Genomic DNA, 230686 nt, shown 5'->3' with positions numbered 1-230686 from the left:
ACTGGACGCCGAGAACGTGTTCCTGGGTGAAGTGACGCAGGAGTCCATTGCGGCTTACCTGAGCTCGGGTCGTTCGCGTGGTATGAAGACCAGTATTGTTTCGCCTGCGGACGTTGCAGCCGAAGCACAGGCATAGTCTGGAAAGATCAGCCCGGTGCCGCAAAGGTGTCGGGCTGATCGTGTTTTCCACACCGTTTTACCGCGAATATCCGCAAGCCCTCTCTTTATCGTTCCGTGCAGGCCGTTTTCCAGACGGCTAGTAGCCACAGCTATTCGATCACCGGTCGTCAGCCATTCTCCTGTCGAAGCTCACGGCTGATCTTCGCGTTTGAAAACTGTCGGATCGCCCAGCGCCTTTCAGTCGCTTATTACCCTGCGGGGAACATCTGCCTGTCATGCAGGTCGGTTAAACAGGTCCTTGGGAAGGCAACTCAAGCACTCTGTGCAAAAACGCGACATTTTTTGTTGATATCCGGCCCCTCAGGTCCTAAAGTTCGCGCCGAACGTCCATGCTGGAAACGATCCATCCGGCTCAAGTACTGACGACGAGACAGCAAGGCCAGGAAGGCAGCCCTTCAGGGCCTTTTTGCTTTCGGCGACATGCCTTGGGAAGTAGGCGAACCAAAGTGGGGATACGGAGGGCGTTCATTTGCACCCATTTACCAATACCGCTTGCCATCAGGAGTTCCAGCAGCATGTCGATCAATGTCGAAGACTACTATTCAGCCGAAACCTTCAAGAAAATGAAGACGTTCGCTGACAAGCAAGAAACTCCGTTCGTGGTCATTGATACCGCCATCATCAGCAAAGCCTACGACGACCTGCGTGCGGGCTTCGAGTTTGCCAAGGTCTATTACGCTGTCAAAGCCAACCCGGCCGTCGAAGTCATCAATCTGCTCAAGGACAAGGGTTCCAGTTTCGACATCGCGTCGATCTACGAGCTGGACAAGGTCATGAGCTGTGGCGTTGGTCCGGAGCGCATCAGCTACGGCAACACCATCAAGAAATCCAAGGACATTCGCTATTTCTACGAGAAGGGCGTGCGTCTGTTCGCAACCGACTCGGAAGCGGACCTGCGCAACATTGCCAAGGCTGCGCCGGGTGCGAAAGTCTACGTGCGTATTCTGACCGAAGGCTCGACCACCGCCGACTGGCCGCTGTCGCGCAAGTTCGGCTGCCAGACCGACATGGCCATGGACCTGCTGATTCTTGCCCGTGATCTGGGTCTGGTGCCTTACGGCATCTCGTTCCACGTCGGCTCGCAGCAGCGCGACATCAGCGTCTGGGATGCTGCCATCGCCAAGGTCAAAGTGATCTTCGAGCGTCTGAAAGAAGAAGACGGCATCGTTCTCAAGCTGATCAACATGGGTGGCGGCTTCCCGGCCAACTACATCACCCGCACCAACAGCCTGGAAACCTACGCTGAAGAGATCATCCGCTTCCTGAAGGAAGACTTTGGCGATGACCTGCCGGAAATCATTCTCGAGCCAGGCCGTTCGCTGATCTCCAACGCCGGTATTCTGGTCAGCGAAGTCGTGCTGGTCGCGCGCAAGTCGCGTACTGCGGTCGAGCGTTGGGTGTACACCGATGTGGGCAAATTCTCCGGCCTGATCGAAACCATGGACGAAGCCATCAAGTTTCCGATCTGGACCGAGAAGAAGGGCGAAATGGAAGAAGTGGTCATTGCCGGCCCGACCTGCGACAGCGCCGACATCATGTACGAGAACTACAAGTACGGCCTGCCACTCAACCTGGCCATCGGTGACCGTATGTACTGGTTGTCGACCGGTGCCTACACCACCAGCTACAGCGCAGTGGAATTCAACGGCTTCCCGCCATTGAAATCGTTCTATCTGTAAGCGTTGTCCTGATATGAAAACCCGCGAGTGATCGCGGGTTTTTTTTGCGTGTCATCCAGGGTTCAGACAGTCAGATCCTGTCCAGTGTCGAACGCTTCTGAAAGACGCTGAATTTCCCGCACGTTGAATTGATAGCTGTTTGGCTGCCGTTTAACGGCAGCTGCATAAACGCAGGTTGCAAGGGCGTACAGGCCGTTACCCTTGCAACGTGGCCTTCGGTGGCGTCAGCGAATGCGGTTCAAGTAGCCGATCAACTGTTGGCCCGATTCGATCAGGCGCATGCTGCGTTGCCTGTCATCGGATGCACCCTTGGTGTTGACGACCAGAAAGCTGTCCAGAGTGTTTTTGATTTTCTGGTATTGCTCGACATAAGCGGCACGCTGCTCGTCAAAAGCGTTGAAGCATTCAATCAGCTCAATGCGCTGTGCGAGCGATATTTTTTCCTTGTCCATGCTTGCCAGTTGCTGGGACAGGGCATTGATGCGCTCGCGAAAACCATCACGGCGTTTGATCATCATGATGAGGTTGATTCCCGCTTCACCCTTTTCCAGGGTCGCCTTCATTTGCTCGAGCGCCAGCATGATCACGGCGAGTTCAGGGGGCTGCATTCCCAGGCCCAGCACCTTCTCCGCAGTGATCAACGTGTCCTTGGCAATACTCGCCGCACCCTTGCTTTCCAGGGCGTCAATAGCGGTGCTCAGCACTTGACGCTCTTCTTTCAACTTCTCCAGGCCGGTGTGTAAAGCGTCGAGTCTGGTGCCTGCTTTTGCCATGTCACCTTGCAGACTCTGTGCAAACTCAGCGGTCTGCTGTCGATCAATACCTTGTGTCATTTCACTCAGAGCACTGGCCAGTTGCTGGGCTGTGCCAGCGGCATTGTTCACAAGGCGCTGACACTGAACGTCGATATCTTCCAGCTCTTCGGCATCGATGGGAGTGGCGGAGGGTTGAGCGTACTGCCTCAGCAGGGCGGTCTTCGACTCGATATCGATGATCAGCCGTTCAGTGTGTTCTCCGAGGTGCTGTTGTTCAGTGACGGCCAGGATGTTCAGGCGTGCGAGCTTTTCATAAAGGTTGGGCAGGTACTGGGTCTTGGCAAACAGAAGGTCTGCCGTTACCAGACTGTTACGCATGAGGTGAAGACTGCGAGTCATGATATCGCGGTCGGGTACTTGACCAGCGAAGGCTGTGTCATTGGGCGTGAACGTATTTTTCATTGTCGAGTTATCCATAAATCCGTTTATATTCTTCATCGGCTTCCTTAAACACATTAAGCAAGGCGTCCGAGTCGACTTCGATGGTCTTCCAGGGGTGAACGACTTGTCTGAAGTGATTCATAAATTGCCGTAAAGACAAGGCGTCGTTTATTTCGGACGCCGATACCGCAGACGCTTCAATAAACAAAAACAGCTTGTTCCATACGGTAATCAGGTTTTTAGTGGCCACGTCGGCATCGACCACAATCGTTGCCAGGTTCTGCAAATTAAACTTTACCCTGCTCAATGAGCCCAGAATAGTGTTCTTGTCTTGCAAGGTGTCTATGTCGGCGGTTTGTTGCGCCATTAATTCATTGCGTGCGCCCCTGACATTTTCGGCTTCGACGCCGAAATAAATGCCCAATGCCAAGCCCACAATGTTCAAACTACTGACCGAATTCAACGATTGTTGTACCACCGTTTTGTACTCTTTGTTCTTTTCATCGATGTCCTTTGCGCGCTGTTCGATATCCAGGATCAGCTTCGCCACGTCGGCCGGCAGTGAACTGTTGTCGATGGCAACCATTTTGCGCTGTATCTCGGGCCCGACATGCAGCGACAGGTCCAGGCCAAACTGATCCAGTTCCTTCTTGATGGTTTGCGCATCGGCCAGATTGGCTGTAATCAGGTCCAGTATATCGGTGAGGTGAGAGCCGATTTCCTGGGTGATCTCCTTATCGTTTTCGTCCAGTTCGATGCCCGGAAAGTCCTTGCCCAGTTCAACACTCAAGCGTTTTACATCCTCCAGTGTCTTGATCTGATGATGGTCAACGATTTTTCCGGCCCTGACGTCGCCGTTGATCTCCTCCATGCTTTGGCCGTACACCAGCATCTTGCCTGCAAAGACCTTCAGTTTGCTGCCTATGCCCAGAAGGTCGGTGCGCAGCGGACTCCAGCGACGCGCATGCCGGTGGATAAGGTTGAAACTTTTCAGGAAGTCTTCAGGTTCAAGCCCTGCACCGGCGCCTTTTGAATAGCCGAGATAAACAATGATGTCCTCCAGTTCAATGGGCAGGGCGAGCCCCGCCAATTCATATTTCTTGAGGTTGATAATCTGTTCTTTGGTCAGAATCAAACCGGGTGCGCGGGTGACGTGCTTATCATTGGCAGACGACATCGTACCGAACAGTTCGGCCGTTTTTATCGCCTCATCCGCCTTGGGGTCTGCGGATAACGGTTCTGCCTGCATGACGTCATAAAACATTGGGTTCATGGGGATGTCCTTATTTTCACCGGGAGAACAGATGTTGACCTCCTCAATAAGTTGATGTTCTCGTGTTGAAAAAGATTAGGGGTTTAAGGGCGAGGGCGTCAAAGCATAAACATGGATTAAAGATGTAAGATAAATAACTCTTTACAGTCAGTCTGCCGTGGGCGACGGTCATTTTTAACAGAGGTGGTACATGTATAAAATTCAACGCTTTTAATAAATAGGTTTTGTTCCCGTCAGCAGCGCGAATGAACAGGAAAACCCGCGCTGCCTCAATTTAAAGATGAGAATGCGTCGCGGTTGGAGCATACTGCGCGCCGCAGCCTGTAGAGGGGAGAGCGTCGGCGTTGAAGAAAGTCTTGTTCCAACTGCACTGGTTCTTCGGGATCACGGCAGGTCTGGTGCTGACCCTCATGGGGATTACCGGCGCGCTGTATTCGTTCGAAGACGAAATTCTTGATGTTCTGAACCCAGACGTTCTGCTCGTGCAGGAGCGTACGGCTACCTTGCCACCGATTGAGCTTGTTCACAGGCTGGAGGCGGCGACCGGGCTGACCGTCGCTATTCTGCGTGTCGATACGCTGGGCAATCGTGCCGCTCAGGTGTATTTCACACCGGAGCCGGGCGAACGGCGCGGTCCCAAACGCAATTTCGATCCCTATACCGGCGAGCTGAAAGGCGATGCTGTAGGTGAGGGCTTTTTCGACTTTGTCCTGCAACTGCATCGTTATCTGGCAGCAGGTGAGGTGGGTAAACAGATCACTGCGGCCTGCACACTGGTTCTGGTGTTCTTCTGCCTGTCCGGGCTCTACCTGCGCTGGCCTCGCAACGCGCTGAACTGGCGTGTCTGGCTGACGATGGACTGGGCTAAAAAGGGCCGCAGTTTCAACTGGGACCTGCATTCGGTGTTTGGTACCTGGTGCCTGTTGTTCTACCTGCTGTTCGCGATCACGGGCCTTAACTGGTCTTATGACTGGGTGAGCAATGGTCTGAACGGGCTGCTGGGAGATTCGCTGCCTGTACAGCGCAAAGCCCCTGTGGTCCCGTCCAGCCAATCCGCGCCGTTGCTGGTTGATTATGCTGCCATCTGGGACAGTGTGCAGAAAACCGCCGGGCCTGAGCTACGTGCTTATAACTTGCGTTTGCCTGCTTCTGGCGGCCAACCGGCCACGGTGTTCTACCTGCTCAAGGACTCACCTCATCCACGGGCCTTGAACAGCATCACGCTTGACCCGGCCAACGGTCAGGTCAGCTCGGTTTCGCGCTATGCAGAGCGCAGTTTCGGCGCGCAATTGCTGGCCAGCAACTATGCGCTGCACGTTGGCAGCTATTTCGGCCTCGTCGGTCGGCTCATCATGACGGCTGCATCGTTGATGATGCCGCTGTTCTTTATCACTGGCTGGTTGTTGTACCTGGATCGACGTCGCAAGCAGCGCGCTGTCAGAAGTGCGCGCGGCGAGGTTCAGAGTGAAGGAGCAGATGATGCTGCTTCCTGGCTGATAGGTTTCGCCAGCCAGAGCGGTTTTGCCGAGCAGTTGGCCTGGCAGGCTGCTGGCCAGTTGCAGGCTTCAGGAGTGTCTGTGCGCGTGAAGCGGCTGGGCGATTTGACCGAAGAGGATTTCAGTCAGAGTCGTAAGGCGCTGTTCGTCGTCAGCACCTTTGGTGAGGGCGAGGCGCCCGATAGCGCGCGAGGTTTCGAGCGTAAGTTGCTGGGCCGTCCGTTGGAACTGAAGCAGCTCGATTACGCCGTTCTGGCCCTGGGCGATCGTCAATACCCGCATTTCTGCGGTTTTGCCCATCGTTTGCATGGCTGGTTGGCTGAGCGTGGCGGGCGCACGTTGTTCCCGCCTGTTGAAGTGGACAGCGCTGATCCAGCAGCCCTGCAACACTGGCAGCAGCAGCTGGGACAATTGACTGGCTCCGTGCCTTCAACGCACTGGCAGGCACCGGGGTTCGAGAACTGGACGCTGGCGCGGCGCGAGCATTTGAACCCGGGCAGCAGTGGTTCGAAGGTTTACCTGCTGGACCTGACAGCGTCGACGTCAGCGAGCTGGCAGGCGGGGGATCTGGTCGAGGTGATGCCGCGCAATGCGGCGCAGGTCATTGAACCCTTTCTCGCCGGGCTGGGTGTCGATCCTGCCACGCCGGTAACCGTGGATGGCTTGCAGGAGCCGCTCAGTCAGGCGTTGGCAACCCGCCAACTGCCGCACAATCGTGCGCATCTGGTCGGCCTGCACGCGCAGGCGCTGATCGACGCGCTGGCGCCGGTATCTGCTCGTGAATATTCGATCGCTTCGATTCCGGAAGACGGACGTCTGCAACTCATCGTGCGTCAGGAAGTTCATCCTGACGGCAGTCTGGGGCTGGGCTCCGGCTGGCTGACCACCCATGCTGACCTCGACAGCGCGATCAGTCTGCGTTTGCGCCGCAATAGCAGTTTTCATTTGCCTGTCGATTCCGTCCCGCTGATCCTGCTGGGCAATGGTACGGGGCTGGCCGGTTTGCGCAGTCTGCTCAAGTCTCGCATCGCTCAAGGGCAGATGCGCAACTGGCTGCTATTCGGCGAACGTAACCGCGCCCACGATTTTCATTGTGGTAACGAACTGGAGGACTGGCTGGAGGCTGGTCATCTGAATCGACTGGATCTTGCCTTCTCACGTGACCAGGCGGAGAAAATCTACGTGCAGGATCGCTTGCGCGAAGCGGCCGATGAACTGCGTCTATGGCTCGACGAAGGGGCTGCGATTTACATCTGTGGCAGCTTGCTGGGTATGGCGGCGGGCGTGGATCAGGTGTTGAACGAGGTGCTGGGCGAGCAGGCGGTCAGCGAATTGATCGAGGAAGGGCGTTATCGGCGGGATGTGTATTAAGCATCGCACGATAGTTGAGGGTATCGTTCCTCACGCTCCAGTGAACTGCCCCCCAAAAGTTGGACGGTTTTAGCTTGCCGCCTGAGCCCTGTACTTTACGGGGCTTTGGCCGTTGAGCTTCAGCTTGATGCGGTCATGGTTGTAGTAGTGGATGTACTCATCCAGACCTGCTTTCAACTCATCGATGCTTTCAAACTGTTTCAGGTAGAAAAACTCGGATTTCAGTGTACCGAAAAAGCTTTCCATTGCCGCATTGTCCAGGCAGTTGCCCTTACGGGACATGCTTTGTTTGACGCCTCGTACCGATAGCTTATGGCGATACTGCGCGTGTTGATACTGCCAGCCCTGGTCCGAGTGCATCACAAGCTTCGGCTCGTCCTGCAACTGCTGAAGCGCCTTGTCCAGCATGCTGGTGACCAGCTCAAAGCTCGGCCTTGTCGACACTTCATACGCCACGATTTCACCGTTGTACAAGTCCATCACGGGTGAGAGATACAGCTTTCGATTGCCTACCTTGAACTCAGTCACATCGGTCACCCACTTCTGGTTCGGGCGTTGCGCGCTGAAATTGCGCTCCAGCAAATTCGGCGCAATGGTTCCTATTACGCCCTTATAGGAGCGGTATTTTTTGGGGCGCACCACTGATCGCAGGCCCAGTTCTGCCATCAGTCGTTCTACAACCTTCTTGTTGACCAAAATACCTGCATTGCGAATGACCGCCGTGATACGCCGAGCGCCATAAAGGCCTTTCTCCTCGTGGTAAATGCTTTCGATTAACTGTTTCAAAGCAGCATCGGGATCGGGTCTGGATTGCACCTGAACCTGGTAGTAAAACGTGCTGCGTGCCAAGCCCGCCAGCCTCAGCAGAGCGCAAAGCGGGAACCGGCCTCTCAGTTGCTTGATGATCAGGGCTTTTTCGGTTGCCGTCGTTTCTGCTCCTTCAGCTCTTCCAACTTTTTTAGGTAAGCGTTCTCCATGCGCAGATATTCAAGCTCGCTCATCAACTGGTCGCGCGTCTTCTGCGTATCGTCGGCGGTTACTGGTTTGGCGGGATAAGGCTTCTTTGGCATGGCGACAGGCTTTCTTCTGGCAGGAACATACGGGGCTGTACCGCTACTGTAATGCCGCTTTTCCCAAATGACTATTTGGCCGGGATCCCCGATACCAAAATGCGCAGCGGCCTGACGGAGCGACAGCTTGTGTTCACGCCTGTGTTCAAGCACTGAGCGCTTGAAAGCTTCGCTGTATCGAAGACCAGGCTTGCGATGGCCGGTGTGACCATGACTCTTGTAGTTAGCGACCCAGCGTCGAAGCAGACTGAAATCGATTGAGAACTGGCGGGCTACCATACGAAAGCCCATGTTGCCTTCAAGATACGCTTTGACGACAGTGAGCTTGAACTGCTCTGAATACTTACCCATTTGAACACCCCATGAGGTCGGATTGGTGTCCAACTTCTTGGGGGCAGTTCACCAGCGTGGGAATGCCTTGGGTGACGCTCTGCGTCACAAATCTGCGCCGCACCGCACACTCAAAACCGGACGCAGAGCGTCCAGAACTGCGTGCCCACGCTGGAGCGTGGGCACGATAGTCTTCTAGCTTCTAGCTTCTAGCTTAAGCCGCTACAAATTGCTCGGCATAGTGGCAGGCCACCTGGCGGTTATCCACCAGGCGCAGTTCCGGTACGTCTGTTGCGCAACGTTCGGTCGCATAAGGGCAGCGCTTGTGGAAAGCGCAGCCGCTTGGCGGGCTGAGCGGGTTGGGCAGCTCGCCGACGATCTTGATCTTCGGTTTGAGCGGGTCCGGGTGGATGGTCGGGGTCGCTGACAACAGTGCCTGAGTGTAAGGGTGCAGCGGACGGTTGTAGATCTCTTCCTTGGGACCCATTTCCGCAGGCCGGCCCAGGTACATTACCAATACCGTATCGGCGACATGACGCACCACCGACAGGTTGTGGGAGATGAACACGTAGGCGGTGTTGAATTCCTGCTGCAAATCCATGAACAGGTTCAGCACCTGGGCCTGAATCGACACGTCCAGCGCCGAAGTCGGTTCGTCCGCGACCAGCACTTTGGGCTGCAGCATCATGGCCCGCGCCAGCGCGATACGCTGACGCTGACCGCCGGAAAACATGTGCGGGTAGCGCTGATAGTGCTCGGGGCGCAAACCGACCTGAGCCATCATCGCCTGCACTTTTTCCCGACGTTCTGCCGCCGACAGTTTGGTGTTGATCAACAGCGGCTCGCCGAGCTGGTCACCGACTTTCTGACGTGGGTTGAGCGACGCGTAAGGGCTCTGAAATACCATCTGCACGTCTTTGCGCAACTGCTTGCGCTCGGACTTGCTGGCACCGGCCACTTCCTGACCGGCGATTTTCAGCGAACCCGATGAAGGCTCTTCAATCAGTGTCAGCGCGCGGGCCAGCGTCGACTTGCCACAGCCGGACTCGCCGACCACAGCCAGGGTCTTGCCGGCTTCCAGTTCGAAGGACACACCGTTTAGCGCGCGCACCAGCGCTGTGCCTTTGAACAGGCCTCGGGAGACTTCGTAGTGACGGGTAAGGTCGCGGGCGGTAAGTACGACGCTCATTACGCCACCTCCTGATTCAAGGGATAGAAGCAGCGCGCCAGGCTATGGGCCTTGGGGTCCAGGCCAGGACGTTCGGTCCGGCAGTTGTCGCGCACATACGGGCAGCGCGGTGAAAGCAGGCAACCCTGTGGCCGGTCATAGCGACCCGGAACCATGCCCGGCAGCGTGGCGAGGCGTTCGGCACCCATGCTGTGCTCGGGAATAGCAGCCAGCAAGGCTTCGCTGTACGGGTGGGCAGGGACCTCGAACAGCCCCGGCACCTGACCGACTTCGACGGCCTGACCGGCATACATCACACAGACGCGCTGCGCGGTTTCAGCCACTACCGCCAGGTCGTGAGTGATCAGCACCAGCGCCATGTCCTGCTCTTTTTGCAGGCTCAGCAACAGCTCCATGATCTGCGCCTGAATGGTCACGTCCAGCGCGGTGGTCGGTTCGTCGGCGATCAGCAGTTTCGGTTCGCCGGCGATGGCCATGGCAATTGCCACACGCTGACTCATGCCGCCCGACAGTTGATGCGGGTAGGCATTCAGGCGCGCAGCCGCACCAGGGATTTCGACCTTTTCCAGCAGTTCCAGCGCGCGCTGGCGTGCCGCCTTGCCCGACATGTTCAGGTGCTGGCGTAGCACTTCCTCGATCTGGAAGCCCACGGTGTAACTGGGGTTCAGCGCAGTCATCGGGTCCTGGAAAACCATCGCCAGGTCTTTGCCGATGATGCGACGACGCTGCCGTGCGTTCAGCTTGAGCAGGTCCTTGCCGTCGAAGTTGAGCGCGTCGGCGGTGATGATGCCGGGTGAATCGATCAGCCCCATCAGCGCCATCATGGTCACGGATTTACCGGACCCCGATTCGCCAACGATGGCCAATACTTCGCCTTTTTCGACGCTCAGGGACAGGCCGTCCACAACAGGTACGGCCTTGGCGTCGCCGAAGCGGACGTTGAGATTCTTGATTTCAAGAAGTGACATGCGAATCTCCTCAGGCGGCGTTCTTGAGTTTCGGGTCCAGCGCATCGCGCAGACCGTCGCCCATCAGGTTGATTGCCAGCACGCTGAGCAAAATGGTCAGACCGGGCAGGCTGACGACCCACCAGGCACGTTCGATGTAGTCGCGCGCCGAGGCGAGCATGGTGCCCCACTCAGGCGTCGGCGGTTGTACGCCAAGGCCCAGGAAGCCCAGCGCTGCGGCGTCGAGAATGGCCGAGGAAAAACTCAGCGTTGCCTGAACGATCAGCGGTGCCATGCAGTTGGGCAGCACGGTGATGAACATCAGGCGTGGCAGGGTGGCACCGGCCAGACGCGCAGCCGTCACGTAGTCACGGTTCAGCTCGCCCATTACCGCAGCGCGGGTCAGACGTACGTAGGAAGGCAGCGACACAATGGCGATGGCGATCACGGTGTTGATCAGGCCAGGGCCAAGAATTGCCACGATGGCTACAGCCAGCAGCAGCGATGGCAGGGCCAGCATGATGTCCATCAGGCGCATCACCGAAGGGCCGAGCACGCGAGGGAAGAAGCCCGCCAGCAAGCCCAGCAGGATGCCGGGGATCAACGACATGACCACCGATGCCAGACCGATCAGCAGCGACAGGCGCGAACCCTGGATCAGGCGCGACAGCAGATCGCGGCCCAGTTCGTCGGTGCCGAGGATGAATTGCCATTGACCACCTTCAAGCCACACCGGAGGTGTCAGCAGGAAATCACGGTATTGCTCGCTCGGATCATGGGGTGCAACCCACGGGGCGAACAGGGCGCAGAACACGATCAGGATCATGAACAGCAGGCCGGCAACCGCGCCTTTGTTCTTCGAGAACGCTTGCCAGAATTCTTTGTACGGGGATGGGTAAAGCAGGCTTTGATCGACTGCTACCGCAGGAGTAGGGGTGCTCATATCGATGATCTCAGCGCTGATGACGGATGCGTGGGTTGGCAAAGCCGTAGAGGATATCCACCACGAAGTTGACCAGGATCACCAGACAGGCGATCAGCAGAATGCCGTTTTGCACGACCGGATAGTCCCGGGCGCCGATGGCTTCGATCAGCCACTTGCCGATACCGGGCCACGAGAAGATCGTTTCGGTCAGTACCGCACCGGCCAGCAGTGTGCCGATTTGCAGGCCGAACACGGTCAGCACTGGAATCAGCGCGTTGCGCAGGCCGTGAACGAATACCACGCGAGTCGGCGACAGGCCTTTGGCCCGTGCAGTACGCACGTAGTCTTCACGCAATACTTCCAGCATCGATGAGCGGGTCATCCGGGCGATTACCGCCAGCGGTATGGTGCCCAGCACGATGGCCGGAAGAATCAGGTGATGCAACGCATCGAGAAACGCGCCCTGTTCGTCACTGAGCAAGGTGTCGATCAGCATGAAGCCGGTGACTGGCGGAATGTCGTACAGCAGGTCGATTCGCCCGGAAACCGGGGTCCAGCCCAGTGTTACCGAGAAGAACATGATGAGGATCAGGCCCCACCAGAAAATCGGCATGGAATAACCGGCGAGGGAAATCCCCATGACCCCATGGTCGAACAGGGACCCTCGCTTGAGTGCGGCGATCACCCCGGCCAACAGGCCGAGAATACCCGCGAAAATCAGCGCCGCCAGCGACAACTCCAGGGTTGCCGGGAACAGCGAGGTGAATTCGCTCCAGACACTGGTACGCGTACGCAGCGATTCACCGAGGTCGCCGTGGGCGAGCTTGCCGATGTAATCGATGTACTGGGCATACAGTGGTTTATTCAGACCAAGACGTTCCATGGCCTGAGCGTGCATTTCCGGATCGACCCGGCGCTCACCCATCATGACTTCGACCGGGTCGCCCGGAATCAGGCGAATCAGGGCGAAGGTCAATAAGGTGATGCCGAAGAAAGTGGGTATCAACAACCCCACTCGGCGGGCGATAAAACTAAACATCTTGGTGTGTACCTCATCAGCCGGTTAGGCGTGCTCCGGCGAGTCTCGGGTTATGAGCTCGCCGGATTATTTTTCTACTTCACCTGGGTAGTGGCGAAGTTGTTGGTTGTGAGCGGGCTGATTTGGTAGCCCTCCACATTTTTACGCATGGCCGTGAACATTCTGGTGTGAGCCATGCTGATCCACGGCTGATCCTTGTTGAATATTGCCTGAGCCTGCTCATAGAGCGCTGCACGCTCCTGCGGGTTCACTGTTTCGCGAGCCTTGTCGATCAGCGTCTGGAATTCGGCATTGCACCAGCGTGCATAGTTCTCGCCGTTTTTCGCCGCTTCACAACTAAGCATCGGGGTCAGGAAGTTGTCCGGGTCGCCATTGTCGCCTGCCCAGCCGGCAGACACCATGTCATGTTCGCCATTCTTGGCGCGTTTGAGCATTTCGCCCCATTCCATGACGCGAATGTCGATCTTGATGCCGATCTTTGCCAGATCGGACTGCATCATTTGCGCACCGAGCATCGGGTTAGGGTTGGTCGGACCACCACCGTTGCGGGTGAACAGGGTGAACGTAGTGCCCTCCGGAACACCTGCTTCCTTCAGCAAGGCGCGTGCCTTGTCGAGGTCAACCGGCGGATTCTTCAGGCTGTTGTTGTAACCCAGCAGGGTTGGCGGATACGGGTTGACCGCTACCAACGCATTGCCCTTGCCGAACACCGCGTTGACATAAGCGTTCTTGTCGAACGTCATGTCAATGGCTTTGCGTACCCGCACATCGCTCAAATACTTGTGCGTGGTGTTGATAGCGATGTAGCCGGTGGTCATGGCCTCCATTTCATCGATTTTCAGATTCGGGTCTTTCTTGATGCTCGGGACATCGTCCGGCTTTGGATACAGCGCGATCTGACATTCGTTGGCCTTGAGTTTCTGCAGGCGCACGTTGTTGTCGGTGGCGATGGCCAGAATCAATGCTTCAGCAGGCGGCTTGCCGCGGAAGTAGTCCGGATTGGCCTTGAAGCGTACCTGCGCATCCTTGGCATAGCGCTGGAAGATGAACGGGCCGGTGCCGATCGGCTTGCTGTTTAGATCGTTGGTCTTGTCGGCTTTCAACAACTGGTCGGCGTATTCTGCCGGGTAGATAGAGGCGAACGCCATGGCCATGTCGGCCAGGAATGGTGCTTCGCGGCGGGTCAGGGTGAATTTGACGGTGTAGTCGTCAGTTTTTTCGACGCTTTTCAGCAGCTCTTTGAAGCCCATGCTTTCAAAGTAGGGGAAGCCAACGCTCGACTTGTCATGCCACGGGTGTTTCGGGTCCAGCTGACGCTGGAAACTCCAGAGCACATCGTCGGCGTTCATGTCGCGGGTCGGTTTGAAGTAATCGGTGGTGTGGAACTTGACACCTTTGCGCAGGTGGAAAGTGTAGGTCAGACCGTCTTCGCTGATGTCCCAGGATTCAGCCAGCGCTGGAATGACTTCCGTGGTGCCGGGTTTGAAATCCGCCAGGCGATTGAATACGGTTTCAGCCACGGCGTCGGCCGTCACGGCTGTTGTGTATTGCACCATGTCGAAGCCTTCGGGGCTGGCTTCGGTGCAGACTACCAGGGGTTTTGCCGAAACACTGACGGCGACGCTGAGCAGGGCCAGGGCGATCGAGTTGCGTAGCGATAACAGTTTCATTGTGAACCCTCCATAGAGTTGACGCCGATGGTGATGTTCTGGCGCAAGGCTTTTGCCTTGCACCAGAACGGTTTTCAGCGAATCAAAGAATGTTGAACGGAACGGTGGTCACCAGACGGAATTCGTTGATGTTGCCATCAGCCTGATTCTCGCTGGCGCGGTGAGTGGTGTAAGTGGCGCGGATGGCAGTGGCCTTGAGCGGGCCGGACTGCACGGAGTACGACGTACCGATACCGTATTCGTAGTGAGTCTCGCCGTCCATTGCGTTTACGCCGCTCGCTGTCCGAACGCCATTGATTGTCTGGACGTCGCCGTAGACGTTGCCTTTATATTTGGTACCGTCGATGTCCCAGCCGCGCGCTTGGTAAATGTTGAACTTCAGGCCCGGCACGCCATATTCGGCCATGTTCAGTACGTAGGCGATCTGCAGGGATTTCTCGTTCGGGCCGTTGAAGTCCGAGAGCAGGGAGTTGGCCAGGAAGATTGCGTTGGTGTCGTGCGCATAGTCGAAATACTCATCGCCAGACACTTGCTGATAGGCAAGGCTGATGCTGTGAGCGTTATGTGTACCGGTGAACGACAGGCTGTAGGTATCGTTGTCGATGGGGCCCTGTTTGCTTTGACCGGAGTCCTTGGTCTTGTAGTAGTTCAGGTTGGTGCTGAGCGCCAGTGCCTTGCTGTCACCCAGTTCGTGGGTGAAGCCGAAGTAGTACTGGTGCCAGAAATCTTCCAGATTCGATGCATAAAAGCTGGTAGTCAGGCTGTCGGTCGGCTTGTAGTCAGCGCCGAACATGTCCAGGCGGTCGGCGGTCTGGCTGCGATCACCGTACTCGGAGCGGAACTTGTCCAGACTCTGTTCCATACGTGGCGATACGCGGTCGAAGCTACCGGCTTGAAACGACAGGTTGTTGAGCTCGTCGCTCTGTACGGCAACACCCTGGAAGCTGGAAGGCAGTGCGCGGTTGCCAATGAAGGCGATGACCGGGGTGTTCACCGATTGGCGACCCATGGTCAGGACGGTGTTGGAAACCCGCGCCTTGACGTTGCCCAGGCCCATCTTGCTCCACTGACCCACTGCATCACCGTCACTGTGTGCCAGGGTACGGTTGGAGTTGCCGGCAAAGTCATCGGTGTCACGGTCCAGCGCAATGGCGTTGTACAGTGCCAGCTCGGTGGCGAAACCTACAACACCCTGCGTGTAGCCCGAGGTGTAGTTGACGATGGTGCCCTGCTGCCAGTTGATACGACGCGAGGTCTGCTCAGCGATGCCGTTGTCGTTGTAGCGGAAAACCTCGCCACGACGCTTCAGTTCGTTGGCGTACCAGTTGCGGGTCGTGCCGGTCAGGTGTTGATCTTCGATAAAGCCGTTGGCGTCGGCCTGTGCGTTCTTGGAGCTCAGCTCGGTCGGTATGAACGTCTGGCTGGCTGGTTCTGCCTGAACCAATGCGCCGAACGACGAGAGAGATAAGGCCAATAACGCAGTACTTGTTGTTTTCACGATGTGCAGCTCCCTTTATCACTTTTTTATATGCCAGTTCTTAAGCCTGGCTTTTGGTGGTGCAGGGCTTTGGGCCCTGCGTTGTTATCGGTATAAACGCGCAAGTGTTGGCTCTCGCCGTGACACAAGACGGCGAGGGCATGCGGAGTTTCTGATCAGTCGGCGATGCTGACGCCTGAAAAGTTGTTGCGACCAAACGGGCTGACGTGGAAGTCCCTGACCTCGGCGCGCAACGGCTGATTGACCGTCGAGTGGGCAATCGGTGTTATCGGCACCTGTTCCTTGAGGTAGCGTTGCGCCTGTTTGTACAGGTCGGTGCGCTGCTCGCGGTCGGTGACAGCGACGGCGGCCTTGACCAGCTGGTCGTATTTTTCGTCGCACCACATCGAGTAGTTGTTACCGCCAATGGCGGCGCAGCTGTACAGCGTGCCCAGCCAGTTGTCCGGGTCACCGTTGTCGCCGGTCCAGCCGATCAGCGAGATATCGTGCTCGCCGTTCTTGGTGCGCTTGAGGTATTCACCCCATTCATAACTGACGATCTTGACCTTGATGCCAACCTTGGCCCAGTCGGCCTGCAGCATTTCGGCCATCAGCTTGGCGTTGGGGTTGTAAGGACGCTGGACCGGCATGGCCCAGAGGGTCAGTTCGGTGCCTTCCTTGACGCCAGCCGCGCGCAGCAGGGTTTTGGCTTTTTCCGGGTCGTAAGGCGCGTCCTTGATGCTGTCATCGTAGGACCACTGGGTCGGCGGCATGGCATTGACTGCCAGCTGCCCTGCGCCCTGATAAACCGCGTTGATGATTGCCTTTTTGTTGACGGCCATGTCCAGCGCCTGGCGCACTTCCAGCTTGCCTAGCGGCTCGTGGCGTACGTTGTAGGAGATGTAACCAAGGTTGAAGCCTGGCTTCTCGATGATCTGCAGGCTTTTGTCTTCCTTGAGGCTGGCGAGGTCTGCCGGACGCGGGTTGACCGAGACCTGGCACTCGTTGGCCTTGAGCTTCTGCATGCGGGCAGAGGCGTCGGTCACGATGGCGAAAATCAACTGGTCGATCTTCACCCGGCTCGGGTCCCAGAACTCCTTGTTGCCCTTGTAACGAATCTGCGAGTCTTTCTGATAGCGCTGGAACACGAAAGGCCCCGTGCCAATCGGTTGCTGGTTGATGTCGCGCACATCACCCTTGGCCATCAGTTGTTCGGCGTATTCGGCGGAGAGGATGCCGGCGAAGTTCATGGCGATGTTCTGGATGAACGCTGCATCGACCGTATTGAGGGTGAACACCACGGTCAACGGGTCGGTCTTCTCGATGGACTTGATCTTTTTGTTCAGGCCCATACTGGTGAAGTAGGGGAACTCGGTCGGGTAAGCGACACGGAACGGATGATCGGGCTTGAGCATGCGATTGAAGGTGAACAGCACATCGTCGGCGTTGAAGTCACGGCTGGGCTTGAAGTTCTTGTTGCTGTGGAACTTCACGCCCTCGCGCAGGTGAAACGTGTAGACCAGGCCGTCTTCCGAGATGTCCCAGGAAGTCGCCAGCGCTGGAACCACGGTGGTGTCGCCTTGCTTGAATTCGGTGAGTCGATTGTAGATCGGCTCGGATGCATCGTTATCGGTGGAGGAGGTGTATTGCGCACCATCGAAGCCAGCCGGACTCGCTTCGGAGCAAAACACCAGATTGCTTGCCGCCTGGGCAAACGGGGCCAGTGCCAACAGTCCCAGGCACGACGTCATCGCAAGAGTTTTACGCATGATGATCCCTATCCTCGAAGGATGAGCCGAGGCTCGAATGTCTAACTGGCCCAAAGGCGTCGCCCCACGCAACTTCGCACGACATGCCCGGCGCACCTGGACACGAAGCGACGGGCTTCCTGCCATTGCCGCTGCCCTTCGACGGTAAGTCGTCAGAGGTCCGCGGTATATAGGCTCGAAGGCTGCAAAGCTCGTAGGAAATATCTTAGTGATAGTAGAAGAATGCCGTTATCGGCACTTTTTCAACCCATCGCTCGGGGCTTAATATTCAAGTAGAGCGGTTTGCTGCGCCGGATGAGCGGCGCAGCAAACTGTCACTTTTACTTGCCGCTCACGCTCACACCGTAAAAGGAGTTCAAGCCAAACGGGCTGATCTTGAAGTCCTGTACGCTGGTGCGCATGGGTTGATAGACCGTCGAGTGCGCAATAGGCGTCATCGGCACTGCGTCTTTCAGGAGGTGTTGCGCCTGTTTGTACAGCTCGGTGCGCTTGGCCTGATCGGACGTTTCCTTGGCCTGATGGATCAGCGTGTCGAACGGCTTGTCACACCATTTGGCAAAGTTGTTGCCGTTCAGGGCGTCACAGCCGAACAGGGTGCCGAGCCAGTTGTCGGGGTCACCGTTATCGCCGCTCCAGCCAATCAGCATGGCACCGTTCTCGCCATTCTTGGCGCGCTTGATGTACTCGCCCCATTCATAGCTGACGATCTTGGCGTTGATACCGATCTTCTTCCAGTCGGACTGGAGCATCTCGGCCATCAGTTTGGCGTTGGGGTTGTAAGGACGCTGAACCGGCATCGCCCACAGGGTGATTTCGGTGCCTTCCTTGATACCGGCTTCCTTGAGCAGCTCGCGAGCTTTCTCGGGATCGTACTTGGCGTCCTTGATGGTGGTGTCATAGGACCACTGGGTCGGCGGCATGGCGTTGACCGCCAATTGACCTGCACCCTGGTAAACCGAGTCGATGATCTGCTGCTTGTTGACCGCCATGTCCAGCGCTTGGCGCACTTTCAACTGAGCCAGGGGATTTGGATGGTCTTCGCCCTTGATCTCAGGCATCACGTTGTAGGCGATGTAACCAAGGTTGAAGCCAGCCTGATCAGGCATCTTCAGGTTTTTGTCGGCCTTGAGTGGCTCAAGGTCGGCAGGACGTGGGTAAGCGGTGATCTGGCATTCGTTTTTCTTGAGCTTCTGCATGCGCACCGAGGCGTCGGTGGTGATGGCGAAGATCAGATTGTCGACCTTGACGTCTTCAGGCTTCCAATAGTCCTTGTTGCCGGTGTAACGAATATTGGAGTCTTTCTGGTAGCTCTTGAACACGAACGGGCCAGTGCCGATCGGCTGCTGGTTGATCAGCTCCGGCTTGCCTTCCTTGAGCAGCTTGGCGGCGTACTCTGCGGACTGGATGGACGCGAAGCTCATCGCCATGTTCTGGATGAAGGCAGCGTCGACTTTGCCAAGAGTGAACTTGACGGTGTGGTCGTCGACCTTTTCGATCTTGGTGATGTTGGTGTCCATACCCATATCAGTGAAGTACGGGAATTCGGTCGGATACGCTTTGCGGTAAGGCATGTCCTTGTCGATCATGCGATTGAACGTGAACAGCACGTCATCGGCATTGAATTCACGGGTCGGCTTGAAGTAGGGCGTGGTGTGAAACTTGACGCCTTCGCGAAGGTGGAAGGTGTACGTCAGGCCATCATCAGAGATGTCCCACTTGGTTGCCAGGCCGGGCACCACGGCGGTGCCGCCGCGTTCAAACTGGCTCAGGCGGTTGAAAATGGTCTCTGCTGCGGCGTCGAAGTCAGTACCTGTGGTGTATTGACCCGGATCGAATCCGGCAGGGCTGCCCTCGGAGCAGAACACCAGATTCGAAGCTGCGTGAGCGAAAGGAGCACTGGCGAGCAGGCTGGCGCCGACCAGAAACGGAATGACCGCGTGTTTGAGCATGGTTGCCTCAGTTGTTGTCATTTTGATTAGAGGGAACGACCTCGTGAGCCGATCCGTCCGATACTTATGCAGGGGCCATACCCAAAGCAAGACAGTGAGGCGAAAGAAGCGACAAAGAGTGGCACGATCGTACAGGAATGTCGCGAAAGTGTAACTTTCTTGGTAGTTGATCGTTTGCGCGACGCTTTTTCAATCGTTTCGTGCACTAAATAAGCGCAACCAGGTGAGAAAAATGCACCCGGTTGGCGCTGTGTTGTTACTTCACTGTTCCCAGGCTGACACCATAAAAGGGTGTCAGGCCGAAGGGGCTGATCTTGAAGTCCTGCACTTCCTGGCGCATTGGCTGAAACACCTTGGAGTTGGCGATCGGGGTGATCGGCACCTGCTGCTTGAGAATGTGCTGAGCCTGCTGATAGAGCTTGATGCGCTCATCGCGGTTGCTGGTCAGCTTGGCCTTCTGCACCAGCTTGTCGTAAGCCGGGTCGCACCACTTGGCGTAGTTGCTGCCTTTGACGGCTGCGCAGCTGTAAAGCACGCCGAGCCAGTTGTCGGGGTCGCCGTTGTCACCGGTCCAGCCATAGATCATTGCGTCATGTTCGCCGGCCTTGGCGCGCTTGATGTATTCGCCCCATTCATAGCTGACGATGTTGGCCTTGATACCGATCTTCTCCCAGTCGGACTGAATCATCTGAGCCGACATGCGTGCATTGGGGTTCGACGCGCGTTGGACGGTCATGGCCCACAGATCGATTTTGGTACCCGGTGCCACACCTGCTTCCTTGAGCAGTTGTTTGGCTTTGGTCAGGTCGTGCGGGGCGTCCTTGATGGTCGGATCGAAGCTCCACTGACCCGGCGGCAGGGCATTTTCAGCCAGCTGGCCTGCACTCTGATAAACCGCCTTGATGATTGCCGGCTTGTCGATGGCCATGTCCAGCGCCTGACGCACCTTAAGCTGGTCCAGCGGCGGATGCGTAACGTTGTAGGCCAGGAAGCCCAGGTTGAAGCCCGGCTGACTGAGGACCTTGAGTTTCGGGTCCTTTTTCATCTCCTCGATGTCCTGCGGACGCGGATAGCCGCTGACCTGGCATTCGTTGGCCTTGAGCTTCTGCAGGCGCACGGCGGCATCGCTGCTGATCGAGAAGATCAGGTTGTCGATCTTCACATCCTCGGGCTTCCAGTACTCGGTATTGCCGACGTAACGGATCTGTGAATCCTTCTGATAGCGCTTGAAGACGAACGGACCCGTGCCGATGGGCTTCTGGTTCAAGTCCTCGGCCTTGCCTTCCTTGAGCAGTTTGTCTGCGTACTCGGCAGACTGGATCGAGGCGAAGCTCATCGCCAGGTTCTGCACAAAGGCGGCATCGATGTTGTTCAGGGTGAACTTGACGGTCAGCGGGTCGACTTTCTCGACGCTTTTGATCGTTGTGTTCAGGCCCATGTCAGTGAAGTAGGGCGACTCGGACGGGTAGGCTTTGCGGAACGGGTGGTTGGCGTCGAGCAGGCGGTTGAACGTGAACAGCACGTCATCCGCATTGAATGTGCGAGTAGGGGTGAAATAGTCCGTGGTGTGGAACTTCACGCCGTCGCGCAGATGAAACGTGTAGGTCAGGCCATCCGGCGAGACGTCCCAGCGCGTGGCCAGGCCTGGCTCTACTTCCGTGCCGCCACGCTTGAATTGGGTCAGGCGGTTGAAGACGGTTTCGGCCGAGGCATCGAAGTCGGTGCCACTGGTGTACTGACTGGGGTCGAAACCGGCCGGGCTGGCTTCGGAGCAGTACACCAGCGTGCTCGCCGCCTGGGCCAGTGGTGCGCACGCCAGCAGGGCGGAGGTCAGCAGCAGCGGTTTGAAGAGTGTGTGTCCCATGGATCCCTCGCGTAGTGCTGCGTTCTCAATATTGGACGCAGAGCGTCGGTAACTGCATTCCCACGCAGAGCATGGGAGCGATAGTTGTGCTGATTGAGCTCCGGTTTCCGGGCTCGGAATAAATGATGACCGTTTCTCAGGGAATCGCGACTTCAATCACGCCATCGGCCGCAACGCTGACCTGGCTGGTGCCCGCTTCGACATCGGGCGTCGGCGCTGCGTCTTCACGCGAAGATTTTGCCATCATCATCACCGGTGCACGCACATACGGCTGCGGGTAGCCCGAGGTGTTGAGGTTCAGGTTAACCAGCTTGTAACCCGTGCCGCCCAAGGCTTCGGTGACCAGTTGCGCTCGGGCCTTGAACGCAGTTACGGCGTCCTTGAGCAGGGCGTCTTCGCTGGCCTTGCGGGTTGATGGCGAGATCGAGAAGTCCATGCCGCCCATTTTCAGATCCGTCAGCAGCTCGCCGGTCAGCTTCGAAAGCACCGCAAAGTCGGCACTTTCCAGACGCAGTTCGGCGCGTTCACGCCAGCCGGTGATCTTCTGCCCTTTGTCGTCGTAAACCGGATAGCTGTTGCGGCTGCCCTGACGGATCTTCACATCCTTGACCTGCCGCGCCTGGCCCAGCGCCTTGTTCAGGGTTTCAGTGATCTGTGCCGCCAGTTTGGCCGGGTCGCTGTCCTGCGCTTCGGTATAAAGGGTGACGAGCATCAGGTCGCGCTGGACTTCCTGATTGACCTCGGCACGCAAGGAAATCTGGTTATAACGGGCTTCTTCAGCCAGAGCCGGCAGGCTGGACAGGGCAGCGGCCAGCGCGACAAGCGTGGCAGCAGGGCGAAGATTGAACATGAGAGCTCCTTGTTATCAAACGGCCTGCGACACGTGTCGCTCGGCGCAAAGTGTTCTGACTGTAGCGCTTTGGCCCGGTTCCTGCGATGCCGGGCTGCTCCGGTGTGCGGTGCGTTGACGCACTTTTCCAGTTTTGCCTCTCGCTTGGTTATACTCGCTGCGATCCGCCTGGAGCACTCATCAGGAGAGCTCATGCTCGCCCCCGTTCAAATGCTTTCAGCCACACGTCAAAACCTGTGGCGCCTGACATTCATCCGTATTCTGGTGCTGGCCGCGCAAGCCGGCTCGGTGGGTATGGCCTGGCTGTTCGACTTTCTACCACTGCCGTGGCTGCAACTGTCGATCACCCTGGGCTGCTCGCTGGTGCTGTGCGGGCTGACCGTCATCCGTCTGCGCACCTCGCTGCCGCTCACCGAGCTTGAGTACGCCTTGCAACTGGCGCTGGACCTGCTGATCCACAGTGCGTTGCTGTACTACTCGGGCGGCTCGGCCAACCCGTTCGTTTCTTATTATCTGGTGCCGCTGACCATTGCCGCCGCCACACTGCCGTGGCGTTACTCGCTGATCCTGTCCGGCTTTGCGCTGAGCATGTACACCTTGCTGATGGTGCGTTCCTACCCGCTGGAAACCGATTCCATTGCCCGGGAAAACATGCAGGTCTACGGCATGTGGCTGAGTTTTGCGCTGGCGGCTTCCGTCATCACCTTTTTCGCGGCAAAGATGGCCGAAGAGCTGCGGCGCCAGGAGCAGTTGCGTGCCGAGCGCCGGGAGGAGGGCTTGCGCGATCAACAGTTGCTTGCCGTCGCGACCCAGGCAGCAGGCGCGGCCCATGAACTGGGGACTCCACTGGCGACCATGAGCGTGCTGCTCAAGGAAATGCGCCAGGACCACGGTGACCCTGCATTGCAGGAGGACCTGTCGGTGTTGCAGGAGCAGGTCAAGCAGTGCAAACAGACCCTTCAGCAACTGGTGCGTGCCGCCGAAGCCAACCGGCGCATGGCCGTTGAACAGCAGCCTGCCACCCGCTGGCTGGACGAATCCCTTAACCGTTGGCATTTGATGCGTCCGGAAGTGAGCTACCGCTTTTACCAGTTGGGCAAGGGCGAGGTGCCGATGCTGGCCCCGCCACCGGACCTGACCCAGGCGCTGCTCAACCTGCTCAACAACGCGGCCGACGCCTGCCCCGATGGCCTTGAAGTCAACCTGAACTGGGACAGCACAGAAGTCTGTATCAGTATTCGCGACCACGGCGCAGGTGTGCCGCTGGCGATTGCCGAACAGATCGGCAAGCCGTTCTTTACTACCAAGGGCAAAGGTTTCGGCCTGGGTCTGTTTCTGAGCAAGGCCAGCGTCACCCGTGCGGGTGGCTCGGTAAAGCTCTACAGTCATGAAGAAGGCGGTACGCTCACCGAGCTGCGCCTGCCCCGAGATACGCGAGGAGAAGAAGCATGAGTGACGAAGACATCCAGGTCGAAGGCGAAGAGCTTCCGCACCTGTTGCTGGTCGATGACGACGCGACGTTCACCCGTGTAATGGCGAGGGCCATGAGCCGTCGTGGTTTTCGGGTGAGCACCGCAGGTTCAGCCGAGGAAGGCTTGGCGCTGGCGCAGCAGGACATTCCTGAATACGCCGCGCTGGACCTGAAAATGGATGGCGATTCGGGGCTGGTGCTGCTGCCAAAGCTGCTGGAAATGGACCCGGACATGCGTGTGGTGATCCTCACCGGTTATTCGAGCATCGCCACGGCGGTCGAAGCCATCAAGCGCGGCGCGTGCAATTACCTGTGCAAACCGGCTGATGCCGATGATGTGCTGGCGGCTCTGCTGTCCGAACACGCCAACCTCGACACGCTGGTCCCCGAGAATCCGATGTCGGTGGATCGCTTGCAGTGGGAGCACATCCAGCGCGTGCTGACCGAGCACGAGGGCAATATTTCCGCCACAGCCCGGGCGCTGGGCATGCACCGCCGGACCTTGCAGCGCAAGCTGCAGAAGCGTCCGGTGCGGCGTTAATGAAGGTTTTTTCATAGTGGCCGTGTAGGCGTTTTTTTGCTTCATTGTGCTCAGGCATCGTACTTTCAAAGAGAGCGAGCCTGACCCACATGAATCGCAATGCTGAATATTCTGCCGTCAACGACACTGTGAAAGGGGCGTTTCTACGCCGCGTCTGGAAGCTGATAACGCCTTATTGGCGCAGTGAGGAAAAGGTCACCGCCTGGCTGTTGCTGGTTTCGGTGATTGCGCTGTCGCTGTTCAGCGTACAAGTGTCGGTCTTCTTCAACAGCTGGTATCGGGATTTTTACAACGCGCTGCAGAATAAGGACCTGGCTGCCTTCACCCACCTGATTCTGTACTTCAGCGGGATCGCCGCGATCGCCATTCTGGCGGCGGTCTATCGTCTGTACCTGACCCAATTGCTGACCATTCGCTGGCGTCGCTGGCTGACTGAGCAGCACTTCGCCCGTTGGCTCGCAGACAAAAACTACTATCACCTGGAGCAGGGCGGGTATACCGACAACCCCGACCAGCGTCTGTCCGAAGACCTCAACGAGTTCACCACCAGCACCCTCAGCCTCGGGCTTGGCCTGATGAGCGCGGTCGTCAGTCTTGTTTCGTTCTCGGTCATTCTCTGGGGCGTGTCGGGCAGCATCGAACTGTTCGGGGTCACCATACCCGGCTATATGTTCTGGGCGGCCTTGCTTTATGCGCTTGTCGGCAGCCTGTTGACGCACTGGATCGGCAAGCGTCTGATCCCGTTGAACAACCAACAGGAGCGCTTTGAGGCGGACCTGCGTTTTGCCTTGGTGCGCGTACGGGAAAACGCCGAAAGCATTGCCTTGTCCGAGGGCGAGCGTAATGAAAACCAGCGCCTTAGCGGGCGCTTCATGATGATCTGGAATAACTTCCGGGCATCCATGAAAGTCCAGAAGCGGCTGACCTTCTTCACATCCGGTTATTCGCAGATTGCCCTGATTTTTCCTTTCATCGTGGCTGCGCCGCGGTATTTTTCGGGCAAGATCGAGTTGGGTGATCTGATGCAGATCAATTCGGCATTTGGCAACGTGCAGGAGAACTTCAGTTGGTTCATCAGCGCCTACAGCACGCTGGCCTCATGGCGCGCCACGTGTGACCGTCTGCTGAGCTTCCGTCAGGCCATGACTGATCATGAAGCGCAGCAACCGGCCATTGAAAGGGTTAACGCTAACGACACGCTGGACCTGCGTGACCTGGAATTGAGCCTCGCAGGGGGGCGTCAACTGTTGAGCGATGCCAATCTGCATATCGGTCCGGGAGAGCGAGTGATGCTCAGTGGTCGCTCGGGCAGTGGCAAAAGCTCGTTGCTGAAGGCTCTCGGTGGTCTATGGCCGCACGGCTCGGGCCAGATTCGTGTGCCCACAGGGACGGCGCTGTTCCTGCCGCAACGGCCTTATCTGCCCATCGGCACCTTGCGTGAGGCAATGAGTTATCCACAACCTGCGCAGCGCTACCCGGCAGAACGCTTTGCCGATGTGCTGAGCCAGTGCCGTCTGGAGCACCTGATACCGCGACTGGATGAAAGCAATCACTGGCAGCGCTTTTTGTCGCCCGGCGAGCAGCAGCGAGTGGCGTTTGCTCGCGCCTTGCTGGTCGCGCCGAGCTGGCTGTATATGGATGAGGCCACCTCGGCCATGGACGAGGATGACGAGGCTGCCATGCACCGCGCAATCATTGATGGCCTGCCCGGTCTGACGCTGGTCAGTATCGGACACCGCAGCAGCCTCAAACGCTTTCATGGTCGGCATGTGCGTATCGAGAACGCAAAACTGCTCGAGCAACCGACACCTGCAGCGGTTTGAGGTTGACGCTGTTGGGCGGGTGGCGCTTTTGAGGGTGTGATCATACAACCGCTGAGCTATGATTAGCCCATGTTTAGCAGTCCAGAGATCGATGTTGGATGGAAAATCAAAGCGCTCCGCCCCGCGCCCGTAGAAAACACCGCAGCCTCGCGCAGGAGTTGGTGACTGAGCTGTCCGAGCGAATTCGCAGCGGTCAGCTCAAGCGTGGCGACAAACTGCCTACCGAATCCGCAATCATGGAAGAGCAGGGCGTCAGCCGCACCGTGGTGCGCGAGGCGATTTCGCGCCTGCAAGCGTCCGGTCTGGTCGAGACCCGTCACGGGATCGGCACCTTCGTTCTCGATACGCCAAGCCCCAGTGGGTTCCGGATCGATCCGGCCACCATTGTCACTCTGCGTGATGTGCTGGCGATTCTCGAATTGCGTATCAGCCTGGAAGTCGAGTCGGCCGGGCTGGCAGCCCAGCGCCGCAGTGACGAGCAACTGGCGGCGATGCGTTCGGCGCTGGACGCGCTCAATGAGAGTGCCGCACACGCCACGGATGCGGTGGCGTCTGACTTCCAGTTCCACCTGCAGATTGCGCTATCGACCGGCAATCGCTATTTCACGGACATCATGACCCATCTGGGCACCAGCATCATCCCGCGCACACGGTTGAACTCTGCGCGTCTGGCTCATGATGATCAGCAGCATTACATGGACCGCCTGAGCCGCGAGCACGAGGAAATCTTCGACGCCATCGCCCGTCAGGACTCCGATGCGGCCCGCGCCGCCATGCGCCTGCACCTGACCAATAGCCGCGAACGCCTGCGCCACGCGCATGAAGAAGCCGAGTCTCAGCGGGCCTGACGATTAAAGAGGACGCAGAGCGTCCAGAACGGCATGCGACGCGGAGCGTCGCACGATAGGTCAGGTGGATTGAGGTCATCGTTCCGCGCGCTCCAGCGTGGGAATGCCTTTCGTGACGCTCTGCGTCACAAATCTGCGCGGCATCACGGGAGTCAAAACCGGCCCCCGTCCCCTCCCTCTAAAAAAACCCGAAAATCCCTGTTGAGTGATTTTATTATCAGTTGTACGATGACTTACGACATCGGCACTGACCCGGTGATCTTCTAACAATTATGTCCTCCAGGGTGTTCGAATAATGAATCCACAAGAACTGAAGTCCATCCTCTCATCCGGTCTGCTGTCTTTCCCGGTTACCGATTTCAACGCTCAGGGCGACTTCCATCGCGCGGGCTACATCAAACGCCTCGAGTGGCTGGCACCGTACGGCGCCAGCGCTCTGTTCGCTGCAGGTGGTACAGGTGAGTTTTTCTCCCTGGCCGCCAGCGAATACTCCGAAATCATCAAGACTGCCGTCGACACCTGCGCCACCAGCGTGCCAATTCTGGCCGGTGTAGGCGGTCCGACCCGTCAGGCCATCGAGTACGCTCAGGAAGCCGAGCGTCTGGGTGCCAAAGGTCTGTTGCTGCTGCCGCATTACCTGACCGAAGCCAGCCAGGACGGCGTTGCCGCCCACGTTGAAGCGGTGTGCAAGTCGGTCAAGATCGGTGTGGTTGTCTACAACCGTAACGTCTGCCGCCTGACGCCAACCCTGCTGGAACAACTGGCCGAGCGTTGCCCGAACCTGATCGGTTACAAGGATGGCCTGGGTGATATCGAGCTGATGGTTTCGATCCGCCGCCGTCTCGGCGACCGCTTCTCGTACCTGGGCGGCCTGCCGACCGCTGAAGTCTATGCCGCTGCCTACAAGGCGCTGGGCGTGCCGGTCTACTCGTCTGCTGTGTTCAACTTCGTACCGAAACTGGCGATGGACTTCTACCACGCCATCGCCCGCGACGATCATCAGGCGGTCGGTAAATACATCGACGATTTCTTCCTGCCTTACCTGGAAATCCGCAACCGCAAGGCTGGCTATGCCGTGAGTATCGTCAAGGCCGGCGCAAAAATCGCCGGCTACGACGCAGGCCCGGTGCGTGCGCCATTGACCGACCTGACCCCGGACGAGTGCGACATGCTCGCCGCGCTGATGGACAAACAAGGCAAGCAGTAACACCCCCAGGACAAAACCGCTGAGCGATCAGCGGTTTTGTCGTTGGAATGCATGACCCTTACAGGTGGTAGCTGTCGTCGCCGCGACACTGCCAAGGGGCCTGTAATGCAACACCCAAAAACAGCTTTACCCGCGTAAAAAAATAATCAGTGGGAGCTCTACCATGCAAAAGTCCAAGCCGACGCACGTCCGCTATTTGATTCTGTTGATGCTGTTTCTGGTCACCACGATCAACTACGCCGACCGTGCCACCATCGCTATCGCTGGTTCCAGCATCCAGAAAGACCTTGGCATTACTCCGGTCACTCTGGGCTATATCTTCTCCGCATTTGGCTGGGCCTACGTGGCCGGTCAGATCCCCGGTGGCTGGCTGCTCGACCGTTTCGGGTCGAAGAAAGTCTACGCCATGAGCATTTTCACCTGGTCGCTGTTCACCCTGCTGCAAGGCTATGTGGGTGAGTTCGGCATTTCCACCGCCATCGTCGCGCTGTTCATGCTGCGCTTTCTGGTCGGGCTGGCTGAAGCGCCTTCCTTCCCGGGCAACGCCCGCATTGTCGCCGCCTGGTTCCCGACCGCCGAGCGCGGCACGGCCTCGGCGATCTTCAACTCGGCGCAATACTTCGCCACCGTTCTGTTCGCTCCGCTTATGGGCTGGATTGTTTACACCTACGGCTGGCAGCACGTGTTCGTGGTCATGGGCGCAGTCGGTATCCTGTTCTCGATGATCTGGATGAAGGTCATCTACGGTCCGCGCAATCACCCGATGATCAACGAGGCCGAGTTCGAACACATCTCCAGCAATGGTGCGCTGGTCGACCTGGATCAGGACAAGGGCAAAGGCAAGGAAAAAGCAGCCAGCAGCGGACCGAAGTGGGATTACATCCGCCAGTTGCTGACCAACCGCATGATGCTGGGTATCTACCTCAGCCAATACTGCATCAACGGCATTACCTACTTCTTCCTGACCTGGTTCCCGGTGTACCTGGTTCAGGAACGCGGCATGACCATCCTCAAGGCGGGCATCATTGCCTCGTTGCCAGCTATCTGTGGCTTCATTGGCGGCGTGCTGGGCGGAATCATCTCCGACTACCTGCTGCGCAAGGGCCACTCGCTGACCTTTGCCCGCAAGGCGCCGATCATCGGTGGCCTGCTGCTGTCCACCTCGATCGTGACCTGCAACTACGTTGATATCGAATGGGTGGTGGTGGGCTTCATGGCCCTGGCATTCTTCGGCAAAGGCGTCGGTGCACTGGGCTGGGCTGTCATGTCCGATGTTTCACCCAAGCAGATTGCCGGTCTGAGCGGCGGTCTGTTCAACACCTTCGGTAACATTGCATCGATCACCACTCCGATCGTGATTGGTTACATCATCAGCAGCACCGGCTCGTTCAAATGGGCACTGGTGTTCGTGGGCGCCAACGCGCTGCTGGCGGTAATCAGTTACATTTTCATTGTGGGTGAAATCAAGCGTGTGGAATTGAAAGAGCCGCCTGCCAAGGGGCCATTGCTGAACGACTCGGTCAGCGACCTTTCCGAAGCGAAATCCTGAGGAAACCGTGATGAACCTGATTCAACATGCCGATTCGCCGCGCTATATCCGGCTGCATCCGCTGGATAACGTCGTGGTCGTGGTCAACGACCAGGGCGTGCCGGCCGGAACCGAATTCGACAACGGCCTGGTGACTGTCGATAACGTCCCGCAGAGCCACAAGGTCAGCACCGTTGACCTGGCCGTGGGCGAGGCCGTGATTCGTTACGGCCACACCATTGGCTATGCGCTGCAACCGATACCGCGTGGCAGCTGGGTCAGGGAAGACCAGCTGCGCATGCCCTCGGCACCTGCGCTCGACAGCCTGCCGATGTCCGACGCGGTGCCCGAGAAACAGGCACCGCTCGAGGGTTACACCTTCGAAGGCTATCGCAACGCCGACGGCACCGTGGGTACCCGCAACATTCTTGGTATCACCACCACCGTGCAGTGTGTGACCGGCGTACTTGATCATGCGGTCAAGCGCATCCGCGACGAGCTGTTGCCCAAGTACCCGAACGTCGATGACGTGGTGGCCCTGACCCACAGCTACGGCTGCGGCGTGGCCATTACCGCCACCGATGCTTACATCCCGATTCGCACTGTGCGCAATCTGGCACGTAACCCGAACCTGGGTGGCGAGGCGCTGGTGATCAGCCTGGGCTGCGAGAAGTTGCAGGCCGGGCAGGTGATGCACGAGGGCGACAGTTCTGTGGACCTGAGCGAGCCTTGGCTGTATCGGCTTCAGGACTCCAGTCACGGCTTCAACGAAATGATCGAACAGATCATGGAGCTGGCCGAGACGCGTCTGCAGAAGCTGAACCTGCGTCGTCGTGAAACAGTACCTGCTTCGGAGTTGATCCTTGGCATGCAGTGCGGCGGCAGTGATGCGTTTTCCGGCATCACCGCCAACCCGGCGCTGGGCTACGCCTCGGACCTGTTGCTGCGTGCCGGTGCGACGGTTATGTTTTCTGAAGTAACCGAAGTGCGCGACGCCATCTATCTGCTGACATCCCGCGCGCAGGATCAGGAGGTCGCGCAGGCACTGGTACGGGAAATGGACTGGTACGACCGTTACCTGGCCAAAGGCGAGGCAGATCGCAGCGCCAACACTACGCCGGGCAACAAGAAGGGCGGGTTGTCGAACATTGTCGAGAAGTCCCTCGGGTCTATCGTCAAGTCAGGCAGCAGCGCCATCAACGGCGTGCTCGGCCCTGGTGAGCGGGTCAATGGCAAGGGGCTGATCTTCTGTGCTACGCCGGCCAGTGACTTCGTCTGCGGTACCTTGCAACTGGCTGCGGGCATGAACCTGCATGTGTTCACGACCGGACGCGGTACGCCGTATGGTCTGGCGATGGCACCGGTGGTGAAGGTTTCGACCCGCACCGAACTGGCTCAGCGCTGGCCTGACCTGATCGACATAGACGCCGGACGCATTGCGACTGGACGCGCAAGCATCGAGGATCTGGGCTGGGAGCTTTTCCACTTTTATCTGGACGTGGCCAGCGGCAAGAAAAAGACCTGGACCGAGCACTATCGGCTGCACAACGACATCACGCTGTTCAACCCGGCACCGATTACCTGACAGGAGCATCACGAACGGCATTTCCGCGCTGGAGCGTATGGAACGATAATTTCGCAGCTATCGTGCCGACGCTTTGCGTCGGTATGCCATTCTGGACACTCTGCGTCCGATCCAGGACATGACGCACAATCCGAAAGATTCTCTGAACTTTAGGCCGCTTTCCGGCCTCTTCTACAGTAGGGCAGCCGGTCTGGCTGCCTTCGTTGATGGTGCAGGAGATTTCAAATGGGTTGGATATCGGAAAATCATTTGTGGCTGTTTGCAGCGCTGACTGCTCTGATCGTGATTTCAGACATTTGGGCAGTCATGCGTATCCGCAAGAGCAAGACGCAATCCAGCAACAAGCTGATGTGGATCATCGTCGTTGTTGCCGTGCCGATTGTTGGCGTATTGGCCCTGCTGGTCGCTGGCCCGCGCCATGTGGACACGCCTGCCAGGCCTGAGCAGCAAAGCACCAAGTACTGACCCCGCCTTCTGGAAATACCCCACCCACGGGTGTGGGTATTTCTCTTGCAGACCGCTCATTCCCGTTTCGCAAACATTCTTTTCACAAAGATGGGCTTGTGGCTGGTAAAAATAAAAATCTCTGCAATTCTTCTGTCATGGTGGGGTGTTTACATGCTCGCCATCCAGACCCGAACAAGGAGAGAGCACATGTCGATCATTACCAAGTGGGCGTTGCAGGCGGTTGCATTGTTTGTGCTGGGCTGGGTGGCAACGACGACAGCGAATTGGAGCAACAACATGGCCAATGGTACGGGTAATGATCGCCTGGCGGAGTTGAGCGCTGGTGTCTTGAGCAGCCCGGTCCTGACTGCTTCCTCGTCGCAAAAGGTGCAAAGCGAGTAACCCGGCCTGATTGATAGCGGCGCGTTAATCCTTTTCTGCAGGCAAAAAAATGGCCCACAACGGGGTGGGCCAAATGGGATTCATCAAAGGAGTAGGGTCAATTTACGCAGCCGGACGTGAAGAGGATGTGAAACGGATGTCATGGAAACGAGAAGTGGTGTAACAGAATGAAAGGCATTGTGACGGGATGAAACAACGTTGCCAGTCGCCTGACAACGCGGTCTCGAATTATTCAGGAGCGGGTTCTGGAGCCTAGCGGGCCATTGCGCTTGAGTGTCTTTCAGGTGCTACGCGTCGTGCCAGATGAGGCAACGAATGAGGTGCATCGATCCTGGATTTCATGCGATCGGCAAATTCTCTGGCTTCCTGCCAACTCCGGCACTTGACCGGGTATTCGTCCAGTTTTACAACCCAAGCAGCCCCATGTACACCTTCTTCAATTCGGATGAGCATTGTTGGCATCTCCTGTCAGTGAGGGTAAGTCTGTGCCGGGTCATCGGCGCGAAAGCAGACGGACGAAATCCTGCGCCGAAAATCGGTATCGAGCTACAAAAAATTACAATTCCCGATGAATGCGCGCCGTTCGCAACTGAACAGATACGGGCGGCTTTTCAGGTTTTGCCAAGCGGGCAGCCTGACGCAAAAATGTGACAGGCTGATGGGCGTCAGGATCAGAACGCCAGCTTGAAGCCGATCATGCCCAGCATGATGGCCAGGAACGGCCGTAGCAGGTCGTCGGAAACGCGGCCCGCCATGTGGCTGCCCAGGTAAATGCCGGGCAATGAGCCCATCAGCAGCCAGCCCAGCAATTCCCAGTTCATGTTACCCATGCTCGCGTGGCCCAGACCCGCAACCAGCGTGAGAGGGACGGCGTGGGCGATTTCCGTGCCTACCAGACGCCGGGTCGGTAGCAGCGGATAGAGGATGAACAACGCCACGGTACCCAGCGCACCTGCACCAATGGAGGTCAGTGCGACCATGGTGCCGAGGATCAAACCGGTGATGACCGTTAATACGGTCAGGCTCGTACCGCTGAAAAACGAATGCCCGTCCCCGCGACCATGAGCGAAGGCCAGCAGCTTTTTCTTGAACAGAACGGCCAGAGCAGTGAGCAGCAGCACAAAGCCCAGCGCCTGCTTGATGATCGCGTTCAGGGCCTCAGGTGCGGTATGCAGTGTGCTCAGGAACCACAGCGTCAGCAGCACGGCAGGGACGCTGCCCAGGGTCAGCAGACCGGTGACTTTCCAGTCGATGTTGTCATTTTTGCGATGTACCAGAACCCCGCCGGATTTGGTAATCGCTGCGTACAAAAGGTCCGTGCCGACCGCTGTGGCCGGGTTGATGCCGAACCACAACAGAATGGGCGTCATCAGCGAGCCACCGCCGACCCCGGTCATGCCAACGATAAAACCGACTACCAACCCTGCAACTACAAACCCCAGACCACCCGCTTCCATAACCAACCCATTCAAGCAAACGCATCAGGCAAAAAGTGGCGGGCAGCATAACGGCTTGTGTTGCAAACGGTTATGAAGAAGTGTTCTAAGGTTATAACCGTTTGTCGCGGATGACGGCGGCTTCGGCGGCTTCAGTGACCGTTTGCAGGCGGCGGTCAGGGCCTAGCCAGTTCAGTACGGCGTCGGCTTCCATAGGCTTGGAAATCAGATAGCCCTGACCCTCGTCACAACCCCATTGCTTGACCAGACGGCGAATGTCGTCTGTTTCGATGCCTTCGGCCACCACGCAATAACCCAGCTTCTTGGCAAGACCGATCAGTGCCTTGACCAGACGCTGATCGGTCTTGTCGGAAGCCAGATTGCGAATCAGCGACTGATCGAGCTTGACGGTGGTTGCGGGCAATTGCCGCAGGTAGTTCCAGTTGCTGTAGCCCGTACCAAAGTCATCGATCGCCACATCCATGCCCATCTGCCGCATGCGTTCCAGCTGGTGGCGCACTTCGGCCGGGTTGTGCATCAACGCGCCCTCGGTGAACTCCAGCTCAAAGCGCGTGGGGTCGATCTTGTGCTGACCCAGCAGGCGGATCATCCGGTCAGTGAAAGCCGGACCGGTGAGGTCTTCCGGGGTGACGTTGATCGCAATACGGAAATCGAAGCCCTGTTGCTGCCAGCGGGCGGCCTGCTCGATTGCGCTTGTCAGCACCCACAGACTCAGCGGACGCATGAGTGCGGTTTTCTCGGCCAGCGGTACGAATTCGGCAGGCCCGATGGGGCCGAGCGTCGGATGGTTCCAGCGCAGCAAGGCTTCTACCGAGGTGCACAGGCCGGAGGCGAGGTCGATGCGCGGCTGGTAGACCAGGCGCAGTTGATCATGCGAGTGCACCGCGCTGGTCAACGAACTGAGCAGTTTGAAAGCACGTTGCTGAGCGGCATCGAAGTGCGGCTCATACATCGCCCAGCCCAGATTCCGGTCGCGAGCATCATCGGCAGCGCTGATGACCATGCGCATCCAGTCCTGCTCTTCGGTCGGGTCGCGGTTCAGGGTGACAACCCCCAGACCTACCTGCATCTGCACCGGAATGCCCCGGCATTCCACGGGGGTCTCGAAGTCTTCGAGAATGGTCCGAAACAGATGATCAGGCACTCGGTCTCCGGCCAGCAGAAAGCCGAAGCGGGTAGGGCTGACCTTGTACAGCGAACAGGTTGGCGGCAGCAGATGCTCCAGGCGGCTCTTGATTTCGGTCACCAGGTCCTGAGAGAAGCTGTAGCCCAGAGCCTTGACAATGTCGTTCAGGAACGCGGAGGTGATCATGTCCACCACGACCAACTGATAATCAACGCTCGATGCCAGTGCCTGATGGATGTCTTCCTGCAGGCGTGAGCGGTTATACAAGCCGGTCGGCTGGTCAATGAAGCAACTGAGACGCAAGCTGACTATGCGTTTCATGACCAATGAGGCGAAACGCTTGAGCATCTGCGTCTGATGCTCGCTCATCGGTTCACGCGGCTTGGTGTCGATCACGCACAGGCTGCCCAGAGCGATGCCGTCATCGGTAATCAGCGGGGCACCCGCGTAGTAGCGAATATCGGGGTGGCCGGTCACCAGGCTATTGTTCACGAACCGGTCGTCGAGGGTCGCATCCGGAATTTCGAACAACGTGTCGGAAAGGATCGTGTAGGCACAGAACGAGACGTTGCGTGGCGTTTCCCGGGCACTCAGCCCCACTCGGGCGCGAAACCACTGACGGTGTTCATCGACAATCGAGATCAACGCAATCGGCGTCTGGAAGAAATCGGCGGTCATTGCCACGATTTCATCGAACACATCGTCGGAGGTGTCTTCAAGCACGCACAGCTCCCTGATGCGCAACAGACGTTGCGTTTCATTCAGCGGAATGGGGGCACTGGCGTTCATAAAATTCTCGATGGGTGTTCGGTGATGACTATATGACATCACGAAGCTGACTTTAACAGATGAAAAAATTTCAATTACAGGCGAGGTACAGGTTGATCGGCCACAAACGGTTATTTTTGAGCGCTATCGGTCTTGCAGCCCCATAAAATAAAGGGCCTGCTCTTTTGTATTCTGAGTGTTACAAACATTGCCATTCGTCGTTTGGTTGCAAATGAGCAAAACGCTCATGGCTCGGTATGAACGAAGCACGGCTTTCACTGTGCGCTTCATTTGCGGTTTATCTGCCCAGGTACGAAAAATGAACATCAAGGTTCGACCCGCACGTACAGCAGACGCTGGCGCTATCAGTCGAGTGGTGCTGACTGCCTTGCGCACCAGCAATGCCAGGGATTACCCGGCCAGTGTGATCGAGCGCGTGCAACTGAGTTTCAGCCCGGCTGCCATTGAGCGGCTCATGCAGCAACGTCGGATGTTTGTGGCGGTGGCGGTGGCGGTGGCGGTGGCGTTGGAGGGGGAGGTGGTTGTCGGAACTGCCAGCCTGGAGGGTCAGGTTATGCGCTCGGTGTTTGTCGACCCTGACTGGCATCGTCGGGGCATCGGGCGTTTGTTGATGGCAGAGCTGGAGCATATCGCCCGTGGGGCAGGCCTGGAGCTGCTGATTGTGCCGTCATCCTTGACCGCGCAGGAGTTTTATACAGCGCTGGGTTTCAGGTTGGTGCGAGAGCATCAGGAAGGGGAGGAGCGCACATTGATCATGGAACGGCAATTGCGCACCTGAGGCATTCCATGCCTTAAGCAGTGACTTCCTGCATTTCCTGCAGTTGGTAGTGCGCGTACAGCGTGCTGGCGATCAACGTGCAGAAGACTTTCAGGGTATCGAGCGTATCGACGTCGTCGAGTGGCGTCGGCACGTTGTCCAGACCGCACAGCGTGCCGAAAAAGTCTCCGTTGGGGAAAATGATCGGCAACGAGAAATAGCTCTGAAAACCATAGAGTTTCGGGATGGGGTGCTCTGCGTAGACCGCATCCGTGGCAACTTCGTTGATCACGATAGGACGCTTGTGCTGTCGTAACTCATTGCACAGCGTGGTTTCCAGTTTGAGCTCGTGACCGGCCTCCAGTCCGAACTTGATCTCGTCGTACACAGCACATGCCGTCCAGCTGGTTTCGGTTACTTTGGCAATTGCCGCGAATCTCAGGCCGGTCAGCCGGGTTACCAGCCGTAACAGGCTGGAAGTGGCCTCGATTTCACTGATGACTGCCAGCTCTGCTGAAGTCAATTTGTTGTTCAAAATGCGTCACCCTGGTCATAGAAAGCACTGATGCAGCCTTGGCAGTACGCCTGGCGCTGCAGATCTTGTGCAGGAAGTGATCGTGCCATACCTGATCGTGGCTTACATGAAATATCGTGTTCGTCGCCTCCAACTATTTAACGAGTTTAATGCCCTTGTCAACGTTAAGGACTTACCCAGGGGCGTGTACTAGTACATGTGTACTATAGGGATCCCATTTTTGCGTTGATAAAATCGCAGGTTTGCCAGCGCATGGAATGCCTGAAAACACTTTGAAGGTGTATGCAGGCAGTTTCCTATTTCAGCCGGATTGACCGGAACCCCTTACTGCGAGCATTGAACACCATGCACAAGACGACCCTGGGCTTCACGGTTGCCATGATTTCCACGCACTTGTATGCAGGTGGCTTTGCGCTTAACGAGCAAGGCATAAGCGGCATGGGCACAGCGTTTGCGGGTCGGGCCTCTGCCGCCGAAGATGCCGGTACGGTATACGGCAACCCGGCAGGCATGGCGCGTCTGGCCGGCCAGCAGGTCACCGGTGGCGCTACCTTTATCGATGCATCGACGGATATCAGCCGGGCGAGTGGACGTTCGAGCGGCAGCAACGATGGCGACATGGTGCCATTCAAGGCCATCCCGTTCGGTTTCTATACCCGCAGGCTGAATGAACACTGGGCCATTGGCCTTGGCGCGTACGTGCCGTTCGGCCTGGCGACGGATTACGAGCGCGGTTTTCAGGGGCGCGCCTTTGCCAGCAAGAGCGATGCAAAAGTTCTGACCCTGCAACCGACATTGAGTTATGCCTTCAATGACAGGGTATCGGTGGGCTTCGGGCCGACCATCAATCAGTTTGCCGGCTCGCTGGAGTCGGACCTGACGCTTAACCCGGCCATCGCCGACAGTAATGTGAAAGTGAAGGGTAAGGATGTCGCGCTGGGCTTCAATATCGGCGTTCTGGCCAGCCTGACTGATACCACGCAGGCTGGTCTGACCTACCACTCCAAAGTGCGCTATGACCTTGATTGCCACACCGAGGTTGCCACAGGTGCCGGTACGCCAGCCCAGTTGCTGAGCAGCAATCGCTATGACTGCTCGCTACAGGTCGATACTCCTGAATCCTACGAGCTGTCAGTCACTCAGAAGCTCACCGATGCCTGGACACTTTATGCGGGAACGACCTGGACGCGCTGGAGCCGCATGAAGGACCTGAGTTTCAGTACCGAGAACATCAGCCCCGCGCGCGGTGGGATACTGGCTGCGTCCTTGTCTGGCGCTATCGCAGGCGGGCTGGACTGGCACGATACCTGGGCCTATGCGCTCGGCACATCGTATCGACTGGATTCACACTGGTCGTTGCGTACCGGCATCCGTCTGGATCAGTCACCGACCAGCAATACCAATCGCTCGCCACGCACACCGACCGGCGACCGTACGATCTTCAGTGTGGGCGCGGGTTATGACGTCAGCAAAGAACTGACCCTTGATGTTGCCTACGCCTATCTTAAAGAAGAAAGTGTTGATGTCAGCCGTGCCAATGCGCTGGCCAGTTACAGCGCGCGCTATCAGAACCGCGCCAGCTTTTTGGGTGTGGGGGCGACTTACCGTTTCTGAGAAAGTTGTAAATCTGCAAAGGCAGTACATCCGTACTGTTACTAGTACATCCGTACTATGGCTGGCCCTGGGTCGGCCACTTAAGCTAATGCGCTGAATAACACCCTGACTTGTCGATGGCAGACGACGTTTTTATAACGTCGCCGGCCGCGCGTGCGCGACCGTAAAAGGTCTTGCAGTGGTGTAAACGGATCACTCACAACAGACTTGTTTTCAGAGGGAACGCGCATGGGTATTTCTCGCCATTTGGCAAACATAAGAGGGTTGGCGGCGATTACGCTGGTTACAGCAACCATGACGGCCTGTTCGACCGGTGGCAGCAACCCGCTCGATACCCTGACCGGTGATTACAAATATGCGCCTGACTATATAAGGGCCAACATCATTGCCCGAAAGTCGACCAAGGAACAGATTCGCCAGGCGTTTGGTGCGCCTTATTCGGCGCAGGACAATGTGTCCGATAACAGCTCTGAGTGGTACTACGACCGTAACGAATCAGGTCTTAACTCATTGACCAAGATGGCGGTCAAGTACTCTAACCGCTATGGTTCCGGAGACGCGGCATCCACCTTGCTTCAGGGGCAATCGCGCATGGGCGATGCACAGGAAATAATGGGCGACGCAAGCACACTGAGCGGCACGCAAGCTACCGGAAGAAAAGCGTCGATTACGCGCATCTTCATCAAGTTCAAAGGCAACGTGGTTGAACGCTTCACAACGGATTGACCACAGCCTGCTGCCCAACGTCTGAAAACAACACATTCCAACGGCTGTCAGTACACCGCCGAACCGGCCTTGAAACTCAGCAACAGCGAGCGCAGTTCGACCGGCCTCACCGGTTTTGAAAGAACGGGGATATCCGGATCGTTCAGTGTCTGCCGGACGTGCTGAAGCTCATGGCCGGTAATCACGATGGCGGGTATGCGCCTTCCCTGCAGCCCGCTCAGGTAGGCAATGCAGTCGGCGCCCGACGCCGTACGATCCAGATCGAAGTCAGTGACTACCAGATCACAATCGACACTGATCTCGGGGATGCTGCTGAAGGTCTGGACCTCGCAGCCCCATCTGCGTAGCAACATGGCGGTGGCTTCAAGCACGTTGCGATTGTCCTCGATCAGCATGACGCGCAGACCGGAAAGCAGGCGGGTATTCCAGTTGATTTCGATGTTGTTCACCGGCTGGCTGGCGGCCACCGCTTTCAGGCCGCTGACGGTTACCGCAGTGCCACGCTCGGGCACTGAACTGATATTGACCCGCAGGTTCATGAGCCTGGCGATACGGCTGACGATACTCAGCCCCAGGCCAACACCTTCAATGTCGCGGTCACGCTTCTCGCGGACGCGATAGAACTCGTTGCACAAGTGCGGCAAGTGCTCGGCGGGTATGCCGCGGCCCCGATCATAAACACCAATGCTGACGGTGCCTTTTTGCCGGCGACAGCCAATCAGAATCGGTTTGCCCGGTGCGTATTTGAATGCATTGGAAACAAGGTTCTGCAATAGCGTGCGCAGCAAGGCGGGGTCGGTCCAGACGTGATGGTTGCCGCTGTGTACGCGAATATCCACGCCAGCCCAGGTAGCAGCCTCGCTGTTCTGCGCGGCCAGCCCGTTGAGCAGTGCATCCAGGTCGACTGATTCGGGACGCGGTGCGACTTCGCCCTGGTTGAGGGTGTAGATGTCCAGCAACGAACGAAACAGTTGTTCTACCGCGCTCAACGCCCGGTCGATGTTATTCACCAGACGTTGTTCGTTATCGCCCAAAGGCGCATCGCGCAGGCAGGCGGTAAACAGGCTGATGGAGTGGATCGGCTGGCGCAGGTCATGGCTGGCCTGTGCCAGAAACCTTGACTTGGCTTGATTGGCCGCCTGGGTTTCTTCAAGGGCCATGTGCAGTCGGCCAAGCAGAAAATAGACAAACAGCGGCAGGACCAGCATGGTCAGGATCATCATGATGGCCACAGCATGGTGTTCACGCAGAAACGGCGTGAGCACGATGATGATCATCAACGAAATCATGGAAAAGCCGGTTGCCAGCAGCAAGTAGTTGCGCCCGTAGCGCATGCCATAGCCGACCGTCATGCTCAGCATCACCGAATACACCGGCAACATGGCCTCGCCGCCAACCGAGATCGTCACGATTCCCGCCAGATTATCGGTCACCAGGGCAAACAGACGTCGTCTGCCTGAGGCGCCCGGGCGCTGGGCAATGCGTATGATCAACCCCACCGTGACGACGCCGAAACCCATGCAATAAGCCAGGATCACAAACAGCTTGTTCTCTGACATTTCCCCCATCCCGTACGCGATCAGTGCGTAAAGGATCGAGGTGGCAATGACCGCCATGCGCAGTAGCGCCTGAGTCATTTCCAGATCTATTCGTTTGGGCAGTAATGACATGGCGGCTACCGTCTCAGTGCTGTTTGCCGGCCAGGCTGGAAAACTGTGCAGCGGCAGCCGATCGGGTGGGCACACCAAGCGCCTTGAGCAGGCTGGAGACATGAATACGCACGGTAAAGGGTGAAATACCCAGATCCCTGGCGATTTCCTTGTTGGTTTTTCCCGACGCCACAAGCCCCAGTACTTCTCTTTGACGTGCGGTCAGATGGCTGATTGCGCCAGTATCCAGATCACTCAGTAACGAACCTTCGGGCTTGTACTTGACCACCACTTCGCCATCGCGAATGGCGATGATGGATTCGGCAATTTCCAGGGGGTCTATATTTTTGCCAATGAAGCCATCCGCACCCTGAGACATGACCTGTGAAATGGTGTCCAGATCATCGACCATCGAGACCACAATGATTGATGTGCGTTTGAACTCGCTGCGCAGGCTGCCGATGGTCTGTATCGAAGTGAGCCCCGGAAAGCGCAGGTCGAGCACCAGGGTATCGACCTCATCACCCCGGCGTGCGAGGGTGAGTACTTCATCCAGATTGCCTGCTTCTTCGATAATCGCTTCAGGTATCAGCCGCTCGATAGTACGCAGCATGCCCTCACGAAACAGTGGGTGATCGTCGGCCACGATGATTCTGCACGGCATACCTCATACTTCCCGTATTCAAGTAGCGCGCATCATACCTGATAGAACGTATTTGTATCGTTAATGAAACAAATGAAGTGCAACTTTAATGGCGGTCGAGTGCTGGCATTTTGTTATTGTTTTTTTGCCAGAAATGGCACTAGCGCTATAAAAAGGTGCAGCAGACGAATCCGCTGCATTGCCGCCATGCCCGATAGTTATGGATCCCGTTTTGCCTCATGTCTTGAAGCGCAGTACAAGATCATTCAAGTTGACTGCCAACTGCGAAAGTTCGGTACTGGCAATCAGTGTTTGCCGGGTGCCTTCGCTGCTCTGTACGGCCAGATCACGGATGCTGATCAGGCTTCTGTCGACATCACGCGCTACATGCGCCTGTTGCTCGGATGCTGCAGCGATCTGCAGGTTACGGTTATTGATCTCCAGTACCGAGTCGGTGATCTGGCGCAGCGATTGCCCGGCGTCTTCTGCTGTCTTGCGAGTGCTGTGGACTTCCTGAGTACTCTTCTGCATGGACTCGACCGTGGCCGAAGAACCGGCCTGAATTGCCGAGATCATCTGTTCGACTTCCTGAGTGGACGTTTGTGTGCGATGCGCCAGCGCGCGCACTTCATCAGCCACCACGGCAAAACCACGACCTTGTTCACCGGCACGCGCGGCTTCGATGGCTGCGTTCAATGCCAGCAGGTTGGTCTGCTCGGCAATTCCGCGAATCACGCCCAACACTTTGCTGATGTCCTGCGCCTGGCCGGCCAGGGCAGTGACTTGTGCAGAGGAGCCCTCGACCAGGCCGGTCAGGTTCTGCATGGCGGTCAGGGTTTCGGTTACGCGCTGGTTGCCCAGGTCGGCGGAGAGGCTGGATTGTTGGGCAGCCTGGGAGGTAGACGTAGCATTACGAGCGACCTCTTCTACGGCAGCACTCATTTCGTTTACAGCAGTGGCGGCCTGTTCGATTTCGCTGTTCTGTTGTTGCAGTGTACGGTCGGCGCTTTCGGTGATTGACGTCATCTCGACGGCAGCGGTGCTCAGTTGGGCGGATGCGCCGGAAATCTCATGAATGGTGGTACGCAGGTTCCCCGACATGGTGTTGAGGGCCGTCATCAAGCGTGATGCTTCGTCGCTGCCGGTAACGCCCAGTTGCCGGGTCAGGTCGCCTGAGGCGATGTCTTCTGCCAGTTTGAGAGAAGCATTGAGCGGATCGACAATACTGCGTGTCAGGGTAATCGCCAGAACCACGGTCAGAAGGGACGCTGCAATAACAACGGTCAGCAATACATTGACGCTGTGGTTGTACACGTCGGTGGCATCTTTTCCGGAGCTCACGGCTTCTTCAGCGTTGTGCCCACGCAGCGTGGTGAGTTTTTCCTGATAGGCAGTGGCGCGCTGAACCTGCTCTGAGTTCGCAAAGGAAACAGCTTTTTCATGATCGGAGCTGTCCATGGCGATGATCTGTTTCACGCCGTCGATGTAGGCCCCCATCTTGCTGTTGGCGTCTTCGAATTGCGCACGGTCGGCTTCGCCCGAAATCAGGTTTTTCCGATAGAACTCGCTGCTTGAGCGAAGCGCCTCGATCGCCTCCCGAGCTTTGGCTTCTGCTGTGCTGTGCACGGCAGGATCGTTACTGGCGAGCATTCTGATGCTTTCCAGTCGAGCGTGAAGCAGGGCGATCTGAATGTCGTCGACGATCTGAATGCTGGGCAACGAATTTTCTTCGATGTTCTGCTCGGCCGTGCGCAGGTGGTCGATCTGCACGTAGGAGAATCCTCCGAGGCCGATCAGCAGCAAGGTAATAACGCCAAAAAACAGGGATGCCCTGCGTGAAATATTCAGCGATCTGATGTTCATGGTTGCCTCCAGCGGCAAAACAGGCGGAGGGACAATACGTTCCTTTCCGATAACTGTTTTTCTGCTGAAGCCGTGAGAGCTTTAATTAATAGCGATGAAAGTTATTTCATGATGAGTGTAATGTTGTTTAGGGTTTGTTAAGCAAGTGTTCCTAAAACTTCCCGTCACACAGTGAATCCTGTCAACGGGTTACACGATTCACTGTTGTTAAAGTATTAACTCTAGTAGTGTGGTTTTTCGAGGTCTGCATTCATTGGTAGCCTGCTGGCTAAGCCGCTGACTGAGTAGCGGTCACAGGCAATATGTCCAGAAAACCGGCTATGCAGCCCATGCAGGCCATTCTTTCTTCCACATGGGGCATGTGACTGGACTCTCTGAACTCCGACGCGCGAACGTCAGGGATGTTCTCCACGTAAGGTTTCACCACGAGTGGAGTGGCTTCGTCATAAAACCCCGAAATCACCAAGGTCGGGACCTTGATGTTTTCCAGCCTGTCGACAATGGTCCAGTTCTTCAAAGTGCCGATAACGTGAAATTCGGTAGGGCCATTCATGGCGTGATACACGGTCGGGTCCGCGTCGATCTGGTCGAAGGTGCGTTTCACCTCGTCCGGCCAGGGTGTGATGCGGCATACATGACGGTCATAAAATGCCCGCGATGCTTCCAGGTACTCCGGGTCAGTCAACGTTCCCGCTTGTTCGTGCTTGAGCAATGCAGCTTGCACAGCTGCGGGCAAAGCCTCGCGCAGTCGGTTGGCCTCGCTTACCCAGGTACGCATGTCTGCCGGGGAGTTGGCGACAATCAGCGCTTTCAGGCCTTTGGGCTGGAGCACCGCATGTTCCGAAGCCAGCATGCCGCCCCACGATTGGCCCAATAACGCGTAATTGTCTTCGATGCCCAAGTGGGCAAGCAGGTTGTTCAGCTCTCTCAAGAACAGATCGACTGTCCAGAATTCGCGACTCTCATGGGGCAGGCGAGTCGATTTTCCATTACCCAACTGGTCGTAATGGATCACGGCCTGAGTGTTACTGGCGAGGTCCTTGAACGAGTCCACGTAATCATGGGTACAACCGGGGCCGCCGTGCAGAATGACCAACGGTGTACGCGGGCCTTGCAAGTTGCCGGTGACGCGATACCACGTCTGATAGTCGCCGAACGGCGCAAAACCTTCCTTGATCGTCATGTCTGCCATGTCGCCGGTCCCTGCTGGATAGTTCGGGGCACCATAGCGCTGCGCGTGGCATCTTAAAACTATAGAAAATGATAGGTTTTGGCTGATAAACCGGTCAGTGGTCGAGTAAACGGTAGTGAACGGCACGCACGACCGCCTGCACACGGTTTTTGGCCCCCAGTTTCTGCATGGCCGAATTCAGATGCAGCGTTACCGTGGCGACCGAACGGTTGAGCTGATCGGCGATTTCTCTGGCCGTCAGCCCTTCGGCAGACCAGCTCAGGCATTCACGCTCGCGGCGGGTGAGCTTGATCGCATTGCAGGAGCGCATCTTCTGGTCAAACAGCGGATAGGCGACTTCCTGAAAGGCATGAGCCAGCAGACCGAACTCGGCCAGGCTCTGCCGGGCATCTTCCAGCGCCGCGTCGCTGCTGTCGGAACACAGGCCTGTCAGGGTGGCGAAACCGCCCTTGGGCATGTGGATAGGTACTGTCACGCCACACGTCATGTGTGAGTCATGCAGATAGCGCACCACCGGCTTGTGCATGTCGGTAATAAAGGTTTGCAGCACCGTTTCGGCCTTGGGCTGGTATGACCATACGAAAGGCGAAACGCTGGCCACGGCCAGGTGTTGCACCGGGTCGATCTGGTAGTACCCCTGGCTGCACCAGAGTGCGTGCCAGTCGGCGGGGGTGTTGCGCAATGAAAGCAACGAAGGTGTGATCAGTGCTCCATCATGGGACACGGGCACCGGGCTGTAATCGTAAATCACTGCATCGAATCCAAGATCCGAGGCCAGTAACAGTGCGCAATCCATTTGCTGATCCACTGTAGATGCCGATTGCAGACGCGAATTGAAATCCGACAACCTGATATGCATGGCTTGACCTCCTTTGTCATTGAGCCGGTGTGGGGGTCTTAATATAGCAATTAGCAAGGACAGTGCCACGCCTGCGTCCAACCGGCTGTCAGTCGTGTAAAACCTATAAGAATTGCTAGCTGTTTGCCATGGCGCTGCGCGATAGGGTTGAGGCCATGAGCGACGTCCGCAAAGGTGAGGTGCGATGGGGTATGCGAGCAAGGCGGATGAGCGCAAAACAATCAAAGTCGACGGATGGTCAATGTTCGACTACAACTTCGCTCTGCCCTTTTGCGTGAAAGGGGTGGCGGCGTACTTTCCGGTCCTGCTGAATTTTCTGTCACAGCATCGGGGCGTCTGATGAATCTGGGTCGTTATCGTTTCATCCTCCAGCGTCCGTTGCAGTTGCTGCCGGTGCTGTTCGGCATCAGTCTGGTGACCTTCATTCTGGTGCGCTCGATCCCCGGCGACCCGGCGCGCATTCTGCTGGGCGCACGTTCCACACCGCAGGCACTGGCCAACATCCGCGCCCAGTACGGGCTGGATGAACCCTTGTGGACGCAGTACGTGTACTTCATGAAAAACCTCTTGCAGGGCGATATGGGCAAATCGCTGCTGTACAAGATCGATGTGCTCAAACTGATCGTTACCCGGCTGGAGCCCACTGTGTTTCTGGTGTGTGGCAGCGTCCTGCTGGCTCTGCTGATCGCCGTGCCGTTGGCCACGGTCGCTGCACGCAACAAGGGCAGTTGGGGCGATAACCTGATTCGTGTCTTCACCACCACGGGGTTGGGCATGCCGGCATTCTGGCTGGGCATCATGCTGATTCTGCTGTTCAGTGTGCAGCTTGGCTGGTTTCCGGTGTCAGGTTACGGCAGTGACTGGCTGGACAAGGCCCACCACATGGTGCTGCCGTGCCTGACCATCGCCCTGGCTTTGTCCGCTGTGCTGATTCGCAACCTGCGCGCGAGCATGCTCATGGAACTGCAAGCTGATCACGTTACTGCGGCGCGGGCACGCGGCGTCAGTGAGGGTGCAGTGTTTCGCCGTCACGTATTGCCCAACTCGCTGGTGCCGTCGATCAATCTGCTGGCGGTGAACATCGGCTGGCTGATCAGCGGCACTGTCGTTATCGAAAGCCTGTTTGCCATCCCCGGCATCGGCCAGTTGCTGGTGCGCGGCATCTTCAGTCGCGATTACATGGTGGTGCAGGGGGTAGCCATGGTGCTCGCCTGTGCCACGGTAATCGTCAACTTCCTCGCTGATGTGGCCACTGTCGCTATAGACCCGCGGGTGAACATCAAATGACCTTCGCCCACGCCCATCTGCGCCCACACTGGCGTTCAAGGCTGCGCCTGCGCTTGCGCAATGGCCGGCTGGCGATGCTGCTGGGCACCTCATTGCTTGGCTTGTGGATGCTGCTGGCGCTCTTCGCGCCGTGGCTGGCACCTTATGACCCGATTTACCAGAACACCGAACTGCGCATGCTCGCACCGCACCTCGCGCATCCGTTCGGCACCGACAATTTTGGCCGCGACATTCTGTCCAGAGTCATCTGGGCGGCACGCATCGACCTGCAGATCTGTGTGCTCGGGGTGGTTTTCCCGTTCATCATCGGCACGTTTGTCGGCGCATTGTCGGGCTACATCGGCGGGCGTTTCGACAACCTGTGCATGCGCGTAATCGACATCGTTCTGGCCTTTCCGTTTCTGGTGCTGATGCTGGCGATCATTGCGATTCTCGGCCCTGGCCTGAGCAGTTTCTACATCGCCATGGCGCTGGTGGGCTGGGTGTCTTACGCGCGGCTGATCCGTTCACAGATTCTGGTCCTCAAGGAAAGCGATTTCGCCCTGGCGGCCAGAAGTCTGGGGTTTGGTCACTTGCGCATTCTGTTCCGCCATCTGCTGCCCAACGCGATGTTCGGCTCGATTGTGTTTTCCATGTCTGACGCTGTTCTGGTGCTGCTCAGCGGTGCGTCGGTCAGCTACCTGGGGCTGGGTGTACAGCCACCCTTGGCGGAGTGGGGCACCATGGTTGCCGAAGGGCAGGCGTTTCTGACGTCTGCATGGTGGATCTGCACCTTTCCGGGGCTGGCCATCGTGACGCTGGCCATGGGCTTCAGCCTGCTGGCGGACGGCGTTGCCGAAACCCTGGGGGAGCGACAATGAGTACGCCGGTGCTGACAGTCCGCGAGATGAGCGTGATTGCGAACAATCGTGGCCGCGAGGTAACGCTGGTCGACCGGCTGTCGTTCGATCTGCAGCAGGGCGAGATTCTCGGGCTGGTCGGTGAAAGTGGCTCTGGCAAGACGATGGCTTGCCGGGCATTGATGCAACTGATGCCATCGCCGGACCTGCACGTGCGCGGTGGTTCGGTGCTGCTCAATGATGTCGACCTGTTAAAGCTGGATGCAACCGGCATGCGCTCCATGCGTGGACGGCGGATCGGCATGATTTTCCAGAACCCCAGCAGTCATCTGGACCCACTGATGCGTATCGGCGAGCAGATTGCCGAAGGTTTTCGTCTGCATCAGGGCGCTTCGAAACGTGAGGCACGGGCGCAGGCGATTGATCTGCTGCGTCAGGTCGGCATTCCCGACCCGGCTTCGCGTGTGGATAACTTTCCCCATGAGTTTTCCGGCGGCATGCGCCAGCGCGCCATGATTGCCGTGGCGCTAGGCTGCGGGCCGCAGGTGCTGATCGCCGACGAACCGACCACCGCGCTGGACGTGACGGTGCAGGCGCAAATCCTGCGGCTGTTGCTGGACCTGCGTGACCGTCACGGGTTGTCGTTGATCATGATTACCCACGACCTGGGTGTTGTGGCGCAAACCTGCGACTCCATCGCGGTGATGTACGCCGGTCGATTGTGTGAACACGGCAGCAAGCGCGACGTGCTGGCCCGCGCCCGCCATCCTTACACCCGCGGCCTGATCGACTGCCAGCCCGCCAGCAGCGCGGGCAGTGGCCTGCTGCGCACCATTCCCGGACAGCCGCCATTGCTCGATGCGCTGCCCGTCGGCTGCCGTTTTCAGGCGCGCTGCGGCCATGCGGGCGCAGGCTGCGTCGAGACGCTACCCCTGATGCGGTCGATGGGTGTTGCCCACCAAGCGGCCTGTCACTACCCGCTGGCAGACTCCCGAGAGGCCGTTTCATGAGCGGCTCCGTGCTGTTGAACGTCAACGATCTGGTGGTGCGCTTCCCGGCCCCCGGATCAGGTTTCATGGGCCTCAACAAGCGTTGGGTGCATGCCGTCAACGGTGTGTCGCTGAGCATTCGTGCAGGTGAAACGCTGGGCCTGGTGGGCGAGTCTGGCAGCGGCAAGAGCACGCTGGGGCGCGCCATTCTGCGTTTGAACGACATTACTTCCGGGCAGATCGTCTTCGATGATGTCGACATGGCCCAGGGCAGCGGTATCAGTCTGCAGCGTTTGCGCAGTGAAACAGCAATGATCTTTCAGGACCCGTCTTCCTCGCTCAACCCGCGCATGACCGTCGGTGCCACGCTGGCCGAGGTGCTGAAAGTGCAACGCAAGGTCAGCGCATCCGAGATTCCGGCGCGGGTCATCGAGTTGCTCGACATGGTCGGTCTGCGGCCCGAATTTGCCGAACGCAAACCGGGCGCCTTGAGCGGCGGGCAATGTCAGCGTGTCGGCATTGCCCGCGCACTGGCCATCGAGCCGCGGCTGATCATCGCCGACGAGTGCGTGGCGGCATTGGACGTGTCGATTCAGGGGCAGATCATCAACCTGCTGCTGGAACTACGCCAGCGTATGAACCTGGCGATTCTGTTCATTGCCCACGATCTTGCCATCGTGCGCCGCCTGTGTGACCGGGTGGCGGTGATGTACCTGGGCAAAATCGTTGAAGAGGGCCCGGTCGAAGAGGTCTTTCTCAAACCGCGTCATCCCTATACCGCGGCGCTGATCCAGGCTATTCCGGAGATTGATCCGGATCGTCCGCTGCCCGGTGAACCCTTGCAGGGCGAGCCGCCCAGCCCCCTGAATTTGCCCGCTGGCTGCGCCTTTCACCCGCGTTGCCGGTTCGCCAGGCCGACCTGTTCCAGCGTCGCGCCACCCACCCGGCATGTCGGCGAGCAGCGCTACGACTGCGTACTTGATGCACCCGTTTTTTGATCCAGACCTACAACAACATCTGTCCCGACACCGGCAAGGAGTTCATTCGTATGAAAGCTCGACCAATGAAAATGCTGACCGTCGCCATGCTGGGGGCCTGTTCCCTGGCAGCGGGAGTGGCGGAAGCCGCGGGCGTGCTGACCATCGGCCGTCGTGAGGACGGCACCACCTTCGACCCGATCAAAAGCGCGCAAAACATCGACAACTGGGTATTTTCCAACGTTTACGATGTGCTGATCCGGGTTGACGACAAGGGCACCAAGCTGGTGCCAGGGCTGGCCGAAAGCTGGTCGATTTCGCCCGACGGGCTGACCTATACGCTCAAGATACGCCCGGCCAAATTCTCTGATGGCTCGGAGCTGACCGCCAGCGACGCAGTATTCAGCCTGCTGCGAATCCGCGACGACAAGGGCTCGCTGTGGAGCGATTCCTACAAGATTATCGACAAAGCCGTCGCAACAGATCCGCGTACGCTGGTCATCACCCTGAAGAACCCATCGGCCTCGTTCCTCTCGCAACTGGCGTTGCCCAACGTGTCGATTCTCTCCGAGAAGGCCATGAAGACCCTGGGTGAAGAGGCCTACGCCGAAAAGCCTGTCGGTTCGGGAGCCTTCACGGTGAAAGAATGGCGGCGCGGTGACCGGGTGATTCTGGCCAAGAACCCCGACTTCTGGGAAGCGCCGAGCGTTAGTCTGGATGGTGTCGAGTGGATCTCGGTGCCGGATGACAACACCCGTATGCTGATGGTCCAGAAGGGCGAACTGGATGCAGCGATCTATGTGCCGTTCTCCCGTGTCGAAAACCTGAAGAAGAACCCTGATCTGGTGGTTCACCTGGACCCGTCCACCCGTGAAGATCATTTGTTGCTCAACCATGAGCACGGCGCGTTGGCCAAGCCTGAGGTACGCCAGGCACTGGACATGGCTATCGACAAGAAATCGCTGGTCGAAGCTGCCACCTTCGGGCTGGGCACAGTAGCCAATTCCTACATTCCCAAGGGCGCGCTGTATCACTACGCCGATAACCTGCAACGCCCGTATGACCCGGTCAAGGCCAAACAGATGCTGGCGGATGCCGGTGCGTCAGACCTGAAGCTCAACTATGTAGTCAACGCTGGCAACGAAGTCGACGAGCAAATTGCGGTCATGCTGCAACAGCAGCTGGCCAAGGTTGGCGTAACCACCACGCTGCAGAAAGTCGACCCGAGCCAGAGCTGGGACATGCTGATTGCCGGTGACTACGACATCTCCGTGATGTACTGGACCAACGACATCCTCGACCCGGATCAGAAAACCACCTTCGTGCTTGGCCATGACACCAACAACAACTACATGACCCGTTACAAGAACGAGAAGGTCAAGGAGCTGGTTGCTGCTGCACGGGTTGAAATGGACCCCAAGAAGCGTGAGCAGATGTACGTCGACCTGCAGAAAATGGCCAAAGCCGACGTCAACTGGATCGACCTCTACTACAGCCCTTACATCAGTGTTTCACGCAAGAACGTCGAGCACTTCGGCCAGAACCCGCTAGGCCGGTTCACGCTTGAAGAAACCGTCAAGAAGTGAAGCGGGCAGGGCTGTTGTCTGGCAGACAGGAGCCCTGATTCCTCAAGCTATGATGGGCATGCGCGTTAATTTGTATCCTCAGGTTTACCTGCGCTGTGGCAGGCTCTGCGAGTGGTAAGGTTGCGGCCTTTTTGCGCTGTACCCTGCGGAGCCCTGCATGCACAACCCCACCCCCCGTACCGAATCCCCGAGCGCGCTGGCGTTCATCAAGCGCTTTTTCGCCGCTGAGGCCGCTGGCGGTCTGATCCTGATGGCGGCTGCGCTGGCAGCCCTGATCGTCGCTAACTCGCCGCTGGCCGACAGCTACTTTGCAGCGCTGCATACCGTGCTCGCCGGGATGTCGGTAGCGCACTGGATCAACGATGGCCTGATGGCAATCTTCTTCATGCTGGTGGGCCTGGAGATCAAACGCGAAATGCTGGCCGGTCAGCTTGCATCCTGGAGCCAGCGCGCCTTGCCAGGCTTCGCGGCGCTGGGCGGCATGGTGGTTCCGGCGTTGATCTACGTGGCATTCAATTGGGGCCAGCCAGACACCATTGGCGGCTGGGCCATTCCGGCAGCGACCGACATCGCATTCGCCCTGGGCGTGCTGTCATTACTGGGCAAGCGTGTGCCGTTGTCGCTGAAGATATTCCTGTCGGCACTGGCAATTCTCGATGACCTCGGCGCTGTGCTGATCATCGCGCTGTTCTACACCAGCGATCTGTCCATTCCCATGCTGCTGGCCGCACTTGGCTCCATCGCCGTGCTCGTCGCGCTGAACCGCTTGGGCGTTAAAAAGCTGCTGCCTTACCTGATTGTCGGCGCGCTGTTGTGGTTCTTCATGCTCCAGTCCGGTATTCACGCCACCTTGGCGGGCGTAGCGCTGGCACTGTGCATTCCGCTCGGCAAACCCGATGAAGAAGCCAGCTCGCCGCTGCTGCATCTGGAAGAAAAACTGCACCCGTGGGTCGCCTTTGCCGTCGTACCGGTCTTTGGATTCGCCAATGCCGGCGTTTCACTGTCAGGCATCACTGTCGACAAACTGCTGGACCCGGTGCCGTTGGGCGTCGCGCTGGGGCTGCTGATCGGCAAACAGGTCGGCATCTTCGCCCTCGCTGCACTGGCCATCCGCGCCGGCCTGGCCCGCTTGCCGGACGGCAGCAACTGGGGCCAGCTTTACGGTGTTGCGGCGCTGTGCGGTATTGGCTTCACCATGAGCCTGTTCATCGGCGCACTGGCCTTCCCGGGCGCACCGGAGCTGGTGGATGAGGTCAAGGTGGGCGTACTGATCGGGTCGGTGTTATCGGCGTTGCTTGGGGTTGTGGTGTTGCGCAGGTTTGGAGCGAGGGGGTGAGCGTAGGGGACGATAATCTCAACTATCGTGCGACGCTCCGCGTCGGCATGCCGGTCTGGACGCTCTGCGTCCTCTTCGCGACGTAAACCGTCGCGAACTGCATTCCCGAAGTAATGGACGTCACAGTCAATCATATAGCCAGGAGTAGATTGAGAAATGTTGAAGCTGATCAGTCAGCGCAATTGCGCGCCTTCGCTTGAGGACCCGAAACACGATGTGTACCTATTCAGTGTCGACACATCCGGAGCCGATAAACCGTTCTGTTTTGAACAGTCAATTACCGGCGGGCATGCTGAGCGGGGTGGCTGTATATTTCTGAACCTGGCCGGGCTTGAGAACTGGCCCGGTGATTGGCGAGTTCATCTGGAGAAGTCCGGCTGCGGCTGGGTAGCGGAGTTGATGGCTGGGGCGCAAACCGATCAGCAAGCCGTGAAGTTGATTCTGGAACAAGTGACCATTACCTGATCGCAATCTGACGATTCAGAAACCGCACGGCATGTCGATAAAGAAGTGACATGCCAGGGACTCGGCAAATCTGACTTTATTTCGAGAGCCCGGTGCATGTTTCACTTATTCCGACCACGTCGTGACAGAAAAGCCCTTCAACAACTTATTGCCTCTCTCAAGGGGGCTGGCGAGCCGGTGGTAAGAGGCTGCGCTGAAGAGAGCAGCGTACTTGAGTGCTGGAGTTCGCTGAGTACCCAGCGTCGTCTTGACGAGCAACGTATCGCCGATCTTGAGCAGGAACTGGAAACCGCCCGCCACCTTCTGGGTGAAGCCTCTGCCTCGGCTGCCGCCTATGAGACCCGCTTTGATCTGGTCAACCGTGCGTCGAGCGAGGGCCTCTGGGATATGGAGGTCGTAGCGGGCGATCCGGTCAACCCGAACAATCGATTCTGGTGGTCGCAGCAACTTCGCACGCTTCTCGGTTTTAACGACGAGCGAGATTTCCCTAACGTACTGGCGAGCTGGGCAGACCGGCTTCATCCGCAGGATAAACAAGCCACGCTCGACGCATTTGCCAAGCATCTGAATGATCGCTCGGGTAACACGCCGTACCGAGTCAAGAATCGTCTGGCGATGAAGAACGGCACTTATCGCTGGTTCTATGCCCAAGGCGAAACGTTAAGAGACGCACGCGGAACGCCGCTGCGTGTCGCCGGCTCGCTTCGTGATATTCACGATGAGCTTGAGCGTGATCTGGAACACGATGTGATCATTACCCGATTCGAACTGGCCCGGGAGATGCTCTCCGACGGGCTCTGGGACATGGAGGTCATTGCTGGCGACCCGGTCAATGCGAGAAACCCGTTCTGGTGGTCTCCACAGTTCAGGCGGCTCTTGGGTTTCGAAACAGTTGAAGAATTTCCTGACGTACTGGATAGCTGGGCGTCACGGCTGCACCCTGACGACAAGGAGCGCAGTCTGACAGCATTCGGTGCGCACTTGAATGACCGGACTGGCAAGACGCCGTTCGATATCGAGTACCGCCTGAAGATGAAAACCGGCGAGTACCGCTGGTTCCGTGCACGCGGCCAGACTCGTCGCAATCCCGAAGGTGTTCCGCTGAGGGTGGTCGGTGCGTTGGTGGATGTGCATTTGAAGCATGAGCAGGATGCTCTTCGCGACACCGAAGCACAGCATCAGAAAAACCTGGAAGAGAACATCACTCAACTGACCCAGATAGTCGGCACTATCCAGAGCATTGCCAGCCAAACCAACCTTCTGGCGCTCAATGCCGCGATTGAAGCTGCACGTGCCGGGGAAGCTGGGCGGGGCTTTGCGGTGGTAGCTGACGAAGTGCGCAAGCTGGCGACTCGAACGACCGAAGCGACGGAGCAGGCGGCAAGCATGATGAGCCGCTGATAAAACCAGACTTCGCTTTTTCATAGCCGCAAAAAAACGCCTCCGCAAGGGAGGCGTTTTTTCAACTCAGCACATCAAACACATCAAGCCAGGTCGAAGCGGTCCAGGTTCATCACCTTGGTCCATGCGGCCACGAAGTCTTTGACGAACTTCTCGTTAGCGTCCGAACTGCCGTACACCTCGGAGATCGCACGCAGTTGGGCATGTGAGCCAAATACCAGATCGACACGGGTGCCGGTCCATTTGACTGCGCCGGTTTTGCGGTCACGTGCTTCAAAGGTGTCGTTGGCACCTGAAGTCGCTCTCCACTCAACGCCCATGTCCAGCAGGTTCTTGAAGAAGTCGTTGCTCAGGATTTCCGGCTTGTCGGTGAATACGCCGTGCTTGCTCTGTCCGACGTTAATATTCAAGACCCGCAGGCCGCCCAACAGCACAGCCATTTCCGGTGCAGTCAGGGTCAGCAGTTGCGCCTTGTCGACCAGCAGCGATTCTGCCGAGACCTTGTAGTGCGCCTTCTGATAGTTGCGGAAGCCATCGGCGATCGGCTCAAGGAAGCTGAACGACTCGACATCTGTCTGCTCCTGCGATGCATCGGCACGGCCTGGTGTGAACGGCACCGTGACGTGCTGGCCAGCGTTCTTCGCAGCCTGCTCGACACCTGCACTACCGGCTAGGACGATCAGGTCAGCAATGGAAACCTGCTTGCCACTCGACTGAGCTGCGTTGAACTCGCTCTGAATACTCTCAAGCGTCTTCAGTACGCCCGCCAGTTGTGCAGGCTGGTTGACCGCCCAGTCCTTCTGCGGAGCAAGACGCAGACGGCCGCCATTGGCACCGCCGCGCTTGTCAGAGCCACGGAAGGTAGAAGCGGCTGCCCATGCGGTTGAAACCAGCTGCGAGACAGAAAGGCCCGAAGCGAGAATCTTGCCTTTGAGCGCGGCAACATCCTGATCATCCACCAACGCATGACCCACATTCGGAATAGGGTCTTGCCACAGCAGCTCTTCGGCCGGTGTTTCCGGGCCCAGGTAGCGCGCGAGCGGGCCCATGTCACGGTGAGTCAGCTTGAACCAGGCGCGGGCGAACGCGTCGGCCAGTTGCTCAGGGTTGTTCAGGAAGCGACGGGAGATCTGCTCGTAAGCTGGATCGAAGCGCAGCGCCAGGTCAGAGGTCAGCATGCTCGGCGCATGACGTTTGGATGGATCGTGGGCATCCGGAATCTTGCCCGCGCCTGCGCCATTCTTCGGCGTCCATTGATGCGCGCCTGCAGGGCTCTTGGTCAGCTCCCACTCGAAGCCAAAGAGGTTTTCCAGGTACTCGTTGCTCCATTTGGTTGGAGTCGAAGTCCAGGTCACTTCCAGGCCGCTGGTGATGGTGTCGCCACCCTTGCCGCTGCCGAATTTGTTTCTCCAGCCAAGCCCCTGTTCTTCAAGACCGGCTGCTTCCGGCTCCGGACCGACGTTGTCGGCAGGGCCTGCGCCATGAGTCTTGCCGAAGGCGTGACCACCGGCGATCAGCGCTACGGTTTCTTCATCGTTCATCGCCATGCGACCGAAGGTTTCGCGGATATCCCGCGCCGAAGCGACCGGGTCCGGCACGCCTTCAGGCCCTTCCGGGTTCACGTAGATCAAGCCCATCTGCACAGCGGCAAGCGGGTTTTCCAGATTGCGCTCACCGCTCGCGGTGCGGCTTTCTTCGTTGGCATGATTCTCCGGCTCGGCGACCAGCGTACCGTCGCCCGGCTGCTGCATTTTCTTCTGTGCGCCGTAGCGTTCTTCGCCACCCAGCCAGGTGGTCTCGGAGCCCCAGTACACATCTTCTTCCGGTTCCCAGACATCCGGGCGACCACCGGAAAAACCGAACGTCTTGAAGCCCATCGACTCCAGCGCGACGTTGCCGGTAAGCACAATCAGGTCGGCCCAGGAGATCTTGCGGCCATACTTCTGCTTGACTGGCCAGATCAGGCGACGTGCCTTGTCCAGGCTGACGTTGTCAGGCCAGCTGTTGAGCGGCGCAAAACGTTGCTGACCAGCACCTGCACCGCCACGGCCATCGCCTGTACGGTAAGTACCGGCGCTGTGCCAGGCCATGCGAACGAACAGCGGACCATAATGGCCAAAGTCGGCCGGCCACCAGTCCTGCGACCGGGTCATGACGTCGCGCAGGTCTTGTTTGACCGCTTCGAAGTCAAGGCTCTTGAACTCCTTGGCATAATCAAAGCTCTCGCCCATCGGGTCGGAGAGTGAGGAATGCTGATGCAGAATCTTCAGATTCAGCTGCTTGGGCCACCAGTCACGGTTGGTGGTGCCGCCGCCAGCAGCGTGGTTGAAGGGGCATTTCGATTCAGTTGACATGCTTGATACACCTTTTTGTCATTTGCATCCGGCCATCCAGCCCACTCGCGGGGCTTCAGACAGTGATGACGGAACTCCATAGCACTGGGTTCGTACCGGCCGCTCGATCAACGATCAGGCCAGTAGCGATCATTGGATTGCTGCGATACGAGCCCACAACGTGCACAGAAAACTTGAGCTCATTCTTATCTCCTTATCAGGGTAAAACCGCACGGCCTTCGCCGATGCTCTTGCAGATTAGCCTTCTTTGTGGATATTTCTAATAGAAAGAACGTTATGGGTTGATAGGCAAACTCTGGCAGCGCTGTCATCTGATCAGCGAAATGCTCTGTTAATCTGCTCCGCCATTGGAATAACAGGCCGGGCATAGCCAGTGATCACGATTCGCAGCATGACAATCAAGGATTACGAATCGGTCATCGAACTGATGCGCAATACACCGGGCATCTCTCTGCGCGATGCCGATTCGCGTGAATCGACGGCACGCTACCTCGACAGAAACCCCGATATGAGCTTCGTCGCCGAGGCGGAGGGGGCTGTGTGCGGTTGTGTCATGTGTGGGCATGACGGCCGCCGGGGTTATCTACAACATTTGATTGTGCTGCCGGAGTATCGTCGACAAGGGATAGCTCACGAGTTGGTCGAGCGCTGCCTTCAGTGTCTGGAAGCGCTGGGAATTTATAAGTGTCATCTGGATGTGCTGAAGGGTAATGAGGCGGCTGGCCGATATTGGTCAGGGCAGGGGTGGACATTGCGAGAGGATATTGACCGCTATTCGATGGTTCGGCAGGGCGGCGAGAATGCTTGAGAGGACCGAGCGCTATGCATGGGTATTAACCGATTTCACTCCTTGGTTCTGCTTTTCCACACTTCCAGCGGTCGCGGAAACTATCCTGCCTTCAAAGGCAATACATTGTCTGCCGCTCCGTTTGGCGAGATACAAATTTTCATCGGCTTCTTTCAACAGGTCATTGACGTTTTTTGCCCGAGCCAAACTCGCAATACCTGCACTGAATGAATAGGGCATTTTCGCTGTTTGGTCTTTTTGGACGTGCATCAATAAATGATCCATTGCCGCTATGGCGTCTGCTGCGTTTGCTGCGGATAACATCACGCCAAACTCTTCTCCCCCCAGGCGACCAAAGCTGACCAGCCCCGTTGTGTTTTTTATGAGTGTTGCGAAACATATAAGGACATTGTCACCCACGTCGTGGCCATGGTTGTCGTTGATGCTTTTAAAGTTATCCAGATCAAGCATGGCGAACCACAGCGAGGACGTGTCATCTGACGTCAGTGCGTTGTCCAGGCTGGCGACTAAAGCACGGCGATTTGGGGCGTTCGTCAGCGTGTCGGTTTCGGACAGCTTCTGGTAGCGATCACTCGCCGCCATGGTCTGCATGACCAGGCTCAGGAAGGTTGCATTCAGGGAGCCGCCCAACAAGGTCGAGCTGATCAGGAAAACATAAAACAGAGGCGCATGGTGGACGCCGACCGCCGTCAGGTCCGTTTGCCACATGATCAACCAGATCAGAGCAGCCGCAGCGACGTAGTCAATAAACTTGACGAAGAATACGCTCATTCCCGTGATGAGCAGGGAAGTGACAACCAATCCCCACATCGACGCCTCTACGCCCATGCGTTCGATCTGTACCTTGAACAGAACGGTAAGTGACGTCATGTAGATAATGCCGAACAGGCGCCACGTCACCATGCTTCTGCTGTTGGAAGTGACAATGATTGACAGCGTCGCCCCCGCCAGAGCGCAATAAATAAATATATCCAGTGATTGCTCAATAGACGGATTCACATACCAGCTGATAATCCAACTGAAAAGGCCGATCAATTGAGACAGCTTCAAGGGTATGAAAATAGAGTCTTTCAGGTTTCTTCTTTGTGGCATGTGCTGTTTTCCATACTTCTGCCAGCCGAAGCGTAATCGACGGCACATACCTTGGTCGAGATGCGTGATGATATATTGCCAGTATACGTGATCGTCACTCGAGAGCGATGGCCGCTTGTCTTGCTGGGACAGCGAGTGGGCCTACACCATGACTCGACGGGACGCTTTCTATTTGAAGCGAGCAGAGTTTTTATGAAGCTTGAAAGCAGTTTGGTAGCTTCGCTGTATTAATCACTCAAACTCCTTGCTGCCGGAATGAAACTTGCCTTCACTTAGCCTCATGACCTTGAAACGTATTAAAGGGCAAGGCCGATGAGTAGTCGTTATGTGGAGATGAACAAGGCTTCGATTGAGGCGGCACCGCCACCTCACCTGAGGCGTTTTCAAACCTGTGACATCGACGAGCACGGTCGCAACCTCAGCGGCTGGCAGGTTCGTTACGACCAGGTGACGCCCGGTGGCTTTGAAGGCGAGCTGACGGAATTCCGTTCGGACTGGCTGCAACTGGTCCGCGACCGCTCTAATCAGGCCCTGGTCAAGAGTGGTACAGCCTGGAAGGGGGCGATTATTTTCGCCTTGCCGTTGAGTGCCAACGGTCCTGCGTTCTGTGCCGGGCACACGCTTCCGGAGTCGAGCATGATCGTCGCGCACGGCGAGAATCTTCCGGAATTGAGTACGCCGCTGCAATTGGATGCGCTGGGCATTGCGATTGAAGAGAGTGCCCTGGCTCACGCGCTGGAACGTCAGGGCAGCCGTTTTGAAATTACCGATCTTCCCAAGTGTTACCGTTTGACCGATCCAACGGTTCGCACGAGGTTCACTGCGCTGTTCGATAACCTGTTGAATGGAGAGCAGGTGTGCCTGCAGAAGCTTGAGTACGAGTCGATCCGGCGTGGCATTCGTGATGCCGTAATGTTGCAGGTGCTGGAACTTGTGGCACCTGATCAGGCGCCGCCGCTAAATCCCACGGCGCGCAAGAGAATGGTGGATCGGGCCCGCGATTATGCCTTGGCGCATCTGGATGAACCGCTGTCGATTCTGGATGTGTGCAACCACATTGGCACCAGTCGCCGCAAACTTCAGTACTGTTTTCAGGAGACGCTGGGCATCAACCCGGTGGCTTTTCTGCGCACGTTGCGCCTCAACGCAGCGCGGCGCGAGTTGCGCGAAAGCAGCCGGATCGAACTCGTGCAGACGGTCGCCGCGCGCTGGGGTTTCTGGCACTTGAGCCGGTTTTCCAGTGACTACCGGACACTGTTCGGGGAAACACCCTCGCAGACCTTGCAACGCAAACATCTTTGCTGAAATCGGATAACGGCATAAAGCATGACTCAATAGCATGACCCCACCACCTTCGTGGTCAGGGGCATGCGATGAGTCATAACAATAATTCCAATATCAGACGCTTCACTTTCTTGACGCTCGGCTTGATGAGCCTTGCTGCCACAGTTCAGGCAACTGAAAACGGAGCACCGACTACCTCCTTCGGTGTTTACGATTTCGGTGCAGGCATCCTGCCTCCGTCGACCCCCGTGGGTACGCTGGGAATGCGCGTGGCGTTTTATTCGACCAATGTGCAGAAAGACCGCCACGGTCGCTCGCTGGACAACAATTTTTCCCTGGACGTTCTGTCCATCGGCGTTGCGTACTTTCGCATGACCGAATACAGAATACTGGGCGCGCGCTATGGCTACAGCGTGGCGGTGCCTTTCTTCGAGATGGATGCCTCGTTCCGGGTCCAGACGCCTGGCGGCCCGCTGGACCTGAAGGCGGATCCGTTCAGGATGGCCGACATTTCGGTGTCACCGCTCATACTGCAATGGGACCTTTCCCCCAACCTGTTCGTGAACGCACAGATGCAGATTCAGACACCTACCGGCGACTACGACAAGAATCGTCCTATTTCGCCGGGGCTGAATCACTGGACGTTTTCTCCCACCGTCAACGCGACCTACATCAGCGACAGCGGTTTTGAAGTGTCCAGCAGCTTTCAGACTGACATCAACACCCGCAACCCTGCGACCGACTACAAGAACGGTGTCGAATACCGTCACGAGTTTGCCGTGGGCCAGCACGCAGGTCCTTTCACGCTGGGGATGGGCGGGTTCTATTATCGGCAATTCTCCGATGACGATGCGCCAGGGCTGGAAACCGGCAACCGCGCCCGAGTGGTCGCAGCCGGCCCCGCGATCAGCTACTTCACGCCCGGCATGCCTGCGGCGTGGTTTCACATCTACAAGGAATTCGGCGCACGCAACCGCACCGAGGGCTACACCGTGGCGTTGCGGGTAGGTCACAGTTTCTAAAAACGGTTGCAAGATCGGCGATCTTGTTTCAATTCGAATTCAGGCCATCAGGAACCTTCCTATGAAAGACATTCAAACGTTGTTGAACGATGAAGACGCCACCGGCCTGGCCGAGTGGGTCCGGCGCGGCGAGGTCCAGCCGATCGATTTGCTGGAGGGGGTGATTCAGCGCATCGAGCACGTTGAGCCGCAACTCAACGCCGTCGCCGAGCGACTGTATGACTCGGCCCGCAGCGCGGCGCTGGACGCTGCAAAAAGCCAAGGCGTTTTCGCAGGTGTGCCAACGCTGATCAAGGACCTGTTTACCCCGGTCAATGGCGCGCGGATGAGCAATGGCTCCCTGGCCATGGGCGAGTTCCGTGCCCCCTTTGAAGCCGAAATTGTCAGCCGCCTTAGGCGTGCCGGTTGCGTGCTTGCCGGGACGACCACTGCACCGGAATTCGGCACGTCCTATTCCACCGAGTCCACACGCTTCGGCGCGACCCGCAACCCGTGGAGCCTCGAGCACAGCGCCGGAGGCTCAAGTGGCGGAGCGGCTGCACTGGTGGCCGCACGGGTAGTGCCCTTTGCCCACGGCAACGACGGCGGCGGTTCGTTGAGAGTGCCTGCATCCTGCTGCGGCGTATTCGGCTTCAAGCCCAGCCGCGGGCTCATGCCTTCAGGCCCTATGGTCGGCGAGGGCTGGGCAGGCCTGAGCACCGCGCACGCCATCACCCTGACCGTACGCGATAGCGCGGCTTTGCTCGACGCCACGGCAGGCATGGACCTCGGCGCGCCTTACGCAGGCCCGGTCCAGAGCCTGTCTTACGTCAGCGCCGTCCAACGCAACCCCGGCACCCTGCGCATCGCGCTCATCGAACAATCAGGCACCTGGCCAACCTCCGCCGAGAGCCTGGCCGCCGTACGGGACGTCGCGCAGTTATGCGAGTCACTTGGGCACCGCATCGAACCCGTCAGCCTGCCAGTGGTGTTGCCGGAATTCCTCGACCACGTCTTCACCATCATCGGCGCGAACACCCGCAACCACGTCGATTTGTTGGGCCGCATGCGTGGCTTTGACGTACAGGACGCCGAACTGGAAGCGCGCACACGCATCATCCTGCGCGACAAAGGCGGCGTCAGCGGCGCGCAATACGCCGCCGCCGTCGAATGGATACACGCCCTGGGCCGCCAACTGGCGACATTCATGCAGGATTACGACGTGATTCTCTCGCCAGTGCTGACACGCGAGCCGGCACGCATTGGTGAGCTTGTGGTGCCGGACGAAAGCCTGAGCCTTGAAGACATGATCGAGCGGTCGCATCGGTATTCGCCTTTTGCAGCGTTGTTCAATGCGAGTGGCCAACCGGCGATGTCGGTACCGTTGTCCTGGAGTGCGGCGGGGCTACCGATGGGGGCGCATTTTGCTGGGCGGTTTGGGGAGGAGGGGGTGTTGTTGGGGTTGGCTGGGCAGTTGGAGCGGGTGCGGCCTTGGCGGGGGCGGGTGCCGGGGGTTAGTTGCTGAGGGGGGGGCCATATGCTCGTTCGATACCGGGGGGCGTTGGTAGGCGAGAGGATGCGAAAAAGACGCTTTAGGGCGTCTTCGTCTGCAATTTGATGGGCCGGGGTAGTTTGAAACCAGTCGGTATCTATCTGTATTGTTTAATAAATAATTGTTTGGTCAATTTGCTTGGAATACCAGATGGAACGCTGCGTGCTCTGGATTCTGATGGACGGTGCTTTTTGAGAACTGGCTCCAAATACTAATCAGAGCCGAATCTATCGAGAATCGATTTATCGTGCTTGGCGCGCTCATCCGGAGAGGTCACTACCTTGCCGTCACGCACGACCAGATTTGGCCCGATGGCTACCCAGCTGTAGTTGGGCGGGCCAATTATGTTGATAGGCAGCAAGCGAATCAAAACGGTGGCTGGTAGCGGGCCAGCGTCGGCCTAAATGCTGCCGGTCAAGAACGGCCGCATTTGGCCCAAATCGGTCACTTATGAAAAAGCGCTACCGATCAGCATCAGAAAATCCCTGCAACACTGATCGATTTTTGAGCCACTGTAGTAAGCTTCTTGCATTTTTTAAGCATTGTTGAGAGAACGCCTTGGTCAGTGGAGATGTAGAGAAGCGTTTGTGGGCTGTAGCAGACCAGCTATGGGCCAATACGGGGTTGAGGCCGGGGGAGTTCTCGGTGCCTGTTCTGGGGCTGATCTTCCTGCGATATGCCGAGAAGATGTACGCCGCTGCCGAAGAGAAGCTGGGGCCGATCGGCTCTGGTGGGCGCCGCAAGGTCAGCAAAGACGACTATCTGGCCGAGGGCGTGATCTTCCTGCCAGAGAAGGCTCGCTTCTCCTACCTGCAGACCCTCACCGAAGGCGATGTCATTGGGCTGGCGATCAACGAAGCTATGAAGGCCGTTGAGGAAGAGAATGTCGACCTCAAAGGCGCTCTGCCTCGCAACTACGTCCAGCTTGGCAACAAGGTGCTGCTGGAGCTGATCAAGCTGCTTGGGCCGGTTGATCTGAGCGGAGACGCTTTCGGCAAGGTCTACGAGTACTTCCTGGGCAACTTCGCGTTGAAGGAAGGCCAGAAAGGCGGTGTCTTCTATACCCCTGAGTCCATTGTGAAGCTGATCGTCGAGATCATCGAACCGTTTCAGGGGCGGATCTTCGACCCGGCCTGTGGGTCGGGCGGTATGTTCGCCCAGTCGGCTGAGTTCGTGAAGCGTCACCACAAGACGGCGATGGAAGAAATCTCCATCTTCGGCACCGAGAAAGAGCAGGTCACAGTCAATCTCAACAAGATGAACCTGGCTGTGCACGGCCTGTCGGGTGATGTGCGTATTGCCAACACCTACTACGAAGACCCGCATGAGGCTGTTACTCGTGATGGTGGGCGCTTCGACTTCGTTATGGCTAATCCGCCGTTCAACGTATCGGGTGTCGATAAGGAGCGTCTTGAGGGCGACCTGCGGTTCCCGTTCGGCGTACCGAAGACCGACAACGCCAACTACCTCTGGATTCAGCTCTTTTACGCATCGCTGAACAAGAACGGTCGCGCTGGTTTCGTTATGGCAAACTCGGCAGGTGATGCACGAGGCAGCGAGCAGGTGATTCGGCAAAAGCTGATTGAGAGCGGCGCAGTCGATGTAGTCGTTTCGGTTGGCTCGAACTTTTTCTACACCGTGACTCTGCCTTGCACGCTCTGGTTCTTCGACAGGGCGAAAGAACGTAATGCAGAGCGAGCAGACAAGGTTCTGTTTATCGACGCTCGCCACATCTACCGGCAAATTGACCGGGCTCACCGTGATTTCATGCCTGAGCAGATCGAATTTCTTGCCAATGTTGTGCGATTGTATCGAGGCGAAGCCCTAGAGCTAGATCAGGGAAGTGCTGAACTGCTGGCCGAGAGGGGGCTGGGCGACGCTTATGTGGATGTCCCAGGGCTGTGCAAGGTTGCCACTCGGGAAGAGATTGAGGCACAGGGCTGGTCGTTGAATCCTGGGCGGTATGTGGGGGCAACTGCGAGAGAAACCGAGGATGTGGACTTTACGGAGCGACTGGAGGATTTAGCTGAGGAGTTAGAGGTTCTGAATGCTGAGGCTCGTGAACTAGAAGAGTCTGTTGGTCGCAGCATTGCCCTACTTCTAGGGGGAACGGCATGAGTCACGATCAGCCACAGGCTTGGCGTACGGTTACCATAGAAGACCTTGGGCAAGTCGTCACAGGACGAACTCCGCCATCAAGCAAGCCAGAGATGTTTGGAAGTTTGTATCCTTTCATTACTCCCAGCGATATGAGGTTTGGTCTGCGGCGCGTAACTACGGAACGATCAATATCCCTTGTCGGATCCTTGGCTCTAAGTCGAATTAAACTTCCACCGAAGTCAGTCGCATTTGTCTGTATCGGAGCGACGATAGGCAAGGTCTGCCTGACTTCCGAGGATAGCTTCACTAATCAGCAGATCAATAGCATAGTTGTTGATTGCGACAGGCACTCTCCTGACTTTGTTTATTACTTAATGCTGGGCATGGCGGATAAGGTGAAGGCCTTGGCGGGCGGAGCCGCAACACCAATTGTCAATAAATCGTCATTTTGTGGGATCTCGGTTTCTATTCCGCCAATTGATATCCAGTCAAAGATAGCTTTTACCCTTTCAGCTTACGACGATCTAATCGAAAACAACACGCGCCGCATCGAGATTCTCGAAGAAATGGCGCGGCGGTTGTACGAGGAGTGGTTCGTTCAGTTCCGCTTTCCGGGGCATGAGGAGGTAGGTTTCAAGGAGAGTGAGCTTGGGCTGATTCCTGAAGGTTGGGATTTAGTTCCATTGGGTGATATCTACCGAACAGGATCGGGTGGAACTCCGAGCCGGAAAAAGCCGGAATTTTATGGTGGCGATTATCGCTGGGTAAAAACAAAAGAACTCCAGGATTGCCCCGTCTTTGATACTGAGGAGAGGATCAGTGAGGAGGGGCTTAAAAAATCATCAGCTAAGCTATTTCCTCGCAACACTGTGCTGATTGCTATGTATGGTGCAACTATTGGCCGTTTGGGAGTGCTTCAAGAAGAGTCTGCAACTAATCAGGCCTGCTGTGCGATCCTGCCAAATAGTCAAGGTTGCGGGTGGGGCTACGCCTATTTAAGTCTTTTTTCCAGGCGTCAAGCTCTGATTGATCTCAGAGCCGGCGCTGCGCAGCAAAACATTAGTCAGGATGTGATAAAGAGGTTCAGGTTGTTGAGGGCTTCTGATGAGCTTCATAATCAATTCGAGATGGCCGTGACTCCATTCTTGACACTATGTTTTGCTCTTTACAGGAAAATCGCTAACCTCCGAGCACAGCGTGACCTGCTCCTTCCCAAGCTAATCTCCGGTGAGATCGACGTATCCGATATCCCCATGCCGACCTAAAAGGAGTTCAGGCGCATGAGTCCAGCAGCACCACATTCGTACGACTATTCCGAGGGCACGCTGGTCGAGCAGCCAGCCATTGCGCTGTTCGAGTCTCTCGGCTGGGAAACTGGGAACCTCTACGCAGAGTGGGCAGGTTTCTCCAGCGAAGGTCGACAGACCCAGCAGGAGGTGGTGTTGGAGAGTCGTCTGCGGGCTGCGCTCAGCAAGCTCAACCCTGATCTGCCTGACGAGGCTATCGATTTGGTGGTCGAGGAATTGGCCCGAGATCGCTCCAAGCTGCTGCCGGTCAACGCCAATCAGGAAGTTTACCGGCTGCTGAAGGATGGGGTGCCCGTCTCGGTTACCGATGAACATGGACACAACACGCTCAAGGTTGCCAAGGTCATCGACTGGGGTGATGTCGAGGAGAACGACTTCTTCCTCGCCTCCCAGTTCTGGGTGAAGGGGGACTACCACACTCGGCGCACGGACTTGCTTGGCTTCGTGAACGGTATCCCGCTGTTGTTCGTTGAACTGAAGGCGACGCACAAGACACTCAAGGCTGCCTACGATGACAACCTCACCGACTACCGCACGGTCATCCCGCAGCTCTTTACCTACAACGGCGTACTGATGCTGTCGAATGGCTCTCAGACGGTCGTGGGTAGCACTTTCTCGCCTTGGGAACATCTATTCGAGTGGAAGCGGATCAACGATGAAGGTGAGAAGGGCGTTGTCTCCCTAGAAACGGCGATCCGAGGCATCGGTGAGCCTTCCAGGCTGCTAGACATCGTAGAGAACTTCACCGTCTTCGAGGATGTGGCTGGTGGTGTGATCAAGAAGATCGCCAAGAATCACCAGTACCTGGGGGTCAATAAGGCCATCGCTGAGGCCTGGCGTACCAAGGATCGCCCAAAGGATCAGGCTGGACGGCTTGGCGTATTCTGGCACACCCAAGGGTCAGGGAAGTCGCTATCGATGGTCTTCTTCGCTCAGAAGATCCTACGCAAGATCCCAGGCAACTGGACGTTCGTGATCGTCACTGACCGCAACGAACTGGACGATCAAATCTACAAGACCTTCGCCGCTACTGGGGCTGTGGGCGATGTCGAGGCCCATGCCACCAGTGGTGCTCACCTCAAGCAGTTGCTCAGCGAAGATCACCGCTACGTCTTCACCTTGATCCAGAAGTTCGGCACCAAGAAAGGCGAGGTCTATCCGCAACTCTCTGATCGCCCAGACATCGTCGTCATCACCGACGAAGCTCACCGCTCTCAATACGATACCCTAGCCATGAACATGAGGACGGCCCTCCCCAATGCCGCCTTCCTGGGCTTCACGGGGACGCCACTGATGGCTGGCGAGGAGAAGACCAAAGAGGTCTTCGGTGACTACATCTCCGTCTATGACTTCGGTCAGTCTATCGCTGACGGTGCCACGGTTCCGCTGTACTACGAGAACCGCATTCCCGAGATGCAGCTCATCAATGACAACCTCAACGAGGACATGGCGGCACTGCTCGAAGAGGCCGAGCTGGATGAGGAGCAGGAACGCAAAGTCGAGCAGGTCTTCGCTCGTGAGTACCACCTGATCACCCGAGAGGATCGCCTTGAGGCCATCGCCAAGGATCTGGTGAGCCACTTCGTTGGGCGTGGCTACCAGGGCAAGGCTATGCTGGTGTGCATCGACAAGGCCACCGCCGTTCGCATGTACAACAAGGTTCAGGATCACTGGAAGACGTATCTGGCTGACCTGAAAGCTCAGCTCGCAAAGGCTCCCAACGAGCAGCAGGAGGAGTTGCAGCACAAGATCCAGGTGATGACATCGACCGACATGGCTGTGGTCGTCTCCCAGGGCCAGAACGAAGTGAAGGAGCTGGCCGATAAAGGGCTTGACATTCTTCCGCACCGTAAGCGCATGAACGAGGAGAACCTAGGCGAGAAGTTCAAGGACTCCAAGGGTCCGCTGCGGTTAGTATTCGTGTGCGCCATGTGGATCACCGGCTTTGATGTGCCGTCTTGCTCGACCATCTACCTCGACAAGCCGATGAAGAACCACACTTTGATGCAGACCATCGCACGGGCCAACCGGAAGTATTCGGGCAAGGAAGCGGGGCTGATCGTCGACTATGTGGGGGTCTTCCGTAAGCTACAGGAGGCCTTGGCGATCTATGGCGGGGCTTCTTCTGGCGAAGGTGGTGAAGGTGAGCCAATCAAGAACAAGGCCGAGCTGGTCGAGTACTTGAAGCACCTACTTGCCAGGGGGATCGCGTTCCTGTCCGAGCATGGTGTGAATGCACAGGCAATCAAAGATGCTCAAGGCTTCGAGAAGGTGGCCAAGCTGGATGATGCTGTTGAGCAACTGATTGCCAATGAGGAAACCAAGAACAGCTTTATGAGTCAGGCCCGGATTGTGTCTCGCGTCTACAGAGCGATTCTTCCCGATCCTGATGCCAATGAGCTCGCTCCTGACGCTGTGCTGATCTCCGTGATTGCCCAGAAGATCAAGGCACTGGCTCCTCCTGTCGACATCTCGGATGTGATGCAGCAGGTCGAGGAGTTGCTGGATCGATCCATCGCTCCGGTGCCTTACATCATCAAGGAAGACGACGATCAGCCTCTGCATGACCTCAGCCAGATCGACTTCGAGAAGCTCAAGGAGAAGTTCAATCAGGGGCGCAAGCGCACCGAGGCAGAAAAGCTACGGGCCTTGCTGAGCATGAAGCTGGAAACCATGTTGACCGAGAATCCCACTCGCAAGGACTTCATGGAAAAGTTCCAGAAGCTGATCGATGCCTACAACTCTGGCAGTCTGAACATTGAGGTGTTCTTCAAGGAACTGGTAGATCTCACCGCTGATTTGAAGGTCGAGGATCAGCGGGCTATCCGCGAGAATCTCTCTGAGGAAGAACTAGCCCTGTTCGACATACTAACCAAGCCAGTGCCTGAGCTTGCTGATAAGGAAAGGACGCTAGTAAAGAAGGTCTGCAAAGAACTTTTGGAGACGCTGAAGGCCGAGAAGTTGGTGCTGGACTGGCGCAAGAAAGACAGGGCCAGGAGCGAGGTGCGGCGTACTCTGGAGATCGTCTTCGATCGGGGCTTGCCTGAGAGCTACGACGAGGGGATTTACAACGAAAAGTGCGAACTGGCCTTCCACCACATTTTCACGAGTTACTACGGGGCTGGTGAGAGCGTGTACTCGGCTGTCCGGTAAGGCATTGGCATGAATCGTAATTGGTTATGCAGATAGTTCAGTCCTGACTGCCTTTGCACGAGAGGGCAGCTTCTGGCCGTTAGCCGAATTCAGCGAAAATGGGTCGATAGCAGCTGGACTCACTCATCGATTGAACTTCCATGCTTTTTGTAACCTACGAGCGAGCAGCCGTACGGTCAACAAGTAGTAATACCGCGTCGCATCGCTGCGTTGATTTACGCCGCTCGTAGCTCATGGAATCCTTTGAGGTGGTGTGCATGCAAGATGTCCCGCGCAGGGCGGATGATTTTTTGCAGAACATTCAGGTAGCTTTCATGTGGCGCAATCAGGTTGCGGCTACTTCCGGGCGACACCCGCTGTGCAAATCCAAGCGCGCTTTGAACATATTCATCCACCGTAATCCAGCGAGGTGCCGAGGTACCGGCGCGGCCACCTTTGGTGCCGTCCTGGATGTTGATCTTGCCGCAGGTTTCAGCCTCACGCCTAAGCCGTGGCAGATCAGCCAAGATGGCTTCACGCAAGCGCATGCCGGTAGCCCGCGCCAAAAGAATAATCGCGGCGGGTCGTAGGTGTTGTTGGTCGCAAAGGGCATCAACGATCTGCTTGACCTGTTCGCGGTCTTGGCCCTGAGGCACTGAGTGGCGAATGCCAGAGCGCTGCATACCCAACGCCTTGCTCGGGCTTGGCAACTTCACGTACTGATCACCGCGAAGCGCCGCCATGGTCCTGTTAACGCTGGATAGCCGGTTTTGTGCGGTGCTGACGGCGAGGTCACCGCGCCGAACCAGGTCGCGCAAATACGCTGCATAGTCCGCCAATACCTTCCGATCAATCTGCCGCGCATCATTGATACCCGGCCCCTGTTCTGAGCGGCACCACTTAACGAATGCCTGCCACCGATCACAGTGTGCTTTCACCGTGCCGTAATGACCGCCGCCGAACATGTCTTTCAGCGCCTGCGGGCCTGCGTAGCTCAATTGCCTACCGTAGCCGAAATTACGGCCACCGCGTTTACCCACCAATGCCATATCGGTCACCTCATCTCTTGCTCTCCAGTCCTAGCCCCACGTCATCCCGCCAAGAATGCTGAGTGTTATCAGGGATCAAGGCCCCTGCGACCTGTGGGGAGTGTCCTCTACGCGGGACTGGCGGCTCCTTACGACCGGGAGCAAGGGCATCTCATGATCTGACCTCCTTAACACCGTTGCCGGTGGGCGGGTGGAGGCAGCGCTGGGTGACTAAACCAGCGCCTGAAGATCCTGAGCCGGGTGAACGCAGCAACGCGATGACTGGGGCATGCCTGACTGTCAGTCAGGTGCAGTCCATTCCCTGGTCTGCGGCACCATCATATGCATGGCTGTTGCTGGTGACATCGGCGTTTGTCACGCCGATTGTCACAAGGAGGAATGCCGAAAAGCCATGTGCGATAAGGGTTGCAGCAGTGGTAGGAGTGCCCGTCTCTTTCCACGGAAAGAGACGGGCACAGGTTGGCGCAAGATTCGGCCAAGCGGATAGGTTGCTGCAGGGCAGCGAAGTAGGAGGTGTTGTCTGGCGCACGAGGGCCATGATCTGAAGTAGGCATCCATCACCGGGGAGGTGACCGGGCGAGCTGCCGGATGCGAATCGCCATTTGGGAGGAGAACCACCGCGAGAGCGGCATGACCTTCAAGGTTCGGGTCACCTGGGGTGCTGTCATCGACAGCCTTTGCACGGCCAGTTCTACGCCTGTGGATAAGCCCGGTCAAGGGCCGAAATTAAGCGCCCTTGAGGACGTGAAAAGCGGTTATCCATCTGTGGAATTCCGTGGTAAATCCCGGACAACGTCGTGGCTTTTAGCTCTTCAAAGTGAGGTCCATCTAAACAGGGCGGCTTTGCAGCCCTGTTTGGATGGACCCGCGCTGACAAGCGGATAAACGAGGCTGCGTTCCCTGAATCTTGAGCGCTCAGTTGCTGTCGCCGCCGTTATTGCGCCTGTATAGCCCTAGCGGATCGGCACCACATTCTTGTCTCTGACTTGGCCGTAAGCAGAGGCGAGCAGGCTGCCGGTGGCGGCCTTCTGGATGTACTCACTCCACCAGGCCATCATCGGGCGCCGGCGCTCGATGTAATCGGCTCGGTTGTAGGCGCTGCGCACCTCATCCTTGTCGACATGCGCCAGTGCGACCTCAATTAGCTCCGGGTCCCACCCATGCTCATTCAAGATGGTGCTGGCCATTGAGCGCATGCCGTGGCTCACCAACCGATCTTGGAACCCCATGCGTTTCAATGCCATGTTGGCCGTTTGGCTATTGGCATGAGTACGCGGGTTTCTGTCAGCCGGGAAGACGTATTCGCGATGGCCGCTGTGAGTCCTCAGTGACTCCAACAACGCGACAGCGTGATCACTCAAAGGAATGCTGTGTGGGCGGCGCTTCTTCATCCGCTCCGGAGGGATAGTCCAGACACGCCTTTCAAAGTCGATGTCTGCCCAGCGAGTAGTTGCCGCTTCGGCGGGGCGAGTCATCGTGTGCAATTGCCATTCGATCAGGCAGCGGGTGGTGCGTTTGATGCTGGCGTTCGCGATCTCCAGCATGAGCTCGGGGAGTTCTTCGGGCGGAAGTGCAGCCATGTTCTCTTTCTTGGGCTTCTTGAATACTGCCCTGATGCCGGTGAGCGGGTTGGCGAAGATCAGGCCGGAGTTTACGCCGTAGGTCATGATCTCGTTTAGCCGCTGGCTGAGACGCTTGACCGTCTCTAGGCTGCCTTTGGCTTCGATTGGGCGAAGTAATGCGATCACCATCGGCGCGGTGATCTTCGCAAGTGGTGTCGTCTTCAAATCGGGTAATACGTGCAATGTGAGCGAGCGCCAAATGTCCTCGGCATAGGCTGGGGTGACCGAGTCTTTCTTGAGCTCGAACCAGGCGGTGGCCACGTTCTCGAAGGTGTGTTCCGTTTCTGCGCGCTTGGCTTCATTCAACGTATTGCGCTGCACCTTCGGATCGATGCCTTGGGCGAGCAGCTCGCGGGCTTCGACTGCCATCTTTCGAGCGTTCGCCAGTGACAGTTCGGGGTAGGTCCCGAAGCCGATGTTGATGCGCTTTTTGGTCACCGGTTCGCGGTAGTTGAAATTCCACAGCAACGAGCCGTTGCTGCGTACGCGGAGCTGCAAACCGTCACCGTCAGTGAGGACATAATCCTTGGACGCGGGTTTGACTCCCTTGAGCTGTCGATCGGAGAGGCGGAGGTTTTGAGCAGGCACGAGATTGTCCTCAAGCACTGATTCGGTATTCCAAAGATTAGCACCGGGTGAGGTGGAATACCGCCTGGAATACCCGAACGGCTGGAACTCAAAAACTCTCAAAAGACCTAAAAAGCGCTGGAGGCCGCGTATTTACTGGCTTTCAGGCACAAAAAAAGACGTCCGTGGACGTCTTTTCTGATCATTTGGTGGAGCCGGGGGGATTTGAACCCCCGTCCGCCAGTACTCCGCTGTCGGTACTACATGCGTAGCCGTGTCTATTAAGTTAACCCTCAGCGACCCGACGGGCAGGGTGCTTTGGGCGAGCTGTGTAAGTTTTAGCCGATTCGTCCACAGCGTACTGCACGGCGATTCTGTTCTATATGACAATCATTTTGGGTTTACAGACATCCCCTGATGATTGCTGGAGCCGAAGCTACCAGAAGTGCGGCTAGGCTGCTTACGCAGCTAGTTGAGCACCGTAGTTTTCGTCATTGGCAACTATAGAAAGTTGCAACAGTGGATTTACGAGTTCTGTTACCAACTCGGCATGCACCTAAAGTTTCATCACCGGCGTCGAATCCAAATCGGCCCCGAGACTGCTTTCACAGTCGCTGGGGCGCAGTGTACGCCCATTGGCGTGTCACGTCGACCCGTTTGCTGCAATCGATCAGGCTAGCCTGGTGGCGAGCCTGATCGAAGGGGTTACTTGGTGCCTTCGCTGCCCGAGCCGGTGTTTTTCAGCGAGGTGATCGCCTTTTGAGTGATTTCGATGCAGTTTTTCTCATCGTTCTTAGCTTGGGCCGCTTTGGCGTCGCTCTCAGTGGTTTCTAGCATTTTCTTGTTTTCCGGGCTTAGGTTGGTGCCGGAAGAAACCTGAGCATTTTCGATCGTTTTGATGTTTGCAGCGCACAAATCATCGGCGGCAAAAACCGGCGAAGCCAACAGGGCGGCGCTGAGGAACAATCCAGTGAGGGCGGTACGCATCATGTGTCTCTCCTTATAACCTGTGGACTCGGTATGGCCGGTCGTTGAGGCCGTCGCCCGAGGGTTTGAAAGCCCGTTCATGTTCAGGGCCTAAAGGATTGACTGTGCTGTAGCGCAGGCGTTCTATTTTATTTTCAGACAGATGCGAAAAAGCCACATTGGGCGGTTAAGGCACCAAAGTGGGGCGATCTTCGCGTTGAGGTTGTGATTGTGCGGGGTGGGATAAGTGGCAGATGGATTGAAAGTGCGCACTGCCAAATGCCCGCTACAGGCATTTGGCACAGGCAGGAAGTTAGTCGTCCTTGCCCTTGGAGCGCACGGCACGCTGTAGCTCACGGTCCGAGTCGCGTTCACGCTCGGTGTGGCGTTTGTCGTATTCCTTCTTGCCTTTACCCAGCGCGATTTCGCACTTGATCAAGTGCTCCTTCCAATAAACGGAAAGGGCCACGCAGGCATAGCCTTTCTGTTGAACAGAGCTGGTGAGCTTTTCGAGCTCGCGCTTGTTCAGCAGCAGTTTTCGGGTGCGTGTCGGGTCAGCGATGACGTGCGTGCTGGCAGTCTTGAGAGGCGTGATGTGGCAACCCATCAGCCAGGCCTCGCCATCCTTGAGCAGCACGTAACTGTCGACCAGCTGTACCTTGGTGGCACGCAGGCTTTTTACTTCCCAGCCAGCCAGGACCAGACCGGCCTCGAACTTGTGTTCGATGAAGTAATCGTGACGCGCCTTTTTATTTTGCGCGATGGTCCCTGTAGGGTTTTTCTTGAGCTTAGCCATAGGGGGCGCATTATAGGGAGTTGCATCAATGTCGGCTATGGGAAAGCGCGTGCTTGAGCACAAAGGTTGAATCCCGGACAATGCGCGATCTTTTTTGGCTGGGCGTTTCGATAATGTCGACGGACAAGGTTTCAGTCCACGGTAGCTGGGCAAGCCGCTGGGTGTTCATCCTGGCTGCCACAGGTTCTGCCGTGGGGCTGGGCAGCATATGGAAATTTCCGTACATGGTCGGTGCCTATGGCGGCGGTGCATTTGTACTGGTGTTTCTGGCGTGCATCGCGCTGATCGGCATTCCGGTCATGATCGCCGAGACGCTGATTGGCCGTCGTTCCCGACTCAGTCCTGCGAATGCGCTCAAGACGCTGGCACTGGAAGCCGGGCGTTCGGCGCGGTGGTCATGGGGGGCTTTTGCCGGAATGATCACGGCTTTGCTGATTCTCTCCTTTTATAGTGTGGTGGGCGGCTGGTCGCTGGATTACATCATCGATATGGGGCGCGGCGATTTTCAGGGCGTTTCGCCAGATCAGGTCGGTGCCTATTTCGGCGCAGTGATTGCCGACCCATGGCGTCTTATTCTGTGGCACACCATTTTCATGCTGCTCTCGGCTGTGGTGATCGGCAAGGGTGTCGAGGCCGGTCTGGAGAAGAGCCTGCGCATCATGATGCCGATGCTGTTCCTGCTGATGCTGGCGCTGTTGGGCTATAGCCTGACCACCGGGCATTTCATGGAAGGCGTGCATTTCATGTTCGACTTCAATCCCGACAAGGTACTGGATGGTTTGCTGCCTGCGATGGGGCATGCGTTCTTTTCCCTGAGCGTCGGTGTCGGCTCGATCATGGTCTACGGCGCTTACATGACCAAGGGCGCATCCATCAGCACCACGGTCGTTGGCATTGCGTTGCTCGACACCTTTGTTTCGCTGCTGGCGGGCCTTGCGCTGTTCCCTATCGTTTTTGCTGCAGGCCTGAACCCGAGCGAGGGGCCGGGCCTGATGTTTGTAACGTTGCCATACGCGTTCGGCAACGTGGCATTCGGGCAGTTGATGGGCGTCGTATTCTTCGTGCTGGTGGCTGTAGCGGCCTGGAGCTCGGCGATTTCGCTGCTTGAACCCATGGTTGCCTATCTGGTTGAGCGCACCCGTATTCGCCGCGCCTGGGTGACGTTCTGGCTGGCATTTACCTGCTGGTTTGTGGGGCTGGGAACGGTGTTCTCGTTCAATATCTGGCAAAAAGCCAAGTTTTTCGTGAACGATGGAGGTGTATTCCATCTCTACCAGTGGGGCGCATCGACTGGCCTGGACTTCTTTGGAGTCATCGATTTCTTCACTTCGCGGATCATGTTGCCGCTGGGTGGGTTGTGTTTTGTGGTATTCGCTGGTTGGGTGATGAGCCGTGAGACGGTGCGTGACGAGTTGTCGATTCGCAGTCCGTTGCTCTTCAACCTGACGTTCTTTTTGATGCGCTACGTGGCGCCGCTCGGCATTCTTGTGGTGTTTGCCGCTCAGCTCTGGAAATGACGCTCACATGACTACGCATATACAACGCTCTGCTTTACTGCCGTACCCGGCCGGGTTTCTTTATGACCTGGTCAATGATGTGGCCCGTTATCCCGAGTTTCTGCCGTGGTGTTCCTCTGCCACCGTGCTCGAGTCCAGCGAAGCGCAGATGCGCGCCAGCCTGGAAATTGCCAAGGGCGGTCTGAGCCAGAAGTTCATGACGCGCAACACGCTTACCCCAGGCGAGTCGATCGTGATGGACCTGGTTGAGGGGCCTTTTGAGCAGTTTCATGGCGTCTGGACATTCAAGCCGCTGGGCGAGAAGGCCTGCAAGATCAGCCTGGATCTGTCCTTCGACTATGCTGGCTCTATCGTTCGCGCCACCCTCGGGCCGCTGTTCAATCAGGCGGCCAATACGTTGGTGGACGCGTTCTGCCAGCGAGCGAAAGAGCTGCATGGCTGAAGTAGTGATTCAGATTGAGGTGGTGTACGCCTCTGCGCAGCGTCAGGTGTTAATGACGCTGGATGTTCCGGCAGGCTCTTCGGTGCGTCAGGCACTGGCTCTCAGTGGCATGGACAGGGAGTTTCCCGAGCTGGATCTGACGCAGTGTGCCTTAGGCATCTTCGGCAAGGTGGTGACAGATCCTTTCACGCGGGTGCTGGAGGCGGGTGAGCGAATAGAGATCTATCGTCCGCTATTGGCCGATCCCATGGAGATCAGGCGTCTGCGTGCCGCCAGGGCACGGGAGAAACGGACGCTTCCCGGCTGAACGCTGACTGAACGAAAGGCACAAAAAAGCCCGGCATGCCGGGCTTTTTGTTGAGCGCTGAGGACTAACGAGAGTTGGTGTCCAGAGGCTCTTGGGTCGGGACAGGTACGGTCTCGACGCTGTCCACGTCTTTCTGGATCTTGTCCAGCAACGAACCTGGCTTGGCCGGCTCTTCAGGCTTCTGCACCGGCTGATTCTCTGCCGGGACAGTGGTATCGCTGCCTTTGCCGAGAATGGCTTCATCGCGGCTGACACCGGGCATGAAGTCGCCAGACAGGCTCACAAGCTGATCATTGCCGTTGAATATAAGGCTGACACGCTCCTGCTGGCGTTCACCGCCACCTGGCTGCAGGCTGTACAGGTAATCCCACCGATCGGAGTGGAAAGTGTCGGTCAACAGGGGGTTGCCCATGATAAACCGTACTTGCCGTCGGGTCATTCCGGGGCGTAACTGGTCTATCATGTCCTGCGTGACGACATTACCCTGCTGGATGTCGATTTTGTAAACCCCGGGGAATGAACAACCGGCGAGTGCGAGCAGTCCCACGAAGGTGAAACTGGTTAGCAAGAGCTTGGTGTTTTGCATCGGTGGGCGACTTCCACTATCTTGGCTGGGACAACGTAAACCCCGATCATACCTGCATTAAGAGAAGCTGCGAAGCAGCGTCTGCGAGAAAGCTGACCATGGTTGAAAATAGCGAACTACGTAAAGCAGGACTAAAGGTAACCCTACCAAGGGTTAAAATACTCCAAATGCTCGATTCTGCCGAGCAGCGCCACATGAGTGCCGAGGATGTCTACAAGGCGCTTATGGAGGCAAGCGAGGACGTCGGCCTGGCCACGGTTTACCGTGTTCTGACCCAGTTTGAAGCTGCTGGATTAGTGGTGCGCCACAATTTCGACGGCGGTCATGCTGTGTTTGAGCTGGCTGATGGCGGCCATCACGACCACATGGTCAACGTGGAGTCCGGTGAGGTGATCGAGTTCTTCGACGAAGAAATCGAGAAGCTTCAAAAGGCTATTGTCGAAAGACACGGCTTTGATCTGGTTGACCACAATCTGGTGCTCTACGTCCGCAACAAGAAGGCGTAAGCCAGACGGCGTAAAAACCAGCACCAAAGGCGACCCCGTGTCGCCTTTGTGCTTTCTGCGGTTCAGCTTTTAGCGGTAACGACCATCTTTTTGGCGTGCGCCAGAGATTCCTTGGTCAGGTCGATGCCCCCCAGCATTCGGGCCACTTCTTCTATACGCTCGGTCTTGCTGAGCTTTGAGACCGCCGTACGCGTGGCGTCGTTGTCGCGGACCTTGTGCACAAACAGATGCTGATGGCCCTGCGCGGCAACCTGCGGCAGGTGGGTAACGGTCATGACTTGGCCGCGCTCGCCCAGGCGACGCAGCAGTTGCCCCACGATCTCGGCCGTCGGCCCGCCAATGCCCACGTCGACTTCGTCGAATACCAGCGTCGGCACCCGCGAGGTTTGTGCAGTAATAACCTGAATCGCAAGGCTGATGCGCGACAGCTCGCCACCCGACGCGACTTTCGCCAACGCTTTCAGTGGTTGGCCAGGGTTGGCGCTGACCAGTAGCTCTACCTGCTCAAGACCGTGAGGCGACGGTTCTACGCTGGCATTGGCTTTAAGGTCGATCTGGAAACGACCGCCCGGCATGCCCAGTCGATGAATTTCCTGCTCTACAGCGCTGGCCAGTGTCGTTGCCGAATTGCGGCGCAGGTCGCTCAGTTCGCGGGCCTTCTCTTGGTAATGCCGGGCAAATGCCTGTACTTCGTGCTCCAGGCGCTCGATGGATTCGTCGTTGGCATTCAGTGTTTCTATTTCATCCAGCAGCTTTTGCTGCAGCGTGGCCACTTCACCTGGCTGGATCCGGTGCTTGCGCGCCAGTGTATAGATGGCATCAAGACGCTCTTCAAGCTGTTGCAGTCTGGCCGGATCGGCGTCGAAGTGATCCAGAAAACGGTTCAGTTCGCCTACCGCTTCTTCTACCTGTATCTGCGCGCTGGACAGCAAGCCGGTAGCCTCGCTCAGGGCGGACGGCGAATGGTCGACGCTGCCGAGCCTATGCAGGCTGGCAGTCAGGGCATTGAGCACGTTGCCGGAATCGCTTTCGCTGCACTGCTCGACCACTTGTCGGCAAATGCTCAGCAGGCTTTCGGCATTGGTCAGGTCTTTGTGTTCCTGCTCGAGCTGCTCAAGCTCGTTTTCGCCCAGGCTCAGGCTTTCCAGTTCTTCGAGTTGATAGCTGAGCAGTTGATGGCGTGCGCGCTGCTCGTCCCCTGAATTGGAAAGGCGCTCCAGCTCTTGTCGCGTCTGCCGCCAGCGTTGCGCAGCGAGATGGACCTGACGGGCCAGGTCAGTAGCACCAGCGTATTCGTCCAGCAGGCGTCGGTGGGTATCGGTCTTGAGTAGCGACTGATGCTCATGCTGGCTGTGGATATCAATGAGCAATTCGCCCAGCGCCTTCAAATCTCCCTGAGGGCAGGGCGAGCCATTGATGTACGAGCGTGACCGACCTTCGGCGGTAATGACCCGGCGCAGGATGCAGGGGCCGTCGTTATCCAGGTCGCGCTCTTTGAGCCAGATCTGTGCTTCGGGAATGTCGCCCAGGTCGAATGTGGCCAGGATATCGGCCTTGTCGGCACCCGGCCGGACCACGCCGCTGTCGGCACGGTCGCCCAGCGTAAGGCCCAGGGCGTCGAGCATGATCGACTTGCCAGCGCCGGTTTCGCCGGTGATGACGCTCATGCCTCGATCCAGTTCAAGGTCAAGGTGTTCGACAATGGCGTAATTGTGTACGGAAAGGTGCACCAGCATTGAGCGGCTCCCGGGCGGTTTGTCTGGTTATTTATACAGTGTTTTATTTGTTGCTGACAATGCCTTCGCTTAGCTCGATTTGATCGGTTTGCAGTGGTTTTTAGTCGCTCTTGTGTCGACCCGCAATTTTTCGCTCGTCCGGAATCCGCATTATTTGTCAGGGAATGCGTATCTCGATTGCATGAAACCCTTGAAGCCGGAAATTCCGATCCCATATAGGTGGACAGAAGCGCGAATCGGGATCGCGGACGTTTTTAGAGGAGAACATGTATGGCTGACGAACAGAATCTGGATGCGCAGGCTCAGGATCAGGCTGCCGAAGCGGGCGCGGGTGATGAACTGACAACTCGCGTGCAGGTGCTCGAAGAGCAACTGGCTGCTGCGCAGGACCAATCCCTTCGCGTGGCTGCGGATCTGCAGAATGTCCGCCGCCGTGCCGAGCAGGATGTTGAAAAGGCGCACAAGTTTGCGCTGGAAAAATTTGCCGGTGATCTGTTGCCGATCATCGACAGTCTGGAGCGAGGCCTTGATCTGTCCAGTCCGGACGATGAAAGCATTCGCCCGATGCGTGAAGGCATCGAGCTGACCTTGAAGATGTTTCAGGACACCCTCAAGCGTTATCAGTTGGAAGCCATTGATCCACATGGTCAACCGTTCAGTGCCGACCAGCACCAGGCGATGGCCATGCAGGAAAGTGCCGACGTCGAGCCTAATACTGTGCTCAAGGTATTCCAGAAGGGTTATCAGCTTAATGGTCGCCTGTTGCGCCCGGCCATGGTCGTGGTCAGCAAGGCACCGTCGCCTGCAACGCCGTCAATCAACGAGCAGGCTTGAAATCAGCTGTAAGGCCCCCATTTAAAGGTCAAGCGTTTAAGAGCTACCGCACGGTGTAGATGCACCGGCGGCAACCAAATCCAAGTTTTGCAAGTTTCGGGAGAGTCAAGATGGGCAGAATTATCGGTATCGACCTGGGGACTACCAACTCCTGCGTCTCCATTCTGGAAAACGGTAACGTCAAGGTTATCGAGAACGCAGAAGGTACTCGTACTACACCTTCGATCATTGCTTATGCCAATGACGGTGAGATCCTGGTTGGTCAGTCCGCCAAGCGTCAGGCCGTTACCAATCCGCACAACACGCTGTATGCGGTAAAGCGTCTGATTGGTCGTAAGTTTGAAGAGGATGTCGTTCAGAAAGACATCCAGATGGTCCCTTACAAGATCGTCAAGGCTGACAACGGTGATGCCTGGGTTGAAGTGAATGGCCAGAAAATGGCACCTCCTCAGATTTCCGCTGAAATCCTGAAGAAAATGAAAAAGACCGCCGAAGACTACCTCGGTGAAGCGGTTACCGAAGCGGTCATCACCGTTCCGGCCTACTTCAATGACAGTCAGCGTCAGGCTACCAAGGACGCTGGTCGTATCGCCGGTCTGGACGTCAAGCGCATCATCAACGAACCAACCGCGGCCGCTCTGGCTTACGGTATGGACAAGGCCAAGGGCGACCACACTGTCATCGTTTATGACCTGGGTGGCGGTACTTTCGACGTCTCGGTCATTGAGATTGCCGAAGTCGATGGCGAGCACCAGTTCGAAGTGTTGGCCACCAACGGCGACACGTTCCTGGGCGGTGAAGACTTTGACATTCGTCTGATCGACTACTTCGTCGACGAATTCAAGAAAGAAAGCGGCATGAACCTCAAGGGTGACCCGCTGGCCATGCAGCGTCTGAAAGAAGCTGCCGAGAAAGCCAAGATTGAGCTTTCTTCCAGCACGCAGACCGAAGTCAACCTGCCGTACATCACTGCAGATGCAACCGGTCCAAAGCACCTGGTCGTGAAAATTTCGCGCTCCAAGCTGGAATCGCTGGTTGAAGACTTGGTTCAGCGCACCATCGCTCCTTGCGAAATGGCGCTTAAAGATGCTGGCATCGACAGAAGCAAGATCAACGACGTGATTCTGGTCGGTGGTCAGACCCGTATGCCGCTGGTTCAGAAGCTGGTAACCGAGTTCTTCGGCAAAGAAGCACGTAAAGACGTCAACCCTGACGAAGCCGTTGCAATGGGTGCTGCTATTCAGGGCGCTGTATTGGCCGGTGATGTCAAAGACGTTCTGCTGCTCGACGTCAGCCCGCTGACTCTGGGTATCGAAACCATGGGCGGCGTGATGACTGCGCTGATCGAGAAAAACACCACGATTCCTACCAAGAAATCCCAGGTGTTCTCGACTGCCGATGACAACCAGAACGCGGTAACCATCCACGTACTGCAGGGTGAGCGCAAGCAAGCCGGTCAGAATAAGTCCTTGGGCAAGTTCGACCTGGCCGAGATTCCACCTGCTCCACGTGGCGTGCCACAGATCGAAGTAACCTTCGACATCGACGCAAACGGCATTTTGCATGTTGGCGCGAAAGACAAGGCGACCGGCAAGCAGCAGTCCATCGTGATCAAGGCCAACTCCGGTCTGTCCGAGGAAGAAATTCAGCAAATGGTCCGTGATGCTGAGGTCAATTCCGAAGAAGATCGCAAGTTCGAAGAGCTGGCCTCTGCCCGTAACCAGGGTGATGCACTGGTCCACTCGACTCGCAAGATGATCGCTGATGCAGGAGACAAGGTCACTGCTGAAGAGAAGACGGCTGTCGAGGCTGCGCTGGTTGCTCTGGAAGCCGCTATCAAAGGCGACGACAAGGCTGCCATCGAAGCCAAGGTTGAAGAGCTGTCGAAGGTTTCCGCGCCAATCGCTCAGAAGATGTACGCCGAGCAGGCCGAAAACCCTGAAGCAGCGGCCAAGCCTGCTGAAGAGAACGCCAAGGCTGACGACGTTGTCGATGCCGAGTTCGAAGAAGTGAAAGACCACAAGTAAGCGCAGGCTCACTTGAACGCCGGTTGACCTCTTTCGAGCGCTGACTGGTAGGATGTCGCCGCGCGGGAGCTTGCTCCCGCGTTGGCGTGTCTGGAACAAGCAAAATTTCGGCGTGCGGATTTGCTCCGCAAGCCATGTGGCAAGATCGCTACGCTCCTGCGTGGCGAATCATTCTGCCGCTTTCTCGGCCAGATCCATCTGGTTGTTGAACGAAGACCAGGATCGTTGAATTGACGTGAGTTGGGTCCGGGGCCTGTATGGGGCTCAACGAGTTTGGCAGGGCTCAGGAGGGTCTTGCCGAACGTCCTCAAGAGTGCGGAAGAATTATGGCAAAGCGTGATTATTACGAAGTGTTGGGAGTGGAGCGAGGCTCCAGCGAGGCGGACCTGAAGAAGGCTTATCGCCGTCTGGCGATGAAGCATCACCCTGACCGCAACCCTGATGACAAAGCATCGGAAGAGCTGTTCAAAGAGGCCAACGAGGCCTACGAAGTGCTTTCCGACGCCAGCAAACGCGCGGCCTACGATCAGTATGGCCATGCCGGTGTCGACCCAAGCATGGGTGGCGGCGGTGGTTTTGGTGGCGGTGCCGGTGGTGCCAACTTCTCCGATATCTTCGGTGATGTGTTCAGTGATTTCTTTGGCGGTGGCCGCGGCGGTGGTGGCGGTGGTCGTGGCGGTGCCCAGCGCGGCAGCGATCTGCGCTATACGCTGGAGCTGAATCTGGAAGAAGCGGTTCGCGGTACTAACGTGAATATCCGCGTTCCGACACTGGTCAACTGCAAGCCGTGCGATGGCAGCGGTGCCAAGAAAGGCTCGTCGCCCGTTACCTGCCCTACGTGCGGTGGTATCGGTCAGGTGCGCATGCAGCAGGGTTTCTTCTCTGTGCAGCAAACCTGCCCACGCTGCCATGGTCACGGCAAGATCATTTCCGACCCGTGCGATTCGTGCCACGGCGAAGGCCGTGTCGAAGAGTCCAAGACGCTTTCGGTCAAGGTGCCGCCAGGTGTCGATACCGGTGACCGCATTCGTCTGTCTGGCGAGGGCGAGGCGGGTACTCAGGGTGGGCCTACCGGTGACCTGTATGTCGTGATCAATGTGCGCGAACACGCGATCTTCCAGCGTGACGGCAAGCACCTGTTCTGCGAAGTGCCTATCAGCTTTACCGATGCGGCGCTGGGCGGCGAGCTTGAAGTGCCGACGCTCGATGGTCGCGTCAAACTGAAAATCCCCGAAGGTACCCAGACCGGCAAGCAGTTCCGCTTGCGTGGCAAGGGTGTCGCTCCGGTGCGTGGCGGCGGTGCCGGTGACTTGATGTGCCGTGTAGCAGTTGAAACCCCGGTTAACCTGAGCAAGCGTCAGCGCGAGCTGCTTGAAGAGTTCCGCACTTCGCTTGAAAACGACGAATCCCACTCTCCCAAGGCCAGTGGCTGGTTTGAGGGTGTGAAGCGTTTCTTCGGCGATCTGTAAGGCTTATCAACGGGAGCAGGGCATGCGACGTATTGCTGTAGTGGGCGCCGCCGGGCGCATGGGCAAGACCTTGATCGAGGCGGTTCAGCAGGCAGCGGGTGCCGGGTTGACCGCCGCTATCGATCGTCCTGACAGCACGCTGGTGGGTGCGGATGCAGGCGAGCTGGCTGCGCTGGGGCGTATCGGTGTGCCGTTGTCGGGCGACCTGGCAAAAGTGGCGGATGAGTTCGACGTTTTGATCGACTTCACCCACCCTTCAGTAACGCTGAAAAATCTGGCGTTCTGCCGTAAGGCCGGCAAGGCCATGATTATCGGCACGACTGGCTTCAGTGCCGAAGAGAAGCAGCGTCTGGTCGAAGCGGGTAAAGACATCCCGATTGTGTTCGCTGCCAACTTCAGCGTTGGTGTAAACCTTTGCTTGAAGTTGCTGGACACCGCCGCGCGTGTTCTGGGTGATGAGGTCGATATCGAAATCACCGAGGCGCACCACCGGCACAAGGTCGATGCGCCGTCCGGCACCGCCTTGCGCATGGGGGAAGTGGTTGCCAGTGCGCTGGGTCGCGACCTGGAAAAAGTCGCTGTCTACGGCCGTGAAGGCCAGACCGGCGCGCGTGATCGTCAGACCATCGGGTTTGCGACCATTCGTGCCGGTGACGTTGTCGGCGACCATACCGTGCTGTTCGCAGCAGACGGCGAGCGGGTCGAGATCACCCACAAGGCATCCAGTCGCATGACCTTTGCCAAGGGGGCCGTACGGGCTGCAATGTGGCTCGACGGCAAGGCGCCAGGGCTTTACGACATGCAGGATGTACTGGGCCTGCATTGATTTCATACAGGGCCATTCGTGGCCCTGTCGCATTTTCCCGCACTTCAGGCTCATTGGTGGTAGACCAAAAAGGGCCTTTTCTGTAAGCTACAGCTTTAGTGTGTCCACTAAAAGCGCGCAGATGATTCCATAAGAAAGCGGGGTGACGTAACTACGTCATTCCGCTTTTTTGCAGCCTGCGATCGCCCTTTCAGGTTTTATTTACGGGAGGTCTTCTTGACTAAGCCAGCCATACTCGCCCTTGCTGATGGCAGCATTTTTCGCGGCGAAGCCATTGGAGCCGACGGTCAGACCGTTGGTGAGGTGGTGTTCAACACCGCAATGACAGGCTATCAGGAAATTCTTACCGATCCTTCCTACGCCCAGCAAATCGTTACCCTGACTTACCCGCACATCGGCAATACCGGTACCACGCCTGAAGACGCAGAGTCCGATCGTGTCTGGTCCGCTGGCCTGGTCATCCGTGACCTGCCGCTGGTCGCCAGCAACTGGCGTAACAAGCTGTCCCTCGGTGATTACCTGAAAGCCAATAACGTCGTTGCCATCGCCGGTATCGACACGCGTCGCCTGACCCGCATCCTGCGTGAGAAAGGCGCCCAGAACGGCTGCATCATGGCTGGCGATAACATTTCCGAAGAAGCAGCCATCGCTGCTGCTCGCGGGTTCCCCGGCCTCAAAGGCATGGACCTGGCAAAGGAAGTCAGCACCAAGGACACTTACGAGTGGCGTTCCAGCGTCTGGAACCTGAAGACCGACAGCCACCCTGAAATCGCTGCTTCCGAACTGCCCTATCATGTGGTCGCTTACGACTACGGCGTCAAGGTCAACATTCTGCGCATGCTGGTCGAGCGCGGTTGCCGGGTGACTGTGGTGCCTGCGCAAACGCCTGCCAGCGACGTGCTTGCCTACAAGCCCGACGGTGTTTTCCTGTCCAACGGCCCTGGCGACCCCGAGCCGTGCGACTACGCCATCAAGGCGATCAGGGAAGTGCTGCAAACCGAAGTGCCGGTATTCGGTATCTGCCTGGGTCACCAGCTTCTGGCCTTGGCTGCCGGTGCCAAGACCGTGAAAATGGGCCACGGCCACCACGGTGCAAACCATCCTGTTCAGGATCTGGACACCGGTGTGGTCATGATCACCAGCCAGAACCACGGTTTTGCTGTTGATGAGGCCACACTTCCGGGCAATGTTCGCGCCATTCACAAGTCGCTGTTCGACGGCACCCTGCAGGGTATCGAGCTGACCGACAAGAGCGCGTTCAGCTTCCAGGGTCACCCTGAGGCGAGCCCGGGCCCGAATGACGTCGCGCCTCTGTTTGATCGCTTTATCGAAGCCATGGCCAAGCGACGCTGACCGGTTGCCTTGAGACTGTAATACGCAGGTGCCCTGGGCGGCCCCGGACTCAATGTCCGGTTGCTGCCGCCCAGGCCACCTCAAAGAAATGTTCAAGACGGCTTGCCGACTGACCTGCGGATTTGAGTGACAACCCATGCCAAAACGTACAGATATTAAAAGCATCCTGATTCTCGGCGCCGGCCCCATCGTGATCGGCCAGGCCTGTGAATTCGACTACTCCGGCGCCCAGGCCTGCAAGGCACTGCGCGAAGAGGGTTACCGCGTCATCCTGGTGAACTCCAACCCGGCCACCATCATGACCGACCCGGCCATGGCCGACGCCACCTACATCGAGCCGATCAAGTGGCAGACCGTTGCCAAGATCATCGAAAAAGAGCGTCCTGACGCACTGCTGCCAACCATGGGCGGCCAGACGGCTCTGAACTGCGCACTGGATCTGGAGCGCGAAGGCGTTCTGGAGAAGTTCGGCGTGGAGATGATCGGCGCCAACGCCGACACCATCGACAAGGCTGAAGACCGCTCGCGTTTCGACAAGGCCATGAAGTCTATCGGCCTGGCGTGCCCGCGTTCCGGTATCGCGCACAGCATGGAAGAAGCCAACGCGGTTCTCGAAAAGCTCGGCTTCCCGTGCATCATTCGTCCATCGTTCACCATGGGCGGCACGGGCGGCGGTATCGCGTACAACCGTGAAGAGTTCGAAGAAATCTGCGCTCGCGGTCTGGACCTGTCGCCGACCAAAGAGCTGCTGATCGACGAATCGCTGATCGGCTGGAAAGAGTACGAAATGGAAGTTGTCCGCGACAAAAAGGACAACTGCATCATCGTCTGCTCGATTGAAAACTTCGACCCGATGGGCGTGCACACCGGTGACTCCATCACCGTTGCTCCGGCACAGACTCTGACCGACAAGGAATACCAGATCCTGCGTAATGCCTCGCTGGCAGTGCTGCGCGAGATCGGCGTTGAAACCGGTGGTTCCAACGTTCAGTTCGGCATCTGCCCGGACACCGGCCGTATGGTCGTGATCGAGATGAACCCGCGCGTATCGCGTTCCTCGGCGCTGGCCTCCAAGGCGACCGGCTTCCCGATTGCACGCGTTGCCGCCAAGCTGGCAGTGGGTTACACCCTTGACGAGCTGTCGAACGAAATCACCGGCGGCAAGACCCCGGCTTCGTTCGAACCGTCGATCGACTACGTCGTCACCAAGCTGCCGCGTTTTGCTTTCGAGAAGTTCGCCAAGGCCGATGCCCGCCTGACCACTCAGATGAAGTCGGTCGGTGAAGTCATGGCCATCGGCCGTACCTTCCAGGAATCCCTGCAGAAAGCCCTGCGCGGTCTGGAAGTCGGCGTTTGCGGTCTAGATCCGAAGCTGGACCTGAGCCACCCTGAAAGCATGAGCACGCTCAAGCGCGAGCTGACTGTGCCGGGTGCCGAGCGTATCTGGTACGTCGCTGACGCCTTCCGCGCGGGCATGACGGTTGAAGATATCTTCGCCATGAACATGATTGACCCCTGGTTCCTGGTGCAGATCGAAGATCTGGTCAAGGACGAGGAGAAGGTCAAGACGCTGGGCCTGTCGGCAATCGATCGTGACCTGATGTTCCGCCTCAAGCGCAAGGGCTTCTCCGATGCGCGCCTGGCCAAGCTGGTCGGCGTCACCGAAAAGAACCTGCGTACGCATCGTCACAAGCTGGACGTGTTTCCGGTCTACAAGCGCGTCGACACCTGCGCTGCCGAGTTTGCAACCGACACCGCGTACCTGTACTCGACGTACGAAGAAGAGTGCGAAGCCAACCCTTCGACGCGCGACAAGATCATGATTCTCGGCGGTGGCCCTAATCGTATCGGCCAGGGTATTGAGTTCGACTACTGCTGTGTACACGCCGCCCTGGCGCTGCGTGAAGACGGGTACGAGACCATCATGGTCAACTGCAACCCGGAAACCGTTTCCACCGATTACGACACCTCTGACCGCCTGTACTTCGAGCCTGTCACCCTGGAAGACGTGCTGGAAATCGTCCGGGTCGAGAAGCCTAAAGGTGTGATCGTTCAGTACGGTGGCCAGACGCCGCTGAAACTGGCGCGTGCCCTTGAAGCAGCCGGTGTGCCGATCATCGGCACCAGCCCTGACGCCATTGACCGTGCGGAAGACCGTGAGCGCTTCCAGCAGATGGTCGAGCGCCTCAACCTGCGTCAGCCGCCAAATGCCACTGTGCGCAGCGAAGACGAAGCCATTCGTGCTGCGGCGAAGATCGGTTATCCGCTGGTGGTGCGCCCGTCCTATGTACTGGGCGGCCGCGCGATGGAAATCGTGTACCAGGAAGACGAGCTAAAGCGTTACCTGCGTGAAGCGGTTCAAGTGTCCAACGACAGCCCTGTACTGCTGGACCACTTCCTGAACTGTGCCATCGAAATGGACGTCGATGCGGTCTGCGACGGAACTGACGTGGTGATCGGCGCGATCATGCAGCACATCGAGCAGGCGGGCGTTCACTCCGGTGACTCCGCATGCTCGCTGCCGCCTTACTCGCTGCCTGCACACATCCAGGACGAAATGCGCGAGCAGGTCAAGAAAATGGCCCTGGAGCTGGGCGTTGTCGGCCTGATGAACGTACAGTTGGCACTTCAGGGCGAAGATATCTACGTCATTGAAGTCAACCCGCGTGCATCGCGTACCGTGCCGTTCGTTTCCAAATGCATCGGTGTTTCCCTGGCCATGATCGCGGCTCGCGTGATGGCAGGTAAAACCCTGAAAGAGCTGAACTTCACCAAGGAAATCATCCCGAACTTCTACAGCGTGAAAGAGGCAGTGTTCCCGTTTGCCAAATTCCCTGGCGTTGACCCGATCCTCGGTCCGGAAATGAAATCGACCGGCGAAGTGATGGGCGTGGGCGATACCTTCGGTGAAGCGTTCGCCAAGGCCCAGATGGGCGCGAGCGAAGTGCTGCCGACTGGCGGTACTGCTTTCATCAGTGTGCGTGACGATGACAAGCCTCTGGTTGAAGCGGTCGCCCGTGACCTGATCAATCTGGGTTTCGAGATTGTTGCTACCGCAGGTACTGCCAAGCTGATCGAAGCGGCAGGCCTGAAAGTACGTCGCGTGAACAAGGTGACCGAAGGGCGCCCACACGTGGTTGACATGATCAAGAATGACGAAGTTACCCTGATCATCAACACCACCGAAGGTCGTCAGTCGATCGCGGATTCCTACTCCATCCGTCGCAACGCCTTGCAGCACAAGATCTACTGCACCACTACCATTGCAGCAGGCGAAGCGATCTGTGAAGCGCTCAAATTCGGTCCCGAGAAGACCGTACGTCGCTTGCAGGATCTCCATGCAGGATTGAAGGCATGATCAAATACCCAATGACTGTTCAGGGCGCTCGCGCCCTGGAAGAAGAGCTGACTCACCTGACCAAGGTGATCCGTCCCAAGTTGAGCCAGGACATCGGTACTGCGCGCGAACTGGGCGACCTCAAGGAAAACGCCGAATACCACGCTGCCCGCGAGCAGCAGGGTATGGTCGAGGCGCGTATTCGTGATATCGAAGGCCGCATGCAGAACGCTGTGGTGATCGACGTTACGACTATTCCGCACACTGGCAAGGTGATTTTCGGCACGACAGTCGAAATCGCCAACGTCGAAACCGACGAAAGCGTTGTCTACCAGATCGTTGGTGAGGACGAGGCGGATATCAAGAAGGGCAAGATTTCAGTGGGTTCGCCCATTGCTCGTGCCTTGATTGCCAAGGAAGAGGGCGATGTCGTCGTCGTGAAAACGCCTAGCGGCGTTATCGAATACGAAATCATCGAAGTGCGTCACATCTGATGCCTGTCGCCCGCTTTGGCGGGCACAGTCAGCAGCAAAAAAGAGTCAGGGCACGCCTTTTGGCGGCCCTGACTTCTGTTTTTATCCGTGTGCGCGGTGGACGTTGGAGAGCTGCTTGTTTACCTTTGGGTTCTTGCGGTAGATCAGCGCCATTTTGCCGATGACCTGTACAAGGTCCGCCGAACCGGCCTTGCACAGTTCTGAAACGGCGCCCAGGCGGCTTTCGCGGTCAAGGATATTGAGCTTGATCTTGATCAGCTCGTGATCGCTCAATGCGCGTTCAAGCTCTGCAAGTACACCTTCAGTCAAACCATTGTCAGCCACGATCAACACCGGTTTCAGATGGTGGCCAATGGATTTGTATTGTTTCTTCTGCTCTGGAGTGAGCGGCATAATCTGACCTCTGCGTCTGATCTTTTAAAAGCGGCGGCCAGTTTACCCGAGCGAGTCCGGGACCGCCCAGTTAATCACGACTCGTTTATTTTTGAGGTGCCCCGTGGCCCGTTCCAAGACAAGCCATAACTGGCTCAAAGAACACTTCGACGACAAATACGTCAAAATGGCGCAGAAGGACGGTTACCGTTCGCGTGCCAGCTACAAGCTGCTCGAGATCCAGGAAAAGGACAAACTCATCCGTCCGGGCATGACCGTTATCGACCTTGGTGCTGCGCCGGGAGGCTGGTCGCAGGTGACCAGTCGTCTGATCGGCGGTCAAGGTCGTCTGATTGCTTCCGACATCCTTGAAATGGACAGCATCCCGGATGTGACCTTCATTCAGGGGGATTTTACCGAGGACAAGATTCTCGAGCAGATCCTGGAGGCAGTCGGTAATACGCAGGTAGACCTTGTGATTTCCGATATGGCCCCCAATATGAGTGGATTGAGCGCTGTAGATATGCCGCGTGCGATGTTTCTCTGTGAATTGGCGCTCGATCTGGCCGGTCGGGTACTACGTCCCGGTGGCGATTTTCTGATCAAGGTCTTCCAGGGTGAAGGCTTCGATGTCTACCACAAGGATATTCGCAAGCTGTTTGACAAGGTGCAGATGCGCAAGCCTTCGTCATCCCGCGACAGGTCACGTGAGCAATATCTGCTGGCTCGCGGCTTTCGTGGAATCGACGGGGCAGCCAGCATCGAACGTTTTTGAAGGGGCGCGATAGCTTTTTTCAAATGGCGTTGCCGATGCAGCATGACTGAACATTGTGTTGTCAAAGTTTCACAAAGGGTTACAGACGGTGTCTGCCGTATCTGTAGGTTCTGTAGTAAGTTAGGCCGGTGAATATCATGCGAGGCACGCTTGCTGCGTGGAGCTTGCTTCAGAGGGTAGCTAATTGAACGATATGGCAAAGAATTTGATCCTGTGGTTGATCATCGCGGCTGTCCTGGTGACGGTGATGAACAACTTCTCCAGCCCTAACGAGCCGCAGAACCTCAACTATTCCGAGTTCATCCAGCAGGTCAAGGATGGCAAGGTCGAGAAGGTCTCTGTCGACGGCTACGTCATTACGGGCAAGCGCAGTGATGGCGACACCTTCAAGACCATCCGGCCGAACATCCCGGACAATGGTCTGATCGGTGATCTGGTCAGCAACAACGTCGTGATCGAAGGCAAGCAGCCTGAGCAGCAGAGCATCTGGACCCAGTTGCTGGTGGCCAGCTTCCCGATACTGGTGATCATCGCGGTGTTCATGTTCTTCATGCGCCAGATGCAGGGCGGGGCGGGCGGCAAGGGCGGCCCGATGAGCTTCGGCAAGAGCAAGGCGCGTCTGCTGTCTGAAGATCAGGTCAAGACCACTCTGGCCGATGTTGCCGGTTGTGACGAAGCCAAGGAAGAAGTCGGCGAACTGGTCGAGTTCCTCCGTGATCCGGGCAAGTTCCAGCGTCTGGGCGGCCGCATCCCGCGTGGTGTGCTGATGGTCGGTCCTCCGGGTACCGGTAAGACACTGATCGCCAAGGCCATTGCTGGCGAGGCGAAAGTGCCGTTCTTCACCATTTCCGGTTCTGATTTCGTCGAGATGTTCGTGGGTGTTGGTGCAAGCCGCGTCCGTGACATGTTCGAACAGGCCAAGAAACATGCTCCTTGCATCATCTTCATCGACGAAATCGATGCTGTCGGTCGCCATCGTGGCGCTGGCATGGGTGGTGGTCACGACGAGCGTGAACAGACTCTCAACCAGTTGCTGGTCGAGATGGACGGTTTTGAAATGAATGACGGCATCATCGTCATTGCCGCTACCAACCGTCCTGACGTACTGGACCCGGCGCTGTTGCGTCCAGGTCGTTTCGACCGCCAGGTAGTTGTAGGTCTGCCGGACATTCGTGGCCGCGAGCAGATCCTCAAGGTTCACATGCGCAAGGTTCCGATGGGCGAAGACGTCAACGCAGGCGTTATCGCTCGCGGTACGCCGGGTTTCTCCGGTGCCGATCTGGCTAACCTGGTCAACGAAGCGTCGCTGTTCGCTGCTCGCTCCGGCAAGCGCGTCGTAGAGATGAAAGAGTTCGAACTTGCCAAGGACAAGATCATGATGGGCGCTGAGCGCAAATCGATGGTCATGTCCGAAAAGGAAAAGCGCAACACGGCTTACCACGAAGCGGGACACGCTATCGTCGGACGCCTGGTGCCTGAGCATGATCCGGTTTACAAGGTCTCCATCATTCCGCGCGGTCGTGCGCTGGGTGTGACGATGTTCCTGCCGGAAGAAGACCGTTACAGCCTGTCCAAGCGTGCGTTGATCAGCCAGATCTGCTCGCTGTACGGTGGCCGTATCGCGGAAGAAATGACCCTTGGCTTCGATGGCGTCACAACCGGTGCCTCCAATGACATCATGCGTGCCAGCCAGATTGCCCGGAACATGGTCACCAAGTGGGGGCTGTCTGAAAAACTCGGCCCGCTGATGTACTCGGAAGACGAAGATGCAGGTTACCTGGGGCGCGGCAGCAGCCAGAACTCCAGTGTTTCCGGCGATACTGCCAAGCTCATCGACTCCGAAGTGCGCAGCATCATTGATCACTGCTACGGCACTGCCAAGCAGTTGCTGACGGACAATCGTGACAAGCTTGAAGCGATGGCCGATGCGCTGATGAAGTATGAAACCATTGATGCCGATCAGATCGACGACATCATGACCGGTCGCGTGCCTCGTGAACCGCGTGACTGGGGCGGTGGTTCGGGTACCAGCGGTACTCCGATCACACCTGACCCTCGTCCGGAAACTCCGATTGGCGGCCCTGCTGCCGAGCACTAAGGTCTGACATGACATCTGCGCTGTACCCAACCCGGTTGCCTTGCGGCAATCGGGTTCTTGATTTGGCCCGTACGCATGTGATGGGTATCCTCAATGCAACCCCAGACTCGTTTTCGGATGGCGGCCGCTACAGCCAGCTTGATGCTGCCTTGCGTCATGCCGAGGCGATGGTGCTGGCAGGTGCCACACTGATCGACGTTGGTGGAGAGTCGACGCGCCCTGGTGCGCGTCCGGTGTCTGCGTCAGAAGAGGTCGAGCGTGTGGCGCCGGTGGTTGAGGTCATCGCGCGCGAGCTGGATGTGATCATCTCTGTGGACACCTCCACGCCTGAGGTCATGCTGGCGACGGCTGGCCTGGGTGCCGGGCTTATCAATGACGTCCGCTCGCTTCAGCGGCCAGGAGCGCTTGAGGCGGCTGCAAGCACTGGTTTGCCGGTGTGTCTCATGCACATGCTGGGTGAGCCCGGAACCATGCAGAATGACCCGCACTACGAAGACCTGATGGGCGAGGTTTGTGCCTTCCTGGCTGAGCGGATGAAACAGTGTGTTGCGGCGGGAATCGGTCAGCAGCAGATCATTCTTGATCCGGGCTTTGGCTTTGCCAAGACGCTGGAGCACAATCTGAGTCTGTTCAAGCATATGGAGGTGCTGCAAGCGCTCGGCAGGCCTTTGCTGGTAGGTGTTTCACGCAAAAGCATGATTGGTGCTGTATTGGGGCGCTCCGTAGATCAGCGTCTATCCGGTGGGCTGGCCCTGGCTGCTTTGGCTATGACCAAGGGAGCCCGAATTCTACGTGTGCACGATGTCGCCGAAACGGCTGACGTGGTGCGCATGATCGCAGCTGTCCAGGCAGCTGAATAACAACAGTGGGGCATCCATGACTACCAGAAAATATTTCGGAACCGACGGCATTCGTGGTCGCGTAGGGCAATTTCCGATCACGCCCGAGTTCATGCTGAAACTGGGTTGGGCTGCAGGCATGGCCTTTCGCAAGATGAGCGCCTGCCGGATTCTCGTCGGCAAGGACACGCGCATCTCCGGCTACATGTTCGAATCCGCCCTTGAGGCCGGGCTCTCTGCGGCCGGTGCTGACGTGCTCCTGCTGGGGCCTATGCCGACACCTGCGATTGCCTACCTGACACGTACGTTTCATGCCGAAGCAGGCATCGTGATCAGTGCCTCGCATAATCCGCACTACGACAACGGCATCAAATTCTTCTCCGGTCAGGGCACCAAACTGCCTGACGAGATCGAAATGATGATCGAAGAGCTGCTCGATGCGCCGATGACCGTGGCGGAGTCCGAGAACCTCGGCAAGGTTTCGCGAATCAACGATGCCGCAGGGCGTTACATCGAATTCTGCAAAAGCAGCGTGCCGACCAGCACCGACTTTGCCGGCCTGAAGGTGGTCATCGACTGCGCGCACGGTGCGACCTACAAGGTTGCGCCCAACGTCTTTCGTGAGCTTGGCGCGCAGGTTGTGGTGCTTTCTGCGCAGCCTGACGGTCTCAATATCAACAAGAATTGCGGCTCCACTCACATGGAAGCCTTGCAGGCGGCAGTGGTCGCAGAGCATGCCGACATGGGCATCGGCTTCGACGGTGACGGCGACCGCGTATTGATGGTCGACCATACCGGGACCATCGTCGATGGTGACGAGCTGCTTTACATCATTGCCCGTGATCTGCATGAGCGTGGGCGCTTGCAGGGTGGCGTCGTCGGCACGTTGATGAGTAATCTCGGGCTTGAACTGGCCTTGGCCGAGCAGAACATCCCGTTTGTTCGTGCCAACGTCGGTGACCGTTATGTGATCGCCGAGCTGCTTGAGCGCAACTGGCAGATCGGCGGTGAAAACTCCGGCCATATCGTGTGCTTCCAGCACGCTACTACCGGTGATGCGATCATTGCATCGTTGCAGGTGATACTGGCTCTGCGTCGCAGCGGCATCAGCCTCGCCGAAGCGCGCCTGAAACTGCGCAAATGCCCGCAGATCCTGATCAATGTGCGTTTTGCAGGTTCAGGTGTAGACCCGGTTTCGCACCCTTCGGTCCAGCAAGCCTGTGCACGTGTTACCGAGCAGATGGCCGGACGGGGCAGGGTGCTGCTGCGCAAGTCGGGCACAGAGCCTTTGGTGCGCGTGATGGTCGAAGGTGAGGATGAAACCCAGGTCAGATCGTATGCCGAAGAGCTCGCAAAACTGGTTGCTGAAGTTTGCGCCTGATTTCGGCTTGCCAGTGTCGGAAGTGTTGGGTAACATCTGCGCCCACTTTGACCCACGAGGTGTAGCATGCGTCGCCCAATGGTAGCTGGGTAACTGGAAAATGCACGGTACCCGCGCCAGCGTCGCTGAGCTGATCGAGGGTTTGGGCAAGCAGGTGTTACCTGGCAGCGTCGATATCGCCGTAATGCCTGCAAGTCTGTTTACCAATCAGGTGATCGAAGGGCTTCAGGCAACGTCGATCATCGTCGGTGCGCAGGATGCAGCCATTCAGGCTGAGCAGGGCGCGCTGACCGGTGAGATAGCGTCGAGTCAGCTGGCTGATGCAGGTTGCAAACTGGTACTTGTCGGGCACTCCGAACGTCGTCAGTTGATCGGCGAGCAGGATGATGTCCTCAACAAGAAGTTTGCGGCGATCCAGGCAAGCGGTCTGACACCTGTGCTTTGCATAGGCGAAACGCTCGAAGAGCGCAAGGCTGGGCAGACGCTTGAGGTTGTCGGGCGTCAGCTGGACAGTGTTATCGCCGAGTTTGGCGTCAGCGCACTGATCAATGCCGTAATTGCCTACGAGCCGGTCTGGGCCATTGGCACCGGATTGACTGCTTCGCCTCAAGAAGCGCAGGAAGTGCACGCAGCAATCCGTGCGCAACTGGCAAAAGAGAATGCCGAAGTCGCACAAGGCGTGCGACTTCTCTATGGCGGCAGCGTGAAGGCGGCCAATGCGGTCGAGCTCTTCAGCATGCCGGATATCGATGGGGGGCTCATTGGTGGAGCTTCCCTGAATGCAGATGAGTTCGGTGCGATCTGTCGCGCCGCGGGAAACTGAAAAAATGCTGGAAACAGTCGTAATCGTTTTTCACCTGTTGGGCGCTCTGGGCGTTGTCGCTTTGGTATTGCTGCAGCAGGGTAAAGGTGCTGACGCCGGTGCGTCGTTCGGAGCAGGTGCATCAAATACTGTCTTCGGAGGTCAAGGAACCTCTACCTTTCTCAGTAAGTTTACTGCTATACTTGCAGCATGTTTTTTCATAACCAGCTTGGGGTTAGGTTACTTTGCTAAAGAGAAAGCTCAACAGCTGACTCAAGTAGGTTTGCCAGATCCCGCAGTACTGGAAGTGAAGCAAAAGCCGGCAGCAGATGATGTACCGGTTCTCGAAGGGCAAAAGCCAGCTGTTGTTCCAGCTGACGTACCTCAAGCCCCAGAGAAGAAGTAAAAAAGAATTCGGCGATGTTTCGTGAGGTCGCCAAAAAGTTGTAATGCCGAGGTGGTGGAATTGGTAGACACGCAACCTTGAGGTGGTTGTGCCCAATGGGTGTAGGGGTTCGAGTCCCCTTCTCGGTACCAATTAACAAGGGAGCCCGCATTCGCGGGCTTTCTTGTAGGTGGATGTTGGATTGACCCAGCAATGGATCGGTCGTATACTTCCGCCCCAGCTTTGTCGCGGGGTGGAGCAGTTTGGTAGCTCGTCGGGCTCATAACCCGAAGGTCGTTGGTTCAAATCCAGCCCCCGCAACCAGTTTTAGCGGAGCCCCTTTTAAGGGGCTTTTTGTTAGCTGGACAGTACATGACGTCGATGTTCAGCGGCGTTTTCAGGGATGGGCTTTTGCCCATTTTTTTATTTCTAAAGCATGCACGAGGGGGTTCAGGTGTCGAGCAAGCTAGAACAGTTGCAGGACTTGTTGGCCCCGGTGGTCGTAGCCCTTGGCTATCAATGCTGGGGGATCGATTTCAGTTCCCAGGGCAAGCATTCGGTGCTGCGCATTTATATTGATAAGGAAGGTGGTGTTCTGGTCGACGACTGCGCAATCGTAAGTCGCCAGATCAGCGGTGTATTGGACGTAGAAGATCCGATCAGCACTGAATACACCCTTGAAGTATCGTCTCCTGGCATGGAGCGCCCGCTGTTCACTATTGAGCAGTTTGCTTCGTACGCCGGGGAACAAGTGAAAATAAAGCTGCGTTCACCTTTCGAAGGGCGACGCAACTTTCAAGGCCTTCTCCGCGGGGTGGAGGAGCAGGATGTCGTGGTGCAGGTTGAAGACCATGAGTTCCTGTTGCCGATCGACATGATCGACAAGGCCAACATTATTCCCACGTTTGACTGAGACGTGCCGGTTACTGCGGATCCCGCGGATCCAATGGCTTGCGAAAGGCGAGGCGTACGATGAGCAAAGAAGTACTGCTGGTTGTTGAGTCGGTGTCCAATGAAAAGGGCGTTCCGGCAAGTGTAATTTTTGAAGCGCTGGAGCTGGCTCTTGCCACCGCTACCAAGAAACGTTTTGAAGATGAAGTAGAACTGCGTGTAGAGATCAATCGCCAGACAGGCAACTACGAGACTTTCCGTCGCTGGACAGTTGTCGAAGACGAAGATCTGGACGATCCTGCGTACGAATTGGCCGTAGACCAGGCTCAAGTCAAGAAGCCAGGTGCCGTTGCGGGCGACCTGATCGAAGAAAAAATCGATTCCATCGAATTCGGTCGTATCGCCGCACAGACCGCCAAGCAAGTCATTGTGCAGAAAGTTCGTGAAGCCGAGCGTGCTCAGGTAGTCGACGCCTACCGTGAGCGTCTGGGTGAAATCATTTCTGGTACTGTTAAAAAGGTTACGCGTGACAATGTCATCGTTGACCTGGGTAACAATGCCGAAGCCTTGCTGGCTCGTGAAGACATCATTTCCCGGGAAACTTTCCGGGTCGGTGTTCGCGTCCGTGCTTTGCTGAAGGAAATTCGTACTGAAAACCGTGGTCCTCAGCTGATTCTGTCGCGTACTGCGCCAGAGATGCTGATCGAGCTTTTCCGCATTGAAGTGCCGGAAATTGCCGAAGGTCTCATCGAGGTGATGGCTGCCTCCCGTGACCCGGGTTCTCGTGCGAAAATCGCTGTTCGCTCCAAGGATAAACGAATCGATCCGCAAGGTGCCTGTATCGGCATGCGCGGTTCGCGAGTTCAGGCTGTTTCCGGCGAGCTGGGTGGCGAGCGTGTGGATATCGTTCTTTGGGACGATAACCCGGCGCAGTTCGTGATCAATGCAATGTCTCCTGCAGAAGTAGCGGCAATCATCGTAGATGAAGACGCGCATGCAATGGACATCGCAGTGGGAGCGGACAACCTGGCCCAGGCTATTGGTCGTGGCGGTCAGAACGTGCGTCTGGCGAGCCAGTTGACTGGCTGGACCCTGAACGTAATGACCGAATCGGACATCCAGGCCAAGCAGCAAGCTGAAACCGGTGACATCCTGCGCAATTTCATCGAAGAACTCGAAGTCGATGAAGAATTGGCACAGGTGCTGGTTGATGAAGGCTTCACCAGCCTGGAAGAGATTGCCTACGTACCGTTGGAAGAAATGCTCAACATCGACGGCTTTGACGAAGACATCGTCAACGAGCTTCGCGCTCGTGCCAAGGATCGTTTGTTGACTAAAGCCATCGCTACAGAGGAAAAGCTGGCAGACGCCCATCCGGCCGAAGACCTGCTCTCGCTTGAGGGTATGGACAAGGATTTGGCGATGGAACTGGCGGTGCGCGGCGTAATTACCCGCGAAGACCTGGCCGAGCAGTCTATAGATGACCTGCTCGACATCGACGGCATTGACGATGATCGTGCCGGCAAGTTGATCATGGCCGCCCGAGCCCACTGGTTCGAGTAATTGGGCGCGGCCTGAGGAGAGAAGTGCATGACGCAAGTCACGGTGAAAGAACTGGCCAAAGTGGTCGACACACCGGTAGAGCGCCTGTTACAGCAGATGCGTGAGGCAGGTCTGCCGCACACCGCCGCCGAGCAAGTTGTGACCGATAACGAAAAACAAGCCTTGTTGACGCACCTGAAAAGCGGTCACAAGGCCAAGGTGGAAGAGCCTCGCAAGATTACCTTGCAGCGCAAGACCACCAGCACCCTGCGCGTTGCTGGCAGCAAGAGCATCAGCGTTGAAGTGCGCAAGAAGAAAGTCTTTGTGCAGCGTAGCCCGGAAGAGATCGAAGCCGAGCGCAAGCGCGAGATGGACGAACGCCGTGCGGTAGAAAATGCCGCTCGTCAAAAGGCTGAAGAAGAAGCCAAGCGTCGCGCTGAAGAAGATGCGCGCAATCAGCCTGCCCCCGGCCAGCCTGCTGCGGCACCTGAGCAACCTGTTGCTGCAGCCGAGCCTGTGCGTGAAGCGCCAGCACCAGCAGCGGCTGCTCCGGCACCTGCCAGCGCAGCGCCGTCTGCTGACGCTCGCAAGCGTGACGAACAGCGTCGCCCTGACAAGCCTCGTGCTGACGACCGCAATGCCCGCGGCGGCGACGGGGAGCGTAAAAACGCTCCGCATCGCGCTTCGGTCAAGGAGAAGGCTCCAGCCCCTCGCGTTGCTCCTCGTACTACCGACGAAGAAAGCGACAGCTTCCGTCGTGGTGGTCGCGGCAAGTCCAAGCTGAAGAAGCGCAATGCACATGGTTTCCAGAGCCCTACCGGCCCTGTGATCCGTGACGTTGCCATCGGCGAGACCATCACTGTCGGCGAATTGTCGGCACAGATGTCGGTCAAGGCTGCTGAAGTCATCAAGTTCATGTTCAAGATGGGCACTCCGGTGACCATCAACCAGGTACTGGATCAGGAAACTGCCCAGTTGATCGCCGAAGAGCTGGGCCACAAGGTCACGCTGGTCAGCGACAACGCCCTGGAAGATTCCCTGGCCGAATCGCTGAAGTTCGAAGGTGAGTCGTTCTCCCGTGCACCGGTTGTGACCGTAATGGGCCACGTCGACCACGGTAAGACCTCGCTGCTCGACTACATTCGTCGTGCCAAGGTTGCAGCTGGCGAAGCCGGCGGCATCACCCAGCACATCGGTGCCTACCACGTTGAAACCGAACGCGGCATGGTCACGTTCCTCGACACCCCTGGTCACGCCGCGTTTACCGCCATGCGTGCCCGTGGTGCCAAGGCAACGGATATCGTGATTCTGGTGGTTGCAGCTGACGACGGCGTGATGCCGCAGACCATCGAAGCTGTTCAGCACGCTGTAGCGGCTGGCGTTCCGCTGGTTGTTGCGGTGAACAAGATCGACAAGCCTGGTGCTGACCTCGATCGTATCCGCAGCGAGCTGTCGGTCCATGGCGTGACGTCCGAAGAGTGGGGCGGTGATACGCCTTTCGTTTCGGTATCCGCGAAAATGGGTACTGGCGTCGACGAGCTGCTGGAAGCTGTTCTGTTGCAAGCTGAAGTTCTGGAACTCAAGGCAACTCCTTCGGCCCCGGGTCGTGGTGTTGTTGTCGAGTCCCGTCTGGACAAGGGTCGTGGTCCGGTCGCTACTGTTCTGGTTCAGGACGGTACGCTGCGTCAGGGCGACATGGTTCTGGTCGGTTCGAACTTCGGCCGCATCCGCGCCATGCTCGACGAGAACGGCAAGCCGGTCAAAGAAGCAGGTCCTTCGATCCCGGTCGAAATCCTGGGTCTTGACGGTACTCCGGATGCTGGCGACGAGATGTCGGTGCTGGCTGACGAGAAGAAAGCCCGCGAAGTCGCTCTGTTCCGCCAAGGCAAGTTCCGCGAGGTCAAACTGGCTCGCGCTCATGCCGGCAAGCTGGAGAACATCTTCGAGAACATGGGTCAGGAAGAGAAGAAGACGCTTAACATCGTCCTCAAATCCGACGTCCGCGGTTCTCTGGAAGCATTGCAGGGCGCCCTCGGCGGCCTGGGTAACGACGAAGTGCAAGTGCGCGTAGTCGGTGGCGGTGTCGGTGGTATCACCGAGAGCGACGCCAACTTGGCACTGGCCTCCAACGCTGTACTGTTTGGCTTCAACGTGCGTGCCGATGCTGGCGCGCGCAAGATTGTCGAGCAGGAAGGTCTGGATATGCGTTACTACAACGTGATCTACGACATCATCGAAGACGTCAAGAAAGCCCTCACCGGTATGCTTGGCAGCGACGTCCGGGAGAATATCCTGGGTATTGCCGAAGTCCGCGATGTGTTCCGTTCGCCGAAATTCGGCGCGATCGCAGGCTGTATGGTTCTGGAAGGCACTGTCTACCGTAACCGTCCGATTCGTGTTCTGCGCGAAGACATCGTTATCTTTGAAGGCGAGCTGGAATCCCTGCGCCGCTTCAAGGACGACGCTGCCGAAGTACGTGCAGGCATGGAATGCGGTATTGGCGTCAAGAGCTACAACGACGTCAAGGTCGGTGACAAGATCGAAGTCTTCGAGAAGGTCCAAGTGGCTCGCAGCCTCTAAATCGCGAGCTTCAGGAGCCATGGTGGGAGCTTCGCATGCAAATGCCCTGCTTCCCCCATGGGCTCTAAACGCAACGCCCGGTCTGGCAATTGTCAGGCCGGGCGTTTGCCGCTTTCAGACTGTCAGGGTTTGGTCCCGGATCAGTAACAGGTAACAAGCATGGCAAAAGAATACAGCCGTACCCAACGCATTGGCGATCAGATGCAGCGCGAGCTGGCGCAACTGATCCGTCGCGAAATCAAGGACCCACGCGTGGGTCTGGTCACTATCACCGCCGTAGACGTCAGCCGTGACGTGGGTCATGCGAAGATTTTCATGACCGTCATGGGCCAGGACAGCGCGGAAGAGATCGCACAGACCATCAAGGTGCTCAACTCTGCCGCAGGCTTCCTGCGCATGCAGCTGGCACGCGAAATGAAGCTGCGCAGCGTGCCTCAACTGCATTTCCACTACGACGAAAGCGTCGTGCGTGGTGCGCATCTCTCGGCACTGATCGAGCGTGCAGTGGCACAGGACTGTCAGCATCAGGAAGGCTCGGCATCGCCAGACGCAAAGCCTGAAAGTACCGAGGAATAAAGAGTGGCTCAGGTCAAGCGTATACGCCGCAACGTCAGCGGGATCATCCTGCTCGACAAGCCACTGGGTTTCACTTCCAACGCCGCTTTGCAAAAGGTTCGCTGGCTGCTCAATGCCGAGAAAGCCGGGCATACGGGCAGTCTTGATCCTCTGGCAACGGGTGTTTTGCCGTTGTGCTTTGGCGAAGCGACCAAGTTTTCCCAGTACCTGCTCGATTCGGACAAGTCCTACGAGACTCTGGCGCAGTTGGGCAAGACCACCACGACCGCCGACTCTGAAGGCGAGGTTTTGCTCACGCGTCCGGTGACCGTTGGTCGCGACGATATTGAAGCGGCGTTGCCGCATTTTCGTGGGCAAATCAGCCAGATACCTCCCATGTACTCGGCCCTCAAGCGTGATGGCCAGCCACTTTATAAGCTGGCACGTGCAGGGGAAGTAGTGGAGCGCGAGCCCCGTTCTGTTACTATTGCGCGCCTGGAATTACTTGCTTGCGAAGGCGACACAGCACGTCTGTCCGTCGATTGCAGTAAAGGCACCTATATCCGTACGCTGGTCGAGGATATTGGTGAAAAGCTCGGTTGTGGTGCTTACGTCGCAGAGCTGCGCCGTACTCAGGCGGGGCCTTTCACGCTGGCTCAGACGGTTACGCTGGAAGAGCTGGAGCAAGTGCATGCCGACGGCGGCAATGAGGCGGTTGACCGCTTCCTGATGCCATCGGACAGCGGTCTGCTGGACTGGCCGCTGCTGAAGTTTTCGGAGCACAGTTCGTTTTACTGGTTGCACGGGCAGCCAGTGCGCGCGCCGGACGCACCGAAATTCGGTATGGTTCGTGTGCAGGATCACGAAGGTCGCTTCATCGGTATCGGTGAAGTCGGCGAAGACGGGCGTATTGCGCCGCGTCGATTGATTCGGTCAGAGTGACCGGAACCAGTCCGTCCGCAGGCTAGCCTGCGAGCGGGGTGGAACGAGGATGGCTGTCAACAGGCACGGTCATACCTCCTTTTTTAATACGAGGATCTGTCCTCGGCCTGTTGGAAACGTTTCTCCGGAAGCGCTTCCTTGAACAAAAGGATTGCCCACATGGCACTCAGCGTTGAAGAAAAAGCTCAGATCGTAACCGACTACCAGCAAGCTGTTGGTGATACTGGTTCGCCAGAAGTGCAAGTTGCACTGCTGACCGCCAACATCAACAAACTGCAAGGCCACTTCAAGGCCAACGGTAAGGACCACCACTCGCGTCGTGGTCTGATCCGTATGGTAAACCAGCGTCGCAAGCTGCTGGATTACCTGAAAGGTAAGGACGTTAGCCGTTACAGCGCCCTGATCGGTCGTCTGGGTCTGCGTCGCTAATAACGACGTTGCTAGAGGTTGGTTGTCTGTCACGATCCGTCGGGTTTTCCCGGTGGTTCTGGCAGGCTCCCAGCCTCAAGTTTTATCTGGACTGTGGAAGGGGCCGATTCCCCACGCTGCCCAAGAATTCGCAAGAAACCAGTTCCCCAAGAGCCACAAAGAAAGGTAGGAAACCGTGAACCCGGTAATCAAAAAGTTTCAGTTCGGTCAATCGACCGTAACCCTCGAGACAGGCCGTATCGCCCGTCAAGCCTCTGGCGCAGTATTGGTCACCGTTGACGACGACGTCAGCGTACTCGTGACTGTGGTCGGCGCCAAACAGGCTGACGCTGGCAAAGGCTTCTTCCCTCTGTCCGTGCACTATCAGGAAAAAACCTACGCTGCCGGCAAGATTCCTGGTGGTTTCTTCAAGCGTGAAGGCCGTCCTTCCGAGAAGGAAACCCTGACCTCGCGCCTGATCGACCGTCCGATCCGCCCGTTGTTTCCAGAAGGCTTCATGAACGAAGTGCAGGTTGTCTGCACCGTCGTCTCCACCAGCAAGAAAATCGATCCGGACATCGCTGCGATGATCGGTACTTCGGCTGCACTGGCCATCTCCGGTATTCCGTTTGACGGTCCGGTCGGTGCTGCGCGCGTTGCTTTCCACGAAAGCACCGGCTACCTGCTGAACCCGACTTACGAGCAACTGCAGGCTTCGAGCCTGGACATGGTCGTAGCCGGTACTTCCGAAGCCGTTCTGATGGTTGAATCTGAAGCCAAAGAGCTGACCGAAGACCAGATGCTGGGCGCTGTGCTTTTCGCCCATGACGAATTCCAGGTGGTGATCAACGCCATCAAGGAACTCGCTGCAGAAGCCGCCAAGCCTGTCTGGGCCTGGCAGCCGAAGCCTGAGGCAACCGCACTGCTGGGCGCTATCCGTGCCGAGTTCGGCGACGCGATCTCCCAGGCTTACACCATCACTGTCAAAGCCGACCGCTATGCGCGTCTGGGCGAGCTGAAAGATCAGGTCGTTGCCAAGCTGGCTGTCGAAGAAGGCAGCCCGTCTGCCAGCGAAGTCAAAGCTGCTTTCGGTGAAATCGAATACCGCACCGTTCGCGAAAATATCGTCAACGGCAAGCCGCGTATCGATGGTCGCGATACCCGTACCGTTCGCCCGCTGAACATCGAAGTTGGCGTTCTGCCGAAGACTCACGGTTCGGCACTGTTCACCCGTGGCGAAACTCAGGCGCTGGTTGTTGCGACGCTGGGTACCGCGCGTGACGCACAGCTGCTCGACACCCTTGAAGGCGAGAAAAAAGACCCCTTCATGCTGCACTACAACTTCCCTCCGTTCTCGGTGGGCGAGTGTGGTCGTATGGGCGGCGCGGGTCGTCGTGAAATCGGTCACGGTCGTCTGGCACGCCGCAGCGTACAGGCCATGCTGCCGGGCGCTGACGTATTTCCGTACACCATCCGTGTTGTGTCGGAAATCACCGAGTCCAACGGTTCCAGCTCCATGGCTTCGGTCTGCGGCGCTTCTCTGGCACTGATGGACGCTGGTGTTCCAATGAAGGCACCGGTTGCCGGTATCGCCATGGGCCTGGTCAAGGAAGGCGAGAAATTCGCCATTCTGACCGACATCCTTGGTGACGAAGACCACTTGGGCGACATGGACTTCAAGGTAGCCGGTACCTCTAAAGGTGTTACCGCGCTGCAGATGGACATCAAGATCAAAGGCATCACCGAAGAAATCATGGAGATCGCCCTGGGTCAGGCCCTGGAAGCTCGCCTGAACATCCTCGGTCAGATGAACCAGATCATCGGTCAGTCGCGTAACGAACTGTCGGCCAACGCTCCGACCATGATCGCGATGAAGATCGACACCGACAAGATCCGTGACGTGATCGGCAAGGGTGGCGCAACCATCCGTGCCATCTGCGAAGAGACCAAGGCTTCGATCGACATCGAAGACGACGGCTCGATCAAGATCTTCGGCGAGTCCAAGGAAGCGGCTGAGGCAGCACGTCAGCGCGTTCTGGGCATTACCGCAGAAGCCGAGATCGGCAAGATCTACGTCGGTAAGGTTGAGCGCATCGTCGATTTCGGCGCGTTCGTCAACATCCTGCCGGGCAAGGACGGTCTGGTTCACATCTCGATGCTGAGCGATGCTCGCGTAGAGAAAGTGACCGATATCCTCAAGGAAGGTCAGGAAGTCGAAGTGCTGGTACTGGACGTGGACAACCGCGGTCGTATCAAGCTGTCGATCAAAGACGTAGCGGCAGCGAAAGCGTCGGGCGTCTGATTGACCTGAGCGGCGTGTGAAAAAGGACTCTTCGGAGTCCTTTTTTTATGAGCGCAATTAGAGGGTTACAAACGGGGCATGCAAACTGCTCGGTGCAAACATGCATCTTGCAAGCCCGATTAGTGACGAACGGGCAAACTGCACGACCTGGTGGAAAACAAAAAAACACAACCTTATGATTTTAAAGGGTTTTTAGTATATTTGGTTTTTGGCACACCGCTTGCGATATACCTGTTAACCCTGCCACCACACGCTGGTGCAGATTTCGAGAAAAACAGGAGTTATCGTATGAAGAAGTTCGCTATTGCCGCTGCTACCGCTACTGCCCTGACTCTGACCATGGCCAACGCTGCTTTCGCACAGACCTCGGCTCAAGCGCCAATGGTTCTGGCAGCTAACACCACTACTCAAGAAGTCAAAGAAGATACTTCTGATACCTGGATCACCACCAAAGTCAAAGCTGACCTGCTGACCGAGAAAGGCATCCCAGGTTCGGACATCAAGGTTGAGACCAACAAAGGTGTGGTTTCCCTGTCCTCCATGGTAAAAGTTACCGAAGCTCAGAAAAACACCGCCGTCGCTATCACCAAGAAAATCAAAGGTGTTAAAGACGTATCGGCTGCTGGCCTGAAAGCCGAGTAATCGAATACTGCCCATGAACAGCCGCAGTCATTGATTGATGGAAAGTTCATGCGAGGCTACAAGGATGTAGCCATTAAAGGCCCCGACTGAAGAGTCGGGGCCTTTTCTATGGCGCTACGAAACATATGAAGGGAAGGGGAGCTGGGGGATCAGTTGCGGCGTTTGCTCTCGATGCCTACCAGGCGACCGCCTTCAAAGCGCAGGTACTGATACATGCCGTTATCAGGACCGTAGATCCATTCCTCGATCTTCACGGCTTCTGACCTTCGATAATTACTACTAAAGGTTTCCCGAGTGCCGAGTACTTCCTGGCTGACCGGTTCGCCGCATTTCTGCTGGACCTCGAACGTCCGGTCGCCGGTGCTGACCAGCTGGCTGCCGCAACGCAGGGTCGAGGTGGCATACGCTGATGCGACAACTGACCCGGCCATGGCGGCGAGGGTCAGGTTGATCAGCCGTTTGATTCGGGTGTGTGCCAATGGCTTCATTCGCTGTCGAGGTGGAGGGGGCTGATGACTTTACCATCCGGTTGGGCCTGACCCAGTTGCGCGTCGACGAAGTACACGCGAGCGTCTTCTAGCTTGCCCTTGTCCACCAGGTAATCCTTGATGCTGCTGGCTCTGCTTTGGCCCAGTTCGCGCAGCAGCACCTCATTGCTGCTCCAGAACTTGAGTACGGCGGCACGCATCTGGGCAGCACGCTGCTCCTTGCCCAGACTGGCCCATTCAGCAGGCGGTTGCTGTTTCAGGCGCGTTCTGTAGATACCTTCGAGCATGGGCGCCTTCTCCTCTTCCGGGACCTGTATCAAACCGGCCCTGGCTGGAACCTTGTCGCCGCGGCGCTGGAGGATCTTGTAATAGGTGTACTGGTATTCGCGCTCCAGCCGCTGTTGGGCGATCAATGGACCATCACTGCTGGCAGCGCTGGTGCCTTCGATCTCCAGCTTCAGGTCCGGACGCTCCTTGAGCGCCACCGAGAGCTTGTCCAGAGCACTTTGCGCCTCTGCCGACAAATCACTGGAGCCCGGCGCGAAACTCACGCTGCCGAGGTCCTCGGAGCTTCCACCGGCGACCAGACCGCCGAGCATCTTGAACGGAGCCTGCGCAGCACGCAGCACAAGATTGCGCAGGGTTTGCCAGACAATTGGCATGACGCTGAACTGCGGGTTGTTCAGATCGCCCTCGATCGGCAGCTCCAGGGAAATTCGTCCCTGCGTATCCTTGAGCAGCGCGACCGCCAGACGGATAGGCAGGTCCAGCGCATCCGGGCTGTCGACACGCTCACCCAGTTGCAACTGTTCAACCAGCACCTTGTTCTGCGCCTTGAGCTGACCTTTGGTGATCAGGTAGTGCAGGTCGAGATTGAGCCTGCCCTTGCGGATTCTGAAACCGGCGAACTTGCCGGAGTAGGGAGTCAGGTTGGTCAGCTCGACGCGCTTGAAGCTGGTGGTGATATCCAGGCTGGCCATCGGGTCGAACGGGTTGAGGCTGCCTTTGATGGTCACAGGCGCGTAGCGATCGACCTTGCCCTGGATGTCCACGGGTGCCGGTGTCGCCTTGCGGTTGTCGATGGTGCCGATACGACCATTGAGCTGCTGCACGGCGGTGGCAAAGTTCGGGGTCAGGGTCATGTCGGCAAAGTTTGCCGAGCCATCCTTGATATTCACTTCGCCGACGTAGATCGCCAGAGGGTTCTCTGCCTTGGCCTTGGGTTGTGTTCTGGCTGGTTTTGGCTGCGATGCAGTCTTGTCATCAGGCTGCGGAATCAGCAGATCATCAATGTTGGTGGTCCGGTCCTCATTGATCATGAAGCGCGCGTAAGGCTGATCCATGTTGACTTTGGCAATCGAAAGACCCGTGCCGTGCTGGTAGTCCAGCCCTTCGAGTTGCAGTTGTTGCCACTTCAGGAAGTCGCGCTGTTTGAGCGTGTCCAGTGTGTGAAGCTGATTGACCTGCGCTTTGCCGGTGACGCTGAACGCCAGCGGTTCGGTGCTTTTCAGGTTAACCGCCAGATCGCTGCCCAGCATGCCGCTGCGCATTTCCAGACGAATGAATGGGCTGATGTAGGCCTGGGCGAGGCGCAGGTCGATGTCGCGGGTAGTTACGTTAAGTTGTGCACTGACCGGGTTGAGGTTCACATCGCCGGCTGCAGTGAGGTTGCCCTGTTTGCCCAGCCCGGTATCAAGCTTGAGCGTGAAGGGGGATTTGTTCAGGCTGTCGAAATTCTGGATGTCCAGATTCAGCGGGCCAACATCCAGAGCAACGGGCTCTTGAGGTACGCGATCTGCCAGATGGACCATGTAATTGCGCAGCTGCACATCTCGCAGCAGCACCTGCCATGGCGTGCTTTGCGTGGCGGGCTTGGCTTTGGCAGAGGCCTCTGTGGCTGGGGCCGGTTCAGCCGCCTTGTCGTCCACGGCCGGTGTTTGCGGTGCCGCTGGCTTGCCCGGCTGGCTGGCAAACAGCTTTTGCCAGTCCAGTTGCCCGTCGGCTTCGCGCGCTGCCCAGGTTTCCAGCTTCTGGCTGCGGATCTTGCCTACGGTCACCAGCTGCTTTGCCAGATCGACCGAAGTTTCGCTCACGTCCAGGCGTTGCAGGCGAACAAGAGGGCGACCGTCTGGCGTGTTCAGCGCGAAGGGCGCGACGCTGGCCGACACATTGGTCAGCTTCAGCTCGGTTTCCTTGGCCAGATTCAGTGTGTAGGCCGTGCTGAAATTCAGTACGCCATCCTCAAGCGCCAGCGGCAGGGCATCACGCACGTAAGGCCACCACAGCTTCATCTTGCTGTCGGTAACTTTCAGCGTTCCCTCGGAGGTGATCGGTATCAGGCTGATACGGCCGACCCAGTCGATCTGCCCGCCATCCGGACCTGCCGCGACCAGCGTCATGTCGGCATTGTCTTCGGGTAATGTGCTGAGGTTCTTGAGTTCGAAATTGAGTGTGTCGTAGAGAAATTCGATGGGCTGGCTGGGGCGCATATCCCGAAAGTGAACGTAGCCATCGGCCAGTTTGATTTCGTCGATACGCAGCGGGAACGGCTTGCCGGGTGGTTCGTCCTTGGTAGGTTCGCTGGCTGGCAGCTTGAACAGTTGCGCCAGATTGAGCTTGCCTTGCTTGTCGAACAACAGCTCGGTCTTGGGTTTGATCAGCTCGATGCGTTGCAGATGCAGCGCTCGTGTCCACAGGCTGTTGATTTGCAGGTTGGCATAAAGCTTTTCAAATGCGACCTGTTCCTTGCCCGGCGTGCCGATGTTCAGGCCCCAGAGCGTCAGCTCCAGTGTGTAGGGGTTGAATTCCAGGCGTTCAAGTTTCGCCGGCACGGTGGCGTAGTTGGCCAATTGCTGATTGGCGATCCGCAGAGCGACACCGGGAAGAATGAAGAACCCCAGCAAGCTGTAGAGCACGATCACAGTCAGCAAGGAGCCAAGTGTGCGTTTCAATCCTCTGGACATGGGCAGCGGCGTCTCTCTCTTTTGGAAGCCCTTGGAGTATGGCATGCCTGTTCGGTTCCCAAGGCACTGCCGTCGCCGCTCGTAGGAACTTTCCGGCAGTGCTTTGTGATATCAGCCGCCGGGTCAGAGTTGCAGGATCAGCGTTTTCAGGGGTGGCTGATTATCCAGAGACGGGAAGTCCTTGGCAGGAAGCATCTCCTGGCAGTCGCGTACCGGGCGTCCAGCCTTGGTGGCACAGCGTAATACCTGCTCACGCCAGTCCTGCATGCTGACCTTCGCAAGGTTGTTGCAGCAGATCAGTACGCCGCCGTCTGCCGTCGCCAGCAGAGCCGGCTTGAGCAGGCTTTGATAGTCGCGTAGCAGGTCAACGGTGCCGAACGCACTTTTGGCCCAGGCAGGTGGGTCAAGCAGAACCAGATCATACTGGCGCTGTTGCAGCTTCATGTAGCTGGGCAATTGTTGGCTGCGCCGCGCTGCAATCGGCAGCCCTGCCAGTTGGCGGATCGCCGGAAAATAATCCGACTGGATGAACTGCATGGGTGGCAGTTGCGGGTTAAGTGCACCATTCTCTCGACCCACGGCCAGGTTGCCTTCGGCGAAGTCCAGATTGCACACCTCGCTCGCGCCACCGGCCGCAGCACTGAGACCGACGCCGCAGGTGTAGGCGAACAGGTTCAGCACGCTTTTGCCGGCGCTGTGCTGTTTGACCCAGCCACGCGTGTTGCGCAGGTCCAGAAACAACAGCGGGTCCTGGCCTGCATGCCGGCCGCGGACTCGATAATTGAGCCCCCACTCATGCCCGATGTGGTCGGCCAGCGCCGCTTCGTCAGCCTTGTAGACCGTATCCTGGCGATCCACGCGTGAGTTGCCTTGCGAGCGATCGTTATAGACCAGCAGCGTTTCCAGGCCCAGTCGCGCGTTGACCTGCTCGTGCAGCGCAAGCAATGCATCGCGATCCAGGCGGGTGTGAAAGCTTTGTACCAGCAATTGCGGGCCGTAGCGGTCGATTGTCAGCCCGCTGGCGCCTTCCTGGCTGCCGTGAAACAGCCGATAGCAGTCTGTGCCCTGCTGATGCAGTTCGCCCAGCAACGATTGGCGATTATCGAGGGCGACGCTGAGCGCCTGATTCAAGGAAGACATGCTAAGCGCCTCGGGCTGGAATAAGGCGCGGGAGTTTAACAGCTAGCGGGCGCTGACGGTTTTTAGCGTCAGCCGCGTTGTTCAGGTCCTGTGCTGTCATACAGCGCCAACATTCCCCTGTTACGGTACTTTTTTGCCTGTCAGCGAGGGGATAACCGTGAGCCAGTTCGATCTCAAGCGTCGCCGTGTCATCCAGGCCGTGGGGGCCGGTTTGCTGTTGCCGGGGCTTGCGCCTGCGGTGATCGCTTCGGTGCAGGACCGCCCGAAAATGGTCGATGGTGTGCAGTCCGGAGATGTGCTCGGCGACAAGGCCATGGTCTGGAGCCGCAGCGACCGGCCTTCGCGGATGGTGGTTGAATGGGACACACGCAGTATGTTCACCCAGCCACGGCGCGTGGTCTCGGCGCTCGCCGATCAGCGTACCGACTTCACTGCGCGGGTCGAGTTGAGCGGGCTGCCGGTCGATCAGGCGATTTTCTACCGCGTCTCGTTCGAGGATGCCCAGAGCGGTGTCGCCAGCGAGCCCTGGTTCGGCCATCTGCGCAGCACGCCCCAACAGCGTCGTGACATCCGCTTCGTCTGGAGTGGCGACACGGTGGGGCAGGGCTTCGGCATCAACCCTGACATTGGTGGCATGCGTATCTATGAGGCGATGCGCTTGCGCTTGCCGGACTTTTTTATCCACAGCGGTGACACCATTTACGCCGACGGGCCAGTGCCCGAGCAGATCACCACGGAAGGCGGGCGGATCTGGCGCAACCTGACCACCGAGGCGAAAAGCAAGGTGGCGGAGACCCTCGACGAGTACCGAGGCAATTACCGCTATAACCTGATGGATGAAAATCTGCGCTGCTTCAACGCAGAAGTGCCGCAGATCTGGCAATGGGATGACCACGAAGTCACCAACAACTGGTCGCCCAGCAAACAGCTTGATGAGCGTTACAAGGTCAAGGATATCCAGCTGCTGTCCTCGCGTGCCCGCCAGGCTTATCTGGAGTACGCGCCGCTGCGCTTGCAGCAAGCCGACAATGGCGGACGCATTTATCGCAAGATTCCCTACGGTCCAATGCTCGACGTTTTTGTCCTCGATATGCGCAGCTACCGCGATGGCAATGATGCCAATCTGGCCGAAAAACCGGGCCCTACCACTGCATTTCTTGGCCGTGAGCAACTTGACTGGCTCAAGCGCGAACTCAATGCGTCGCGCGCGCAATGGAAGGTCATTGCTGCTGACATGCCCATCGGCCTTGGCGTACCGGATGGCGAGGTGAGCCCCGGTGTGGCGCGCTGGGAAGCCATCGCCAACGGCAATGACGGACCGGCGCTTGGCCGCGAGCTGGAGGTTGCCGAATTGCTGGCGTACCTGCGCGCGCAGAAGATTCGCGACTGTGTCTGGCTGACGGCCGATGTCCATTACTGCGCCGCGCATCATTACCAGCCGGATCGTGCCGTGTTTCAGGACTTCGACCCGTTCTGGGAATTCGTCGCCGGGCCGCTGAATGCGGGCAGCTTCGGTCCCAATGTACTGGACAAGACGTTCGGTCCGGAACTGGTGTTCCAGAAGGCGCCCCCTGCACAGAACACCTCGCCTTTTGCGGGTTATCAGTTCTTTGGCGAAGTGAACATCGACGGGCAGACCGGCGAGATGTCTGTTGCCCTGCGCGATCTTGATGGCGTTTCAGTGTTCGAGCGCAAATTGCAGCCGACCGTGGAGGTTAGCCGCATTGTCTGACAGAGAATCGGGGTTGTTCAGGTAAGCCTTTAGGAAATTCCTTGCAACATGCTTGTCGTGTGTGGCCTATCATGAGCTACCTAACGACGGGACCGGGTGTGTTGCATGCTGGCTATTTTTCTCCAAACCCTGAACATCACCGCCCCGGTGTTTGCCATGCTGTTTCTGGGCGTATTGCTCAAACGCATCGGTGCTATCAATGACGGGTTTATCGTCGCGGCTTCCGGGCTGGTGTTCAACGTCACGATGCCTGCGCTGCTGTTTCTGGGCATCATTCACGCTGATTTGCGCGCGGCCCTGCAACCCAGGCTGCTGATCTTCTTCAGTGTCGCGACGCTGCTGAGCTTCGCATTCGCCTGGGGCTGGGCGATCTGGCGCTGCCCGCAAGAAGAGCGTGGCGTTTACGTTCAGGGCGCGTTTCGTGGCAACAACGGGGTAATCGGTCTGGCCCTGGCGGCCAGCATGTACGGCCCTTATGGCATTTCGCTGGGGGCGATTCTGGCCGCGCTGGTCATCGTCTTCTACAACACGTTGTCGACAATTGTGCTGGCAGTTTACAGCCCGGTAATCAAGTCCGACCCGTGGAGCGTGTTCAAAAGTGTGCTGGCCAACCCGCTGATCATCAGCGTCATCATCGCATCGCCTTTCGCTTACTTCAGCATAGGCCTGCCCAGGTGGCTGGAGACGTCCGGCAGTTATCTGGCGCAAATGACCCTGCCGTTGGCGCTGATCTGCATCGGCGGCACGCTGTCGCTGGCCTCGCTGCGTAAAAGTGGCAGTCTGGCGATCAGTGCCAGCGTCATGAAAATGATCACGCTGCCGCTGCTCTGCACGCTGGCCGCCTGGCTGGTCGGTTTTCGCCGCGCGGAACTGGGCATTCTGTTCCTGTACTTCGCGAGCCCGACGGCCGCTGCCAGCTACATCATGGCGCGCACCGCCAACGGCAACTACGAACTGGCCGCCGCGATCATCGTCATCACCACACTGGCCGCAGCGGTCACCACCAACGTGGGAATTTTCATTCTGCAATGGGGCGGCTGGATCTAGTCCGGCTTTACGTAGCTGTCGATGACTTCCTGTGCTGCACGGAACGCGTCGATGGCTGCTGGCACGCCGGCATAGACCGCGCAGTGCAGCAGCGCCTCGCGAATTTCCTCCACTGTGCAACCGTTGTTCAGTGCTCCACGAACATGGCCCTTTAGCTCTTGCGGGCATTTCAGGGCGGTGAGGGTGGCCAGGGTGATCAGGCTGCGGGTTTTCAGCGGCAAACCCTCACGACTCCAGACGCTGCCCCAGGCGTGTTCGTTGACGAAGTCCTGCAGCGGCTGGCTGAACTCGGTCGCGTTACCCAGCGCCCGGTCGACGTAAACATCGCCCATTACCTGACGACGGATCTGCTCGCCTTCGCTGATTGTCTTGTCTGTCATGGCATTCCCCTTGTATCGATGCGGGTTGAGGTCAGTGCTGGCGTCGCCAGGCGCGGATCGTGCCCCAGGCAACAATAACGCCGAGCACAGGCAGAGCCAGGGTAAGCATTTTCGTTTCGAGCCTTTCGGCCAGTGCCATTCCGGTGCTGATCGCTAGAATATGCAGCCCGTAAGTCAGGTACAACGACAGCAGAAACAGACCCTCCATGCGGTCTATCCGGTAGCCGGAATAGAACAGCGGCACACAAAGCAGCGAAACACCGAGCATGATCGGCAGGTCGAACACCATTGCATTAGGCGAGATCGTCAGCGGCACGGGGGCGAACAGTGCGGTCACTCCCAATACCCCCAGCAGGTTGAACAGATTGCTGCCGATCACGTTCCCCACTGCAATATCCCGTTCGCCACGAAACGCCGCGATCATCGAGGTCATCAGGGCAGGCAGTGAGGTGCCGATGGCGATGATGGTCAGGCCGACAATGCGCTCGGAAAGCCCCAGATGGATGGCGATCACGACCGAAGCGTCAACCAGCAGGTGCCCGCCAGCGGTCAGCAGCAGCAAGCCCGCGGCAAGCATGAGGATGCGCGTGAAGGTGCGTGGTTTCTCTGTCGTTTCGGCATGGCCGTGGCGCGGCGTGTGACCGCCCTGGCGGATGATGACAATCAGGCAGACCAGTAACCCGGCAAGCAGCAGTGCGCCGTCAAACTTGCTGAATTCGCCGTTCCATGACAGGCCGATCGCCAGCAGGCAGGCCCCGATCATCAGCGGAATATCGATGTGCAGCACCTGGCGGGCAACGCGTAACGGAATGATCAGCGCGCATAGGCCAAGAATCACCAGGACATTGAAGATGTTGCCACCGATGACGCTGCTTACGGCGATGTCGGTGTTATCGGCAAACGCCGCTTGCAGGCTTACCGCCATTTGCGGCGCACTGGTGCCCATCGCCACCACGGTCAGGCCGATGATCAGTGGCCTGACCTTGAAAATCGCCGCCAGATGCACTGCCGCACGCACTGACAGTTCTGCCCCGATCAGCAGCAATAGCAGGCCGCTGAGCATTTGAATGAGCGCGGGGGCGGGCAGGGCTGATAGCTGGAGAATACGAGTGTCCTTGTTGGTGTTGATCGGGGTTAAGGCTAATCGAGGGCCTGAACACGCACTGGCGCGGTGCCGCTACGCAGCATACCCAGTTGTTCGGCTGCTTCGCGAGAGACATCGATCAGACGGCCGCGGGTGTGAGGGCCGCGATCATTGATGCGTACGACCACTGACTTGTCGTTGTCCAGGTTAGTGACCTTGACGCGTGTGCCGAATGGCAACTGCCTGTGGGCGGCAGTCAGGGCGTTCTGATTGAAGGGTTCGCCACTGGCTGTGCGATTGCCATGATGGCGGGCACCGTAATAAGCGGCTGTGCCGGTTTCGTCATAACCGTGAGGGTCGATGATGTGATTGGCGCACCCTGCCAGTAACGTCAGCAGGCTGCAGGCAAAAATAAGGCGGCGCATGGGTTGGGTTCCTGAGTGCCGGAGTAGGTGTGGTTGACGCTCATGCCAATCCTCCATGCTGGCATGCATTTCGTGACGCTCCGCGTCACAACTCGGTGTTGCAGCGCGCACGCAACAGCGGACGCAGAGCGTCCAGAACTGCATTCCCACGCGGAGCGCTAGCGTTATACATAAGTCATGAAGAGCCCAAAAAGCGGGGTCTTTGACCGCAATCGCGATGTGAATAAAGATCTCTGTGGGAGTGAGCTTGCTCACGAAGACCTTGGTCCAAACGCCCTGTCTCTAGAGGCTGTACCGGCCTATTCGCGAGCAAGCTCGCTCCCACAAGACTCGTGTATAACGCTGATCGCATAGCATGGGAACGAGAGTGACGAGGATCAGCCCTCCAGCTTGGCCTTCAGCAACTCGTTGACCTGCTGCGGGTTGGCCTTGCCTTTGGAGGCTTTCATTGCCTGACCGACGAAGAAACCGAACATCTTGCCGCGCTTGGCTTCATCAGCGGCGCGATATTGTTCGACCTGCTCCGCGTTGGCAGCAAGCATCTCGTCGAGCATCGATTCGATGGCACCGCTGTCGGTTACCTGCTTCAGGCCGCGCTTGTCGATGACTTCATCGGCACTGCCTTCGCCATTGGCCATCGCCTCGAAAACCATTTTCGCGATCTTGCCGGAAATGGTGTTGTCGGTGATGCGCTTGAGCATGCCACCCAGTTGCTCGGCACTGACCGGCGACTGTTCGATTTCCAGGCCCTGTTTGTTCAGCAGGCTGCCCAGTTCGACCATGACCCAGTTGGCGGCCAGCTTGGCGTCACTGCCGATGCTGACCACCTGCTCGAAGTAGTCGGCCTGCTCGCGGCTGGAGGCCAGCACACTGGCATCGTAGGTCGACAGGCCGAACTGGCTCTGGAAACGTTCGCGCTTCTGCGGCGGCAGTTCCGGCAATGTGGCGCGGGTTTCTTCGAGGAACGAATCCTCGATGATCACCGGCAACAGGTCCGGGTCGGGGAAGTAGCGGTAGTCGTTGGCTTCCTCCTTGCTGCGCATGGCGCGGGTTTCGTTGGTGTTCGGATCGTACAGGCGGGTCTGCTGGATAACCTTGCCACCGTCTTCGATCAGATCGATCTGGCGCTGGATCTCGCTGTTGATCGCCTTCTCGATGAAGCGGAACGAGTTGACGTTCTTGATCTCGCAACGTGTGCCGAACTCGACCTGGCCCTTCGGGCGAATCGACACGTTGCAGTCGCAACGCAACGAGCCTTCGGCCATGTTGCCGTCACAGATGCCCAGATAACGGACAATCGCATGAATGGCTTTTACATAGGCCACGGCTTCCTTGGCACTGCGCATGTCCGGCTCGGAAACGATTTCCAGCAGCGGCGTGCCGGCACGGTTCAGGTCGATACCGGTCATGCCCTGGAAGTCTTCGTGCAGGCTTTTGCCTGCATCTTCCTCAAGGTGCGCGCGGGTGATGCCGATGCGCTTGACTGTGCCGTCTTCCAGAGTGATGTCCAGGTGGCCCTTGCCGACAATCGGCAGCTCCATCTGGCTGATCTGGTAGCCCTTGGGCAGGTCGGGGTAGAAGTAGTTCTTGCGGGCAAACACGTTGTGCTGGCCGATTTCGGCATCCACCGCCAGGCCGAACTTGACGGCCATGCGCACGGCTTCCTTGTTCAGCACCGGCAGAACGCCGGGCATGCCCAGATCGACGAGGCTGGCCTGGGTGTTGGGCTCGGAGCCGAACGTGGTGGCGCTACCGGAAAAAATCTTTGATTGGGTCGAAAGCTGGGTATGAATCTCCAGCCCGATGACGACTTCCCATTGCATGTGTTTCTCCTCAGAAGCCTTCAGGTGCGCGAGTGTGCCAGTCGGTGACTTGCTGATACTGATGCGCCACATTCAAGAGACGGCCTTCCTGGAAATACGGAGCGAGCAACTGCACGCCGACCGGCAGGCCATCGACAAAGCCTGCGGGCATGGACAAGCCGGGCAGGCCCGCCAGGTTGGCGGTGATGGTGTAGAAGTCTTCCAGGTATTCGGCAATCGGATCGTTGGTCTTGGCGCCGATTTTCCAGGCCGGGTTGGGCGTGGTCGGGCCGAGGATTACGTCGACTTCGGCAAATGCACTCATGAAATCGTTCTTGATCAGGCGACGGATCTTCTGCGCTTGCAGGTAATAAGCGTCGTAGTAGCCCGCCGACAGCGCATAGGCGCCCACCATGATGCGGCGCTGGACTTCCGGGCCAAAGCCTTCAGCGCGGGAACGCTTGTACAGGTCGGTCAGGTCTTTCGGGTCTTCGCAGCGGTAGCCGAAACGCACGCCGTCGAAACGCGACAGGTTGGACGAGGCCTCAGCCGGCGCGATGACGTAGTAGGCCGGGATTGCGTGTTGCAGGTTTGGCAGGCTGACTTCCTTGACGACCGCACCGAGTTTTTCCAGCTCCTTGACGCTTTCATGCACCAATTGCGCGATACGCGGGTCCAGGCCTGCGCTGAAATACTCTTTCGGTACGCCAATACGCAGCCCCTTGAGCGAGGTGTTGAGGCTGGCGGAGTAGTCCGGAACCGGCTCGTCGATGCTGGTCGAGTCTTGCGGGTCGAAGCCAGCCATGCCTTGCAGCAGCAGTGCGCAATCTTCGGCGGTGCGCGCCATTGGCCCTGCCTGATCGAGGCTTGAAGCGTAGGCAATCATGCCCCAGCGCGACACACGACCGTAGGTAGGCTTGAGGCCGGTGAGGTTGGTCAGTGCCGCTGGCTGGCGAATCGAGCCGCCGGTGTCGGTGCCGGTTGCCGCAGGCAGCAGGCGTGCAGCAACCGCCGCTGCCGAACCACCGGAAGAGCCACCGGGCACGCATTCCAGATTCCACGGGTTTTTCACCGCGCCGTAATGGCTGGATTCGTTGGCCGAACCCATGGCGAATTCGTCCATGTTGGTCTTGCCCAGCGTCACCGTACCGGCAGAGGCCAGACGCGAAACCACAGTGGCGTCATACGGGGCCTTGAAATTGTCGAGCATCAGCGAGCCGCAGCTGGTACGGATGCCCTGAGTGCAGAACAGGTCCTTGTGCGCCAGCGGGGCGCCGAGCAGCGGGCCGTTCTCACCGGCGGCGCGCCGAGCGTCTGCCGCCTGGGCCTGAGTGATGGCCAGGTCTTCGGTGAGGCTGATGAAGCTGTTGAGCTGCGGGTCAAGCGTCGCGATACGCGACAGCAGAACGCGGGTCAGCTCTTCAGAAGAAAACTTTTTTTCGGCGAGTCCGCGAGCGATCTCGGCCAGAGTCATTTGATGCATGCAGGCGCTTTCCCTTACTCGATGACTTTCGGAACCAGATAGAGGCCGTCTTGGACCGCTGGTGCGATGGCTTGGTAAGTGTCACGACGATTTTGCTCGGTGACGGCGTCTTCGCGCAGGCGCTGGGTGGCTTCCAGCGGGTGAGCCAGAGGCTCGATGCCAGTGGTGTCGACCGCTTGCATCTGATCGACCAGCCCGAGAATGCTGTTAAGTGCTTCGGTGGTACGCGGGATATCGGCGTCATTGAGACCCAGTCGGGCCAGATGAGCGATCTTTTCCACGTCGGAGCGTTCAAGCGCCATGGGGTATCTCCAGTGGAATGCTTATGGATTTGCTTTGTTGCCAATTGCGGAACACTATCGCGTTATTACTGTCTCAAGCCGCTAACGTCGAGGGTCGTGTTCGGAAAACCGCCAATTTAGCATATTGGCTCCTTGCCCAAAATCCCTGTCGTTGTTAGAGTTTGCCGCACTTTTTTTACCACGCGTTCCCTAGGGTCCCTTTCCCATGTTCAAGAAACTGCGTGGCATGTTTTCCAGTGATCTATCCATCGACCTGGGCACTGCCAACACCCTTATCTACGTGCGTGAGCGCGGTATCGTTCTGAATGAACCCTCTGTCGTTGCCATTCGTACTCACGGCAACCAGAAGAGTGTCGTAGCCGTCGGTACCGAAGCCAAGCGCATGCTGGGCCGTACTCCAGGCAACATTGCAGCCATTCGTCCCATGAAAGACGGCGTTATCGCCGACTTCAGCGTCTGCGAAAAAATGTTGCAGTACTTCATCAACAAGGTCCACGAAAACAGCTTTCTGCAGCCCAGCCCTCGTGTGCTGATCTGCGTTCCGTGCAAATCCACCCAGGTTGAGCGTCGTGCCATTCGCGAATCTGCCCTGGGTGCAGGAGCGCGCGAAGTATTCCTGATCGAAGAGCCGATGGCTGCTGCAATCGGCGCCGGTCTGCCGGTGGAAGAAGCTCGCGGTTCGATGGTTGTCGACATCGGCGGCGGCACCACCGAGATCGCGCTGATTTCCCTGAACGGTGTGGTGTATGCCGAATCCGTACGTGTCGGCGGTGACCGTTTCGATGAAGCGATCATCACCTATGTGCGTCGTAACTACGGCAGCCTGATCGGCGAATCCACTGCCGAGCGCATCAAGCAGGAAATCGGTACGGCCTACCCGGGCGGCGAAGTGCGTGAAGTCGACGTCCGCGGCCGCAACCTGGCTGAAGGCGTGCCACGTGCATTCACCCTGAACTCCAACGAAGTGCTCGAAGCGCTTCAGGAGTCACTGGCGACCATCGTTCAGGCGGTCAAGAGCGCTCTGGAGCAGTCGCCTCCGGAGCTGGCTTCGGACATCGCCGAGCGTGGTCTGGTCCTGACCGGTGGCGGTGCATTGCTGCGTGATCTGGACAAATTGCTGGCTCAGGAAACAGGTCTGCCGGTGATCGTTGCCGAAGACCCGCTGACCTGCGTTGCGCGCGGCGGTGGCCGTGCGTTGGAAATGATGGATAAGCACACCATGGATCTGCTCTCCAGCGAGTAATTCGCCGGGGTGCCTTTCACGGAGTCTTTTGTATGCAGGTGGCGTATGTGCTACCTGTATGCATCGTGCTGACACCGAAACAGGGTGCCTGTCTCTTTCATTTGTCCAGGCCGGTTACATACCGCATGAATAATTGCCAATCGAAGTTCGATCCAACGATCGCATGCCCCGGAGGAGCGGCCTATTAAACCGCTTTTCGCAAAAGGCCCGTCGCTGGGCGTACGTCTGCTGGTGCTGGCCGTTCTGTCGGTTGCGTTGATGGTTGTCGACGCCCGCTTTACGATCCTCAAGCCCGTGCGCAGCCAGATGTCGATGGTGCTCATGCAGTCCTACTGGATCGTTGATCTGCCACAACGTTTGTATCAAGGCGTTGCCAGTCAGTTCGGTAGCCGTACAGAGCTGATCGCCGAAAACGAAAAACTCAAGACCGAAGCGTTGCTCCTGCAAGGTCGCCTGCAAAAGCTGGCGGCACTGACCGAGCAGAACGTTCGTCTGCGTGAGTTGCTGAATTCTTCTGCGCTGGTCAACGAAAAGGTCGAGGTCGCCGAGTTGATTGGCATGGACCCGAACCCCTTTACCCATCGCATTATCATCAACAAGGGCGAGCGCGACGGCGTTGTGCTGGGCCAGCCGGTGCTCGATGCGCGTGGCCTGATGGGCCAGGTGGTCGAGTTGATGCCCTACACCTCGCGGGTCCTGCTGCTGACTGATACGACCCACAGCATTCCGGTGCAGGTGAATCGCAACGGTCTGCGCGCCATCGCCAGCGGCACCGGCAACCCGGAACGGCTGGAGCTTCGGCATGTGGCAGATACTGCCGACATCAAAGAGGGCGATCTGCTGGTCAGTTCCGGTCTGGGTCAGCGTTTCCCGGCTGGCTACCCGGTGGCAACGGTCAAAGAAGTGATTCACGACTCCGGCCAGCCGTTCGCAATCGTGCGTGCCGTGCCTACCGCCGCATTGAATCGCAGCCGTTATCTGTTGCTGGTGTTCTCGGACGGTCGTTCGCCGGAAGAGCGCGCTGCCGACGCAGCGCAAGCGCAGGAATCCATCGACAAGGGCATCGAGCCTTCGGTAATGGCGACCCTGCCGCCGCCGACACCTGCTTTCCCAATGTGGCCGCAAGCAACTGTTCCGGTATTTCCGGGCAGCACTGCAACGCATAAGCCTGCTGCGCAATCGACGACGCCAGCACAAGCGCCAGCGGCAACGCCAGCGACACCGGCAAGGCCAGCCGCCCGGCCTGCTGCTTCCCAGCCGCCTGCTTCAAGACCTTCCACTGCTCGGGAGCCTATCGATGGTTAGTCATGTTTCCGGGCGCAATGGCTGGGTGGTCTGGCTGACGTTTGCGATCGGTCTGTTGCTGAGCGTTTCGCCGCTGCCGCAATTCATGGAAATCTTCCGGCCCTTGTGGCTGGCCCTGTTGCTGACCTTCTGGGTTCTGGCGCTGCCGCACAAATACGGTATGACCACTGCGTGGATACTGGGGCTGATGGAAGATGTGCTGTATGGCACATTGCTTGGCCAGAATGCGCTGATCCTCAGCCTGATCACGTTTCTGGTGATGTCCCTGCAGCAGCGTCTGCGTATGTTCCCCATGTGGCAGCAATGTCTGGTGCTGTTGGTCGTATTCGGTCTGGCGCAGCTTGCGCAGCTCTGGCTGAGTGCATTGACCGGCAACCGTCAGCCTACGCTGGCGCTGGTTCTACCCGCGCTGGTCAGTGCCCTGTTGTGGCCCTGGATCAGCTATGGCCTGCGTGGATTGCGCAAACGTTTGAAAATCAATTAAGCGCAAGGTGAGCGCGACGCCCCGCTGCGTCCCTGGCGCTCACCCGAACAGACACGGAGATGTCCTTATGCCCTCGCTTTATCTGGCTTCTGGCTCGCCGCGCCGCCGCGAACTTCTGACTCAGATCGGTGTGTCCTTTACCGTACTGAACGCTCAGATTGACGAAACTCCCTTCGACCACGAAACCCCGGCTGCCTATGTCGAGCGTCTTGCGCTCGGCAAGGCCCAGGCCGGGCTGTCTGTGCTGGCGGCCGAACAACAGGCCTGCGTGATGGGCGCTGACACGGCGGTGGTGCTTGATGGGCGCATTCTTGGCAAGCCGGCCGATGAGGCGGATGCTCTGGCCATGCTGACGGCCCTGTCCGGGCGCGAGCACGAAGTGATGACTGCCGTCGCGCTGAGTGATCGGCATCGCAGTGAAACCCGTATTGTGACCAGTCGCGTGCGCTTTCGCCCGATTCAACCCCACGAGGCCCAAGCCTACTGGGCCAGTGGCGAGCCTGCCGACAAGGCCGGAGGCTATGCCATTCAAGGGCTGGCGGCGATTTTCGTCGAGGGCCTGCAAGGCAGCTATTCTGGGGTGGTTGGTCTGCCTCTGTGTGAAACCGCAGAACTGCTTGGCCATTTCGGCATACCCTGCTGGCAATGCCTGGAAGGTGACGAGTCATGAGTGAAGAGATCCTGATCAACATCACCCCGATGGAATCACGGGTGGCAGTGGTAGAAAACGGTGTTCTGCAAGAGGTGCACGTCGAGCGTACCCAGCGCCGCGGCATCGTCGGCAATATCTATAAAGGCAAGGTAGTGCGGGTGCTTCCCGGCATGCAGGCGGCGTTCATCGATATCGGTCTGGACCGCGCTGCATTCATTCATGCCTCGGAAATATCCATGCGTGAAGGGCCTGCCGTCGAGAGCATTGCGTCGCTGGTGCATGACGGCCAGAGCCTTGTGGTGCAAGTCACCAAGGACCCCATCGGCAGCAAAGGCGCGCGGCTGACTACCCAGCTCTCCATTCCGTCACGGTATCTGGTGTACATGCCGCGCACTGCGCATGTAGGTATTTCCCTGAAAATCGAGGACGAGGCAGAGCGTGAACGACTGAAAAAAGTTGTCAGCGATTGTGTCGCCCTGGAAGGTATCAAAGAGGCCGGAGGCTTTATTCTGCGTACCGCGGCCGAAGGTGCCGGTGCTGATGAAATCCTCATGGATATCCGCTATCTGCGCAGACTCTGGGATCAGATCGGCGAGCAGATCAAGACCGTCAGCCCGCCTACGGTGATTTATGAGGACCTGGGCCTGGCCCTGCGTACCTTGCGTGACCTGGTGAGCCCGCGTATCGAAAAAATCCGCATCGACTCGCGGGAAACCTTTCAGAAGACCACCCAGTTCGTGGCCGAATTGATGCCGGAGATTGCCGACAGGCTGGAGCATTATCCGGGCGAACGGCCGATCTTCGACCTCTATGGGGTCGAGGATGAAATCCAGAAAGCTCTCGAACGCAAGGTGCCGCTCAAGTCCGGTGGTTATCTGGTGGTCGATCCGGCCGAGGCGATGAGCACCATCGACGTCAATACCGGCGCGTTTGTGGGGCATCGCAACCTTGAAGAAACCATCTTCAAGACCAACCTGGAAGCCGCGACAGCCATTGCCCGGCAGCTGCGCCTGCGCAATCTGGGCGGCATCATCATTATCGATTTCATCGACATGGAAGACGGTGAGCACCAGCGTCAGGTGTTACGCACGCTGGAGAAGCAGCTGGAGCGCGATCACGCCAAGACCAATATCATCGGTATCACCGAGCTTGGCCTGGTGCAGATGACCCGCAAGCGCACCCGTGAAAGTCTTGAGCAAGTGCTCTGCGAGCCCTGCCATTGCTGCGCGGGTCGGGGCAAGCTGAAAACCCCCGAGACTATTTGCTATGAAATCTTTCGCGAGATCCTGCGAGAAGCTCGAGCCTATCAGGCGGTGGGTTATCGGGTTCTGGCCAATCAGCGCGTGGTCGATCGCTTGCTCGACGAGGAGTCGGGCAATGTGGCTGAGCTGGAGAGCTTCATTGGCCGGACCATCCGTTTTCAGGTAGAAACCATGTACTCGCAGGAACAATACGACGTGGTGCTGCTCTGAGGGTGCTGATCGTTTGAAATATGATGACAAGTGCCCTTCGGGTTTCTGGCAGGTATGCCGTTTTATCGAGAATGATGCGTGGGAAATGAGCAAAACCTGTACCTGAACGCACCTGCACACCTGAGCCGGAATCGATTCGCCGATTCCGCTGCTTGTATCCCGCAGCGGAGGGCATTCTGAGATGGGTCGTCTTCCTCGCATTGTTGCAACCCTGACTCGTTGGGGTCTGAGCCTGTGCGCACTGGTTTTGGTGCTCGCGGCGTTGTACGTAAGCCTCGGGCGTCAGCTCACGCCGCTGGTTGCCGAATACCGTGTGGATGTGGAAACCAGGGCCAGCAGCGCGCTGGGCATGCCGTTGAGCATTGGCAGTCTGGAAGGCAGCTGGAGCCGGTTTGCCCCGGTTTTTCTGGCTCACGACGTCATGGTCGGAGAGGGTTCCAGTGCTGTGCGTCTTGATCGTGTAAGGGTTGTTCCCGACCTCTGGGAAAGCCTGCTGGCGCGTCAAGTGCGCATCGCTCATCTCGAGGTGGACGGCCTGCAGTTCATGCTCACGCAGGACAAGGAGGGCAACTGGTCGGTACAGGGCTTGCCAGTGCGCAACGACAGCCCGTTCGACCCCGGGCAAGTGTTTGAGCAAATGCAGATGGTCTCGCACTTGTCGCTGCTCGACAGCCAGGTCACTGTGCAACCGTTTGACGCCGCGCCGCTGACCCTGACCTATGTAAACCTCAGTCTGGCCACAGGCAGTTATCACCAGCGCCTTGATGCACGCCTGACGCTGCCGGATGGCCAGCCGTTTGCCCTGAATGTGCGTTCACGTATCCAGGCCAGTCAGTGGAAGGACGGCGAGGCAGATGTCTACGCCAGCCTGCCGCAAAGCGACTGGGCCAGGTGGTTGCCAAAAAGCCTCACCCGGGAATGGACACTGTCGAAGCTGCAGGCCGGTGGCGAGCTGTGGATGAGCTGGGGCAAGGGCACTGTGCAAAGCGCGACTGCGCGGCTTAATGCGCCGCATGTCAAAGGCGTTTATGCCGGTCGCAAACCCTCGACTGTCGACAACCTCGCGCTCAACGCCTGGTTTGCGCGCACTGACACAGGTTTCGACCTGAACCTCGATTCACTGGCGATGAGCCTGGGCGACAAGCGCTGGGAAAGCCGCCTGCAACTCACGCAAACCGCTGCGACGCCCGACAGCGAAGAACTCTGGCATGTGCAGGCCGATCGCCTGGACCTGACGCCGCTCACGCCGCTTATTGATTCCCTCGCGCCGTTGCCGGAGAAAGCCATGGCAGTGGTCGACGGTCTCAAGGTGACAGGCGGGCTGCGTAACGTGTTGCTGGATTACCGGCCACAGGCAACCGGCGACAAGCGCCTGAGCTTTGCCGCCAATCTGGACAAGGTGGGGTTCAACGCCTATCACGGTGCCCCGGCGGCCGGAAATGTCACCGGTGCCATCAGCGGCGATCTGGGCCAGGGCGAACTGCGGCTCGACACCAATGACTTTATGCTTCATCTGGACCCTATCTTCGCCAAGCCCTGGCGCTACCAGAAGGCCAATGCCCGTCTGACCTGGAAGCTCGATGATCAGGCATTCACCCTGATCGCGCCATATATCAAGGTGCTCGGCGACGAAGGCAAGATCGCGGCAGACTTTCTGATCAGGATTCATCTCAGCCATGAGCAGGAAGACTACATGGACCTGCGGGTCGGCATGGTCGACGGGGATGGCCGTTACACCAGCAAGTATCTGCCTACAGCCCTCAGTCCCGAGCTTGATCACTGGCTGCGCACCGCCGTGGTGAGTGGTGCGGTCAAGCAGGGTTTCTTTCAGTATCAAGGGTCGCTGAACAAGAGTTCGCCCGACACCGCCCGCGTCATCAGCCTGTTTTTCGATGTCAGCAACGCAACGCTGGCTTTCCAGCCGGGCTGGCCTTCATTGACCGGAGTCGACGGCAAGGTTTACGTCGAAAACAGCGGCGTGCGAGTCAAGGCAAGCAAAGGGCAGTTGCTCGATACCAAAGTAAGCAACGTGCTGGTCAATATTCCCCACGTCCCGGCAGGTCAGGACAGCCACCTGCTGGTCGATGGCAGCTTCTCCGGCAATCTGATCGATGGCCTGAAGATTCTCCAGCAAGCGCCCATCGGCACGGCCAGCACGTTTGCCGGCTGGACCGGCGAAGGTCCGCTGGATGGCAAGCTGAAGCTGGATATTCCGCTGGCCAAGGGCGTCGAGCCAAAGGTTGTGGTGGATTTCAGTACCGACAATGCGCGTTTGAAACTGGCTGACCCGGTGCTGGAGTTGACTCGCCTCAAGGGCGATTTCCGCTTTGACAGCGCCAAAGGGCTGAGCGGCAAGGGCATCAAGGCGCAGGCATTTGATCGTCCCGTGACCGCAGAAATCGCTGCCGAAGGCAAGCCAGGCGACAACGTGACACGCATTGTGGCAAACGGGCAGATCACCGTGAAGCGGCTGACCGACTGGCTGAGCGTTACTCAGCCACTGCCGGTGTCGGGTGACTTGCCGTATCAGCTGCAATTGACTCTGGACAGCAAGGACAGCCCGCTGGTGATCAACTCCACGCTCAAGGGCGTGGCAATCGATCTGCCTGCACCGTTTGGCAAGACTGCCGAGGAGGAGCGTCCCAGCGAGTTCCGCATGACCCTGCAAGGCGCGGAGCGCAGGCTTGGCGCGGCGTATAACGATCAGGCCAACTTTGCTTTTGCCGCACCGAATGGCAAGTTTGCCGACGGTCGCGGCGAGCTTTATCTCGGGCGCGGCGGGGCGATAGTGCCGGACGCCAAAGGGCTGCGGATTCGTGGCGAATTGTCTGAGCTGGACGTAGCGCCCTGGCAGGAGCTGGCTGGACGATATACCGGCAATGATCCTGGCGGCAGCGCAAAACAACTGCTCAACAGCGTCGACCTGCAGATCGGCAAGCTGACGGCGATGGGCACCACGCTGGATAACGTACGTGTTCAATTGCAGCGCAATGCTGCGGCCTGGGCCTTGTCGCTGGACAGCGCGCTGGCCAAGGGCACTGCCGTGCTGCCCGACGCGAAGTCCGCGCCGATCGGTATCAACATGCTCTACGTGCGACTGCCTGCCTCTGATCCGAATGCGGCGGTCGTCGAGAACGCGCCTGACCCTCTGGCGGATATCGACCCGCACAATATTCCTGCGCTGGACGTGAAGATTGCCCAGCTGTTTCAGGGTGACCAGTTACTGGGTGCCTGGTCGCTGAAAACCCGCCCGACGGCGACCGGTATGCGCATGTCCGACCTGAGTCTGGGGCTCAAAGGTATTTTGCTCGAGGGCGATGGTGCCTGGGAGGGCACTCCGGGCTCCAGCAGCAGCTCGTTCAAGGGGCGTGTGGCAGGCAAGAATCTGGCCGACGTGCTCAAGGCCTGGAACTTCGCGCCGACGGTCACCAGTGAAAGTTTCGAAATGAATGTCGACGGACGCTGGCCGGGTTCGCCTGCCTGGGTGGGCCTCAAGCGCTATTCCGGCAGCCTGGATGCGACGTTGAACAGAGGCCAGTTTGTCGAGGTAGAAGGCGGTGCTCAGGCGCTGCGGGTGTTTGGATTGTTGAATTTCAACTCCATCGGCCGTCGCTTGCGCCTGGACTTCTCCGACCTGCTGGGCAAAGGGCTCAGTTACGACCGGGTCAAAGGGCTGCTGGTCGCCAGCGACGGTGTTTATGTGACGCGCAACCCGATTACCCTGACCGGGCCGTCGAGTAATCTTGAGCTCAACGGTACGCTGGACATGGTCCGTGACCGTGTTGATGCGAAGCTGCTGGTGACCTTGCCGGTGACCAACAACCTGCCGATCGCGGCATTGATTGTCGGTGCGCCCGCCATTGGCGGCGCGCTGTTCCTGGTCGACAAGCTGCTGGGCGACAGGGTTGCCCGCTTCGCCAGCGTGCAATACAAGGTCGAAGGGCCCTGGAAAGAGCCGAAGATCACGTTCGACAAGCCATTTGAAAAGCCCCAATAGCGCCGCATGGAGTACAGTGGTGGCCAGGTCATCAAGGAGCGGGTCGCCATGTCCTTTGCTGTGATTCAGATGGTCAGCCAAAGCGATGTCCAGGCTAATCTGGTCAGCGCTCGCCGCTTGCTGGAGCAGGCAGCCGAAGGTGGCGCGCGGCTCGCGGTGCTGCCCGAAAACTTTGTTGCCATGGGGCGGCGTGACGTGGCCAACATCGGTCGTGCCGAAGCTCATGGGCATGGGCCGATCCTGCCATGGTTGAAACTGGCCGCTCGCGACCTCAAGTTATGGATTGTTGCCGGAACCTTGCCACTGCCGCCGGATGAGCGACCCGATGGCAAGGTGACGGCGTGTTCGTTGCTGATCGATGAACACGGTGAGCAGGTGGCCCGGTATGACAAGCTGCATCTGTTTGATGTGGATGTTGCTGACAATCGGGGCCGCTACCGTGAATCCGATGACTATGCTCACGGAAACAATGTGGTGGTGGCCGATACACCTGTAGGGCGCGTGGGGCTGACAGTCTGTTATGACTTGCGCTTCCCCGAGCTGTACACCGCGCTGCGGGAGGCCGGTGCTGAACTGATTACCGCGCCGTCAGCTTTTACTGCGGTAACGGGTGCTGCGCACTGGGACATTCTGATCCGGGCGCGCGCCATCGAAACCCAGTGTTACGTGCTGGCGGCGGCACAGGGCGGGGTCCATCCGGGGCCTCGCGAGACTTACGGGCACGCGGCCATCGTTGATCCATGGGGCTGCGTACTGGCCGAGCAGGCACAGGGTGAAGCCGTGCTGCTGGCCAAGCGCGACAGTGAAGAACAGGCGTCCATACGGGCGCGGATGCCGGTGTCCAGTCACCGGCGCTTTTTTTCGCAGGACGCCATGCGGCCTGCTTCGGAGTGAATATGAGTGATCTGTCCTCAGTCAGCGAACACCTTCTGGCCCCTGGTGGCCTGAGCCTCGACAGCCTGCAATCGGTGCTCGGAGAGCTTGCCGGGCCGGGTATCGACGCGGCTGATCTGTATTTTCAGGGCATGATCTCCGAGTCCTGGTCGCTCGAAGACGGCATCGTCAAGGAAGGCAGTTTCAATCTCGATCAAGGCGTGGGCGTGCGCGCTCAATCGGGCGAAAAGACTGGTTTCGCTTACAGCAACGCTATCACTGAGGACGCACTGCGCACCGCTGCCCGTGCTGCCCGTTCCATCTCCCGCGCTGGGCAGAATGGCCGGGTGCAGGCTTTTACCTCGCAGGATGTGGCCCAGTTGTACGCCCCGGATAATCCTCTGGAAGTGCTGAGCCGCGCCGAGAAGGTCGAACTGCTCAAACGCATTGACGTCGCGACGCGCGCGCTGGACTCGCGTATCCAGCAGGTGTCGGTGAGCATGGCCGGTGTCTGGGAGCGCATTCTGGTGGCCGCCGCCGATGGCAGTCTGGCCGCCGATGTGCGTCCGCTGGTGCGCTTCAACGTCAGTGTCATTGTCGAGCAGAACGGCCGCCGCGAGCGGGGCGGGCATGGCGGTGGCGGGCGTACGGACTACCGTTATTTCCTGACCGATGATCGTGCCATGGGCTACGCGCGTGAAGCGCTACGTCAGGCGCTGGTCAACCTGGAAGCTATTCCTGCTCCGGCAGGCACATTGCCGGTGGTGCTGGGTTCCGGCTGGTCAGGCGTGCTGCTGCACGAGGCGGTTGGTCACGGCCTTGAAGGTGACTTCAATCGCAAGGGCAGCTCGGCTTACAGCGGGCGCATGGGCGAGATGGTTGCATCGAAACTTTGCACGATTGTTGACGACGGTACCCTTGCAGGGCGTCGCGGCTCGCTGAGTGTCGATGACGAAGGCACACCGACCGAGTGCACCACACTGATTGAGAACGGCGTGCTCAAGGGCTACATGCAGGACAAGCTCAATGCCCGCTTGATGGGTGTCGCACGCACTGGTAACGGTCGTCGCGAGTCCTACGCTCACCTGCCGATGCCACGTATGACCAATACCTACATGCTGGGCGGGCAGAGCGACCCGCAGGAAATCATCGCCTCGGTGAAGCGCGGTATTTACTGCGCCAATCTGGGTGGCGGTCAGGTGGATATCACCAGCGGCAAATTCGTGTTTTCGACCAGCGAGGCTTATTTGATAGAGGACGGCAAAATCACTGCGCCGGTCAAGGGTGCGACCTTGATCGGTAACGGGCCGGAAGCCATGAGCAGGGTATCGATGGTGGGCAACGACCTGTCGCTCGACAGCGGCGTGGGGACGTGCGGGAAGGACGGCCAGTCTCTGCCGGTCGGTGTGGGTCAGCCCACGCTGAAAATCGATGCGATCACGGTAGGTGGTACGGGTAGTTGAAGGTGAGTCGGGGCTGGCCGCTTGCTGCTGCCGGCCCCGCGGTTGAAATCAACGCAGACCGCGTTGAAGTTCGTCCAGCTCACGGATGTATTTGAAGATTTTGCGGCTGGTGGCCGGCGGTTTGTTACGTGCAACTTCGTGTTGCGCCTGACGAATCAGCGAGCGCAGCTGCTGACGGTCGGCATCGGGGTATTCGACAACGAATTTCTCGAGGTCGGCGTCATCACCCGCGATCAGGCGATCACGCCAGCGCTCCAGATTGTGAAAACGTTCGTTGTATTGGCGAGTGGAGGCATCGAGTTGGTCCAGCAACACCAGAATGGCTTCCTGGTCCTGATCGCGCATCAGCTTGCCAATGAACAGAATATGCCGCTTTCGCGCGATGTTCGCCGTGTGCTTGGGCGCTTCGGCCAGGGCCTTGCGCAAAGCGTCGGTCAGCGGCAGCTTGGCCAGCACATCGGCTTTGAGTGTTGTCAGTCGCTCGCCGAGGTCGACCAGAGCATGCAGCTCTCGTTTGACCTGGGTTTTGCTTTTCTCCCCGTCGAGGGAGTCGTCGTAAGAATCAACCATGGGGGCAGTCCGCAAAGAAACGCCGCCATGATAACCAGTCGTGGGCCGCTTGTCCGGCCCGGTCGGTATTCGGCCTGTGCTGAAAGAAGAATTTGATGGAGAAAGTCATGAGTGCAACCCAAAGCGTCGGTCCGCAAGCCTTGCCCGAACTGCAGGAACAGGTCGAGCAGATCATCGCCGAAGCCCGGCGTCAGGGCGCCAGCGCCTGCGAAGTCGCAGTGTCGGTGGATCAGGGGCTGTCGACGTCGGTCCGTCAGCGTGAAGTTGAAACCGTAGAGTTCAACCGCGACCAGGGTTTCGGTATCACCCTGTATGTCGGGCAGCGCAAGGGCTCGGCCAGCACCTCGGCCACGGGTGCCGATGCCATTCGTGAAACCGTTGCCGCTGCATTGGCGATTGCCGAGCACACCTCCGAAGACGAAAGCTCCGGGCTGGCTGATGCTGCGCTGATGGCCAAAGAGGTCATGGATTTCGATCTTTATCACACCTGGGATATAACGCCCGAGCAGGCCATTGAGAAAGCGCTGATCTGCGAAGCCGCGGCCTTCGACGCCGACAGCCGGATCAAGAACGCCGATGGCACCACGCTCAATACCCATCAGGGCTGCCGTGTGTATGGCAACAGTAATGGCTTCGTCGGTGGTTATGCATCAACGCGGCACAGCCTCAGTTGCGTGATGATCGCCGAGGGCGAAGGCCAGATGCAGCGTGATTACTGGTACGACGTCAATCGCCAGGGTGAGTTGCTGGCCGATGCCCAGAGCATTGGTCGCAAGGCTGCGTTGCGTGCGGCGAGCCGTCTGGGTGCGCGTCCTGTGCCGACTTGTGAAGTGCCGGTGCTGTTTGCCGCAGAACTGGCAGGTGGCCTGTTCGGCAGCTTTCTCGGTGCCATTTCCGGTGGCAACCTGTACCGCAAGTCGTCATTTCTGGAGGGTGCCTTGGGTCAGCGGCTGTTCCCGGAGTGGATGACCATTGATGAGCGTCCGCACTTGAAGCACGCAATGGGCAGTTCGGCGTTCGACAGCGACGGTCTGGCGACGTTTGCCAAACCGTTCGTGGAAGGCGGCGATCTGGTTTCCTATGTGCTGAGCACTTATTCCGGTCGCAAGCTGGGCATGCCGAGCACCGCCAATGCGGGCGGGGTGCATAACCTGTTCGTCACCCATGGTTCGGAAGATCAGGCCGCGCTGATTCGACGTATGGGCCGTGGCTTGCTGGTGACCGAATTGATGGGCAGCGGACTGAACATGGTTACCGGCGACTATTCGCGGGGCGCAGCAGGTTTCTGGGTCGAAAACGGTGAAATACAATTCCCGGTTCAGGAAGTGACCATTGCCGGCAACATGCGTGACATGTTCAAGCAGATCGTCGCCGTTGGCAGCGATCTTGAACTGCGCAGCAACATCCGTACCGGCTCGGTGCTGATCGAGCGTATGACCGTAGCGGGTAGCTGACCTGACCGCTACCTTCGCCTGACTATCGTGCCCCTGGACGCAGAGCGTCCAGACCTGCATACCCACGCGGAGCATGGGCACGATAGTTGCGAAAATATCGTTCCTCACGCTCCAGCGTAGGAATGCATTTCGTGACGCTCTGCGTCACACATCCACGCGCGCATCGCGCACCTCATCTCGGACAGCTCCAGGCCTGTTTTCCGGCACCTCCGGGGCATGCATATCACTTTAAGGCCCGATCCCGAAAATCTGCGCTCTTGTATTGAGTTCATATCTCATTTAATAATGAATATCATTTCTAAAATGAGCTGCGGTCATGGGGTCTGTTCTGCACGAGATGTCTTATCTGGAAAACTGGCGTGGATTGAGTCTGCGGATTCGTTGCGCCCTTGAGCCCGACGAGCCTCGGCTGATCGAGCATTACCTCGCCGAAGGGCGCTATCTGGCGCGTTTTACCGCCACGCCCCAGCCCATGATTGCCGAAACCACTTTCCGTCTTTTGATAGACACCGCACGCGATACGGCATTGCCGTGGCACTGGCGCTGCCTGTGTCTGGATCAGGCCTGGCGTCCACTGCGTGATTTACAGGCAATCGCCTCCACGCCTGCGCGGCGTCAGCGCTGGCAAGCCTGTGTTCATCAACTGGCGACCTGCGTGCTACAGCCCTCTATTTCCCTCTCTGAACTGGTGCAAGGACATTGCGATGAGTAATACCCGTATCGAACGCGACAGCATGGGCCAGCTACAGGTCCCGGCCGAGGCCCTTTACGGCGCGCAGACTCAGCGTGCGGTGGAAAACTTTCCGATCAGCCATCAACGTATGCCCCGGCAATTCATTCGCGCCCTGTTGCTGGCCAAGGCGGCCGCAGCGCAGGCGAACCTGGAGCTGGAGCAGATCAGCGAGGGGCAGAGCAGGGCGATTGTCAGTGCCGTGAAGGACCTGCTGGCCAGTGACTACATGGCGCATTTCCCGGTCGATATCTTTCAGACCGGTTCCGGCACCAGTACCAACATGAACGCCAACGAGGTGATCGCCACGCTGGCCACGCGCGTGCTGGGCGAAGAGGTCAATCCCAATGACCACGTCAACTGCGGGCAGAGCAGCAACGACATCATCCCGACCACGATTCATGTGAGCGCTGCACTGGCCCTGCACGAACAACTGCTGCCTGCGCTGGCCCATCTGGTGCAAGTGACTGAACACAAAGCCGAGCAGGTCCATGCCTTCGTCAAGACCGGCCGTACGCATCTGATGGACGCCATGCCCGTGCGCATGAGCCAGGTGCTCAACGGCTGGTCACAGCAGATTCGCGCCAACGTCGAGCATCTGCAAGGTCTCCAGCCGAGTCTGCAGTCATTGGCGCAGGGCGGCACCGCAGTCGGTACCGGGATCAACGCGCATCCCGAATTTGCGGCTCGTTTCAGTCGTCAGTTGAGCACGTTGACCGGTGTGCAATTCGCGCCCGGCAAGAACCTGTTCGCGTTGATCGGTTCGCAGGACACCGCAGTTGCGGTATCCGGCCAGCTCAAAGCCACGGCGGTGTCGCTGATGAAAATTGCCAACGACCTCCGCTGGATGAATTCGGGGCCACTGGCAGGGCTGGGTGAGATCGAGCTGGAGGCTTTGCAGCCGGGTTCATCGATCATGCCGGGCAAGGTCAACCCGGTCATTCCGGAAGCCACCGCCATGGTTGCCGCGCAGGTGATTGGCAACGACGCGACGATTACCGTGGCGGGGCAGTCTGGCAACTTCGAACTTAACGTGATGCTGCCGATCATCGCCCAGAACCTGCTCAGCAGCATCGAGCTGCTGGCCAACTCCAGTCGGCTGCTGGCTGACAAGGCGATTGCGAGCTTCAAGGTCAATGAATCCAAGCTCAAGGAAGCGCTGTCGCGTAATCCGATTCTGGTGACGGCCCTCAACCCGATCATTGGCTATCAGAAAGCCGCCGAAATTGCCAAGACCGCTTACAAGCAGGGCCGTCCGGTCATTGACGTCGCCCTTGAGCACACCGATTTGCAACGTAGCGAACTGGAAGTGTTGCTCAACCCTGAAAAACTCACCGCTGGCGGTATTTGATTCCAGCCAGCCAACGTCCCCTGGAGGTATGACCATGCAGCATTGGAAACGCACCATCGAGCAGGCCAATCGCTGTTTCAATCTGGGCGAGTGGGTCGAAGCCCGCGAGCTGTACCTTCAGGCGCTGGCGTTGGCGCAGGTGTTGTTCGAGCGTTGGGCGGATGTCGACGAAGCCGTCGCAGCCTGTGTGATTTCTCACCACAACCTGGCGGACCTGCACCTGAGCCTCGGTCAGCCTGAGGAAAGCGCCGAATACCTGTGTGCCATTCATCAACATCTGTTGCGGACCATGCAGGATCAGCGTCTTCCTCCGGCGCTCCGTGAGGCAGCCTTGCGCCACAGCAGCAAAACCTACGCCGAGTTGCTGAGCTTTATCAGTGAACACGGCGAATACCCGCGCACTCATCGGCTGCTGAACAGCAGCAGCGAGCACACGCGCTCATCGTTGCAGCGCAACTCGGCAGCCACTTCCGGACTTTTCTACGGAGCACATTGAAATGCCTTATACCTTGCCTGCACTGCCTTACGCATACGACGCCCTGGAGCCGCACATCGATGCGCAAACCATGGAGATTCATTACACCAAGCATCACCAGACCTACATCAACAACCTTAATGCGGCGGTCGAAGGTACGGAGTTTGCTGACTGGTCCGTCGAGAAACTGGTGGCCAGCATCAAGCAGTTGCCTGAAAACCTGCGTCCGGCGGTCATCAACCAGGGTGGCGGTCACGCGAATCATTCGTTGTTCTGGGAGGTAATGGTGCCAGGCGGGGGCGGTTTGCCAAAAGGCCCTGTCGCCTTGGCCATCGACGAGCAGCTGGGCGGCTACGACAGCTTCAAAGAGGCGTTTACCAAAGCCGCATTGACTCGTTTCGGCAGCGGCTGGGCATGGCTGAGCGTCACCCCTGACAAAAAGCTGGTGGTTGAAAGCAGCGGTAATCAGGACAGCCCGTTGATGAATGGCAATACGCCGATTCTGGGTCTGGACGTATGGGAGCACGCTTACTACCTGCGCTATCAGAACCGTCGCCCCGAATACATCAACGCGTTCTACAACGTGATCAATTGGGATGAAGTGTCTCGACGTTATCAGGCCGCTCTGGTCTGACTCCAGTAACCGGGCCCAAGGCAGCTTATGCGCTCAGGAATATTAGCTATCAGCAGTGTGCGGTTGTTGCGGCTCGTCGTAGGCACCGGGCTGCTGTTGGCCGGTATGGCGTTACTGATTGCTCACGGTTTGAGCTGGTTGCAGATGCACTGCTGGTGATCATCGAAGGGGCGTGTTTGAGGGCTTACTCGCCCTCATCAAACTTGTTGTTGATCAGTTCAACCAGGCCATCGAGCGCTTCCTGCTCGAATTCGCCTTCGGTTTTCAGATGGATTTCGGTGCCTTTGCCTGCCGCCAGCATCATCACGGCCATGATGCTTTTACCATCGACCATGGTCTGCTCAGAGCGGCCAACCCTGATCGTGCAAGGGAACTTGCCTGCGACGCCGACGAATTTGGCGGCAGCGCGGGCATGCAGGCCCAATTTGTTGATGATGGTGATTTGACGAGCGGGCATCGCAGTGAAAATCCTTTCAGCTAAGGTCGCGGTGGCGAACCTGAACGTTCTTGAGTGATTGTTGCAAGACCTTGCCGAGCCGTTCGGTCAGGTAGACGGAGCGGTGATGTCCGCCGGTGCAGCCGATGGCAATGGTAACGTAAGAACGGTTGCTGGCTGCAAACCGGGGCAACCATTTGTTCAGATAAGCGAAGATGTCCTGAAACATCTCTTCAACATCGGGCTGCACCGACAGGTAGTCGATAACCGGTTGTTCAAGTCCGGAATGGTCGCGCAGTTCAGGCTTCCAGTACGGGTTGGGCAGGCAGCGCACATCGAACACCAGATCTGCGTCGACGGGCATGCCACGCTTGAAACCAAAGGATTCGATCAGAAACGCGGTGCCTGGCTCGGGTTTGTTCAGCAGACGAAGCTTGAGCGCGTCGCGCAACTGATAGAGGTTCAGGTGGGTGGTGTTGATCTTCAGGTCGGCCAGGTCGATGATCGGGCCCAGCAGCGTTGTCTCGTCGCGTATCGCCTCGGCCAGCGAACGATCTGCCGTGCTCAAAGGATGGCGACGCCTGGTTTCCGAGAAACGCTTGAGAAGGGTTGCTTCATCCGCATCCAGGTAAAGCACGTCGCACTGGATGTTGCGTGAGCGGACTTCATCCAGCATTTGCGGAAAGCGGGTCAGGTGACTGGGCAGGTTTCGCGCATCGATGGACACCGCCAGCAAGGGCTCGGCCAGTTCAGTATTGATCAGCGCTCGCTCGGCCAGTTCCGGCAGCAGTCCGGCCGGCAGGTTGTCGACACAGTAAAAACCGTTGTCTTCCAGCACGTCGAGGGCTGTACTTTTACCCGAGCCGGAACGGCCGCTGACGATGATCATGCGCATGTTCAGTTTCCGTTCTGCACGTCCAGCACCACTTGATAAAGCGCTTCAGCACTTTCGGCACTGCGCAGGCGCTTACGCACATCTTTGTCATCAAGCATGCTGGCGATCTGGCGCAGTAACTCCAGGTGCTCATCGGTAGCAGCCTGCGGGACCAGCAAGACAAACAGCAGGTCAACCGGCGCGCCATCGATGGCGTCGAAATCCACGGGGGTAGCGAGGTGAATGACTGCACTGACAGGCTCGCTGCAGTCAGCAAGGCGGCAATGAGGGATGGCAATACCGTTGCCGAAACCGGTTGAACCCAGTTTTTCGCGGGCAACAAGACTTGCGAATACTGTGTCCGAAGCCATGCCCGGTACTTTACGACCGATCAGTTTGGCAATTTCTTCGAGTACACGCTTTTTACTGCCACCCGACACGTTCACAAGGGAGCGGTCGGGGGTCAGGATATTTTCGATTCGGATCATTTAAATGGGCGTTAGCGAGCGGCCGCACCTTTGAGGATGCTTTGCTGCTTTTCCTTATGCTTGAGCAATTGTCGGTCTAGCTTGTCAGTGAGCAGGTCGATGGCAGCATACATGTCGTCATGTTCAGCATTGGCAACGACCTCTCCACCATGGATGTGCAACGTGGCTTCGATCTTCTGCTTGAGCTTTTCGACCGTCATCGTGACCTGCACGTTGGTAATCTTGTCAAAATGCCCCTCGAGCTTTTTGAGCTTGAGCTCAACGTATTCACGAAGGGGTTTGGTCACTTCCAGTTGGTGTCCACTGATGTTGACTTGCATACAGCTTTCTCCTTTGCCAGTGCATAAAGAGACAGGCATGGCGCCTGTCTCTGGGACGCTGTGGCTTGGCCTGCATCACATCAGCCGCTTACGCTCACTGGAAGGCGCTATCCCGAGTGACTCGCGGTACTTGGCGACTGTGCGACGGGCTACTTGAATGCCTTGTGCCTCCAGTAAACCAGCGATCTTGCTATCACTCAACGGCTTTTTCTGATTTTCCGCCGCAACCAGTTTTTTGATGATTGCGCGAATTGCCGTGGACGAGCATTCACCGCCCTCGGAAGTGCTCACATGGCTCGAGAAGAAGTATTTCAGCTCGTAAATGCCGCGTGGCGTGTGCATGAACTTCTGGGTGGTCACGCGCGAGATGGTCGACTCATGCATGCCCACTGCCTCGGCAATGTCGTGCAGAACAAGCGGCTTCATCGCCTCGTCGCCGTACTCAAGAAAGCCGCGCTGATGCTCGACGATCTGGGTGGCGACCTTCATCAGTGTCTCGTTGCGGCTTTGCAGGCTCTTGATGAACCAGCGCGCCTCTTGCAACTGGTTGCGCATGAACGTGTTGTCTGCGCTGGTATCGGCCCGACGCACAAAACCTGCGTATTGCGGATTGACGCGCAGGCGCGGTACGGACTCCTGATTGAGCTCGACCAGCCAGCGCTCATTGTCCTTGCGCACGATTACATCGGGAATGACGTACTCGGCTTCTGTGGATTCGATTTGTGAGCCAGGGCGCGGGTTGAGGCTCTGGACCAGCTCGATGACCTGGCGCAGCTCGTCTTCCTTGATCTTCATGCGCCGCATCAACTGGCCGTAGTCGCGGCTTCCCAGCAGGTCGATGTAGTCGGTGACCAGTCGTTGCGCCTCCGCCAGCCAGGGTGTTTTCGCTGGCAACTGGCGCAGTTGCAGGAGCAGGCATTCGCTCAGGTTTCGGGCACCGATGCCTGCCGGTTCAAACTGCTGGATGCGGTGCAGTACGGCTTCGATTTCGTCGAGCTCGATGTCCAGCTCGGGATCGAAAGACTCGAGAATTTCATCGAGGGTTTCGTCCAGATAGCCCTGGTTATTGATGCAGTCGATCAGCGTGACTGCCACCAGGCGGTCCTTGTCGGACATCGGAGCGACGTTCAACTGCCACAGCAGGTGGCTTTGCAGGCTCTCGCCTGCAGACGTGCGTGTGGTGAAGTCCCACTCGTCATCATCGTTACTTGGCAGGCTGCTGGCGCTGGTCTGGTAAATGTCTTCCCAGGCGGTATCGACAGGCAGCTCATTGGGAATGCGCTCGCTCCATTCGCCATCTTCAAGGTTATCCACAGTAGGTGCGGATTCCTGATAGGTCGGCTCTTGAACGTCGGGATTGGGCTTTTGTTCGATGTTGTCGGCAAGCGGGTCGGAGTTGTCGAAGTCGTCGCCTTCTTCCTGCCTTTCCAGCATGGGGTTTGACTCCAGCGCCTCCTGGATCTCCTGCTGGAGGTCCAGTGTAGAAAGCTGAAGTAAGCGGATTGCCTGTTGCAGCTGCGGTGTCATCGTCAGCTGCTGGCCCATTCTCAAGACTAGCGATGGTTTCATGGCAGGGGCTAAACACCTTATTCGCCGGCGCGCATGCGCCATCTACTACAGGCGCCGGGGCGCCAACTTAAGCAAATTATATGCCTGAAACCTGTGCCTTTGCCTAGAGTGATATGACAAATAAAATATTGTCAACACACTGCACTGGCATCAATCGGCCGCCAAGCGCAAAGGGCTGTCGATTAAAGGCGGAATTCGTGACCGAGGTAGACCTCTTTCACCAGTTGATTCGCCAGAATGGTCTCGGAATCGCCTTCTGCGATCAGCTGTCCATCGTTGACGATGTAGGCAGTTTCGCAGATGTCCAGCGTTTCACGGACGTTGTGGTCGGTGATCAGTACGCCGATACCCTTGGCCTTGAGATGGTGAATGATCTGCTTGATATCACCCACTGAAATAGGGTCTACGCCTGCGAACGGTTCATCCAGCAGTATGAATTTTGGCGCAGTGGCCAGGGCGCGAGCAATTTCCACACGGCGGCGCTCGCCACCCGACAGGCTCATGCCCAGGTTGTCGCGAATGTGGGTGATGTGAAACTCCTGCAAGAGGCTTTCGAGTTCCTTGCGGCGTGCTCCGGCATCGAGTTCCTTGCGGGTCTCGAGAATCGCCATGATGTTGTCGGACACTGACAGCTTGCGGAAAATCGAGGCTTCCTGCGGCAGGTAGCCGATGCCGGCTCGGGCGCGGCCGTGCATGGGTTGATGGCTGACATCCAGGTCATCAATCAGCACGCGACCCTGATCAGCCTGGACCAGACCTACGATCATGTAGAAGCAGGTAGTCTTGCCGGCACCGTTGGGGCCCAGCAGGCCGACGATCTGGCCGCTGTCGATGGAAATGCTCACATCGCGCACGACCTGCCGGCTTTTGTAGCTTTTAGCCAGATGCTGGGCTTTGAGCGTCGCCATTTACTGGGCCTTCTGAGGTTGGTCGGTTTTCTTTTTCGGCTGGATGACCATGTCGATACGCGGACGTGGTGTGGTCACCTTGGCGCCGCCATTGGCCCGACCGGCGCTGACGACCTGTCTGACCGTGTCATAGACGATTTTCTCGCCTTCGGAAGTGTTGCCATCATTGATGACCTTGGCCTTGTCGATGAGGACGATACGGTCCTGCCCGGCGTAGTACTGAATAGTGACGGCATAGGCCTGCACGATCGGTTTGTCTACGGCAGGCTTCTGCTCGTAATAAGCCAGATTGCCGACAGAGGTGAACACATCCACTTCGCCCTGGGCATTACGCGTGATCGTCACAGTGTTACCGGTGATCTTCATCGAGCCCTGGGTGATGATGACGTTGCCCTTGTAGGTTGCTACGCCTTTCTTGTCATCAAGCTGAGCATCGTCAGACTGGATGTGGATCGGCTGATCGCGGTCGGTTGGCAGGGACCAGGCGCTCGCGCTTCCCAGTGCTGCGCCCAGGCCGAGCAATAAAGGAAGAGTTTTAACGAGCCTCATACTGTCCTCTTACGTTGGACAGCAGGTCCATCCTGCTGTCTTTCAAATATGCTTTCATTCCCTTGGCCGTAGTCACACCGCCGGCGCCGTCGATTCTAACGTCTTGCTCGGTCTGCGCATATTGCTTCTGAGGGAATACGGTCATACGACTGGTAGTGATAATAGTCGTACGTTGTTTTTCATCAGTACGCTCGACACGAACGGAATCGATCAGCTCGACCTGGTCGCCGCCGGACGAAACTTCGCCTTTCTTGCTCTGTACGTGCCATGGAAACTCGCCGCCGCGGTACATATGCAGGTCGGGCGTGGTCAACAGGGTCACGTCAGTGGCTTTCACGTGCTCGACCTTATCGGAGGTCATGTCGTACTGGAGCGTGCCATCGGGCAGGTACTGCACGCTGTGCGCATTGATTGCATAGTAGTCGATGACCGTGTCGTCAACGGTCGATACCGGCTGATCCATAAAGCTTTCCGGGCTGATATTCCAGTAACCGACCGCTGCCAGCAGCAGCGCCAGTACCCCGAGCAGCAGGAACTTGCGAATTTTTTTAGTGAACATAATGGCTTCTATAAATAGACGGAGTGAGCCGCTTCAAGGTTGCCTTGCGCACTCAGAATCAGTTCGCAGAATTCGCGTGCCGCACCTTCGCCGCCTCGCGCCCTGGTTATTCCGTGTGCATGCTCGCGTACAAAACTCGCGGCATTGGCAACCGCCATGCCCAGACCGACGCGCCTGATGACTGGCAAGTCTGGCAGATCATCACCCAGATAGGCGACTTGTTCGTAACCAAGCTGGAGTTCTGCGAGCAGTTTGTCCAGTACTACCAACTTGTCTTCACGTCCCTGAAACAGGTGTTCAATGCCCAGGCTCTTTGCCCGCCGCTCGACTATCGCAGTCTTGCGGCCGCTGATAATGGCTGTTGTGACGCCTGAGGCTATCAGCATTTTTATGCCTTGGCCGTCGAGAGTGTTGAATGTCTTGATCTCGCTGCCATCTTCCATGAAGTAAAGGCGGCCATCGGTCAGTACGCCATCGACATCGAAAACGGCCAGCTTGATAGCCTTGCCGCGCTGCATGAGGTCCTGGGTCATCGTTTCGGTTTCCATTACATGACGCCTGCGCGCAAAAGATCCTGCAAGTTGAAAGCGCCAACCGGCCGGTCGTACTGGTCTACGACAACAAGCGCACTGATTTTGTTGTCCTCCATGATTTTCAGCGCTTCGGCGGCAAGCATTTCTGCATGGGCCGTCTTGCCATGAAGGGTCATGACTTCATCAATGATGGTCTGGCGAATATCGACAGGGCGGTCCAGTGTTCTGCGCAAATCACCATCGGTGAAGATGCCGGCCAGTGTGCCGTCAGCTTCGACAATCGCGGTCATGCCCAGGCCCTTGCGGGTCATTTCCAGCAGCGCATCCCTGAGCAGGGTGCCGCGTTGAACGCTGGGCAGCGCGTCGCCGGAGTGCATGACATTCTCGACCTTGAGCAGCAGACGACGACCCAGCGCGCCGCCTGGATGGGAGAATGCAAAGTCTTCGGCGGTGAAACCCCGTGCGTCCAGCAGCGCCACGGCCAGAGCGTCGCCCATGACCAGTGCCGCGGTGGTCGAAGAGGTCGGTGCCAGATTGAGCGGGCAGGCCTCATGCACGACGTGGGCGTTGAGATTGATATCGGCAGCCTTGGCCAGAATGGACTCGGGGTCGCCGGTCAGGCTGATCATCTTTATGCCCAGACGCTTGATCAGCGGCAGCAGGGTCACGATCTCGTTGGTGCTGCCGGAGTTCGACAGGGCCAGAATGATGTCATCGCGCGTGATCATGCCCATGTCGCCATGACTGGCTTCAGCCGGGTGCACGAAAAAAGAGGTAGTACCCGTGCTTGCCAGCGTGGCGGCGATCTTGTTGCCGATGTGTCCGGACTTGCCCATACCGACCACAACGACTCGGCCCTTGCTGGCGAGGATCATTTCGCACGCGCGCACAAAATCGCCGTCAAGACGTTCAAGCAAGCCTTGTATGGCTTCTATCTCAAGGCGAATGGTGCGTTGCGCCGATTGGATCAGGTCACTGGATTGGTTCATGTCTGGAAAGGGTCAGCCTGCTGAAAGGCGGCGATTATAGCGGTAATGAACGATTCCCTCACGTCTGATCGTCGTTGTGTTGTTTTTAAACGAATTTCCTACGCGCTTGAGGGTCTGTATCCACGCCTGATGCCATAACATTGTGGTACAGAATAATTCAACGATTACCTGAACCGCTCGGTTCTCTTCTTGGGGGCGGGTGGCGGCGGTGGTATAGTTCGCGGCCTGTTCGGCGCGCCTGGACAGCTGGTCGGCCTCCAAGAACCGACGGCTGAGGGCGGAGGCTGTATCGCAAGGAGTTTAGATGAGTCCTGATGACGCCTATGCGGTCGAGTTGAAAGGTGTGTCTTTCAAACGCGGTACGCGCAGCATTTTCAATAACGTTGATATTCGTATTCCGCGGGGCAAGGTCACCGGGATCATGGGGCCGTCCGGTTGTGGCAAGACTACCTTGCTGCGCTTGATGGGGGCTCAGTTGCGTCCGAGCGAAGGGCAGGTATGGGTCAATGGCCAGAACCTGCCGGAGCTGTCGCGCAGTGATCTGTTCGATGCTCGCAAGCAGATGGGCGTGCTGTTTCAGAGCGGAGCACTGTTTACCGATCTGGACGTTTTCGAAAACGTTGCTTTTCCCTTGCGCGTGCACACTGAACTGCCGGAAGAAATGATCCGCGACATCGTGCTGCTCAAGCTTCAGGCTGTGGGCCTGCGCGGTGCGGTCGAACTGATGCCCGATGAACTGTCGGGTGGCATGAAGCGTCGTGTCGCGCTGGCCCGGGCCATCGCTCTCGATCCGCAGATTCTCATGTATGACGAGCCCTTTGTCGGGCAGGACCCGATTGCGATGGGCGTGCTCGTACGCCTTATCCGCTTGCTCAACGATGCATTGGGCATCACCAGTATCGTGGTGTCCCATGACCTCAGCGAGACAGCGAGCATTGCCGACTATCTCTATGTAGTGGGTGACGGGCAGGTGCTGGGGCAGGGCACGCCCGAGGAACTGATGTCCTCGGACAACCCACGCATTCGTCAATTCATGACCGGCGAGCCTGATGGCCCTGTACCGTTCCACTATCCGGCGCCGGATTTTCGCGAAGATCTATTGGGGAAGCGCTGATGCGCAATAAGTCACTGATGGACCGGGTACGCCTGTTGGGGCGTTCGGCCATTGATATTGTTACTGTTCTGGGTCGTTCCGGTCTGTTTCTGGTAAACGCCCTGCTTGGCCGCGGCGGTGCGGGCAGCAGTTTTCAACTGCTGGTAAGGCAGCTGTATTCGGTCGGTGTCATGTCGCTGGTCATCATTGTGGTGTCCGGCATGTTCATCGGCATGGTGCTGGCGCTGCAGGGCTTCAGCATTCTAACCAAGTACGGCTCCGAGCAGGCGGTCGGTCAGATGGTCGCACTGACCCTGCTGCGTGAGCTGGGGCCTGTGGTTACAGCCCTGCTGTTCGCCGGGCGTGCAGGTTCTGCGCTGACCGCCGAGATCGGCAACATGAAATCCACCGAGCAGCTGTCGAGCCTTGAGATGATCGGTGTCGATCCACTCAAGTACATCGTTGCGCCACGCCTGTGGGCAGGTTTCATCTCGATGCCGATTCTGGCGATGATTTTCAGTGTGGTTGGTATCTGGGGCGCTTCCTGGGTAGCGATCGATTGGCTGGGCGTCTATGACGGTTCTTTCTGGTCGAACATGCAGAACAGCGTTTCTTTCACGAACGATGTGCTCAATGGGGTGATCAAAAGCGTCGTATTTGCCTTCGTAGTGACGTGGATTGCCGTTTTCCAGGGGTACGATTGCGATCCTACTTCCGAGGGGATCAGCCGCGCGACGACCAGAACCGTCGTTTACGCCTCGTTGGCCGTGCTGGGACTGGACTTTATTTTGACCGCCTTGATGTTTGGAGATTTCTGATGCAAAACCGCGCCATCGAAACCGGAGTCGGTCTGTTCCTGCTGGCCGGGATACTGGCTCTGCTCCTGCTGGCCCTGCGAGTCAGTGGTCTGAGCACCAGTGCGAGCACTGACACCTATAAACTTTATGCCTACTTCGACAATATTGCCGGTTTGACTGTCAGAGCCAAGGTAAGCATGGCTGGCGTCACAATCGGCAAGGTGACGGCGATCGATCTGGATCACGACACCTTCACCGGTCGCGTCACGCTGGAGATACAGAAGAAGGTCGATAACCTGCCTTCCGACTCCACGGCGTCGATCCTGACTGCTGGCCTGCTGGGTGAGAAGTACATTGGTCTCAGCGTCGGTGGCGATGACAAGCTGCTCAAAGACGGTGCAACCATTCATGACACGCAGTCGTCGCTTGTGCTGGAAGACCTGATCGGGAAATTCCTGCTCAATACCGTAAGCAAAGACGCCAAGTAAGCCAAGTAAGGAGCTTTAAATGATCTCTATCCTGCGCCGTGGTCTGTTGATATTGCTGGCCACCTTGCCGATGCTGGCCAACGCTGCGGCAACGCCCTCAGCTCACGATCTGGTGGAACGTACCACCAAGGAACTGTTGAGCGATCTGGCTACCAACCGTGAACAGTACAAGTCCAATCCGAGTGCGTTCTATGATGCGCTGAACCGTATTGTCGGTCCGGTCGTCGATGCCGATGGCATTTCCAAAAGCATCATGACCGTCAAGTACTCCCGCAAGGCGACGCCTGAGCAGGTGAAGCGCTTTGAAGAAAACTTCAAGCGCAGCCTGATGCAGTTCTACGGTAACGCGCTGCTTGAGTTCAACAACCAGGGCATCACCGTAGCTCCTGCCAAGGATGAAGGTGATGACCGTACCAGCGTGGATATGCAGGTCAAAGGCAACAACGGCGCGCTTTATCCGGTTTCCTACACGCTGGTCAAGCTGAACGGCGAGTGGAAGGTGCGTAACGTTGTCATCAACGGTATCAATATCGGCAAACTGTTCCGTGATCAGTTCGCCGACGCCATGCAGCGTAATGGCAACGACCTGGACACCACCATCAACAACTGGGCTGGCGAAGTTGCCAAGACCAAATCCACCGTAGACGCTGCGCAGAAGCCTGCACAATGACAGAGTCCGCCGTCCGTCTCGTCGGGCCTGGCGAGCTCAGGCTGATCGGTGTGCTGGATTACCGCACCGGGCCGCAGCTGCGCAAGCAGGGTGCGGCACTGATCAAGTCGGGTGATCTGGCCGATCTGACACTCGATTGCTCGGGCGTCGAGAAGTCCAGCAGCGTGGGCCTTGCCCTGCTGCTGGCTTTCATGCGTGATGCACAGGAAGCAGGCAAGTCGATCACCGTCCGCTCGCTGCCTGAAGACATGCGTCAGATAGCCCGTGTATCAGGTCTGACCGAGCTACTGGACACCCACTGACAGGCGTCATCGAAGAAGCCCTTTATCCGGGACCTGCTTGTCGGGCTTCGCATAACATGGGCTTTTTTGTATGATGGCCGACCCGCGCGCGTACAGCGCCGATCGAGGTTAAGCATGCAGGCCGTAGAAGTTAAAAGCTTCCTTGAAGGAAAGCTGCCGGAAATCAAGGTGGAAGTCGAAGGCGAAGGCTGCAACTTCCAGCTGAATATCATCAGCGACGAGTTGGCCGGCCTGAGTCCGGTCAAGCGTCAGCAACAGATTTATACCCATCTGAACCCCTGGATTGCCGATGGCAGCATCCACGCGGTGACCATGAAATTTTTCAGCCGCGCTGCATGGGCCGAGCGTTCCTGAGCCAAATTGGTGTCGAGACTCTAATGGATAAATTGATTATTACCGGCGGCGTTCGTCTTGATGGCGAAATTCGCATTTCCGGGGCAAAGAACTCTGCCTTGCCGATCCTTGCCGCCACGTTGCTGGCTGATGGGCCGGTTACTGTTCAGAACCTGCCGCACCTGCACGACATCACCACCATGATCGAGCTGTTCGGTCGCATGGGCATCGAGCCTGTGATCGATGAAAAGCTCAGCGTCGAGATCGACCCGCGCACCATCAAGACTCTGGTCGCTCCGTACGAACTGGTGAAAACCATGCGTGCGTCGATTCTGGTACTGGGTCCGATGGTCGCTCGCTTCGGTGAGGCCGAAGTGGCGCTGCCAGGTGGCTGTGCCATTGGTTCGCGTCCGGTTGATCTGCATATCCGTGGTCTTGAGGCCATGGGCGCGATCATCGATGTCGAGGGTGGCTACATCAAGGCCAAGGCACCCGAGGGTGGCTTGCGTGGTGCCCACTTCTTCTTCGATACCGTGAGCGTGACCGGTACTGAAAACATCATGATGGCCGCCAGCCTCGCCAACGGCCGCAGCGTTCTGCAGAACGCTGCGCGCGAGCCCGAGGTTGTCGATCTGGCCAACTTCCTGATCGCGATGGGTGCAAAAATTCACGGCGCAGGCACCGACACCATTACTATCGATGGCGTCAAACGTCTGGGCCCGGCCACCTACAAGGTCATGCCTGACCGTATCGAGACCGGCACCTACCTGGTAGCCGCTGCCGTTACCGGTGGTCGCGTCAAGGTCAAGGACACTGATCCGACCATCCTTGAAGCGGTGCTGCTCAAGCTTCAGGAAGCCGGTGCCGAAGTCACGACCGGTGAAGACTGGATCGAGCTGAACATGCACGGCAAGCGTCCGAAGGCTGTCAACGTGCGTACCGCGCCGTATCCAGCGTTCCCGACCGACATGCAGGCGCAGTTCATCTCGCTCAATGCGATTGCCGACGGTACGGGAGCGGTCATCGAGACCATCTTTGAAAACCGTTTCATGCACGTGTATGAAATGCACCGCATGGGCGCTCAGATCCAGGTTGAAGGCAACACTGCCATTGTCACCGGCACCGAAATGCTCAAGGGCGCGCCAGTCATGGCGACCGACCTGCGGGCATCGGCCAGTCTGGTGATATCGGCGCTGGTTGCCCAGGGCGACACGCTGATCGACCGTATCTACCACATCGACCGTGGTTACGAGTGCATCGAAGAGAAGCTGCAAATGCTGGGCGCCAAGATCCGCCGCGTTCCGGGCTAGTAGCGCGCGGCCCTGATGCCACTGGCATCGGGGCCGCCTGTTCTGTCGCGGGTGTGATTTCTGATTCGTTTCACTTCAGGCCGAACAGGCCTGGGGGTTGTCACGCGCCGCTTGCGTCGTGACAAAAGTTTCCTGATAAGGACTTACGTTTCCCATGTTGACCATCGCACTGTCCAAGGGCCGCATTCTTGACGACACCCTGCCGCTTCTCGCTGAAGCGGGCATCGTGCCGACCGAGAATCCGGACAAGAGCCGCAAGCTCATCATCCCCACGACCCAGGCCGACGTACGCCTGTTGATCGTGCGTGCCACCGACGTGCCGACCTATGTCGAGCATGGTGCCGCCGATCTGGGCGTCGCGGGCAAGGATGTGTTGATGGAATATACCGGCCAGGGCCTTTACGAGCCTCTGGACCTGCAAATTGCCAAGTGCAAGCTGATGACTGCCGGTGCCATCGGTGCGGTCGAGCCCAAGGGCCGTCTGCGTGTGGCGACCAAGTTCGTCAACGTTGCCAAGCGTTACTACGCCGAGCAGGGTCGTCAGGTCGACATCATCAAGCTGTACGGCTCCATGGAGCTGGCACCGCTGATTGGTCTGGCAGACAAGATCATCGACGTGGTCGACACCGGTAACACCTTGCGAGCCAATGGCCTTGAGCCTCAGGAACTGATCGCTACCATCAGCTCGCGTCTGGTCGTCAACAAGGCTTCCATGAAGATGCAGCACGCACGCATTCAGGCCCTCATCGACACCCTGCGCAAGGCAGTGGAGTCGCGACACCGTAGCTGATTCATCCACGCAACGTTGAGTTGCGTCCAGCTATCCGTGTCATAGCCAAATTTCTCAGGTGCCTGCGCGGATAGCTTGGTAGCTTTAGGCTCCTGAGCATCCGCCAATTATTGAGGCCCCCGCTATGACCACGCCCACTGCAATTCGCCGACTCGACGCTGCTGACCCGGATTTCGCACGACATCTGGATCACCTGCTGAGCTGGGAAAGCGTGTCTGACGACTCGGTCAACCAGCGCGTGCTCGACATCATCAAGGCGGTACGTGAGCGCGGCGACGAGGCGTTGGTCGAGTTCACCCAGCAGTTTGACGGGCTGCAGGTCGCGTCGATGGCCGACCTGATCCTGCCTCGCGAGCGCTTGGAACTGGCATTGACCCGCATCACGCCGGTCCAGCGCGAGGCGCTGGAAAAAGCCGCCGAGCGTGTGCGCAGCTACCACGAGAAACAGAAACAGGATTCCTGGAGCTATACCGAGGCCGATGGCACGGTGCTGGGCCAGAAGGTTACGCCGCTGGACCGCGCAGGCCTGTATGTGCCCGGTGGCAAAGCCTCGTACCCGTCTTCGGTATTGATGAATGCCATTCCGGCCAAAGTGGCGGGCGTGACCGAGGTGGTCATGGTCGTGCCGACACCGCGTGGTGAAATCAACGAGCTGGTGCTGGCCGCTGCCTGTATTGCGGGTGTCGACCGGGTGTTCACCATCGGCGGTGCGCAAGCTGTGGCAGCACTGGCCTATGGCACGGAAAGCGTGCCGAAGGTCGATAAGGTTGTCGGCCCCGGAAACATTTATGTGGCCACCGCCAAGCGCCACGTATTCGGTCAGGTCGGGATCGACATGATTGCCGGTCCTTCCGAGATTCTGGTGGTGTGTGACGGTCAGACCGATCCCGACTGGATTGCCATGGACCTGTTCTCCCAGGCCGAGCACGACGAAGATGCCCAGGCCATTCTGGTCAGTCCGGATGCCGAATTCCTCGACAAGGTCGCGGCCAGCATCACCCGTCTGCTGCCAACCATGGAGCGCGCGGCCATCGTCGAAACGTCGATCAACGGTCGCGGCGCATTGATAAAAGTGGCAGACATGGCGCAAGCCATCGAAGTTGCCAATCGCATCGCGCCCGAGCACCTTGAATTGTCGGTCGCCGATCCGGAAGCCTGGCTGCCGCAGATCCGCCATGCGGGTGCGATCTTCATGGGGCGCCACACCTCCGAAGCACTGGGCGACTATTGCGCAGGTCCCAACCACGTACTGCCGACCTCCGGCACGGCGCGTTTTTCCTCGCCGCTGGGCGTTTACGATTTTCAGAAGCGCTCGTCTATCATCTACTGCTCGCCGCAGGGTGCGTCCGAGCTGGGCAAGACAGCGTCGGTGCTGGCTCGTGGCGAATCCCTGAGCGGCCATGCCCGCAGTGCTGAATATCGAATTACTGATCCCGACTGGAAAGCAGGCAATACAGAGGACGGCAAATAATGAGCAAATTCTGGAGCCCTTTCGTCAGCGGTCTGGTGCCTTATGTGCCGGGCGAGCAGCCGAAGCTGACCAGGCTGGTCAAACTCAATACCAATGAAAACCCGTATGGCCCGTCGCCCAAGGCTGTCGAGGCCATGCGTGCCGCGCTGACCGACGACTTGCGTCTGTACCCGGACCCCAACAGCGACCTGCTCAAGCACGCTGTCGCCGATTACTACAAGGTGCAGCCCAATCAGGTGTTCCTGGGCAACGGTTCAGACGAAGTGCTGGCGCATATCTTTCACGCCTTGTTTCAGCACGATGCGCCGCTGTTGTTTCCGGACATCAGCTACAGCTTCTATCCGGTCTACTGCGGTCTGTACGGGATCGATTACGAAATGATCGCTCTGGACGATCAGTTCCAGATTCGTGCCGAAGACTACGCCAGACCCAATGCCGGGATCATCTTCCCCAACCCGAATGCGCCGACCGGTTGCCTGCTCGGTCTGGACAAGGTCGAGCAGATTATCAAGGCCAGCCCGGATTCAGTGGTCGTCGTTGACGAAGCGTACATCGACTTCGGTGGCGAGACCGCGATCACGCTGGTTGATCGCTACCCGAACCTGCTGGTCACTCAAACCTTGTCAAAGTCGCGCTCGCTGGCCGGTCTGCGTGTCGGCCTGGCGGTGGGGCATCCTGATCTGATCGAAGCGCTGGAGAGGGTCAAGAACAGCTTCAACTCCTATCCGCTGGACCGTATGGCCAATGTGGGTGGTGCGGCAGCTTTCGAGGACCGCGAGCACTTCGAGTCGACGCGCAACAAGGTCATCGAAAGCCGCGAGGCGCTGGTCGAACAGTTGCAGGGCAAAGGCTTCGAAGTGCTGCCATCGGCAGCCAACTTCATCTTCGCTCGCCACCCGCAGCACGATGCCGCAGCCCTGGCTGCGAAACTGCGCGAGCAGGGCGTCATCGTCCGTCACTTCAAACAGCAGCGTATCGCCCAGTTCCTGCGCATCAGCATCGGCACGCCAGAGCAGCATCAGGCTTTGCTGGAAGGGTTGAGCGACATCTGAGGCGCGGACCGGTCAGCCCGAATACGGGCTGACCCTGCGCTCCCACAAGATCATCGATGCCGCAGAGCATCCGCATGGCCTGGAAACACCGCCGACCTGTGTGAGTAATCCACATGGCTTGAAAACACCCCGGACCTGTGGGAGCGAGCTTGCTCGCGAAGAAGCCCGCGCAGCCGCTGAAACTCCATTGATCAGGTAATCCGCCTTCGCGAGCAAGCTCGCTCCCACAAGATCAAAGCTGCCGCAGAGCATCCACATGGCTTGAAACACTTCGGACCTGTGTGAGTGTCTCGCATGGCTTGAAACACTCCGGACCTGTGGGAGCGAGCTTGCTCGCGAAAAGGCCTGCACAAGCGCCGAAAATGCATCGACTGAAACACCGTATTCGCGAGCAAGCTCGCTCCCACAAGATCATCGCTGCCGCAGAGCATCCGCATGGCTTGAAACACTTCGGACCTTTGTGAGTGTCTCGCATGGCTTGAAACACTCCGGACCTGTGGGAGCGAGCTTGCTCGCGAAGAGGCCCGTTCAGCCGCTGAAACTCCATTGATCAGGTAATCCGCCTTCGCGAGCAAGCTCGCTCCCACAAGATCATCAATACCGCAGAGCATCCGTATGGCTTGAAACATCCCGGACCTGTGTGAGGAATTCACATGGCCCGAAAACACCCCGGACCTGTGGGAGCGAGCTTGCTCGCGAAGAGGTCCTTTCAGCCGCTGAAAATCCATTGATCAGGTAATCCGTCTTCGCGAGCAAGCTCGCTCCCCCCACGCCCTCCGGGCAGAGGCCCGGACGCCCTTTATTCCCGGCGTCACAGATCTGTGCTGTACCGCACTTTCAGGTACTGGCGCATCACTCGGGCGCTGCGGCAGGTGTCGGTGCAGGTGGCGGGCGCAGGCCGACCTCGGCGCTCAAGCGCATTTCCTTGCCGTTGCGCATCACGTCGATAGCAATCTTGTCCTTGGGTTTGGTGCGCGCCACCTGGTTCATCGAGCGACGACCGTCGCCGGCAGGTTCGCCATTGATGCTCAGGATCACGTCGCCCAGTTGCAGGCCGGCTTTCTGCGCCGGTCCATCGCGGAAGATACCCGCGACAACGATTCCGGGACGGTCCTTCAATCCGAACGACTCGGCCAGTTCCTGGGTCAGCGGTTGAACTTCGATGCCCAGCCAGCCACGAATGACCTGACCGTGTTCGATGATCGACTTCATGACGTCCATCGCCAGCTTGGTTGGAATGGCAAAGCCGATGCCCTGCGAGCCGCCGGACTTGGAAAAGATCGCAGTATTGATACCGATCAGGTTGCCGCTTGCGTCCACCAGTGCGCCGCCCGAGTTGCCGGGGTTGATGGCCGCGTCGGTCTGGATGAAGTCTTCGTAGGTGTTGAGGCCCAGTTGATTGCGTCCGGTGGCACTGATAATGCCCATGGTCACGGTCTGACCGACCCCGAACGGGTTACCGATGGCCAGTGCAACGTCGCCGATGCGAATGCCGTCAGAGCGCGCGATGGTGATTGCCGGAAGGTTTTTCAGGTCGATCTTGAGCACTGCCAGATCGGTTTCCGGGTCATTGCCGATAACTCTGGCAATGGTTTCACGGCCATCTTTCAGTGCCACCACGATCTGGTCCGCGCCGGTGGTGACGTGGTTATTGGTCAGTATGTAGCCTTCGGGGCTCATCATGACGCCAGAGCCAAGGCTTGACTCCATGCGCTTCTGCTTGGGCGTGTTGTCGCCGAAGAAGCGCCGGAACTGCGGGTCTTCGAAAAGCGGGTTGTTACCCTTGTTGACCATCTTGGTGGTGTAGAGGTTGACCACCGCGGGCGCTGCGGCAATGACCGCATCGGCATAGGACGACGGACCTTGCATGACGTTGGTGGTCTGCGGAGCCTGTTGCAGATTGACATCCATGCTCGGCAGGCCGACCCACTGCGGATAGCGCTGAATAATCAGCAGGGCGATAAGCACGCCAGCCAGCAATGGCCAGCCGAAAAAACGCAGTGCCTTGAACATTTAACAAGTCCTGATGGTTGCGGGCGCAGAAAGTTTTGCCACGGGTGCGCCATAATGGCGGGCATTATACGAGTACAACGCAGCTCTGAACTGCATATTTAGGAGTCTTTTATGGCTGTTGCCCTGAGCACCCTGGTCGAAGAAGCCGACCGCTATCTGAGCAGTGCCCGGATTCAGGATTATTGCCCTAATGGCCTGCAGGTCGAGGGCCGGCCTCAAGTGATGCGTATCGTCAGCGGCGTGACCGCCAGCCAGGCATTGCTGGACGCTGCCGTAGAGGCTCAGGCTGATCTGATTCTGGTCCATCACGGTTATTTCTGGAAAGGCGAAAATCCCTGCGTGGTCGGTATGAAGCAGCGCCGCCTGAAAACCCTGCTCAAGCACGACATCAGCCTGCTTGCCTATCACCTGCCGCTGGATGTGCACCCCGAAGTAGGCAATAACGTGCAGCTGGCGCGTCAGTTGGACATCACTGTCGAAGGCCCGCTGGATCCCGAAAATTCGCGAGTGGTCGGCTTGATCGGTTCGTTGTCCGAACCCATGACCCCGCGGGATTTTGCCCGTCGCGTACAGGATGCGCTGGGCCGTGAGCCGTTGCTCATCGAAGGCTCGCAGATGATTCGCCGTGTAGGCTGGTGCACCGGTGGCGGTCAGAACTACATTGATCAGGCAGTGCTGGAAGGCGTCGATCTTTTCCTGAGTGGCGAAGCGTCGGAGCAGACATTCCACAGCGCGCGGGAGAACGACATCAGCTTCATCGCGGCCGGTCATCACGCCACCGAGCGGTATGGCGTTCAGGCCCTGGGTGATTATCTGGCCCGACGCTTTGCGCTCGAGCATATCTTCATCGACTGCCCGAACCCGATCTGATCCATCAAACGGCAGGGCATATGCATAGATCGTTTCGATCTAGTTGCATCGCTGATTAGCGATATCACGCATGTTAAAGTGCGCGGCTCGAATACGGCCCGCAGGCCGCCCCGGGGTTTCCCGGTCCATAACGAACGCAATCCGTGAGTAGCCATGGTTGACAAACTGACGCATCTGAAACAGCTGGAGGCGGAAAGCATCCACATCATCCGCGAGGTCGCTGCCGAGTTCGATAACCCGGTGATGCTGTACTCGATCGGCAAGGATTCGGCCGTGATGCTGCACCTGGCGCGCAAGGCATTTTTCCCCGGTAAGTTGCCATTCCCGGTCATGCACGTCGATACTCGCTGGAAATTCCAGGAGATGTATCGTTTTCGCGACAAGATGGTCGAGGAAATGGGCCTGGACCTGATCACTCACATCAATCCCGATGGCGTGGCGCAGGGCATCAACCCCTTCACCCACGGCAGCGCCAAACATACCGACATCATGAAGACCGAGGGCCTGAAGCAGGCGCTCGACAAGCATGGTTTCGATGCCGCTTTCGGCGGTGCCCGACGCGACGAAGAGAAGTCCCGGGCCAAGGAACGCGTTTATTCGTTCCGCGACAGCAAACACCGCTGGGACCCGAAAAACCAGCGCCCCGAGCTGTGGAATGTCTACAACGGCAACGTCAACAAAGGCGAGTCGATCCGTGTATTCCCGCTCTCCAACTGGACCGAGCTGGACATCTGGCAGTACATCTACCTTGAAGGCATCCCGATCGTGCCGCTGTACTTCGCCGCCGAGCGCGACGTGATCGAGAAGAACGGCACGCTGATCATGATCGACGACGAGCGCATCCTCGAGCATCTCACCGATGAAGAGAAGTCGCGCATCGTCAAGAAAAAGGTCCGTTTCCGCACACTGGGCTGCTATCCGCTGACCGGCGCTGTCGAGTCCGAAGCGACCAGCCTGACCGACATCATTCAGGAAATGCTGCTGACGCGAACTTCCGAACGCCAGGGCCGGGTCATTGACCACGACGGTGCAGGCTCGATGGAAGAAAAGAAACGTCAGGGTTATTTCTAAGGGGTGTCACATGTCGCATCAATCTGATTTGATCAGCGAGGACATCCTCGCCTATCTGGGCCAGCACGAACGCAAGGAAATGCTGCGCTTTCTTACCTGTGGCAACGTCGATGACGGCAAGAGCACGCTGATCGGGCGTCTGCTGCATGACTCGAAGATGATCTACGAAGATCACCTGGAAGCCATCACCCGTGACTCGAAGAAGTCCGGCACCACTGGCGATGACGTCGATCTGGCGTTGCTGGTGGATGGTCTGCAGGCCGAGCGGGAGCAGGGCATCACTATCGATGTCGCCTATCGCTATTTCTCCACGGCCAAGCGCAAGTTCATCATTGCCGATACGCCGGGCCATGAGCAGTACACTCGCAACATGGCGACTGGCGCTTCCACCTGTGACCTGGCGATCATTCTGGTGGACGCGCGCTATGGCGTGCAGACCCAGACCCGTCGTCACAGCTACATCGCTTCGCTGCTGGGCATCAAGCACATCGTCGTGGCCATCAACAAGATGGACCTCAACGGCTTCGATGAGGGCGTGTTCGAATCGATCAAGGCCGATTACCTGAAGTTCGCCGAGGGTATCGCGTTCAAGCCGACCACCATGGCGTTTGTTCCAATGTCGGCGCTCAAGGGCGACAACGTGGTGAACAAGAGCGAGCGTTCGCCCTGGTACACCGGCCAGTCGCTGATGGAAATTCTTGAAACTGTCGAAATCGCCAGCGACCGCAACTATGCGGACCTGCGTTTCCCGGTGCAGTACGTCAACCGTCCGAACCTGAACTTCCGCGGTTTTGCTGGCACACTGGCCAGCGGCATCGTGCACAAGGGCGACGAGATCGTCGTGTTGCCGTCGGGCAAGAGCAGTCGCGTGAAGTCCATCGTCACTTTTGAAGGCGAGCTGGAGCATGCCGGACCGGGTCAGGCCGTGACGCTGACCATGGAAGACGAGATCGACATTTCCCGCGGTGATCTGCTGGTGCATGCCGACAACGTCCCGCAGGTCAGCGATGCGTTCGACGCCATGCTGGTGTGGATGGCCGAAGAGCCCATGCTGCCGGGCAAGAAATACGACATCAAGCGCGCTACCAGCTATGTGCCGGGCTCTATTGCCAGCATTACTCATCGGGTCGATGTGAACACGCTGCAGGAAGGCCCTGCCAGCTCGTTGCAGTTGAACGAGATCGGCCGCGTCAAAGTCAGCCTTGATGCGCCCATCGCGCTGGACGGCTATGACAGAAACCCCACCACTGGCTCGTTCATCGTCATCGATCGTCTGACCAATGGCACTGTTGCTGCGGGCATGATCATTGCCAAGCCGGTTTCAGGCGGTGGTTCGCTGCATCATGGCGAGCTGGCCCACGTCTCGACTGAAGAGCGTGCGCAGCGTTTCGGCCAGCAACCGGCCACCGTATTGTTCAGCGGCCTGTCCGGCGCAGGTAAAAGTACGTTGGCGTACGCAGTCGAGCGCAAGCTGTTCGACATGGGCCGTGCGGTCTATGTGCTGGATGGTCAGAACCTGCGTCATGACCTGAACAAGGGCTTGCCACAGGACCGTGCCGGGCGTACCGAGAACTGGAGCCGTGCCGCCCACGTGGCGCGCCAGTTCAACGAAGCGGGCCTGCTGACCCTGGCTGCCTTTGTTGCGCCGGATGCCGAGGGCCGTGAGCGCGCCAAGGCGCTGATCGGCAAGGATCGTCTGCTGACCGTCTATGTTCAGGCGTCGCCAGCGGTCTGCCGCGAGCGTGACCCGCAAGGCCTGTATGCCGCTGATGGCGACAACATTCCTGGCGAGTCCTTCCCGTATGACGTGCCGCTGAATGCCGATCTGGTGATCGACACGCAGACACTCAACCTGGAAGAAAGCGTTAAACAGGTGCTGGATCTGCTGCGCAGTCGCGGCGCGATCTGATACGAATGCAGGCGTGAGAGACCAATGGTCTTCAGCGCCCTGCATTGGCCTTTCGCGAGCAAGCTCGCTCCCACAATGGTGTATACGCACGATCTTGTGGGAGCAACCGGGGCGGCGATCCGCATTGTTCGCGAAGGGGTAGGGCACAAAAAAGCCCGCTGGAGATTTTCTCGCCAGCGGGCTTTTGTGTGGCTGTGAATCCTTACCTTTTCAGGCCGTAATGCTCATCCAGCATTCCAGGCGTGTTGGGCGACTTGGGGGCGTAGTCCTTGGGTGTCTCGGTGTCGCGCGGAGGAGTCAGGCGGTCGCGATGATCGCGGTGCGCATGATTGGCCTCAGGGTGCAGGGCGGCCAGCAAGCGTTGGCGGGTCAGCTCGTCGAGAGCCAGACGATTGGCGCCCTCGGCAAGGTGTTCCTGAACATCCTGATAGCTCTGCGAAAGCTTCTGTACCAGATTGGCCGTGCTGTTGAAGTGCGTGACTACCTCGTTCTGATAGGTGTCGAAGCGCTCCTGAATGTTGTCCAGCTGGCGCTGGGTGCTGTTCGGAACGGTGTTGGGCAGCAGGCGTGCTACCAGAAAACCAATGACGACACCGGCCACCAGGGCGAGCGTCGGCAACAACCAGACTAAGAGCGAGTGTTCCACGAGTCCTTCCTCTATAAACGGCTTTGCTTTACGTTAACGGCTGGAACCTGCGCTGTATACCCGCGACGTATCGTTGATATGCAAGCCGCAGACAATCAGCTAGACGAGTCGACCCATTTCGAGGTCACGGAGTTCTGTTTTGCTCATGCGTGAAACCCCATTATTTATCGATGGCCCAGAAGGCCAGCTCGAAGCGCTGTATCAGGATATACCCGACGCCCGAGGCGTTGCACTGATCTGCCATCCTAACCCGATACAGGGCGGAACGATGCTCAATAAAGTCGTCTCGACGTTGCAGCGTACCGCAAGGGATCAAGGTCTGATCACCTTACGCTTCAATTATCGCGGTGTCGGTGCCAGTGCCGGTACATCGGTCGCCGGGCCAGGCGAGATCGATGATGCCCAGGCTGCCGCGCAATGGCTGCGCGCGCAACATCCTGATCTGCCCATGACTCTGTTCGGTTTTTCTTTCGGTGGCTACGTTGCCGCCAACCTGGGCGGTCGTCTTGAAGGGCAGGGCGAAAAACTGACGCATTTGTTTCTGATTGCTGCAGCGGCCTCGCGGCTCAAGGATCAAAGCGTCTTGCCGCGAGCCTGCCCGCTGACGATCATTCAGCCAGAAGACGATGAAGTGATCGATCCCGAAACGGTCTATGCATGGTCGGCCGCCCTGCAACGCCCCCATGAGCTGCTGAAAGTGGCAGAATGCGGACACTTTTTTCACGGCAAGCTGACCGATCTGAAAGATCTGCTTCTGCCGCGACTTTCCAACTGATTGCAGCCCGTATTGCATCCTTTAGATAAGCGACCTGCCATGACCACTCGTATCCTGACCGGTATCACGACCACCGGCACTCCCCATCTGGGTAACTACGCGGGCGCGATTCGCCCGGCCATTGTCGCCAGCCGTCAGAGCGATTTCGACTCGTTCTACTTTCTGGCCGACTACCATGCGTTGATCAAATGCGATGACCCGCTGCGCATTCAGCGTTCGCGTCTGGAAATCGCTGCGACCTGGCTGGCAGCTGGCCTGGACGTTGATCGTGTGACCTTCTATCGCCAGTCGGACATTCCGGAGATCCCGGAACTGACCTGGCTGCTCACCTGTGTGGCGGCCAAGGGCCTGCTTAACCGCGCGCACGCCTACAAGGCATCGGTGGACAAGAACGTCGAAGGTGGCGAGGACCCGGATGCAGGCATCACCATGGGGCTGTACAGCTACCCGGTACTGATGGCCGCCGACATTCTGATGTTCAATGCGCATCAGGTTCCGGTGGGGCGCGACCAGATCCAGCACGTTGAAATGGCCCGCGACATCGGCCAGCGGTTCAACCACCTGTTTGGCAATGGCAAGGAATTCTTTGTCATGCCCGAGGCCTTGATCGAAGAGAGCGTCGCCACGCTGCCCGGTCTGGACGGGCGCAAGATGTCTAAAAGCTACGACAACACCATCCCGTTGTTCAGCAGTGCCAAGGAGATGAAAAGCGCCATATCGCGCATCGTCACCGACTCGCGTGCGCCGGGTGAAGCGAAGGATCCGGATACCTCGCACCTGTTCACCCTGTATCAAGCCTTCTCGACGGCAGAGCAGTGCGCTGAATTCCGTTCCGACCTTTTGCAGGGGCTGGGCTGGGGTGAAGCGAAGAACCGTCTGTTCGCTTTGCTGGATGCGCAATTGAGCGAGCCCCGTGAAAAATATCTGGGGCTGATCGAGCGTCCTGCCGATCTCGAAGATATCCTGCTGGCCGGCGCGCAGAAGGCACGTCGCGTCGCCACGCCATTCCTGGAGGAACTGCGTGAGGCGGTGGGCCTGCGGTCGTTCCGTACTGTGGTGCAGAACGCCGACACCGGCAAGAAAAAGGCCAGCAAGGGCGCTCGTTTCGTCAGCTTCCGTGAAGACGACGGCAGCTTCCGTTTCCGCCTGCTGGCCGCCGATGGCGAGCAACTGCTGTTGTCGCGCAATTTTGCCGACGGCAAGGCAGCCGGTATCGCCAGCAAGCAGTTGCAGCAGGGCGGTGAGCTGGATCTGCGCAGTGAAACCAATGGCTTCACGCTGTGGCTGGACGGTGAGTGTGTGGCTGATAGCCCGGTGTTCGCCGATGCCACTGCGCGCGACAACGCGATTCAAACCCTTAAGCTGGCACTTGCTCCTCAACAGGACTGATTGCCAATCCCCGGGGTCGTCGCTACAGTGACGACCCGTTTTTGTTGCCTTGCTAACGAATTATGACGCCCCTAGAACGATATCAATCTGATCTGAAACGCCCGGACTTCTTTCACGATGCCGCGCAGGAAAACGCTGTGCGCCATTTGCAGCGCCTGTATGACGATCTGGTTGCCGCTCACGACAGCAAGCCCGGTCTGTTCGGCAAGCTGTTCGGCAAAAAAGAGCCGACCCTGGTCAAGGGGTTGTACTTCTGGGGTGGCGTAGGCCGTGGCAAGACCTACCTGGTCGACACGTTCTTTGACGCGCTGCCGTTTCAGGACAAGGTCCGTACGCACTTCCACCGCTTCATGAAGCGCGTGCACGAAGAGATGAAGACCCTCAAGGGCGAGAGAAATCCGCTGACGATCATCGCCAAGCGTTTTTCCGACGAGGCACGGGTTATCTGTTTCGACGAGTTCTTTGTTTCCGACATCACCGATGCCATGATCCTGGGCACGCTGATGGAAGAGCTGTTCAAAAATGGCGTAACGCTGGTGGCAACCTCCAACATCGTTCCAGACGGCCTGTACAAGGACGGTCTGCAGCGTGCGCGCTTCCTGCCTGCAATTGCGCTGATCAAGCAGAACACCGACATCGTCAACGTCGACAGCGGCGTCGACTACCGTCTGCGTCACCTGGAACAGGCTGAGCTGTTTCACTTCCCGCTCAACGAAGTTGCGCAGGAAAGCCTGCGTAAAAGCTTCAAGGCCCTGACCCCGGATTGCGCAGAAACCATCGAAAACGATGTGTTGATGATCGAAAACCGCGAGATCCGCGCCCTGCGTACCTGTGATGATGTGGCCTGGTTCGACTTCCGCGAACTGTGCGACGGGCCACGCAGCCAGAACGACTACATCGAGCTGGGCAAGATCTTTCATGCCGTGCTGATCAGCGGTGTCGAGCAGATGGACGTTTCTACCGATGACATCGCCCGACGTTTTATCAACATGGTCGACGAGTTCTACGATCGCAACGTCAAGCTGATCATTTCAGCCGAGGTTGAGTTGAAGGACCTGTATACCGGTGGCCGGTTGATGTTCGAGTTTCAACGCACCCTGAGCCGTCTGCTGGAAATGCAATCCCACGAATTCCTCTCGCGGGCGCACAAGCCCTAGCAGCGACTGCAAGCGGCGAGTTTCAAGCTACACGCTTGAAACTCGCCCATGCTGCAGCTCACAGCTTTTCCTTTTGGCTCTCGAACTGCTGCCGGTACTGGTTGGGCGACAGCTCGGTGTGTTGGCGAAACAGCCGGGCGAAGAAGCTGGCGTCGTCATAGCCCACCTCGTAGCTGATGGTCTTGATGCTTTTGCGAGACCCTGACAGCAATCCCTTTGCCGTTTCGATCCGCAGCCGTTGCAGGTAATGCAGCGGCTTGTCGCCGGTTGCGGTCTGAAAGCGGCGCATGAAATTGCGAATGCTCATGCCGTGCTCGCGGGCCACATCTTCAAAGCGGAACTTGTCGGCAAAGTGCTCTTCCAGCCAGTGCTGAATCTGCAGGATGACCACGTCCTGATGCAGTTTCTGCCCGCCAAAGCCGATCCGGCCCGGTGAGTAGGTGCGGCGCACTTCATAAAGAATATCGCGGGCCACGGCCTGGGCAACGTTGGCCCCGCAGAACCGCTCGATCAGGTAGATGTAGAGGTCGCACGCTGACGTCGTGCCCCCTGCGCAGTACACGTTATCGGCGTCAGTCAGGTGCTTTTCCTGATTGAGCAGCACCTTGGGGTAGCGTTCGGCAAATGCACTGAAGAAGCGCCAGTAGGTAGTCGCTTCCTTGCCGTCGAGCAATCCTGCCTCGGCAAGCCAGTAGACCCCGGTGGCCTCGGCGCAGAGTACGGCACCGTTGGCATGCTGCTCACGCAGCCAGGGCAGAATCTGCGGGTAGCGTTCGCACAGGGTTTCAAAATCATCCCAAAAGGCCGGGATAACGATGATGTCGCTTTGGCAAAGCGCGCCGTCGACAGGCAGTGTGACGTCGCTGAAACTGCTGACGGAGAGTCCGTCCGGGCTGACGAGGCGGGTTTCGAAAGCGGGCACCAGGCCCTGGCCCAGTTGTTTGCTGTAGCGCAGGCTGGCCAGGTGGAAGAAGTCCTTGGCCTGCATGACCGTCGAGGCAAACATCTTGTCGGTGGTCAGAATGCTTACGCGGCGCAGCAGAGTGGCGTGTTGGATCGGCATAATCGTTATTCTTATATGGGTAAATGGTCAAGCAACGGCTGGATCGTCTTATTTTTTGTCGGGTGTGTCCAGCCTCCTCATGCCAGTATCTCTGCGAGAGGTGTGCATGATGGCTTTGTGCTAAGCGGGTAAATATCCGCCAATCCACGCCCCGCAGGCAATAAACAGAATGTGAACAAAAAATCCGGTTGAGGTTATTTTTACAGTCTGTATAATCCGCCAGCTCTTTGCAGTGGAAGTGATGCGCCGTCTGCCGAAGAATCTTGCCGTATAACGGACGCGCTGACCCGAGCCCCCGATAGCGTCTGTTTCCGGCTGCCTTTGACTTGTCAAAGTACGCACTATTCAGTAAGATCCGCCGTCTAATTTTCAGGGCGGCCCCTGAGGCTATAAAGAATGAAAACTTTTACTGCTAAACCGGAAACAGTTAAGCGCGACTGGTTCGTCGTCGACGCTGCTGGTCAGACCCTGGGTCGTCTGGCCACCGAAATCGCGAGCCGTCTGCGTGGCAAGCACAAACCGGAATACACTCCGCACGTTGATACCGGCGACTACATCGTCGTGATCAATGCCGAGCAGATCCGCGTTACTGGTGCCAAAACCACCGACAAGATCTACTACTCACACTCCGGTTTTCCGGGCGGGATCAAGTCGATCAACTTCGAAAAGCTGATCGCCAAAGCTCCTGAGCGCGTGATCGAGACCGCGGTCAAAGGCATGCTGCCTAAGAACCCGCTGGGTCGCGACATGTATCGTAAGCTGAAAGTCTATGCGGGCGCTGTACACCCTCATACTGCTCAGCAGCCCCAAGAACTGAAGTTTTAACGGAATAGTTCATTATGTCGGCGACTCAAAATTACGGCACTGGCCGTCGCAAGACCGCAACCGCTCGCGTTTTCCTGCGTCCGGGTACTGGTAACATCTCGATCAACAACCGCTCCCTGGACAATTTCTTCGGTCGCGAAACTGCCCGCATGGTAGTTCGTCAGCCGCTGGAACTGACCGAGACAGTTGAAAAGTTCGACATCTACGTCACCGTTATCGGTGGCGGTGTAAGTGGTCAGGCTGGCGCAATCCGCCACGGTATCACTCGCGCTCTGATGCAATACGACGAGACTCTGCGTGGCGCTCTGCGTAAAGCAGGCTTCGTGACTCGCGATGCTCGTGAAGTTGAACGTAAGAAAGTCGGTCTGCGTAAAGCGCGTAAGCGTCCGCAGTACTCGAAGCGTTAATTCGTTCTTCGTTCAAAGAAAGAACGTCCATCCCCTCGCGGGGCTGGGCGTTTTTTTATGGGCGTGATTCTTGCGGTCGAGGTGTTTTCAAGCTGGGCGTGTCACGTCGATATTGCGAGATTTATAAGCCTGTCGGCGAAGATTACAGAATTTACATCGCGTAAATGAGCTATCTTGTGGCCCGCGACGAACACCTGTCCTGTTGCGTTCATTATCGGATGCGCCCTTAAGGCGTGTTCGTTCGTCTGTCCGATAAATTTTAACAAGCGAGGAGGATCGCCATGGGCGTGACCAACCGGTTGGCCTGCTACTCCGACCCCGCCGACCACTATTCTCATCGTGTGCGCATTGTGCTCGCCGAGAAGGGTGTCAGCGCCGAAATCATTGAGGTTGTGGCAGGTCGTCATCCGCCGCAGCTGATTGAAGTAAATCCGTATGGCAGCTTGCCGACTCTCGTTGATCGTGACCTGGCGTTGTACGAGTCGACGGTGGTGATGGAATACCTGGATGAGCGCTATCCGCATCCGCCCTTGCTGCCTGTCTATCCCGTGGCTCGCGCCAACAGCCGTCTGCTGATCCATCGCATCCAGCGAGACTGGTGTGGTCTTGTGGACCTGATCCTCGATACGCGCAGCAAAGAGCCTGCTCGTGTTCAGGCGCGCAAGGAGCTTCGTGAAAGTCTGACCGGGGTTTCACCGTTGTTTGCGGAAAAAGCTTTTTTCATGAGCGACGAGCTAAGTCTTGTTGACTGCTGTCTACTCCCCATACTCTGGCGTTTGCCAATTTTGGGTATTGAATTGCCACGGCCTGCCAAGCCGTTGCTTGATTACATGGAGCGCCAATTTGCGCGTGAGGCTTTTCAGACGAGTCTGTCTGCTGCCGAACGTGAAATGCGCTAAGGCTTAAGGAGCCGTTAATGAACTCCAGTCGCCCTTATCTTGTTCGCGCTCTCTATGAGTGGATCGTCGATAACGATTGCACCCCGCACGTGCTGGTCAATGCGGATTACCCCTCGGTGCAGGTCCCGCAAGGGTTTGCCAATGACGGGCAGATTGTCCTGAATGTTTCGCCAAGTGCGGTGCGTCATCTGCATATGGATAACGAAGCTGTCAGCTTCGAAGGCCGCTTCGGCGGTGTGCCGCATACGCTTTACGTGCCTGTAGCTGCCATCCTGGGTATTTATGCCCGTGAGAACGGTCAGGGTATGGTTTTCGATCTGGAGCCTTCCATGGATGAGGGTGAGGAAATCGAGATCGAAGATGATACCCCGCCCGACAGCGAGCCACCGCGCCCGAGTGGCCGGCCGAGTCTGAAGGTCGTGAAGTAAAAAATGCGCAATAAAAAAGGCGATCTCCGGATCGCCTTTTTTTCGCCTGCCGGTTACCCGTCAGTCGATGTACTCAAACAGTTTGACGATCTTCTGCACGCCGGAAACGCCCTGTACCAGGTTGGTGGCGCGATTGGCTTCGTCCTGGGTCACCAGGCCCAGCAGGAACACAATACCGTTCTCGGTCACCACCTTGATGCGTGAGCCGGGGATGGATGCGTCGGCAATCATCTGGCTTTTGATCTTGGTGGTCAGCCAGGCATCGTTGTTACGCGCCAGCAGCGAAGAGGGCGCCATGACCTGCAGCTCGTTGTTGACCTTCTTGACGCGCTGGACCGAGCTGGCGGCCTGTTCGGCAATTGCCTTGAGGTCGGCGCGGGGTGTCTGGCCAGCCAGCAGCACGATGCCGTTGAAGCTGGTCACAACGATGTGTGAGCCTTCTGCGAGATCAGGGTTGGCTTTGGAGATGTTGACGGCTGCCTTGGTCTCGATCAGTGAATCGTCGATCTTGCTGCCGAAGGTGCGGGTGCCGCGATCGTCTTCGATCGGTTTTTCGCGAGTGGCCGTGATCACCGAACTGCATCCGGTGATGCTGAGGCACAGTGTCAGAACCAGTAGGCTGAGACGATTAGGGGTCATTCTTCACTCCCGAACAGTTGGCTGTCGATCAAATCGCAAAGGCAATGGATCGCCAGCAGATGGACTTCTTGTATGCGTGCCGTGACATTGGCAGGTACGCGGATCTCCACGTCCTCGGGCAATAGCAGGGAAGCCATGCCGCCACCGTCGCGTCCCGTCAATGCTACGACAATCATTTCGCGATCATGTGCGGCCTGGATGGCCTGAATAATATTTGCCGAGTTACCGCTGGTGGAAATGGCCAGCAGCACATCACCTGGCTGGCCCAGTGCGCGGATCTGCTTGGAAAAGATTTCGTTGTAGCTGTAATCGTTGGCAATCGAGGTAATCGTAGAGCTGTCGGTTGTCAGGGCGATGGCTGGCAGGCTCGGCCGCTCGCGCTCGAAACGGTTGAGCAGTTCCGAGGAGAAGTGCTGTGCATCGCCAGCCGACCCGCCGTTGCCGCACGCGAGCATCTTGCCCTCGTTGAGCAGGGCATTGACCATGACCTGACTGGCTTGCTCGATATAGGGTGCAAGGACTTCCATCGACTGTTGCTTGGTTTCGATGCTGGCCTGGAACAGCCGGCGAATTCGGGATTGCATGTCCATCAATGTGACCTTAATTAGAGCGTACGGCGGCGGGACGGATGCGCCGGGTTCTCCCGGGAGCTATCCGGCACACAAGGTGTGCAGCCGGCAAAACAAATAGCGAAATCGGTGAGCGTAGAAGCTATTGCAGATCATCAGCACGGCGGAGCTGCTTTGCTCGAGCACAAGGTCAGCTGTCAAAAGCACTCTTGATCCAGTTCAGCGGTGCAGCGTTGCCAGGCTGGCCTTCAATGGCGATCACGTCGAAACGGCAGGGGTGACTGGCCCAGTCTGTTGCTTGCTGCAGAAAAAGCTGTGCGGCAGTGACAAGTTTTGCCTGCTTGCGAAAATCAACGCTTTCCGTAGCGCCACCCCAGCCTGAATGGCGCCGGTAGCGAACTTCGACGAATACTACTGTATCGCCGTCAAGCATGACTAGATCAAGCTCGCCGCGTTTGCATAACCAGTTTTGTTCAATCAGGTGCAGCCCCTGTTGTTGTAAAAACTGCAGGGCGAAGGCTTCAGCCTCGCGCCCTGCCTGTTGGCGGCTGCTGCGTGGTATCAAGGCGCTGTGTCCGGCAGACGCTGGATCTTGCCGTCGACGAACTCCGCCCATGGCAGCTGGCGCTCGACGCGACGGCCAGGGTTGATGCTCAGGCTGCCCGACAGGCCATCGATGCGGCTGTCAGGCATCGCCTTGAGTTGCGCAAGGCGTGGGGCCAGGCGGTAGGCGTCGATGCCCATTGCGTACAGGCGGCCAAGGCTGCCAGCAGCTTGGGGCCATTGCGCGGTGACTTGCTGGCGCAGTGGGTCTTCAGCGTTCAACAGCCATGGCGTCTCGCAGAAGCGCACACCGTTGAGGTCCATGTACTGCGCATGATCGTTGCTGTTGGTGAACAGGTGCGAGGTGGCGTAGACCGGAACATCGCCTGCGTACTGGAAAACCATGGTTGGCTTGATCTGCTGCGCTTGTTGCGGCGTCGCGGCGAGGAACATGAAGTCAATGTCCTGGCGACGGCTTGGCTGCGCGGCTACCTGAGTACCGGCAGTGCTCTGCAGGCGCTGGGCGCGGCCTTCACTGTTGCGCAACTGGAACAGATCGGCGACCTGTTGTGCCAGCTCTACGGGCTGGTCAACGTGCTCGGCTGCGATCAGCGTACCGCCCTTGGCCTGCCAGCTCTTGCGGAAGGCATCCAGTACGCGGTCGCCCCATTCGCCTTTCGGCACCATTGCTACAGCGCTGCGCTTGCCATCGGCCCAGGCGCGACGTGCAACTTCGCGGGCTTCGTCTTCGGCAGCCAGGCCGAACTGGTACAGCTGAGCGGGGCCTTCGTTGCTGGTGTCGCTGTAGTTCAGCGCCAGTGTAGTGATCGGGAGCTGCTGGCGGCTGTTCAGCTGTTTGACGAGGTTCTTCTCCAGTGGACCGACGACCAGCTGTACGCCAGCGGCCTGAGCCTGACGGTAGAACTCGTCCATCGAAGTAACGCGCGAGCTGTCGAACATTTGGATGGCGGGTGGATTCTGTCCTGCTTGTTGTGCCTGGAAGTGCGCGGCCATGAAGCCTTCGCGCAACGCTTTGGCAACTGCGGCCAGTTGACCATCCTGCGGCAGCAACAGAGCGATTTTGGTAATCGGCTCGCTAGTCAGGGCGCGCAGTTGGGCGAGTGCGGTAGGCAGTTGCAGTGCTGCAGGGTGTTTCGGGTTCTGGGCTTTCCAGTTGTCGATGGCTGCCTGTTGCTGCTCAAGTGTGCCTGCGCCTTTGATCGAGCGGGCCAGGTTCAGCCAACCGCCCATATCGCCGCTGGCTGTACTTTGCAGTTGCTCGGCCGGCAGAGCGGACACTAGCGTCCAGATTGCATCATTGTTGGCGCTGGCTTCTGCACCTTGCAGCAGAGGGCCGGCGAATACTCGTTCATTGACGGCTGCCAGGGCCTGGCCATCGGCTTCCAGGGCGCGCGCCTTGACCATGTGGGTGCGAACCTGCTGCTCGACCGACAGTTCGCCCAGGCGTTGCATGCTCGGGTGGTTCAGTGCGGTCAGTGCTGCCTTGGGCTGATTGCGGCCCGTCGCCAGCTCTGCGGACAATGTGCTGGCGAAAACCTGCAGTCCGGGTTTGAGTTGATCGATTTGCACCTGTCCGAGAATCTGCGCAGCGCGTCCTGCGTCATTCTGGCGGGCGGCCAGGTCGGCCGCACTCAAGCGCAGCGTGGCAGCCTGCTCGGGTGTTTTGGCTGTGGCGGCCTGATCAAGCAACTGCTCGATGCTGGCGTCAGGGGTTCGAGGCAGCTCGCCAAGGCTGGACGAGGGCGAGCTGGCACAGGCTGCGAGAAGGGCAGCGAGGCAGAGGGCAGAGAGCAGCCGCAGACAAGCGATCATTGGTATGTTCCTGAAACTCGAGCGAATTAACGGGGAATTGTACCCAAGCGCTGGCCGGGGTGCGATGTCGAAGGTGTTTAAAGCCGTGATATTGGTCGCGTTAGGGTCATCTGGCGGCCAAATCGTTCAATTCGAGGGGGCTGCGTTGTGTTGTGTCCGGCCTTGATCATGTATTTATTCCTTTTTTATCGGCATCCCTGATGCGCGAGCCGCTTGGCCGTGCTTCAGCCTGTACAATGCATTTTTTCCAAGTATCAGCTTTAACCTGTGAGGTTTGCGTTTTGACTGTTCCGGTTGTTTCGAATTCCACTCCGGGCTCGCTTTATGTAGTGGCGACTCCTATCGGCAATCTGGACGACATGAGCGTGCGGGCATTGAAGGTGTTGCGTGAGGTCACGCTGATTGCGGCTGAAGACACGCGCCATTCTGCACGTCTGATGCAGCACTTCGGGATATCCACCCCGCTGGCCGCCTGTCACGAGCATAACGAACGTGATGAGGGTAGTCGGTTCATAATGCGTCTGCTGGCTGGCGATGATGTCGCGCTGATTTCCGACGCGGGCACGCCGCTGATCTCTGATCCCGGTTATCACCTGGTACGTCAGGCGCGTGCTGTAGGTGTACCGGTTGTGCCCGTGCCGGGCGCTTGCGCCCTGATCGCCGCTCTTTCTGCGGCCGGACTGCCTTCGGACCGATTCATTTTCGAGGGCTTTCTTCCCGCCAAGGCTGCAGGGCGCAAGGCAAAGCTTGAGCGAGTAAAGGAAGAGCCGCGCACGCTTATTTATTATGAAGCGCCGCACCGGATTCTCGAGTGTCTACAGGACATGGAGCAAGTCTTTGGTGCCGACCGTCAGGCCTTGCTGGCACGTGAAATAACCAAAACTTTTGAAACGCTCAAGGGTCTGCCTTTGGGTGAGCTGCGGGCTTTTGTCGAGGCCGACAGTAATCAGCAGCGTGGCGAATGCGTTGTGCTGATAGCCGGCTGGACACCGCCCGAGGACGAGGATGTCATTGGTGAGGAGGCGCGCCGCATACTGGATTTACTGCTTGCGGAGATGCCTCTCAAGCGCGCCGCAGCCTTGGCAGCCGAAATAACCGGCGTGCGCAAGAACCTGCTTTATCAGGTGGCGCTGGAGAAACAGAAGGAATGATGGGTTGCCTTTAAAAGGGGTGGATAACGGGGACAAGCGCACCCCACGTGCTATTAAAGCTTGTTCTTGAAGGCATGTGCCGCTAACCTTGGCGGCGGAGAGTCGATTGGACAGTCGCTGCCTCTTGTTGTTCCGCAACAGGGGGGGGAGGAAAGTCCGGGCTCCATAGGGCGGAGTGCCAGGTAACGCCTGGGAGGCGTGAGCCTACGGAAAGTGCCACAGAAAATAACCGCCTAAGCACTTCGGTGCCGGTAAGGGTGAAAAGGTGCGGTAAGAGCGCACCGCACGTCTGGTAACAGTTCGTGGCAAGGTAAACCCCACTCGGAGCAAGACCAAATAGGGTTCCTAGGCGTGGCCCGCGCTGGAACCGGGTAGGTTGCTAAAGACGTCCAGTGATGGCCGTCGTAGAGGAATGACTGTTCTCGACAGAACCCGGCTTACAGATCGACTCTCCACCTTTTTCCTACCCTTCGTTTCAAGCAGCAAAACCCTCTCGTAATACCAAAAAAATCTTACAGCTCATAAATCACATTAACTTTGAATCGCAACGATTTGAGTCGCGTGGGATTTATCTGTCGGAACGTTCGTAAAATTCCCCTTTCATACCCAATACCTCTCCTAAATCTCCGAAATGTAAGGGTTTTCCTTAAGACCGTGCCTTGACGGTGTGGTGGGCGCGTTCCTATAGTGTGCACAAGTGGCAGAAAGTGGCACGAAGTGGGTTTTTTCAGCGCAAAAAGCTAATATTCGGAGAATGCGCCTGTGTTCCGTGGTGCCAACGCGATCAATCTCGATGCCAAGGGCCGTCTCGCTATGCCGAGCCGGTACCGTGACGAGTTGGATTCGCGTAGTGCCGGGCAACTTATCGTGACCATTGATGCCGTTGATCCCTGTCTTTGCCTGTATCCGCTTTCCGAATGGGAACTGATAGAGGCAAAACTTCGTGATCTGGCGACGTTTCGTGAAGAGAACCGTCGTCTGCAAAGGCTTTTGATTGGTAATGCTGTCGATCTGGAACTCGATGGCAGCGGGCGTTTTCTGGTGCCGCCACGCTTGCGCGAATACGCCAGGCTGGATAAGCGCGTAATGCTGGTGGGCCAACTCAACAAGTTTCAACTGTGGGACGAGGACGCCTGGAATGCTCTTGCTGATGCTGACCTGGCTGCCATTCAAAAACCTGGCGCTATGCCCGACGAATTACGTGATTTGATCCTGTGACTATGAACAGCGGCTTTACCCACATCACCGTGCTGCTTGAAGAAGCCGTGGAGGCTCTCGCGGTGCGTGCCGATGGCTGCTATCTGGACGGCACGTTCGGACGTGGCGGGCATAGTCGTCTGATATTGAGCCAGCTTGGTCCTGACGGTCGGCTTCTGGGGTTCGACAAGGACCCTCAAGCGATTGCCACAGGGCAAGCGCTAGCGGCCGAAGACGGCCGCTTTGTCATTGTGCAGCGCAGCTTTGCCGAATTGGGATCCGAGGCTCAGGAGCGCGGTTTGGCGGGCAAGGTCAGCGGTATCCTGCTGGATCTGGGCGTGTCGTCCCCGCAACTGGATGATCCCGAGCGCGGTTTCAGCTTCATGAACGACGGTCCGCTGGACATGCGCATGGACCCTACCCGTGGCGTAAGCGCTGCCGAGTTCATTGCGACTGCACCTGCTGAAGAAATTGCCCGCGTATTCAAGGAATACGGCGAAGAGCGATTTGCCAAGCGGATGGCCAATGCGGTCGTCGCGCGCCGTGAAGTCCAGCCTTTCGAGCGTACCGCTGATCTGGCGGAAGTGCTCAAGGTCGCCAACCCCGCCTGGGAAAAGGGCAAGAATCCTGCAACGCGTGCCTTTCAGGGCCTGCGTATTCATGTAAACAACGAATTGGGCGATCTGGAAGCCGGTCTCGAAGCCGCGCTGGATGCCCTTGAAGTTGGTGGTCGCCTCGTCGTCATCAGTTTTCACTCGCTGGAAGACCGTATCGTCAAGCTGTTCATGCGCAAGCTCGCCAAGGGCGAAGCCGACAACATGCCACGCAATCTGCCGATCCAGTTCAAGCCGTTTGAACCGAAAATCAAAATTCACGGCAAGGCTCAATTCGCCTCGGATACCGAAACCAAAGCCAACCCGCGTTCGCGCAGTGCTGTCATGCGTGTAGCGGAGAAGCTCAGGTGAGCCGTCTGTTTCTGAAGCCTTTGCCCGGCGGCAGCTTCATTATGCTGCTGCTGTTCATTGCTGTCCTGATTTCAGCGATTGGCGTTTCCTATAGCGCACATTGGAATCGTCAACTGCTCAACTCGCTGTATTCGGAAATGAGCGTGCGCGACAAGGCGCAGGCAGAGTGGGGCCGGCTGATTCTTGAGCAGAGCACCTGGACTGCACATAGCCGCATCGAGAATCTGGCCACCGAACAGCTGAAAATGCGCATTCCAAGCGCTGCCGAAGTGCGGATGGTGGCGCCATGATGAAACTTGAAGGCGCGCTTTATCCGTGGCGTTTTCGCGTGGTCGTGGGGCTGCTGGTGTCCCTCGTGCTCGCCATTTGCTGGCGCATCGTTGACCTGCAGGTTATCGACCACACCTTTCTCAAGGAGCAGGGCGATGCCCGCAGCCTGCGGCATATCCCGATTCCGGCTCACCGTGGCCTGATCACCGACCGCAATGGCGAGCCGCTTGCCGTCAGTACTCCGGTGACGACGCTGTGGGCCAACCCGCGCGAAATGCAGCAGGACAAGTCCAAGTGGCCAATGCTCGCAGCGGCTACCGGGCAGGATCTGAAAGCGTTGACTGATCGCCTGGAATCGCAATCCACCAAGGAATTCATCTACCTTGTTCGTGGCATGACGCCGGAGCAGGGTCAGGCAGCACTGGATCTGAAAGTCCCTGGCGTTTACGGCATCGAAGAGTTCCGCCGTTTCTACCCGGCAGGGGATGTTACCGCGCACATGGTTGGTTTTACCGACCTTGATGACCACGGTCGCGAAGGTGTCGAGTTGGCGTATGACGACTGGCTTGCGGGAGTGCCCGGCAAGCGTCAGGTCATCAAGGACCGGCGCGGCCGACTGATCAAGGATGTTCAGGTGACCAAGAATGCCAAGGCCGGAAAGACCTTGGCTTTGTCTATTGACCTGCGCCTGCAATACCTGGCAACCCGTGAGCTGCGCAACGCCATCGTGGAAAACGAGGCCAAGGCAGGCAGCATGGTGATCATGGACGTCAAGACCGGTGAAGTTCTGGCGATGGTCAATCAGCCGACCTATAACCCGAACAATCGCCGCACCATGGTGCCTGCTGCCATGCGCAACCGGGCCATCATTGACGTGTTCGAACCTGGTTCGACCATGAAGCCGATCTCCATGACTGCTGCGCTGGACAGTGGCCGCTGGAAGCCCACCGATAAGGTCGAGGTCTATCCAGGCACCCTGCAGATCGGCAAATACACGATTCGTGACGTGACCAAGACCGAGGGCCCGATCCTCGATCTGACCGGCATCCTGATCAACTCCAGTAACGTCGGCATGAGCAAGGTCGCGTTCGATGTGGGCGGCGAAGCGATCTTCCGTGCCATGCAGCGCGTCGGTTTCGGTCAGTACACCGGCCTCGGCTTTCCTGGCGAGCGCGTCGGCAACCTGCCCAACTACCGCGAATGGCGCAAGGCTGAAACCGCCACGCTGTCCTATGGCTACGGTCTGTCAGTCACCGCTTTGCAGCTGGTACACGCCTATGGCGCGCTGGCCAATAACGGCCGCATCGTGCCACTGACCATTTTGAAAACGGATAAAGAGCCGGAATCGACCCAGGCTATTCCCGAGAAAACCGCCAAGACTCTGCAGGGTATGTTGCAGCAGGTTATCGAAGACCCGCGCGGCGTTTATCGCGCCCGTGTGCCGTCCTATCACGTCGGCGGCAAGAGCGGTACGGCGCGTAAGACGTCGATCGGCACCAAGGGCTATGCGGAGAACTCCTATCGCTCCCTGTTCGCCGGTTTCGGCCCGATGAGTAACCCGCGTTATGCCATCGTCGTGGTCATCGACGAGCCGAGCAAGGGCGGTTACTACGGTGGTCTGGTTTCGGCTCCGGTATTCAGCAAAGTCATGTCCGGTACGTTGCGTCTGATGAACGTTACGCCTGACAACCTTGCCCCACCGGAACAAGTCAATGCAGCACCGGCAGCCAAAGGAGGGCGTGGTTGATGGCCTTTAATCTGAGCAAGATTTTCGCTCACACCGATCGCGATGCGCTGATTCGCGAGTTGACTCTCGACAGCCGCAATGTCCGTCCGGGTGATCTGTTTCTAGCCATACCGGGTATCAAGGTCGATGGCCGTGCACATATTGCCGACGCGCTCAAGCGTGGCGCTGCGGCTGTGGCGTACGAAGTCGAAGGCTCGACCGTTCTGCCGATCACCGACGTGCCGCTGATCCCGGTCAAGGGGCTCGCCGCGCAGTTGTCCGATATTGCCGGCCGCTTCTACGGCGACCCGAGTCGCAGTCTGAATCTGGTAGGTGTTACCGGCACCAACGGCAAGACCAGCGTCACCCAACTGGTTGCACAGGCGCTTGATGCACTGGGTCAGCATTGCGGCATTGTCGGCACACTGGGCACAGGCTTCTACGGCGCATTGCAAAGCGGCCGTCATACCACGCCTGACCCGATTGCCGTTCAGGCGACGCTGACCGATCTGAAAAAGGCCGGGGCGCGTGCAGTGGCGATGGAAGTTTCGTCTCATGGGCTGGATCAAGGGCGGGCGACGGCGCTGGCGTTTGATGTGGCGGTGCTGACCAATCTGTCCCGTGATCACTTGGATTATCACGGCACCATGGAAGCGTACGCTGCCGCCAAGGCCAAGCTGTTTGCATTGTCCAACCTGAAATGCCGGGTAATCAACCTGGATGACGCTTTCGGTCGTGAACTGGCCGGTATCAAGCAAGAGTCGCGGTTGATCACCTATAGCCAGCTGGACAGCTCGGCCTACCTGTATTGCCGCGATGCGAAATTCGATGACGATGGCGTGCGCGCTACGCTGGTCACGCCTCAGGGCGAGCATTTCCTGCGCAGCAGCCTGCTGGGTCGCTTCAACCTGAGCAACGTGCTGGCTGCGGTCGGCGCTTTGCTGGGCCTGGATTACGCGCTGGACGAAATTCTCAAGGTGCTGCCGAAACTTGAAGGTCCTGTCGGGCGCATGCAGCGTCTGGGTGGTGCCGACAAGCCGCTGGTGGTTGTCGATTACGCGCATACTCCGGATGCGCTGGAAAAAGTCCTCGAAGCACTTGCGCCCGCACGCCAAAGGCCGCCTGCTGTGCCTGTTCGGCTGCGGCGGTGATCGTGATCGCGGCAAGCGTCCGCTGATGGCTGAAGTGGTCGAACGCCTGGCCGACGGTGCGTGGGTCACCGACGACAACCCGCGCTCCGAATCTCCAGCCAGTATTTTTGACGATATTCGCCCTGGCTTCACTGCTGTCGACAAGGTGCGCTTCATCGAAGGTCGCGGCCAGGCCATTTCCGAGCTGATTGCCAGCGCCAGTGCCGATGATGTCGTGGTGCTGGCCGGTAAAGGGCACGAGGACTATCAGGAAGTCGACGGTCAGCGCCATCCGTTCTCTGACCTGCAAGAAGCTTCAAAGGCGCTTGCTGCATGGGGGCCTGCGAATGATTAAGCCAATGACATTCAGCGAACTGGTCGTGTCACTTGACGCCCGTCTGGTCGCTGGCGACTGCAGCTTTGACGGCGTGAGCACTGACAGCCGTGGCATCGAGCCGGGCCAGCTGTTTGTGGCCCTGACCGGACCGCGCTTCGACGGCCATGAGTACCTTGAGCAGGTGGCTGCCAAAGGTGCGGTAGGTGCTTTGGTCGAGCGCGAAGTGCAGGGCGCAAGCCTGCCGCAACTGGTCGTGCTCGATACCCGCAAGGCGCTCGCGCAATTGGGCGCAATGAACCGCAATGCGTTCATCGACAAGCCGGTTGCAGCGATGACCGGTTCCAGCGGCAAGACCACGGTCAAGGAAATGCTCGCGAGCATCCTGCGTACGCGCGGACCTGTGCTGGCCACTCGTGGCAATCTGAACAACGAGCTGGGCGTGCCATTGACGTTACTGGAGCTGGCTCCCGAGCACAGTGCGGCGGTCATCGAGCTGGGCGCATCGCGGGTGGGCGAAATTGCCTTCACCGTGAGCCTGACCAAGCCACACGTTGCCATCATTACCAACGCCGGAACCGCCCATGTCGGCGAATTTGGCGGGCCGGACAAAATTGTCGGAGCCAAGGGCGAGATTCTGGAAGGTCTCGATGCCAGCGGCACTGCGGTGCTGAATCTGGAAGACAAGGCGTTCCCTGTCTGGCGCAAGCGTGCCGGCAATCGCAACATTCTGACCTTCGCACTGGCTGACCCTGCGGCGGATCTGTACGCCAGCGAACTCAGTCGTGATGCCCGCGGCTGCCCGGGCTTCACCATGAACAGCCCGCTCGGCGTCGCCCAGGTTCAGTTGAATCTGTTGGGCGCGCACAACGTAGCCAACGCCCTGGCAGCTGCGGCTGCAGCCTGCGCTCTGGGCGTGACGCTGGAAGGTATTGTTGCGGGCCTGAACAACGTGCAGCCGGTCAAGGGCCGTGCGGTTGCGCAAATCGCCAGCAACGGTACGCGCGTCATTGATGACACCTACAACGCCAACCCTGCCTCGATCAACGCGGCCGTCGACATCCTTACCGGTTTTACCGGTCGTACCGTGCTGGTGCTGGGCGATATCGGCGAGCTGGGCGAGTGGGCCGAACAAGGCCATCGCGACGTAGGGGCCTATGCCGCTGGCAAGGTCTCGGCGCTGTATGCCGTCGGCCCGTTGATGACTCATGCCGTCAGCGCCTTTGGTGAACATGCTTACCACTTCGCCAGTCAGGCAGAGCTGATCGCGGCGCTGGGCGCCGAGCAGGACCCTAATACCACTTTATTGATCAAGGGCTCGCGTAGCGCTGCGATGGAAAACGTCGTGGCTGCCTTGTGCGGTTCTAGCCTGGAGAAACATTAATGCTGCTGCTGTTGGCCGAGTTTTTACAACAGTTCTACAAAGGCTTCGCGGTCTTTCAGTACCTGTCCTTGCGCGGGATCCTTGGCGTGCTCACTGCACTGACACTGTCGCTGTGCCTGGGGCCGTGGATGATCCGCACCTTGCAGATGCGCCAGATCGGCCAGTCGGTCCGCAACGACGGTCCGCAGTCGCACTTGTCCAAATCGGGTACGCCGACCATGGGCGGCGCGCTGATCCTCTCGTCCATCGGTATCAGTACGCTGTTGTGGGCTGACCTGAGCAATCGTTACGTTTGGGTTGTGTTGCTGGTGACACTGCTGTTCGGGGCCATCGGCTGGGTCGATGACTACCGCAAAGTGATCGAAAAGAACTCGCGTGGCCTGCCGAGCCGCTGGAAGTATTTCTGGCAGTCGGTATTCGGCCTCTGTGCAGCGATCTTCCTTTATACGACTGCACCGTCGGCTACCGAAACCACGCTGATCGTGCCGATGCTCAAGGATGTGCGCATCCCGTTGGGTATCGGTTTCATCGTGCTGACCTATTTCGTGATCGTCGGCTCCAGCAACGCAGTCAACCTGACTGACGGCCTGGACGGTCTGGCGATCATGCCGACGGTGATGGTGGGCGGTGCGCTGGGCATCTTCTGCTACCTGTCGGGTAACGTGAAGTTTGCTGAATACCTGCTGATTCCCTACGTACCGGGGGCCGGTGAGCTGATTGTCTTCTCTGGTGCGCTGATTGGTGCGGGGCTCGGGTTTCTCTGGTTCAACACCTATCCGGCGCAGGTATTCATGGGCGACGTTGGTGCGCTGGCGCTGGGCGCTGCACTGGGCACCATGGCCGTGATCGTGCGTCAGGAAATTGTCCTGTTCATCATGGGCGGCGTGTTCGTGATGGAAACCCTTTCAGTGGTCATTCAGGTTGCGTCTTTCAAACTTACCGGTCGCCGCGTGTTCCGCATGGCGCCGATTCACCACCACTTTGAACTCAAAGGCTGGCCCGAGCCACGCGTGATCGTCCGTTTCTGGATCATCACCGTGATTCTGGTGCTCATTGGCCTTGCCACACTGAAACTGAGGTAGAACGAGTGTCCCTGATCGTCTCCGACCGCTTCCGCATTGTTGTGGGGCTTGGCAAAAGTGGCATGTCCCTGGTTCGCTTCCTGGCGAACCGGGGCGTGTCCTTTGCCGTGGCCGACACGCGGGAGAATCCTCCTGAGCTGGCGACCTTGCGTCGTGACTATCCGCAGGTGGAAGTGCGTTGTGGCGAGCTGGACGTGGATTTCCTCTGCCGTGCCGACGAGTTGTATGTCAGCCCCGGTCTGGCGCTGGCCACACCGGCCCTGCAGCAGGCGCACGCGCGTGGCGTCAAGCTGTCCGGCGACATCGAGCTGTTCGCGCGTTACGCGAAGGCGCCGGTCATCGCCATCACCGGTTCGAATGCGAAAAGCACGGTGACAACGCTGGTGGGTGAAATGGCCGTCGCTGCAGGCAAACGCGTTGCGGTCGGGGGCAACCTCGGTACTCCGGCGCTGGACCTGCTCAGCGACGATGTCGAACTGTACGTAATGGAGCTGTCCAGCTTTCAGCTCGAAACCACCGACCAGCTCAACGCTGAAGTGGCAACCGTGCTGAACATCAGCGAAGACCATATGGACCGCTACAGCGGCCTGCCGGCTTATCACCTGGCCAAGCACCGGATTTTCCGTGGCGCGCGGCAAGTGGTGGTCAATCGTCAGGATGCGCTGTCCCGTCCGCTGATCGGTGAAGGCCTGCCTTGCTGGACGTTTGGTCTCAACAAGCCTGATTTCCACGGCTTTGGTCTGCGTGAAGAAAACGGCGAAAAATACCTGGCGTTCCAGTTCGAAAACCTGATGCCGGTACGTGAGCTGAAAGTTCGTGGTGCTCACAATCAGGCCAACGCCCTTGCTGCATTGGCGCTTGGGCATGCGGTCGGCCTGCCGTTCGATGCGATGCTCGCCAGCCTGCGCGAATTCACCGGGCTGGAGCATCGCTGCCAGTGGCTGCGTGAGCATGACGGCGTTCATTACTACAACGACTCCAAGGCCACCAACGTTGGTGCCGCACTGGCTGCCATCGAAGGCCTGGGTTCGGATATCGACGGCAAGCTGGTGCTGATCGCTGGTGGCGATGGCAAAGGCGCTGACTTCAGCGCATTGCGTGCGCCAGTCGCTGAGCATTGCCGCGCTGCGGTGTTACTGGGCCGCGACGCCGAGCTGATTGCTCAGGCATTGGGCGACGCCGTTACGCTGGTTCGTGTCGATACCGTGCAGGCCGCTGTCGAGCAAAGTGCCCGACTGGCTCAGCGTGGCGATGCGGTACTGCTTTCGCCTGCATGCGCCAGCCTGGATATGTTCAAGAATTATGAAGAGCGCGGACGTGTGTTCGCGCAGGCAGTGGAGTGCTTGTCATGATCTTCGGTGTGATCAAGCCTTATCCATCGCCACTGATCAGCGGGCGCGGCATTGACCTCGACTTCCCGATGCTGGTCGGCTGCCTGGCGCTGCTGGGCCTTGGGCTGGTAATGATTACTTCCGCCTCGTCGGAAGTTGCTGCAGTTCAGTCGGGCAACACGCTGTACATGATGACCCGCCACCTGGTTTATCTGCTGATAGGCCTGGGTGCCTGCGGCGTGACCATGATGATTCCGGTCGCCACCTGGCAACGCCTGGGCTGGATGATGCTGCTTGGCGCGTTCGGCCTGTTGCTGCTGGTACTGGTGCCGGGAATCGGGCGCGAGGTAAACGGTTCGATGCGCTGGATCGGTTTCGGCGCGTTCAACGTGCAGCCGTCGGAAATCGCCAAGGTATTCGTTGTGATCTTCCTTGCCGGCTACCTGATCCGTCAGCAGCAGGAAGTTCGCGAAAGCTGGATGGGCTTTTTCAAGCCGTTCATCGTGCTGTTGCCGATGGCAGGTCTGCTGCTCATGGAGCCTGACTTCGGTGCGACCGTAGTAATGATGGGCTCGGCCGCAGCCATGCTGTTTCTCGGTGGTGTCGGTCTGTTCCGCTTCTCGCTGATGGTGGTTCTGGCTGTGGCGTCGGTCGTTGTTCTGGTCCAGGCACAGCCTTACCGGATGGCGCGTCTGACCAACTTTACCGACCCGTGGGCCGACCAGTTCGGTTCCGGTTATCAATTGACCCAGGCGCTGATCGCCTTCGGTCGTGGCGAATGGTTCGGTGTCGGGCTGGGCAACAGTGTGCAGAAGCAGTTCTATCTGCCGGAAGCGCACACCGACTTCGTGTTCTCGGTGCTTGCAGAAGAGCTGGGCGTGGTGGGTTCGCTGATCACCGTCGCACTGTTTCTGTTTGTCAGTATTCGCGGTATGTACATAGGTATGTGGGCCGAGCGTGCCAAGCAGTTCTTCGGTGCCTATGTGGCCTACGGTCTATCGTTCCTGTGGATCGGCCAATTCCTGATCAACATCGGTGTGAACGTCGGTCTGCTGCCAACCAAGGGACTGACTCTGCCGTTCCTCAGCTACGGCGGCAGCTCGCTGGTGATCTGCTGCGCGAGTCTTGGCCTGCTGCTGCGCATCGAGTGGGAATCGCGCAACAACATGGGCAGTGAAGAAGCCGAGTTCAAGGAAAGCGACTTCGCCGAGGACACGCCCCATGGACGCTAATGTGCTGATCATGGCTGGCGGCACCGGCGGGCATGTATTCCCGGCGCTGGCTTGTGCACGCGAGTTTCAGGCTCGTGGCTACAAGGTCCACTGGCTGGGCACGCCACGCGGAATCGAAAACGAACTGGTCCCGCAGGCCGGTTTGACGCTGCACCTGATCAATGTCACCGGGCTGCGTGGCAAAGGCCGGCTGTCGCTGCTCAAGGCGCCGTTCATGTTGCTCAAGGCCCTGATGCAGGCGCGCAAGGTTGTGCGTCAGGTGAAGCCGGTCTGCGTGGTTGGCTTCGGTGGCTACGTCACCGGCCCTGGCGGTCTGGCGGCGAAGCTGGCAGGCGTACCGTTGATCATTCATGAGCAGAACGCCGTTGCTGGCACAGCCAACCGCAGCCTGGCGTCGTTCGCCAGCCGCGTGTGCGAGGCGTTCCCGAACACCTTTGCGGCCTCGTCCAAACGCCGCACCACCGGCAATCCGGTGCGTGTCGAGCTGTTTCTGGAAACACCGCGTCAGACGCTGGCCGGGCGCAAGGCGCGTCTGCTGGTACTGGGCGGCAGTCTGGGCGCGGAGCCATTGAACAAATTGCTGCCCGAGGCGCTGGCCCAGTTGCCTCAGGACATCCAGCCCGAAGTGTTTCATCAGTCGGGCAAGAATCACGACGCAGTCACCGCCGAGCGTTATCGCAACGTGGGCGTCGAGGCGCAGGTTGCGCCATTCATCCAGAACATGGCCCAAGCCTATAGCTGGGCCGATCTGGTGGTCTGCCGCGCAGGCGCATTGACCATCAGCGAACTGGCCGCCGCAGGTCTGCCGTCGTTGCTGATACCGCTGCCCCACGCGATTGATGACCATCAGTCACGTAACGCTGACTATCTGGCTCGCGAAGGCGCAGCCTTCGTCATGCCGCAAGCGACAACTGGCGCCGCCGAGATGGCAGCACGCCTGAAAGAGGTTTTGATGCAACCCGAACAATTGAACAGCATGGCCCGCACAGCACGTAGCCTGGCCAAGCCTGATGCAACCAACACCGTCGTCAACGTCTGCGTGGAGGTGGCTCATGGTTGAGAATCAACGCGCCATGCCGCAACCTGAAATGCGCCGTATCCGTCGCATCCACTTCGTCGGTATCGGCGGTGTCGGCATGTGCGGGATTGCCGAAGTGTTGTTGAACCTGGGCTACGAAGTCTCGGGCTCCGACCTCAAAGGCTCGGCCGTGACCGAGCGTCTGGAATCGTTCGGCGCGCAGATCTTTGTTGGCCATCGCGCCGAGAACACCGTGGGTGCCGACGTACTGGTGGTGTCCAGCGCTGTGAACACTTCCAACCCGGAAGTCGCTACCGCGCTGGAACGCCGTATTCCAGTCGTGCCTCGTGCCGAGATGCTCGCCGAACTGATGCGCTATCGCCACGGCATCGCTGTCGCCGGTACGCATGGCAAGACCACCACCACCAGCCTGATCGCTTCGGTGTTCGCTGCTGGTGGCCTGGACCCTACCTTTGTGATTGGCGGCCGCTTGAACGCTGCGGGCACCAACGCCCAGCTGGGCACCAGCCGTTACCTGATCGCCGAAGCCGATGAAAGCGACGCCAGCTTCCTGCACCTTCAGCCTCTTGTGGCGGTGGTCACCAATATCGACGCCGATCACATGGCGACCTACGAAGGCGACTTCAACAAACTGAAGAAGACCTTTGTCGAGTTCCTGCATAACCTGCCGTTCTATGGCCTGGCGGTCATGTGCATCGACGATCCGGTAGTGCGTGAAATTCTCCCGCAGGTCAAGCGCCCGACGTTGACCTACGGCTTCAGCGAGTCTGCCGACATACGTGCGATCAACGTGCGTCAGGACGGCATGCTGACATTCTTTACCGTACTGCGCCGCGACCGCGAGCCGCTGGATGTGTCGGTGAACATGCCCGGCAATCACAACGTACTCAACTCGCTGGCGACCATCGCTATCGCTACCGACGAAGGTGTCAGCGATGAGGCGATCGTGCAGGGCCTTTCGGGGTTCCAGGGCGTCGGTCGTCGCTTCCAGGTGTACGGCGAGCTGCCGGTCGAAGGCGGTAACGTGATGCTGGTCGATGACTACGGTCACCATCCGCGCGAAGTGGCTGCTGTGATCAGCGCCGTACGGGGTGGCTGGCCGGATCGTCGTCTGGTGATGGTCTACCAGCCGCACCGTTTCAGCCGTACCCGTGACCTGTACGACGATTTCGTACAGGTTCTGGCGGATGCCAATGTGTTGCTGCTGATGGAAGTCTACCCGGCGGGTGAAGAACCGATTCCCGGCGCCGACAGCCGCAATCTGTGCCACAGCATTCGTCAGCGCGGTCAGCTGGACCCTATCTACATCGAGCGCGGCGTCGAGCTGGCGCCGCTGGTCAAGCCGCTGCTGCGCGCTGGGGACATTCTGCTGTGCCAGGGCGCTGGCGACATCGCCGGACTCGCGCCACAACTGCTGAAAAGCCCGCTGTTCGCTGGCGCTAAAGTGGCTCCCACCGAAGGGAAGCTGAAATGACAGCCGTCGCCCAGTCTTCCCTGCGCTCGACGCTCGAGCCGAAAAGCTTCGGCCGTGTCGCCGTGCTCTTCGGTGGCAAGAGTGCTGAACGGGCAGTTTCCCTGAACTCCGGTAATGCGGTGCTCAAGGCGTTGCTCGATGCTGGCGTGGACGCGTTCGGCATCGATGTGGGCGATGACTTCCTGCAGCGACTGGTCAGCGAAAAGATCGACCGTGCCTTCATTGTTCTGCACGGGCGAGGCGGCGAAGACGGCACTATGCAAGGCCTGCTGGAGTGCCTGGAAATCCCCTATACCGGCAGTGGTGTACTGGCTTCCGCGCTGGCGATGGACAAGTTGCGCACCAAGCAGGTCTGGCAGAGTCTCGGCCTTGCGACGCCCTTGCATGCCGTTCTTGAAAACGAGAGCGATTGTATTTGCGCAGCGACGGAACTGGGCTTCCCTTTGATCGTCAAACCGGCCCATGAAGGTTCAAGTATCGGTATGGCAAAGGTGAACAGCGTCGATGAATTGATCGCCGCCTGGAAAGCCGCCAGTACCTACGATTCGCAAGTATTAGTCGAACAGTGGATTCAGGGACCTGAGTTCACTGTGGCGTCTCTGCGTGGCCAGGTGTTGCCTCCCATTGGCCTGGGCACTCCTCACAGTTTTTATGATTACGATGCCAAGTACCTGGCGTCCGATACTCAGTACCGGATCCCTTGCGGGCTTGGCGATGCGCAGGAACAGGAACTCAAACAACTTGCAGCACGCGCTTGCGACGCCATCGGTATTGCAGGGTGGGCGCGCACGGATGTCATGCAGGACGCACAAGGCAAGTTCTGGTTACTGGAAGTTAACACCGTGCCCGGCATGACCGATCACAGTCTGGTGCCAATGGCTGCGCGTGCTGCAGGTCTGGATTTTCAACAACTGGTGTTGGCGATTCTGGCCGACAGTGTTCAGGCGAGAGGGTAAGGCATGTACGGCGCGTCGGCACGTCCTCAGCCACCTGCACCCGGCCGCAACAAGCCGGTGCCGCGTGGCGCCAGCCGAATGGTGGCCAAGGAGCCTCTGTCGGCGCGCCTGCCCAAGGCCAACTTCAGTGTTCTGAAGCGCCTGCTCTGGCCTGTGTTGCTGGTGGTTCTGGGCTTCGGCACTTATGAGGCAGCGCAACGTCTGCTGCCGTACGCCGACCGCCCGATTACCCGCATCAATGTGCAGGGCGATTTGAGTTACATCAGCCAGCAGGCTGTGCAGCAGCGGATTGCGCCTTATGTGGCGTCGAGCTTTTTCAAGATTGATCTGACCGGCATGCGCACCGAGCTTGAGCAGATGCCCTGGATCGCCCACGCCGAAGTTCGTCGTGTATGGCCGGATCAGGTCGTGATTCGTCTTGAAGAGCAGTTGCCGGTTGCCCGTTGGGGTGATGAAGCACTGTTGAACAACCAGGGACAGGCTTTCACGCCGCGTGAACTGTCCAATTACGAACATCTTCCCCAGTTGTTCGGCCCGCAGCGGGCCCAGCAACAGGTGATGCAGCAGTATCAGGTGTTGAGTCAGATGTTGCGCCCGCTGGGCTTCTCCATCGTGCGCCTGGAGCTGCGCGAGCGCGGCAGCTGGTTCCTGACAACAGGCGCCGGTAGTGCTGGCCCGGGTATCGAATTGTTGCTTGGACGCGACCACCTCGTCGAAAAAATGCGCCGTTTCATCGCGATTTACGACAAAACGCTGAAAGAACAAATCACGAATATCGCGCGCGTTGACTTGCGTTACTCCAACGGCCTAGCGGTCGGTTGGCGCGAACAGGCAGCGGCAACGACGGATAAACCCGCTGTCGCGAAGAATTGATAAGAGGCAGGACCATGGCAAACGTGCAAAGCGGCAAAATGATCGTCGGGCTGGATATCGGTACCTCCAAGGTGGTGGCACTGGTAGGCGAAGTCGCGGCCGATGGCTCGCTGGAAATCGTGGGTATCGGTACCCATCCCTCCCGCGGCCTGAAGAAAGGCGTGGTAGTGAATATCGAGTCGACCGTGCAGTCGATCCAGCGCGCAATCGAAGAAGCGCAGCTGATGGCGGGTTGCCGTATTCACTCGGCATTTGTCGGCGTTGCAGGTAGCCATATTCGCAGCCTGAACTCGCACGGCATCGTGGCGATTCGTGATCGCGAAGTCAGTTCTGCGGACCTGGAGCGTGTGCTCGATGCTGCTCAGGCGGTGGCCATTCCTGCCGACCAGCGCGTGCTGCACACCCTTCCTCAGGATTACGTGATCGATAACCAGGAAGGCGTGCGTGAGCCTTTGGGCATGTCCGGTGTACGTCTGGAAGCCAAGGTTCACGTCGTGACCTGTGCAGTGAACGCCGCGCAGAACATCGAGAAGTGCGTGCGTCGCTGCGGTCTGGAAGTTGACGACATCATTCTTGAACAACTGGCGTCGGCGTATTCCGTACTTACCGATGACGAGAAAGAGCTGGGCGTGTGCCTGGTGGATATCGGTGGCGGTACGACCGACATCGCGATCTTCACCGAAGGCGCCATTCGTCACACGGCGGTTATCCCGATTGCGGGCGATCAGGTCACCAACGACATCGCCATGGCGTTGCGTACCCCGACCCAGTACGCCGAAGAAATCAAGATTCGCTACGCCTGCGCCCTGGCCAAACTGGCCGGTGCCGGTGAAACCATCAAAGTACCGAGTGTGGGCGACCGTCCACCTCGCGAGCTGTCGCGTCAGGCCCTGGCCGAAGTGGTAGAGCCTCGTTACGACGAGCTGTTCACCCTGATCCAGGCCGAGCTGCGCCGCAGCGGTTACGAAGACCTGATCCCGGCCGGCATCGTGCTGACCGGGGGCACAGCGAAAATGGAAGGTGCGGTCGAACTGGCCGAGGAAATCTTCCACATGCCGGTACGCCTTGGCGTGCCGCACAGCGTCAAAGGGCTCGCTGATGTCGTGCGCAACCCGATCTACTCGACTGGCGTAGGCCTGTTGATGTACGGGCTGCAAAAGCAGTCGGACGGCATTTCGCTGTCCGGGATGGTCGGCAACAGCAGTTACAGCGACGAAACCAAGGCACCGGTGCTTGAGCGTATCAAGCGTTGGGTGCAGGGCAATTTTTAAGTTTCAACGTTTAAAAGTTTCACAGCTTCAGATTCAGGGCTTCAAAAGCAATATCGGCAGGCAGTAGGCAAAACTAACTAGAAAGCGGAAGGAGAGAGAAATGTTCGAACTCGTAGACAACGTCCCGCAAAGCCCGGTTATCAAAGTTATCGGTGTAGGCGGTGGTGGCGGAAACGCTGTCAATCACATGGTCAAGAGCAACATCGAAGGCGTGGAATTCATCTGCGCCAACACAGATGCTCAAGCGCTGAAAAACATTGGCGCGCGGACCATTCTGCAACTGGGCACCGGCGTGACCAAAGGCCTTGGCGCTGGCGCCAACCCTGAAGTCGGTCGTCAGGCCGCACTGGAAGATCGTGAGCGCATTGCAGAAGTTCTGCAGGGCACCAACATGGTTTTCATCACCACTGGCATGGGCGGCGGTACCGGTACCGGTGCAGCACCGATCATTGCTGAAGTGGCCAAGGAAATGGGCATTCTGACGGTCGCAGTCGTGACCCGTCCGTTCCCGTTCGAAGGTCGCAAGCGTATGCAGATCGCCGATGAAGGCATCCGCATGCTGTCCGAAAGCGTCGACTCGTTGATCACCATCCCCAACGAGAAGCTGCTGACCATACTCGGTAAAGACGCCAGCCTGCTGTCGGCTTTCGCCAAGGCTGACGATGTACTGGCTGGTGCCGTTCGCGGTATCTCCGACATCATCAAGCGTCCGGGCATGATCAACGTCGACTTCGCCGACGTCCGTACCGTGATGAGCGAAATGGGCATGGCGATGATGGGTACTGGCTGCGCCAGCGGTCCTAACCGTGCACGTGAAGCCACCGAAGCGGCCATTCGCAACCCGTTGCTCGAAGACGTCAACCTGCAGGGCGCTCGCGGCATCCTGGTCAACATCACTGCCGGTCCTGACCTGTCGCTGGGTGAGTACTCGGACGTGGGTAGCATCATCGAAGCGTTCGCTTCCGAGCACGCGATGGTCAAGGTCGGTACGGTTATCGATCCGGACATGCGTGACGAGTTGCACGTGACTGTGGTTGCCACCGGCCTGGGCGCGAAAATCGAGAAGCCGGTCAAGGTCATCGACAACACGCTGCAGACCGCCCAGCAGGCTCCTGCCCAGCAGGCGTCGCGTCAGGAAGCACCGTCGGTCAACTACCGCGATCTGGACCGTCCTACCGTGATGCGCAATCAGGCACACGCAGGCGCTACGGCAGCGGCGAAGATGAACCCTAACGATGATCTGGATTACCTGGATATCCCGGCTTTCCTGCGTCGTCAGGCCGATTGATGAAATGTATCAGGGGTATTAGGGTGATTGGTGTTCAGCAAAGGCATGGTCTGCTATCATCGCCAGCCTTTGTTGATACCAGTTCGCAACTTGCGCTGAAGCGGCCCATGCCATGATTAAACAACGCACCCTGAAAAATATTATCCGTGCCACAGGTGTAGGCCTGCACTCCGGGGAGAAGGTTTACCTGACCCTCAAGCCCGCACCTGTGAATACCGGCATTGTGTTTTGCCGAGCTGACCTTGACCCCGTCGTGCAGATCCCTGCGCGTGCGGAAAACGTCGGCGACACCACTCTGTCGACCACTCTGGTCAATGGTGATGTCAAAGTTGACACGGTAGAACACCTGCTCTCGGCCATGGCTGGCCTTGGCATCGATAACGCCTACGTCGAGCTCTCTGCCTCCGAAGTTCCTATCATGGACGGCAGCGCAGGCCCTTTCGTATTCCTGATTCAATCGGCTGGCCTGGAAGAACAGGACGCGCCGAAGAAATTCATCCGCATCCTGCGTGAAGTCACAGTGGAGGAGGGCGGTAAACGCGCTACTTTCGTGCCTTTCGAAGGGTTCAAGGTCAGTTTCGAGATCGATTTCGATCACCCCGTCTTCCGTGATCGCACCCAGAGTGCAAGCGTGGACTTTTCCAGCACTTCCTTCGTGAAGGAAGTCAGCCGTGCCCGGACCTTCGGGTTCATGAGTGACATCGAGTACCTGCGCAAGCACAACCTCGCACTCGGCGGCAGTGTGGAAAACGCCATCGTGGTCGACAAGGACGGCGTACTGAACGAAGACGGCCTGCGTTACGAGGACGAATTCGTCAAACACAAAATCCTCGACGCCATCGGTGACCTTTACCTGCTGGGCAATAGCCTGATTGGTGAGTTCCGGGGCTTCAAATCGGGGCATGCACTGAACAATCGTCTCCTGCGCACGTTGATCGAGCAGAAAGACGCCTGGGAAGTGGTGACTTTCGAGGATGCCAGTACGGCACCTATTTCCTACATGCGCCCTGTCGCGGCTGTGTAGGCAAGCTTTACTCTCTTTCCTTTTGTTCTTTAAAGGCTGCCTTCGGGTGGCCTTTTTTTATTGGCTTCATTGGGAAAGTCAGTTGCGCAGAGGATCTGGCGAAAATCACTCAGACGCTATTTCTTGTCCTTGGCATGGCTGGCCAGCCGCTCAAGTGCGGCCCGCAGCTTGGGATCAGTGATGCCCTCGGCGGTGGCCTGAATGTTCTCGGCGGCAATCGAAGACAGGTCGATGGTGTGCGTGGCCGCTCCACGCGGGGCTTCAGGTGGCTGCACCTTGAAGACAATACGCGTCAGGTTGATGAATTCGTCGAAGGCCATTAGTTGCCGGTGCAGGCGCTTCTGCTGATAGCGCAGGCGCGTGGCCCAGTGACCATCCGTCACGATCAGCAACAAGGTGCCTTCGCGCCACGAGGCCACACGACAATGCTCGCGCGCGGCTGGCTGCAGCTGACTTTCGAGCAGGCGCTGCAAATGGCTAAGGCGTTCGGCGTGACGAAAGATAGCCTTCAAAGGCTTGGCTTCACGCAGCAGAACCGCGGGCGGGCGGGCGTTCAGAGGACGAAAGGCCATGGTGGAGTGCCTGGTAACAAGATGAACATCTTAACAGAAAGCGTTCTAACGGCTGCTTTTCAGGGCATTTCCGTGCTTTCATATGCAAATCAATGAGTAACTTCCCCGGATTATGGGTTGAAGTGCTTGAAATTGGCCCCATTGTAAACCTGCCCCGTAACAGCGCTGTGCCAGCATCGTGGAATAACGCCACTTTCCTCACCATCGTTTCCGGGTAGAATGCTCGTTCGCATGCGGCCATCTGGGCTGCACGGGCGACTCACGGGGCCGCCCTCCATTCCTATGTGTGGAAGATCCTGTCGATATGTTTGCGCCTTTGTTGAAAAAACTTTTTGGAAGCAAGAACGAGCGTGAAGTAAAACGCATGCTCAAGACGGTACAGATCGTCAATGCCTTCGAAGAGCAAATGGTGGCCCTTTCGGACGAGCAATTGCGCGCCAAGACCGAAGAGTTCAAGGCCCGCATAGCCAAAGGCGAGACCCTGGATCAATTGCTGCCTGAAGCCTTTGCTGTCGCTCGTGAAGCGGGCAAGCGCGTCATGGGCATGCGCCACTTCGACGTTCAGTTGATCGGCGGCATGACCCTGCACGAAGGTCAGATCGCGGAAATGCGTACCGGTGAAGGTAAAACCCTGGTCGGTACGTTGGCTGTGTACCTCAATGCGCTGTCCGGCAAGGGTGTTCACGTAGTCACCGTGAACGACTACCTCGCTCGCCGCGATGCCAACTGGATGCGTCCGTTGTACGAATTCCTCGGTCTGACCGTAGGCATCGTCACGCCATTCCAGCCGCCGGAAGAAAAACGCGCCGCTTACGCTGCCGACATCACCTACGGCACCAATAACGAATACGGCTTCGATTACCTGCGCGACAACATGGCGTTCAGCATGGACGACAAGTTCCAGCGCGAACTCAATTTCGCCGTAATCGACGAAGTCGACTCGATTCTGATCGACGAAGCGCGTACGCCGCTGATCATCTCCGGTCAGGCCGAAGACAGCTCCAAGCTGTACACCGAAATCAACCGCCTGATCCCCAAGCTCGAGCAGCATATCGAGGAAGTGGAAGGCGAAGTCACCAAGCCGGGCCACTTCACCGTTGACGAGAAAACCCGTCAGGTCGAGCTGAACGAAGCCGGTCACCAGTTCATCGAGGAAATGCTCACCGAAGTCGGCCTGCTGGCTGAAGGCGAAAGCCTGTACTCGGCGCATAACCTGGGCCTGCTGACTCACGTTTATGCGGGTCTGCGTGCGCACAAACTGTTCAACCGCAACGTCGAGTACATCGTTGCAGACGGTCAGGTTCTGCTGGTCGACGAGCATACCGGCCGTACCATGCCGGGCCGTCGCCTGTCCGAGGGCCTGCATCAGGCCATCGAAGCCAAGGAAAACCTGAACATTCAGGCCGAAAGCCAGACCTTGGCATCGACCACGTTCCAGAACTACTTCCGTCTGTACAACAAACTGTCCGGCATGACCGGTACGGCCGACACCGAAGCGTTCGAATTCCACCAGATCTACAACCTGGCCGTCATGGTCATCCCGCCGAACAAGCCGTTGGCGCGTAAAGACTTTAACGACCTCGTCTATCTGACGGCGGAAGAGAAGTACGCAGCCATCGTTACCGACATCAAGGCCTGCATTGCAGAGAACCGCCCGGTGCTGGTAGGTACGGCGACCATCGAAACCTCGGAACACATGTCCAATCTGCTCAAGCAGGAAGGCATCGATCACAAGGTTCTGAACGCCAAGTTCCACGAGAAAGAAGCAGAAATCATCGCGCAGGCCGGTCGTCCGGGCGCTTTGACCATTGCTACCAACATGGCCGGTCGCGGTACCGACATCCTGTTGGGCGGTAACTGGGAAGTTGAAGTCGCCAATCTGGAAGACCCAACCCCTGAGCAAATCGCACAGATCAAGGCTGACTGGCAGAAACGCCATCAGCAGGTGATCGAGGCGGGCGGCCTGCACGTTATTGCCTCCGAGCGTCACGAATCGCGCCGTATCGATAACCAGCTGCGCGGTCGTGCCGGCCGTCAGGGTGACACCGGTTCCAGCCGTTTCTACCTGTCGCTTGAAGACAGCCTGATGCGCATCTTCGCCTCTGACCGTGTGAAGAATTTCATGAAGGCGCTGGGTATGCAGTCCGGTGAGGCCATCGAGCACCGCATGGTGACCAACGCCATCGAAAAAGCGCAGCGCAAAGTGGAAGGTCGTAACTTCGACATCCGCAAGCAATTGCTCGAGTTCGATGACGTGGCCAACGAGCAGCGCAAAGTGATTTATCACATGCGTAACACGCTGCTGGCTGCCGAGAACATTGGTGAGACCATTGCTGACTTCCGTGAGGAAGTACTCAACAACCTCATCAGTCAGCATATTCCGCCGCAATCCCTGCCGGAGCAGTGGAACGTTGCTGGTCTGGAAGCTGCACTGAACACCGACTTTGCCGTCAAACTGCCCGTCCAGCAGTGGCTGGACGAAGACGACAACCTGCACGAAGACAGCCTGCGCGAAAAAATCATGGCGCAGTTGCTGGTGGCGTACAACGAGAAGGAAGATCAGGCCAGCGCCGAAGCCCTGCGTTCCTTCGAAAAGCAGATCCTCCTGCGCGTGCTGGACGACCTGTGGAAAGATCACCTGTCGACCATGGACCACCTGCGCCACGGTATCCACCTGCGCGGCTACGCTCAGAAGAACCCGAAGCAGGAATACAAGCGCGAGTCCTTCACGCTGTTCCAGGAACTGCTGGATTCGATCAAGCGCGACACCATCCGTGTGCTTTCGCATGTTCAGGTTCGTCGCGAAGATCCAGAGGAAGAAGAGGCGCGCCTGCGTCAGGAAGCCGAAGAACTGGCCAGCCGCATGCAGTTCGAACACGCTCCTGCGCCGGGCATCGACCAGCCGCTGCCGGATGAAGAGGGTGGCGAAGCGCCGGTAGCCGTCGCATCCGAGCCGGTCCGCAACGACCAGAAACTGGGTCGCAACGAGCTGTGCTGGTGTGGTTCGGGCAAGAAATTCAAACACTGTCACGGCCAGATCAACTAAGCCTTTGACTGTGTAATACCTGCGCCGCGACCGGCTTGCCCGTCGCGGCGTTTTTTCATTGATCGCCGTACCGATGCGGACGGCGCCATACTCCTTGAGGAGCACCCCGATGGCTGTTGGTCTTGGTCCTTTGCCTGCGTTGCACCCGGTTCCCGGTTTTGAACTTGGCATTTCTTCTGCCGGCATCAAACGCCCGGGGCGCAAGGATGTCGTGGTCATGCGCTGTGCCGAAGGCTCCAGCGTTGCCGGTGTATTCACCTTGAATGCGTTCTGCGCAGCGCCGGTCATTCTGGCCAAACAGCGTGTTCAGGGCACTGTGCGTTATTTGCTGACCAACACCGGCAATGCCAACGCAGGCACGGGCGAACCAGGTCTGGTTGCTGCGCGACGTACCTGCGAAAAGCTGGCGCAACTGACTGGCGTCGATGCATCAGCAGTGCTGCCTTACTCAACGGGCGTGATCGGCGAGCCGTTGCCTGTGGAAAAGATCGAAGGCGCGCTGCAAGCTGCACTTGATGATCTGTCTGTGGATAACTGGGCCGCTGCGGCGACCGGCATCATGACCACCGACACCCTGCCCAAAGGCGCCAGCCGTCAGTTCACCCACGATGGCGTGACCATCACCGTGACCGGCATCAGCAAAGGCGCAGGCATGATTCGCCCGAACATGGCGACCATGCTTGGCTACATCGCCACCGACGCCAAAGTGTCGCAGAGCGTACTGCAGGACCTGATTCGCGACGGTGCCAACAAGTCCTTTAATCGCATCACTATCGATGGCGATACCTCGACCAACGACTGCTGCATGCTGATTGCCACCGGTCAGGCTGATTTGCCCGAGATCACCGAGGCCACGGGCCCGCTGTTCGACGCGTTGAAGAAAGCTGTGTTCGACGTGTGTATGGATGTTGCTCAGGCCATCGTGCGTGATGGCGAAGGCGCGACCAAGTTCGTGACGGTAGAAGTCAACGGTGGTGGCAATCATCAGGAGTGCCTGGACGTCGGTTATGCCGTGGCCCACTCGCCACTGATCAAGACCGCGCTGTTTGCCTCCGATCCGAACTGGGGACGTATCCTGGCGGCTGTCGGCCGTGCCGGCGTGCCTGACCTGGACGTGAGCAAGATCGACGTATTCCTGGGCGGCGTATGCATTGCCAGCCAGGGCTGCCGCGCCACGACCTACACCGAAGAGCAGGGCTCGGCGGTAATGGCCGAAGAAGAAATCACCATTCGTATCGAGCTGGGTCGCGGTGATTGCAGCGAAACCATCTGGACTACCGACCTTTCTCACGAATACGTGAAGATCAACGCGGAATATCGCACCTGACTCAATGCCCGGCGCGCGAGCATCCTGCCTTCGCGCCGGGCTCAATGGAGCTGAACCATGAGCATGCATCTGATTATCGGCGACAAACGCTATTCCTCCTGGTCGCTGCGTCCCTGGCTGGTGCTGGAAATGACCGGTGCTGCGTTCACCGATCAGGTCATCCGCCTGAACCAGCCGGACACCCGCGAGAACATTCTCAAGTACTCGCCAACCGGCAAGGTACCTGCGCTTCAGTGTGAGCACGGCACGATCATCGATTCGCTGGCGATCTGTGAATATCTGGTCGAGCGCTTCCCGGACGTCGAGCTGTGGCCGCGTGACACCGCCGCGCGTGCCCAGGCCCGTTCGGCGTGTGCGCAGATGCACAGCGGTTTCGTCAATCTGCGCTCGAACATGCCAATGGACCTGCGTCAGGATAAGGCGCTGGAAGTGATCACCGTCGACACCCAGAACGATATCGACCGCATTGTCGAGCTGTGGGACGAGTGTCGCGCTGCCGCTGCCGAAAGTGGTCCTTTTCTGTTTGGCAAGCCGAGCATTGCTGATGCGTTCTTCGCACCGGTGGCGATTCGTCTGCGCGGCTATCACGTCCAGTTGCCAGCAGAGGCACTGGCGTATATCGAAACCATCTACCAGTGGCCCGCTTTCAAGCGCTGGCAGCAGGCCGGTCTGCAGGAGTCCTGATCGTGAAACGAGTTCATGTGGCTGCCGCCGTCATTCGTGGCGCTGACGGCAGTGTATTGATTGCCCGACGTGCCGACACTCAGCATCAAGGTGGCCTCTGGGAGTTTCCCGGCGGCAAGGTCGAAGAGGGTGAGACCGTCCAGGCCGCACTCGCACGTGAACTCCAGGAAGAGTTGGGGATTCAGGTCACGGCAGCGCGCCCATTGATCAAGGTCTGTCACGACTATGCGGACAAGCAGGTATTGCTGGATGTCTGGGAAGTTTCGGCATTTACCGGCGAGCCGCATGGTGCTGAAGGGCAGCCACTGGTCTGGGCGGCTCCGCGAGAGCTGCCTGACTACGACTTTCCGGCCGCCAACCAGCCAATTGTCGCCGCGGCACGTTTGCCCGGCGAGTATCTGATCACGCCTGACGGGCTGGACAATATCGAGCTGTTGCGCGGTATGCAGAAAGCCATCGCAGGCGGCATCAAACTGGTCCAGTTGCGTGCGCCGGGTGGTTACGACCCCAAGTACCGTGACCTGGCCGTGGATGCGGCGGGTCTGTGTGCCGGCAAGGCGCAGCTCATGCTCAAAGGGCCTCTGGAGTGGCTGGGCGACTTTCCGTCCGCCGGTTGGCACCTGACGGCGGAGCAACTGCGCAAGTACGCCAGTCGTGGACGTCCGTTCCCCGAGAACCGCTGGCTGGCTGCTTCCTGCCATAACGCCGAAGAGCTGGCCCTGGCCGAACAGATGGGGGTGGATTTCGTCACCCTGTCACCGGTTCAGCCCACCCTGACTCATCCCGATGCACAGCCGCTGGGTTGGGAGCAGGCCATCCGATTGATAGCAGGTTTCAACAAGCCCGTCTTTCTGCTGGGCGGCGTAGGCCCTGCGCAGCGCCAACAGGCTTGGGAAAGCGGCGCACAGGGCGTGGCTGGGATCCGCGCGTTCTGGCCTGACGAGATCGTCTGAGTTGCTACAGAGGACGCAGAGCGTCCTGAACGGCATGCCGACGCGGAGCATCGCACGATAGTCGCGCAGAGCGTCATGAAAATGCATTACCCCGCAGGGGGAGCGATAAGCCTCGTGGCGCCGATCAAACCGGCTTGGGCGCGGGCTGCCAGAGTATTTCCGCGATGCCCTGTCTTCTGGCGATCAACCGAGCTGCGACGAACAACAAATCCGACAGCCTGTTGATATACGCCAGCCCGGCGCCTTCCAGTGGCTCGACCGCGTTCAGATGCTGGCAACGGCGTTCGGCACTGCGCGCCAGGCTGCGGCAGATGTGCGCTTGAGCGATCAGCGAAGAGCCGCCTGGCAAGATGAAATTTTCCAGCGGCCCCAGCTCTTCATTCCACACATCGATTGCCGCTTCCAGCCGCTCGACCTCCGCGCCATTCAGGGCTTTGTAAGTCGGCATCGCCAGTTCTCCACCCAGATCGAACAGCCGATGCTGGCAAGGGGCAAGAACCTCGATCACTTCGTTGAGGGCCGGCACGCTTTTGGCCTCATCGATCAGCCCGGCCAGCAACAGGCCGAGCTGGCTGTTGAGCGTATCGACCTCACCAATGGCCTCGACGCGCGGATGATCCTTGGACACCCGACGACCGTCGCCCAGACCGGTCTCTCCGGCATCACCGGTGCGTGTGTAAATCTTCGACAAACGAAAGCCCATTGCTGCGATTCCTGATCAAGACTTGGAAATAACCTGCTGCTGAACGCTTACCTGGTTGGCCACCAGCGGTAGACGCAGTGTAAAGCAGGTGCCTGTGCCGAGAGAGGAATGCACCTCCATCTGGCCTTTATGATTATTGGTAACAATGAAGTACGACACCGAAAGACCCAGCCCGGTGCCCTGGCCAATTTCCTTGGTGGTAAAGAACGGTTCGAAAGTACGCTTGCGGACGTTTTCGGACATGCCGATGCCGTTGTCCTCCACCTGAATTTCGGCCCAGGGCGGGTTGAGACGGGTACGCAGGATGATGCGTCCAGGCTCCTCGCTCTCCGGGCGCTGGTGAATGGCCTGGGCGGCGTTCTTCAGCAGGTTCAGCAGCACCTGCTCCAGTTCGTTGGCGATGCACGGTACCGGACCCAGTTCTGGGTCGAACTGACGGATGATGTGCTGGCCCTTGAAGTCGAAACCGATGGTAAGGTCAAAATCGTTGCTGGCAATTTCCACTGCCTGATCGATCAACGCCGGCAAGTCGCAGGCTGACAGTTGACGACTGCTCAAACGACTGAAATTGAGCATGTGGCTGACAATCTTTGCTGCCCTGGCACCTGCTTGCTGGATGCCATCGAGCAGTTTTGGTACTTCGCGGCTTTCCAGGTAATGATTGACCTGCGCCAGGTCTACACCATCGGCTTCGGCCTGCTCAATGTTCTTCGGCAGTTCCGGGGACAGACGCCGCCTGATGTTCTGCACGTTGTGCAGGATGGCGCCCAGCGGGTTGTTGATCTCGTGGGCCATGCCCGCGGCCAGACCGCCGACAGACAACATCTTCTCCGACTGCACCATCATTTCTTCCAGCGATATACGCTGGGTGATGTCATCGATACGGATCACCACGCCACGCCCGGCATCGCCGGTCAGCGGGTAGAACGTCAGCGCGTAGTGGCGCGACTCGTCGTTTTTGATCCATGTCACGCGCTCGATCTTGGTCACGCTGTGGCGCTCGACGGTGTGCTTGATTTGCGGCAGAAACGAGCGCATCGGTTCGAAGGCCAGAAAGATCGGCTGGTTCAACGCTTCGTCCAGCGTGGTTCCGGACAGCGCTGTTGCCTCCTGATTCCACTGGGTGACATACAGCTGCTCGTCCAGCGCGATCATCGCCGAGGGCATCGAATCGATGATGCTGTTGAGGTAGTTCTGAAAGCCGGTGAGCTTCTTCTCGATCTTGCTGCGCACCTGAACTTCCAGTTCCAGTTTGCGGTTGGTATGGCGGGTTTCCTCGGCCAGTCCCTGTGCCTGATCGTAAGCTTCCTGGGAATCATCCCGAGCGCGCTTGAGTTGTTGCTCACGCGCTTCGATACGCGACAGCATGGTATTGAACGCTTCGGCCAGACTGCCGATTTCGTCCTCGTTGCCAGGCTCTGCGCGCAGTGCGTAGTTTTCTTCGCGGGTGACCTGCCGCGACAGTTCTTCCAGCTGATAAATGGGCTCTGTAATCAAGCGCCGGATCTGTCGTGCCACCACCAGCCACAGCAACACGCTGAACACCAGAATTCCCAGACTCGCAGTCAGCGTGCCGGTGTAGAAAGCGGGAGGCAGCTCGCTGCTGGCAACCAGCAACATGTGCCCGGGCGGTTCGTCGCCTTTCGGTACGGTGATGACCTGCGTGCTGCGAAACTCGGTAAGCCGCCAGCTTTCGAGGTCCTTGTAGTGCCTGGGCAGTTGCAGGCCCTCGCCCTGTTGCATCTGCTCAAGTCGCTCTCCGTCGTTGTCGTATATGGCCGCTGCACGTAGCGGGCCGTAGCTTTTGAGTTCCTTGAGCAAGGCACGCGCATCGGCAGGCGAGTTCAAGGCGCGCTCGTTGAGATTGGCGCTGCTGATCAGACGGCCAATGGTCTGCAGGGCCTGCGGGGCCATCGCTTCCTGAGAGATGTAATAAGCCGCGCTGATGAAGGTCAGGTTCGCAACCAGCAGCACGGTGGTCATCAGGACCAGCAGGGCGGCCAGCAGTTTCTGACCTACCGGCAGGTTTTCCAGGCGTTGGCGCAAAGGCATTGGGAAGGTCGCAGTGACGTGTGATGCGAGCAGGGTAGCGCGCGCTAGTCAGTACGCAAACCCTTGTGTGCCAGATGGGCTGTCAGACGTGTCTGCAATTGCTGCAGGTGTGCTGCCGGACAGCGATGACGCACGGCTGCCGCACACGCGTAACCCAGCAGGTAGCTGATTTCGGTGCGTCGCCCGTGAAGCACGTCCTGATACATGGATGAGTAATTGGCTGCCGTTGCATGAATGACCCGCAGCACTTCAGCATGCAAGTCATGCGCTGCCGCTGGCTGGCCGCAGCGGCCCAGCAAATCGCTCAGCTCGGCACACAGTGTAGCGACCTCGCAGGTGTGCTCGAGCAGGCCGCCATTGCGGCAGTCGTGCAGCACCGTCAGCGGGTTGATTGCACAGTTGAGCGCCAGCTTGCGCCACAGCCGCGTCTGGATGTCCGGCGTCCATTCATGGGGAATTGCACTGTCGTGCAAGTCCTGCAGAAGTGAGGGGGCTGCCGGGTTCGATACATCGCCCAGCCAGGTGAAACCGTGGCCTGCGAACCTGACACGCCAGTCCGACTCCAGAAACGCGCCTTCGGTGCTGGAGGCGAACACGCAGCGGATATGGGGAATTCCTGCAGCCACAGCGTCCTGACTGCCCAAGCCGTTCTGTAGCAGGATGACGTCTGCACGAGCCACCAGGCGCGGTGCCAACTGCGCAACAGCCTGCTCAGCGTCGTAGGCCTTGCAGGCGACCAGCAGCCGCTCGATGGGTTGTTGATGTTCGGCGGTCTGTGCTTCGACCGAGTACGTATGGGCGATATCGTTTTCGACCAGTGTCACGCAACCGCGGCTGGCGTTATACGCCGCCAGCCGTTCAGCATTGCGAAGAATCAACCGCACCGGCAGGCCTGCGCGCGCCAGTCTTGCCGCCCACAGAGTGCCCAGACTTCCCGCGCCGAGAACATGCCATGTCAGCGCCATCAGTGAGGCACGTTAAGGCGTTGAAGCGGTCTGCTGAAGGTGAAAACAAGGATGTGCATGAAAGGCTCACAGTGAATGCAGGAAAAGTCTCGTTATAATGAGCGTTCTTTCAAACCGTCAAGTCACGCGTGCCCGAATCGTGCGCACGCCGTTTATCTGGAGAACATACATGCCCTCGTTCGACGTAGTGTCCGAATTGGATAAACACGAAGTCACGAATGCCGTCGACAATGCCATCAAAGAGCTGGACCGTCGCTATGACCTCAAAGGCAAAGGCACGTTCGAGTTCAAGGAACTGACCGTCACGCTGACCGCAGAAGCAGACTTCCAGCTGGAGGCCATGATCGAAATCCTCAAGCTGGCGCTGGTCAAACGCAAGATCGACGCGAAATGCCTCGAGATCAAGGATGCCTACGCTTCCGGCAAACTGATGAAGCAGGAAGTTACCCTGCGCGAAGGCATCGACAAGGAACTGGCGAAAAAAATCGTCGCCCATATCAAAGAGGCCAAACTCAAGGTCCAGGCCGCCATTCAGGGCGAGCAGGTGCGGGTTACCGGCAAGAAACGCGACGACCTGCAAGAGGCCATCGCAGCGCTGCGTGCCTATGATTCGGGCATGCCGCTGCAATTCAACAACTTCCGCGACTAATATTTTATTTGCACTGAAAGCCGGGGAACCCTGCGTCCCCCGGCCAGTCCGAATCGCCTTGAGCATTGAAATGACGGCAGGCCGCCGTGGTTTCGATGGCAGTTCATGGCGGGTAAGGAGATAACGATGGATTTAAACGCAGAAGTCGGTCATCTGTGGCAAGCGTCGCAGGCCTGGATTCCGATGATCATGGAGTACGGCAGCCGCTTGCTGCTGGCAGTCGTTACGCTGTGTGTGGGCTGGTGGCTGATCAACCGGCTGACCGGCAAGCTTGGTGCGTTGCTGGCGTTGCGAAACGCCGACCTGGCCTTGCAGGGCTTCGTCAGCAACCTGGCGAACATCATTCTGAAAATCCTGCTGGTGGTCAGCGTCGCATCGATGATCGGCGTCGAAACCACCTCGTTTGTGGCCGCTATCGGTGCTGCCGGCCTGGCGATTGGTCTGGCATTACAAGGTAGCCTGGCGAACTTCGCGGGTGGTGTGCTGATTCTGTTGTTCCGTCCGTTCCGCATCGGTGACTCGATCGAAGCCCAGGGTGTGTCGGGAACCGTCGACAACATCCAGATCTTTCACACCGTGCTGCGCACCGGCGACAACCGTACGGTGATCATTCCCAACGGCAACCTGTCCAACGGCATCATCACCAACACCAACCGTCAGCCAACCCGCAAGATCACCTTCGACATCGGCGTCAGCCACGACGCGGATCTGAGGAAAGCGTTGCAGGTCCTGCTGGACATGGCAGACGACCCACGCGTACTCAAGGACCCGGCCCCACAGGCCGTGGTCGCAGCGCTGGGGGAGAACGCAATTACCTTGTCCCTGCGCGTCTGGACCAGCAGTGGCGATATGGGCGACGTGACGTCGATGTTCAACATCGAAGCGCGCGACCGCCTGAAGGACGCAGGCATCGAGATTCCATTGCCGCAGCGGATTGTGCGGGTGGTTCAGGAATAGTGGTTTGTGCGGTATGAAAAGGCCCTGGCTTGTGAGAGTCGGGGCTTTTCTTTATCTGCAGGTTCAGGAAAAGGCTATTTTCATGATTGATGATTGTCTGCCTTCAGCGATGCCCGGGCGCTTTACCGTCTGTTGATACGAACATGCCTTTCAGCTCTCCGGCACAAAAAGTACGTTATTTACTGTAAATGTAACCGTCTTCCTCATCTTCCTCGTCGATATCTTTGAGTTTTTCTTGATGAGGCACCGGGTAAAGACCCAGTACAGCCGCTACTCCTGCAGATATGCCCATGAGGAATGGGGTCGGCTCGGGATACTGCGAAAGTTTCCGATCGGGATCCTCTGTGGGATTAACGCCGCTGCCAGCGGGGAGCTTCATTATCTTCATACCATCAGTGGTGAGAATGCAGCGAGGCGGGACTATCTTGCCTTCAAACATTTCCACTATTTCGGCGTTGGGTAAGGGGGTGAGCGGCTCACTGACCTGTGCACCCGATTCGCTATGCGTGAACAAGAACTTCTCGCCGCTTTTCTCGATACGAATCCTTGGCTGATTCTTGGGCTTTGTGGCGTAGTCACCAATCAACTCGTCACACGGGGACACTGACTCTTGCGCACAGCCCGCTAATAGAACCATCCCGGCGACTAAATGCATCCCTACGACGGCCTGACAAAAACGCGTGTACATGTTTCTTCCTTGTTCCAATTGAGGGGGCAGTTCCATGTTGTTTCCTGTACTTGCGCTGCATGACCTGATCACGAAATATCCTAAATCACTCGCACATTCATGGCGTGGCTGGCCACACCCTGACAGCCGCACGCCAGTCGGTGGCCGTGCAGGACCACCGGTATGCCGTTCAGTTTTCGGGTGGGGTGGCCCTCGATAAAGGCGAACTCACCCGCATGAAGCGGGCAGGTGGCTTTGTCGCCCAGCACGGCCGGAGGCTTGCCGTTGAGGGTGTGGGTGCCTGCCAGTTGGCAGGACACCACTCGGCCACCACTGCTGGTGGCATCGCCCAGACAGACCGGATAACTCACTCTGCAGGTGCCCCGCCGGTTGGCGAGCCGAAGGTGAAAGGATCTGCGCCACGGTTCTGGCTGTTCTTGGCCTTGCGGGCTTCATCGGGCGGGCGGACCATTTGTACGGTCAGGCTGCCATCGGTGCCGGCGTAGACCACCGCACTGACGCCGCCATCCTTGTAACTGGCGATGGTTGCCAGATTGATCTCGACCAATGCACCGCTGACCCCGGTATTACCCAGACGGCGACCGATGTCGTAACCCTCTTCGACGTTGCCCAGCTCAAGACCGTAGCCGTCCTTGTTCAGGTCGTGCAGGGCATTGTTGAGGGCAATTTCCGCTTCAGGGTTGTTGGTGCTGTCGTAGAACACCCGCACAGGTTTCTGACCCTCAGGCAAGGTATCCAGCGCCTGCACCCAAGCGGCTTGCAGCGCTTTGGCTTGCAAGGCCGGTTTCAGGCGCTTGCCGTTTTCATCCTGCATGGGCGCCTTGATCGGGCGGTGCAGATAGCCGAGTACTGGCGCAGCGTCGAACTCCTTGACCTGATGCTGCCCCCAGCGAATGGGCAGCCAGGGTGAGGGCTCGAAGTTGCCAGGGCCACGGTTGCTGATGGTTTTCCAGAGGGTGGGGAGTTGGGACTGCCAGTAGGCGGTCGATATCGTACCGGGGGCGAGCGGAGCTTTAACTCCTTTGGCTTTTTCTGCATCCTCATATATTTTTCTGAACTTTCGCGGCTGATCCCAGTAGAAAGCCCACAGTTTGCCCAGGTCAGTATTTTTGTTTTGATTGTCTTCGGGTTCTTGAGTCGCGTAAGGGCGAATATACTTGTCCACTCGATCCGAACGAGCGACCAGCAGCCCGGTCATACTTTCGAATATTGTCGGTACTACTTGGGCGTTTTGCAGTGCCGGTGTCCCAGGCTTTCTATAAACGTCACGAGTAATATCCCCATCTCGGCTTGCGATTAAGGCCTGTGGAACCTGTGAATTGTCGTCGAAAAAATTAAATAGTCGTTCGATCATGGCTTGTGCATGGGTAGTGCTTTCATCGTCTTGCCAGAGAAACAGCGTAACTCCCAGTGTTGCTGCATTTCGGCCAGAGTTGATCAAGCCTGCAGCTCTATAGGCTTTATCGAACAGATTCGGAGGCCCCAGTGCGAACACGGGTATTGGCCAATAGGCGACCGCGTCTCCAGCCGAATGCTGGAAAGCTGCACGAATTTTTATATCTCTACTAATTTTGCGTGAGTCAAGCGAGGCATCGTAGTCCTTGGCGTCATTGGAGTAGATGGAGGTGAGATTGTTGTTTTTTTTCTTTATAAAACTCCAAATTTCTGATTGGTTATCGTGAAAAATGGCAATTCCCGCTCCTCTTATTTCCAGCGAATATGTACGTTGCTGAGTCGCCGTTTGCTCGTTCTTTTGAGCTGTAACCTCTGCTCTATAAGCTGCCAGCTCAGCTTTCTCATGGGTGATGGCTTTTCCCCACCAGTGTCCGCTATAGACCAGCAAAACCAAGCCTAAAATGCCAGCGATGCCCCACCGCAATACCGGGTTTATGTCACGAAGTTGCATATCGTTTTCCTGTGCTTTTAGGTAGACAAGCAGGACAAATCCAAGCCAAAGGACCTGCAAAACGACGGTCACCCATAAATATCTTTTCAATTTCGGGCGAAGTAGCACGCTTTGTGGGCGATTGATCATTGGATACCCCGAAATTTGGGGGCGCTCTGGATGAGTTGCGGCGGTGTTAGTGACACTAGATCCGTTGAAGGGAATTCCCCTTCTTCATAGTACAGGTAGCTAGCTTTGACTAGAGCCTGAGCTTCTTCACTGAGCCTTTCCCAGCCTGGTGATTCACTAATTGCGAGAAATTGCGCCTCGTCGATCTTCCAATCCGCAATAGCCACCAGCACATCACGCATCGCGGGATCATCCAGGCATTTAGCTTGGCCAATAGCAATATCCATTGCAGTCACCCAGCGATGGTTTTCCGGGCTGCGAAGCAATCCAGAGTGATAAGAATTATCGCTCCAGGCATTACGGTTTTTCTCCATACGGTCTCGAGCTTCTCTGGGAGTCTCCTCTCTTTGACTACTGTATCCTGATAAAGGATTTGCAGGGTTTCTGGATCTGCCTATTCGTACTTGGCGAGTTTTTTCTTCTGGATCATCAGAAAGCGCGTTGAAGCGTTCTAAGGCTTGGCGAAGCGTCACTTTTGGACCATCATATTCAGGAGGCATTTCTATCCATAAGAACGTAGCGGCGTCCTTCCCTAACGCAACGCTTTTGCCAACGTCGTCTGGTTTATCCAGGCCTGAAGTTGTTGGTGTGCCAGTTTCCGCTTCGCCACCGAACATTTCTGGTGCATGAGGCGGAGTCAGCGCTTCGGCATTAATAAGGCGTTCCTGTCCCTCCGGGATGGGCGCGCGGGCAATCATACCGGCTCCAAATGAGCTGCCTGGGTATCGAGCTTCGCCTGCGGCACGCATGAGTTCAGGTTGTGGCGTGTTGCCGATCAGGATCGGCTCACCATAGCGATGGCGCTTAGTCCACATGCGTTGATAGAAGCGTAGTTGCTGGAGCACCATCATTGCCATTCGTCCATCAGGTAGAGCATCAGGCATTCCATATGTCCCGATACCTTGGACGTCATCCAGTGAGACAGTGGTGTCATCCGGGCAGAAATACAGATACACCTTTCCTCGGTTGTCACGCTCGGGAAAGACTATCATGCTGCCCACTTTATTTTTGCGGATACCTTGATTGGGTGACCATCGCGAACCGCTTCTGCCGCAGTAGGTTTTAGCGTCCCTGAGTTCTGACATTGCTGGTTGTGTGTGTGGCTTATTTGTTATCGCAGTTACGATCCCAACTAGCGTTGAAAATGTGTCTTGGTTTTTGGGAGTGTTACCAGGTAACACACAATAAGGCGTATCAACCATGATAAAAGTATCTGCGCAACGGTCTCCTCCATCTACCAGCAACGCTTGCGCCAGCAAGGTGACTATCGTGCCTTGGCTGTGCCCCATGATTGTTATGGTCTCGTCAGGCGACACGCGACGGATCTCGCGTATGAGCATAGCCAAGCGGTGAGCCGCTAATACGCAATAGTGCCGCGCTGGCGAGTGACCAAAATATAAAGCGTTGTCTGGCTTAAACGTTTCCAGAGCGATGCTTTTCAGATTGGGCTTAAAGCCTTCACCGTAGACATCCGGTATGTTATTGGTCGCGTTAGCAATAAAACCTCCCGCCTTGGCAAAGTGGCGATCCAGCCGGTTACCGTTAATGTCCTGAAACTGATTACGCATTCTGAACGGATCGCCCGCGTCATCACGCTTGATTTGATCGGGTACTGCCCGATGTCCCCAATAAAAGGGAATCAACACGCTATGGGTTTTCGGGTCAGATGCGTCGCGCCGATAAAGATAGGTGTCAGGATCATCGAGCATGGCTTTCTGATCACTGTCCCTTTCCTCGTAGGGCACTTTTTTTGCCTCGTTGTACCTTACCCCATACCTTCCAGCCACCAGATCCGGCCGATCCAGCCGCTCATTAACCCCCTGACACAACCCGGTCTCCACCGACTCATAAGAAGCCCCCGGGTCATTCACACCGTGCAGAAAGATCACTACGCCTGGCAAATCGCCGGGCACTTCCATTTTGCAGGTGGTATTGAGGTTGGGGATCAGGCGTGTGTTGCCTTGGGCAACGGCGTATTCATCGGCGCCGTTCATTGGGCACCTCCTTTCGGTGTGCCGCTGCGTAATGCCGATACCTGTGCCTGATGCATCATTTCGCGTTCCACGCGCTCGGTCAGTCCGTCTGCGTTCGTCATTCCTTTCACCAGGCTGCCATCTTCCAGTTTGATTTCATACGAGTGATCCGCTGCTGTCCGTGGGCTTTGTTCGCTGTGGCCGGGGTAGTGGAAGGTGACCTGCTGGGCGGCGGGGTCGCGGCCGAAAGAGGGGATCGCAGCGCTGTCGGTCTTGGGGCCGATCCAGTCGTGTTCGCTGGCGTGCACGGTGACTTTGCCCTGCGAGCCGATCTCGACGCCGCCGCCAATCTTGATGTAACTGCCGTCATCGGCGACCAGGCGAATGGTCGGCGCGGTGATGACCACTTCGCCTTCGACGGCCGAGACATGCAGGTTTTTCTGGGCATTGAGGGCGATGTCGTCTTCCTGGGCCTGCACCAGCACTTTGCCGCGGTTGGCGATGGCGCTGATGCCAGCGTCCTGGGCGAAGGCTGACAGCCCTTTGCCCGCTTGCAGGTGCATGGCCGCGCCGCTGGTCAATTGCAGGTTGCTCTGCGCGGTGGTGTCGTGATGTTCACCGGCATAGTGAACCTGCGAGCGCGGCGTGGCGCTGGCAATACCTGCTGCTGCGGTCATGGCCAGTACCGGGTCGCCCAGGCCGTTGCTGTCCGGCGCGGGCCATTGATTCAGCGACTGACGCAAGGCGTCGATGCCTTGAACATCCACGGCCTGACCGCCGCGCGCGGCAGCGGTTTCGCCGAGGGATTTGAACAACTCGCCGCACTCGGCCAGCAGTTTGAGCAGCTCTTCGCGATCCAGTTGCGAGCCTTTTGCGTCGGTACGCGCATAGGTGGTGAGTAACATGCCCTGCGCGGCACGCAGGGCGATGGCGGCATCGGTGCGCAGTTCTGCACCGTTGCCGCGTGGCTGGGCGGTGCCGTCAGTGCGCGGGTCGGTCAGTTTGCCCAGGTTGAGGGCTGTGGCCTGATGGGTTGTGCCCATGCGCGCTCGCAGTGAGCCTGGCGTGTCATCGAACAGCAGTTCGTTGAAGCCGCTGCCTTTGTGTTCCTGGGTGCGGATCCCCGACAGCGTGCGGTTGCCCGGCAGCCCCGAGGCCTTGCTGAAGCGTGGCGGCAGATTAATGTTGTTGTAGAGCACCGACGTCACCAGAGGCCGGTCGATATCGCCTGCCAGAAATGTCACCAGCACTTCCTGGCCGATGCGTGGCATGAACTGATGGCCGAAGCCGCTGCCAGCACTGGGCATCGCCACCCTTAACCAGGTGGTGCCTTGCGGCAGGCTGTCGCCACGCTGCCAATGGAACCTGACCTGTATCCGCGCCAGCTCGTCAGTGAACACTTCCTCACCTTCCGGCCCGACCACGATGGCGCTCAGCGGGCCGTTAATGCTTGGGCGCGGAACGGTGATCGGATGCCGATAGGGGATCTTGTGGCGAATGCACACGAACTCGTTTTTGTAGCCCGCGCTTTCGTCCGACAGGTAATTATTGCTGCCCTCATGCTTGACCGTTATCAGCAGAAAACTGCGATCTTCAGCAGAGCCGCGGTCATGATCAAAATGCTGGGTCAGCTCAAAGGTGTGGCCAGGGTACATGGCGCGGCAGGTACTGTTGCCGGTGAATGTCTTGCCCTGTACTTCAATGGCTTCCAGGCGCTGACGCACCAGGCGTTCACCGTCTTTGAAGGTGCCATGGCTGTAGTGATCAAGCACGTCATACACTTCATACGCGTCGACGTTGCCTTGCTCATTGAGGCTCGGCATGCCGACAGGTAACTGATTACGGGGCTGCTTGTAGTCGAATGTCTGAATGGACATGCGCCCCGATTGCAGACGTCGATGGCTGCGCCATTCGGTAATCGAGTCCGCTGTCTCGGTAACGGATGCGCTGTGATAACGAATGCTTGGCTGTTGCGGCAGGGGCGAGAGGTCACGCGAGTGATCAAGAATGATCAGCGTGTGCTTTTCCTGATTGTGATCGAAATAGAAGAACAGGCCTTCGTGTTCCAGCAACCTCAATACAAAGGTCAGATCGCTTTCACGGTACTGGGTGATGTAACTGTGCGTCTTGAGTGGCTGGCTGAGTTGAAACTCGAAGTCGGGCAATGCGCCGTAGGCTGCAAATACCGTTCGGATAACGGCTTCGATGGTCTGTTCCTGAAATATGCGCGAGTCGACGCGTCGCGAGAGCATCCACAGCCAGGGGCTGAGCGTGGCGCTGTAGCGGGCCAGACCGCCGTCGCTGCCTTCCAGGCTGAAGGTGCTTATATAGCCATTAATGTAGCGCGATTCGCCGGTGGCGAGTTCTATTGCCAGTTGTGCAGGCTGGCCGATCTGCGATTTGAGCTCCAGGCTGGCATCGCGGCTGATCATCGACAACTCGAAACTGAACAGCTCGGACAGGCTTTCAGTGCCGGAAAAACTTTCCAGCAGGAGTTCCTGTTCGTCACGGGCAACGGTCGTCAGCTTGATCAAGCGACGGTTTTGTGGCGCAAATAGCGCCGTTAGATCCTTTAACATTGTTGCTCCGTTATATAAAACCAGCTGCTCGTTCCGCTAGAGAGTGCTGATATAGAGAGGGGCGTGAGTCTATAGACTTCTTTCCGGGGGCACACACTTAAATTGCAATGGGCCATCACCGGGCAACATTACTCCTCACGGCGCGGTGAGGTAGTGGGGAATGGCTAACGATTTCGTCGTCCAATTCATAAGAAGCTGTAGTGCGTTTCTTACGGCGCAATGAACACAGCCATGCAGGCTGCAAGACTTTGCTTTTGGAGAGGGCTGGAGGCGTGTGCTATGAAAAGCCCTGGCTCACGAGCATCAGGGCTTTTTAGTTGGCGTTTACTGCAGGCTTATATTGGCCAGCGTGACGATAATGCCGATGCCCGCGACAGTGGCGGCTACTGCGTTGATGGAGAACACTGTGCGTATCTTTCTGGACAGTCTCCATGGCTTTACAGCGAACGCATAAATCAGCAGAAAGATGATCGCGAAGATTTCCACCTGCGCGAGCAGGACTACCGCACTGCCCAAGGCCATTGATCCGGACAGGCCATCAGCGTCTCGCGACAGATAATATGTCAGCAGAGTGCCGATGATGGGTAGCCAGATCCCCAGGCTGATAAGAATCAGTGGGATGGGGTTGAAAGGGCGTGTTTGGTTTTCGGTGTCCACTTTTTTTCCTTGATGAGTGATCCGGCGATCAGGGCTTCTCAATCTCTGAAACTGCTGTCGGTGCCTCGGCCTTCGCGGTGCGTATCTCGCGGCTCCATTGCAGGATGATCATCACCAGCGTTGGAATGCCCAGCAGAGCGGTGATCAGGAAGAAATTGTGATAACCGAATTTCTCCACCACCACGCCGGAATAACCGCCCAGCAAACGCGGCAACAGCAGCATGATTGAGCTGAGCAGTGCGTATTGAGTGGCGGAAAACTTAAGGTTGGTGAGGCTCGACAGGTAGGCGACAAACGCTGATGTCGCCAGCCCTGAGCTGAGGTTGTCCAGTGAGATGGTCAGGATCAGCATCTTCACGTTCGGGCCCATGTCCGCCAGCAACAGGAACAGGATGTTGGTCGCTGCCGAGGTGAAGCCGCCGATGAACAGGATCGGCATGATGCCGAAGCGTACGATCAGCAGACCACCGGCACCAGCGCCCAGCAGGGTCATGATCAGGCCGAAGATCTTGCTGACACTGGCGATCTGGTCCTTGGTGAAGCCCTGGTCGATGTAGAACACGTTGGCCATGACGCCCATCACCGTGTCCGACATTCGATAGGTCGCAATCAGGCCCAGTAACAGCAGGGCCTGCCAGCGATAACGCATGATGAAGTCGTTGATCGGCGTAAGCACCGGCGCCAGCCCGCGACGACCCATTGACGACAGGCAGGCGAAGGTCAGAAGCGTATAGAGAATGGCGCGCAGGAAAGCCCGGTCTTCCAGCAGCAGGTCCATCCAGCTGGTGCCGTTGAACAGCACGCTGGCGAAGTCGGTGTTGTAAAGCTGGGTAAACATTGCCGGTACTGAAACCAGCAGCACAATGAGCACGAACACCGAGGCCAACTGGTGGGTAAAACCATAGCGCGCTGCCGACAGCTGGGTGCGCAACGGTACTGGCGGCTCGCGCATGATCAGCGTAGTGACCAGCGCTGGCAGCATCAGCAGGCCAAACAGCACATAGGTGCCGGTCCACGCCGAATGCTTGTAGGCAAAGCCTGTTGAGCCGAAACCTTCAGCGAAGTAAAGCGCGCCCGCGGTCGCCAACAGTGCGGCCACCCGATAGCCGGACATGTAACTGGCGGCGAGGGCGGCCTGCTGGGTGTCCTGAGCGATTTCAAGGCGATAGGCGTCGATGGCGATGTCTTGCGTTGCGGAGGCGAAGGCCACTACTACAGCAATTGCGATCAGCCAGGACAAATGCTTCTGCGGATCGCAGAAACCCATACCGATCAGGCCGAGAATCACCAGGCTCTGTGCAAGCACCAACCAGGAGCGCCGCCGCCCCAGCTTGCCCAGAAACGGCAGGCGCCATTGGTCGAGTAAGGGCGACCAGACCCATTTAAAGGCGTAGGCAAGACCGATCAGGCTCGCATAGCCGATGGTCTCGCGAGCAACACCGGCTTCGCGCAACCACACGGATAAGGTCGAAAAGACCAGCATATAAGGCATGCCCGCAGCGAATCCGAGCAGCAGTAACACTAATGTCGACGGGCTGGCATATGCGGCGAGCGCGGCGCGCCAGGTTTTACGGGGCATGGGCTGGAATCTGCCTCAGGTTACGAAAACAAAGGGCGCACTCTAACCGCTGTGCTATAGGGGACGCCAGCCATGGCGCTGCATATCCACCCGATTATTCAGAATGGTAACGCCCTCGGCGCGCAAACGGGCCCGTTGTTCGTCGCCGGACACACTTCCAGCGGGCAGACTGAGCCGACCACCGGCCCCCAACACTCGATGCCAGGGCAGGGAAGAGCCGTCCGGCAACTGACTCAATGTACGGCCCACCCAGCGCGCAGCTTTGCCTAGCCCTGCCATTTCAGCCAGTTGACCGTAGGCGACCACCTTGCCCTCCGGTATTTGCGCCATCGTCAGGTAGAGGGCCGTACGTCGTATTTCGGCAGATGACGGCTCGCCAGGGTAAAGAAGTGTCAAGTCTGGGTTGGTCACACATTTATCCTGTATAAAACGATATTGATTGTCGTTCGCGGAACTTTGGTCGATCGCTGCTGTCTGTTACCACCGTGTCCGGCGGTCAATGGATTGAGATCGCCTTGATGTTCTTCTGCAGGATAATGCCCGCCTTCCCGCCAAACAGAGCCTGATTACCGCTTATGTTGTCCAGAACCCTGCTGTGCCTCGCAATTACTACTGTTTCCACTCCATTGCTTGCCGACACTGTCTGGTTGAAGAACGGTGACCGGCTGACTGGCACAATCAAAGTGTTCGATGGTGGCAAGCTACTGTTGCAGACCGAATACGGCGGCGCTATTCCGCTGGACTGGAAGCAGGTCAAAACCCTGCAAAGCGATCAGCCACTGCTGGTCAAACAGGATGAGCACACAGGCGAAGTCTCCAAGTCGTTGCAGGCTGCCGACGATGGCAAGGTCGTGCTGGCTAATGGCGATGCACCCAAGACCGTCGAACTGGCAAGTATCCATCAGATCATCAAGCCCAAGCCGGTTATCACTGATCTTGTCTGGAAAGGCAATATCGATGCGGCGCTGGATTTCCAGCAGGCAGAAAACGACACCAATGACTACAACATTGCCTTCAAGACTTCGGCGCGTCACGGCCAATGGCGCCATAACGCCAAAGGCGATTACAACCGCGAAACGACCGATGATGTGGTCGGCACCGACAACTGGAGCGCCGAATACTCGCTGGACCGCTTCCTGACCGAGAAATTCTTCTGGGATGCTCGTGTGACCTACAAGCGTGACAAGATCGAAGACCTGTCGCGCCAGCGTGTTGTCGGTACAGGTCCTGGTTACCAGCTGTGGGATGACGAGCTGGGAGCCTTCAAGGTCGGTGCGCTGCTTAACCGCACAGATTTCGAATTCTCCAATGGCCAGAAGGAAAACTTCTATTCAGTCGCAGGTACCTGGGATTACAACCGCTACCTGATCGGCAAGAAGTTCGAGTTCTTCAGCAACGGCGAGCTGGGCAAGCCGTTGAGTGGCGTTGCCGATTACTCCATGGATGTCGAAGCCGGGCTGCGCTACAAGGTTACCGACTGGGCATCGCTTAACCTGAAGGCCGAGAAAAACATCATCAGTGGCTCGGATAACGGCGACGTGGACAAGACCCGCTACACCGCCGGTTTCGGTGTGAGCTGGTAAGCAACGTGGCGAGCGATGCGCACTGTGTGCATCGCTCTGCCAGGATGGGTTGACTAGATTCTCATCGCGCCGTCCAGCTCCAGTATGCGGCCGCTGAAATAATCGTTTTCAAGAATGTAAGCCACCGAGTGGGCGATTTCGTCCGGTTTGCCCATGCGCTTGAGCGGGATGGCCGAGGTCATCCTCTCAAGTGCTTCGGGGCGCATGCTTTCGGTCATTTCGGTTTCAATGAACCCAGGTGCCACGCCCGCCACGCGGATTCCGTAGCGTGCCAGTTCCCTTGCCCAAGTAACGGTCGCAGCGGCAACGCCGGCCTTGGCTGCCGAATAGTTGGTTTGTCCGATATTCCCTGCCCGTGAAATCGACGAGATATTGATGATCGCGCCCTGAGTCTTCTGCTCGATCATTTTCGCCGCTACCTCGCGCGTGCAGAGGAATACGCCGGTCAGGTTGACGTCAATTACCGACTGCCACTGCGCCAGGCTCAGTTTGGTAATTTCGCCATCCTTGACCTTGACCAGCAGGCCGTCACGCAAAATACCGGCGTTGTTGACCAGGCCATGAATGGCCCCGAAGTCCTCGGCGACCTTGTTGACTGTGTCGACGACCTGTTCTTCATTGGCAACATTGCATAGATAGGCGCGAGCATTGACCCCGAGCGCCTCACAGGCTGCGACAGCCTGATCAAGCTTGTCCTGATTCAGGTCCAGCAGTGCCAGGTTCGCGCCCTTGCCAGCCAGATATTTGGCCATGGCTCTGCCTAGACCCTGGCATCCGCCGGTGATAATTATCAGCTTGTCTTTCAATTCCATGTGCGTGCCCAATCACAGTTGATCGTTTCCATGGCATCACTGGCTTGATGCGAGTGCTTATGCCATAGCCAGAGCACGTTATAGGCTGTTTTTGCGCGTTCGTCTCGGGTCTGCCATCTGGCCTGAAATACACCGATACACGTTTGTGAAGCCCAGGTTCAGCTGACTTATGCGCATAATTGAGCTGTTACCCAAGCGCAGGGAGCTTGAATTAACGACCTTCTGACATCACATACGGTCTACTCGGAAGGCATTCTTCCCTTGAGGAACTCATTTGATGCGTGTTTTTTTGCTGCTGTTTTTATTATTCCCGGTACTTGAGCTGTTTCTGCTGGTTCGTGTCGGGATGTCCATCGGCTTTCTCTGGACCTTCCTGCTGGTCGTCGCGACGTCTATGCTCGGCTTGTTCGTCATGCGGGTAGCCGGTTTTGCCACGGCGCTGCGTGCGCGCGAAAGCCTGGCGCGTGGCGAGCTGCCTGCCCAGGAAATGCTTGAAGGCCTAATGGTCGCCGTCGGTGGCGGTCTACTGCTGTTGCCCGGCTTCATCAGTGACATTCTGGGTGTGATCTGTCTGCTGCCGATTACTCGTCGTCTGCTGATCAACAAGGTTCGTCGCCGTGCAGAGGATCAGGCTATGCGTCAGCGCGCCTTCGCCGATGATCTGCAGACTCAGGCCAATCAGGGACCTGCCAGCCATCGCCCGAATGCCATTCACCAGCCGACCCGCGAGCCGGATGTGATCGAAGGCGAGTTCGAACATCGCGACAAGTAGCCGTTACACCCCCGGCAGCGCGGCACCTTCGGGTGCCGCGCTCGTTTTGGGGTGGCAATTGGGCTGTAAAATTTTTTTGCCCAAGACTTGTAATCACTTTGCTCGCCCTTATGTATGGGTCACCGCAAGGTTTCTGGCATGAAGGCCAGACCGTATTCTGCGGTTCGCGCGTCGAACCGTAACCGGCAAGTCCGGATTTAAACCGGCCGGTGCACTCACCGGACGATCAAACAAACATAATCAGGAGATCGACAATGAAGCTTCGTCCTCTGCATGACCGCGTCGTCATCCGTCGCAGTGAAGAAGAAACGAAAACTGCCGGCGGTATCGTTCTGCCAGGTTCGGCTGCTGAAAAGCCTAACCGCGGCGAGATCGTTGCTGTGGGTACCGGCCGCGTGCTGGACAACGGCGAAGTACGTGCGCTGGCTGTGAAAGTGGGTGACAAGGTTGTGTTCGGCCCTTATTCCGGCAGCAACACAGTGAAAGTAGACGGCGAAGACCTGCTGGTGATGAGCGAGAACGAGATTCTTGCTGTCGTCGAAGGCTGAGTGCTCCCGCTGATTTCCGTTACTACAAAGTATTCAAGGAATAATGATCATGGCTGCTAAAGAAGTTAAATTCGGCGATTCTGGCCGCAAAAAAATGCTCGCCGGTGTAAACGTCCTGGCTGACGCAGTTAAAGCGACCCTGGGCCCTAAAGGCCGTAACGTTATCATCGAGAAAAGCTTTGGCGCTCCGCTGATCACCAAAGACGGTGTGTCGGTTGCCAAGGAAATCGAGCTTAAAGACCGTTTCGAAAACATGGGCGCGCAGCTGGTCAAAGACGTTGCCTCCCGTGCCAACGATGACGCCGGTGACGGTACTACCACCGCTACCGTTCTGGCTCAGGCCATCGTCAACGAAGGCCTGAAGGCTGTCGCTGCCGGCATGAACCCGATGGACCTCAAGCGCGGCATCGACAAGGCGACCATCGCCATCGTTGCAGAGCTGAAGAAGCTGTCCAAGCCTTGCACCGACACCAAGGCAATTGCTCAGGTCGGCACCATTTCGGCCAACTCTGATCACTCCATCGGCGACATCATTGCCGAAGCCATGGAAAAAGTGACCAAAGACGGCGTTATCACCGTTGAAGAAGGTTCGGGCCTGGAAAATGAGCTGTCTGTTGTAGAAGGCATGCAGTTTGACCGCGGTTACCTGTCTCCATACTTCATCAACAAGCCAGACACCATGGTTGCCGAGCTGGACAGCCCGCTGCTGTTGCTGGTCGACAAGAAGATCTCCAACATTCGCGAAATGCTGCCGGTTCTGGAAGCAGTCGCCAAGGCTGGCCGTCCTCTGCTGATCGTCGCTGAAGACGTTGAAGGCGAAGCGCTGGCAACTCTGGTTGTCAACAACATGCGCGGTATCGTGAAAGTTGCAGCCGTCAAGGCTCCAGGTTTCGGCGATCGTCGCAAGGCCATGCTGCAGGACATCGCTGTTCTGACCGGCGGTACCGTTATCTCCGAAGAGATCGGCCTGAGCCTGGAAACCACTACCCTGGAACACCTGGGTAATGCCAAGCGCGTCATCCTGAACAAAGAAAACACCACCATCATCGATGGTGCTGGCGTCAAAACCGATATCGACTCGCGCATCTCCCAGATCCGTCAGCAAATCGGCGACACCAGCTCGGACTACGACAAGGAAAAACTGCAAGAGCGTCTGGCCAAGCTGTCTGGCGGCGTTGCAGTGATCAAGGTCGGTGCCGGTTCCGAAGTTGAAATGAAAGAGAAGAAAGCCCGCGTTGAAGACGCCCTGCACGCAACCCGCGCAGCCGTCGAAGAAGGCGTGGTACCTGGCGGTGGCGTGGCACTGGTTCGCTCCCTGCAGGCTATCGAAGGTCTGAAAGGCGACAACGCTGATCAGGACGTCGGTATCGCTCTGCTGCGTCGTGCAGTTGAAGCGCCTCTGCGCCAGATCGTTGCCAACTCCGGTGACGAGCCAAGCGTTGTTGTCGACAAGGTCAAGCAGGGTTCGGGTAACTTCGGTTACAACGCTGCTTCCGGCGAATACGGCGACATGATCGAAATGGGTATCCTTGACCCGGCCAAAGTGACTCGCTCTGCTCTGCAGGCGGCGTCCTCCATCGCCAGCTTGATGATCACCACTGAAGCGATGATCGCTGACGTGCCTGAAGACAAGCCAGCAGGCGGCGGCATGCCGGACATGGGCGGCATGGGTGGTATGGGCGGCATGATGTAAGCCGGCTTTCCCCCTAAAGCTACACCCATAAAAAACCCCGCCTTGTGCGGGGTTTTTTATGGTCTTTGTGTGCCGGATCAATCAATGCGTCGGTTGTACCTTGCTGTTCTCGAGACCCTTGGGTTCGGGGCGGTAAAGCACAAAGTAGTAAACCCCCAGACAGATCAGCCAGCAGAACACTGCGGTCCAGATGTTATGGGAAAAGAAGTGCGCACCTTGCAGCATCCGCCCGACAGAGAACACCGATCCAAGGCCGAACGCCAGAGCCAGGCCCATTTTCGCCATCCGTGGACGACGGTCGCGAAAAGCGAAGAACAGCGCGAACAGGGTAAAGCCGGTCGCCGCATGCCCGCCCGGCCAGCAGCGTCCCGGTTTATCGGTCGCAGGGCGTGGGCTCAACAGTTCGCTGTAGGTTTCCTGCCCACCGAATTCTTTCAGGCTCCAGGGGCATTGCACTGAAGTCACCACTTTCACCGGGGTAACAAAGGCGGTTGAAAGCGCCATGGACAGCACCAGACAACCCAGTTCTCTGCGCCAGGGGATCAGACGTTTTACCTTGAACGACGCAGCAAAGCCGATCATGGCCAGTACGCCGAAAACCATCACCAGTTGTTTGGCGCGGTCGTGAAGGACGTCTTCCAGAAAATAGCTGTGCCTGCCAATGAATTGCCCACTGACGGGATCGAAGGCAAGCCTGGCGATGTCCATGTCCAGCGAAGTCAGCTCAAGGAGTACGAGGGTCAGCGCTACAACAGCGGGGATACCCAGATAAATCCACGGATTGATTGGGCGAGAGTAGGGTGGGGCGACGGTTTTCGACATATCGAATCCAGATCGGTGAAAGGCATGCCGCGTTCATTGTGTGCGACGGTTTGTCTCAAAGTGTGTCATGTGCTTTGTAAATCATAGGTGAAAAAATCGTCATACCATATCGGCGCTGGCTCTGACGCTCACTTCGTCTTAAGCTGCGCCAGCCCAAACTGCATATGAGAGTGCGTTATGCGAATTCTTCTGGTTGAAGACAACCGCGACATCCTGGCGAACATGGCCGATTACCTGGGCATGAAAGGCTATACCGTCGACTGCGCTCAGGATGGCCTCTCAGGACTGCACCTGGCAGCCACCGAGCATTATGACCTGATTGTCCTCGACATCATGCTGCCGGGCATCGACGGCTACACGCTGTGCAAGCGTCTGCGCGAAGATGCCCGTCGTGATACCCCGGTCATCATGCTGACCGCACGCGATCAACTGGACGACCGTCTGCAAGGCTTCCGCTCTGGCGCTGATGACTACCTGCTCAAGCCGTTCGCCCTGTCCGAACTGGCCGCGCGCATCGAAGCGGTGTTGCGCCGTGCCCAGGGCGGCGGGCGACGGACGTTGCAGGTGGCCGATCTGGTCTATGACCTCGATACCCTTGAGGTGACGCGTGAAGGCCGGATGCTCAAGCTCAACCCGGTCGGGCTCAAGCTGCTCGCCGTCCTGATGCAGAAAAGCCCGCATGTACTGCGCCGCGAGATTCTGGAAGAGGCACTGTGGGGCGACGACTGCCCGGACAGCGACAGCCTGCGCAGCCATGTGCACCAGTTGCGTCAGGTGATCGACAAACCGTTCGGCAAACCGCTGTTGCAGACCGTGCACGGTGTGGGCTATCGCTTGGCCGAGGGCCGGGATGGAGTTTAAACAGAGTCTTGCCCAACGGATCATCATTGCCTTTGCATTGATGAGCGCACTGGTCGCCGGGTCTTTCGCCATCGGTATCATCTCCACGGTCCATCTGGTCGAAGAAAAACTGATTTCTGCCGGCCTCGGCGGCGATCTTAATCGCCTGATGCTGATGGACAGTGTCAGTGACTGGAGCCACCGGCCCAAGCCCGATCAGTTGTTCTACTTCAGCAACGGTCCGGGCGATTTCGATCTGCCCAAAGACCTTCGGCACCTTGAACCCGGTTTTCATGAGGTCTTCCGTGGGCCACTGTCGTACCACGCCATGATCGAGGTGGTGGACGGTCGGCATTACGCTCTTCTTCAGGATCAGAGCGATTTTGAAGAGCGTGAGCGGGTCCTGTTCGCGGTCGTGCTGGTCGGTTTTGTTCTGGCGTTGGCGCTGGCGGTATTTCTCGGCTGGGTGTTGGCCCGCCGGGTGATGGCGCCGGTAGTGCGTCTGGCCAGGCAGGTTCGTCACCGTGACCAGTTGCTGGGGCTGGCACCACCACTGGCGCCTGACTACGCCGCTGATGAGGTCGGCGAGCTGGCGGTGGCGTTCGATGCAACGCTGGGGCGTCTGAGGCAAGCGTTGATTCGTGAACGCATGTTCACCAGTGACGTGAGTCATGAGCTGCGCACCCCGCTGATGGTGCTGGCCAGCTCCTGCGAGCTGCTGCTGGAAAACCCTGCGCTCGACCTGCGAGGGCGTCGTCAGGTCGAGCGTATTGGCCGCGCCTGCGAGGAGATGCGTGATCTGGTGCAAACGTTCCTCATGCTCGCCCGCACCCAGCGTGAAGACCCGGCCATGACGCCCAAGGCCACGCTGGTCGGGGTGGCTGAACAGTTGATCTCTCAATGGCGTGATCCAATAGAAGGCAAGGGGCTGCAACTGACCTACACGCCACCTGCCGATGACCAGCTGTCCGAAATTCGTTACAACGCGACCTTCCTCCATGCCGTGATGGGCAACTTACTGCGCAACGCGCTGCACTACACCGATTACGGATTCATTGCGCTGACCCTGCACGCCGAAAGTTTCACCGTGGAAGACAGTGGCGTCGGTATTCCCGAGGAAAAACGCGAGGCCATGTTCGAGCCATTTGTGCGTGGCAATGAGCAGCGCGGGGAAGGCCTGGGCCTTGGTTTGTCACTGGTGCAGCGCATCTGCGCCAACCAGGGATGGAGCGTTGATCTCACGCCCATGGAGCCGCACGGTTGCCGGTTCGAAGTGACACTGAACCTGAACAAAACCTGACGTTCATTTTGAGCAAATCCACCTCAGTGTGTGGCGGTAAATCGACCGCACTTCGTCGATAAGTCACACATGGCGTTTAACTCTCTGTAAAATCTCGAAACATCTGAAGTACAAAGGTAACAATATTTTCACATTCAGATGACCTGACAGTGACAGCGGTGCCTTTAGTTTGGCCCGCATCAACGTCAGGAGCGGCTCCCATGAGCGACCGTATAGAACTCGAGTTTTCCCGCAAGTACGACAAGTCGCATGCTCGTCAGTACCTTGAAAAGCATCAGGACGGTCTGTGGCGCAAGTTGTCGCATCACCGCGATGAACAACTGGCGAGAAAGGCGCTTCACTTGGCCGGTGACCCGGGCCTGGTGCTGGACCTGCCTTGCGGTGCAGGGCGTTTCTGGCCATTGTTGGCCGAGAAACCGAACCGCTCGATCATCGGTGCTGACAACTCCGCAGACATGCTCAGTACCGCTTGTGCATCACAGCCGGCAGAAGTTGTAAAAAGGGTACAACCTTTGCAGACATCTGCCTTTGACATCGACCTGCCTGATAACGCAGTAGACAGCATCTTCTGCATGCGCCTGCTGCACCATGTCGGCCAGTCAAGCGACCGGATGGCTCTATTGCGTGAGTTCCAGCGCGTAACCCGTGACAGTGTGATTGTCTCATTGTGGGTCGATGGCAATTTCAAAGCATGGAAGCGTGCACGCCTTGAGAAGCAGCGCCTGCAGAAAAACGGGCAGGAAAGTTACCAGAATCGTTTTGTGTTACCGGTTGCTACCGCAGAATCCGAATTTGAACAGGCAGGATTTCGTATCCAGAACCGGATGGATTTTCTGCCGATGTACGCCATGTGGCGTGTCTATGTCTTACGTAAAAGGTAAACAGATGGGTTTGCAGTCCTTGAAAGAGCCAGTTGTGAACTCGGTGCAGGATGAGTTCAACCATTTCTGGAGTCAGCACGGCGAATGGGTTGAAGAACCCAATGCCCGTCGAGGTGGAGAGAGTGGTGTACAGCGGCTCACGATGGACAACGGGCAAACGCTTTATGCCAAGCGTCAGACAGGGCATATATACCGCAGTTTGCTGCACCCCTTGGGGCGACCGACTGTATTGCGTGAGCGCGAAGCGCTTGAGGGTCTGCGCAAGCTTGGCGTAGTTGTGCCGGAAGTGGTGTTTTGCGGTGCCGAGCGTGGCGAGGACAATGCCTGGCGGGCATTGCTGGTCACGGTGGCGCTGGAAGGTTTCGAAGAGATAGAAAAGTGGGAGGCTGGCGGAGGGCGCGAGCGGCATGGCGAGCTGTTTTATGAGCTCGTGCTCAAGGACGTGGCGGCTACCCTGGCCCGTATGCACCTTGGCCGCTGGCAGCACAGCTGCCTGTATATCAAACACATATTTGTACGTGTGACCGGTGAGGGGCCGGATGCCAAAGTCGAGGTTGCCTTGCTGGACCTCGAAAAAGGCCGTCGTCGCCTGACAGCCCAAGGGGCGGCCCAGCATGATATGAAACAGCTACGACGCCATTCGTCATTCAGCGCTGCAGACTGGCAAAAGTTGATCTACTTTTATCAGGCAGCGTTTGGCAGCTCTATCAAAGGTTTAGAGTCATGAAGCTAGAAATGGCAAGAGGTCTGTTTATCTTCGGTGCATTGGCAATTGCCACCGTCGCAGTGGCAGCGCTTGAACAACCGTCTACCCAGATACTCACGACACAGCACGGCGAGGGATATTGCCCGTTGCCGCGTGTGGCCAAGAGTCTGGTGAGCGTGCAGCCCGATCATGACCTGTTGCTGTTCATGTACAGTCTGGCGCAAGGGGCCGGGGTCAGGAACTGAGGCGCTTTGCTGCCTGACTGCTGACTATCCCACCTGGGCCAGATGAAGATGGTTGTCCCACAGCCCTGCGGGCAGGTCCAACGGCTTGGCCAGCAGTTGCGCTTTGCGACAATCATAAAAGCGGCAACGCCCTTGGCCCGAGGTCACGACAAACCCATCAGCTACCGCACCCACGCCTGCGCAGTCCGGTAGCGGTGCATCCAGCTTCAATGCGCCGCTGTCCAGATCCCAGATGAAGAACCGGTTGCCGCGCGGTGCCGTAAGGGCCACCAGGCGCAGATCACTGTGCACTGCAACGCTTGCGGTGTAATGAGCCATCGCCCGAAGTTGTTCTTCTGCCACCGGAAACGCCTGAAATGGCTGCCCCGGCCGTTTGATCGCCAACAACTCGGCTACTTCGTGGCTGTCGCCCATGAACTGCTGGCCTGCCACGATGGTGCCGTCGCTGGCGATGCCCATGTGACGCACGCTGTTCATCTGCTGGGAAAGTGTCTCCTTGCTCAGCAATGTACCGTCACGCTGCATGATCACCAGACTGGGCTGCATGGCATTCAGGTTCATCTCTACCCGGCTTTCCGCTTCGGTGCGAATACCGCCGTTCGCGACCACCAGCGTTTCGCCATCCGGCATCCACGAAACCTGATGCGGACCGATACCATGCGTAGGAATTTCAGCCGAGTGCACCAGTCGCTGATCAACGAATCGATAGACACCCAGTAAGCCGCGGCCAGGGTCGCGGGTATCGTTTTCCGTCGCATACAGCCATTCGCCGTCGCGATGAATCACCGCATGACCATAAAAGTGCCGGTTCGGCTGCGAAGCGATGGTTTGCAGCAAGCGGCCATCGCGCAAATCGATCAGATAGCTTTCAGTACCTGGACGACGTGCGATGAACACCGCAATCGGCAGTTCGGGATGATTGATGATGTCGTGGCAGCGCTGGCCCACCTGGGTGGCAAATACCTGCGTTCCGTCAAGCCGGAAACCCACCGCGTAGTGTTTGCCGTCGCCATCGTCACGAGCGGAGAGCAGCAGAGGGTGTGCGTCTTTTTGCCTGAACAGCGTCCAGCCGCCCAGCGTGAAAGTGCTGAGCAAAAGACTGCCGAGGGCCATGGCCTGACGTCGCAACATCACGTGTACCTCTTGATCAATCGCCGTCGTTGGCGTTGAAGCCCAACTGAATGCCGAGTGCCTTGGCCAGCTCGCCTTCATGCAGGCGGTGTACCGCATTGAGGCTGTCGTAGAACGCATTGAGCTGCTGACGTCCTGCTTCGGTGGCCAGCAGGTCGGCGAGCGGCGGCTTGAGTTCCGACAGTAATTTGCGGCTGGTAGCGTAGGCCGCATCGATTTTGTCAGCCAGCGGTTTCTGCTCGGCGGGCAGCAAGCTGCGCAGGCCCTTGTTGTCGACACCGGTCCACACCGTTTCGGCGCTGATCAGGCTGGCTTCCAGGCTGCTGAGCGACGATTTGCTGCGCCATGCATCTGCCTGGAAGGGTTGTGGCTGGCCCTTGCTCTGGCGACCCAGTGGCGTGCCCAGTTTCTTCTTCAGGCTGTCGAGGGCCGTGACCTGAACCCGCAGCAGTTCGGCGATGGCTTCATGAGAATCTGCGTAGCGCTGGTTGGGGAATTTGCTCAGTTGCGCAAGCATGCCATCGGTGCTGTTCCAACTGTTGAGGATTTCCTCGGCAAGCTGCTTTTGACGCTCGCCGATTGCCATCAGCAGCGGGCAATAGCGCGCTTTCTGTTCGCTATTGGCCATGTCGATTTCCGCGTCGAACAGAATGTATTCGTAAGCGGACAAACCTTGCACCACGACGCTGGCCTTGGACAGCTCCTGAGCAGTGATCTGCGGCTGTGCCGTCACCAGTTGCTCGACCTGCCGGCCAACCAGGTTCTTCTTGTCTGGCCAGAACTGTATTTGCCAGGCGCGGTTGCCCTCGGCCAGTGGGCCGATCAACAGCGGTTGCAGTTCGGCCCAGGTCTTCTGCGCTTTGAGAAAGTCGGCACGGGCTGTGGCCAGATCAGCCTTGCCCTGACAGAACGCCAGTGCGCTGGTCGCCAACTGACGATCAGCATCGACCCAGCGGCTGTAGGTCGGCAGGATTACCTGTTTGGCAATGGCTGCGGACGTGACCGCCTGAGGGTCGGATGGCGAGCAGGCACCCAATGCAAGCGCCGCAAGGCTGGTCAGCAACAACTTGGGTCGGAACATGTCCGGCTCCTTTATTTATTTTCGAAAGGTGATTTTGAAAAAATCATGTTGAACGAGACGATTCTGGAAAGGGAGCAATCATAACGAATTCAGAAACGCCAACAGCGCTTCACGCTGTTGCGCGTCAAATGCCAGAACCTGCCGCTGCGCCGCCTGTGCTTCGCCGCCATGCCACAGTATCGCCTCAAGTACATTGCGGGCGCGACCATCGTGCAACAGTTGGGTGTGCCCGCTCACGGTGCCGGTCAGGCCCAGCCCCCACAGCGGTGGCGTGCGCCACTCGCGGCCGGAGGCCTGGAACTCGGTACGGTTATCGGCCAGCCCTTCGCCCATGTCGTGCAGCAGCAAATCGCTGTACGGGCGAATCTCCTGATTGGCCAGCTCAGGCTCGGCAGCGTCGCTACGGGTCTTGAATGAGGGCGTGTGGCATTGCTGACAGCCCGCCTGAAAAAACAGATTCTTGCCCGCCAGCACTTGCGGGTCATCGACCTTGCGGCGTGCCGGAACCGCGAGGTTGCGTGTGTAGAACTCCACCAGACGCAGGATGTTGTCGCTGACCTCTGGCTCGCCGTTCGGGCCATTGCCGTTGGGCGCTGCCAGGCAATCGGTCTGGGCTGGCGTGCAGTCATCAAAGCGGCGCAGGCTGGTGGTCAGCCCCATGTCGCCGGAAAAGGCGTGCACGTTCTGCTGGTTGAGGTTGGGTTGCCCGGCTTTCCAGCCGAATCGGCCCATGACGACCTTTTGCTGTGCATCGTCCCAGACCCAGTTGGGGCGTCCCGAGATGCCATCGGCGTTCTTGTCATCGGGGTCGGCATTGGCAAGGATTGCTTCATCGGCAATGGCCTCAAGCAATCCCAGGCCGATCATCGGCGGGGCTATGCGCGCCGAGATGTGGGTATCGGGGTGCATCGGTCCGTAGCCCAACTGGGTGATTCTGAGGGTCGGCTGGCGCAGCTCGACGGAGGTGCCATCGCGAAACTCGACCGTCAGCGCATCGTACTCGACCCGCACCTTGCCCTCGGGGGCTACGCCGGGGTTTGACATGTCCTGCAACTGCCCACCGTAAGTCGGTTCAGGCAGCACGCCGTTACGCTGCACAAGATCGGCGTAGGCCGGGTCGTCAGGAATCGACAGCCTGACCAGCATCGACACGGCATTGCTGTCGCCAGCTTCGGGTGGATGACCACGACCGTCCTTGATATGGCAGTTCTGGCAGGCGTTGGTGTTGAACAACGGCCCGAGTCCGTCACGAGCTGTGGTGGTCGATGGCGCAATCACCCATGGACTGCGGAAAAAACTGTTACCGACACTGAAGTCCAGGCGCCGCACGGGCGACAAGTTGGCCGAGGGCATGGAAAAGGCATTCTGATCGCTCTTCCTGACCGTCGCACTGCCACCGGACAAGGCTTCTCCCGGCTCGGCATGAGTGAAACGCGGGGCGTCATCGCATGCACTCACGGCCAGAGTCGTAAGCAAGGCAAGGGATAGACGGAGCCGCGTACTCATACACATCCTGCCACGAGGCGAAAATCGGGGCGTGCAAGCTTAGCAGCCTCGTGCAGTTTGAATAAGAGGGATTATCGTTTGCCTGCTCTGACGTAATGCGTTGTTACGAATCTCTGAGGCTGGTCTGCTCCCGGCATTTTTGCCTATGCTGCACATGTCGAAGTTGACAGCACACACGCAGATAAAACACCCAGCAGAGACCACATCGATGGATAACCCGGAAAACAGCGCGTTCGTGACCACCACCGAAGCACTGGAAGCGCTCTATGGCCCGATTGCTCCTCCTTCCATGACCAAGGAAGTCGACCATATTCACGCGGTTTACCGGCCCTTCATCGAGTCGGCACCCTTTGTTGTGCTGGCCTCTGCCGGGCCCGACGGCCTTGATGCGTCCCCGCGTGGTGATCAGGCGGGCTTCGTGCATATCGAGGACAGCAAGACGCTTTATCTGCCTGACCGGCGCGGCAACAACCGCATCGACACCTTGCGCAATATCATCAGCGACCCACGTGTCGCGTTGCTGTTCCTCATCCCTGGCGTGGGCGAGACCTTGCGGGTCAACGGAACAGCGCAGATATCGGTTCAGCCCGAACTGTTGTCGCGTTTCGAGGTGAACGGCCAACTGCCCAGGTCAGTGCTGCGCATCTCCGTGACCAGCGTGTACTTCCAATGCAGCAGGGCAACCATCAGGTCCGGTTTATGGGATGCAACCCGGCACATCGAACGCAGCGCGCTGCCGACTGCCGGGCAAATACTAAAAGCGGTTTCGGCCGAGCAGATCGATGGTGATGCCTATGACAAGGCTTTGCCGGGACGCATTGCGGATACGTTGTATTGAAGCTCGGGAACTCGTTTCTGTAATGGTCGGGGCGCTCAGCAGTTGAAAGCAACGCATATCGGTCAGGCATAAAAAATGCCGGTCAGCGAACTGACCGGCATTGGTTGTTACCGCAAACAGTACCTGTCAGAACTCGTGATCAGCGTTGTCCGGGTTCAGGTCAGTGATGCCGAGCTTGCCAGCGGCCTGTTCGATAGCCCCCGTCTGTTTGACCAGCGCAGCGATGGCGTCACGTACCACTTGATTGCCTGCCGTGTTGCCGGCAGCGATCAACTGGTCGAAGTGCTCACCCTTGTTGGCGTGATCAACGATGACCTGCAGCTTGGCCTGGGTGTCGTCCAGATCGGCGCGCAAGGTGGCGTCAGTGGCCGGGTCTACCTTGGCAACCAGAGACGAAAGGCTCGGGCCGCTGACTTTGCTGCCATCGGTGCGCGTGTATTCGCCCAGGTAAACGTTACGAATACCCTTGCCGTTGTAGAAGTGCGAGTTGTGCGTGTTGTCGCTGAAGCAGTCGTGTTCGTCTTCGCTGGAGTTGGCTTCCAGTGCGACTTTCATGCGTTCGCCCGCCAGTTCACCCAGCGACAGGCTGCCCATGCCGAAGAGCATTTTGCGCAGACCGCTTTCGCCGGATTCAGCTTCCAGCGTGGCACGGTAGTTGTCGGCAACGCCGGCCTTCCAGTTGCCGGACATTTCTTCCAGATCGCTGACCAGCAGATCGGTAACGGCCTTGAGGTAGGCGCGGCGGCGGTCGTTGTGGCCGCCGGTCGCACCGGCGCCTTCCAGGTAATCGCTGGCCGGACGTGCGCCGGCACCAGGGCCGGTGCCGTTCAGGTCCTGGCCCCACAGCAGAAATTCAATGGCGTGGTAGCCGGTAGCAACGTTCGCTTCGGAACCGCCCAGCTCGTTCAGGCTGGCGAGTTTTTCGGAGGTGATTTCCTTCACGTCGACCTTGTCTTCACCCACCTGAATTTCGGTGTTGGCGATGATATTGGCAGTCGCGCCCGGGTTGCCCAGCGCGTGCTGGTAATCCTTGGCGACATAGTCGATCAGGCCTTCGTCCAGGGGCCAGGCGTTAACCTGTCCTTCCCAGTCGTCGATGATGGTGTTGCCGAAGCGGAAGACTTCGCTCTGCATGTAAGGCACACGCGCAGCTACCCACGCATCCCGTGCGGCTTTCAAGGTTTCATCGTTGGGTTTGGCCAGGAATGCGTCGACGGCGGTGCTCAGTTTTTTCGCACCAGCCTCGGCGTCGTCGAACACCGCAGAAACCATATTGGCGTAATTCGCGACCACAGCCTTGGCCGCCGCTTCGTCAGTCTGGGCGGCTGCGGCCGGAGCAGGGGCAGGGGCAGCAGGCGTCGCCGCGGGAGTCGCCGGAGCAGCGGCTGGCGCGGGTGCCGGGGCGGCAGCCTTGTCCTTGCCTTCGCCACAACCGGCGAGAGAGATAGCGATGGCCAACAGACTAGCGGTTGCCAGAGGCATACGAATCATGACGGAATCCTGCGTCGATAAAGTTGATGGCGGGGTGCGCCCAGAAAATCTGCGACATGATGCGAAAGATTTGCATTCGATGTAAAGGCAAAACGCCTTTGCGGTCGTGTTCAGGCATTCAGCAGGTTGTAACAGTCGGTTTCAAGATGGCTCGAAAGAGCCGTACCGTTCTGGGTCGTTCAGAGGCTGGCGGCGTTCCGCTCTCTCGACTGTTTCAGGTAGGCCAGCAGTTCCCGACCGGGCAGCGGCTTGCTGTACAGGTAGCCCTGGCCCTCGTGACAGCCCTGGGTGACGATATAGGCTTCCTGCTCGAGCGTCTCCACACCCTCGGCGATGACCTGCATGCCAAGGCTTTTACCCAGCTGGATAATGGCCCGCACGATGGTGGCATCATCGTCGTCGTCAATCAGGTCCTGAACGAAGCTCCGGTCGATCTTGATCTTGTCCAGCGGCAGGCTTTTCAGATAACTCAGCGACGAGTAACCGGTACCGAAATCATCAATGGCGATCAAGGCGCCGGAGCGTCGCAGGCTCAGCAGGTGCTGGGCGGCGGTATTGATATCTTCCATCAGGCCGGTTTCGGTCACTTCCAGTTCCAGGCTGCGCGGTGGCAGGCGGTAGATCTGCAACAGGTTGTTGACCACACGCGGCAGTTCCGCGTGGTGCAGTTGCACGGTCGACAGGTTGACCGCCATGCGCAAGTCGGTGAAGCCCTGATCAAGCCATTCCCGTAGCTGGCGGCAGGCCTGGTCAAGCACCCACTCGCCGATGGCGATGATGGTGCCGTTCTGCTCGGCCAGCGGGATGAATACATCCGGCGGCACCAGACCATGCTCTGGATGTTGCCAGCGGATCAAGGCTTCTACGCCAACGATGCGGTGATCGCGATAGCTGATCTGTGGTTGATAGACCAGGTACAACTGATTGCCCGGCAAGGCGTCGCGCAGATCTTTTTCGAGTTCACGACGGCGGCGCATTTCGCTGTCGACGCTGGCGATGTAGAACTGATACCGGTTACGCGAGCGGGCTTTGGCCAGCGTCATGGTCTGTTCAGCTTTTTGCAGGAGTTTCTCGGTGTTGTCGCCGTCCTCGGGAAACAGCGTGATGCCAATGGTCGCTCGTAACCGGATCTGCTGTTCACCGACTATAAACGGGGCCTCCAGCTCATCCAGAATATTCTGCGCCAGCTCTGCTGCCTCGTAGGGTTGCTCTATTTTGGCCTGCACCAGTGCAAACTGATCGCCGCCCAATCGCGCCAGAGCGCCAAGTCGTCCGCTGTGGGCGCGCAGCCGGTCAGCCAGCGCGAGTAACAGTTGATCGCCTGCCTGATAGCTGAACTGTTCGTTGATACCCTTGAAGTCATCCAGACCCACGCAGAGAATCGCGACCCTGTGCTGCTGACGCCCCGCATCTTCGAGAATTCTGTCCAGCCCGGTCTGCAACTGAAGTCGGTTGGGCAGGCCGGTCAGGAAATCGTATTGCGCCATGCGCTGCAGATTGTTCTCCGCCTCGTGGCGCAGATAAGTGTGGCGCTCGATGGAGGCCAGCAGTTGGTTGGCGGTATTGACCCAAATCCCCAGTTCGTTTTTCTCGTGGCCCTTGAGCAATGGCAACTGGTGTTCGCTGGGACGGTCAGGGTTGATCGCGATCAGATGTTCGATGATTTTCGACAGTGGCTTGGTCAGCAACCAGTGATAGACCAGGTACAACACCAGCCCCATTGCCAATGCACGCAATACACCCGCGATGAAGATGATTGCGGCATTGACCAGAAAGCTTTCGCCGTAATTGGCGGTGTCCAGCGTGATACGCAGGTCGCCGTAATACTCGCTGTAGGGGCTGCGACCGACCAGTTGGGTGGTGAAGCTGCGTTCCTGGCCGAGGATAAGGTCTGTCAGCCAGCGGGTTGGAGAGTTTTTCAGCGGGCGGTCTTTTTCTGCCAGCAGGCTTTCGTTGGGATGGCCTATCGACGCCATGCGTACCGAGTCGTCCTGGAACAGACCCTCGATGACCTGCATGCCCATTTCGCGGTCCAGGCTGTAAACGGCCTGCGTGGAGGGATCGCGGAACATTCCGAGAATTCGTTCGGCATCGCTGGCCACGGCCTGACGCGTCTTGTAGGCGTCGAAAACGATTTGCGCACAGCTGAGTATGACGCCTACCAGCAGCGCCGAAAGCAGTACGACGCGCAGCAACTTTACCGACAGGCTATTCTTGAGTTCCAGCTTCAATGGCCGTTCCTTAGTTCGTGTCGGAGGACATATCGCCCCATGACCCTCGAAAAGCCAGATCCGCCCGTCGTGACGTGGTCAGAAACGGTGCGTCTGGCTGATCTTCGCGTTCCTTGCACCTACTGGCCCAAGCCACCTGAGTGTGTCGGGTGGCCAGGTGGGTAACTTGAGCAGAACACTGTAAAGAATTACGTCGTGATGCGAGTCAGCTAGCGTTTTCTGACAATACACAAAGTAACAGCGGCAGGCGAAAAAACATTTGCTGTTCACCTGACTGGCAGGTCGAAGTCTGACGCCGTTTATTAAACACGAATCCGGAAAGACTACAGGTGTAAACCTGGAGCATAAAAAACCCGGCGCGAGGCCGGGTTTTTTCGATGACGCTGGACTCAGGCTGCGAATTGCTCGGCCACGAAGTCCCAGTTCACCAGGTTCCAGAACGCTTCTACGTATTTCGGACGCAGATTGCGATAGTCGATGTAGTAGGCGTGTTCCCAGACGTCGCAGGTCAGCAATGGCTTGTCGCCGCTGGTCAGCGGATTGCCGGCACCGATGGTGCTGGCCAGAGCCAGAGAGCCGTCAGCCTTCTTAACCAGCCAGCCCCAGCCGGAGCCGAAAGTGCCGATGGAGGTTTTGCTGAACTCTTCCTTGAACTTGTCGAAGGAACCGAACGCCTTGTTGATTGCTTCGGCCAGCGCGCCGGTAGGTTCGCCGCCAGCTTTAGGGGCCAGGCAGTTCCAGTAGAACGTGTGGTTCCAGACCTGAGCGGCGTTGTTGAAGATACCGCCCGAAGAGGTCTTGATGATTTCTTCCAGGGTCTTGCCTTCGAACTCGGTGCCTGGCACCAGGTTGTTCAGGTTCACGACGTAGGTGTTGTGGTGCTTGTCGTGGTGATATTCCAGAGTCTCCGCAGAAATGTGCGGCACCAGAGCGTCTTTGGCGTAGGGCAGTGGCGGCAATTCAAAAGCCATGGTTTATCTCCTTTCAGGTCAATTGCGGTAATCGCACGGCCGATCACGGGCGGCCAGATACAGCATGCACCGGGAGTTTTACTCTTTTGCGGCGCAGACCCCGGATCATAGCACCGGGTCTGCGGCTTAACCACGCAACAACTGTGTGGGATAGAGGTTCCAACGCGTTTGACCTGGCGCTCATGAAACCGGTCAGGCTGAGCGGATCAACTGAAAGGCCACGCTGAACATCATCACGGCGATCATCACGTCCAGCATGCGCCATGTGGCGGGGCGGGCGAGCCAGGGCGCGAGCCATGCCGCGCCAAGTGCCAGGCTTGAGAACCACAGCAGCGAGGCGCTGGCAGCGCCGGCCACGTAAGCCCCCGGCACGTCCTGTTGCGCTCCGAGCGAGCCAATCAGCAGCACGGTGTCCAGATACACATGCGGGTTCAGCAAGGTAACGGCCAGCGCACTGAGCAACACCGTGCGCAATGATCTTTTGCCAACGGCTGCGTTGTGTTCAAGGCTTTGCCGCGAGCAGGCGCGGCGCAATGCCTGCAGGCCATACCAGCTCAGGAATATCACACCGCCCCAGCGCGCTACCGCCAGCAATGTCGGGTTTTGTGCGAGCACATTGGCCAGTCCGAAGACGCCTGCCGCTACCAGAATGGCGTCGCAGACAATGCACAATAGCGCGACGGGTACGTGATGTTCACGGCGCAGGCCCTGAGCGAGCACAAAAGCGTTCTGAGTACCGATAGCCATGATCAGGCCTGCCGCGATCAGCAGGCCATTGAGGTAGCTTTGCCACATAAAGACGTTCCATTGAGCAGATTCGGATGGCGATTCTTATGCGTTGAGCGCTATAAGGAAAATAAATAATGTTCATCGCTCATTAGGAAAACTGATGTTCGACTACAAATTGTTATCTGCATTGGCGGCTGTGATCGAGCAAGCCGGTTTTGAGCGTGCCGCTCAGGTACTGGGGCTGTCTCAATCTGCGGTTTCGCAGCGCATCAAATTGCTGGAGGCACGCATTGGTCTGCCGGTGCTGGTGCGGGCGACGCCACCGAGCCCGACCGACATCGGACGGCGCCTGCTCAATCACGTGCAGCAGGTCCGGCTGCTGGAGCGCGACTTGCAAAGTCAGGTGCCGGCGCTGGATGAAGAGGGCATGCCCGAGCGTCTGCGAATCGCCTTGAATGCCGACAGTCTGGCGACCTGGTGGGCACCGGCCATCGGCGCGTTTTGCACGCAACACCGGCTGTTGCTGGATCTGGTCGTTGAAGATCAGGACGTAGGCCTCAAGCGCATGCGTGCCGGCGAGGTCGCGGCCTGCCTGTGTGGCAGCGAGCGTCCGGTGGCCGGGGCGCGCAGCCTGTTGCTGGGGGCCATGCGCTATCGGGCGCTGGCCAGTCCGGCATTCATCGCCCGCCATTTTCCGCACGGTGTGAGCCCGGAAAACCTGGCCAGATCGGCAGCGCTGGTGTACGGGCCGGACGACCTTTTGCAGCATCGTTATCTGGCACTTCTTGGTGTTCAGGACGGCTTCGAGCATCATTTGTGCCCGTCCTCCGAAGGTTTCATACGTATGATCGAGGCCGGAATGGGCTGGGGCCTTGCGCCCGAGTTGCAGGTGCGCGACCAATTGCGCAGCGGCACTCTGCTTGAATTGCTGCCGGAGCGCTGCATCGATGTGCCGCTTTACTGGCACCATTGGCGCAATGGCGGGCAGCTCTTGACCCGGCTTACCGAACATCTTGCGCAACATTCGGCCGATTGGCTGGTGCCGCTGAGCGAGGAATGATCGTCAACATGATCATGTGTAATCCATGCAGGCAGGGTTTTCCCTTTCCTGCAGATGCGTTAACGGAGCGGTAAATGAAGATTCTGGTCACCGGCGCGAGCGGCTTCATCGGCGGACGCTTTGCGCGTTTTGCCCTTGAGCAGGGCATGAGCGTACGGATCAATGGCCGTCGTGCCGAAGGTGTCGAGCACCTGGTCAGGCGTGGCGCAGAGTTCATCCAGGGCGACCTCGCTGACCCTTATCTGGTGCGGGCGCTGTGCGATGACGTGGAAGCGGTGGTGCACTGCGCAGGCTCGGTCGGCCTGTGGGGACGGCGCCAGGATTTCATGCAGGGCAACGTGCAGCTCACCG

198 protein-coding genes, 2 tRNA genes, 2 other RNA genes and 8 pseudogenes (2 of these 210 running past the window's edge) are annotated in these 230686 nt (G+C 58.0%); 129 read left to right on the top strand and 81 right to left on the bottom strand.

The genetic code is table 11. The annotated features are described in order from the left end of the window. Window positions 1-136: the 3' portion of an osmoprotectant ABC transporter ATP-binding protein OsmV gene (locus KP808_RS21315; protein ID WP_122259403.1), read on the top strand. It extends 1031 nt beyond the left edge of the window; 136 of the gene's 1167 nt are visible here — the last part of the coding sequence; its start codon lies beyond the left edge, outside the window; the stop codon is at window positions 134-136. 559 nt (window positions 137-695) lie between these two features. Then, window positions 696-1859 carry a type III PLP-dependent enzyme gene (locus tag KP808_RS21310; RefSeq protein WP_005745335.1) on the top strand — a complete coding sequence of 388 codons (1164 nt, stop codon included), beginning with the start codon at window positions 696-698 and terminating at the stop codon, window positions 1857-1859. 224 nt (window positions 1860-2083) lie between these two features. Here the strand turns inward: KP808_RS21310 and KP808_RS21305 are convergent, their stop codons facing one another. Next, window positions 2084-3076, bottom strand: coding sequence for an alpha-xenorhabdolysin family binary toxin subunit B (locus KP808_RS21305; protein WP_230016824.1), 993 nt, complete (start codon window positions 3074-3076; stop codon window positions 2084-2086). A gap of 7 nt (window positions 3077-3083) precedes the next feature. Beyond that, entirely contained in the window at window positions 3084-4328 is a 1245-nt protein-coding gene (locus KP808_RS21300; RefSeq protein WP_122259404.1) for an alpha-xenorhabdolysin family binary toxin subunit A, read from the bottom strand. Window positions 4329-4672: 344 nt separating this feature from the next. Here KP808_RS21300 and KP808_RS21295 point away from each other — a divergent pair, with 344 nt between their 5' ends. Then, on the top strand, window positions 4673-7195 hold the full coding sequence (locus KP808_RS21295; protein WP_230016823.1) for a PepSY domain-containing protein: 2523 nt from the start codon (window positions 4673-4675) through the stop codon (window positions 7193-7195). Window positions 7196-7264: 69 nt separating this feature from the next. Here KP808_RS21295 and KP808_RS21290 read toward each other — a convergent pair. From KP808_RS21290 to KP808_RS21240, 11 genes are all read right to left on the bottom strand, one after another. After that, window positions 7265-8616 (bottom strand): IS3 family transposase gene (locus KP808_RS21290; protein WP_122259038.1). Its coding sequence is split into 2 segments (ribosomal slippage): window positions 7265-8157 and window positions 8157-8616, totalling 1353 coding nucleotides; the frame shifts between segments, so codons are not numbered across the junction. A 193-nt stretch (window positions 8617-8809) separates the two neighbouring features. Beyond that, complete coding sequence (locus KP808_RS21285; RefSeq protein WP_230016822.1) at window positions 8810-9784, bottom strand: peptide ABC transporter ATP-binding protein; 975 nt, start codon at window positions 9782-9784, stop codon at window positions 8810-8812. Further along, the gene (locus tag KP808_RS21280) at window positions 9784-10752 is read right to left on the bottom strand and encodes an ABC transporter ATP-binding protein (RefSeq protein WP_002555195.1); all 969 of its coding nucleotides are present in this window, start codon (window positions 10750-10752) and stop codon (window positions 9784-9786) included. The genes KP808_RS21285 and KP808_RS21280 overlap by 1 nt, the downstream gene beginning before the upstream one ends. A 10-nt stretch (window positions 10753-10762) precedes the next feature. Further along, window positions 10763-11674, bottom strand: a complete 912-nt coding sequence (locus tag KP808_RS21275) for an ABC transporter permease subunit (protein WP_002555194.1) — start codon at window positions 11672-11674, stop codon at window positions 10763-10765. A 10-nt stretch (window positions 11675-11684) separates the two neighbouring features. Further along, window positions 11685-12695, bottom strand: coding sequence for an ABC transporter permease subunit (locus KP808_RS21270; protein WP_058400639.1), 1011 nt, complete (start codon window positions 12693-12695; stop codon window positions 11685-11687). A gap of 74 nt (window positions 12696-12769) precedes the next feature. Continuing rightward, window positions 12770-14365 (bottom strand): ABC transporter substrate-binding protein, encoded by a 1596-nt coding sequence (locus tag KP808_RS21265; protein ID WP_058400640.1) that lies wholly within the window; start codon window positions 14363-14365, stop codon window positions 12770-12772. An 82-nt stretch (window positions 14366-14447) separates the two neighbouring features. Beyond that, entirely contained in the window at window positions 14448-15863 is a 1416-nt protein-coding gene (locus tag KP808_RS21260; protein ID WP_058400641.1) for an OprD family porin, read from the bottom strand. 155 nt (window positions 15864-16018) lie between these two features. Next, on the bottom strand, window positions 16019-17611 hold the full coding sequence (locus KP808_RS21255) for an ABC transporter substrate-binding protein (protein ID WP_058409155.1): 1593 nt from the start codon (window positions 17609-17611) through the stop codon (window positions 16019-16021). Window positions 17612-17931: 320 nt separating this feature from the next. After that, window positions 17932-19560: an ABC transporter substrate-binding protein gene (locus KP808_RS21250; protein WP_058400643.1), complete on the bottom strand. Its 1629-nt coding sequence runs from the start codon at window positions 19558-19560 to the stop codon at window positions 17932-17934. A gap of 256 nt (window positions 19561-19816) precedes the next feature. Further along, window positions 19817-21424 carry an ABC transporter substrate-binding protein gene (locus KP808_RS21245; protein WP_058400644.1) on the bottom strand — a complete coding sequence of 536 codons (1608 nt, stop codon included), beginning with the start codon at window positions 21422-21424 and terminating at the stop codon, window positions 19817-19819. A 136-nt stretch (window positions 21425-21560) separates the two neighbouring features. Then, window positions 21561-22274 (bottom strand): SIMPL domain-containing protein, encoded by a 714-nt coding sequence (locus KP808_RS21240; RefSeq protein WP_122281869.1) that lies wholly within the window; start codon window positions 22272-22274, stop codon window positions 21561-21563. A 192-nt stretch (window positions 22275-22466) separates the two neighbouring features. On the opposite strand from KP808_RS21240, the gene KP808_RS21235 reads away from it, so the two are divergent. From KP808_RS21235 to KP808_RS21195, 9 genes are all read left to right on the top strand, one after another. Beyond that, window positions 22467-23726, top strand: a complete 1260-nt coding sequence (locus KP808_RS21235) for an ATP-binding protein (RefSeq protein WP_054996921.1) — start codon at window positions 22467-22469, stop codon at window positions 23724-23726. Further along, complete coding sequence (locus tag KP808_RS21230; protein WP_002555185.1) at window positions 23723-24286, top strand: response regulator transcription factor; 564 nt, start codon at window positions 23723-23725, stop codon at window positions 24284-24286. The genes KP808_RS21235 and KP808_RS21230 overlap by 4 nt, the downstream gene beginning before the upstream one ends. Window positions 24287-24375: 89 nt before the next feature. Continuing rightward, window positions 24376-26109, top strand: a complete 1734-nt coding sequence (locus tag KP808_RS21225; RefSeq protein ID WP_230016821.1) for an ABC transporter ATP-binding protein/permease — start codon at window positions 24376-24378, stop codon at window positions 26107-26109. Window positions 26110-26207: 98 nt separating this feature from the next. Then, entirely contained in the window at window positions 26208-26957 is a 750-nt protein-coding gene (locus KP808_RS21220; RefSeq protein WP_002555183.1) for a FadR/GntR family transcriptional regulator, read from the top strand. A gap of 295 nt (window positions 26958-27252) precedes the next feature. Further along, window positions 27253-28164, top strand: a complete 912-nt coding sequence (gene kdgD / locus KP808_RS21215) for a 5-dehydro-4-deoxyglucarate dehydratase (protein WP_044309446.1) — start codon at window positions 27253-27255, stop codon at window positions 28162-28164. 163 nt (window positions 28165-28327) lie between these two features. After that, a complete protein-coding gene (locus tag KP808_RS21210) occupies window positions 28328-29713 on the top strand; it encodes an MFS transporter (RefSeq protein ID WP_005780860.1) in 1386 nt (461 codons plus the stop codon). 10 nt (window positions 29714-29723) lie between these two features. Beyond that, window positions 29724-31277, top strand: a complete 1554-nt coding sequence (garD, locus tag KP808_RS21205) for a galactarate dehydratase (protein ID WP_055006684.1) — start codon at window positions 29724-29726, stop codon at window positions 31275-31277. A 225-nt stretch (window positions 31278-31502) separates the two neighbouring features. Further along, a complete protein-coding gene (locus KP808_RS21200; RefSeq protein WP_055007483.1) occupies window positions 31503-31742 on the top strand; it encodes a PLDc N-terminal domain-containing protein in 240 nt (79 codons plus the stop codon). A gap of 189 nt (window positions 31743-31931) precedes the next feature. Further along, on the top strand, window positions 31932-32126 hold the full coding sequence (locus KP808_RS21195) for a hypothetical protein (RefSeq protein ID WP_058400649.1): 195 nt from the start codon (window positions 31932-31934) through the stop codon (window positions 32124-32126). A gap of 252 nt (window positions 32127-32378) precedes the next feature. Here the strand turns inward: KP808_RS21195 and KP808_RS21190 are convergent, their stop codons facing one another. The 3 genes from KP808_RS21190 to KP808_RS21180 form a co-directional block, all read right to left on the bottom strand. Further along, complete coding sequence (locus tag KP808_RS21190) at window positions 32379-32579, bottom strand: hypothetical protein (RefSeq protein WP_080394877.1); 201 nt, start codon at window positions 32577-32579, stop codon at window positions 32379-32381. A gap of 218 nt (window positions 32580-32797) precedes the next feature. Next, entirely contained in the window at window positions 32798-33583 is a 786-nt protein-coding gene (locus KP808_RS21185) for a sulfite exporter TauE/SafE family protein (RefSeq protein WP_058400651.1), read from the bottom strand. 91 nt (window positions 33584-33674) lie between these two features. Then, window positions 33675-35498, bottom strand: coding sequence for a sensor domain-containing phosphodiesterase (locus tag KP808_RS21180; protein WP_058400652.1), 1824 nt, complete (start codon window positions 35496-35498; stop codon window positions 33675-33677). Window positions 35499-35796: 298 nt separating this feature from the next. On the opposite strand from KP808_RS21180, the gene KP808_RS21175 reads away from it, so the two are divergent. After that, a complete protein-coding gene (locus tag KP808_RS21175) occupies window positions 35797-36276 on the top strand; it encodes a GNAT family N-acetyltransferase (RefSeq protein WP_230016820.1) in 480 nt (159 codons plus the stop codon). Between the two features lie 13 nt (window positions 36277-36289). Here the strand turns inward: KP808_RS21175 and KP808_RS21170 are convergent, their stop codons facing one another. After that, window positions 36290-36790, bottom strand: coding sequence for a GAF domain-containing protein (locus tag KP808_RS21170; RefSeq protein WP_058409160.1), 501 nt, complete (start codon window positions 36788-36790; stop codon window positions 36290-36292). A 345-nt stretch (window positions 36791-37135) separates the two neighbouring features. On the opposite strand from KP808_RS21170, the gene KP808_RS21165 reads away from it, so the two are divergent. Both KP808_RS21165 and KP808_RS21160 read left to right on the top strand, forming a co-directional pair. Continuing rightward, the gene (locus KP808_RS21165) at window positions 37136-38404 is read left to right on the top strand and encodes an OmpP1/FadL family transporter (RefSeq protein ID WP_058400830.1); all 1269 of its coding nucleotides are present in this window, start codon (window positions 37136-37138) and stop codon (window positions 38402-38404) included. 228 nt (window positions 38405-38632) lie between these two features. After that, on the top strand, window positions 38633-39130 hold the full coding sequence (locus KP808_RS21160) for a hypothetical protein (RefSeq protein WP_407692662.1): 498 nt from the start codon (window positions 38633-38635) through the stop codon (window positions 39128-39130). A 47-nt stretch (window positions 39131-39177) separates the two neighbouring features. Here the strand turns inward: KP808_RS21160 and KP808_RS21155 are convergent, their stop codons facing one another. From KP808_RS21155 to KP808_RS21135, 6 genes and pseudogenes are all read right to left on the bottom strand, one after another. After that, window positions 39178-40767, bottom strand: a complete 1590-nt coding sequence (locus tag KP808_RS21155; protein ID WP_057401039.1) for a hybrid sensor histidine kinase/response regulator — start codon at window positions 40765-40767, stop codon at window positions 39178-39180. A 46-nt stretch (window positions 40768-40813) separates the two neighbouring features. Then, window positions 40814-41443 (bottom strand): response regulator, encoded by a 630-nt coding sequence (locus tag KP808_RS21150; RefSeq protein ID WP_058400657.1) that lies wholly within the window; start codon window positions 41441-41443, stop codon window positions 40814-40816. Window positions 41444-41659: 216 nt separating this feature from the next. Continuing rightward, window positions 41660-42259, bottom strand: a pseudogene (locus tag KP808_RS26255) (methyl-accepting chemotaxis protein); the annotation flags it as partial. 306 nt (window positions 42260-42565) lie between these two features. Next, window positions 42566-43285: pseudogene (locus KP808_RS26250) on the bottom strand (MCP four helix bundle domain-containing protein); the annotation flags it as partial. A gap of 268 nt (window positions 43286-43553) precedes the next feature. After that, window positions 43554-44477, bottom strand: coding sequence for a proline iminopeptidase-family hydrolase (locus KP808_RS21140; protein WP_058400659.1), 924 nt, complete (start codon window positions 44475-44477; stop codon window positions 43554-43556). A gap of 94 nt (window positions 44478-44571) precedes the next feature. Further along, the gene (locus tag KP808_RS21135; protein ID WP_058400660.1) at window positions 44572-45336 is read right to left on the bottom strand and encodes a LuxR family transcriptional regulator; all 765 of its coding nucleotides are present in this window, start codon (window positions 45334-45336) and stop codon (window positions 44572-44574) included. Between the two features lie 339 nt (window positions 45337-45675). Between KP808_RS21135 and KP808_RS21130 the strand changes: the two genes are divergently transcribed. The 9 genes and pseudogenes from KP808_RS21130 to KP808_RS26245 all read left to right on the top strand — a co-directional run. Continuing rightward, the gene (locus KP808_RS21130) at window positions 45676-46623 is read left to right on the top strand and encodes an ABC transporter permease (RefSeq protein ID WP_005745304.1); all 948 of its coding nucleotides are present in this window, start codon (window positions 45676-45678) and stop codon (window positions 46621-46623) included. Then, entirely contained in the window at window positions 46620-47483 is an 864-nt protein-coding gene (locus tag KP808_RS21125) for an ABC transporter permease (protein WP_230016819.1), read from the top strand. The genes KP808_RS21130 and KP808_RS21125 overlap by 4 nt, the downstream gene beginning before the upstream one ends. Continuing rightward, window positions 47480-48472, top strand: coding sequence for an ABC transporter ATP-binding protein (locus tag KP808_RS21120; protein ID WP_058409167.1), 993 nt, complete (start codon window positions 47480-47482; stop codon window positions 48470-48472). Before KP808_RS21125 ends, KP808_RS21120 begins: the two co-directional genes overlap by 4 nt. Next, on the top strand, window positions 48469-49449 hold the full coding sequence (locus KP808_RS21115) for an ABC transporter ATP-binding protein (RefSeq protein ID WP_230016818.1): 981 nt from the start codon (window positions 48469-48471) through the stop codon (window positions 49447-49449). Before KP808_RS21120 ends, KP808_RS21115 begins: the two co-directional genes overlap by 4 nt. A gap of 50 nt (window positions 49450-49499) precedes the next feature. Continuing rightward, window positions 49500-51014, top strand: a complete 1515-nt coding sequence (locus KP808_RS21110) for an ABC transporter substrate-binding protein (protein WP_230016817.1) — start codon at window positions 49500-49502, stop codon at window positions 51012-51014. A gap of 157 nt (window positions 51015-51171) precedes the next feature. After that, on the top strand, window positions 51172-52350 hold the full coding sequence (gene nhaA, locus KP808_RS21105) for a Na+/H+ antiporter NhaA (protein WP_057422791.1): 1179 nt from the start codon (window positions 51172-51174) through the stop codon (window positions 52348-52350). A gap of 156 nt (window positions 52351-52506) precedes the next feature. Further along, window positions 52507-52815, top strand: coding sequence for a hypothetical protein (locus KP808_RS21100; protein ID WP_005733007.1), 309 nt, complete (start codon window positions 52507-52509; stop codon window positions 52813-52815). Window positions 52816-52911: 96 nt separating this feature from the next. Then, window positions 52912-53874, top strand: a pseudogene (locus KP808_RS25995) (PAS domain-containing protein); the annotation flags it as partial. Window positions 53875-54045: 171 nt separating this feature from the next. Then, window positions 54046-54183, top strand: a pseudogene (locus tag KP808_RS26245) (methyl-accepting chemotaxis protein); the annotation flags it as partial. 116 nt (window positions 54184-54299) lie between these two features. Here KP808_RS26245 and katG read toward each other — a convergent pair. Then, on the bottom strand, window positions 54300-56570 hold the full coding sequence (gene katG / locus KP808_RS21085) for a catalase/peroxidase HPI (RefSeq protein ID WP_230016816.1): 2271 nt from the start codon (window positions 56568-56570) through the stop codon (window positions 54300-54302). Window positions 56571-56943: 373 nt separating this feature from the next. Between katG and KP808_RS21080 the strand changes: the two genes are divergently transcribed. Beyond that, window positions 56944-57378 carry a GNAT family N-acetyltransferase gene (locus KP808_RS21080; protein WP_122259425.1) on the top strand — a complete coding sequence of 145 codons (435 nt, stop codon included), beginning with the start codon at window positions 56944-56946 and terminating at the stop codon, window positions 57376-57378. A gap of 12 nt (window positions 57379-57390) precedes the next feature. Here KP808_RS21080 and KP808_RS21075 read toward each other — a convergent pair whose 3' ends face one another. Then, on the bottom strand, window positions 57391-58470 hold the full coding sequence (locus tag KP808_RS21075; protein ID WP_122259426.1) for a GGDEF domain-containing protein: 1080 nt from the start codon (window positions 58468-58470) through the stop codon (window positions 57391-57393). A 312-nt stretch (window positions 58471-58782) separates the two neighbouring features. On the opposite strand from KP808_RS21075, the gene KP808_RS21070 reads away from it, so the two are divergent. The 6 genes from KP808_RS21070 to KP808_RS21045 all read left to right on the top strand — a co-directional run bounded on the left by KP808_RS21070 (window position 58783) and on the right by KP808_RS21045 (window position 68867). Then, entirely contained in the window at window positions 58783-59775 is a 993-nt protein-coding gene (locus KP808_RS21070; protein WP_122259427.1) for a helix-turn-helix domain-containing protein, read from the top strand. Window positions 59776-59843: 68 nt separating this feature from the next. Further along, a complete protein-coding gene (locus KP808_RS21065; RefSeq protein WP_230016815.1) occupies window positions 59844-60776 on the top strand; it encodes a SphA family protein in 933 nt (310 codons plus the stop codon). A gap of 61 nt (window positions 60777-60837) precedes the next feature. Beyond that, window positions 60838-62280 carry an amidase gene (locus KP808_RS21060; protein WP_230016814.1) on the top strand — a complete coding sequence of 481 codons (1443 nt, stop codon included), beginning with the start codon at window positions 60838-60840 and terminating at the stop codon, window positions 62278-62280. Window positions 62281-62865: 585 nt separating this feature from the next. After that, window positions 62866-64425 (top strand): class I SAM-dependent DNA methyltransferase, encoded by a 1560-nt coding sequence (locus tag KP808_RS21055; RefSeq protein WP_230016813.1) that lies wholly within the window; start codon window positions 62866-62868, stop codon window positions 64423-64425. Then, window positions 64422-65672 (top strand): restriction endonuclease subunit S, encoded by a 1251-nt coding sequence (locus KP808_RS21050; RefSeq protein WP_230016812.1) that lies wholly within the window; start codon window positions 64422-64424, stop codon window positions 65670-65672. Before KP808_RS21055 ends, KP808_RS21050 begins: the two co-directional genes overlap by 4 nt. Before the next feature lie 15 nt (window positions 65673-65687). Next, window positions 65688-68867 (top strand): type I restriction endonuclease subunit R, encoded by a 3180-nt coding sequence (locus KP808_RS21045; RefSeq protein ID WP_230016811.1) that lies wholly within the window; start codon window positions 65688-65690, stop codon window positions 68865-68867. A 218-nt stretch (window positions 68868-69085) separates the two neighbouring features. Here the strand turns inward: KP808_RS21045 and KP808_RS25990 are convergent. From KP808_RS25990 to smpB, 5 genes and pseudogenes are all read right to left on the bottom strand, one after another. After that, window positions 69086-69895: pseudogene (locus KP808_RS25990) on the bottom strand (integrase domain-containing protein); the annotation flags it as partial. Window positions 69896-70848: 953 nt separating this feature from the next. After that, complete coding sequence (locus KP808_RS21035) at window positions 70849-72105, bottom strand: integrase domain-containing protein (RefSeq protein ID WP_230018938.1); 1257 nt, start codon at window positions 72103-72105, stop codon at window positions 70849-70851. A gap of 186 nt (window positions 72106-72291) precedes the next feature. Beyond that, window positions 72292-72679: a transfer-messenger RNA gene (gene ssrA / locus KP808_RS21030) on the bottom strand. 110 nt (window positions 72680-72789) lie between these two features. Further along, window positions 72790-73074, bottom strand: a complete 285-nt coding sequence (locus KP808_RS21025; protein ID WP_230016810.1) for a hypothetical protein — start codon at window positions 73072-73074, stop codon at window positions 72790-72792. Window positions 73075-73363: 289 nt separating this feature from the next. Continuing rightward, window positions 73364-73846, bottom strand: a complete 483-nt coding sequence (smpB, locus tag KP808_RS21020) for an SsrA-binding protein SmpB (protein ID WP_002555146.1) — start codon at window positions 73844-73846, stop codon at window positions 73364-73366. A gap of 113 nt (window positions 73847-73959) precedes the next feature. On the opposite strand from smpB, the gene KP808_RS21015 reads away from it, so the two are divergent. From KP808_RS21015 to KP808_RS21005, 3 genes are read left to right on the top strand one after another with little or no spacing between them, the layout of a single operon-like run. Further along, window positions 73960-75363 carry a sodium-dependent transporter gene (locus KP808_RS21015; RefSeq protein WP_230018937.1) on the top strand — a complete coding sequence of 468 codons (1404 nt, stop codon included), beginning with the start codon at window positions 73960-73962 and terminating at the stop codon, window positions 75361-75363. A 7-nt stretch (window positions 75364-75370) separates the two neighbouring features. Beyond that, complete coding sequence (locus KP808_RS21010) at window positions 75371-75805, top strand: type II toxin-antitoxin system RatA family toxin (protein ID WP_004656689.1); 435 nt, start codon at window positions 75371-75373, stop codon at window positions 75803-75805. Beyond that, the gene (locus KP808_RS21005; RefSeq protein ID WP_230016809.1) at window positions 75798-76112 is read left to right on the top strand and encodes an RnfH family protein; all 315 of its coding nucleotides are present in this window, start codon (window positions 75798-75800) and stop codon (window positions 76110-76112) included. Before KP808_RS21010 ends, KP808_RS21005 begins: the two co-directional genes overlap by 8 nt. 64 nt (window positions 76113-76176) lie before the next feature. Here KP808_RS21005 and KP808_RS21000 read toward each other — a convergent pair whose 3' ends face one another. Then, window positions 76177-76698: an outer membrane protein assembly factor BamE gene (locus KP808_RS21000; RefSeq protein ID WP_002555143.1), complete on the bottom strand. Its 522-nt coding sequence runs from the start codon at window positions 76696-76698 to the stop codon at window positions 76177-76179. Between the two features lie 98 nt (window positions 76699-76796). Between KP808_RS21000 and fur the strand changes: the two genes are divergently transcribed. Then, window positions 76797-77204 (top strand): ferric iron uptake transcriptional regulator, encoded by a 408-nt coding sequence (gene fur / locus KP808_RS20995; RefSeq protein ID WP_002555142.1) that lies wholly within the window; start codon window positions 76797-76799, stop codon window positions 77202-77204. A gap of 62 nt (window positions 77205-77266) precedes the next feature. On the opposite strand, the gene recN is transcribed toward fur, so the two are convergent. After that, window positions 77267-78940 carry a DNA repair protein RecN gene (recN, locus tag KP808_RS20990; protein WP_058407972.1) on the bottom strand — a complete coding sequence of 558 codons (1674 nt, stop codon included), beginning with the start codon at window positions 78938-78940 and terminating at the stop codon, window positions 77267-77269. Window positions 78941-79210: 270 nt separating this feature from the next. On the opposite strand from recN, the gene grpE reads away from it, so the two are divergent. The 7 genes from grpE (at window position 79211) to greA (ending at window position 89280) form a co-directional block, all read left to right on the top strand. Next, on the top strand, window positions 79211-79774 hold the full coding sequence (grpE, locus tag KP808_RS20985; RefSeq protein WP_003313642.1) for a nucleotide exchange factor GrpE: 564 nt from the start codon (window positions 79211-79213) through the stop codon (window positions 79772-79774). Window positions 79775-79884: 110 nt separating this feature from the next. Then, window positions 79885-81801 carry a molecular chaperone DnaK gene (gene dnaK, locus KP808_RS20980; protein WP_005733029.1) on the top strand — a complete coding sequence of 639 codons (1917 nt, stop codon included), beginning with the start codon at window positions 79885-79887 and terminating at the stop codon, window positions 81799-81801. Window positions 81802-82127: 326 nt separating this feature from the next. After that, window positions 82128-83270, top strand: coding sequence for a molecular chaperone DnaJ (gene dnaJ / locus KP808_RS20975; protein WP_002555138.1), 1143 nt, complete (start codon window positions 82128-82130; stop codon window positions 83268-83270). Window positions 83271-83292: 22 nt separating this feature from the next. After that, on the top strand, window positions 83293-84096 hold the full coding sequence (dapB, locus tag KP808_RS20970; protein WP_230016808.1) for a 4-hydroxy-tetrahydrodipicolinate reductase: 804 nt from the start codon (window positions 83293-83295) through the stop codon (window positions 84094-84096). A gap of 216 nt (window positions 84097-84312) precedes the next feature. Then, complete coding sequence (gene carA, locus KP808_RS20965) at window positions 84313-85449, top strand: glutamine-hydrolyzing carbamoyl-phosphate synthase small subunit (RefSeq protein ID WP_005733031.1); 1137 nt, start codon at window positions 84313-84315, stop codon at window positions 85447-85449. A gap of 136 nt (window positions 85450-85585) precedes the next feature. Beyond that, window positions 85586-88807: a carbamoyl-phosphate synthase large subunit gene (gene carB, locus KP808_RS20960; protein WP_230016807.1), complete on the top strand. Its 3222-nt coding sequence runs from the start codon at window positions 85586-85588 to the stop codon at window positions 88805-88807. After that, on the top strand, window positions 88804-89280 hold the full coding sequence (gene greA, locus KP808_RS20955; RefSeq protein ID WP_002555134.1) for a transcription elongation factor GreA: 477 nt from the start codon (window positions 88804-88806) through the stop codon (window positions 89278-89280). Before carB ends, greA begins: the two co-directional genes overlap by 4 nt. Window positions 89281-89361: 81 nt before the next feature. Here the strand turns inward: greA and KP808_RS20950 are convergent, their stop codons facing one another. Next, a complete protein-coding gene (locus tag KP808_RS20950) occupies window positions 89362-89673 on the bottom strand; it encodes a YhbY family RNA-binding protein (RefSeq protein WP_057403434.1) in 312 nt (103 codons plus the stop codon). A gap of 103 nt (window positions 89674-89776) precedes the next feature. Here KP808_RS20950 and rlmE point away from each other — a divergent pair, with 103 nt between their 5' ends. The 16 genes and pseudogenes from rlmE to KP808_RS20870 all read left to right on the top strand — a co-directional run bounded on the left by rlmE (window position 89777) and on the right by KP808_RS20870 (window position 105794). Next, entirely contained in the window at window positions 89777-90427 is a 651-nt protein-coding gene (gene rlmE / locus KP808_RS20945; RefSeq protein ID WP_004666214.1) for a 23S rRNA (uridine(2552)-2'-O)-methyltransferase RlmE, read from the top strand. Window positions 90428-90620: 193 nt separating this feature from the next. Further along, on the top strand, window positions 90621-92525 hold the full coding sequence (ftsH, locus tag KP808_RS20940) for an ATP-dependent zinc metalloprotease FtsH (RefSeq protein ID WP_058400684.1): 1905 nt from the start codon (window positions 90621-90623) through the stop codon (window positions 92523-92525). 8 nt (window positions 92526-92533) lie between these two features. Beyond that, window positions 92534-93385 (top strand): dihydropteroate synthase, encoded by an 852-nt coding sequence (gene folP / locus KP808_RS20935; protein ID WP_058400685.1) that lies wholly within the window; start codon window positions 92534-92536, stop codon window positions 93383-93385. Window positions 93386-93401: 16 nt separating this feature from the next. Next, window positions 93402-94745 (top strand): phosphoglucosamine mutase, encoded by a 1344-nt coding sequence (glmM, locus tag KP808_RS20930; RefSeq protein ID WP_230016806.1) that lies wholly within the window; start codon window positions 93402-93404, stop codon window positions 94743-94745. 66 nt (window positions 94746-94811) lie between these two features. After that, a pseudogene (gene tpiA, locus KP808_RS20925) lies at window positions 94812-95568 on the top strand (triose-phosphate isomerase). 4 nt (window positions 95569-95572) lie between these two features. Further along, window positions 95573-95953, top strand: coding sequence for a preprotein translocase subunit SecG (secG, locus tag KP808_RS20920; protein ID WP_004656657.1), 381 nt, complete (start codon window positions 95573-95575; stop codon window positions 95951-95953). A gap of 45 nt (window positions 95954-95998) precedes the next feature. Next, a tRNA-Leu gene (locus KP808_RS20915) sits at window positions 95999-96084 on the top strand. A gap of 95 nt (window positions 96085-96179) precedes the next feature. Then, a tRNA-Met gene (locus tag KP808_RS20910) sits at window positions 96180-96256 on the top strand. Between the two features lie 130 nt (window positions 96257-96386). After that, window positions 96387-96845, top strand: a complete 459-nt coding sequence (rimP, locus tag KP808_RS20905) for a ribosome maturation factor RimP (RefSeq protein WP_002555126.1) — start codon at window positions 96387-96389, stop codon at window positions 96843-96845. A 59-nt stretch (window positions 96846-96904) separates the two neighbouring features. Next, on the top strand, window positions 96905-98386 hold the full coding sequence (nusA, locus tag KP808_RS20900) for a transcription termination factor NusA (protein WP_003418834.1): 1482 nt from the start codon (window positions 96905-96907) through the stop codon (window positions 98384-98386). 27 nt (window positions 98387-98413) lie between these two features. Further along, the gene (gene infB / locus KP808_RS20895; RefSeq protein ID WP_230016805.1) at window positions 98414-100945 is read left to right on the top strand and encodes a translation initiation factor IF-2; all 2532 of its coding nucleotides are present in this window, start codon (window positions 98414-98416) and stop codon (window positions 100943-100945) included. Window positions 100946-101104: 159 nt separating this feature from the next. Next, window positions 101105-101521, top strand: a complete 417-nt coding sequence (gene rbfA, locus KP808_RS20890) for a 30S ribosome-binding factor RbfA (protein ID WP_016981182.1) — start codon at window positions 101105-101107, stop codon at window positions 101519-101521. Between the two features lie 3 nt (window positions 101522-101524). Continuing rightward, window positions 101525-102442 carry a tRNA pseudouridine(55) synthase TruB gene (gene truB / locus KP808_RS20885; RefSeq protein WP_054994869.1) on the top strand — a complete coding sequence of 306 codons (918 nt, stop codon included), beginning with the start codon at window positions 101525-101527 and terminating at the stop codon, window positions 102440-102442. 159 nt (window positions 102443-102601) lie between these two features. Further along, window positions 102602-102871 carry a 30S ribosomal protein S15 gene (gene rpsO, locus KP808_RS20880; RefSeq protein WP_002555121.1) on the top strand — a complete coding sequence of 90 codons (270 nt, stop codon included), beginning with the start codon at window positions 102602-102604 and terminating at the stop codon, window positions 102869-102871. Window positions 102872-103046: 175 nt separating this feature from the next. Further along, window positions 103047-105152 carry a polyribonucleotide nucleotidyltransferase gene (gene pnp / locus KP808_RS20875; protein ID WP_057402164.1) on the top strand — a complete coding sequence of 702 codons (2106 nt, stop codon included), beginning with the start codon at window positions 103047-103049 and terminating at the stop codon, window positions 105150-105152. Between the two features lie 288 nt (window positions 105153-105440). Further along, on the top strand, window positions 105441-105794 hold the full coding sequence (locus tag KP808_RS20870; RefSeq protein ID WP_002555119.1) for a BON domain-containing protein: 354 nt from the start codon (window positions 105441-105443) through the stop codon (window positions 105792-105794). A 149-nt stretch (window positions 105795-105943) separates the two neighbouring features. Here the strand turns inward: KP808_RS20870 and KP808_RS20865 are convergent, their stop codons facing one another. The 3 genes from KP808_RS20865 to KP808_RS20855 all read right to left on the bottom strand — a co-directional run bounded on the left by KP808_RS20865 (window position 105944) and on the right by KP808_RS20855 (window position 110385). Continuing rightward, window positions 105944-106282 (bottom strand): DUF2845 domain-containing protein, encoded by a 339-nt coding sequence (locus tag KP808_RS20865; protein ID WP_003364124.1) that lies wholly within the window; start codon window positions 106280-106282, stop codon window positions 105944-105946. Next, complete coding sequence (locus KP808_RS20860) at window positions 106279-109245, bottom strand: DUF748 domain-containing protein (protein WP_230016804.1); 2967 nt, start codon at window positions 109243-109245, stop codon at window positions 106279-106281. The genes KP808_RS20865 and KP808_RS20860 overlap by 4 nt, the downstream gene beginning before the upstream one ends. Before the next feature lie 123 nt (window positions 109246-109368). Next, a complete protein-coding gene (locus KP808_RS20855) occupies window positions 109369-110385 on the bottom strand; it encodes a class I SAM-dependent rRNA methyltransferase (protein WP_230016803.1) in 1017 nt (338 codons plus the stop codon). A gap of 157 nt (window positions 110386-110542) precedes the next feature. Between KP808_RS20855 and KP808_RS20850 the strand changes: the two genes are divergently transcribed. Then, window positions 110543-112117 (top strand): alkaline phosphatase D family protein, encoded by a 1575-nt coding sequence (locus KP808_RS20850; RefSeq protein ID WP_230016802.1) that lies wholly within the window; start codon window positions 110543-110545, stop codon window positions 112115-112117. A gap of 105 nt (window positions 112118-112222) precedes the next feature. Further along, window positions 112223-113164: an AEC family transporter gene (locus tag KP808_RS20845; RefSeq protein WP_058400690.1), complete on the top strand. Its 942-nt coding sequence runs from the start codon at window positions 112223-112225 to the stop codon at window positions 113162-113164. Here KP808_RS20845 and KP808_RS20840 read toward each other — a convergent pair. The 6 genes from KP808_RS20840 to gatC all read right to left on the bottom strand — a co-directional run bounded on the left by KP808_RS20840 (window position 113161) and on the right by gatC (window position 118640). Continuing rightward, window positions 113161-113544: a carboxymuconolactone decarboxylase family protein gene (locus KP808_RS20840; RefSeq protein WP_005733046.1), complete on the bottom strand. Its 384-nt coding sequence runs from the start codon at window positions 113542-113544 to the stop codon at window positions 113161-113163. The two genes, KP808_RS20845 and KP808_RS20840, sit on opposite strands and share 4 nt — an antisense overlap. Window positions 113545-113575: 31 nt before the next feature. After that, window positions 113576-114607 (bottom strand): calcium/sodium antiporter, encoded by a 1032-nt coding sequence (locus KP808_RS20835; RefSeq protein ID WP_230016801.1) that lies wholly within the window; start codon window positions 114605-114607, stop codon window positions 113576-113578. A 77-nt stretch (window positions 114608-114684) separates the two neighbouring features. Next, window positions 114685-115053, bottom strand: a complete 369-nt coding sequence (locus KP808_RS20830; protein ID WP_057402169.1) for a septal ring lytic transglycosylase RlpA family protein — start codon at window positions 115051-115053, stop codon at window positions 114685-114687. A 377-nt stretch (window positions 115054-115430) separates the two neighbouring features. Next, complete coding sequence (gene gatB / locus KP808_RS20825) at window positions 115431-116876, bottom strand: Asp-tRNA(Asn)/Glu-tRNA(Gln) amidotransferase subunit GatB (protein ID WP_230016800.1); 1446 nt, start codon at window positions 116874-116876, stop codon at window positions 115431-115433. Window positions 116877-116886: 10 nt separating this feature from the next. Continuing rightward, window positions 116887-118338: an Asp-tRNA(Asn)/Glu-tRNA(Gln) amidotransferase subunit GatA gene (gatA, locus tag KP808_RS20820; protein WP_122280599.1), complete on the bottom strand. Its 1452-nt coding sequence runs from the start codon at window positions 118336-118338 to the stop codon at window positions 116887-116889. Window positions 118339-118352: 14 nt separating this feature from the next. Next, window positions 118353-118640 carry an Asp-tRNA(Asn)/Glu-tRNA(Gln) amidotransferase subunit GatC gene (gene gatC, locus KP808_RS20815; RefSeq protein ID WP_058400693.1) on the bottom strand — a complete coding sequence of 96 codons (288 nt, stop codon included), beginning with the start codon at window positions 118638-118640 and terminating at the stop codon, window positions 118353-118355. Window positions 118641-118845: 205 nt separating this feature from the next. Between gatC and mreB the strand changes: the two genes are divergently transcribed. From mreB to tldD, 8 genes are all read left to right on the top strand, one after another. Further along, the gene (gene mreB, locus KP808_RS20810) at window positions 118846-119883 is read left to right on the top strand and encodes a rod shape-determining protein MreB (RefSeq protein WP_002555108.1); all 1038 of its coding nucleotides are present in this window, start codon (window positions 118846-118848) and stop codon (window positions 119881-119883) included. Between the two features lie 231 nt (window positions 119884-120114). Further along, window positions 120115-121188 carry a rod shape-determining protein MreC gene (gene mreC, locus KP808_RS20805; RefSeq protein ID WP_058400694.1) on the top strand — a complete coding sequence of 358 codons (1074 nt, stop codon included), beginning with the start codon at window positions 120115-120117 and terminating at the stop codon, window positions 121186-121188. Then, on the top strand, window positions 121181-121672 hold the full coding sequence (gene mreD, locus KP808_RS20800) for a rod shape-determining protein MreD (RefSeq protein WP_003364106.1): 492 nt from the start codon (window positions 121181-121183) through the stop codon (window positions 121670-121672). The genes mreC and mreD overlap by 8 nt, the downstream gene beginning before the upstream one ends. A 67-nt stretch (window positions 121673-121739) precedes the next feature. Next, complete coding sequence (locus KP808_RS20795) at window positions 121740-122342, top strand: Maf family protein (protein WP_002555105.1); 603 nt, start codon at window positions 121740-121742, stop codon at window positions 122340-122342. Continuing rightward, on the top strand, window positions 122339-123796 hold the full coding sequence (gene rng / locus KP808_RS20790; RefSeq protein WP_004666200.1) for a ribonuclease G: 1458 nt from the start codon (window positions 122339-122341) through the stop codon (window positions 123794-123796). Before KP808_RS20795 ends, rng begins: the two co-directional genes overlap by 4 nt. A gap of 181 nt (window positions 123797-123977) precedes the next feature. Beyond that, window positions 123978-127793 (top strand): YhdP family protein, encoded by a 3816-nt coding sequence (locus KP808_RS20785; RefSeq protein ID WP_230016799.1) that lies wholly within the window; start codon window positions 123978-123980, stop codon window positions 127791-127793. A 48-nt stretch (window positions 127794-127841) separates the two neighbouring features. Then, window positions 127842-128687 carry a carbon-nitrogen hydrolase family protein gene (locus KP808_RS20780; RefSeq protein ID WP_230016798.1) on the top strand — a complete coding sequence of 282 codons (846 nt, stop codon included), beginning with the start codon at window positions 127842-127844 and terminating at the stop codon, window positions 128685-128687. 2 nt (window positions 128688-128689) lie between these two features. Beyond that, entirely contained in the window at window positions 128690-130129 is a 1440-nt protein-coding gene (tldD, locus tag KP808_RS20775; protein WP_002555101.1) for a metalloprotease TldD, read from the top strand. Window positions 130130-130177: 48 nt separating this feature from the next. On the opposite strand, the gene yjgA is transcribed toward tldD, so the two are convergent. Beyond that, the gene (yjgA, locus tag KP808_RS20770; RefSeq protein ID WP_003364101.1) at window positions 130178-130699 is read right to left on the bottom strand and encodes a ribosome biogenesis factor YjgA; all 522 of its coding nucleotides are present in this window, start codon (window positions 130697-130699) and stop codon (window positions 130178-130180) included. A 107-nt stretch (window positions 130700-130806) separates the two neighbouring features. On the opposite strand from yjgA, the gene pmbA reads away from it, so the two are divergent. The 5 genes from pmbA (at window position 130807) to KP808_RS20745 (ending at window position 135343) form a co-directional block, all read left to right on the top strand. After that, window positions 130807-132153, top strand: coding sequence for a metalloprotease PmbA (gene pmbA / locus KP808_RS20765; protein ID WP_004656615.1), 1347 nt, complete (start codon window positions 130807-130809; stop codon window positions 132151-132153). A 316-nt stretch (window positions 132154-132469) separates the two neighbouring features. Continuing rightward, window positions 132470-132865 carry a FagA protein gene (locus tag KP808_RS20760; protein WP_230016797.1) on the top strand — a complete coding sequence of 132 codons (396 nt, stop codon included), beginning with the start codon at window positions 132470-132472 and terminating at the stop codon, window positions 132863-132865. Beyond that, window positions 132858-134234, top strand: coding sequence for a class II fumarate hydratase (locus tag KP808_RS20755; protein WP_219170183.1), 1377 nt, complete (start codon window positions 132858-132860; stop codon window positions 134232-134234). Before KP808_RS20760 ends, KP808_RS20755 begins: the two co-directional genes overlap by 8 nt. Window positions 134235-134268: 34 nt before the next feature. After that, window positions 134269-134730 (top strand): DUF2753 domain-containing protein, encoded by a 462-nt coding sequence (locus KP808_RS20750; protein WP_219170182.1) that lies wholly within the window; start codon window positions 134269-134271, stop codon window positions 134728-134730. 1 nt (window position 134731) lies between these two features. Beyond that, the gene (locus KP808_RS20745; RefSeq protein WP_058400702.1) at window positions 134732-135343 is read left to right on the top strand and encodes a superoxide dismutase; all 612 of its coding nucleotides are present in this window, start codon (window positions 134732-134734) and stop codon (window positions 135341-135343) included. Between the two features lie 184 nt (window positions 135344-135527). On the opposite strand, the gene KP808_RS20740 is transcribed toward KP808_RS20745, so the two are convergent. The 10 genes from KP808_RS20740 to KP808_RS20695 form a co-directional block, all read right to left on the bottom strand. After that, entirely contained in the window at window positions 135528-135800 is a 273-nt protein-coding gene (locus KP808_RS20740) for an HPr family phosphocarrier protein (protein WP_002555094.1), read from the bottom strand. Window positions 135801-135816: 16 nt separating this feature from the next. Next, window positions 135817-136674: an RNase adapter RapZ gene (gene rapZ / locus KP808_RS20735; RefSeq protein WP_230016796.1), complete on the bottom strand. Its 858-nt coding sequence runs from the start codon at window positions 136672-136674 to the stop codon at window positions 135817-135819. A 2-nt stretch (window positions 136675-136676) separates the two neighbouring features. Beyond that, entirely contained in the window at window positions 136677-137141 is a 465-nt protein-coding gene (gene ptsN / locus KP808_RS20730) for a PTS IIA-like nitrogen regulatory protein PtsN (RefSeq protein ID WP_230016795.1), read from the bottom strand. Window positions 137142-137152: 11 nt separating this feature from the next. Next, window positions 137153-137461 (bottom strand): ribosome hibernation-promoting factor, HPF/YfiA family, encoded by a 309-nt coding sequence (hpf, locus tag KP808_RS20725; protein WP_002555091.1) that lies wholly within the window; start codon window positions 137459-137461, stop codon window positions 137153-137155. A gap of 75 nt (window positions 137462-137536) precedes the next feature. Continuing rightward, the gene (locus tag KP808_RS20720; RefSeq protein WP_058400703.1) at window positions 137537-139030 is read right to left on the bottom strand and encodes an RNA polymerase factor sigma-54; all 1494 of its coding nucleotides are present in this window, start codon (window positions 139028-139030) and stop codon (window positions 137537-137539) included. A 182-nt stretch (window positions 139031-139212) separates the two neighbouring features. After that, the gene (lptB, locus tag KP808_RS20715) at window positions 139213-139938 is read right to left on the bottom strand and encodes an LPS export ABC transporter ATP-binding protein (protein ID WP_002555089.1); all 726 of its coding nucleotides are present in this window, start codon (window positions 139936-139938) and stop codon (window positions 139213-139215) included. Beyond that, window positions 139939-140487: a lipopolysaccharide transport periplasmic protein LptA gene (gene lptA / locus KP808_RS20710; RefSeq protein WP_002555088.1), complete on the bottom strand. Its 549-nt coding sequence runs from the start codon at window positions 140485-140487 to the stop codon at window positions 139939-139941. Further along, on the bottom strand, window positions 140474-141046 hold the full coding sequence (lptC, locus tag KP808_RS20705; protein ID WP_002555087.1) for an LPS export ABC transporter periplasmic protein LptC: 573 nt from the start codon (window positions 141044-141046) through the stop codon (window positions 140474-140476). Before lptC ends, lptA begins: the two co-directional genes overlap by 14 nt. Window positions 141047-141054: 8 nt before the next feature. After that, complete coding sequence (locus KP808_RS20700) at window positions 141055-141594, bottom strand: KdsC family phosphatase (RefSeq protein WP_004666191.1); 540 nt, start codon at window positions 141592-141594, stop codon at window positions 141055-141057. After that, on the bottom strand, window positions 141594-142568 hold the full coding sequence (locus KP808_RS20695) for a KpsF/GutQ family sugar-phosphate isomerase (protein ID WP_122259132.1): 975 nt from the start codon (window positions 142566-142568) through the stop codon (window positions 141594-141596). Before KP808_RS20695 ends, KP808_RS20700 begins: the two co-directional genes overlap by 1 nt. A 304-nt stretch (window positions 142569-142872) precedes the next feature. Between KP808_RS20695 and KP808_RS20690 the strand changes: the two genes are divergently transcribed. From KP808_RS20690 to hisC, 10 genes are all read left to right on the top strand, one after another. After that, complete coding sequence (locus tag KP808_RS20690) at window positions 142873-143682, top strand: ATP-binding cassette domain-containing protein (protein WP_004656592.1); 810 nt, start codon at window positions 142873-142875, stop codon at window positions 143680-143682. Next, window positions 143682-144479: a lipid asymmetry maintenance ABC transporter permease subunit MlaE gene (gene mlaE, locus KP808_RS20685; RefSeq protein ID WP_002555083.1), complete on the top strand. Its 798-nt coding sequence runs from the start codon at window positions 143682-143684 to the stop codon at window positions 144477-144479. Before KP808_RS20690 ends, mlaE begins: the two co-directional genes overlap by 1 nt. Next, window positions 144479-144946, top strand: coding sequence for an outer membrane lipid asymmetry maintenance protein MlaD (mlaD, locus tag KP808_RS20680; RefSeq protein ID WP_002555082.1), 468 nt, complete (start codon window positions 144479-144481; stop codon window positions 144944-144946). Before mlaE ends, mlaD begins: the two co-directional genes overlap by 1 nt. Before the next feature lie 19 nt (window positions 144947-144965). Then, window positions 144966-145616, top strand: a complete 651-nt coding sequence (locus tag KP808_RS20675; RefSeq protein WP_058400705.1) for an MlaC/ttg2D family ABC transporter substrate-binding protein — start codon at window positions 144966-144968, stop codon at window positions 145614-145616. Next, a complete protein-coding gene (locus tag KP808_RS20670; RefSeq protein ID WP_005744995.1) occupies window positions 145613-145918 on the top strand; it encodes an STAS domain-containing protein in 306 nt (101 codons plus the stop codon). Before KP808_RS20675 ends, KP808_RS20670 begins: the two co-directional genes overlap by 4 nt. Before the next feature lie 114 nt (window positions 145919-146032). Next, window positions 146033-146272: a BolA family protein gene (locus KP808_RS20665; protein ID WP_002555079.1), complete on the top strand. Its 240-nt coding sequence runs from the start codon at window positions 146033-146035 to the stop codon at window positions 146270-146272. Between the two features lie 23 nt (window positions 146273-146295). Next, window positions 146296-147561, top strand: a complete 1266-nt coding sequence (gene murA / locus KP808_RS20660) for a UDP-N-acetylglucosamine 1-carboxyvinyltransferase (RefSeq protein ID WP_230016794.1) — start codon at window positions 146296-146298, stop codon at window positions 147559-147561. A 154-nt stretch (window positions 147562-147715) separates the two neighbouring features. After that, a complete protein-coding gene (gene hisG, locus KP808_RS20655; RefSeq protein WP_002555077.1) occupies window positions 147716-148351 on the top strand; it encodes an ATP phosphoribosyltransferase in 636 nt (211 codons plus the stop codon). 124 nt (window positions 148352-148475) lie between these two features. Next, the gene (gene hisD, locus KP808_RS20650) at window positions 148476-149822 is read left to right on the top strand and encodes a histidinol dehydrogenase (RefSeq protein ID WP_230016793.1); all 1347 of its coding nucleotides are present in this window, start codon (window positions 148476-148478) and stop codon (window positions 149820-149822) included. Further along, window positions 149822-150874: a histidinol-phosphate transaminase gene (gene hisC / locus KP808_RS20645; RefSeq protein ID WP_058407954.1), complete on the top strand. Its 1053-nt coding sequence runs from the start codon at window positions 149822-149824 to the stop codon at window positions 150872-150874. Before hisD ends, hisC begins: the two co-directional genes overlap by 1 nt. 852 nt (window positions 150875-151726) lie before the next feature. Here the strand turns inward: hisC and algW are convergent. Next, on the bottom strand, window positions 151727-152887 hold the full coding sequence (algW, locus tag KP808_RS20640; RefSeq protein WP_058407953.1) for a Do family serine endopeptidase AlgW: 1161 nt from the start codon (window positions 152885-152887) through the stop codon (window positions 151727-151729). A 111-nt stretch (window positions 152888-152998) separates the two neighbouring features. Between algW and KP808_RS20635 the strand changes: the two genes are divergently transcribed. The 3 genes from KP808_RS20635 to cysN all read left to right on the top strand — a co-directional run bounded on the left by KP808_RS20635 (window position 152999) and on the right by cysN (window position 156737). After that, on the top strand, window positions 152999-153757 hold the full coding sequence (locus tag KP808_RS20635) for a Nif3-like dinuclear metal center hexameric protein (protein ID WP_058400710.1): 759 nt from the start codon (window positions 152999-153001) through the stop codon (window positions 153755-153757). 153 nt (window positions 153758-153910) lie between these two features. Then, a complete protein-coding gene (gene cysD / locus KP808_RS20630) occupies window positions 153911-154828 on the top strand; it encodes a sulfate adenylyltransferase subunit CysD (protein ID WP_002555071.1) in 918 nt (305 codons plus the stop codon). A 10-nt stretch (window positions 154829-154838) separates the two neighbouring features. Further along, window positions 154839-156737, top strand: coding sequence for a sulfate adenylyltransferase subunit CysN (cysN, locus tag KP808_RS20625; RefSeq protein ID WP_230016792.1), 1899 nt, complete (start codon window positions 154839-154841; stop codon window positions 156735-156737). A 202-nt stretch (window positions 156738-156939) separates the two neighbouring features. Here cysN and KP808_RS20620 read toward each other — a convergent pair whose 3' ends face one another. Next, window positions 156940-157383, bottom strand: coding sequence for a YhcB family protein (locus tag KP808_RS20620; RefSeq protein WP_004656562.1), 444 nt, complete (start codon window positions 157381-157383; stop codon window positions 156940-156942). A 145-nt stretch (window positions 157384-157528) separates the two neighbouring features. On the opposite strand from KP808_RS20620, the gene KP808_RS20615 reads away from it, so the two are divergent. The 3 genes from KP808_RS20615 (at window position 157529) to zapE (ending at window position 160704) form a co-directional block, all read left to right on the top strand. Further along, entirely contained in the window at window positions 157529-158158 is a 630-nt protein-coding gene (locus KP808_RS20615; protein ID WP_230016791.1) for an alpha/beta hydrolase, read from the top strand. Window positions 158159-158197: 39 nt separating this feature from the next. Continuing rightward, a complete protein-coding gene (locus tag KP808_RS20610; protein ID WP_230016790.1) occupies window positions 158198-159547 on the top strand; it encodes a tryptophan--tRNA ligase in 1350 nt (449 codons plus the stop codon). Window positions 159548-159609: 62 nt separating this feature from the next. Further along, a complete protein-coding gene (zapE, locus tag KP808_RS20605; RefSeq protein WP_002555066.1) occupies window positions 159610-160704 on the top strand; it encodes a cell division protein ZapE in 1095 nt (364 codons plus the stop codon). 58 nt (window positions 160705-160762) lie between these two features. Here the strand turns inward: zapE and KP808_RS20600 are convergent, their stop codons facing one another. Further along, window positions 160763-161668: a GlxA family transcriptional regulator gene (locus tag KP808_RS20600; protein WP_162839824.1), complete on the bottom strand. Its 906-nt coding sequence runs from the start codon at window positions 161666-161668 to the stop codon at window positions 160763-160765. 495 nt (window positions 161669-162163) lie between these two features. Between KP808_RS20600 and rplM the strand changes: the two genes are divergently transcribed. The 4 genes from rplM (at window position 162164) to KP808_RS20580 (ending at window position 164326) form a co-directional block, all read left to right on the top strand. Then, entirely contained in the window at window positions 162164-162592 is a 429-nt protein-coding gene (gene rplM, locus KP808_RS20595) for a 50S ribosomal protein L13 (protein ID WP_002555065.1), read from the top strand. 14 nt (window positions 162593-162606) lie between these two features. Next, the gene (gene rpsI, locus KP808_RS20590; protein WP_002555064.1) at window positions 162607-162999 is read left to right on the top strand and encodes a 30S ribosomal protein S9; all 393 of its coding nucleotides are present in this window, start codon (window positions 162607-162609) and stop codon (window positions 162997-162999) included. A 281-nt stretch (window positions 163000-163280) separates the two neighbouring features. Next, complete coding sequence (locus KP808_RS20585) at window positions 163281-163898, top strand: glutathione S-transferase N-terminal domain-containing protein (RefSeq protein ID WP_044323144.1); 618 nt, start codon at window positions 163281-163283, stop codon at window positions 163896-163898. Between the two features lie 17 nt (window positions 163899-163915). Beyond that, window positions 163916-164326, top strand: coding sequence for a ClpXP protease specificity-enhancing factor (locus tag KP808_RS20580; RefSeq protein WP_004656546.1), 411 nt, complete (start codon window positions 163916-163918; stop codon window positions 164324-164326). 60 nt (window positions 164327-164386) lie between these two features. On the opposite strand, the gene KP808_RS20575 is transcribed toward KP808_RS20580, so the two are convergent. The 4 genes from KP808_RS20575 to KP808_RS20560 form a co-directional block, all read right to left on the bottom strand. Continuing rightward, complete coding sequence (locus KP808_RS20575; protein ID WP_057403079.1) at window positions 164387-164965, bottom strand: BON domain-containing protein; 579 nt, start codon at window positions 164963-164965, stop codon at window positions 164387-164389. Beyond that, complete coding sequence (locus KP808_RS20570; protein ID WP_002555059.1) at window positions 164962-165555, bottom strand: phosphoheptose isomerase; 594 nt, start codon at window positions 165553-165555, stop codon at window positions 164962-164964. Before KP808_RS20570 ends, KP808_RS20575 begins: the two co-directional genes overlap by 4 nt. A gap of 169 nt (window positions 165556-165724) precedes the next feature. After that, window positions 165725-166099 (bottom strand): YraN family protein, encoded by a 375-nt coding sequence (locus KP808_RS20565; protein WP_230016789.1) that lies wholly within the window; start codon window positions 166097-166099, stop codon window positions 165725-165727. After that, window positions 166096-167910, bottom strand: coding sequence for a penicillin-binding protein activator (locus KP808_RS20560; RefSeq protein WP_230016788.1), 1815 nt, complete (start codon window positions 167908-167910; stop codon window positions 166096-166098). Before KP808_RS20560 ends, KP808_RS20565 begins: the two co-directional genes overlap by 4 nt. A gap of 359 nt (window positions 167911-168269) precedes the next feature. Here KP808_RS20560 and rsmI point away from each other — a divergent pair, with 359 nt between their 5' ends. The 18 genes and pseudogenes from rsmI to lpxC all read left to right on the top strand — a co-directional run bounded on the left by rsmI (window position 168270) and on the right by lpxC (window position 187637). Next, window positions 168270-169061 (top strand): 16S rRNA (cytidine(1402)-2'-O)-methyltransferase, encoded by a 792-nt coding sequence (gene rsmI, locus KP808_RS20555; protein ID WP_230018935.1) that lies wholly within the window; start codon window positions 168270-168272, stop codon window positions 169059-169061. Window positions 169062-169159: 98 nt separating this feature from the next. Continuing rightward, window positions 169160-169517: RNase P RNA component class A (gene rnpB / locus KP808_RS20550), an RNA gene on the top strand. Between the two features lie 306 nt (window positions 169518-169823). Next, window positions 169824-170279, top strand: coding sequence for a division/cell wall cluster transcriptional repressor MraZ (mraZ, locus tag KP808_RS20545; protein ID WP_002555055.1), 456 nt, complete (start codon window positions 169824-169826; stop codon window positions 170277-170279). A 2-nt stretch (window positions 170280-170281) separates the two neighbouring features. Beyond that, the gene (gene rsmH, locus KP808_RS20540) at window positions 170282-171223 is read left to right on the top strand and encodes a 16S rRNA (cytosine(1402)-N(4))-methyltransferase RsmH (RefSeq protein ID WP_002555054.1); all 942 of its coding nucleotides are present in this window, start codon (window positions 170282-170284) and stop codon (window positions 171221-171223) included. Continuing rightward, a complete protein-coding gene (gene ftsL, locus KP808_RS20535; RefSeq protein ID WP_002555053.1) occupies window positions 171220-171513 on the top strand; it encodes a cell division protein FtsL in 294 nt (97 codons plus the stop codon). Before rsmH ends, ftsL begins: the two co-directional genes overlap by 4 nt. After that, window positions 171513-173240 (top strand): peptidoglycan D,D-transpeptidase FtsI family protein, encoded by a 1728-nt coding sequence (locus tag KP808_RS20530; protein WP_004666184.1) that lies wholly within the window; start codon window positions 171513-171515, stop codon window positions 173238-173240. The genes ftsL and KP808_RS20530 overlap by 1 nt, the downstream gene beginning before the upstream one ends. Further along, window positions 173240-174704, top strand: a pseudogene (locus KP808_RS20525) (UDP-N-acetylmuramoyl-L-alanyl-D-glutamate--2,6-diaminopimelate ligase). The gene KP808_RS20530 and the pseudogene KP808_RS20525 overlap by 1 nt, the downstream one beginning before the upstream one ends. Then, on the top strand, window positions 174697-176067 hold the full coding sequence (locus KP808_RS20520; protein WP_230016787.1) for a UDP-N-acetylmuramoyl-tripeptide--D-alanyl-D-alanine ligase: 1371 nt from the start codon (window positions 174697-174699) through the stop codon (window positions 176065-176067). The pseudogene KP808_RS20525 and the gene KP808_RS20520 overlap by 8 nt, the downstream one beginning before the upstream one ends. Further along, window positions 176067-177149 (top strand): phospho-N-acetylmuramoyl-pentapeptide-transferase, encoded by a 1083-nt coding sequence (gene mraY / locus KP808_RS20515; protein ID WP_002555049.1) that lies wholly within the window; start codon window positions 176067-176069, stop codon window positions 177147-177149. The genes KP808_RS20520 and mraY overlap by 1 nt, the downstream gene beginning before the upstream one ends. A 5-nt stretch (window positions 177150-177154) precedes the next feature. After that, entirely contained in the window at window positions 177155-178501 is a 1347-nt protein-coding gene (gene murD / locus KP808_RS20510; protein ID WP_005780968.1) for a UDP-N-acetylmuramoyl-L-alanine--D-glutamate ligase, read from the top strand. Further along, window positions 178498-179712, top strand: coding sequence for a putative lipid II flippase FtsW (gene ftsW, locus KP808_RS20505; protein WP_003431463.1), 1215 nt, complete (start codon window positions 178498-178500; stop codon window positions 179710-179712). The genes murD and ftsW overlap by 4 nt, the downstream gene beginning before the upstream one ends. Then, on the top strand, window positions 179702-180772 hold the full coding sequence (gene murG / locus KP808_RS20500) for an undecaprenyldiphospho-muramoylpentapeptide beta-N-acetylglucosaminyltransferase (protein ID WP_057403075.1): 1071 nt from the start codon (window positions 179702-179704) through the stop codon (window positions 180770-180772). Before ftsW ends, murG begins: the two co-directional genes overlap by 11 nt. Further along, on the top strand, window positions 180765-182225 hold the full coding sequence (gene murC / locus KP808_RS20495; RefSeq protein ID WP_122280586.1) for a UDP-N-acetylmuramate--L-alanine ligase: 1461 nt from the start codon (window positions 180765-180767) through the stop codon (window positions 182223-182225). Before murG ends, murC begins: the two co-directional genes overlap by 8 nt. Continuing rightward, on the top strand, window positions 182222-183181 hold the full coding sequence (locus KP808_RS20490) for a D-alanine--D-alanine ligase (RefSeq protein WP_058407948.1): 960 nt from the start codon (window positions 182222-182224) through the stop codon (window positions 183179-183181). The genes murC and KP808_RS20490 overlap by 4 nt, the downstream gene beginning before the upstream one ends. Before the next feature lie 3 nt (window positions 183182-183184). Then, window positions 183185-184054 carry a cell division protein FtsQ/DivIB gene (locus tag KP808_RS20485; RefSeq protein WP_004666180.1) on the top strand — a complete coding sequence of 290 codons (870 nt, stop codon included), beginning with the start codon at window positions 183185-183187 and terminating at the stop codon, window positions 184052-184054. Window positions 184055-184068: 14 nt separating this feature from the next. Then, entirely contained in the window at window positions 184069-185325 is a 1257-nt protein-coding gene (ftsA, locus tag KP808_RS20480; RefSeq protein WP_002555042.1) for a cell division protein FtsA, read from the top strand. A gap of 100 nt (window positions 185326-185425) precedes the next feature. Beyond that, entirely contained in the window at window positions 185426-186613 is a 1188-nt protein-coding gene (gene ftsZ, locus KP808_RS20475) for a cell division protein FtsZ (RefSeq protein ID WP_230016786.1), read from the top strand. Between the two features lie 112 nt (window positions 186614-186725). After that, on the top strand, window positions 186726-187637 hold the full coding sequence (gene lpxC / locus KP808_RS20470; RefSeq protein WP_002555040.1) for a UDP-3-O-acyl-N-acetylglucosamine deacetylase: 912 nt from the start codon (window positions 186726-186728) through the stop codon (window positions 187635-187637). 116 nt (window positions 187638-187753) lie between these two features. Here the strand turns inward: lpxC and KP808_RS20465 are convergent, their stop codons facing one another. Beyond that, entirely contained in the window at window positions 187754-188209 is a 456-nt protein-coding gene (locus KP808_RS20465; protein WP_058400720.1) for a DUF721 domain-containing protein, read from the bottom strand. A 304-nt stretch (window positions 188210-188513) separates the two neighbouring features. Between KP808_RS20465 and secA the strand changes: the two genes are divergently transcribed. The 4 genes from secA (at window position 188514) to KP808_RS20445 (ending at window position 194219) form a co-directional block, all read left to right on the top strand. Beyond that, complete coding sequence (gene secA, locus KP808_RS20460; protein ID WP_005733433.1) at window positions 188514-191255, top strand: preprotein translocase subunit SecA; 2742 nt, start codon at window positions 188514-188516, stop codon at window positions 191253-191255. A 109-nt stretch (window positions 191256-191364) separates the two neighbouring features. Continuing rightward, complete coding sequence (gene argJ, locus KP808_RS20455; RefSeq protein ID WP_230016785.1) at window positions 191365-192582, top strand: bifunctional glutamate N-acetyltransferase/amino-acid acetyltransferase ArgJ; 1218 nt, start codon at window positions 191365-191367, stop codon at window positions 192580-192582. Between the two features lie 57 nt (window positions 192583-192639). Further along, window positions 192640-193266 carry a glutathione S-transferase family protein gene (locus tag KP808_RS20450; protein ID WP_230016784.1) on the top strand — a complete coding sequence of 209 codons (627 nt, stop codon included), beginning with the start codon at window positions 192640-192642 and terminating at the stop codon, window positions 193264-193266. Window positions 193267-193268: 2 nt separating this feature from the next. After that, window positions 193269-194219 carry a Nudix family hydrolase gene (locus KP808_RS20445; RefSeq protein ID WP_230016783.1) on the top strand — a complete coding sequence of 317 codons (951 nt, stop codon included), beginning with the start codon at window positions 193269-193271 and terminating at the stop codon, window positions 194217-194219. A 124-nt stretch (window positions 194220-194343) separates the two neighbouring features. Here the strand turns inward: KP808_RS20445 and KP808_RS20440 are convergent, their stop codons facing one another. Genes KP808_RS20440 through KP808_RS20430 form a run of 3 tightly spaced genes read right to left on the bottom strand, consistent with a single transcriptional unit; the run spans window position 194344 to window position 197939 of the window. Further along, window positions 194344-194922 (bottom strand): cob(I)yrinic acid a,c-diamide adenosyltransferase, encoded by a 579-nt coding sequence (locus tag KP808_RS20440; RefSeq protein WP_122280581.1) that lies wholly within the window; start codon window positions 194920-194922, stop codon window positions 194344-194346. A gap of 15 nt (window positions 194923-194937) precedes the next feature. Next, window positions 194938-196974 carry a sensor histidine kinase gene (locus tag KP808_RS20435; protein ID WP_230016782.1) on the bottom strand — a complete coding sequence of 679 codons (2037 nt, stop codon included), beginning with the start codon at window positions 196972-196974 and terminating at the stop codon, window positions 194938-194940. A 44-nt stretch (window positions 196975-197018) separates the two neighbouring features. Then, the gene (locus tag KP808_RS20430) at window positions 197019-197939 is read right to left on the bottom strand and encodes a putative 2-dehydropantoate 2-reductase (protein ID WP_230016781.1); all 921 of its coding nucleotides are present in this window, start codon (window positions 197937-197939) and stop codon (window positions 197019-197021) included. Between the two features lie 169 nt (window positions 197940-198108). Between KP808_RS20430 and KP808_RS20425 the strand changes: the two genes are divergently transcribed. Both KP808_RS20425 and KP808_RS20420 read left to right on the top strand, forming a co-directional pair. Next, a complete protein-coding gene (locus KP808_RS20425) occupies window positions 198109-198588 on the top strand; it encodes a YajQ family cyclic di-GMP-binding protein (protein ID WP_002555031.1) in 480 nt (159 codons plus the stop codon). Window positions 198589-198714: 126 nt separating this feature from the next. Beyond that, window positions 198715-199545 (top strand): mechanosensitive ion channel family protein, encoded by an 831-nt coding sequence (locus KP808_RS20420; RefSeq protein WP_230016780.1) that lies wholly within the window; start codon window positions 198715-198717, stop codon window positions 199543-199545. A gap of 175 nt (window positions 199546-199720) precedes the next feature. Here KP808_RS20420 and KP808_RS20415 read toward each other — a convergent pair whose 3' ends face one another. From KP808_RS20415 to KP808_RS20380, 8 genes are all read right to left on the bottom strand, one after another. Next, window positions 199721-200233 carry a hypothetical protein gene (locus KP808_RS20415; protein ID WP_230018933.1) on the bottom strand — a complete coding sequence of 171 codons (513 nt, stop codon included), beginning with the start codon at window positions 200231-200233 and terminating at the stop codon, window positions 199721-199723. A gap of 80 nt (window positions 200234-200313) precedes the next feature. After that, window positions 200314-200583, bottom strand: coding sequence for a PAAR domain-containing protein (locus KP808_RS20410; RefSeq protein WP_230016779.1), 270 nt, complete (start codon window positions 200581-200583; stop codon window positions 200314-200316). After that, on the bottom strand, window positions 200580-202268 hold the full coding sequence (locus KP808_RS20405) for a type VI lipase adapter Tla3 domain-containing protein (protein ID WP_230016778.1): 1689 nt from the start codon (window positions 202266-202268) through the stop codon (window positions 200580-200582). The genes KP808_RS20410 and KP808_RS20405 overlap by 4 nt, the downstream gene beginning before the upstream one ends. Continuing rightward, the gene (locus KP808_RS20400; protein WP_230016777.1) at window positions 202265-204301 is read right to left on the bottom strand and encodes a T6SS effector phospholipase Tle3 domain-containing protein; all 2037 of its coding nucleotides are present in this window, start codon (window positions 204299-204301) and stop codon (window positions 202265-202267) included. The genes KP808_RS20405 and KP808_RS20400 overlap by 4 nt, the downstream gene beginning before the upstream one ends. Then, the gene (locus tag KP808_RS20395; RefSeq protein ID WP_230016776.1) at window positions 204298-206859 is read right to left on the bottom strand and encodes a type VI secretion system Vgr family protein; all 2562 of its coding nucleotides are present in this window, start codon (window positions 206857-206859) and stop codon (window positions 204298-204300) included. Before KP808_RS20395 ends, KP808_RS20400 begins: the two co-directional genes overlap by 4 nt. A 324-nt stretch (window positions 206860-207183) precedes the next feature. Continuing rightward, window positions 207184-207516, bottom strand: coding sequence for a hypothetical protein (locus KP808_RS20390; RefSeq protein WP_004656474.1), 333 nt, complete (start codon window positions 207514-207516; stop codon window positions 207184-207186). A 28-nt stretch (window positions 207517-207544) separates the two neighbouring features. Then, complete coding sequence (locus KP808_RS20385; RefSeq protein WP_002555028.1) at window positions 207545-209095, bottom strand: AmpG family muropeptide MFS transporter; 1551 nt, start codon at window positions 209093-209095, stop codon at window positions 207545-207547. Between the two features lie 54 nt (window positions 209096-209149). Further along, window positions 209150-209506, bottom strand: coding sequence for an MGMT family protein (locus KP808_RS20380; RefSeq protein ID WP_230016775.1), 357 nt, complete (start codon window positions 209504-209506; stop codon window positions 209150-209152). Between the two features lie 164 nt (window positions 209507-209670). Between KP808_RS20380 and KP808_RS20375 the strand changes: the two genes are divergently transcribed. Next, a complete protein-coding gene (locus KP808_RS20375; protein ID WP_002555026.1) occupies window positions 209671-210678 on the top strand; it encodes a DUF481 domain-containing protein in 1008 nt (335 codons plus the stop codon). 53 nt (window positions 210679-210731) lie between these two features. Here KP808_RS20375 and KP808_RS20370 read toward each other — a convergent pair whose 3' ends face one another. Beyond that, a complete protein-coding gene (locus tag KP808_RS20370) occupies window positions 210732-211490 on the bottom strand; it encodes an SDR family oxidoreductase (protein ID WP_057401643.1) in 759 nt (252 codons plus the stop codon). A 277-nt stretch (window positions 211491-211767) separates the two neighbouring features. On the opposite strand from KP808_RS20370, the gene KP808_RS20365 reads away from it, so the two are divergent. The 3 genes from KP808_RS20365 to groL all read left to right on the top strand — a co-directional run bounded on the left by KP808_RS20365 (window position 211768) and on the right by groL (window position 214503). Beyond that, a complete protein-coding gene (locus KP808_RS20365) occupies window positions 211768-212262 on the top strand; it encodes an FxsA family protein (RefSeq protein WP_002555024.1) in 495 nt (164 codons plus the stop codon). A gap of 254 nt (window positions 212263-212516) precedes the next feature. Next, window positions 212517-212810, top strand: coding sequence for a co-chaperone GroES (locus KP808_RS20360; RefSeq protein WP_003304675.1), 294 nt, complete (start codon window positions 212517-212519; stop codon window positions 212808-212810). Between the two features lie 49 nt (window positions 212811-212859). Next, window positions 212860-214503, top strand: coding sequence for a chaperonin GroEL (gene groL, locus KP808_RS20355; RefSeq protein ID WP_002555022.1), 1644 nt, complete (start codon window positions 212860-212862; stop codon window positions 214501-214503). A gap of 81 nt (window positions 214504-214584) precedes the next feature. Here the strand turns inward: groL and KP808_RS20350 are convergent, their stop codons facing one another. After that, window positions 214585-215325 (bottom strand): phosphatase PAP2 family protein, encoded by a 741-nt coding sequence (locus KP808_RS20350; RefSeq protein WP_230016774.1) that lies wholly within the window; start codon window positions 215323-215325, stop codon window positions 214585-214587. Between the two features lie 177 nt (window positions 215326-215502). On the opposite strand from KP808_RS20350, the gene colR reads away from it, so the two are divergent. The 5 genes from colR (at window position 215503) to KP808_RS20325 (ending at window position 219297) form a co-directional block, all read left to right on the top strand. Next, on the top strand, window positions 215503-216186 hold the full coding sequence (gene colR, locus KP808_RS20345; protein WP_002555020.1) for a two-component system response regulator ColR: 684 nt from the start codon (window positions 215503-215505) through the stop codon (window positions 216184-216186). Further along, window positions 216176-217465, top strand: a complete 1290-nt coding sequence (locus KP808_RS20340; RefSeq protein WP_002555019.1) for a sensor histidine kinase — start codon at window positions 216176-216178, stop codon at window positions 217463-217465. The genes colR and KP808_RS20340 overlap by 11 nt, the downstream gene beginning before the upstream one ends. Before the next feature lie 200 nt (window positions 217466-217665). Further along, window positions 217666-218346, top strand: coding sequence for a class I SAM-dependent methyltransferase (locus KP808_RS20335; protein WP_002555018.1), 681 nt, complete (start codon window positions 217666-217668; stop codon window positions 218344-218346). A gap of 4 nt (window positions 218347-218350) precedes the next feature. Then, window positions 218351-219073 (top strand): lipopolysaccharide kinase InaA family protein, encoded by a 723-nt coding sequence (locus KP808_RS20330; protein ID WP_230018931.1) that lies wholly within the window; start codon window positions 218351-218353, stop codon window positions 219071-219073. After that, a complete protein-coding gene (locus tag KP808_RS20325; protein WP_002555016.1) occupies window positions 219070-219297 on the top strand; it encodes a hypothetical protein in 228 nt (75 codons plus the stop codon). The genes KP808_RS20330 and KP808_RS20325 overlap by 4 nt, the downstream gene beginning before the upstream one ends. A 24-nt stretch (window positions 219298-219321) precedes the next feature. On the opposite strand, the gene KP808_RS20320 is transcribed toward KP808_RS20325, so the two are convergent. The 3 genes from KP808_RS20320 to KP808_RS20310 form a co-directional block, all read right to left on the bottom strand. Then, a complete protein-coding gene (locus KP808_RS20320; protein ID WP_058400734.1) occupies window positions 219322-220428 on the bottom strand; it encodes a DUF1513 domain-containing protein in 1107 nt (368 codons plus the stop codon). A gap of 16 nt (window positions 220429-220444) precedes the next feature. Further along, entirely contained in the window at window positions 220445-221509 is a 1065-nt protein-coding gene (locus KP808_RS20315) for an imelysin family protein (protein ID WP_230016773.1), read from the bottom strand. A 78-nt stretch (window positions 221510-221587) separates the two neighbouring features. After that, window positions 221588-223015 carry a di-heme oxidoreductase family protein gene (locus tag KP808_RS20310; protein ID WP_230016772.1) on the bottom strand — a complete coding sequence of 476 codons (1428 nt, stop codon included), beginning with the start codon at window positions 223013-223015 and terminating at the stop codon, window positions 221588-221590. Window positions 223016-223223: 208 nt separating this feature from the next. Between KP808_RS20310 and KP808_RS20305 the strand changes: the two genes are divergently transcribed. Then, the gene (locus KP808_RS20305; RefSeq protein WP_058400737.1) at window positions 223224-223853 is read left to right on the top strand and encodes a pyridoxamine 5'-phosphate oxidase family protein; all 630 of its coding nucleotides are present in this window, start codon (window positions 223224-223226) and stop codon (window positions 223851-223853) included. Window positions 223854-223979: 126 nt separating this feature from the next. Here KP808_RS20305 and KP808_RS20300 read toward each other — a convergent pair whose 3' ends face one another. The 4 genes and pseudogenes from KP808_RS20300 to KP808_RS20285 form a co-directional block, all read right to left on the bottom strand. After that, window positions 223980-225344: an imelysin family protein gene (locus KP808_RS20300; RefSeq protein WP_058400739.1), complete on the bottom strand. Its 1365-nt coding sequence runs from the start codon at window positions 225342-225344 to the stop codon at window positions 223980-223982. A gap of 118 nt (window positions 225345-225462) precedes the next feature. Then, window positions 225463-227575, bottom strand: a pseudogene (locus tag KP808_RS20295) (putative bifunctional diguanylate cyclase/phosphodiesterase). 389 nt (window positions 227576-227964) lie between these two features. Continuing rightward, a complete protein-coding gene (gene sodB, locus KP808_RS20290) occupies window positions 227965-228546 on the bottom strand; it encodes a superoxide dismutase [Fe] (protein WP_058400741.1) in 582 nt (193 codons plus the stop codon). A 192-nt stretch (window positions 228547-228738) separates the two neighbouring features. Then, a complete protein-coding gene (locus KP808_RS20285; RefSeq protein WP_058409273.1) occupies window positions 228739-229341 on the bottom strand; it encodes a LysE/ArgO family amino acid transporter in 603 nt (200 codons plus the stop codon). A gap of 94 nt (window positions 229342-229435) precedes the next feature. Between KP808_RS20285 and KP808_RS20280 the strand changes: the two genes are divergently transcribed. Both KP808_RS20280 and KP808_RS20275 read left to right on the top strand, forming a co-directional pair. Then, a complete protein-coding gene (locus tag KP808_RS20280; protein WP_058409272.1) occupies window positions 229436-230335 on the top strand; it encodes a LysR family transcriptional regulator ArgP in 900 nt (299 codons plus the stop codon). A gap of 74 nt (window positions 230336-230409) precedes the next feature. Beyond that, a protein-coding gene (locus tag KP808_RS20275) for an NAD-dependent epimerase/dehydratase family protein (protein WP_004656428.1) crosses the window boundary here: on the top strand, window positions 230410-230686 show its beginning. The gene runs 716 nt beyond the window's last position; only the first 277 of its 993 coding nucleotides appear in the window; the start codon lies at window positions 230410-230412; its stop codon lies off the right edge, out of view.

Origin of the sequence: Pseudomonas savastanoi (assembly GCF_020917325.1) — a bacterium.
Lineage (GTDB): Bacteria > Pseudomonadota > Gammaproteobacteria > Pseudomonadales > Pseudomonadaceae > Aquipseudomonas > Aquipseudomonas amygdali.
The sequence above is the reverse complement of the archived record's forward strand: the minus strand, read 5'-3'. Positions and strand labels throughout refer to the sequence as shown.

What these genes read in the sequence shown, in the direction of transcription:
- KP808_RS21310 (WP_005745335.1), top strand. Translation starts at nt 696, where the DNA reads ATGTCGATCAATGTCGAAGACTACTATTCAGCCGAAACCTTCAAGAAA.
- KP808_RS21305 (WP_230016824.1), bottom strand. Translation starts at nt 3,076, where the DNA reads ATGAAAAATACGTTCACGCCCAATGACACAGCCTTCGCTGGTCAAGTA.
- KP808_RS21300 (WP_122259404.1), bottom strand. Translation starts at nt 4,328, where the DNA reads ATGAACCCAATGTTTTATGACGTCATGCAGGCAGAACCGTTATCCGCA.
- KP808_RS21285 (WP_230016822.1), bottom strand. Translation starts at nt 9,784, where the DNA reads ATGAGCGTCGTACTTACCGCCCGCGACCTTACCCGTCACTACGAAGTC.
- KP808_RS21280 (WP_002555195.1), bottom strand. Translation starts at nt 10,752, where the DNA reads ATGTCACTTCTTGAAATCAAGAATCTCAACGTCCGCTTCGGCGACGCC.
- KP808_RS21275 (WP_002555194.1), bottom strand. Translation starts at nt 11,674, where the DNA reads ATGAGCACCCCTACTCCTGCGGTAGCAGTCGATCAAAGCCTGCTTTAC.
- KP808_RS21270 (WP_058400639.1), bottom strand. Translation starts at nt 12,695, where the DNA reads ATGTTTAGTTTTATCGCCCGCCGAGTGGGGTTGTTGATACCCACTTTC.
- KP808_RS21265 (WP_058400640.1), bottom strand. Translation starts at nt 14,365, where the DNA reads ATGAAACTGTTATCGCTACGCAACTCGATCGCCCTGGCCCTGCTCAGC.
- KP808_RS21255 (WP_058409155.1), bottom strand. Translation starts at nt 17,611, where the DNA reads ATGCGTAAAACTCTTGCGATGACGTCGTGCCTGGGACTGTTGGCACTG.
- KP808_RS21250 (WP_058400643.1), bottom strand. Translation starts at nt 19,560, where the DNA reads ATGCTCAAACACGCGGTCATTCCGTTTCTGGTCGGCGCCAGCCTGCTC.
- KP808_RS21245 (WP_058400644.1), bottom strand. Translation starts at nt 21,424, where the DNA reads ATGGGACACACACTCTTCAAACCGCTGCTGCTGACCTCCGCCCTGCTG.
- KP808_RS21240 (WP_122281869.1), bottom strand. Translation starts at nt 22,274, where the DNA reads ATGTTCAATCTTCGCCCTGCTGCCACGCTTGTCGCGCTGGCCGCTGCC.
- KP808_RS21235 (WP_054996921.1), top strand. Translation starts at nt 22,467, where the DNA reads ATGCTCGCCCCCGTTCAAATGCTTTCAGCCACACGTCAAAACCTGTGG.
- KP808_RS21230 (WP_002555185.1), top strand. Translation starts at nt 23,723, where the DNA reads ATGAGTGACGAAGACATCCAGGTCGAAGGCGAAGAGCTTCCGCACCTG.
- KP808_RS21225 (WP_230016821.1), top strand. Translation starts at nt 24,376, where the DNA reads ATGAATCGCAATGCTGAATATTCTGCCGTCAACGACACTGTGAAAGGG.
- KP808_RS21220 (WP_002555183.1), top strand. Translation starts at nt 26,208, where the DNA reads ATGGAAAATCAAAGCGCTCCGCCCCGCGCCCGTAGAAAACACCGCAGC.
- kdgD (WP_044309446.1), top strand. Translation starts at nt 27,253, where the DNA reads ATGAATCCACAAGAACTGAAGTCCATCCTCTCATCCGGTCTGCTGTCT.
- KP808_RS21210 (WP_005780860.1), top strand. Translation starts at nt 28,328, where the DNA reads ATGCAAAAGTCCAAGCCGACGCACGTCCGCTATTTGATTCTGTTGATG.
- garD (WP_055006684.1), top strand. Translation starts at nt 29,724, where the DNA reads ATGAACCTGATTCAACATGCCGATTCGCCGCGCTATATCCGGCTGCAT.
- KP808_RS21200 (WP_055007483.1), top strand. Translation starts at nt 31,503, where the DNA reads ATGGGTTGGATATCGGAAAATCATTTGTGGCTGTTTGCAGCGCTGACT.
- KP808_RS21195 (WP_058400649.1), top strand. Translation starts at nt 31,932, where the DNA reads ATGTCGATCATTACCAAGTGGGCGTTGCAGGCGGTTGCATTGTTTGTG.
- KP808_RS21190 (WP_080394877.1), bottom strand. Translation starts at nt 32,579, where the DNA reads ATGCTCATCCGAATTGAAGAAGGTGTACATGGGGCTGCTTGGGTTGTA.
- KP808_RS21185 (WP_058400651.1), bottom strand. Translation starts at nt 33,583, where the DNA reads ATGGAAGCGGGTGGTCTGGGGTTTGTAGTTGCAGGGTTGGTAGTCGGT.
- KP808_RS21180 (WP_058400652.1), bottom strand. Translation starts at nt 35,498, where the DNA reads ATGAACGCCAGTGCCCCCATTCCGCTGAATGAAACGCAACGTCTGTTG.
- KP808_RS21175 (WP_230016820.1), top strand. Translation starts at nt 35,797, where the DNA reads ATGAACATCAAGGTTCGACCCGCACGTACAGCAGACGCTGGCGCTATC.
- KP808_RS21165 (WP_058400830.1), top strand. Translation starts at nt 37,136, where the DNA reads ATGCACAAGACGACCCTGGGCTTCACGGTTGCCATGATTTCCACGCAC.
- KP808_RS21160 (WP_407692662.1), top strand. Translation starts at nt 38,633, where the DNA reads ATGGGTATTTCTCGCCATTTGGCAAACATAAGAGGGTTGGCGGCGATT.
- KP808_RS21155 (WP_057401039.1), bottom strand. Translation starts at nt 40,767, where the DNA reads ATGACTCAGGCGCTACTGCGCATGGCGGTCATTGCCACCTCGATCCTT.
- KP808_RS21150 (WP_058400657.1), bottom strand. Translation starts at nt 41,443, where the DNA reads ATGCCGTGCAGAATCATCGTGGCCGACGATCACCCACTGTTTCGTGAG.
- KP808_RS21140 (WP_058400659.1), bottom strand. Translation starts at nt 44,477, where the DNA reads ATGGCAGACATGACGATCAAGGAAGGTTTTGCGCCGTTCGGCGACTAT.
- KP808_RS21135 (WP_058400660.1), bottom strand. Translation starts at nt 45,336, where the DNA reads ATGCATATCAGGTTGTCGGATTTCAATTCGCGTCTGCAATCGGCATCT.
- KP808_RS21130 (WP_005745304.1), top strand. Translation starts at nt 45,676, where the DNA reads ATGAATCTGGGTCGTTATCGTTTCATCCTCCAGCGTCCGTTGCAGTTG.
- KP808_RS21125 (WP_230016819.1), top strand. Translation starts at nt 46,620, where the DNA reads ATGACCTTCGCCCACGCCCATCTGCGCCCACACTGGCGTTCAAGGCTG.
- KP808_RS21120 (WP_058409167.1), top strand. Translation starts at nt 47,480, where the DNA reads ATGAGTACGCCGGTGCTGACAGTCCGCGAGATGAGCGTGATTGCGAAC.
- KP808_RS21115 (WP_230016818.1), top strand. Translation starts at nt 48,469, where the DNA reads ATGAGCGGCTCCGTGCTGTTGAACGTCAACGATCTGGTGGTGCGCTTC.
- KP808_RS21110 (WP_230016817.1), top strand. Translation starts at nt 49,500, where the DNA reads ATGAAAGCTCGACCAATGAAAATGCTGACCGTCGCCATGCTGGGGGCC.
- nhaA (WP_057422791.1), top strand. Translation starts at nt 51,172, where the DNA reads ATGCACAACCCCACCCCCCGTACCGAATCCCCGAGCGCGCTGGCGTTC.
- KP808_RS21100 (WP_005733007.1), top strand. Translation starts at nt 52,507, where the DNA reads ATGTTGAAGCTGATCAGTCAGCGCAATTGCGCGCCTTCGCTTGAGGAC.
- katG (WP_230016816.1), bottom strand. Translation starts at nt 56,570, where the DNA reads ATGTCAACTGAATCGAAATGCCCCTTCAACCACGCTGCTGGCGGCGGC.
- KP808_RS21075 (WP_122259426.1), bottom strand. Translation starts at nt 58,470, where the DNA reads ATGCCACAAAGAAGAAACCTGAAAGACTCTATTTTCATACCCTTGAAG.
- KP808_RS21070 (WP_122259427.1), top strand. Translation starts at nt 58,783, where the DNA reads ATGAGTAGTCGTTATGTGGAGATGAACAAGGCTTCGATTGAGGCGGCA.
- KP808_RS21065 (WP_230016815.1), top strand. Translation starts at nt 59,844, where the DNA reads ATGAGTCATAACAATAATTCCAATATCAGACGCTTCACTTTCTTGACG.
- KP808_RS21060 (WP_230016814.1), top strand. Translation starts at nt 60,838, where the DNA reads ATGAAAGACATTCAAACGTTGTTGAACGATGAAGACGCCACCGGCCTG.
- KP808_RS21050 (WP_230016812.1), top strand. Translation starts at nt 64,422, where the DNA reads ATGAGTCACGATCAGCCACAGGCTTGGCGTACGGTTACCATAGAAGAC.
- KP808_RS21045 (WP_230016811.1), top strand. Translation starts at nt 65,688, where the DNA reads ATGAGTCCAGCAGCACCACATTCGTACGACTATTCCGAGGGCACGCTG.
- KP808_RS21025 (WP_230016810.1), bottom strand. Translation starts at nt 73,074, where the DNA reads ATGATGCGTACCGCCCTCACTGGATTGTTCCTCAGCGCCGCCCTGTTG.
- smpB (WP_002555146.1), bottom strand. Translation starts at nt 73,846, where the DNA reads ATGGCTAAGCTCAAGAAAAACCCTACAGGGACCATCGCGCAAAATAAA.
- KP808_RS21015 (WP_230018937.1), top strand. Translation starts at nt 73,960, where the DNA reads ATGTCGACGGACAAGGTTTCAGTCCACGGTAGCTGGGCAAGCCGCTGG.
- KP808_RS21010 (WP_004656689.1), top strand. Translation starts at nt 75,371, where the DNA reads ATGACTACGCATATACAACGCTCTGCTTTACTGCCGTACCCGGCCGGG.
- KP808_RS21005 (WP_230016809.1), top strand. Translation starts at nt 75,798, where the DNA reads ATGGCTGAAGTAGTGATTCAGATTGAGGTGGTGTACGCCTCTGCGCAG.
- KP808_RS21000 (WP_002555143.1), bottom strand. Translation starts at nt 76,698, where the DNA reads ATGCAAAACACCAAGCTCTTGCTAACCAGTTTCACCTTCGTGGGACTG.
- fur (WP_002555142.1), top strand. Translation starts at nt 76,797, where the DNA reads ATGGTTGAAAATAGCGAACTACGTAAAGCAGGACTAAAGGTAACCCTA.
- recN (WP_058407972.1), bottom strand. Translation starts at nt 78,940, where the DNA reads ATGCTGGTGCACCTTTCCGTACACAATTACGCCATTGTCGAACACCTT.
- grpE (WP_003313642.1), top strand. Translation starts at nt 79,211, where the DNA reads ATGGCTGACGAACAGAATCTGGATGCGCAGGCTCAGGATCAGGCTGCC.
- dnaK (WP_005733029.1), top strand. Translation starts at nt 79,885, where the DNA reads ATGGGCAGAATTATCGGTATCGACCTGGGGACTACCAACTCCTGCGTC.
- dnaJ (WP_002555138.1), top strand. Translation starts at nt 82,128, where the DNA reads ATGGCAAAGCGTGATTATTACGAAGTGTTGGGAGTGGAGCGAGGCTCC.
- dapB (WP_230016808.1), top strand. Translation starts at nt 83,293, where the DNA reads ATGCGACGTATTGCTGTAGTGGGCGCCGCCGGGCGCATGGGCAAGACC.
- carB (WP_230016807.1), top strand. Translation starts at nt 85,586, where the DNA reads ATGCCAAAACGTACAGATATTAAAAGCATCCTGATTCTCGGCGCCGGC.
- greA (WP_002555134.1), top strand. Translation starts at nt 88,804, where the DNA reads ATGATCAAATACCCAATGACTGTTCAGGGCGCTCGCGCCCTGGAAGAA.
- KP808_RS20950 (WP_057403434.1), bottom strand. Translation starts at nt 89,673, where the DNA reads ATGCCGCTCACTCCAGAGCAGAAGAAACAATACAAATCCATTGGCCAC.
- ftsH (WP_058400684.1), top strand. Translation starts at nt 90,621, where the DNA reads ATGGCAAAGAATTTGATCCTGTGGTTGATCATCGCGGCTGTCCTGGTG.
- folP (WP_058400685.1), top strand. Translation starts at nt 92,534, where the DNA reads ATGACATCTGCGCTGTACCCAACCCGGTTGCCTTGCGGCAATCGGGTT.
- glmM (WP_230016806.1), top strand. Translation starts at nt 93,402, where the DNA reads ATGACTACCAGAAAATATTTCGGAACCGACGGCATTCGTGGTCGCGTA.
- secG (WP_004656657.1), top strand. Translation starts at nt 95,573, where the DNA reads ATGCTGGAAACAGTCGTAATCGTTTTTCACCTGTTGGGCGCTCTGGGC.
- nusA (WP_003418834.1), top strand. Translation starts at nt 96,905, where the DNA reads ATGAGCAAAGAAGTACTGCTGGTTGTTGAGTCGGTGTCCAATGAAAAG.
- infB (WP_230016805.1), top strand. Translation starts at nt 98,414, where the DNA reads ATGACGCAAGTCACGGTGAAAGAACTGGCCAAAGTGGTCGACACACCG.
- rbfA (WP_016981182.1), top strand. Translation starts at nt 101,105, where the DNA reads ATGGCAAAAGAATACAGCCGTACCCAACGCATTGGCGATCAGATGCAG.
- rpsO (WP_002555121.1), top strand. Translation starts at nt 102,602, where the DNA reads ATGGCACTCAGCGTTGAAGAAAAAGCTCAGATCGTAACCGACTACCAG.
- KP808_RS20870 (WP_002555119.1), top strand. Translation starts at nt 105,441, where the DNA reads ATGAAGAAGTTCGCTATTGCCGCTGCTACCGCTACTGCCCTGACTCTG.
- KP808_RS20865 (WP_003364124.1), bottom strand. Translation starts at nt 106,282, where the DNA reads ATGAAGCCATTGGCACACACCCGAATCAAACGGCTGATCAACCTGACC.
- KP808_RS20860 (WP_230016804.1), bottom strand. Translation starts at nt 109,245, where the DNA reads ATGTCCAGAGGATTGAAACGCACACTTGGCTCCTTGCTGACTGTGATC.
- KP808_RS20855 (WP_230016803.1), bottom strand. Translation starts at nt 110,385, where the DNA reads ATGTCTTCCTTGAATCAGGCGCTCAGCGTCGCCCTCGATAATCGCCAA.
- KP808_RS20845 (WP_058400690.1), top strand. Translation starts at nt 112,223, where the DNA reads ATGCTGGCTATTTTTCTCCAAACCCTGAACATCACCGCCCCGGTGTTT.
- KP808_RS20840 (WP_005733046.1), bottom strand. Translation starts at nt 113,544, where the DNA reads ATGACAGACAAGACAATCAGCGAAGGCGAGCAGATCCGTCGTCAGGTA.
- KP808_RS20835 (WP_230016801.1), bottom strand. Translation starts at nt 114,607, where the DNA reads ATGCTCAGCGGCCTGCTATTGCTGCTGATCGGGGCAGAACTGTCAGTG.
- KP808_RS20830 (WP_057402169.1), bottom strand. Translation starts at nt 115,053, where the DNA reads ATGCGCCGCCTTATTTTTGCCTGCAGCCTGCTGACGTTACTGGCAGGG.
- gatB (WP_230016800.1), bottom strand. Translation starts at nt 116,876, where the DNA reads ATGCAATGGGAAGTCGTCATCGGGCTGGAGATTCATACCCAGCTTTCG.
- gatA (WP_122280599.1), bottom strand. Translation starts at nt 118,338, where the DNA reads ATGCATCAAATGACTCTGGCCGAGATCGCTCGCGGACTCGCCGAAAAA.
- gatC (WP_058400693.1), bottom strand. Translation starts at nt 118,640, where the DNA reads ATGGCGCTTGAACGCTCCGACGTGGAAAAGATCGCTCATCTGGCCCGA.
- mreB (WP_002555108.1), top strand. Translation starts at nt 118,846, where the DNA reads ATGTTCAAGAAACTGCGTGGCATGTTTTCCAGTGATCTATCCATCGAC.
- mreD (WP_003364106.1), top strand. Translation starts at nt 121,181, where the DNA reads ATGGTTAGTCATGTTTCCGGGCGCAATGGCTGGGTGGTCTGGCTGACG.
- KP808_RS20795 (WP_002555105.1), top strand. Translation starts at nt 121,740, where the DNA reads ATGCCCTCGCTTTATCTGGCTTCTGGCTCGCCGCGCCGCCGCGAACTT.
- rng (WP_004666200.1), top strand. Translation starts at nt 122,339, where the DNA reads ATGAGTGAAGAGATCCTGATCAACATCACCCCGATGGAATCACGGGTG.
- KP808_RS20785 (WP_230016799.1), top strand. Translation starts at nt 123,978, where the DNA reads ATGGGTCGTCTTCCTCGCATTGTTGCAACCCTGACTCGTTGGGGTCTG.
- KP808_RS20780 (WP_230016798.1), top strand. Translation starts at nt 127,842, where the DNA reads ATGTCCTTTGCTGTGATTCAGATGGTCAGCCAAAGCGATGTCCAGGCT.
- tldD (WP_002555101.1), top strand. Translation starts at nt 128,690, where the DNA reads ATGAGTGATCTGTCCTCAGTCAGCGAACACCTTCTGGCCCCTGGTGGC.
- yjgA (WP_003364101.1), bottom strand. Translation starts at nt 130,699, where the DNA reads ATGGTTGATTCTTACGACGACTCCCTCGACGGGGAGAAAAGCAAAACC.
- pmbA (WP_004656615.1), top strand. Translation starts at nt 130,807, where the DNA reads ATGAGTGCAACCCAAAGCGTCGGTCCGCAAGCCTTGCCCGAACTGCAG.
- KP808_RS20760 (WP_230016797.1), top strand. Translation starts at nt 132,470, where the DNA reads ATGGGGTCTGTTCTGCACGAGATGTCTTATCTGGAAAACTGGCGTGGA.
- KP808_RS20755 (WP_219170183.1), top strand. Translation starts at nt 132,858, where the DNA reads ATGAGTAATACCCGTATCGAACGCGACAGCATGGGCCAGCTACAGGTC.
- KP808_RS20750 (WP_219170182.1), top strand. Translation starts at nt 134,269, where the DNA reads ATGCAGCATTGGAAACGCACCATCGAGCAGGCCAATCGCTGTTTCAAT.
- KP808_RS20745 (WP_058400702.1), top strand. Translation starts at nt 134,732, where the DNA reads ATGCCTTATACCTTGCCTGCACTGCCTTACGCATACGACGCCCTGGAG.
- KP808_RS20740 (WP_002555094.1), bottom strand. Translation starts at nt 135,800, where the DNA reads ATGCCCGCTCGTCAAATCACCATCATCAACAAATTGGGCCTGCATGCC.
- rapZ (WP_230016796.1), bottom strand. Translation starts at nt 136,674, where the DNA reads ATGCGCATGATCATCGTCAGCGGCCGTTCCGGCTCGGGTAAAAGTACA.
- ptsN (WP_230016795.1), bottom strand. Translation starts at nt 137,141, where the DNA reads ATGATCCGAATCGAAAATATCCTGACCCCCGACCGCTCCCTTGTGAAC.
- hpf (WP_002555091.1), bottom strand. Translation starts at nt 137,461, where the DNA reads ATGCAAGTCAACATCAGTGGACACCAACTGGAAGTGACCAAACCCCTT.
- KP808_RS20720 (WP_058400703.1), bottom strand. Translation starts at nt 139,030, where the DNA reads ATGAAACCATCGCTAGTCTTGAGAATGGGCCAGCAGCTGACGATGACA.
- lptB (WP_002555089.1), bottom strand. Translation starts at nt 139,938, where the DNA reads ATGGCGACGCTCAAAGCCCAGCATCTGGCTAAAAGCTACAAAAGCCGG.
- lptA (WP_002555088.1), bottom strand. Translation starts at nt 140,487, where the DNA reads ATGAGGCTCGTTAAAACTCTTCCTTTATTGCTCGGCCTGGGCGCAGCA.
- lptC (WP_002555087.1), bottom strand. Translation starts at nt 141,046, where the DNA reads ATGTTCACTAAAAAAATTCGCAAGTTCCTGCTGCTCGGGGTACTGGCG.
- KP808_RS20700 (WP_004666191.1), bottom strand. Translation starts at nt 141,594, where the DNA reads ATGGAAACCGAAACGATGACCCAGGACCTCATGCAGCGCGGCAAGGCT.
- KP808_RS20695 (WP_122259132.1), bottom strand. Translation starts at nt 142,568, where the DNA reads ATGAACCAATCCAGTGACCTGATCCAATCGGCGCAACGCACCATTCGC.
- KP808_RS20690 (WP_004656592.1), top strand. Translation starts at nt 142,873, where the DNA reads ATGAGTCCTGATGACGCCTATGCGGTCGAGTTGAAAGGTGTGTCTTTC.
- mlaE (WP_002555083.1), top strand. Translation starts at nt 143,682, where the DNA reads ATGCGCAATAAGTCACTGATGGACCGGGTACGCCTGTTGGGGCGTTCG.
- mlaD (WP_002555082.1), top strand. Translation starts at nt 144,479, where the DNA reads ATGCAAAACCGCGCCATCGAAACCGGAGTCGGTCTGTTCCTGCTGGCC.
- KP808_RS20675 (WP_058400705.1), top strand. Translation starts at nt 144,966, where the DNA reads ATGATCTCTATCCTGCGCCGTGGTCTGTTGATATTGCTGGCCACCTTG.
- KP808_RS20670 (WP_005744995.1), top strand. Translation starts at nt 145,613, where the DNA reads ATGACAGAGTCCGCCGTCCGTCTCGTCGGGCCTGGCGAGCTCAGGCTG.
- KP808_RS20665 (WP_002555079.1), top strand. Translation starts at nt 146,033, where the DNA reads ATGCAGGCCGTAGAAGTTAAAAGCTTCCTTGAAGGAAAGCTGCCGGAA.
- murA (WP_230016794.1), top strand. Translation starts at nt 146,296, where the DNA reads ATGGATAAATTGATTATTACCGGCGGCGTTCGTCTTGATGGCGAAATT.
- hisG (WP_002555077.1), top strand. Translation starts at nt 147,716, where the DNA reads ATGTTGACCATCGCACTGTCCAAGGGCCGCATTCTTGACGACACCCTG.
- hisD (WP_230016793.1), top strand. Translation starts at nt 148,476, where the DNA reads ATGACCACGCCCACTGCAATTCGCCGACTCGACGCTGCTGACCCGGAT.
- hisC (WP_058407954.1), top strand. Translation starts at nt 149,822, where the DNA reads ATGAGCAAATTCTGGAGCCCTTTCGTCAGCGGTCTGGTGCCTTATGTG.
- algW (WP_058407953.1), bottom strand. Translation starts at nt 152,887, where the DNA reads ATGTTCAAGGCACTGCGTTTTTTCGGCTGGCCATTGCTGGCTGGCGTG.
- KP808_RS20635 (WP_058400710.1), top strand. Translation starts at nt 152,999, where the DNA reads ATGGCTGTTGCCCTGAGCACCCTGGTCGAAGAAGCCGACCGCTATCTG.
- cysD (WP_002555071.1), top strand. Translation starts at nt 153,911, where the DNA reads ATGGTTGACAAACTGACGCATCTGAAACAGCTGGAGGCGGAAAGCATC.
- cysN (WP_230016792.1), top strand. Translation starts at nt 154,839, where the DNA reads ATGTCGCATCAATCTGATTTGATCAGCGAGGACATCCTCGCCTATCTG.
- KP808_RS20615 (WP_230016791.1), top strand. Translation starts at nt 157,529, where the DNA reads ATGCGTGAAACCCCATTATTTATCGATGGCCCAGAAGGCCAGCTCGAA.
- KP808_RS20610 (WP_230016790.1), top strand. Translation starts at nt 158,198, where the DNA reads ATGACCACTCGTATCCTGACCGGTATCACGACCACCGGCACTCCCCAT.
- zapE (WP_002555066.1), top strand. Translation starts at nt 159,610, where the DNA reads ATGACGCCCCTAGAACGATATCAATCTGATCTGAAACGCCCGGACTTC.
- rplM (WP_002555065.1), top strand. Translation starts at nt 162,164, where the DNA reads ATGAAAACTTTTACTGCTAAACCGGAAACAGTTAAGCGCGACTGGTTC.
- rpsI (WP_002555064.1), top strand. Translation starts at nt 162,607, where the DNA reads ATGTCGGCGACTCAAAATTACGGCACTGGCCGTCGCAAGACCGCAACC.
- KP808_RS20585 (WP_044323144.1), top strand. Translation starts at nt 163,281, where the DNA reads ATGGGCGTGACCAACCGGTTGGCCTGCTACTCCGACCCCGCCGACCAC.
- KP808_RS20580 (WP_004656546.1), top strand. Translation starts at nt 163,916, where the DNA reads ATGAACTCCAGTCGCCCTTATCTTGTTCGCGCTCTCTATGAGTGGATC.
- KP808_RS20575 (WP_057403079.1), bottom strand. Translation starts at nt 164,965, where the DNA reads ATGACCCCTAATCGTCTCAGCCTACTGGTTCTGACACTGTGCCTCAGC.
- KP808_RS20570 (WP_002555059.1), bottom strand. Translation starts at nt 165,555, where the DNA reads ATGGACATGCAATCCCGAATTCGCCGGCTGTTCCAGGCCAGCATCGAA.
- KP808_RS20560 (WP_230016788.1), bottom strand. Translation starts at nt 167,910, where the DNA reads ATGATCGCTTGTCTGCGGCTGCTCTCTGCCCTCTGCCTCGCTGCCCTT.
- rsmI (WP_230018935.1), top strand. Translation starts at nt 168,270, where the DNA reads ATGAGCGTGCGGGCATTGAAGGTGTTGCGTGAGGTCACGCTGATTGCG.
- rsmH (WP_002555054.1), top strand. Translation starts at nt 170,282, where the DNA reads ATGAACAGCGGCTTTACCCACATCACCGTGCTGCTTGAAGAAGCCGTG.
- KP808_RS20530 (WP_004666184.1), top strand. Translation starts at nt 171,513, where the DNA reads ATGAAACTTGAAGGCGCGCTTTATCCGTGGCGTTTTCGCGTGGTCGTG.
- KP808_RS20520 (WP_230016787.1), top strand. Translation starts at nt 174,697, where the DNA reads ATGATTAAGCCAATGACATTCAGCGAACTGGTCGTGTCACTTGACGCC.
- mraY (WP_002555049.1), top strand. Translation starts at nt 176,067, where the DNA reads ATGCTGCTGCTGTTGGCCGAGTTTTTACAACAGTTCTACAAAGGCTTC.
- ftsW (WP_003431463.1), top strand. Translation starts at nt 178,498, where the DNA reads ATGATCTTCGGTGTGATCAAGCCTTATCCATCGCCACTGATCAGCGGG.
- murG (WP_057403075.1), top strand. Translation starts at nt 179,702, where the DNA reads ATGGACGCTAATGTGCTGATCATGGCTGGCGGCACCGGCGGGCATGTA.
- murC (WP_122280586.1), top strand. Translation starts at nt 180,765, where the DNA reads ATGGTTGAGAATCAACGCGCCATGCCGCAACCTGAAATGCGCCGTATC.
- KP808_RS20490 (WP_058407948.1), top strand. Translation starts at nt 182,222, where the DNA reads ATGACAGCCGTCGCCCAGTCTTCCCTGCGCTCGACGCTCGAGCCGAAA.
- KP808_RS20485 (WP_004666180.1), top strand. Translation starts at nt 183,185, where the DNA reads ATGTACGGCGCGTCGGCACGTCCTCAGCCACCTGCACCCGGCCGCAAC.
- ftsA (WP_002555042.1), top strand. Translation starts at nt 184,069, where the DNA reads ATGGCAAACGTGCAAAGCGGCAAAATGATCGTCGGGCTGGATATCGGT.
- ftsZ (WP_230016786.1), top strand. Translation starts at nt 185,426, where the DNA reads ATGTTCGAACTCGTAGACAACGTCCCGCAAAGCCCGGTTATCAAAGTT.
- lpxC (WP_002555040.1), top strand. Translation starts at nt 186,726, where the DNA reads ATGATTAAACAACGCACCCTGAAAAATATTATCCGTGCCACAGGTGTA.
- KP808_RS20465 (WP_058400720.1), bottom strand. Translation starts at nt 188,209, where the DNA reads ATGGCCTTTCGTCCTCTGAACGCCCGCCCGCCCGCGGTTCTGCTGCGT.
- secA (WP_005733433.1), top strand. Translation starts at nt 188,514, where the DNA reads ATGTTTGCGCCTTTGTTGAAAAAACTTTTTGGAAGCAAGAACGAGCGT.
- argJ (WP_230016785.1), top strand. Translation starts at nt 191,365, where the DNA reads ATGGCTGTTGGTCTTGGTCCTTTGCCTGCGTTGCACCCGGTTCCCGGT.
- KP808_RS20450 (WP_230016784.1), top strand. Translation starts at nt 192,640, where the DNA reads ATGAGCATGCATCTGATTATCGGCGACAAACGCTATTCCTCCTGGTCG.
- KP808_RS20440 (WP_122280581.1), bottom strand. Translation starts at nt 194,922, where the DNA reads ATGGGCTTTCGTTTGTCGAAGATTTACACACGCACCGGTGATGCCGGA.
- KP808_RS20435 (WP_230016782.1), bottom strand. Translation starts at nt 196,974, where the DNA reads ATGCCTTTGCGCCAACGCCTGGAAAACCTGCCGGTAGGTCAGAAACTG.
- KP808_RS20430 (WP_230016781.1), bottom strand. Translation starts at nt 197,939, where the DNA reads ATGGCGCTGACATGGCATGTTCTCGGCGCGGGAAGTCTGGGCACTCTG.
- KP808_RS20425 (WP_002555031.1), top strand. Translation starts at nt 198,109, where the DNA reads ATGCCCTCGTTCGACGTAGTGTCCGAATTGGATAAACACGAAGTCACG.
- KP808_RS20420 (WP_230016780.1), top strand. Translation starts at nt 198,715, where the DNA reads ATGGATTTAAACGCAGAAGTCGGTCATCTGTGGCAAGCGTCGCAGGCC.
- KP808_RS20415 (WP_230018933.1), bottom strand. Translation starts at nt 200,233, where the DNA reads ATGTACACGCGTTTTTGTCAGGCCGTCGTAGGGATGCATTTAGTCGCC.
- KP808_RS20405 (WP_230016778.1), bottom strand. Translation starts at nt 202,268, where the DNA reads ATGATCAATCGCCCACAAAGCGTGCTACTTCGCCCGAAATTGAAAAGA.
- KP808_RS20400 (WP_230016777.1), bottom strand. Translation starts at nt 204,301, where the DNA reads ATGAACGGCGCCGATGAATACGCCGTTGCCCAAGGCAACACACGCCTG.
- KP808_RS20395 (WP_230016776.1), bottom strand. Translation starts at nt 206,859, where the DNA reads ATGTTAAAGGATCTAACGGCGCTATTTGCGCCACAAAACCGTCGCTTG.
- KP808_RS20385 (WP_002555028.1), bottom strand. Translation starts at nt 209,095, where the DNA reads ATGCCCCGTAAAACCTGGCGCGCCGCGCTCGCCGCATATGCCAGCCCG.
- KP808_RS20375 (WP_002555026.1), top strand. Translation starts at nt 209,671, where the DNA reads ATGTTGTCCAGAACCCTGCTGTGCCTCGCAATTACTACTGTTTCCACT.
- KP808_RS20370 (WP_057401643.1), bottom strand. Translation starts at nt 211,490, where the DNA reads ATGGAATTGAAAGACAAGCTGATAATTATCACCGGCGGATGCCAGGGT.
- KP808_RS20365 (WP_002555024.1), top strand. Translation starts at nt 211,768, where the DNA reads ATGCGTGTTTTTTTGCTGCTGTTTTTATTATTCCCGGTACTTGAGCTG.
- KP808_RS20360 (WP_003304675.1), top strand. Translation starts at nt 212,517, where the DNA reads ATGAAGCTTCGTCCTCTGCATGACCGCGTCGTCATCCGTCGCAGTGAA.
- groL (WP_002555022.1), top strand. Translation starts at nt 212,860, where the DNA reads ATGGCTGCTAAAGAAGTTAAATTCGGCGATTCTGGCCGCAAAAAAATG.
- KP808_RS20350 (WP_230016774.1), bottom strand. Translation starts at nt 215,325, where the DNA reads ATGTCGAAAACCGTCGCCCCACCCTACTCTCGCCCAATCAATCCGTGG.
- colR (WP_002555020.1), top strand. Translation starts at nt 215,503, where the DNA reads ATGCGAATTCTTCTGGTTGAAGACAACCGCGACATCCTGGCGAACATG.
- KP808_RS20340 (WP_002555019.1), top strand. Translation starts at nt 216,176, where the DNA reads ATGGAGTTTAAACAGAGTCTTGCCCAACGGATCATCATTGCCTTTGCA.
- KP808_RS20335 (WP_002555018.1), top strand. Translation starts at nt 217,666, where the DNA reads ATGAGCGACCGTATAGAACTCGAGTTTTCCCGCAAGTACGACAAGTCG.
- KP808_RS20330 (WP_230018931.1), top strand. Translation starts at nt 218,351, where the DNA reads ATGGGTTTGCAGTCCTTGAAAGAGCCAGTTGTGAACTCGGTGCAGGAT.
- KP808_RS20325 (WP_002555016.1), top strand. Translation starts at nt 219,070, where the DNA reads ATGAAGCTAGAAATGGCAAGAGGTCTGTTTATCTTCGGTGCATTGGCA.
- KP808_RS20320 (WP_058400734.1), bottom strand. Translation starts at nt 220,428, where the DNA reads ATGTTGCGACGTCAGGCCATGGCCCTCGGCAGTCTTTTGCTCAGCACT.
- KP808_RS20315 (WP_230016773.1), bottom strand. Translation starts at nt 221,509, where the DNA reads ATGTTCCGACCCAAGTTGTTGCTGACCAGCCTTGCGGCGCTTGCATTG.
- KP808_RS20310 (WP_230016772.1), bottom strand. Translation starts at nt 223,015, where the DNA reads ATGAGTACGCGGCTCCGTCTATCCCTTGCCTTGCTTACGACTCTGGCC.
- KP808_RS20305 (WP_058400737.1), top strand. Translation starts at nt 223,224, where the DNA reads ATGGATAACCCGGAAAACAGCGCGTTCGTGACCACCACCGAAGCACTG.
- KP808_RS20300 (WP_058400739.1), bottom strand. Translation starts at nt 225,344, where the DNA reads ATGATTCGTATGCCTCTGGCAACCGCTAGTCTGTTGGCCATCGCTATC.
- sodB (WP_058400741.1), bottom strand. Translation starts at nt 228,546, where the DNA reads ATGGCTTTTGAATTGCCGCCACTGCCCTACGCCAAAGACGCTCTGGTG.
- KP808_RS20285 (WP_058409273.1), bottom strand. Translation starts at nt 229,341, where the DNA reads ATGTGGCAAAGCTACCTCAATGGCCTGCTGATCGCGGCAGGCCTGATC.
- KP808_RS20280 (WP_058409272.1), top strand. Translation starts at nt 229,436, where the DNA reads ATGTTCGACTACAAATTGTTATCTGCATTGGCGGCTGTGATCGAGCAA.